We start from the raw sequence: 230,686 nt of genomic DNA, 5'->3' as shown, positions 1-230,686 counted from the left end.
GCTTATTGGGCAAAGCCGCATTATACCAGTCTTGGCTTGGGTGAGCCGCGTACATTTATGCTGTCAGCCACAATGGATTTTTGATTTGAGTTAAGGCGTGTTTATAATATCATTATAGATTAGTGAATTATAGTGCTAAAGATTTGCCGCACCCAAATAGGAAATTTATTAGCATATAATTCACTCTTCTGTGAGTTCAAGGCTCAAAAAGTAGATGAGACGTAGACTTAGCGATATCAATAATTACTCGTTATTCTACTGGCAAGTTGTTACCTAAAGCATAAATAGAATGGTGCTCATTGAAAGCTTGTTATAGGCTTACTGAATTATATTTAAACACATCATATTAACGCACCCGATTAATTCTTAAGATGAAAAGTAGATTTAGCGGTGCCTATTGGAGTGCTTTTTATGGCACTTAAAATGAAGGAGTGAGCCACAGCTCCATGATCATGCCTAGCAGAACGAAAGTGACACCTACTGAACACCCAGTATTTATCTCTCTTGCCGGCAAATTCATAAGACCGTATTGGTCTAATATTAATGAAATGAGCAGTAGCGTACTACCACGGCGAGCCACTTCTGGTAATTGTTGTTCTAAATCCATAGTACATCGACGTCGCCAGCAGCTTCCACCGCTCGTCCCAAGATCACAATCACCTTAGCTTGAGCATCCAGCTCATGACTACTACGCCAATCGTTGTCGAAATTAAGCAAACTAACAAAGCCACTGAAATAAAAATAGCAATGAGTTTGCCTTTTGAGAGGACGGCAATATAGTCAGTTCAATCTCATTTGGCGTTCTGGTACGTTTGGCATCTTCTATCGTACCAAGGCCATCATATGCTCTAAGAAGCCTTGTTCAGGCGCTTGGGTGATATGAATAATATATCAGTGTTGAGCCATATAGAGAGCTATTAATTGAATTATGGATACCGCTTAGATATCGAATCTTGAGTGACGCTGGAGCAGTATTTTTTGGGAGCAATAAGGGTTTTCGATATTGTAAATAATTATAGAAACAACAATGATTATCATTTACAATATTGTTCACAAAGTTAGTACACACAGCATTATTAGCTAAATATAACTTTTACCACTCTTTGATCCTCCAATTAAGTGAAGTGAATATGAAACGCCACCATCAAGTTGCTCTATCCTTTCTTACCTTTTGTATCAGCCAGCAACTATATGCACAAAACAATGTCAGTGCTATGGACATCGCTTCAAATACGATGCTTTCAGAAGACTTAGCTGTCAACGCCGCCTCAAGTGAGTTACCAAACGTGACTTTAGATACCATTACGGTCACTGCTAAAGCAAGGACAGGAACGGCTTTGGCACAAAAAATTAGTGAGATGCCCGCCGTCACACAGGTAATTACCGAAAATGAGCTACAAATGCAGGCGACAGGCAATCGTACTACTGGAGATATATTGGCTCAGCTGATTCCAAGTTTGGGGGCAAGTAGTGGCTCAACCAGTAACTATGGCACGACCATGCATGGCCGTCCCGTGCAGTTTTTGCTGAATGGTGTGCCATTGAGTGGCTCACGCAGCCTTTCACGCGAGCTAAACAGTATCGACCCTGCGCAGCTTGAGCGGGTAGAGGTGCTCTCTGGTGCGACCAGTATTTATGGGGCTGGCGCGGCTGGTGGTCTGATTAATCTCGTCACAAAATCTATGGTGGGTTATGGCTCTATCAGGCAAACCAGAGTCGGCGTCAGTAGCAGTCGTAATTTTGACTCAGATTCATTGGGTTATCATGTGGGGCAGACATTGGGTTATGGCGGTGAGCGAGTCTATGGTCGCCTAGATGTGGATTATGATCGTAAGGGCGGCAAATTCGATAGCCACGATAATCGCATCAGTCCAGACGTCAATCAAACTGACCAACAAGATACCGAGTCGCTAAGTGTTAACGGTAGTTTGGGTATAGAGCTCACTGACAGCCAACGTCTTGATTTGGCAGTGACTTACTATAATAATGAGCAGGATACTGACTATGGTCCAGACTATGGTAAAAATTTACAAGTATTATTAAAACCGAAAAAATTACCACCATCTTTAAAAGCGATTGACGGTGCTGACGTAGAAAACGAGCCTTATACCACCAAAACATCAGTGAACCTAAATTATAATAATGATGATATTGCAGGCTCAAATTTGAGCGTGACTGGCTACTATCGAGACGAAAAAGGCCGTTTTTATCCTTCTGGGAAAAGTGCAGCAGACCAAGCAGCTGAAGTTTGGGCTACCAATGGCCTTACTGATAAAGACACGCTAGGTAAGCTTTTGGGCGCGGCAACATTCGTCACTCAATCAGAAGCAGATATTGAAGTGATGGGTCTACGCGCAGCCATGCAAACGGATAGCGAAATCGCAGGTAAAAAGACGCTATTTAGCTATGGTGCTGACTTTGAACGCGAAAAAAGTGAGCAAACCTATGAAGGTCAAGACTTAAACATGTTTATTGCTAGTAATGGTTTGAGCGCTCAAACTAATGGTCTTACTTATAATGGCGGACCAGATACCACCATCGATAAATGGGGCGCTTTTGTCAATGCGGATATAGATATCACTGATAAATGGCATACCAGTGCTGGCGTGCGCTATCAAAAATTGAAAGCAGAAACGGCTACTTTCACGCCCATTTATGAGCAATTGCTCGAAGAGTATTTTAATGACCCTCTCATCAACGGTGTCAGTAATGCTTATGGCATTGACTATCAGGCCGGTCAAGTGGAAAAGGGCCATACAGACCACGATAAAACCCTATTTAATATCGGTACCAGCTATCAATTAACCCCAAATGACCAAGTATTTGCCAATTTTTCACAAGGCTTTACCACTGCTGACATTCAGCGTGCGCTACGTGATGTACGGGCAGGCTTTGTCGTCAACTCAGACAATGTACAACCTATCGCAATCGACAATTACGAGTTGGGCTGGCATGGCAAGCATGGCAGTACTGTTGCAGGCTTGAGCGGTTTTTATAATAAGTCAGATAAAACGGTACGCTTTACCAATGACTATACGGTAGAAGTGGTCGATACTGATGAGCGCGTCTACGGAATAGAAGGTTCGCTCAGCCATGATATTGATGATCAATGGCAATTGGGTGGCAGTGTTGCCTATACTCGTGGCCAGTATGATAAAGATGGTGATTGGTTGGAGCTTGATGCCGTACGCTTGACACCTCTTAAAGGCACTGCATTTGCGCAATACAACTTCGATGAAGGCAGTAATATACGTCTACAAGCATTGGCAATTGGCGGTGATGATAAAGCCTTTAAGGATCAACAAAAAGACCCTGATTCTAGCGCATTGCCAGTCACAGGTTATATGACACTTGATGTATTAGGACAAGTCAAAATGCCGGTAGGTCGAGTAGACTATGGAATTTATAACTTACTTAATAAAGATTATCTAACGGTCTATCATCAAACTACCTATGGCGATTTGAATCGTTTGCCTGCCTCGGGTACAACTTACGGGTTGAGCTACACTGTGGATTATTAAAAATAATATCAGAAAACCTTTTACGCTAATTATTGAATAGCGTGAAAGGTTTTTACATTTTTTTTCAAAACCTAAAATACGATTAAAAATATAATTTATCTATATCTTGATTCATAATAACTATCAGTTATGTTAGTTAACATTCTCCTAGCCGTTATTCGGTATCAACTTTGTCTTTAGGTCTTTAGAAGACCTTTCAGTTAGTACGCTGTTTATGAGTAAGGGAGTAGCAAAATACTGCTTCACTTTTTAATTCCTTTTTTAGTCTGTCTCGATTCTTCATAAACTTTTTATTTACTTCGTGAAGTCATTGTATTTCTCGCTTTTATTCTATTAATGTCTGAGACTGTGCTGATATGATATAGTCAGCGAACTACTAAACTGTTAGGTATGATGCTCCCTTCGTTGTACTACTTGCATGCTCTGCGGTTGCCGGTTTTTAATATGACTATTAAAAAAGATTTGATATATGGCTGCGAAAACCTTAAAAAACTATTTGGAAAAAATAGACGCTGGTGAAGCTATTAATCTTAGAGCTTTTCAGAAATTAATAGCGTCTATTTCATCCTTTGATGGATTTGCTGAGTCTGACCTACAATCGGTTAAAAAGGGTGCACATACTTACATCCTAAGTTATATCGACCCTGAAAAGTTGGCTTTTTTACACTATTATGCTGAGAGTCAAGGCGAAGATAGAGTCTCAGGAGCAATGCAAAATAATAGCCATGCATTTAAAGTGAATGGCTCACTACTTCTTATCCAAAAATACCAAAACCATCCTGACGTTCTGATATTCAAAGACGACGGTAGGATTCCTAAATATAAAACCAATAAGTCTGCGTTAATATTAGAAAACAGAGAGCTGTTTATTCATAGCGATAAAACATTTAAGTTTTTGAGCGAACACTACCAAATTACTGAGGATATGCGTAAAGACATTGATGTCATCTTTGGTGCAGGGACAGAGATTACTAATAGCTTACACCTTCCATTTTTAAGTCTTTATAACACCTTGTATTTATGTCTAGATCTTGACTTGGGCGGCATTAAAACGGCAACCTCACTGATTAATAACTTGCCATCAAGCATGGAGATTCACTTTGTCATTCCAAATGATGTCGAGTCTCGCCTTAAGCAAGTTATTGATAAATGTTCGCCCGAATATATGCAAAAGGTATACAACCTTGATGAGAATATGCCTCAAGCACTGCTCCCCTGCATACGCATTATCAAAAAACACAATACTATCTTAGAACAAGAGGCATATTTGTATGGCTACTGATTTTAATACTCATCACCTGTCTGTTAATGAGCTTACGGCTCACAATATAAATGCCCCTACTATGGATCATAACGATAACAAATCGTTAGATAGTCCATTGATCGACAATGACTTAAATGACTTAGAAAGGGGTGTTGATGACTATTTGAATGATGACTTTAGACTCAACTATTGTCTTAATAAGATTGTTTTGGTTAACTCTGCGAGTCATGCTTACTCAGAGATACCCATCGATGAGCCTTTAGTACTGCTCGGTAAAAATAACCGCGGCAAAACCTCTAGTCTTGCCGCGACTAAGCTTATTTTATATCCTGAAGTTAATTTTAATAACTGTGAAAGCAAATTTAACTTTACGAACAAAGCAAATGATCCCTACAGCAAGGAAGAGTCTTACAAACATTATTTTCCAATCAGTGAATCTTTTATCGCCGTAGAAGTAAAGAACCACGCTGGTTTATTTACGATGCTGCTATACCGTGTTGGAGATTATAAATACCATCGTTTGTTCTTCCCTGTGCCTTATGAAGAGATAAAGCCGTTCATATGGAATGAGCAGACCAATTACTTTGCTGATGAGTTAGGTATTAAAAGCCTGATAGAGGTACAGAAAAAACTGGGTGGATTACACCTCACCACCAAGCAAGAATTACAAAATGTGATGTACGGTAATAGAGGGTCTAAAACCAGCCATTTTTGTGTGGTGCCGATTAAAGACCAAAAAGAGGCGTCTATTCGCTCTTTTGTCAAAATTTATGAATTAGCGTTTGATGCTGGTAAGGATGAGAAAAAGAAACTGCCCAATGCTATTGCGACTATTATCGAGATGCAGCGGGGACGAGACAAAGAGAAGCTGAACGAAAATGTACATGACCTTAAGATAGAGCGCGCGCAGCTATTTGAAGAAAGTTTAAAGATTAAAAGCTTAACGGATAATAAAGACGACTATGAATTTATTCAAAAGCAGTTTGATGCTCTACATCTGGATGCAAAACATGCGGTCTTAGAGTACACGGCATTTTTACGAGAATTTAAATTAAAGCAACAGCAGTATGCTAAAGATAAAATCGCTATTGGTGCTAGAAAGGAAGACATTGAGAGAGAACGCAATCATGCCATAGAAGAAGTAAAGCAAGTTGCAAATGAGATTACTAGATTGGGCACGCTGCACAAAGCATTAAAAGAGGAAGTAGCACAGCTGCAGCAACAGAAAATCAAAGCTGAGAAAATATTAGGTCAATTTGCTCATAAAAGCCAACAAGATATTATTGCTGAAATGACTATCCAACGTCATAGGTATGACGAAAATTTTAAAGCCATGCAAGCTAAAGAAAATACGGTTATTTTAATTCAGCAAAAAAATAAGCAGAAACAGGACTTAAAGGCAAAAATAAAAGCCGCTCAAAACGGACTTGATAATCATGACTTGTTACTTGCCAATCAGTTACCCTCCCATAGCGCGCATATATTAGGCAGCATTAATGAGGATTTTTTAAATATTACCGCTAATAATCCATTGACGGAGGAAGCTCTACGTCAAATTAGTGATTTCACGGCGCTGTTTATGGTTGATGATGCTAATCATTTGTCCTTTTTATCGTTCACTTTACCTAATACATTTTATCACCCTTATGATGCTGATAAACAGCGCTCCCAGTTTGAAAAAACTATTACACAAGATAAGAGAGAAGCGTCTACATTGAGCCAAGAGATTGGAGAGTTAAACAGAGCACTGTCTCAGTTTGATACAGACATAGGTAAAAAGATTGCTGAGGGGAAAAAACAAGCCCTTAAGGAGCAGATAGTAGAGCTTGATGCCAATATTACGCTACTTGAAGGGTTATCCTTGATCAAAAGTCAGATAGAGGATAAAACACAGAAAATAAGCCAAAAAGAAAAGGCGCTGGCAGAGGCTCAAGACCTGCGAGCCATTAAAGAGCAATCTAAAGCATCAACAGACAGTAAGTATAATCAAATCGTAGAGCAGTTCGATGACATTATTAGCTTTGGTAAAGAGGCCGAAAGCATTACAAATCTGCTGGCAGGTGTAAAATCGCAGGGATTGCCTTATCTAGCGAAAGACGATCCTGAGATAGCATCATATTTAGAAAGTAATGATATTGAGATTAATTTAAATGCAGCATCTACAATCGCCAATCGCATAGGCGGGCTAAGTGAGCGTGTTAATAGGCTTGTCAGCAAAGTGTCAGATTTTACAGAAGTGGTTTTGGTAGAGGGTATTAATCCGCACCAGCGTATTGAAGGTATCAATAGTCTGGGAGAGGTGATTCAGCAATATAAAAATTCCTTTGATACGCTTGAATTTCAAAAAAGCAATTATCATGACAAAATAAAAACCCATAATAGTGTGATTGATAACTTATTAAAAGAAATTACAGATTCGGCTGGATTACTACGTACGACGATTAGCTCCCTCAATAAAAAATTGAATGAGCATAAGATATCTAACTTACATCAAGTCTCTCTTAAGCTTAACTTAGCACCTGATTTTGCCAATTTGGAACGTACCTATGCTAAGCACAATGCCAATCAAACCAGTCTTTTAGATGAGCGCTTTTATGAATCGCTTATCAACTATGTTGAAAAGACTAGCCATTCAAACAGTCAACGTTTAAAAATGCGTAATTTGATTGATAGTATTGACTACGAGTATACGCAGGCGACGGGTGAAATCGAACAAAAGTCACAATCAGGCGGTACGACCAGTACTATTACCGCCTTAATTGCTACATTGCTATTTAGTGAAGCTTTCCAAAAAGGCAGTAGCTTACGCATGCCTATTATTGTGGATGAAGTGGGCACCATTGACAAAGATAATATTAAGACCATTGTTGAACAGGTAAGCAATGCTGGATTTACTATTATATGCGCCAATCCGGGCTTGCATGCAGACACCCTACGCTATATCCCTAATTACATTCGAGTTGATAAAAGCTTGCTCAATGGCAAGCCCAAATCTCGTGATTGTATCTTCCATATTATGCCGAGCCAAATCAACCGTCAGGGGAGGGTTGTGCATGGTCATTAATCGAGAAGCGATATTAGCAGGTATATTAAAGCATAAATCTCATTTTTTTAGATTCGTTGATGTGATTAATGCCAACGAGACGGCGTTACAGTTTCCTATGACAGCATATCTGAAGTTTTACGAACAAGTTATTTATCAAGATGATGACTATGCCTTAAAAGATATCTTAAGTGTCGAGGCATTATTGCAGGCGAATGTATTCGTTAATATTGATGGTTTAACCAATATGGTAACGCTATCAAAAGACATTTATAACATCTTAGTATGGCTGGATATTTCTCGCAAAAAACAATTAGATTCTCAACCTTTTGAATCGCATCGACAAGACGTTGTTCGACTGGCAAATGAGTTGACGACTTTGCCCATTGAGGGTATTAACTTTAAAGAGACTTATGCTTTTTTCTATGAAAAACTTAGCGACATTCAAGTAGATATCTCTGAAAATATGCGAGTCCTAGATTACCGTGTCGATGAAATTGCAGATATGTATAAAAGCCGTGAAATGGGCTCATTAGAGACGGGTTTAGATGAGTTATTTCATAGAGCGCAGCATGTATATCATCGTAACATCACGCCTTGCCTTGAGTTTATTAACCCAAGCCTTGAATTAAAAGGGACTAAAAATCTATCAGAAACCTTAAAAGATCTTGAGCATTATTTTGAAGAAATAGGGGAAGTAGACAAGGCGAGAACACTACAGTTTCGCGTTGGCGCTATCTTCTGTTATTACAAAGACATCAGAGCCATTGCCAGTCGTTTAAACGCTTATTTGGTGAATTTAGCACAAGAAAGAGAGTTCTTTTTGAGTATGGAGCGCGCTTTTGGGGTGTTGGTTGAATCGCTAGTGCCTTTAAGGCATGGACGCCATCAGAATAAATACTTAAATGCGGACAGCGAGGTATTCAAGCTTGCCACAACCTTTGATGGTTTAGAAGATCATAAAAAAAAGTACGAGAAACGTTTTAACTATTCACCAAGTAGGGGACTGGATCATTTTAATAATTATTATGAGATGATGCTCAGACGTCCGTTGAAGCAAAAGCTGGATAATCCCTTACGTGCGTTACCACTAGAGATTGACATTGAAGAGGAACGCTGCGAACAAATATTGAGTATAACGTTATATGAGATAGCAGTGGATAATATGATTGAGAATGTACAACGCTATGTGTGGCAGAAGCTACAGGAGTTATTGCCTAATGCGGGCATAATAGATTTTTTGTATGCGCTCGAATACTTTTTAAGTGCACTGGATGACGCATGTGTGTCTCAGCGCCGCAACGATCGTGATAGGATTGATGATGGTGTTTATTATCTTGATTATATCATTTGGGATTATGCAGAGGCTTAACTTTAAACATCCTAACGTTACTTCAAATAGACAGGTAGCACGCTATTATGGCAAATTACACATTAAGCAAAGAGATATATAGCCATTTAATGAATGGAAAGATGCTCAATAAACATCTCCTTGATAATGCAGGTGATGACACCGTTAATCCATTATTTATTGAGATAATAGACAATAAAGATGAATACGTTAAACAGTATAAAATGAGCGGTTATCATCTGGTTATTGCACCAATAAATGATCCTGAGTATATTTGCATCGTTGCTACAGGCACGCTAGATGGCACAAAAACTGAACTAGCAATGAAAGCGATGACTATGTTGCTTGTTATTGGTCAATATATTAATCACCATAAATTTAAACTCAGTAAATTAACCAATGCGAAAAGTGGTGGCTTGACTGAAGATGATTTTTTGAAAATGGCAGATATGCCTCATGTTAAAGAGATATTGGAGAAATCCAAACTCATCACAAAAGGTGAGCGGACGTTGCAAGATGTGGTTATTAAACTATTGGTTCATCGAGATATTATGATTGAAGTACCTAGCAAAAAAGCTTATATATTAACCAACGCAGGCCATTCTTTTTATCAGGAGATTCAGCGTAAGTTTGACACTGAGTCTGAGCTAGCAAATGAAGAAGATAATACGACAATAGATATGCGGGCAAGTTAATATTCAGAACAGCAATGTGTTATGACTTGATTGCCGAACTTGCCAATGTAGCTAATATGAGAATTATATTTGGCTCATCAATCATTTTTATTGCTCATAAAAAACTCTTCACTATCTTTTTAATTTTAAGACCGCTAAATTATTGAATGTTCTAATTAATGATATGCTATATATACAAAAAAGTAAGTTCTATGGCTCATAGTCATAACAACCTCTTATTAGCTCTTGTATTTCATTAGTCTTTTTATATACATCAAAAACAGGCTTATTACTTAGTAGTAGTAAGCCTGTTTTTGATGTAATGAGTCTCGTAAATGTGCAACGAGCAGTTTTAACTTTTGATCCGGTTGTCTGGCCTTAGGATAAACCGCATATAGCCCCAGCTTCTTGCTGGTAAAACATTGTAAAATCTGCGTGAGTGTATTTTTCTGTATTTCCTCATAGATCAACACTTGTGGTAAAAAAGCGATACCTAAATCGCTAAGCGCGGCTTGCTTAATTGCACTCAGATGATTGCTATGAAACCGACCATTGACAGATATTAATTGCTCTTTGCTGTCTATATATAGCGGCCATGTACTGTTAGCCGTATTATCAAACTTATAAACCAAGCACTCATGATTCTGTAACTGTTCAGGAGTTTGAGGCGTACCATATTGCTTTAAATAGGCTGGAGTCGCGCATATAATCCATTGGCTATCTATAAGGCGCCTTGCAATGAGTGAGGAATCTTCAAGCACAGCGGTCCTTAGTGCCAAATCAAATCCTTCCTCTATCAAGTCAACCAATCGATTGGTAATTTGTAACTCTACTGATACTTCAGGGTGTTGTTTACAGAATTCGGCAATAGATTCGCTAAATATGAAATTCGCAGAGACCACAGGCATGGTTATACGTATATGGCCTTTCATATCTTCGCCGTAACCCGTGACAGCATTTTCAGCTTCTTGAAAGGCGGATTTAGCAATTTTAGCTTTGTTATAAAGCGCCCTGCCTGCATCGGTTAAGCTCAACTTTCTAGTGGTTCTATAAAGCAGTTGTGTATTTAAGTTCTCTTCTAATCTCGCAATGCGCTTGCTCACTACTGAGTTCGTCAATGATAATTTTTCAGCGACTCTAGAAAATGACCCTTCTTCAACAACTTGAACGAATAAAATCATGTCGTCAGCTTTGGTCACACTTGTTCTCCAATTGCAGTAATGTGTTTCTGATTATATCAAAAAAGGAAAATAACATTGTCCATTGATGCAATATATCAATGAATTAACAAGGCGTAGACTATTCCAGGGCGTTTTTGACATTGGGACATAAACTGTCGCAAGTCGTGCTCGGCTTTTTCTGCAAGACAGATTTAGTAAATAAGCAGTCCCTATTTGTGAATATTTAATACAACTTAGTCATCATGGGTTCGTCAAAATAAAGGCTTCGATGACTTGGTTCAGGGAAGATCACACAATCAAAAGGATGTAATTTTGAATCAAACAATATATGGGCTTTTGGCATTACTGCCAATCGTTCTCTGTGGTATTTTTCTGATAGGTTTGCAATGGTCAGCTAAAAAAACAATGCCAATCATTTTAGTGGTTACCGCAGCGCTTGCCATTTTTATATGGGATATGACGCTTAACCGAGTGTCATCATCTATTATTCAGGGTTTGGTGATTACGGTTTCGGTATTGTGGATAGTCTTTGGTGCTATTTTTTTGTTGAATACATTAAAACATACTGGTGCAATCGCCGTTATCCGTGCTGGGTTTACTAATGTATCGCCAGATAGGCGTGTGCAAGCCATTATTATTGCATGGTGCTTTGGCTGCTTTCTTGAGGGTGCCTCTGGTTTTGGTACAGCTGCCGCTATTGCAGCGCCTTTGCTGGTGGCAGTAGGATTTCCGGCGCTGGGTGCAGTGCTGATGGGAATGATGATACAAAGTACACCTGTATCATTTGGTGCGGTCGGTACGCCTATTGTGATAGGGGTAAATGATGGGTTAGATAAAGCTGCCATTAGCGCTCAACTGGCACAAGAAGGAGTACAGTGGGGCGAATTTTTACAACTGATTACCAGTCAAGTCGCCATTATTCACGGTGTCATTGGTACGTTTATGCCACTTTTTATGGTGATGATGCTCACTCGCTTCTTTGGTAAAAACAAAAGCTGGCGGGAAGGCTTTGCGATTTGGCCGTTTGCAATTTTTGCAGGCTTGGCATTTACAATCCCTTATATGATAACCGGTGTTTTTTTAGGGCCAGAGTTTCCGTCACTGGTCGGTGGCTTGGTCAGTATTCCTGTCGTTGTTAATGCTGCTAAAAGAGGGTTTTTGGTACCAAAAACCACATGGGATTTTGAACCGCAAAAAAACTGGCCGAGTGAATGGCTTGGTAAGTTAGTGGTCAGTAAAGAAGATACTACGCTGACCTTGAGTGATAAGAAGATGTCCACCCTTATGGCGTGGTTCCCTTATTTACTGGTTGCCCTTTTACTGGTGTTTTCAAGAGTATTTACAGGCTTTCAGTCTTTACTTAACAGTGTGGCAGTAGACCTAACCTCGATTTTAGGTGAGACAGATATCAGTGCCAGTTTTAGTCCTTTATACTTACCAGGTGGCTTGTTACTAATTAGTGCTTTGGTTGCCGCCGCTTTTCAAACTAGAAAGCCCGTCAGCGCCCTAAACAGTGCCTTTAAAGAATCAGGCAAGACTGTACTAGGGGCTGGATTTGTACTTATTTTTACGATTCCAATGGTTAGAATTTTTATCAATTCAGGCATAAACTTATCAGATGTGGCGAGTATGCCAGTCGCCAGTGCAGAGTTGTTTTCAGGTACTTTTGGCAATGTTTTTCCATTGATTAGTGCAACCATTGGTGCTTTAGGTGCATTTATCGCAGGCTCTAATACCGTATCTAATATGATGTTCAGTCAATTCCAATATGAAGCCGCCATGAGCTTACATATTTCACCTTCTCTAATCATCGCGGCGCAAGCGGTTGGTGCCGCAGCCGGTAATATGGTTGCCATACATAACGTGGTGGCTGCATCAGCAACGGTGGGTTTACTTGGTATGGAGGGCGCCACACTTAGGCGTACTATTTTACCCACCATATACTATGTGTTGTTCTGTGGCATCATCGTCATGGCCGCCATTTACATTTTTGGTTTTCAAGGGCCCTTAGCATGATGAATGACACACAATCACAAGATAAGGAGCATCATATATCTTCGTCAAATCGCGCTTCTCAAGGCATGCTTAGTCCTGATCAGGTGTTAGATAAACTAACCAACTTGCTAGGCGCGAGTAATGTACAGGCTGATCCAGAGAAAAATGAGCACTATAGAATGGGGTGGCGCTCTGGTGGCGGCAGTGCCTTAGCGGTCTTGTTCCCGCAAACATTGCTGGACATTTGGCGTAGCCTAGAAGTGTGCGTTGAAGGCGACTGTATTATCATTATGCAAGCTGCAAAAACAGGCCTGACTGAAGGATCCACACCGAGCGGTAATGACTACGATAGACCTGTTGTGGTGATTAATACGCTTGCCATAAACCAGTTGTATTCGGTGAATAATAACGAGCAAGTGATTAGCTTGCCTGGGGCAACATTGCATCAGTTGCAAAGTCAGCTTAATGCTGTCAATAGAGCGCCTCACTCTGTCATCGGTTCCTCGACATTGGGAGCGTCTGTTATTGGTGGTATATCTAATAACTCTGGTGGGGCTTTGGTCAAAAGAGGCCCTGCCTATACCGAGCTTGCTGTGTTTGCCCAAATAAATGAACACGGTCAACTGGTGCTAGTCAATCATCTAGACGTCGAGTTGGGTGATACGCCGGAAGAAATATTAACGAATTTGCAAAACGGTCATTTTGATAGAAGAGAATTACCTGACACTGGTAAGCTCGCATCTGACAGAGAGTACATCGCCCGAGTAAAAGATGTTGATGCAAGCACGCCCAGTCGCTTTAATGCGGACAAGCGCAGACTGTATGAAGCAAGCGGCTGTGCTGGCAAGCTTGCCGTATTTGCAGTACGTCTTGACACTTATCCAATAGCGGCAAAAGAGCAAACTTTCTACATAGGCACCAACAGTGTGAGTGAGCTTGCACAGCTCAGAAGACAGATACTATCCCGCTTCGACAATATCCCTGAAGTGGGCGAGTATATGCATCGTGATATATTTGATGTCTCCGCTAAATACGGTAAAGACACGTTCTTGAGTATCAAGCATCTCGGTACAAATGCTTTACCTAGACTGTTCTCTATCAAAGGCGCTATGGATGCAAAGTTCCATAAGTGGTCATGGATGCCAAAGCATTTCACTGACAAAGTCATGCAGTTTATCGCTACTCTATTTCCAAAGCATTTGCCCAAGCGCATGATGGAGTACCGTAATCAATACGAGCATCACCTCATCATAAAAATGAGTGATGAAGGTATAGCAGAGGCTCAAGATTTTCTGAAGACGTTTTTTGATGCGTCGGATACGGGTAACTATTTTGAATGTAGTCAGGAAGAGTCAGAAAGCGCACTTTTAAATCGTTTTGCCGCAGCTGGTGCCGCATTACGCTATGAAATCATACATGAAAAAGAAGTCGGCGAGATATTAGCGCTGGATATTGCCATACCACGTAACGAGCTAGAGTGGCTTGAAAGCTTGCCTGAAGACATTGAAAAACACTTAGAAAAGAAGCTGTATTACGGACATTTCTTTTGTTATGTGTTTCATCAAGACTATATCTTGAAGAAGGGCAGTGATGCCAAGTTTGTTAAAAAGATGATGTTAGAGCTATTGAGCGCACGCGGAGCCAAATATCCTGCTGAGCATAATGTCGGTCATCTATACGAAGCAGAGCCTGATTTGCAGAATTTCTATAAAAGTCTAGACCCAACCAATAGCTTTAATCCGGGTATTGGTAAAATGTCGAAAACCAAACGTAATTGCTCGTGCTGTGTGTAATAGTGAGTGTGGGTTGAGCTTGCCGCTTCAAAAATAAGCCAATTGCATCCATCGTTTAGCACTAATCAATAAATAATTAGAGATTCAAAAATATTACATAGATATCTAACAGAATAAGGGCAAGCGTATGATTATTTCATCTCCAAACGACTACAGGGCTGCTGCCAAGCGCCGACTGCCACCATTTCTATTTCATTATATAGATGGCGGTGCTTATGAGGAATATACCTTAAAACATAATGTTGAAGATTTATCGAAAATTGCCCTTAGACAACGTGTACTGAATGATATGTCACAGCTTAGTCTCGAAACGCAGTTATTCAATGAAACTCTATCTATGCCTGTAGCGTTGTCACCCGTGGGTCTGACAGGCATGTATGCCCGCCGCGGAGAAGTGCAGGCCGCTATGGCAGCCGATCAAAAAGGCATTCCGTTTACCATGTCGACAGTTTCGGTTTGTCCGATTGAAGAAGTGGCGCCTAAAATTAACCGTCCAATGTGGTTTCAGCTTTATGTATTAAAGGACCGAGGATTTATGAAAAATGCCTTGGAGCGTGCCAAAGCGGCGGGTTGTTCGACCTTGGTTTTTACGGTAGATATGCCAGTACCAGGGGCACGCTACCGAGATATGCACTCTGGTATGAGCGGTAAAAATGCTGCTATGCGCCGTTACTTCCAGTCTATGACGCATCCGCAATGGGCATGGGATGTAGGGCTAAATGGCCGTCCGCACGATCTGGGCAATATCTCTGCTTATTTAGGTAAGCCAACAGGATTGGAAGACTATATAGGCTGGCTAGGTAATAACTTTGACCCCTCTATTTCTTGGAAAGATTTAGATTGGATTCGCGAGTACTGGGATGGGCCTATGGTTATCAAAGGTATTTTGGACCCAGAAGATGCCAAAGATGCGGTGCGTTTTGGGGCAGACGGCATAGTCGTATCCAATCATGGTGGGCGACAGCTGGACGGTGTTTTATCCAGTGCACGGGCGCTGCCTCCTATTGCCGATGCGGTTAAAGGAGAGATTAAAATTTTAGCCGACTCTGGCATACGTAATGGCTTAGATATTGTGCGTATGTTGGCTTTGGGCGCTGACATTTGCATGCTAGGGCGCGCTTTTATTTATGCTTTAGCAGCGGATGGCGGTGCAGGGGTAAGCAATTTGTTAGAACTGCTAGATAAAGAAATACGCGTCGCAATGACCTTGACTGGTGCCAAAACGATTGCTGATATTAATTCTGACTGTTTGGTAAAACTGGATAATTAAACCGAGGCTATAGAGTTTGTCAGTACACGAAGTGAGCTATTGCAAATAAGATACCGGAGCTTAGAAGCCGTCAGCTTGCGAATGTTAGTGTGTTTTGGTTGTTATGTGATGAATGGGAATGAGATGCTATGCAAAGGGCTTATTGTGCACTGTGAATGCTAATAGGCATATTATTATTGAGTGATACGATCAATGTAAAGTAAGTATTACGTTGAACCCCGGAGCTTATCTATATAGTCTGCCCAATCTTGCATCATGTGTACCCTAGTATCTATTTCATCTAATCGGTTATAAGCGCCGCCATGCGTATCCTTTATTCGATGTCCTAATTGCAGCTCAGTCACGATATCTGAATAACGCAGCTCAGGTTGTTCCATTAGTAGAGTTTTCGCTGATGCTCGAAATCCATGAGCGCATTGAACATCCTTATATCCAAGCCTATGAAATATTTGCACTAGCGTTGCTTTACTAATATAAGGATTGCTCGAGGCGCGTATCGATGCAAATACGTGTTCTTTGTGACCTGTGATTGCTTGTATTTTTCTTAAGCGCTCAATTACTTGAGTGGCTAGTGGCACAACTAAGTGCGATACCATGTCATCACGACCTTCGCCTTTAGTAGGAGAAAACTCCCATAGCTTATTATCCCAATCTATATCTTGCCAGCGCATAGACCGCAAATCGATACTACGCACAAAGACATACGGTAGTAAATTCATCGCTTCTAATGTGGTTTTACTTGCACCTTTGAAATGGGACATATCGTTTAGGAGAGTGGCAAACTGATCAGGCTTGGTGATGGCTGGTAAGTGGTTACCTGAGCTAGCAGGTGCGAGCTCGCCACGCGTATCAATAGCTACGTTTCTATCGCATAATCCTCTTGCGACAGCAAATGAGAAGACCTTTTCAGTATAAAGCCGAGTGCTGGCACCAACGAAGGTTGCTTGATTTTCATTATTTTGAATCGCCTCACATACACTCAATATCATCTCGCTTGTGATATCGTTCATTCTTAAGTCGCCAATCTCACGACACATATATCCTAGACACAAATCCCAAAATTTAAGAGTTGATTCACTAAATGCGCGCTTTCTAGATTTACTATGGTGACGACTTGATGTTTTGTGGTTTCGCCACGCTTGTGTAATTTCAGAAAATGTGGCGTTCTTTAGATGAGCATACTTATTGACTTGTTCTTTTTTATGGATAGTTTTAGGGTCAGAGCCTTGTGCGACCATACTAAGTATAGTTTCTGCTTTATACTTAGCTTCATATAGACTGATATCTTCGACCTTACCTAACATCATTCTAGGGCGCTTACCATCGATATGCGGATGAGCGTACCGTAAGTAGTACTCCTTTTTACCATTTGGATAAATACGAATACTTAAACCCGCGATACCTGAGACACTGACCGAGTAATCTTTATCTCGGCATTCAAGTTTATTGATATCATTTAAATTATCGACAGCCATGATGTACATCCGTCAGCTTTATAAGCTAGGTAAATTGTGAGTGTTAATCTATTATCTCTATACTTAGATTTAGAGCAATCTTTGCGCACGTTTTATGAGTCCTGAAAAGCGTCTTCTGGGAAACGTAGATAGCTATTGGACACTAACATGGACACTGTTATTCATTAGTGAGTTTACAAAACCCTTTAAATATAAGGTTATAAAGTATATTCATTCCCAAGTGAAGGTTGGGGATGATTGTAGTATAACGACTGAAGGAGGAGTAGGCTATGCGTTTATTGAGCTGTAGGTTATTATTACTGGTTATTTTGGTCAAATAATTGGAGTTAATATAAGATGAATGCTTTTCCTAGCATTTGATTGAGCATATTTTCGACAAAAACCATGCTCCTGTACGTGCACAGAATATAAAAATTAGGGGCGTAGTACTGTTCTGTGCAAATTTGACGGTTGTTAACTCAGTGCTTTAGATGGAATTATATTACGAATAGTGAGGGGGTTTTTGATAACTTAAAACAAAAAGTATTACAGCTTAGTTGGCAATGATACTCGCCACTATAAGGTATATCTAAACCAGACTTGCAGACAGGTCAAGTAAGAGTATTGTAATATCATACCTGCGCTATTAGAACTGATATGAAGTAACAGATATCAAAAAGAGTTATGATTTTTGAGCTAAGCTAATAATCTATAGGTAGTGATATCTTTATATGCCTAACGTATTGCAAAAGCATTCGTACCAAAGAGCCAGATGATTAAGATGCTAACAATTGAATGATAGTGAATTTTGCTGTTGGATGATGATTAGGAATGAGAGACTATGCAAAGGGCTAGCTATGCATGGTGAAGGTAATAAGCATATTAACCATAGTCAGAACAAGTTCATCGAACAGATTAACTTTGAATGAATGGTAGATTAAACCTTCAAGGCATATCAGCTAGTAGTTACGTTAGGAGTGATTACAGTATTTATTTGATAGGTGGTACATATTCTGGTCAAGCAATTATCAATCAGATTAATAATTTACCGTTTGATTATAATTCCATGAATTTGCTATCAGGTATTGCTTATTTAACATAATATACATTATGCGAAAACAAGCCAATGGGTTTAGAAGTTAGGCTCATAGTCTTATACAGTGCTATTTATAAGCTCTCATGATTGTTTATGTGACTCTTATTCAGGGTTTTTGGCTAGCGACAGGTTTCTAGTAAATGCTTGCGCAAAGACTTGCCATCTTCACCTAAAACCACATCTGCCACTCGGCAATTGGCATTGTCATCGGTACCATTACATGACAACTCATAATAAACATTGCTGCCATGTGCCAAACCTACTTGCACCAATCCTTGGTCAGTCATCGAAAACTGTTTGTCTTGTGCATAATCAGGATCTTGCGAATCCCACAATACATCATAATCAACATGACAAGATATTTGCTCTCTATCAAAATAATCCTGTTCAATCTGCATCGCGGCTTGTAGATCTGGGTCGGCATACTGTTGCAATACGCCCGGATTATCCATGCCTTGATTGTTGATATCTTGCTGATACATGTTGCTAATGGTCGCTATTTTTATGGCTGCATAAGTCTGAGTTGACTCTACTATATCAGCTATAGCAGAATTGGTTGCTATTAGTCCCATAACTAGCAGCATCAGTGAATAATGTGTTGGCATAGCGTTCTCTACGAGCTTCAATGATATAAGTGTTATAAACCATTACATCATAACCATATTATGACTCTGCTGTATTATCGTATCATTCCGGTTTATCTACTAAAAACAATCTATTACTTAGGGCGCGTCCTCAATTCAATCGATTATTAACTAAATGGACTAAAAATGGCTGAATTTTGCCAAACATCGTTAAATAGCTTATGAATATCTTGATATTATTTGCGCTACTTTCCTTGTTTGACAGCAATTTATCTCATTTTTATCACCATTTTTAGAATAAGGACACACCCTAGTAACTTTTAAATAATAACTTTTTGCTCAGTAATCTTGTGAAATTTGCCCAATTATATTCACAGTAACGTATATTTCGCTAACCACTGCGATAAGGATGCTTTATGACCCTATTATCTACTTTCAAAGACCGTTCATCTAAATTAACCGTTGGCGGCGCATTGGCTTTGGCGCTAGCAGCAACTGGCTGTCAATCTTCTGCTGAATCCAATATAGCCACTCCAAATCAATCTAACGGTCATTCATCAACGCCTGTTGTCTCCGATATCAGTCAGCAAACCCTTAAGCAGCAAGCCTTACGTATTCAGCGCGCGCTTGCGAATAAAGATTTTTCTCGCATCACCAATGATATTCATCCAACCCGTGGCGTCCGTTTTTCGATGTATGCCTATGTGCGTCCTGAGACAGATAAAGTCTTTAGCCGTGCACAATTCGCCCAATATTTACAACAGTCTAAAATTCGTTTTACTTGGGGTGAAAAAGACGGTACGGGCGATCTACTCGTCACGCCACTACCTACATATTTAGACACGTGGATTGATGCTAGCAAATTTAACAATGCCAGTATCAGTATTAATGAGTTCCAACACAGTGGGAATATGATTAATAACCTGAAGAAAATTTATCCCAATTCAGAGGTTGTCGAGTTTTATCATGAAGGCTCGGAGGAATACGCTGGTATGGATTGGCGCATCATGCGTTTAGTGTTTGAAGAGTATGAAGGTAAACGCTATTTGGTCGCTATTGTGAATGAGCAATGGACAACTTAAATAGTTTTTATCTATAAAAACATAGACTTAAAGGAAAAATAATCCAAAAAAAGGGCAGTGTCATGAAACCCATGCACTGCCCTTTTTCATTGCTTTTTCATGTCTATATATTCATTGTCGAACATTAATAGCGACTATTAATGATTTTGATTAAAGTGGTGTTTGGCGAAAAAACTTCATCATTATGTCGTAAATATCAGGGTAAGCATCGACCAGATTTTGCGGCGTCTCAAAAAATACCTCACTGAGCACTGCAAAAAACTCCGCTGGATTGGTCGCGCCATAACGATCAAGACCTGATTTATGATGGCTTTGAAAATCCTCAAAATCTCGTGTCATAATTTCAGTCCAGCGCGCAGGATTCATATCCGCTTGTAGCGGTGGAAAGCCGTTGGCACGATCATTTAACATATCAAGCTTATGCACAAACTCATGAATGACCACGTTATGACCATCGCGCTCCCCTGAGTGTTTGGCATCCTTCCACGACAGAATAACGGGGCCGCGCAGCCATGCTTCGCCGCTACGGTGCTGACTGCCCTCATGGACAATGCCCAGCTCATCGACAGTGGTGGTTTCGCTCTTGTAGGAACCAGGATAAATGATAATGGCTGACCAGCCAGCATACCACTCAAGGCTAAGGTTTAAGATAGGCAAGCAAGCTTGCAAGGCGATGGATTGCCGCACCGTATCGCTAATCTCAAAACCTTGTGCGCCCGTGATTGACTTATCCGCCAAAAATAACGTCGCCAGCTCAAACAAGCGTGTTAGCTCGTCCTCATTTAACCGATCAAGTATGACAATACGCTTTGCCGCTTGCATCCAGTCAGCATGGGTAAACTCGCTGTTGTCCAATATGCGCTGCTCGCGCCAGTCTTTTATCATGCTAAACATATTGAAGTTCCTTTAATTTTGTCGTTAGAATGTGCTTTTTATTATTGGCGTTATGTGTTTTTAAGAGGTTAAATAATGCTGACAATAAGCCTGTTTATCAACTCTCTAACGACAACATATTCATAATCAGCTTAATCAAGGTTTCTTTTTGGTTGGGATCAGATTCAGCGACCAGTAAGGTTAATGCCGCAAGCCCTGTATTATTGATGACCATGTCACCTCTATCATTCAGTAGTCGATGGTTACGATGCAGAAAATCTACAAACAAAAAATGGTTTGCTGTAAATTACCCAGTACGCTGTCCAACCCATCACCGCGAGGCTTGGCAAATAGTTCAGTCGCTTCACCTCTATTTATCAGCTGCGCTTTTAAATCCGTCAGCGCTGCCATCGCCTCAGTCGGACTGGGTAAGATACCGCCATCCTCCCCTGAAGGATTATCAAGCAAGCCTTCATCATAGCGCTGTAACCATAAAAATGTCTGTGTATAACGGCTGATAATCTCAACCAAGCCGCGTCCTTCATCGGTTTTCAGCTCGGGACTTTGCGCGGTTTTCCTAATTAAATTTAATGCTTGTTGTAGTTCGCTTGAGTTTTTATCAAAACGCTCTTGATTGAGCGTATAGCCTTGAACTAAGTATTCACGTAAGCGCTGGGTTGCCCAGCGTCTAAACTGCACACCTTGGGGAGATTTGATGCGATACCCTACTGAGATAACTACATCTAAGTCATAAAAAGTCACAGGGCGGTCAGAATTTGCAATATGCATTTTTTGCATATTGCTTTTCTCAGCGATCTCTTCATCGTTTATGGCATTGGCAATATGACGCGAAATCACTGATTGGTCACGACCAAACAACTCTGTCATTTGTGATTGTGACAGCCAGACCGTATCCTGTCCAAAACGTACGTCTACCTGCGCTTTTCCATCAGCGCTTTCATATATCTCTACTTTTGCTGTTTTATCATTCGTAGCAACAGTCATCTTGGTTTTTCCTTAAATATAAATATACGCGCTAATGCTCAATGTATAAATCATACAGCGACTGCATAACAGAGTACATAATAATAACTATCCTGTGCCTGTGCTTGGTGTATCTCGCGGCGAATAACCGAAATGTTGCTTATAAATGCGTGAAAAATAACCTTGGTCGCCATAACCGACTCTATGCGCCACTTCATCTATAGTCAGGTGGCTTTTGGTTTTTAAAATGTGATTGGCCTGCTTTAAGCGCAATTCCTTGACCCAGTCTGAAAAAGTATAAGGTAGATCGGAAAACAGCTTGTGTAAGTATCTGGCAGAGATATGACAAGCAGCAGCGACGGTCTTAGGATTAAGGTCAGAGCTTGCTAAGTTTAGACTTACATAGTGTTCTATCCGCTTTAAGTGCACCGATTGTATGGACGAGCTGGTACTCATCATCACCTCTTTCGGGGCGATCAATGTCAATACAATAAGGTTAAGCAGCTGCTGCTCTAATATTTTTATCTCTAAATCACCCAGCTGATTGTTATGAATAAGCGCCAGTATTTGACCAATTTGAAATCCTAGGGCGTGTCCCTAATTGGAAAAAGTAAATATAGGCGCTAAAATAAGGTCTATATTTTAGCGATCGATAGGTATTCATTAAAGATGGCCAGACAAGCATTGACCGATAATCTCTGGAAACAGCTACAAGTGACAATGGCACAACATGGTTGCTACCAAAAAGATAAGAATCGTGACGTGATGGAAGCCATTCTTTGGAAACTACGTACAGGTGCTCCTTGGCGTGATATACCTGAAGAATTATGCCCGTGGAAGACAGCTTATAACCGTTTTAATCGCTGGTCAAAGACTGGTTTGTGGGAGAAATTTTTTTTAGCCTACGAAAAGAAGTTGATACGGAATGGGTATTCATCGACGGAAGTTATATACGCTGTCACCAACATGCAAGTGGAGCTCGGCTTGGTGAAGACCGAGCAATTGGACAAAGCCGTGGCGGAGCAACTACAAAGATACACCTATGCTGTGATGCCGATGGATATCCGCTCGATTTTAAAATCACTGGGGGTGAAGTCCACGACAGTCAAGTTGCAGGTGAATTGATTGACATGATTGGACAAGCTGATTACTTTATCGCTGATAAAGGCTATGACTCAGAAGCCATCAGAGACAAAGCCCGTACCCACGATATGGTGTCTGTCATCCCTAAAAGGAAAAATGCCAAACAGCCTAATCCAGAGTTTGATAGCTATTTATACAAACTGCGTCATCTTGTAGAAAATATGTTTGCAAGGCTCAAGCATTTTCGTAGCATCACTACTCGCTATGAGAAGTTGGCTCGCAACTTTAAGTCTATGCTTTACCTAGCGTGTACCATTATTCATTGCAAGATGAATTGAGGACACGCCCTAGTAACCTGCCAGCACCTTCATCAATAGTTAAGCTGCGTGCGAACTGTCGCTCTATAGTGCCCATTTGTGCAGTGAGTAATGCCAATGGTACCTTAATCACATACAATGATGCTTCATGCAGATGATAAAACTCATAAGGTAAGCTGGACAGTTCAATAAAGAATTGACCGGGTTTAGAGGTCAGCTGTCGTCCTTTTTGGGCAAAACGAACGTCGCCTGTCATAGGAAAAGTAATTAAAATACTGTCATCAATATAGCCGGAACTCTGTCTGCCGCGATTATAGTGCACAGTATTAGCATGATAGTGCGAAACACCTATCTCTAGAAGCTTAGCATGTTGCAAAAAACCAGAAAACTTATTCGGTTGCCTGAAACTGACATCAAGATCAAAGTAAGTCTCATTGATGGTATGTTTCCAGTCAAAGGCACCTAAGGTTTGCATGCGATCCGTTGCTGGCATCTCTAACCCTGAGGGGCTTAGAAGATTTTTATTCATTGATAAATCATGTGCAGTGACGTCTTTTATCTTATCTGCTAGCAAGGTTTGATGAGAGGTATTTTGATAACGGTTTGGCTTTTGATTTGCATTCATCCTTGAACACTCAATATGTGGTATACAACTGTACTGATATCCTATCAGTTATTGATCAATAATCCTCTTTTATATCATAAAATAAAAAAGGCTTCAGGCATTAAGTGCTCTTTAATGCCTAAAGCCTTGAGTTGATTTTGCTTTATAACCTGCTTTTATAGACTTGCTTTATGCTGCTCGCGTCAGCTTATAAGTGCCAGTCTCATGCAGCTCTGCTTGCCAGCCATTTTTAATGACCACGGTAGTGGTTGGCTCTTGAATGAGCGCAGGACCTGTGACTACAGCACCAGCACCGAATTTATCACCGTCATAGATAGGCGTATCAATCCAGTCATAGGACTGATCAAACAGCATCTTACGGCTACCCGTTTTAGCATTACTGATATCCCCTTGCTGTGCCACAAGGCTCGGTAGTTTTGGTTTGCTTATTTTACCAATTACTGATACCTCAATGTTGACCAGCTCGACGTGACTATCACGCTCATCATAAGTATAAAGCTCACGATGGCGATGATGGAATAACTCTAAGATGGTATTCACACTTTTAGCATCGAGCTTACCATTCGGTATCAGCACGTTACATTCGTGCACCTGACCAACATAGCGCATCTCCATAGTACGTTCGATGGTGATATCTTCATCTGTAAAGCCATCTTCTAGCAGTTTTTGGACACCCTGCGCTTCAAGCTCTTGTAGCTTAGCATTGAGTGATTGTAATTCTACATCTGGTGCGAGAATCATCATTTGTGTCGCTAAGTAGTTATACTTGATATCAGAGATAATCTGACCAAAGGCACAGAGACAAGATGCGATTTTAGGAATTAAAACCGTCCCAATGCCCATCTCCTCGGCCAGAGCAATAATATGCATGCCAGCTGCTCCGCCTGCGCAGACTAGCGCAAAATCCCGAGGGTCATAGCCTTTTTCGATAGTAATACGACGAATGGCATTAGACATGTTTTGGTTAACGATAGCACTGATACCAAATGCAGCGTGATCTAACTCGATGTTTAGGAGGTCAGCGATGTGTGTTTGCACCGCTTGTACTGCTTTGTCTTTGTCTAAGGTCACACTACCGCCTAACACAGCATTCGGCTGTAGATAGCCCAATACTAAGTTTGCGTCTGTGACGGTTGGCAAGTCACCACCTTTACCATAACATGCCGGTCCAGGAGTCGCGCCAGCACTCTGAGGGCCAACCTCTAGCATACCAAAGGTATTAACATGCCCAATAGAGCCACCGCCCGCCCCTAATGTCTCTACATGAATCATAGGCACGCCAATACGATTACGTAAGAAATCAATATCGCGGTTGAGGCTGGTTCTGCCTGCCTTCGCCATGGTGATGTCAAAAGAAGTACCGCCCATATCGACCGTGATAATATCATTAATCCCAAAAGGACTGGCAATATACAGGCCTGCTTGCGGTGCTGATGCTGGTCCTGAGTTAATGGCATTGACCGCACGCTCTCGCATGATACTACCAACTGCAAGCCCGCCATTAGATTGAAAATAACGTACGGGCTGCTCAGCGCCTAATGCCTTAAAGTAATCGTCAATCTTATGGACATAAGATGCCATTACTGGGCTCAAATAGGCATTCACTAGCGTCGTTGAGGTACGCGTATATTCTTTAATCTGTGGATATACGTCACTACCACAGCAGACGAACACCCCTGGCATATGCTCTTCAACCAGCTCTTTGGCGCGCTGCTCATGCTGAGTATTACGAATAGACCAGACAAAGGAGATAGCAACAGCCTGAATGTCTTTTTCCTTAAGTGCTTTTATCGCATCGAGTACGTCTTGCTCATTTAGCGGCTCGTGTTCAGTACCATCAGCTAAGATACGACCACGGATAGGAAAGCGACGATCACGGGTGGCAATTTGCGGTGCTGGCGGATAGCTGGCATCATAGCGATGCCCTTCTTCTTTATGCCCTAAGCGTATCTCGATACTGTCCTCATGGCCCTTAGTACATAATAGCCCGACTTTCACACCAGTCATCTGAATAAGAGCGTTTAGCGCAACAGTCGTACCATTAATACATAGGTCGCATGCTTGGATAATCTCTTCAATAGGACGGTTAAACTGCGTGGCGATTTGCTGTAAACCATTAGCAATAGCTAAGGTGCCATCTTCGGGAGTAGAAGGTGCTTTAAACAGATGTACATGGCCACTTCTTTCTGCCAGTACAAAGTCAGTAAACGTCCCGCCAGCATCGACTCCAATACGGAAATCATTTTTCATAAGTTATCCTTAACTCAAATTATTTAATATCATCAGTTAGTTTTGGGTTTTATGCCGTCAGCTTACGACGTAAAGCATTTGTCTCTGCTTCATTGACCGCCAGCGTTTGTGGGTCAATAACCACACCATACTCAGTCTTAGCCGCTGCTACTGATATGATTCTTTCTTCTACATCTTTTAATACTGCGGGTACCGACCGTGCAAACGAGCTGCCATAGCCGCCACCGCCAGGATTGGTATTACGCGCACGGTCACCCGGTTGAATTTCAGTCATTATATTTTGCTTGTGCAAATCAGTGACGCCATCTTTATGGATAATCTCTAAGCGCCCTAATTTCAGCTCAGGTGATATTTGCTCCGCTCCTGCAGCCCCCATCGTTGGATGCTCACGACCTTCCCCAAACGCCACTACCGTCATCTCATGATCTAACGGCTCAACTTCCCATACGGTGCCGCAACCGCCTCGATACTCACCAGCGCCGCCACTGTCTTCTGCCAAGCCATACTTATGAATTAAGATAGGATACTGATACTCTAACAATTCAATATCACCAGAGCTTAGCGCGCCGAAGCAACATAATGGACCGCAAGCATGCCAGCCGTCCATCTGCTGAGTCGCGCCAGCACCAGAGATAATCGAGGCCAAAATCATAGTGACGTATTGCTCACCCGTTTTTGGGTCAATACCTGAGATGTTGATACCAGAAGCATGACCCCAAGAGGCAATCACACGATCTGGCGCTGCATCTTCAAAAGCCATACGCACAGCATCTGTTAAGGTTTCCATCGGTGTGGTAGTACAATTCACATGAGGGGCAGGTTCTTTGGCATTACATAGCGTGCCATGCTCGCCCAAGTCTACCGTGACACAGCGGTATAAACCTTCGTTGTACGGTGGGTCTACTTGGGCAAACATCATCAGTCCAAGTAGTACACCAGACATCGAGTTGCCTGCATAGGAGTTAATGAAGTAAGGGACTTGCGGCGGACTGGTGATCTTGATATGCACATCACTGTCTTTAATCTCAATATCAGCGCTAATGGTCAAATCACCTAAACCGTGACCTGAATCTTCTAATACTGCTTCGCCATGATACTGGCCATCTGGAATAGATGAAATTAATGAGCGCATATGGGTATCAGCCATATTCTTTAGCTCTTCGATCGCCGCACGGACGGTCTCTACGCCATACTTGTCTAGCAACGCAATCATGTTGCGCTCACCAACCGCACAAGCACCATACTGAGCATTAAGGTCGCCTTCTTGGTTACGACGAGAGCGCATATTACTATGAATTAAATTAATGACATCACGACGTCTAACGCCTTTTTCCCATATTTTGATAGGCGGAATGCGAAACCCTTCGGCGTATATCTCTTTAGCGTCTGGATTATATCCTGCCGGTACTGGACCACCGATATCAGTGACGTGACCTTTGCACACCGTCCAAAATACCAACTCGCCTTTATAAAACACTGGCTTATACATACAGCAATCTAGGATATGACTGCCCATCATCACGGGATCGTTGTGATAAATAACTTCTCCTTCATGAATATCATCACCATAATATTCAGCAACAGCTTTCATGGCTGGCATGAGTGAGCCTAAATGAATAGGAATATCCTGACCCTGCAAAATCATCTCAGGCAAATGATCAAATAAGGCATTACTATAATCGTGAGCTAAGTTAAAGACACTAGAGCGTGCGGTTTTTTCTAAGGTTGTCGTCATCTCGCGCTGCGCCGTTTCTAAGGCACCACGTACGACGGACAAGGTAATAGGATCAATTGAAGTGTGAGCTTTGCTCATGTGAGACTCCCTGTCTAGAAATTTATATCAGAAGATATGAGTGGCTCTGTAAAATATAGCGCCCAATGTGGTCGTTAATACTTAACAATTACACTCATTCTTTATATGGCTGTCATCCATCCTAATGACGAAGCTTTTTTACTATAGCGGGGTTTTTGGCAAATTAATTGACTGACAGTGCAGAGTTTTTGACTGTGAGTGCACACGTGTATGAATAAGTCTTTTGGAGAGAATGTTAACGATAAAGAGCGTTTGCAATAAAAAAGACAATGCATCGGTTATGATGCACTGCCCTATGAATTTACGTCTTTGACTATTTATTAGTTTAGTAATGCCGTCGTCAATAATACAGTCTTAAGCATAATCGTGTGTACCACGAATAGGATAGTTGTTTTCTGGATTTCTGATAAAGGCCAGACCATTTGCCAAGGCTTCCAGCTCAGGTCTAGTAAAAGGAGCGTTGGAGATATCTACAATCTGAATCTTTCCTTCTGTATTGATAACAAACAAGCCGGGCTCTGCAAATGGATGATCGGTTTCTTTCTCTGAACGTGGGTCAGAGATATAAAGACCTAGCATTTTCATTTGTTCAACGGTCAGATCATAGGCGATAGGAAAGCTCACATTTATTTTTTCCAAATGACTTGCTACCTGCTCGTTGCTGTCACCTGAAACAGCGATGACGTCGACACCCGTTTCATTAAATGCCGATTTTAATGTTTCTAACTGATTGAGGTATTTGGTGCAAATGGGACAGTGTTGACCTCGGTAAACAACCACCATTTTCCAGTCATGACCATTTTCGGGCTTGCCCAATAGCATCATGCCACCATTATAAGCTGGTACTTCGATAGTAGGAAATGTTGCACCAGCAATGATTTTTGGGTTGTAGTTTGCTTGCATTGTTTTATCCTTATAGTTTTGGGTTAAAAATATTTAATATCAAATTTGAGTGTTTGCTCAATTTCGTATGTATTGATACTACAAGTAAAAAGCCGACGGTGAAGTCGGCTTTTTGTTATTAAATTGGTGTAAATTGAAAGTTTTTATCTCTGTAGAGATATGATGGATCAACATAGTTGTTTATCAACTAATACTAACCAGTCCGACTCATATGAATATGCTGGCAATTAACAGCGCAGACTAGTTAGCGTTATTACAGAAGCGTTTGGCGTTACCAATGCTGAGCATTATATTCGCGCTCACCCTACTACCAAGCGCATCAATTGGGTACTAATATAGCCACCGAAAGTGCCTACCGCATAGCCCAGAATGCCCAAAAACACCCCAACTGGCGCGAGTGATGGGTGAAACGCCGTTGCGACAATGGGGGCCGATGATGCACCGCCAGTATTGGCATTGGAGCCGACTGCCAAAAAGAAAAACGGCGCACGAATTATCCTAGCCACAGCAAAGATAATGACAACGTGAATGCTCATCCATAATAAACCAATAAGGAGCAGTCGCCATTGCGAAACGATACCCGCAAGATTGATTTGCATACCAATAGCAGCAATCAAGATGAAGATAAAGACAGTACCTATTTTGGAAGCGCCAACATGATCGAGTCTGCGTACTTTAGTGAAAGAAAAAATCACACCGATTAACGTGATAATCACCACCATCCAAAAGAACGAGCTGGCAAAGCTATATTGTACTGCCCAGCTATAGGGCGCAAAAAACCCTGCAATTTGACCACCAATAAAGTGTGCGACACCCACCATAGCAAAGCATAAGCCAAACATCACCATCAAGTCATTTAAAGTGGCTGGACGAGCATTGTCACGCTCATAATTCTCAACCGCCTTAATCACTTTATCAATACTACTGGTGTCTGCCCTCAATAGCCGATCTATCTTATCGCTATGCTTCGCCAATACCAAGATAGCCAATAACCATAATGAAGCATTGGTGGTATCGACCAAAATCATCATCCCAAATAAATCATCACTGACGCCAAATAGCTCCTTCATCGCTGCTTGATTTGCCGCACCGCCGATCCAACTACCCGCCACCGCCGAAAACCCACGCCATAGCGTGTCATCGGTAAACATCTCAGGCGATACCCATTTAGCGACACCTAAGCTAATTGGTCCACTAATAATAATCGCGATACTAGCAGCAAAAAACATGGCGATGGCTTTCCAGCCTAGCCCCAATATCTTCGGTACATCCATCGACAAGGTCATTAACAGCAAACTTGCTGGCAACAGATACGTGGCGGTAAAGCCATAAATCTGTGAGCCAATACCGTCAGCAAAAACACCTAAACTATTAAGCGTCGCAGGTATAAAGCAGCACAGCACGATACCCGGCAATACCGCATAAAAGCGCTGCCAGAATTTACCGGGTAATCCTTGGGTATAAAAAACCAAACCGATAATGGCCATAATGATGCCAAAGGCCAATGGCAGGCTATCAATGGTTAAATGAGAAATATCGGGCATCAAATAGCTCCGCAGCACACGATGAATAAAAGCTTGTTAGTATAGACAAGGCGAAAAAAACGCGCAAGCAGCGATCGAATAAACACAAAAAAGCCAGATAACGAGTATCTGGCTTTTTTAGTGCTATCTTTAGGCGATCAAGTAATTAATAATTTTAATCACCAAATATAACAGTATTACGAGTTGTTACCACGGTTGCCGCCGTTTGGACGACCTTGACCACGGCTGTCAGAACGACCTGCTGGGCGACCTTGGCTGCCACTTGGACGACCACGACCTGTTGCAGCACGCTCACCACGTGGAACGCCAGTGCTATCGCCGCGGCTAGGAGCACCAGTGCGCTTGCCTTGATACGGCTTGCCACCTGAACGCTCATTTGACTTGCCTGACGTGTCACGTGGCTTACCTTGATAACCGCTGTCATTGCTAGCGCGTTGACCAGTTGAAGCGCTGTCGCTTGAACGACCGCGAGCATTAGCAGGATTACCTTGATAACCACCGCTCGAGCGACCACGGCCTTGACCATTACCACCGCCGCCGTTTGAACGACCACGACCGCGACCACGACCATTACCTTTATTTTCGCTAGGTACATAAGTCTTCTTAGGCTCCATGCCTTCGATGATACATACTTCCATTTTGCGATCTAAATAACGGTTGATAGCGTTTAGCTGTGGACGATCATCCATGCTACACAAGCTGATAGCGATACCAGTACGACCAGCACGACCACAACGACCGATACGATGGACGTAATCTTCAGTTTGGCGTGGAAGATCATAGTTAATAACGTGCGAGATAGCTGGGATATCTAGACCACGAGCAGCAACGTCAGTCGCTACTAAGATTTTAACTTTACCATTACGCAAGTCTTGAACGATACGGTTACGCTTGCTTTGTGGCAAATCACCATGTAGGAAGCTGGCTTTATGACCCGCTTCTTGTAGCTGTTTGGCCAGTTTTTCAGTGCTACGTTTGGTAGCAGCAAAGATAATGATCTGTTCCATATCTTGCTGGCAAACGATTTTGTCAAGTAAGCGGTTTTTGTGATCGAAATCATCACAGTAGTACACTTTTTCTTCGATGTGTGCAGATTCTACTTTGATTGATACACGCTCAGGGTTCTTAGTGAAGCTGGCAGCGATTTTACCTACTGGGCCATCCCAAGTTGCAGAACACATAATCGTTTGACGATCAATTGGTGCAGCACGAAGGATGTCACTGATATCATCAGCAAAACCCATGTCTAGCATACGGTCAGCTTCATCAAGTACCAAAATTTCTAAGCTTGATAAGTCAACACGACCAGCATTGATATGGTCAAGTAGACGACCTGGGGTGGCAACGATAACTTGAACGCCTTTTTTCAACGCAGTGATCTGACCATTGTATGGTGCGCCGCCCACTAAAGGTACGCAGAATAGACCACGCATGTCTTTAGAATAAGTACGTACGCTATCATGTACTTGCTGAGCAAGTTCACGCGTTGGCGTTAAGATAAGAGCTTTAGTTAATTTATCAAAGCTAGTGGCACGGCTTAAACGGTCAAGTACAGGGATAACGAATGCCGCCGTTTTACCACTACCGGTTTGCGCAGACAATAATAAGTCGCGACCGGCTAGTGCAAAAGGAATGGCTTGTGCTTGAATAGGTGTTGGATTGGTATAACCACTGCGATCAAGCGCAGTCAAAATCGGCTTGGCAATGTCTAGTTCAGCAAAGGTAATTTGATCTTCATCAGTCGCGTCAGTAGTAGCCGCTTGATTATTAGTATCAGTATTTGGAGTGTCAGTGTTTTCGATGATGCCGTTTTCAGCGGCGATTGCAGATAAAATATCAGTCATGAGAATCCTTGGTAAGTATAAGTTGCTGTAAATTCAGCAAGCTTGATGCATACCACTGATAACCGTTCACCACGCTGCCTTTATTAAAGAATTACCGGACCACATGTAAGTGTCGATAATCAGAAGCCAAGTCAATAAAGCTTAGAGCCTCTACAATAAATGCGTTCGTGCTGTCTGACGTATTTTGGTGGTAGTGCCGAGTGTCTCATCCTTGTTTGATATAAGCGTATTATTAATGCTTTGTCCAAAGCAAATAATCGCGAATAACAACCAATTTAAACCATATTTATGGTTCGGTAGATAAGATATGAGTCAAAAATAACTGCTATTTTCATGACAGGTTATTCAAGTACACAAAATCATCGGCAACAATTACTTATGGTCATCCTAGACCCAAAATCGCAGGCGATGTTATCAATCTCATAATTCACGAAAGCCTAAGCTAACGTGGCGACGCAGTATAGCACAATAAAATATTATATGTAGCTATTTATTAAATTTCTCGGTAAATAAAGCAAATTTGCTTATAGAAGTACGCGTTCAATATGCTGAGTAATAAGACAATCAGCAGTATTATTGGCGGCTATCGCACCATTTTAACTTCGGTGACATACGTCGGCAATTGCCAAGCACCGCCCGCTTCAATCATACGGCAAAGCCCTGTGGTGCTTTCATGGCTTTTTTCAAATGCCTTGCCTGTCCATACCCAATCAGTCTTGGTTAAACAATCACCGATGCCGCGACCTTTTTGTACGGAAGTGATTTTACCCTTATCATAGCCAGTGGCGTTGGTGGTTACCAATGTTGGTTTATAAGGTTTACTGTCATTGATGACCCAGATGCCTGCACCAGTATTATAAGCACCTGTCCAGCAGTCATGTTGTGCCAAGAGCTGTGAGCCATTCAGTCGGCTCACACGCCATGGTGATTTATCTGATAGATTGGGACAGTCACTATCCGCATCTTTCATCGTACTTTTCATCAGCGCCGCTAGCTGCGACGATTTCATCACAAACTTTCTATTGTCACTAGCGACGGCTTTCGGATTGGGCGCCACAAAGCGCAGTTTTGGTGCAGGTTTAGCTGGCAATACAGTGCTATTTGATTTGGCGGCACCATCAGTATTGATAAAGGCAGATGACGTCCCTACTCGACCTTGGGCTTCATCTGCTTTGAGCATGACAGCGCTAGCCCCTTTATCAGACAGTTGCCAGCGTGAGTTACGTAGCACTAGCTCAATTTTGCTTGACTTAGTCAGCGCCTCTAGTAGCGCTGTGACTTGTGTTGGGGTCAGATCAGCATTACCTGCTGCAGTTGAAAACGGCTTGGTTTCGCCATAGTCTCTACCATTGATGAAAAGCGATATACGATGACGATTGCCAAGTTGCATCAAGGCTTTAGATGAGCTTTCTTTAGCACCGCCCAACTTTACTTTGCCATCCACACCAGCATTTGCGCCTGCACGGCGTATGAGCAATACCGATATAGGAAATTCGCTATTGTTTTCTGCTTGATAGCCTGCCAGCCGGCATGTACGAGTATTGTCGCAGACTACCTGCCAGTCTTGATTGGTAAATTCAACGCCATTGCTGGCCATCGTCGCTGTACTAAATAAAGCTGCGCTGATAGCAGCAAACATAGGTAATCGTATTTTATTTTTTATCATCAATAAGAGTATCTTTTTTATTTTTTTAGGATGGGTGGTTAAGTTGGCTTTATATTGCAATATTGAGTATCGATTAGCATCTATCTGTTGATCGTTATGAATGGCGCTGAGTTTAGTATTAATAACTTTTAATTCGCTAGCCATCGCCTGTCGTGAGAAGTTGATCCGTTTACGGTCATCATCCTTCATAATCATTATCCATCAATATAGTCAATCTTATTTCAATCAGATATGTTGTCTGACTTACTCAGTCTATTATAATAAGTGGCTCTATTCGCCTTGCTGGTATCCCAATAATATTAAACCAATCAAAGAAGCAGTATAAATACCCGCTTATTAAGGTGTTATCTGCTTGAGGTACTCAAGCTATCTTAACGTACTAAGGTTTCTATCTGTTGTACTAATGTATCATTGTGTAAACAGGTAAGTATATCTCTATTTTAATATAACCATATATGAATATAGAATAGCAAGATGTCGGATAAAATCAAGGCTGATAAGCAAATAGCCTATCAGCCTTGATTTTATTAATGCGTCTGTTATCGATAGGTTTAGTCAATAGGCTTTAATGACAGGTCTACGGCACGCTTAACGGCTGGACGTTCAGCAATTGCCTGTGCCCAGCGCTTCACATGCTTGTAGCCATCAACTTGTAGGAACTCGGCGGCATCATAGAGCTTTCCAAGCACCAATTGTCCATACCATGCCCAAATAATCATATCCGCAATATTATAATCGGCTTCGTTATTGCCACACATATATGTGCTGTCTTTTAGATGGGTATCCAGCACATCGAGCTGGCGTTTGGTTTCCATGGTATAGCGGTTGATCGGGTACTCTAGCGGTTCAGGTGCATAAGCATAAAAATGTCCGAAGCCGCCACCTAAGAACGGCGCACTGCCCATCTGCCACATGACCCAAGACAAACACTCTGCCCGTGCTTTGCCAAGTGATAAAGGCATAAATTGGTCAAATTTTTCTGCCAGATACATCAAGATAGCGCCAGACTCAAAGAGCGCTATCGGCTCGCCAGCTATATCAGCAGAATGATCAACCAAGGCTGGAATTTTTGAGTTAGGGTTTATGGCTACAAAGCCAGAACCAAACTGCTCTCCTTGAGAGATATCAATTTTATAGGCATCATATTCAGCACCTTTAACACCAATCTCGGCAAGCTCTTCTAACAGTATATTAACCTTGACGCCATTTGGCGTATTCAACGAGTACAGCTGTAATGGCGCATCGCCTACTGGCAGCGCTTTCTCATAGCGCGCACCCGCTGTTGGGCGATTGATACTGGCAAATTTTCCACCGTTTTCTTTGTCCTGCGTCCAAACCTTTGGCGGGACATATTTATCGTTTTGCCCATTGGTATGATTGCAAGCTTTGTTATTTTCCTGACTCATAATATATCCTCAGTTTATCTTTATCGTATTGTTGATGCTTCTACTTATATCGTCGGTAGTCAATCCAATTCAATATCATATGATTGAAATGGATTGAAATTAACTATACTGCTTATCTATTGATTTAAGTCGTTAGCGAGGGTTTACTATAACGATAACCAACCCTGATATTAAAGTCCTCTCTTGTAAGCAGTATTAATATTATTACCTCTAAACACAGAATTCTATAACCTCAACCGCCAGCCGTTACTTTGATTCCCTTTTATTATGATTGAGTCTTTCTTATACTACTCGGTTGGTATAGCGAATTAGTCGTCAATAGACTATTTTGTTCATTTTATGATGGGATATCTAATGAGATTTACATGGTAACGCTAACCCCGACACAAGATAAATACTTGCCCTATGTGCTAGCGGTGGCGCTATTTATGCAAATTTTGGATGCCACCATATTAAATACCTCATTACCGCAGATGGCACAGGCGCTGGGTGAGTCTCCATTAAAAATGCAGTGGGCGGTGATCAGTTATGCGCTAACTTTGGCCATATTTATTCCTATCAGTGGTTTTTTGGCGGATAAATACGGCACGCGCCGAGTATTTTTGTCAGCAATTATTATCTTTTGTATTGGCTCACTGCTATGTGCTGCGTCACCAACGTTGGATTTTTTGATTGGTTCACGGGTTATACAAGGTATTGGCGGGGCAATGATGACGCCTGTGGCTCGCTTAATTTTGGTCAAATCCTACCCACGCAATAAGCTGCTGACTGTCATGAACTTTGCGGTAATTCCTGCTTTGGTAGCACCGCTAGTAGGACCGGTCTTAGGTGGCTATATCGTACAATATACCAGTTGGCATTGGATATTTTTGATCAATATACCGATGGGTATTTTTGGTTTTATCATGGGCAAAAAACTGGTTCCCGCACTATTTGAGGATACCAAGCGGCTTGATTGGGCAGGATTTTTATTGTTTGCGGCAGCGGCTTGTGGGTTTACGCTTGCTGTAGAGTTCGGCTCACAGACTGGTCGAGGATTTTATGGGTTGCTGCTGAGTTTGGTGGCCAGTTTATTGATAGGCGCTTATATCTGGCACGCCAAGCGTCGTCAAGCACCGTTGTTCCCCTTGAGTTTGTTTGACATTCGCACCTTTCGTATTGGCATCACTGGTAACTTATTTACCAGATTAGGCATCAGCGCCGTACCGTTTTTGCTGCCGCTGTTGCTGCAAGTGGTGTTTGAATACTCACCGTCGCAGGCAGGTTGGCTACTCGCGCCCATCGCAGTTGGTGCTATCGGGATTAAACCCTGGGTCAGTAAAATTATTCAGCGTTATACTTATCGCAAAGTACTGGTCTTCAACACGTTTTTGATGGGCACGCTCATCATTGTGTTGGCACAGTTTACCGATGCCTCACAGTGGTTATGGTTTATCCCTATTTTGACCATAATGGGCGCTTGTAATTCTATGCAATTCAGCGCGATGAATACGATTACTATTGGTGATTTGCAAGGTATTCAAACCAGTAGCGGCAATAGCTTAATGGCGGTCAATCAGCAGTTAGCGATTAGTTTCGGTATTGCTTTTGGGGCAGCGGTACTGACGCTGTTACGTGAACGCCTACAAATGGATACGCTGACAGCGTTTCAAACCACCTATTGGATACTTGGGATCTTAACCATTCTCTCGGGGCTGTACTTCTTACGACTTAAGCCCGAAGATGGGCGCGGCTTATACTGAGCCGCTGATATTTGGATTTTGAATAAAGAGTTTGAAAAATATTGATTAAGCGTTGATTTTGTCAGCAGTGCAGATAGCACGCGTTGTCAAATATGAGACACAAAAATGCCAGCATATGAGTGATTATAAACCACACGACACGCTGGCATTTTTAGAGCATAGTACGATTCATTGTATCAACAATGAACCATTAAGGCGCGTCATCATCCATTTGTGATTGGATATAGCGCTCAACCCCAATGCTTTCGATCAAGTCTTCTTGCGTCTCTAACCAGTCTTGATACTCTTCATTACCATCTTTTAGCGTCACCAATAGCTGGCGCGACACATAGTCAGACTTTGTTTCACATAGAGTAATGGCATCGGTAATGATCTCGAACTTTTGTTTTTCTAAGCGCAAGTTGCATTCGATAATCTCTGGCACATCTTCACCGATGAACATCTTGCCATAATCTTGCAAATTTGGTAAACCGCCTAGCAATAAAATCCGGGCAATCAGCTCATCAGACCATTTCATCTCAGCGATGGATTGTTTGTAGAAACTTTCATTAAGGGCTTCTAATCCCCAATGGCGCGCAATGCGCGCATGTAAAAAGTACTGGTTGATGGCAATCAGTGACTGTCCGAGCACTTTATTTAAAGCGCGAATAACCTCTTTATCCCCTTTCATTATTTCTCTCCCTTTCATGTCGTTATTTATGCTAAATACTATGGTTATTGTTCATATCTTCGTGACATTAAACAAGATTGGGAGTGACTTCAGCCATTTGGCTTTGCAGATAATTGGGCAGACTGATCATATCAATTAAGCGCAATTGTTGCTCAAGCCAATGCGCATGATCTTCTTCAGTGTCTTTTAACTGTTCTACCAACATCTCACGCGTGACATAATCGCGCTCTGCTTCACAGAGAGCAATACCATCTTTTAAGTGCTGTTGTACTTGATACTCTAGCTCAAGGTCAAGTTGCAGCATTTCAGGAACTGTCGCGCCGATATTGATGGCATTTACCGTCATTTTCGGCGTGCCGCTCAGCATTAGGATACGGCGAATAATAGATTGGGCATGTAGCGTCTCATCTGCCATCTCATGATGGATACGATCGTACAATTTGCCATAATGCCACTCAGCATACATTTCTGAGTGAATAAAATACTGGTCACGGGCAGCAAGCTCACCGCCTAACAAAAAATTCAAATAATCAATGACTTTTGGGCTACCTATCATAACCTATACTCCCCTATTTATATTTTACAGATCACCTTACATTCATAATTACCCATATAAGGATAGTACTATTGGTAAACTGATCAGTAAAGATCAAAATCAACAAAACGTCTTACAACGTGAGACAGATATAGTAGCATATAGGCGCTATACAGCTTGTAATGTTATGAACTAAGAATAAGATGCTAATTGAGAATCATAATTAGCTAGCTTTAGTAATCACTGATTTATCGCAACAATGGCTGCTAATGATGCTCAATATCATTGAAGTAGGTGTATGAGTAAAGTTATACGGACGCTCGCAACTTACCCTTTATGTATAATGACTAAAGGATAAGTGCGGAATATTGAATGTATTGTGGTATCGAGGCGTACTAGTGATATTGGTGTAATGAGGTAATGAACAGCTGGGTAGTAAATCTCTGGTTTGATAACGCTTAAACAGCGTAAGCCAAGACATCGAGTCTAGCATGATGCTCATCTAGGTAATCGTTAACCATCGGTTCGCAGCAGCCACAGCAAGTCGCAACATCGAGGGTATCTTTTAGACCGTCAAGGGTATCGATACCTGAAGCAATGGCTGCTTTGATTTGCTTTTCTTTTACGTCATTACAGATGCATACGTACATGGTCTGGCTCCTCTGAATACCGCTATTCGGTAACTGCTTTTATTGCTCATAAATTTAGTGCATTGATGATAAACATGGTGAATAGAGTGTTTGTCTTGATATTCACGGTCATTTTTATGGCTTGATGTATAATAACGATAACTATTATCATTTGCAATAGCATTTGATATATTATTGGTATAAAAGTAGAATTATATTGCACGCAGTTAATTGATGTAAGTGAATATAAGCTTGCGTGTAACCGAATATGATGAAAGGTAGTAAATTAACGACGAACTGTAATTTAGCCCATTTTTTAATCGATTTTGTAGATAACTGCTGTTATATTGAACCCCTATTAACAAAGCCCAATTGGAATTGTTCTATGTCTGATAATAATTTTACGATACGACCTATCGAGTTATTTAAAGTCTTATCTGACCCGACGCGCTTAAAAATATTTCAAATTCTATTTAACAAAGAATCGCGCTGTGTTGGTGAGTTGGTAGAAATACTAGATCAACCACAGCCAACAATATCGCGTCATTTGAACCATTTAAAGAAACTCGGCATTTTAAGCTGTGTTCGCGACGGTACGTGGATGTGGTATGAAGTCGCTGACGACTTGCCAGAATGGTGCCAAGAGATTTTGGATATTACTTATAAACAAATATCTAGCAAAGATATCGATATGTCCAAGCCTGCTGAGATATGATGACTATCTAGCATTATTGCTATCAACATTTGATCTCAATAACGCTAGATACCAAATGAAATTGAGACCTGCTTTAACCCATAAAAAAAGACCTATTTATTGTAGGTCTTTTTTTATGGGTGATAATAGAAGAACTGCACCAAATTTTACTATGCTAAGTCTAAAAAATCACTAATAAACGCATTGGCTGGTTGGTGTATCAGCTCCTCCGATGTGCCTACCTGCTCTACCCGCCCTTGATTCATGACCACGATCTCATCTGAGACGGCGCGGGCTTCTTCTTGATCGTGAGTGACCATGATACTGGTAATACCAAGCTCATGGTGGATGTTCTTTAACCACGTGCGCAGCTCTTTACGTACCTTGGCATCGAGTGCACCAAAAGGCTCATCGAGCAACAATAATTTTGGCTTCACTGCTAAGGCGCGTGCCAGCGCAATCCGCTGACGCTGACCGCCTGATAATTGATGCGGATAAGCATTGGCCACTTGTGGCAGCTGCACCAAGTCTAATAGCTCGGCAACGCGCTTATTGATATCTGCCTTACTTGGCCGCTCATTCTTTGGTAACAAGGTCAGTCCAAAGGCGACATTATCGGCGATATTTTTATGACGAAACAATGCGTAATGCTGAAACATAAAGCCAATATGGCGCTTTTGCACTGGCGTATTGGTCACATCCATCTCATCAAACAATATCTGCCCTGAGTCAGCATATTCTAAGCCGGCGATAATGCGTAGCAACGTCGTTTTGCCACAGCCTGATGGTCCTAGCAAAGTGGTCAGCTTGCCAGTCGGCACGGTGATATTGATATTATCTAAGGCGGTAAACTGACCGAATTTTTTATTAACGTTGCGAATCTCGATGCTCATAATGGGTTCTCTTATTATATCTTTGGTATCGTGGCAGATTTTTTGGTTACCGCATTTACATTATTAAATTAAATCTAATGCCAGCCCTTGTGCAGACCAAGTGTAGATAATTTTGCTTATCATTTATCTGAAATTTCAGCGGTCGTTGCATCAGTAGTATTGGCAGCCTTAGTAGCGTTGGCGCTTACCAGTAATTCAGGCACACTTGCCAGCCGTTCGGACTTGGCAAATTTGCGCTCTTGTAGCTTAGTCATGACTTGTTGAATAAGCAACGTCACCAATGCCAATGCAGCTAGTAGGCTCGATAAGGCAAAAGCGGCAGTAAAGTTATAATCATTGTAAGCAATCTCAACCAGTAGTGGCATGGTGTTGGTCTCACCGCGAATATGACCAGATACCACACTCACCGCCCCAAACTCACCCATTGCCCGCGCATTGGTCAAAATCAAACCATAGAGTAGTGCCCATTTGATATTCGGTAGTGTCACATGCCAAAACGTCTGCCAACCAGTTGCGCCCAAGGTCAATGCTGCTTGCTCTTCAGAGTCGCCTTGCGTCTGCATCAGCGGTATCAGCTCACGTGCTACAAAGGGAAAGGTGACAAATAAAGTAGCGAGCACGATCCCTGGAACCGCATAAATAACTTGAAACCCCATGCTCTCAAGCCAGCCGCCAATGGTGGAATTGAGTCCGAATAGTAAAACAAACATCAAACCTGCAACGACGGGTGATACTGAAAATGGCAGATCAAGCAAAGTGGTGACCAGCTGCTTACCTTTAAACTGATAGCGCGTCACTAACCATGCGATTGCAATACCCATCACCATATTAATGGGCAAGACGATAGCCGCGGTAATTAACGTCAGCTTAATGGCTTGCAGGGCTTCTGGATCAACCAACGAGGCAATATACAACTGCCAGCCACCTTTAAAGGCTTCATAGAACACAGCCAGTAAAGGAATGACCAACATGATGACCATAAATAGCACTGCGATGACGATAAAGGTAAGGCGTATCCATGGCGTATCTTTAGTCGCTGCGTTGCTCTGGTAGTCATAGCTATTAGATATTTGCATTAGCGAGCTCCTACACGGCGCGACAGTTTCCACTGCATGATGTTAATGGTCAATAAGATCACAAATGAGATCAGTAGCATAAATAATGCAACTGCAGAAGCCCCTTGAACATCAAACTGCTCTAGTTTACTAATGATAATGAGCGGTAAAATCTCTGATTGCATGGGGATATTACCAGCGATAAAAATCACCGAGCCATACTCGCCAGTGGCACGAGCAAACATCATGCCAGCACCCATGAGTAAAGCGGGCAAAAGCTCTGGCAAGATTACTTTGCGAAACGTCGTAAAACGATTGGCGCCCAATACCGCGGCTGCCTCTTCAAATTCAACCGATAGCTCAGCGAGTACAGGCTGTACCGCACGGACAATAAAGGGGAAACTGACCACAACCAAGGCGAGCCAAATACCTATAGGTGTAAAAGCGACCTGAATGCCAAATTTATCAAACCACTGACCAATCAAACCATTAGGGGCATAAAGGGTCGCAAGCGAAATGCCCGTGACCGCCGTTGGTAATGCAAATGGTAAATCAACTAGCGCATTAATCAACGACTTACCCCAGAACTCGTAGCGTACGAGTACCCAAGCAACCAATGTGCCAAACACCATGTTGGTCAGCATCGCCAAAAACGACATCCATAAGCTTAGCTTGATAGCAGCAGTGACTTGCGGCTGACTAATCGTCTCCCAGAATCCAGTCCAACCCATCTGAGTCGTGGTGTAGGCCATCATGGCAAACGGTAATACCACCAGTAGCGACAAGCTAAAGACCGTGATACCCATGCTCAGGCCGAACCCTGGCAGCACATTGCGTTGGCGCAAACGTGTTAACCACCCTTTTTTTGCAGGGGCTTTGCTGGCAGGAGATGTTTTTGCACTCATAATGATGTCCTATTGCCTAACCAATCGTACTTAGCGATGATTACTATTTATTGTTATTGCTTAACGTGGGTTTTCACTATTGATACTTAAAAAGAGCACTTAACAGAAAGCATTTAACGATGATGTCGTGCATAAAACCATGCTATCAGGTAGTTATTAGTGTGCTTACGGTATAAAAGACATAGCGTATATGACCATGTCCTTTATAAGATTCTGCATGACTAACGGTGTAACTGGCTGCATTTGCTAGCGCAGTAGCTTCTCTTATGCACTTAGCAAGTGATTACTGCGGTGCGTTAATGGCGAGCTGGTCGAATACGCCGCCATCACTGAAGTAAGTACCCATAATCTCATCCCACGTGCCAAAGGCATCATTTGGACGGAATGTTTCGATTGGTGGTAATTTATCACCATTTTTATCAAGGACGCTTTTGACGCTAGGACGCAAGTATAGGTTGGCTGCTAGCTGCTGAGCAGGCTCGCTCCATAAGTAGTCAAGATAAGCTTTTGCGGCATCCGTTGTGCCTTTTTTATCTGTCACTGACTTGACAATCGCAACAGGGCTTTCTGATTTAATAGAGTATTTAGGATAAACGATGTCTACTTTACCCGCACCGAAATCAGTTGCTGCCAAGTTGGCTTCATTTTCAAAAGTTACTAGGACATCACCGATACCACGCTGAACGAAAGTAGTTGTCGCGGCACGTCCACCATTCTCATAAACTTTGACGTTTTTGAGCATGTCTTTCACGTAGTTTTTGGCATTGGTCTCGTTTTTATCGAAAGCGTGCAAGCCATAACCATAAGCGCCCAGGAACGCATAACGACCATTACCGGTCACTTTTGGATTGGCCATGACGATCTCAATGCCTTCTTTGGTCAAATCTTCCCAGTCATTGATACCTTTTGGATTGTCTTTACGGACTAAGAATACGATGGTACTGGTGAAAGGCACGGCATTGTCTGGGAATTTACTTTCCCAATCTGACTCAACCAAACCCTTTTTCTCAAGCAGCTCAATATCAGAACCTTGGTTCATGGTAGCGACATCTGCTTGCAAACCATTGGCAACCGACAGCGCTTGTTTGCTTGAGCCACCATGTGACTGCTTGATTAGGATATTGCTGTTTGGATTTTCCGCTTTATAATGCTCAACGAATAATGGGTTGTAGTCTTTATAAAAGTCACGTGCCACATCATAAGAGACGTTCAGCAGCTCAATATTTTGACCTTCTGTGGCAGCGGTGCCATCTGCATTAGCAGTCGTCTCTGTCTCGCTATTGCTACAGCCAGCCAGCCCCAAGGTTAATGCAACGCCTGCAATGCTCAAGACGTTACGTTTTTTACTTTTTTGTTGATAGTGCAAAGCGTATATCATAAATCCCTCAAAGGTATCTGTTAAGTAATGCAAGTATGCTAACAGTGCCATCTTATTATGTTTAATGATGAATATGCGTATGTTATTGCCAAAATGGAATAACAAAGCTATAAATACAAGGTTATCAATCACTTAAATAGTATCGTTAATACATAACGCTGACACCCTACTAACCACCCGCTCTGGCTCATACAAATTGAGCACTTTGAGTATGTATCAGGCCATTGACAATCTCTTGATAAAGGCTCCCTACTTCACTCTTACCAGCTGATCGAAACGCCCGCCATCGACAAAGAAAGTGTTCATAATCTGCTCCCAAGAACCAAATACTGCTACCGGCTCAAAAGTCTCAATATCAGGCAAGGTTGCTTTGTGAGCTGCCAGCACTTGTGGGTTACTTGGGCGCATATACATCTCTGCCATGAGCTCTTGTGCTGGGGTGTCCCATAAGCCTTTTAGGTAAGCATTCGCCGCTGCAGTCTTGCCGCCCTTGTCAGTGACGGTTGTTACGACCGCCACTGGGTTGGCAATCACAATAGAATAACTGGGATAAACGATATTGACCTGTCCTTTGGCAAACTGCTTGGCGGCTAAATGCGCTTCATTTTCGGTCGTGATGAGCACATCGCCCAGCCCGCGCTGAGTAAAGCTGGTTGTTGCGGCGCGTGCGCCATTGTCATAAGTGACCACGTTTGCCAGTAGTTTTTTGATAAAATCATCCGTTTTGGCAGGACTTTGCACCGTTTCTTTAAATTGATGTAATCCGTAACCATAAGCACCCAAAAACGCATAACGCGCGGTGCCACTGGTTTTCGGGTTTGGTATCACGACATCGATATCGTTACGCGCCAAGTCCGACCAGTCTTTGATGTTTTTGGGGTTACCATCGCGCACCAATAGCACCATGGTACTGGTATAAGGCACCGCATTGTTTGGGAACGCTTGCTGCCAGTCAGCTGTGACCAAGCCTTTTTTAACCAACAGATTCATATCACTTTCTTGGTTTAAAGTGACTACATCTGCTTGCAGACCATTGGCAACCGACAATGCTTGTTTGCTTGAGCCACCATGTGATTGGTTGATATTTACCTGACTGTCTGAATGCTTTTGTTGATAATCTGCGCTAAATAAAGCGTTATAATCTTTATAAAAATCGCGTGATACATCATAAGAGACATTTAATAAACTGATATTTTTTGCATCGCTCGTTGCGTTTGAGCCGTCTTGCTGAGTGGCTTCGGTAGGATTACAACCTGTCATTAGCATGGCAAACGCCAGTACGCTACCAACTTTAACATTGACATTGGCGAGCGGTGTCGGCGTCTTTTTATCCTCAATAAATGTATAGAGGTTAGCAAAACGAAGATTTTGAGATATTTGCTGAATACTTTTGTTATCTGGTTGCATGGGTGCTCTCGATAATGTTGATAGAAGCGTTTTCCACAGCATTAACAATCTTATTAATGCGCATAATTCTTTGGATGCGGTTCTATGGATAATGAGAAATATGCTAACAGCATGTGAGTTAAATGCTTAATGACAAATGCGCTTATCGAGTGATTAACTTGGCATAAGTCATTTTATTAATTATTTTACAAGGCTTATTTTTTCTAAGTATTTTGCGCTATAGTGATGAGCAGACACTTTTGAGTAAGTAATGGTATTGCTTACTATATAGACGAGCCTTTATGTAAACGATACTATCTCTTGTAGTGGTCAACTAATATCCTTACAGCCATGCTGTTAGGCGTTGCGTTTAGATAACGACCATTCCTCTTAATAACTCCTTTATCAAAGGTACTTAAATGATCATGTCTCCACCTAGTGCCGCTCGTCACTCATACTTTTTTTCGGTATTTTTCACCACATCGGCGGCTCTTTTTGCCTTAAGTGGCTGTAATAATGTGGCACCTAGCGTGAATCACCAAGCCATAAAACAACCGATAGCCGATGTCATGCCAGCTGTGCAAGCAGTCGTTGGAGATTATGCTGATGAAGGTTATGAAAAGCGCGCGCAAGGCTATGATTGGGTTGGCGTCATGGTACGGGCAGAGAGTGATCAGCAAATCAACATAAAGGTTCGCGCCCGTAGCGATATTAAAAAGCCCAGTTGCCAGTTTGATGGCAAGGCGACATTAATGGGTCAAGACGACGCGCACGGCATTATTTTCCAAAGCAAAGTCAATGACAGTACGGCATTTTTTCAATTTAAGGATGATAAACTGACTATTGATAGTCAAGATAAATACGCGCTTAACTACTTCTGCTCTGGCGGTGGCACATTGGTTGGTGACTATCAAAAACTGACAACAGATTTAGAGATTTAATAGATAACAAACGCTAGCTTAAGTAACAGGCGTTGAAAATCAGTATTAAAAAAAAGGTGTCAGATGATAAGTCTGACACCTTTTTTTTAATACTGGTTCGTATGCTGATAATCTTAGTTTACACCGCAGAGGCACCAACCAATTTTACTTCAGCACGTTCCTCTCTTGAGATGCCAGCATAATAATCACGCAAAATTTGTAGTACTTCTGGACGGCTAAAGTTCTCTGGCACCACTTCATCTTCTGATAGCGCTTTACGCAGCTTCGTACCTGATACTTTAACGTGTTCAGACGCTTCATGCGGGCAAGTTTTGTCGGAAGCCATCGCATTACAAGCATTACACCAGAACGTCCAGCCAATTTTGAGCGGTTGAGTGATAAGATCATCTTTCCCAACCTGTTCAAATATCGTTTGCGCATCAAAGGCACCATAATAATCACCAACGCCTGCATGATCACGACCAACGATTAGATGACTACAGCCGTAGTTTTGACGGAATACCGCATGCAGTAGTGCTTCACGTGGACCGGCATAACGCATATCTAGCGGATAACCCGCTTGAATAACTGTATCTTGTCTAAAATAATTATCAATCAAGGTTTTGATGGCTTCTTGACGGACATCAGCTGGGATATCACCAGGTTTCAATGCCCCTAGCAATGAGTGAATCAATACACCGTCACAAATCTCAATCGCAATCTTTGCCAAATACTCATGTGAGCGGTGCATTGGATTACGCGTTTGGAAAGCAGCAACCGTTTTCCAACCTTTAGCGTCCAAAATTTCACGCGTTTCTTCTGGTGTTTTGTAGATTTCTGGATATAACGTTGGGAACTCGCCTTCGCTCAATACCTCAACACTACCTGCAATATTGACTTCGCCTTGCTCTAAAACTTGTTGTACGCCCGGATGTTCTGGGTCTGTTGTCGTAAATACTTGCTGACACTCATGCTCTTTATCGATGGTATAGGTTTCTTCTACGGTCAAGATACCCATGATTTCACCGTCTTGAGCGACCAAGGCTACTTTATCGCCTTGACTCAAACTATCTGCAGTCGCTTTTGGTGCAGACAAGGTGATCGGAATTGGCCAAAACAGACCCGCATTGTCACCACTTTGCAAACGCATATCATCAACCACACCCTGCCAATCTGCTTGATTCATAAAGCCATGCAACGGCGTAAAGCCACCAATACCGAACATGATTAAATCACCACGCTCACGTGAGCTTAAAGTGATGGTCGGCAATGTGCTGGCAAGTTTCAATGCTTGAGCGCGTGCCTCACCTTGTAATAGTAATGGCTTAAGCTCAGCGCTGCCATGTGGAGGAACGAGTTTTGATGGTTGCTTAGAGGTGATAGATGTCATATTGATTTATAATCTTTATAGGTAGTGATAAATTTGATAAGCATAGGCTACCTAACTTTCGTTATGAAAATTTATGCTGTGTTTGGATATACATATGTCTTAAAGGAATTTATGTTTATAGACGCAAGCTTATATGATGTGACTCTGAATGGTTTACCTTGCGACTGGCAATAAGACCGATTACACACGCAAATCATTTTCGTCACTGCTTTTAAGACTAAAAACAAAATTGAGATTACGTCATGTATCAATATAATTACGCTGACCAAACCTTGGTAGAAGAACGAGTCGCTCAGTTTCGCGACCAGACCGAACGGTTTTTGGCAGGTGAGCTGCCAGAAGAGCAATTTTTGCCGCTGCGATTGCAAAACGGCCTTTATATTCAGCGTTATGCACCGATGTTGCGTATCGCCATTCCTTACGGGCTACTTGCCAGCTACCAATTGCGAAAATTGGCTGAGATTACTCGTAAATATGACAAAGGTTATGGGCACTTCACTACCCGTACCAATATCCAGCTGAATTGGCCAAAGCTAGAAGACGTGCCAGATATTTTGGCAGAGCTGGCATCAGTACAAATGCACTCGATCCAAACCTCGGGCAACTGTATTCGTAACACAACCACCGATCCATATGCTGGTATTCATAAAGAAGAAATCGCTGACCCACGTCCCTATTGTGAGATTATTCGTCAGTGGTCAACCTTCCATCCTGAGTTTGCTTTTTTACCACGTAAATTTAAGATTGCCGTCATCGGGACCAATGATGACCGCGCGGCAACCCAAGTACATGATGTGGGTCTGCATATCAAAACCAACGGTGAAGGTGAGATTGGCTTTGAAGTATTGGTCGGTGGTGGTCTAGGACGTATTCCTGTCCTTGGTAAAGTGATTAATAAATTTTTGCCACGCGAGCATCTCTTGAGTTATTTGGACGCCATCTTGCGTGTCTATAACTTGCATGGTCGCCGTGATAAAGGCAGCAAATACAGATCACGCATTAAGATATTGGTTGAGAGCATGGGCGGCCCTGCCTTTGCCAAACTGGTCAATGCTGAGTGGGAAGCCCACACCAAAGATGGTTCGCTTACCTTAACTGATGAGAACTTTGCGACGGCGAGCAGCTTTTTTAGTGAGCCTGACTATGTGTCGTTTGATGCGCTACAAGTACAGTCTGAGCTACAACAGCAACTAAACGCTGATAAGGACTTTGCTAACTGGTACAACCAAAACACGGTGGCGCATAAAGTCGCTGGTTATCGTGCGGTCGTTATTTCGCTCAAAGCAGGCTTGGTCGATGGCAAATATGTGCCCTCTGGTGATGTCAGCGAGTCACAGATGGATGCACTGGCTGATCTGTCTGACAAATATAGCTTTGGTGAACTGCGTGGTACTTATCAGCAGAATTTGGTATTCGCAGATGTGCAAGCCAATAACCTTTATGAGTTGTGGCAGCAGCTAGCAGAGTTGCATTTAGCACGCGCTAATATCAATACCCTAACAGATATGATTGTCTGCCCAGGTTGGGACTACTGCTCGCTTGCTAATGCGACCACGCACAACATCGCTGAACAGATCGAAAAACAGTTCGATGATCTGGACTATCTGTATGATTTGGGCGAGATTCGCTTAAACATGTCTGGTTGTATCAATGCGTGTGCGCACCATCATACAGGTGACATTGGTATCTTGGGTGTCGATAAAAAAGGTGAGCATTGGTATCAGATCAGCATTGGCGGCAATTCCAGTGACGATGCCAAACTTGGTAAAATATTAGGTAAATCTGTCCCTGCTCTTGAGGTTGCCAATACCATACAGCAGATCGTCGATGTCTATGTAGACTTGCGCGCCAGCACCGACAATGATGTCGAAAGCTTTGGTCAATTGGTTGAACGCGTTGGTATTGATCCATTTAAGGAGAAGGTCTATGGCTAATCACCATATTTTGGACAGTCATGGCGTCGATATCGGAAGTCAAGATACATGGCATGTACTCACCACGGATGCGCTACCAGAGAGTATTGTATCAACAAACATCACGTTGCTTGAGTTGCTACAAAGGCAAGAAAAGCCCGATGTGATTGTACCGCTCGCTGACCTATTAGATAACTCAGGCATGCAGGTCGGTGGTCTGATCAAAGAGGTTTATGAGCTGATCGTACAGCACAGTAGCCGCCTTGGATTGTGGGTGACGGCTGACACCGATGCTGATGCGTTAGAAGGTCTTAGTGATTTCTTATCAACGCAGGCGCTTATCGTGATTGATGTACCTAAATTCGCTGATGGTCGCAACTTTAGCTTTGCACGTACCCTACGCCAAATTGGCTACCAAGGCGAGATTCGGGTGGCTGGTGCGTTTGGCCGTGATCAAATCGCATATCTACTGCGCATGGGTGTTGATAGCTTTGTATTGAGCGAGCATGACATGCAGCCAGACTCTAAATTCGGTATTGAGCAAGCATTTACCGCCCTTGCCAGTAGTTATGATGGACAAAGTGCTTCGGATTTACCGATGTTTGCTAAACCGTCAGAACCCTCAATCGCCTAGCTTTAACACTGATCATAAATTTTAATTTTTAATCGACACTTTTATATTAACAATCATTAAGGAAGGTATTATGAGCCAATTACATCCAAGTTTAGACCTCGACCAAGCCAACCAAGCATTGCAAGGCAAGTCGCCTGAGCAAATCGTTGAGTGGGCATTAAGCCAAGCGAAAAACCCAATCATCACGACTAACTTCCGCCCATACGAGTCAGCGATTCTGCATTTGGTGGCCAAACAGCGTCCTGATATCACCGTATTGTGGGTAGACTCAGGTTATAACACGGATGCCACCTATCAATTTGCCAATAAAGTCATCCGTGATTTAAACTTAAACGTCATCACCTATATTCCTAAGCAAACGGCAGCGTATCGTGACGCGACCATGAACGGTATCCCAGGTATCGACAACCCACAGCATGATGAATTCACTGACCAAGTAAAATTAGAGCCCTTCCGCCGTGCGCTAGATGAGCTAAAGCCAGATGTTTGGTTCAATGCAATTCGTAAAGATCAAACAGAATTCCGCCAAGGGTTGGATGTACTTAGCCTATCAAAAGATGGCGTGTTAAAAGTAGCGCCATTGTTTGAAAACACTGACGCTGATTTAGATGTTTATCTCGAAGAGCATAACTTACCGAATGAATTTGATTACTTTGATCCAACGAAAGTAGAAGAAAGCCGTGAGTGTGGTTTGCACACGCAGCTTTAGGTATTTCGTAGTTTTACGATAAAAACACTTCTTAGATATAAGAGGTGTTTTTTTATTGTCATAGTAGATTCAATATTCAGCTCCACAAAATTTGAATATATCATTCAAGCGCTACTGCCAAAATAATGAGGACACACGCAAGTATCAAAATTATCGAACTAACTGCCAGCCGCCTTTCTCATCCCTTTTGCCCATGACTGCCAAAACCAACACTAGACTTAGCATCAGTAATAAGTACCAAGAGCCCAGCTTACCCCAACCTACCATATGCCATACATTTGCTTGTGACGGATAACGCCAAATATTGGTAAAAGTAGCAATATTTTCTGCCAACCAAACCAAAAAAGCGAGGAACAACAGTAATGGTAAAAATGGACATTGATATTGCTTGGTATCATGCAATTGAAGATTATTTTTGTGATGGATTTGAAAAAACACTCTGGTTTTCCAAAATAAAATTATCGAAGCGATGAACAATATATTGCGAATATCAGGGACAAAAAACTTAGTGAAGAAGTTGGCATAAGAAAAAATAACCAATACACTCACCCATAGTAAGCTTGGTAAGTCGGTAAAAGAGGCATTAAACAATCTTAAGCCACGCGCTAAAAAACTACCTACGGCCGAATACATAAAACCGGCAAAAAGTGGCACAGTGGCAATTCTAAAAATTGCTGGTTCAGGATAGTACCAAGAACCAATTTTGGGATGGGTTAAAAACAACTCCATTGCCATGGCCATGATATGAAAAATAGCAATGACCCATACCTCACGCGGCGTTTCTAATTTGAAATAAACCAAAAAAACCTGAATAATCAAAGCATAAGCCAATAACAGATCATAGCGATAGATACCAGAAATTGACCAGCTTATTTGATGAGTCAGTACAAAAGCCAATAATAAAAGTATGCCAAACAAAGCAGACGCTAAACTTAGCGCGGCGCCACGCGGAATAATGTTCAACACCTTAGATTAGCACTACAATCATATTGACTACCGTTTATTGCTTTAACAGCTCGTTTAATACGCTATGGTGAACCATGACATACATCCTCCTCTTCCTCACAATAGCTTATTATATAAAGTATTCATTAGAGGCCGCCAAACTATAGCAAATAGTCCGCTTAATAGACAATTTTCTATAGTTTTTGAATATCTCTATCTGTATAAAGAAGTCAGCATTTGAATAATTAACGTTTCTTGAACGTTTTATTGTCTAACATTGCGGTATTCTATGGCTTGCCTCAGTGGCTGCTCGGCATTAAACCGACGCTATAAAGCCGTATCATGGACAAAGTTACTCATCCTTTTTTATTTCCTTATAGGCACTCGCGCTCATCAATATGGATATTTATTATGTCTTTTATAAAAAAAATCGATTCACTCTATGAAAAACTGCACGATAAGCTACCAGCGGTAGGCAAGACCGCCTCTTTTTTAACTGGTACGAGTGTTCTTACTGCCAATAGTGCGATGGTGGGTCTGCCCATCTGGACTTTGGGAGCGGCAAAAGTATTGACAGGAGCAAAAGCTGCGGATGATGCGCTGATTGCGATTACCAAATACTGGATTAATAGTAACAACGCCGTCATTGATCATGCGCTACCTCACAAAGACTGGCGCATTAACCTGCCTGACGATCTGAGCGAAGACAAGCAGTATCTATTGGTAAGCAACCATCAATCGTGGGTTGATACCAGCATTGTGCAATATATCAGCCAAGACACCCTGCCTCTGACACGGTTTTTTACCAAGTTTAATCTGATTTATATTCCTGTCATCGGTCAAGCCTTTTATTTCTTAGACTTTCCGATGATGAAGCGCTTTTCTGCCAAGGCAATGGCCAAGAATCCAGAGCTTAAAAAACAAAATTTGCTTGAGGCTAAGCGTGCTTGTCGTCAATTAAAAGACAAACCCTTTGCGCTATTAAACTATTTGGAAGGCACGCGCTTTACTAAAGAAAAACATGACCAACAAAAATCTCCTTATCAGCATTTGTTAAAACCACGGGCTGGCGGTTTGTCATTAGCAATTAATGCGTTAGGCAATGAGTTGGATTCTATCTTGGACGTGACCATTGTTTACCCAGACGGCGCGCCTGACTATGATGATTTATGGAAAGGTAATATTCGCCGTTTGGGCGTCGATGTGACTCGCTTAAAGATACCAGACGAATTATTTGCTGCTATCATGGACGGCGGCTATGACCGTGATGAAACCACCAAAAAAATGATGTTTGATTGGTTAGAGGATATTTGGCAACAGAAAGACGCCCGTATGACTAAGATGCTGAGTGAGTTTGAGTAGGTTCTTGTACGTGGTCAAATCTCTTTATTGCTAATAGCCAATGCAAAAATCTAATCTAAATGACAGCCACAAGCTTTGACGTAAGCCTGTGGCTTTTTTAGTTCTGTATTTCACGACTCACCTATTCCCTTTTACATCAAAAACCCTCACTAACATGACAAAAACGAATATGCTAATGCCAATTCGCTACGTGAGCGTATGCCTGTGATACATCATAATAGCGACATACCTTACATTGAATGAATTACAGGTAATCCTATGAACACTTTTCCATTATTTTTTAAATTAGAAGGTCGCAAAGTACTTATCGTCGGCGGCGGCGATGTGGCGCTACGTAAAGCGGATTTGCTCAGCCGTGCTGGCGCGTGCATCACTGTTCTTGCGCCAAATATCTGTGTTGAACTACAAGCCTTGCTCAGTGACAGTAAGCATGAGCTGATTTATGAGAATTATAATAAAACTTATATGACAGGCGCACGCGTCATTATTGCTGCCACTGACGATGAGATACTTAACCATCAAATACATGCTGATGCCACTGAGCTAAACATTCCAGTTAATGTAGTCGATACGCCGCATTTGTGCGATTTTATCTTCCCTGCGATTGTTGATCGCAATCCAATCGTGATTGGCATATCGTCAAACGGCAAAGCGCCAGTGCTGGCACGTCTATTACGCGCTCGCCTCGAAACCTTGATTCCACAAGGCTATGGTAAATTGGCAAAGCTTGCTGGGGATTTTCGTAGCGAAGTGAAAACTAAAATACCTACGCTGACAGGACGCAGGCAGTTTTGGGAAAAAGCATTTGAAGGTCCAGTCAGTCAGCTGATGTTTGCTGGTAATGAAGATGAAGCGGCGGCACAATTACAAGCCGATTTAGATAAAACAGCATCACTTATCAGTGAAAAACATACAGAGAATGATATATCCACAGAACCTCAAACCCTACAGAATAACGTAGGCGAAGTCTATATCGTTGGTGCAGGCCCAGGTGACCCAGAGCTGCTCACTTTTAAAGCGCTGCGCCTCATGCAGCAGGCTGATATTGTCTATTATGATGCGCTCGTCTCACCGCAAGTATTGGATTTATGCCGCCGTGATGCTGATAAAGTGTTTGTTGGCAAAAAACGCAGCAATCATGCAGTAGCACAATTAGGCATTAATGAACTGTTGGTCAATAGTGCTAAAGAAGGTCGCCGTGTGGTGCGCTTAAAAGGTGGTGATCCCTTCATCTTTGGGCGTGGCGGCGAAGAAATTGAGAGTTTGCGTGCGCACAGTATCCCGTATCAAGTCGTACCTGGTATTACCGCTGCCAATGCTGCTGCAAGCTATGCCGGTATTCCATTGACTCATCGTGACCATTCGCAGTCGGTACGTTTTGTCACTGGATTTTTAAAGGCTGGCGCACCCAATAGCAATTTTAAGAGCTTTTTGAATACGGATGAAACAGTCGTATTTTATATGGGATTGCATTCGCTGGCGCGTTTGACGACAGGCTTGATTGATGCAGGGCGCAGTAGCAACACCCCAATCGCCATCGTCTCCAATGCCAGTATGCCCAATCAGCAGGTATTAACGGGAACGCTTGCCGACATCGTTGAGTTGCAAGAAAAAAATCAGCTACCCACGCCAGCCTTGCTCATTATGGGAGACGTGGTCGCACTCCATCATGATTTGGCTTGGTATAATTTGCAAAATCAGCAGAAAAACAACAATAGTGACACTACAGCTAGTAACTGGCTACGTGGTGGCACAGCGGCTACACCAAAGGCAGATCATACTAGCCAGCAAGCCCATGCGTTATCTATGGTGGCTAATTTGGCAACGGCTGATGATGGTTTGGAGCAGTTAGTGATTGGTTGACGTATGATCTTCAATTTCTAAAAAGCCCTGCCAGTAGATTAGTAGGGCTTTTTAGTATTTAGTATAACGCTATTGATCTTTTATGAGCTATTCATTTTTAACAATTAAGATTTGGTCTTTTGTTTCTCAATGACTTTTATTAGCGTGCTATGAATTGATGATGCGTCAGCAGGCGGATTGCTAATAGGTGTATTCTTAATGAGCAAAGTGTATTCATAATTAGGTTCAAAATCAAAACCTTCTATACCACTATATCGATACTCCCAGTCGGCGTTAGCTTGTTCAGCAGGCTTAGTCAGTAAGCATGATTGCGGCGCAACACCGACACAGTCTACTTGATGGTCAGCGATGATGATTTTACGTAAAACATAAGGCATCGCATGGACAGTAATGTGGTGCTTACTATCTACCCCTGATTGTGATGTTGATTGCTCTCCCATCACTTCAACATAATCGCCTATGGTTAATTTCTGCATTTGATGGGCGTTTTTCTGAGCAAGGTTGGCTTTACTGATTTCTGCGGTATACGTCTGTCCATCCTGAGCGACAATAGTGACTTTTTGCTGCTCTCTGTCTTGCGAGATGACCTCAGTCACTTGACCAATGATTGCGTCAGAATGACTCGGTTTGATCGAATGGACAAACGCGGTGCTATCTTTTATTTGACTCACACTGGTTTTATTATTCATATTTGCTTGCTCATAACTGCTACAAGCAGCCAAAGAGGAAGTGGCAATTAAAGCCAATGTGCATAATCTGATAAACAACATAATATACCCTTATTAATAATGGCTTGGATGTTACTAAATATGGACCTTTTCTAGTACCATTTATTTGTTACTTAATACTATTAACAATCAGCCTTTTTAAATAGCCATTATTTTTAATAAACGATCATCGTTTCATTTACGGTCAAATATCACTACTCATTCGTATCTACTTTGCTTTACTGTTAAGTTTATAGCAAAGCAAATCGCACCAATTCTTGCTAGAATAATCGATGTCTTTTATCCATCATGAAACTCAATTATGCCTGTATCTATTACCAAACCTCTCACTATCCTCCATACCTCCGACTGGCATTTGGGGCGCAGGCTTTATGGACGAATGCGTTATGACGAATTTGAGTCGTTTTTAGGTTGGTTGCAAGACGCCATTAGCCTGCAGAAAGTGGATATATTGATCGTTGCTGGTGATATCTTTGACACCATGACCCCAAGCAATAGAGCTCAAGCGCTATATTATGAATTTTTAGGAAAAGTTTCAAAATCATGCTGTCAACATATTGTCATCGTCGCAGGCAACCACGATTCTCCTACTTTTTTAGATGCACCAAGTAACGTACTCAAGTTTTTAAACGTCCATGTTATTGGTACGGCTTGTGAAGACTTAAACGATGAAGTATTGGTGTTAGACGATACAAATGGAAACCCGCATTGTATTATTGCGGCTGTCCCCTATTTGCGTGATCGTGATGTCCGTAGTAGTGGTGCTGGCGAGTCGGCTGATAGCAAAGATGCCAATGTCATTAAAGGCATTCGTGCCCATTATGATGAAGTAGCTAGCATTGCCAAAGCCAAGCAGGCTCAATTAGTTGAAGTATACCAGCATCACATTCCCATCATTGCCACAGGACATCTATTTGCGCTTGATAGCAAAACAACGGAGGATGATGGCGTTCGCGACCTTTATGTGGGCAACCTAGGTCAAATATCAGCGAGTATGTTTGATGACTGCTTTGATTATGTAGCGCTTGGGCATTTGCACGTACCGCAACGCGTCGGTGGTCGTGAGAGCATTCGCTATTCAGGCTCGCCAATCGCGATGGGATTTGGTGAGTCAAAACAGCAAAAACAAGTATTACTGGTACAGTTTGGTGCAGTAGCAAATGACATTAGCAGTCAAAAGTCAGCCTCAAATAATATAGTTGAAAGCATTATTCCTCAGCTGACCAATACCGTTACCACGATTGAAAAACCTGTTAAGAAAGTAGCCAGTCAAACGACTGAATTTATGGATGACTTGTTTGGTTTTGACGAGCAATCAGAAAGTAATGAGATGACAAAAACTGCTGCTATAGAAAAAATCCCTGATCAGCAGGATCAAAACAACCAATCAATGCTTAAAAATCTCGATACTTCCAATAAAATACTGCACCGAGATGACTCTAATCAGATGCAAGTAGTATCACTACCTATTCCAAATTTTCAACAACTGGCGCAAGTTTCAGGTGATTTGGAGTGCATTAATCAGGCTATAGATAAAGTCATTCAATCTCTTGACGCAACACAGTCTTTATGGCTCGAAATTATTTATACGGGTGAGGAGATTATCAGCGAGTTACGTGAGCACATCCAAACGATGGTAGATAATTTGCCGTGCGAGGTGTTAAAAATCAAAAACACTCGTACCTATAATAAAGTACTAAATCAACAACAGATCTCTGAAACGCTACAAGATTTAAATGAGGAAGAAGTATTTGAGCGTTGCTTGACTGCTCATGATATTCCTAATGAGCAAAAATCATCCTTACGTGACGCCTATGATCAAATCGTTTATAACTTACGTCACGAAGATACTCAGGCTGAATAATATTATTTAATCATAAACGCTGTTGATAGAAACTAGCTAGAATAACAGCTTCATTTGTCATTATTACCCTCATTTACTACCTATAAAAATAAGACCCTATCATGCGCCTAATCGAACTACGACTTAAAAATTTGAATTCTTTAAAAGGCGAATGGCACATTGACTTTAGTGATCCCGCTTTTCTTAATGAAGGCATCTTTGCCATTACTGGGCAAACGGGGGCTGGCAAGACGACCATATTGGATGCGATTTGCTTAGCACTCTATAGCCAGACGCCAAGACTGGGCGATATCACTGGTTCAACGAACGAGATAATGACCCAAGGTACAGGTGAATGCTCAGCAGAAGTCATCATCGAGATTGATTCTAAACGTTATCAATGCTACTGGTATCAACATCGTGCCCACAAAAAAGCCAAGGGCAATTTATTACCAATTAAGCATGAGATTAGTGAGGTGCAGACCGGCAAGATTTTAGAAGAGAAAAAGTCCAAAACTTCTGCCTATATACAAAACCTTATCGGCATGGATTTTAATCAATTTACGCGCTCCATCATGCTCGCACAGGGCAGTTTTGCCGCGTTTTTAAAGTCTGATATTGGCGATAGAGCCGCGATTTTAGAGAAAATAACGGGTACTGCTATTTATGCCAAAATATCGTTAAACGTTCATGAAAAGAAACGCTCTGAAGAGGAAGTGCTTGGCAAACTACAGGCAAGCGTGAATAGCTTGTCGTTATTAAATATTGAAGACGAAAAGCTACTGGTAGCAGATTTAGAGCGCTTTAACCAGCAGCAAAGCACAAAACGGCAAACCTTTAAAACCCTAAGTGAACAGCTACAGTGGCTGGATAGCGTTCAGCAGCTACAGCAAAATCTCTCGACCTATCAGACCGATTTTGCAGCGGCGCAGCAAACGCAGCAAGCCTTTATGCCAGAAGCCCAGCGTTTAGATGGCGCTAATAAGGCTTTAGAGATTGATAGCTATTTCCGCGAGCTTAGCTACAGCCGAAATTTGGTCAAGCAGTTAGAGGTTGAGCAGCAAGATTTGCTTAACAAAATTCCAACTCAGCAAGAAGCGCTGACACACGCCAACACCCATTTAAAGAATATCAATACCATTGACAAGCAAGCCACAGATAGCCTACATGCTACTTTGCCTATTATCAAAAAGACGCGTGAGTTGGATACTGAGATAAAACAGCACTCTTATTCTTTAGCTAGCGATAATCAGCGTAAAGAGGTATTAGTTAGTAACACTCAACAATTAGGTCAAGATATAGTTGACTACAAACAAACAGAGCAAAAGACTCAGACTCAGCTTAGCAGTGTAGAAAAGTACTTTCGCGACTACCAAGAGCTAAACGATCTCGATACAGATATGGTGACCTTCGATAACAGCTGTCGCCAATTAATGGCGCTGTTGGAAGATAATGCCAATCTAACAGCGGATAAACTTGCTTATAGTAATCAAGCCCGCATGCTACAGACTGATTTTGATAAGTTATATAAGCAGCAAAACGCAGAGAAATTATTGATAACGCAGCAGCGCGAGCAACTTGCCAGCGTACAAAAGCAGCAAGCCACACTCATTCAAAACCAGCCCATTGCTAATATGCGTAGTGATCAAGAGCAAGTCGATCAAATCAGCACCCAGATTGCGCAAGCCCATAGTAAGCTAGAACAGCTGTCTGAGCGTACCAGCCAAATTCAACACATCAATGCAACGTTACCCAAACTGAATCAAGAGCTTAAGACTTTAGAAGGTTTGATTGACAGTCACAAGATAAATATTGAAGAGGCTAAGCTCAAGAGGCAAGAGAAACAAGAGCATCTACATCTACTACAAAAGGTCGCTAAGCTTGAAGATTATATAGTAGAGCTAGAGGATGGGTCGCCCTGCCCGCTTTGCGGCGCACATGAGCATCCTTATAGCAAACATCATCCATTATTAGACCCTAGTAGCAAAAATAGTAATACCGACGCCCATGACGATCAAAACCAGTCGTCCACAATAAAACAGACTAAGGCGCAATTAACTCAGCAGCACATAGCTGAATTAGAAACTATTATTAATAATCTTGAGCAGACTTTATCTAAACATCGTATCGACCATGCCACAAAAAAAGAAGCCATCAATAATCAACAGCAGCAGTTAGCGCCCTTGCAGCAGCAATCTAAAATCTTACACGCTGATATTCAGTCTAACCTTTCCTCGCTATTTAACACTGAAAATAGTTATTCGGAATCGACTGTGGCAATTATCGATCCACTTGCGCAGATTAACAACGATACTGATATTCATATTGATCACAGCTTATCCTTATTAGACACCATCAAACACAAACTGACTGAGCATAAACAATCTCTTAAAACGATAGTCGTCGAATATGACAACCTAGCTGAAAGTGCTGCAACGCTCAGTATTGCCATCGAAGCTGATGAACAGCAGCAACAGCTACTTAGTCGCGACATTAATAACCTGACGACTGATATCAAGCTAAATGCTCAAAAAACTGAAAGTGTCGAAGATAAGATTGCCACTAATTTTTCTGTACTCATACCCATGATGACCAATATTTCATTTTTAGTGAGTAAGTACCCAACGGCTAAATATGAGAATCATTTAACGATAGCGCTCAAAGCGACTGACGTTCAAGGCGCACTGCAGCAACTTATTGAAAGTACTTATAAGCAAACAGTATTAGCAAGCGCAAATTATGATGAGCATATTGACCAATTGCGGGCACAACGTCATGCTTTGAAGCAGTTAAAGCAATATCATCATGAGCAAAGTAGTCGCCAACAGCAACTCACAAATACGCTGATCAGCCTGACTGCGAATATTGAGAGTAAGCAAGCACAGCACGCCAATAATGAGACAGCACTCAAAGAATTAGAGGAATTAATTGATAATAAAACAGAGGATATCGAACAATTAAAGAAAGCTAGAAAAGCGCTGTTCGCAGATAAAGATACAGACCATGAAGAAAACCAGTTACGCAGCGCTGCTGATGAGGCTAAAGCCGAACAAATCATAGCGCAAAGACAGCTAGATTCTATACAGCAGTCTTTAGAGCAATTAAAGAGCAGAGAGCAACAGCTAGCAACAGAGCGACAGTCGGCGACTACTACCGTAAATACACAGGACAGCATTTTTACTAACTTACTCATAGAGTCAAAGTTCGTCGATGAAGCAGATTTTTTGAGTGCGCGTCTGCCCAAAGAAGAGCGTGAGGCATTACATATACGTAAACTAGCGATTGATAATACTCTACAACAGGCTAAGTTGCAGTTAAATAATACCCAGCAAGCGTTAGAGCAAAAATTTGCCACGCCTATGACAGATGAAGACCGAGAAACACTTGCTGGCAAGCATCATCAAATACAGACGGATATCGATGAGTTAAGTCAAAAAATCGGCGCGATTGACCAAAAGCTTAAGGATAACGACAGCCAAAAAGGGCAACAGGCGACACAGCTGATTGCAATCGATGAACAAAAACAAAAACTACAAGTTTGGCAGCAGCTACATACGTTAATTGGTTCTGCTGATGGCAAAAAATATCGTACCTTTGCGCAAGGCTTAACGTTTGAAGTGATGATTAGCCATGCCAATACGCAACTGCAAAAAATGAGTGACCGCTATTTGCTCATTCATGATGACAGCAATCCGCTTGAGCTTAATGTGATTGATAACTATCAAGGCGGTGATATTCGCAGTACCAAAAACCTATCGGGCGGCGAAGGATTTATTATCAGCTTGGCGCTCGCCCTTGGGCTATCGCAGATGGCGAGTCACAACATTCGCGTGGATTCGCTATTTTTGGATGAAGGGTTTGGTACGCTTGATGAAGAGTCGCTTGATATTGCGCTCGACACTTTAACGAGCTTACAACAAGAAGGTAAGCTTATTGGTATAATCTCTCACGTACAGGCGTTAAAAGATCGCATCTTGACTCAAATCAAGGTTGAAAAAATCTCGGGGGGTTTTAGCCAAATCAGTGGTCAAGGCTGTCGCCGAGTGGTCAATATTACTAATGAAAAAGCCTCGTAAGTTAAAGCGGTCATCACGCAGTTCATTACTTTTTACGCTTAGCCAGACAATAAAAAACCACCGTTAATTAATAACGGTGGTTTTTTTGAAAAATTTTGTTGTTTATTGAATGGCTAGTTACTTAGTTAGTTTAGTTACTTGGTTACCAAACCGCTTAGCTCACTCATTAATACTGACAACGTTGAAAGAGCAATTTGACCATTTTCATCATTACGATGCAGATTATCTAACTTGCTCATCTCTGTGGTAACAGACTCCAGATGATCCAAGTGACGTGAACGCCATTCACCAAACGCTTGCTTCGCATCTGGTTTAGATAATATGGCATCCATCAGTAGACGTAGGCTACGTGACAGCTCGTTCATCAACGCATGGCGTGCGCGGCGATCCCAGTAGTCTTGCTGTGGTAAAGTGGCGATGTTGTCCATCATCCAATCTAACTGCAAGACGTGATAGGCATCAAAGTACAGTGTTGCAATCTCATCAACAGGACGCTCATATTGCTCAGCGAGCAGTGCGGCATCAAGTGCATCAACATGATAAGGCAGCATCGCAAACAACGCGGCATCATTGTTAGACAAATCATTCTGCATCAGGCTAGTGGTATCTTCTTGCAAGTATTCTGCAAATTGTTGCTCAATAAAGCCGCCTGATTTGGTTAATTTCTCAACACTATCACTAAAGCGACTGATCATGTCAGCGACTTGCAATTCTTGACCAAAGGCATTGATAAACCAAACCACACCTTGCTCAAGCGCGTCACGTAGACGTAGTTCAAGAGTTAGCAGTAATGTAGCATCGACTTGATTGTCCAGCGCTTCAAGGGTGTTCCAAGCTTTTGATACATTGAAGACATCACGGCTAATTGCATAACCACGTACGATGGTCGCCAGCGATTGATCTGTTTCTTCATAAAGACGGAACAGTGCTTCAATGCCCAAACGATTGACCACACTATTGGTCAAATAGGTGCTGATAATCTCACGATGTAAGCGATGTTCAGTCATCTCATCAAAGAACCGCGTCGCTAGCTCATCAGGGAAATACTTGCGCAGCTCATTGATAAAGTACGCATCATCTGGCAAGTCTGATGATAATAAGTTGTCATACACCCACATTTTGCCATAAGCCATGACAACTGCCAGCTCAGGGTTGGTCAAGCCAGTATCTGCTTTTTGACGTTTGGCAATTTCTTCATCTGATGGCAGATATTCAATCGCCCGATCGAGACGCCCTTCGCCTTCTAACATCTGAATAAAACGCTGATGATCGCTTAAATTAGCCGCCGCACGAATGTGGCTAAGCTCAATGGCTTGTGGTTGAAGGTAATTTTGACGCAATACCAGTTCTGCCACGCTATCAGTCATGCTTTCAAGCAACTCATTACGCTGCTTTAAGGTCATGTCGCCTTGCTCGACCACTTTGCCAAGTAAGATTTTGATATTTACTTCATGATCTGAGCAGTTTACGCCGCCTGAATTATCGATAGCGTCGGTATAAATGCGACCGCCTGTTTGTGCATACTCGATACGCCCTTGCTGGGTAAAGCCTAAGTTACCACCTTCACCAACGATGGCCGTACGTAGCTCATTGCCGTTGACCCGTACGGCGTCATTGGCACGGTCGCCGACATCAGCATGACTCTCATTCACGCTTTTCACGTAAGTACCAATACCGCCATTCCAAATAAGATCGACAGGCGATTTTAACAACGCACTGATTAACTCGTTGGGTGCCATGCTGTCTTCAGCGATATCAAAACGCTGTTTCATCTCAGCACTGAGCGTGATGCTCTTATCTTGGCGGGAGAAAACGCCACCTCCTTGGCTAATAAGTGACTTTTCATAGTCATCCCACGTCGAACGCGGCATGTCAAATAAGCGGGCACGTTCTGCGTGTGAAGCAGCAGCATCTGGATTAGGATCAATAAAGATATGTAGATGGTTAAATGCGGCGACCAGCTGGGTATGGGTTGAGAGCAGCATGCCATTGCCGAATACGTCACCGCTCATATCGCCAATACCAACCACGGTAAAGTTATCACGGTTCTGAATGTCCATGCCGCGCATACGGAAGTGGCGTTTGACCGATTCCCAACCACCGCGTGCAGTGATACCCATGGCTTTATGATCGTAACCAACCGAGCCGCCTGAAGCAAAGGCATCGTCGAGCCAGAAATCATATTCAGCAGACAAGGCATTCGCAATATCAGAGAAGCTAGCAGTTCCTTTATCAGCCGCCACCACTAAGTACGGATCATCTTCATCATGACGCACGGTGTTGGCTGGCGGGACAATTTTTCCATCAACGATATTATCCGTCACATCGAGCATACCGCGTAGGAATGCTTGATAACAAGCAATGCCTTCGGCTTGGAATGCGTCGCGACCATCTGCCATGGTTTTGGTTTTGACGATAAAACCGCCTTTTGAACCAACAGGAACAATCACCGCGTTTTTGACCATCTGTGCTTTGACCAAACCAAGCACTTCGGTACGGAAATCTTCCATACGATCTGACCAACGCAGACCACCACGAGCCACTTTACCACCGCGCAAATGCACCGCTTCCACTCGTGGCGAATAAACAAATATCTCAAACATTGGCTTTGGTTTTGGTAGATTAGGAATATCTGCTGCCAAAAACTTAAATGATAAACGATCTTTACGCTGACCATCGCTATCGGTTTGATAGAAGTTAGTGCGTACCATGGCGTTAATTAAATCTAAATACCAACGCAAGATACGGTCTTCATCCAAGCTATCCACACCTGCCAATGCCGCCGTGATTTGCTGTTGAATCTGCGCGGTTTTTTCTGTGCGTTCATCTTCACTGTACTTAGGGTTCATACGGGCATCAAACAGACTACCTAGCGCCACGCTAATGTCGCTATTTTTTACTACCGTTTGCTGAATATACGTACTAGAGAATGGTGCTTTCGCTTGCATCATATAGCGTGACAATGCTCGTAGTACTACCACATCATAAGTGTCTAAATTGGTCGTCAATACCAATTCGTTAAAGGAGTCACTCTCAACATGTCCCGCCCAAATCTGTTTGAGACTGTCTTCAAACTGACCACGCACCACTTGCATGTTGACAGTATCGACATGCTCTAGTGTCAGTTCATACTCTTGCATCCAAATGGGCTGCTCTGGCAAATCAAACTCATAGGTTTGTGCTGAAATGACAGACACACCAAAGTTTTCAAGGATTGGCAGGACTTTAGACAAAATGACAGGCTGTTCACGACCATACAGTTTTAGGTGTAATTGATTGCTTGCATCGCCAGTTGACTGGTATAAATGCCAAATCATCGGCTGTTCTGCTGTCAATACAGCCAAACGCTTAGTGTCTTCAACCGCAGTACGGGCATCAAAACGCTCTTGATAAGCCGCAGGGATATAATTTAAAAAGCGACGGTTTAAAGCATTGGCTTGTTGCTCACCCACATTATCCAATAGCATCTTTTGATAGCTGTCGCTCCATGATTGCATTAAAGCAGATAGTTTTGCTTCAAGTGCAGCAGTATCGACGTCTTTCACTTGACCTGGCACTGTACGCACATGGACATGCACACGTGCGTGAGCTGATTCATTGAATTCGGTGGTAAAGCCTGATGATGTGCCACCGTAAGCTTCTTTTAGGACATTTTGTACTTTGATACGTAGCTCGGTGTTGAACTTGTCGCGCGGGATATAGACCAAGCATGAGACAAAACGCTGATAATGATCCACACGGCTGAATAGGCGCAGGCTCTTTTTATCTTGCAACTGGCTGATACCAGAAACGATAGGATATAGCTCTTCGACGCTGGCTTGAAAGAGGTCGTCACGCGGTAAGGTGTTAATCACATGCATCATTTTATGGTGTGCATGACCGTCACGCGGCAGTTCTGCCATCGCCATAATCTTATTGGCTTTGTCACGTAATAGCGGAATTTGCTGTACCGTTAGTTGATACGCTTGTGAGGTCAATAAACCAATAAATCGATATTCACCAACCAGCTTACCACTATCATCAAACTTATGAATACCCAAAAAATCCATATATACAGGACGATGCACAGGCGATACACGGCTTGATTTGGATAACATCAACACTCGTGGTTCAGTCAATAGTTGCTTTAATACTTTTGGCAATTGGCTAAAACTTTCGGACAGTTTATCTTCTTCAGCACCGCGTAATAGACCAAGACCGCTATTACCAATGGCGAATAAATCTAAATCAGCAGGTTCAGCATTCACTTCGACAGCCTGCCCGCCTTCCAAACGGTATTCACGATAACCCAAGAATATAAAATGATCGTCTAATATCCAATCTAAAAATGCTTGTATTTCTTGCTGCGAGTAAAAAACTTCTGGCAGTGGTTTGTTTGATAGCTCAGCTTTAATATCCGTCAACTGCGCACGCATCTGCTTCCAATCGCCAACGACTGTATCTAGCGTATCAATTTTTGCCAATAACATTTGCTGTAATGCAGCCAGATCTTCATCATCTTGATAGGCAATTTCACAATGAATCAAAGACAAATGAGAAGTCGCGCTTTCATGTGCGCCTTCGACATGAGTAATATGACCATTATCATCACGTGCAACACTGACAATGATGTTATAAGTACGATGAACATCGATACCTTCAGACTCAAGACTCATCAAAATCGTATCGACTAAAAACGGTCGGTCATAGGCAACAATTTGAATAACCGTATGTGAGCTATGAAAATGCTGCTCTTCTGCTTTGGGGTTCAGCACCTTCAGTTGTGGCTTGCTACCATCATAGGCTTGGAGCAACGTAAAATGATGTAATGCCATGCCCGCTAGGTCAGCGTTACTGATAGTCTCAGCTGCCTCTGCGTGCAATGGCTGATAATAGCTATGAATAAAATGATCAAATAATGATTTGTCTTTTTGTACATAACTGGTAGCAATATCGCTTATCTGGCTGATGCGCTCTTTTGCGATACTGAGGGAGTTTGGCATGTCCTTCATCCTTTTTTATAGATTTAATTTATCATTTATTTAAGTTTATTAATTTGTACTAACTAATGGCAGCGCATAAATATATGAAACATTATTGGTGCTGCGGAGCAGTATATCCATTTACGCAATTTATTCTGTTTTTTCTTGATATTTTAAGTTTCTCTCCTTTTTCCACCCTTATTTTTAGGAATATGTCGCAATTGGGATTTAATGCCATTAATTTAGTGAAGTGTAACGTACATAGCGCGCCAGCTAAAGCGTACAACATCATTTCATGAATCAGCAACATGTCGATAACATTTACTCATGAGACAGGTTTTTACGTTTATTGATGATTAATTGCTGGCAAGTGGATACTCATGGCAATCGGTACGACTTTTTTGTTAGAATATGCCAGTATATTTGAGAGTGTGTGGCTAACTCATAATTAACTTTAATGCTAAGGGCAAGACGTATGATGAATATTTTGGTGATTGGTTCAGGTGGTCGCGAACACGCGCTAGCATGGCAATGTGCAAAAGACGATAAGGTCAATAATGTCTACGTCGCGCCTGGTAATGCTGGTACAGCGCTTGAACCTAAATGCCAAAACGTTGTCCTAGTATCGGCAGACGAGAACGCTAGTGAGCATAGTGCAATCATCGATTTTTGCCAAAACAATGCCATTGATATGGTCATTGTTGGACCAGAAGCGCCTTTGGTCACTGGTATCGTTGATGCTTGCCGCGATGCTGGGATTCAAGCGTGGGGACCAACAGCATACTGTGCGCAGTTAGAAGGCTCCAAAACCTTCGCCAAAGAATTTATGGAACAAAACAATATCCCTACTGCAGCCTATAAAGGCTTCACCGAAGCGGTAGCTGCCAAAGCTTATATCGATGAACAAGGCGCACCCATCGTTATCAAAGCCGATGGCCTTGCCGCTGGTAAAGGGGTCATCGTCGCAGAAACTATCGAACAGGCATATGAGGCCATCGATGATATGCTTGCGGACAATAAGTTTGGTGATGCAGGCAGCCGCGTGGTGATTGAGCAATTTTTGCAAGGTGAAGAAGCCAGCTTTATCTGCATGATTGATGGTAAAAATATCTTGCCAATGGCAACGAGCCAAGACCATAAACGGGCTTTTGAAGGCGATACAGGTCCGAACACAGGCGGTATGGGAGCATACTCTCCTGCGCCAGTGGTCACTCAAGATGTCCATGAAAAAGTCATGACCCAAGTCATTCAGCCAGTGGTTGATGCAATGAATAATGCGGGTCACCCTTATACGGGATTTTTATATGCAGGTCTTATGATTGATGAGGCAGGTGACCCTTATGTGATCGAATTTAACTGCCGTTTTGGTGATCCAGAAACTCAGCCTATCTTAATGCGTTTACAATCATCAATGGTAGATTTGGTGGCACAAGGTCTAGCAGGACAGTTGCCTAGTGATGCTCAATGGGATAGCCGCCCTGCCCTCGGTATCGTCATTGCTTCAAAAGGCTATCCTGAAACGTCATCAAAAGGTGATGTAATTGCTGGCTTGCCGGAACTAGATAACAATAATGACAACGCTGTCAAAGTCTTTCATGCTGGCACTGCTTTTTCTGACAGCGATGCCATAGACCGTGAAAAAGAAGTGGTGACGAATGGCGGACGTGTATTATGCGTGACTGCTCTTGCAGATAGTATTTCAGATGCTCAGCAAGCCGCACTTGCGGTAACAGGTGCGATTAGTTTCGATGGTGCACAGTATCGCCGTGATATTGGTCATCATGCCATTGCTCGTGAAAACAGTTAAAAATCAATATTACTCAGGTGAGAACTGTTAGCAGTTTTAGTCTGATACACCAAATTACTCTTAGCTTTTATGATTCGACCTAGCATCATGCTAGGTCTTATTTTTTGATATTATTTTTTACGAAGTTATAATCTGCAAATATATACTGCGGCTTACAAAGTAACTGCTATTGGCAAGCTTAGGCTCATCAACCAAATGTGCTTTATATGATACAATTTTGTACCCGTACATCGCATCTCCCTTGTATTGTAGGTTTTGAACCCACAAATCAATACCAACTGGATGAATGATTATATTTATGGCAAATGATACGTCTAAACCTTCTAGCACCAAGCAATCCATCGACAACTTAAAAACCTCAGGGTTTGATAGACGAATGTCGATTGCTAAAACTTCCTTAAATATTGGTCGCCGCTGGGCGGGTAATAGTGTGTCTGGCATGTTCTTAAATAAAGAAGCTCGCACAGCACGTAACCAAGTATTTATGGAAGCCCAAGCAAACTACCTCGCAGAAGAGCTAGGTAAGCTAAAAGGTTCGGTCGTCAAAATTGGTCAAATGCTAGCGATTTATGGCGAACATATTTTGCCACCAGAAATCACCCGTGCCTTGCAAACGCTCAATGACGATACCGCTACGTTATCATGGCCAACCATGCAACAAAACCTGCAGCAATTATTGGGTGAAAAACTACATGAATTAGATGTCGATACGGTTCCTATAGGTACTGCCTCGCTCGCTCAAGTTCATCGAGCCACCGTGATTGCAACTGGCGAGCAAGTTGTATTAAAAATTCAGTATCCGGGTGTTGCTGATGCGATCAACTCGGATCTTGCTTTATTTAAGCAACTATTAAGAGTAAGTAATATCGTTCCGCAGACCCGTTCGCTCGATGCTTGGTTCGAAGAGATACGTGACCTACTCCATCATGAAGTGGACTATGAAGCTGAAGCCGCGACGACAGAACGGTTTTATGACCGTTTGAGTAATGATCCGCGTTACATAGTTCCCAAGATTAATCGCACTTATTCCAAAAAGCGCCTACTCTGCATGTCTTATGAGCCAGGTATTACCGTAGTTTCTGAGGCATTACAATTATTACCTCATGAGCGTCGTAACGCTATTGGTCAAGCAGCCATCGAAATCATGATGCAAGAGATTTTTGTGTGGGGTGAAATGCAGACAGACCCCAACTTTGGTAATTATTTGGTTCGTGTCAGTGAAAATGAAGGTGATATTGATAAATTAGTATTGTTAGATTTTGGTGCTATTCGTCAATTTGATAACAACCTTTTGACCATTGCGCATGGCTTACTAAAAGCTGGTTACCGCCATGACCATCAGGCGATGATGCTTGCGATGACGGGTTATGACTTCTTTGATAGTATGAGTGATAAAGTACGCTCTGATATGGCGTCACTATTTTTATTGGCAACCGAACCGTTTAGTGATTCAGCGACCAATCCTGATATTCCTAGCGATTGTTTAGATAAGGACGACCGTTATATTTGGGCGAACAGCAAACTCCACTCTCGCCTCTCAACACAAGCCACAAAAGCGATGCAGTCCTTTGAGTTTAACTTACCACCAAAAGAATTTATGTTTATTAGTCGAAAATTTATTGGTGCTTACACCTTTTTGACGGTGCTTGACGCTTATACTGATTCTGATACCTTAGTAAAACCTTATTTATAGTCTTAATTGAAGAGTAAGTAATTTTTGAACCGCCCTCTTGTGGCGGTTTTATTTTTCAATATTTTATTTGCTTAGGCTATTTAACTTGATTCACAGTGTCGGCCTTCCACTCATCAAACCTAGTTTTATAACCTTCCGGCTTACACATATTAAGCTCCCAGCATACCTCTCCACGGGCTAAATATTTTATTTCAAAATGCGTGCGCTCACTGTCATCAGCGACTTGATAGCGCTCATTAGGCAACGACCATATCTCCGTTGCTTGCTGCTCTGCATTATTGATATAGGCTTCGATGTTGGTTACTAGTACCACCTCTCCACCTACTTGCAAGCGTGACAATAGAAACTCGAAGAAAGGCATGTTTAGCCATTGCTGGTTGGGATTATGCTGTTCAGGATTGGGGTACAGTATGAAGATTTTACTGACACTATTGGGTTTAATGGCATGCACAATCCATGCGATCGCATCAGCATGAATGGCAGTTAAATTCGGCGAGTCTTGTAGCACTGCCAGTTTGGCAAAAGCGTCAAATTTATTACGCGTACGTTCGATCGCAATCAGGTACTTATCGGTATTTTTTGCGGCGAAACCAAGCGCATGCTTACCCTTCCCTGCACCAATTTCTAATATTAAAGGGACAGTGCTTTTATTGTCGTGAATGATATTTGGCATAATAAAATTACGTGGTGCTGAAAGCTTTTCTGGTTGAAATGCTCGCTGTTGCTGATGTGTAAGCTCAATATTGTCGGTCATCTACTATCCTTAAAGTATTTGTCTTTTGCCATTATTCGGGCGCATGCTATTATATAGCCAATCTACTTCAATAGTAATATAGCGACAGCGAGTAACGCGCTATCGTAGTCTATCAAGCGCATACGAGATAAAAATAGATGCAATTACCGACTGCCGCTCGCTAATGACGTTCATCATACAAATAAATCGAGGATACTCCCACCCTTATCATGACTGAATCTACCCCCCAAACCTCCCCTAAAACCTATCCTTGCCCACGTTGTGGTACCAAAACAGCATGGCAAGACAATGAATACAAGCCCTTTTGTAGCAGGCAATGCAAACTTATCGACTTAGGTGCATGGGCAAATGAAGACTATACCTTACCTGCAGAAACCACGCCTTTTTCTAACGAGCTATAATCAACACCTTCTCTTTTAACTAATTTATCATCTTAAGGATGTTTTATATGTCTGCTACTTATCTGATGCCCACTTATAACCGCCAGCCAATCAGCTTTACACGCGGTTCAGGCAGCTGGCTATATACCAAAGATGACACGCCTTATTTAGATGCGCTGACTGGTATTGCCGTATGCGGTCTAGGGCATTGCCACCCGCAAGTGACTGACGCCATTCAGCAGCAAGCAACGACTTTAGTACATACCAGTAATTTATTCGGTATCGACTGGCAAGAGCGTGCGGGTGAAGTGCTATGTACAGCCGCCCAAATGGACAGTGTGTTCTTTGCCAATAGTGGTGCTGAAGCGAACGAGGCGGCGCTCAAATTGGCGCGTCTATATGCCTATCAGCAAGGTTTTAAACGCCCAAAAGTCATCGTTATGGAGCAGTCATTCCACGGTCGTACCTTACTATCATTGTCAGCCACTGCCAACCCAAAAGCCCGTGAAGGGTTTTACACATTAGATGATGACTTTATCCGTGTACCCTTTGGCGATATTGCCGCGATTAAGCAAGCCGCGCAAGATCATGATGAAATTTGCGCCATCTTTGTAGAGCCTATTCAAGGTGAAGGGGGTTTAAATACTGCTGCCAACGGATTTACGTATCTTGAAGAACTACAAGCAGAGTGTGAAGCCCATAACTGGTTATTTATGCTAGATGAAGTGCAAACAGGTAATGGCCGTACGGGAAAATACTTCGCTTATCAACATAGTAATGCGCGTCCTGATGTATTGACGACGGCTAAGGGCTTGGGTAACGGTTTTCCAGTAGGCGCGTGTATGGTACGTGGCCGCGCTAATGGCCTGTTTGGTGCTGGTAGCCATGGTTCTACTTATGGCGGCACGCCGCTAGCCAGTCGTGTGGTACATAGCGTGTATGACGTATTGGCTAACAGTGATATCATGACCAATGCCGTAACCGAAGGGCTGTTTATTCGAGAGACGCTGGTCGATACACTAGGACAATATGGCGTCAGCAGTCGTGGTGCAGGTATGATGATTGGTATCGCTTTGCCTGAAGACATGGACTGTAGTCAGTTGGTTGATCGTGCGCGTGATGAACAAAAGCTCATCATCAATGTCACTGGTGGGCATGTTGTGCGCTTGCTACCGCCGCTTAATATGAGCCGCGATGAGAGCACACAAGTGGCTGAGCGTCTGATTGACTTGCTAAAACCATCATTTTAAATGATTGGTTACATTAAACGCTAATACTAAAAAAGCCTATAGATAATATGTCTATAGGCTTTTTGCTTTTGGAGGCTTTAAACTACTCTCTACGGTGCATTATTCAAACGTCACCTAATTGGCATGGAAGTACTTTTTTAACACCTCTAAACAGCGAGTGATTTTGGCTGGCTGTTGATCACGATTTAGGGTGACGGCATATAGTACAAAACTTGGTAATTGATAACCGGTCAACACTTCGACCAAGTCACCATTTTCAAGCTCTTTTTTGATGTCCATTTCCATCATTCTAACCAAACCATGACCTTCTTTTGCCAAGGTGGTCGCCATAAAGACATTATTGGTATAAATGCGTGAATTCATTTTCGTGCGCGTCTTTTTACCCGTTTCTGTCTGGATGAGATCAATTTGATTGGCATCTTTCATGATTTCAATACAAATCAGCTGATGATCAGCCAAATCTTTAGGTGTTTGCAGTTTGGTATGTTGGCGTAGGTACTGCGGTGAAGCAACCAACATTTGGCGCACATCGGTCAATGGATGACTGCTGAGGCTCGAATCATTAATCGATGGACTCATACGAATCGCAATATCGATCCGCTCATCAATCATGTCAATATAGTGGTTGTCTGCCAGATAGGTAATACTAAGATCATCATGTGCCGCCATCCACGTAGAAAGTGCCGGCAAAATATGATTAACGCCAAGCTCCGGTGTTGTCGCCACTCGTAAGCTGCCTGCCAACTCATCACGCAACTGATTGACCTTAATCCGCCCTTGCTCAGCAGCACTTACCACATCCTTTGCGGCTTCATAAAAGCTCTCGCCAGCTTCTGTTAAGCTCAGCTTACGAGTTGAGCGGTGTAATAGCACGACGCCCAGCTCATTTTCTAATGAGCGGATTTGCTGACTGACTGCACTGGTTGTAATGCCAAGCTCACGAGCAGAGCCACTAAAAGAGCCATGTCCAACCACACTGGCGAACACAGCCATACCGCGTAAATTATCCAACATATTCTCACCTAAACTTCATTTCAGTTTTTAATATAACTTAACCATTATAACGAATCTTAATTTATCTTATCGTTATTAAATATTTCTCTCTTGTTTAAAAAAGCCCATTTAATCTGCAATAAAAACAAAAATATCAAGGCGATAGTACAACATCGCCTTGATATTTTATATGAAAGTTGTATTTAATAACTATATAGACTTTTAAATAATTTTAACAACAGTTTTTCTGACTGTTTAATACAACTGAACCTTACCCATTTTTCCTTCACCGCGTTCATTCAAATACTGCATCACAGGCGTAGCAAGCAGTCTTGCTTCTGCAACCGTCTTGGCTTGCACCAAGCGCTTTTGTTGGCGACGCTCAGGCGTCTTATCCTCTGCTTGCATGACGCTGCCATCGATTTGCAAGTCAATTTCTGCTTGGGTGAACTGCTGTTGCAGTTTAGCCGCTAATTGCTGAAAAGTGGTTTGTAAATGCCGACTATCTACACTGGTTATAAACATTGCCTTGCCATCGCATAAGCCCGTCATCATACCTTGACGCGCAAGTGCCAATTCGTCTTGAGCCAATATCTCCGCTTCACGAGCCGTTTGTAGCCAATAATCCCATTTTTCTGGTGTCCACTCGCCTAGCAGTTCTTGCGGTGAGCAACGCAGCAAAGTACGAGGATCATCCAGTTGCGTTGTTAACTGAGAATTATTTGCATCAGGCTCAACAACGGGTTCAGGCTCAACAACGGGTTCAGGCTCAACAACGGGTTCAGGCTCAACAACGGGTTCAGGCTCAACAACGGGTTCAGGCTCAACAACGGGTTCAGGCTCAACAACGGGTTCAGGCTCAACAACGGGTTCAGACTCAACAACGGGTTCAGGGTTAGTAACTAATACATCATGATTTTTCTCATCATTTTGAGCCAAACTTGATTCAATATTGTCATAGGTTTCGACTTGCAAATGATCATTATCTCGTGCTTGATAATCAACGCCATAAGACTGTAATGGCGGTGCAGAAGCCGAGTGGCTATTTGACGACTTATTCGATGACTGTGTAGAAGGTGTAGATGTCCCATCTTCTATAGCTGGTACTTCAGGTAATACAGAGCCAGCATAAGTATGATTTAATATCTCATCGACTGGCAACGGACGAAATGCTAGCAGACGTAAAATGCACATTTCCAGCGCTTGCATTGGTGTGCTCGCAAGCTTAACACCTTCACGTGCTTGCACAACAATCTCATAATACAGTTGCAGAACGTCTGGACTCATATGCTGCGCAAGCGTGTTAATATCTTGCGCCTGTGCCTCATTTACATTTAATGCCACTTCAGGCAACAGCTGAGTCAACGCCAATTGATGCAGTAATTCAGTAAGACCATCAAACATACTCGTCGCATCAACCATTTGCGCGCGCATTTGTTCTATGTGAGCCGCGACAGCAGATTTGTCATGGTTATAGATATCGGTAATTAAACTGACCAGATCAGCCGCATCAATTAAGCCAAGCATAGCGTTTACAGTGACATCGTCGAGCGCACCTTGACCAAAAGCAATGGCCTGATCGGTCAATGACAACGCATCACGTACAGAGCCTTTCGCAGCGCTGGCCAATTGCCAGAGCGCAGGCTGCGTATAACCTACCTGCTCTTGGGTAAGAACATTTGCCAAATGCTCGCTGAGTAACGTTTGCGGTAGCGGACGTAGTACAAACTGCAAACAGCGCGAAATAATGGTAATCGGCAATTTTTGCGGATCAGTCGTGGCAAGTAAGAATTTTACATGCTCAGGGGGTTCTTCCAAAGTTTTAAGAAGCGCATTAAAACTGTGTGTGGACAACATATGTACTTCATCAATCAGGTATACTTTATAACGCCCCTGACTTGGCGCATACGGCACATTATCCAGCAACTCGCGGGTGTCTTCTACTTTGGTACGGGATGCCGCATCAATCTCGATAAGATCGATGAATCGCCCTTGATCGATGGCCACGCAGTTATCACACACACCGCAAGGCGTACTAGTAATACCCGTATCGCAGTTCAAACATTTAGATAGGATACGCGCAATCGTGGTCTTACCCACACCGCGTGTGCCCGTAAAGAGGTAAGCATGATGCAAACGGTTATAATCAATCGCATTAATCAATGCTTGAGAAACATGCGTTTGCCCAATCAACTCGTGAAAGTTTTTGGGACGGTATTTGCGCGCTAAAACTTGATATTGCTGCGTCATAATAAATGCCAATGTGAATAATACAAATATAGATGGGGTGTCAAACCAGTAGGCTGTATTAGGTTTAGATTATAACTGCGCTTGAAGTTGTGCTAAACGTTCGTATAAGCGCTGAGTATTGGCGTCAATCACTGAACCTTTTTGATAAAAGGCATCCAAGTACACCTCTGTATTGACGCTATCATCACAAGGTCTAAACTCTACGCCAATCAAAAACAAATCATCCATCACTGGATCCTGCATTTGAGCATTGAGCTCCAATAACAAGTCTTGTTGAGACGTGCGAACCTTATCAGCACTCAGCGAACTATTATCATCTTGCGCATAGAAAACCATTAGATAATGGCGTCCAAACACGTGATAAGAGTGCTCATGACAAACATAACCATTCCAGCGAGAGTCTTGATCCATCGTTTTGTAAGCTAAGATTTTTTCAACCAAACAAGCGTAAGTATACATTGACTCATCGACCAAAATATCGACTGGCTCTTTTGGTAGTGGTTGACCTGCCTCATAATAATTTTTGATCAAACTATTAAACAGCTTGTACCACATCCGAGTATTTTTCTGAATCTCAGCCATGAGTGCTTTGGCAAAGACTGCCTGATCTGGTTCTGTAGCTTTGAGCAAGCGTTGCTCAATCTGATCGATCAACTGATTATCAATCAATTGCTCTTGCACCCTAATCGCTCTTTGATGAAAGTCAGGCGACTGTAAAAACTGGGTAAGTAATGTCGATTCGTTTTGGAATGACTCAAACCCTGTCAGCTGGCTGCGATGAAAGTCTAAAAATGCGGATAAATCGCTTGGCGTAACCAATTGGCTGATGATATCGACAAAGTTTTGATGGCTAAATACCTGTAAAACACTCTGCTCATCATCCAGATCTAAAACACAGTCTTCAGCAAAAAACTGACTACCATATTCATAATCAACCGTATGCGAGGATGCTTGTGGTTTATCATCTTGATGTGTAACAGACAGTGACGTCAAACCAATGAAATAAACATCCTTACCAGCTGCCGAGGTATTACTTTCTGCCATCGACTTATCGTTTTTTAGATAAAGCTGAGCGTGACGCTTGATTAGTTGGTTGACGACTTCTTTTCTCCACTCACGAACTTGAGCGCTGTCTACTTTTTGCCTACTCGCTTGCATCACCACATCATTGACGATCAAATAAATGATAGCGCCAGAAAACTCAAAAACGAAATCATAACCTTGAAACTGCTCAGGATTGGTTGTTTTATCTGCTGGTAACTCATACAAAGATAAGAAACTTTGTTGAATCATCTGTTGCCAAAGTGAGGGTGACGCGTGCTGAGTATCCATGATGTCCCTATAAATGAGGTCTCATAAAGAATCTGGGACCATTCCATTGAAAGCAAAAGAGCTTTCTTATGTTCAGTTTAGTCCCAGCATGGATTTATGGCAAGTAAACCAGTTTTAGCTTTCTAATTTGCGACGCATATGCGGGAACAAAATCACATCACGAATACTGGCAGAATCGGTAAACAACATCACTAAACGGTCAATACCGATACCTTCGCCTGCGGTTGGTGGTAAGCCATAAGACAGCGCTTCGATGTATTCTTCATCAAAATGCATCGCTTCATCATCGCCAGCGTCTTTTTCAGCGACTTGTCCACGGAAGCGTTCTGCCTGATCAGCAGGATCATTAAGCTCGCTAAAGCCGTTTGCCAGTTCACGACCACCGATGAATAGCTCAAAACGATCGGTGATTTCAGGATTGTCATCACTACGGCGTGCCAGTGGTGAAGTTTCCGCTGGATATTCAGTGATGAACGTTGGCTGACGCAATTGGTGTTCAGCGGTTTCTTCAAAGATAATGGTCTGTAGTTTGCCCACACCAAACACCTCTTTCACTTGCTGTTTAAGCGTTGTCGAGGCGTACTCTGCCAAATAATCACGGTCATTGATACGTGCCATATCGAAATTTTCAGCATATTTTGCAATTGCATCAGACATAGACAAACGTATAAATGGCGCTTTTAGACTGATGGCTTCTTCTTGATAAGTAATCTCAGTCGTGCCTAAGATATCCATCGCCAATTCATTAAATAAGCGTTCGGTCAAATCCATCAAGTCATGATAATCAGCATACGCTTGATAAAACTCAATCATGGTAAATTCAGGATTATGGCGAGTTGATACACCTTCGTTACGGAAGCTGCGGTTAATCTCGAACACTCTTTCAAAACCACCAACGACTAAGCGCTTCAAGTAAAGCTCAGGCGCGATACGCAGATATAAAGGCATATCTAGAGCGTTATGATGCGTCACAAATGGACGTGCCACCGCACCACCTGGGATAGGATGCATCATCGGTGTCTCAACTTCCATGAAACGCTCATTTAACATAAACTTGCGAATGCCGCTAATGACTTGACTGCGAATCATAAAGGTATCACGAGTCGTCTCATTGGTCATCAAATCAAGATGACGATTACGATAGCGAGCTTCGACATCAGCTAAACCATGGAACTTGTTTGGCATTGGACGTAACGCTTTAGTCAATAACTGAAACTCTTCGATATGCACATATAAATCGCCCTTGCCTGAGCGACCGATATAGCCTGATACGCCAACAATATCACCCAAATCTAATGATTTAATGGTCGCTAACGTCTCTGGATCCAACTCTTTGCGTGCAACATATAACTGAATGCGACCCGTCATGTCTTGAATAACAATAAAGGCACCACGGTTTAACATGACGCGACCTGCCACGTTGACCTGTGTTTTTTCGCCGTTCGCCGCTTTTTCTTCAATTTCTTGTTTTGAGACGCCGTCAAAGGCAGTTTGCAAATCTTGTGCATAATCAGTACGTTTAAACGTATTTGGATACGGCTGCTTGCCTGAAGCACTGATATCGTCTAGCTTGGCTTGCAGTTGCGCAATCAGCTCGTTAGCGTCTTCTACAACTGGGGTTTGGTCTTGGTTCTGATTATTGTGCTTTGACATAACACTCTCAATATTATTAGATAATTAAATGGAATAAACGAAAACTGCAAAATTAAATCTATACTTATTATCATAGTCGATAGCCGTAAAAAAACAGCTATAAACAAACAGACACTGTCATCTAGACAGTGTCACGCTTTTATGAATTAATGATTCACGACCAGCTATTGAGCCTCTAGTCATTAATATCCTGATGGTTACTAATCACCACCGCCAATACTGGCCATCAAATCAGCCTGATGCTCACGCAACAGTGCATCAAGAATCTCATCCAAGTCGCCTTCCATAATGGCATCAAGCTTGTATAACGTCAGGTTGATACGGTGATCGGTCATGCGACCTTGTGGGAAATTATAAGTGCGAATACGTTCTGAACGATCGCCACTACCGACCAAATCACGGCGTATGGTGTCTGCTGCATCAACTTGCGCCTGTACTTTGACTTGCTGGATCTTTGAAATCAGCATTTTCATCGCTTGCGCACGGTTTTTGTGCTGGCTACGCTCTTGCTGACACTCTACCACGGTACCCGTGGGAATGTGGGTCAAACGTACGGCTGAGTCAGTGGTGTTAACGTGCTGACCACCCGCACCGCTTGAACGGAAGGTATCAAAGCGGATATCGGCTGGATTTAGATCTACTGTATCATCAATCTCAACCTCAGGCATCACCGCCACGGTACAAGCTGAGGTATGCACGCGACCTTGGCTTTCGGTTTCAGGCACACGCTGCACACGGTGTACGCCTGATTCAAACTTTAAGCGACCATACACGCTGTTGCCTGATACGCGAGTGATAATTTCTTTGTAACCGCCATGCTCGCCTTCACTTGCAGACAGTACTTCCACTGTCCAGCCTTGTGTCTGCGCGTATTTTTGGTACATACGGAACAAGTCACCAGAGAAAATCGCGGCTTCATCACCACCTGTACCCGCTCGAATTTCCAAGAAAGCAGGCACTTTATCATTTGGATCTTTTGGTAGCATCATGACATTGAGCGCCTCTTCCATCTCTACGATGGTCTCGCGGGCGTTATCAATCTCATCGATCATCATCTCTTTCATGTCAGGATCTGATGCATCAGCCAGCATAGCCTCTGCATCAGCCTGATCCGTTTCTGCACGCACATAGTTCTGCCATAAAGTGGTGATATCCATCAAGTCGCTGTGCTCGACAGACAATTCACGGAATTTATTATTATCGCTGATGATACTAGGATCTGATAATAAGGCGGTGACCTCTTCATAACGGTCTACCATCTGGTCTAAACGCAGGCGTAAGGATTCTTTCATAAAAGGACTTTTAATTGGATGAGAGGAATAAGACCGTGATTATAGCAAATTTTTCGGGGTAAATTAAAACCTCTAAGCATTCTTGTCGATATTCTAAGCATTCTTCCCGTTATATTCTCAAATAGCGCCTCATTCTTGAATAATATATTGCTTAAATAATGTGATTAAATGCTCATAACAAAAATAACAGACAAAAAAAATAGCTAAGGTTGCTCTTAGCTATTTTTTATTAGGGCGTGTCCTCATTTTGAAAGTGCTGATAAAATTGAGGACACCCTCTAGTCACAGGTCTTACTTTAAAAATTAAACCTTACGCACCAACACTGAACCGATAGAGTAACCCGCACCAAATGAGCAAATCACACCCAAATCGCCTGATGCCAGCTCATCTTTATAGCGATGGAAAACAATCATCGGACTGGCTGAACTGGTGTTAGCAAATTCAGCAATGACACTTGGCACAATCGCTTTATCTGCTTCTTTACCAATCACAGTACGTAGGATTAAATCCAACATATTGGCGTTGGCTTGGTGCAGCCACATCATTTTAACATCAGACGTTGCAATATCGTTCTCTTGCAAATGCTCAGTGATGACCTCTGAAACCTTTGGACAGACTTCACGGAACACTTTTCGACCATTTTGTAAGAATAGCTTGTCGGTGACTGGCTCTTTGATGTCTGGATACATCTCAGTCTGTGCCGCTAAGAATTCTGAGCGATCCATAAAGCCGTATTCGTTTTTGATATTGGTCGAAAACTGGGTAAATAGCTTAGAGTTAAGAATCTCATAACCTTTTGGCGTGTCTAGCTCTTCGACGATAGATGCTGTTGCGACATCACCAAAGATAAAGTGGCTGTCACGGTTACGCCAGTTCAGATGCGCTGAAGTAATCTCAACGTTGACCACAGCGATGCGCTTAGCCAGACCAGAAACGATAGAGCCGTGTGCTTGCGATAGACCAAAAGTCGCGGCGCTACAAGCGACGTTCATATCATAAGCAAAACCGCCAATCATACCGATTGCATTTTGAATCTCGATAGCGACCGCAGGATAAGTACGCTGAAAGTTTGAACAGGCAAGAATGATACCATCTAGGTCATTGGCTTCAAGTCCCGCATCTGCTAGCGCGTCTTTCAAAGCTGCAGTACCCATTTCTGCCATAATAGACAGCTCTTCACCTAAATGACGATAAGGAATCACTGGTGCCATGATTTCAGGATCTAAAATACCATCCTTTTCCATCACATAACGTGATTTGATACCAGATACTTTTTCGATAAAGGCCGCTGAAGAAGGCTCTAGGGCAGTCAAAGTTCCTGCTGCTATCTCGTCAGCATGCTTTGCATTATAATTCTCAACATACTTATTAAATGAATCTACTAGCTCTTCATTACTGATGCTATAAGGCGGAATATACAGGCCAGTGCCTGTGATACAAGTCGTCATGATAAGCTTCCTTGTCTACTACTATAGGGCTTGGGATAAGCATAAAAGTGGAAAAATAACAGTCGTTTGATTTCAGTGAATAACTGTAAACTTAAAATCAGAGCCTTTATTATGCCTGAATATAATTATTTTTCTAATACTTTGTTACAAATAATCTGTTTGTTGCGAAAAATAAGCAAAGTCCTGACTTCATTTTGGAGCAGCTACGTTATAATTGGCGCACTTTGCTAGCGACACGTTCACAGTTCGAACGCATAAAACTGCGAGACATAAAACCCGCTCATATTTGGGAATACTCATGGTAGAAATTTTTAACTGGTTATTTGGACAATACGCTGACTATCCCACTGTCTTTATTGCTCTCGAATTAATTGCTGTCATATTTGGGGTAGCAAGTGTCTTACTCGCCAGCAGAACCAATATTTTGGTATTTCCGATAGGTCTCGTCAGCACCGCTATATTTGTCTATCTATTGTGGAAATGGCAGTTATTTGGCGATATGTTTATCAATGCCTACTATACGGTGATGAGTCTATATGGCTGGATCAATTGGACACAGAGTAAGAAAAACACAGCCATAAAAAAACAGCAAGATTATATCAACCCTACTGGTCAGCAGCAAAATGAGTCGTTAGCAAGCATTAACGCCCAGAACGCTATTCAAGTAGAACATCTCGATAAAAAAGATTTGCCAATACTCGCCTTACTAGCCTCGGCGACTATTGCCTTTGTCGCGTTGGTGTATTACTTCAGACCAGTCATCAATAATAACTTTAGTTTTGATGGCGCGGTATTAGGATTGCATTTATTTACGTGGGTCGATTACACCGATATGTTGACTACCGCGCTGTTTTTGATGGCGATGTGGCTGATGGCGCGGCGCAAAATTGAGCATTGGATACTCTGGATAATCGCCGATGCTATTTCAGTCCCGCTATACTTTTATAAAGGTCTCACTTTTACTGCGCTACAATACGTAGTCTTCACTCTTATCGCAATTTGGGCTTACTATGAATGGCAACGACGTTACCGCTTGCAACCTAAAGCAGCATACGCCTAAATCGGTCATCAATGTCGCTATCCTAGGGGCAGAGAGCACTGGAAAGACCACGCTATGTCGCGACTTGGCAGCACATTTTGGCTGCCCTTGGGTACCAGAATACATGCGCACCTATCTACAAGCGAAATGGGATAAGGAACACCTCACTTGCACTTGGGAGGATTTACTCCCTATTGCACAAGGTCAAATTGAGTTAGAAAATAAGCTCGCCGCACAAGCGGCTCAAAGCGATCACAACCATTATTTATTTTGTGACACCAGTCTGTTTGAGCTAATGGTTTATTCTAATTGGTATTATGGTGATTGCCCTAAAGCGCTCACCAATGCGGCGTTAACGCATCATTACGACTTGATTTTATTAACCGAAGTTGATATTCCGTGGGTCGCCGATGATTTGCGTGATAGCCCACATCAACGTGATGAAATCAGTGCTTATTTTGAAAGTCAGCTGACCCGTCACCAAAAGCCATTTCATCGCATAGGTGGTGATAGAGATGAGCGGGTACAACAAGTGCTCGAATGGCTTTCTTAAATCCATCCTATACCACGTTATCAGTAAATGACCTACAACTTTACCTTTAAGAGCATTAAGAGATGTCCATGCTAAAAAACATTGAACGATACCTAGAAAAAACCATCTTTAACAGCCGCTGGATATTAGCGCCTTTTTATTTAGGGCTGGTCTTAGGGATTATTTTATTATTTATAAAATTCATTCAAAAAACAGTCATGATGTTCAATACTGTATTTAGCGCTTCTGTATCAGATGTCATTGTTAATATATTAGTGTTGGTCGACCTCTCTTTAGTAGCCAGTTTATTATTAATTATTATATTTAGTGGCTATGAAATATTTGTCTCAAAAATTGACACTGGTGATCACGTTGATCGACCTAGTTGGATGGGCAAAGTAGATTTTTCTGGTCTAAAACTAAAAGTCATCGGTGCCATTGTCGCTATTTCTGCGATTGATCTGTTAAAATCGTTTATGGATATTCCTAATGAATTGAGTGAGGGTGAAGCGGACAAACTCATGTGGAAAGTCATCATTCATATGACTTTTGTGTTGTCTGGCTTATTGTTTGCTATTATGGATAAAGTAGTTGGTGATACTAAAAAACACTGATGTCAGAAAACACTAAGGCTTATTTTTCCACACACTCTCCATCGTTCTTACATATTTTTTCTTCATCTCTCCTCTATGATCTTCTTTGAACCTACTGACTGTTATATGCACAGTTTTGGACTAAAGATTCATATGAGGAGCTTTCATGCAAAAAACACTATTGACTAAATTGTCCATCATCGCCGGGCTTTGTATTATTTTTGCCATCGGTCTCGGTATGATTGGCTCAGTGATCTACGAACGACAAAATTATGCCGCGTCGGTGGTTAAAGAAATTGCCCAGCAGCACGTCAATCCGCAAGAAGTCATCACCCCATTTATCATCATTCCTACCACAGTTACACCTGAATGTCAGATTACAGCACCTGAAACAACCAGTAAGTGTGCACCATCTTACTCAAAAAATGAAATTGTCTTTGCCAGTCAGACCCAAGCCATACAAGACCTTGAAGTCAGCACTGATACCTACAAACGTGGCATCTATCATGCGACCAGTTATGATGGTGCGTTGACATTTGACCAACGCTATACATTTGATCAAGCCATCAGCAGCTTATATGATACTACGAGCAAAACTAGTGACGCACAAGGTTCTGTCAGTACACCCGCCAATAAAAATAACACCCAGCCCGAAAAAACCATTATCCACTGGAATGCAGCAAAATTGATTATTCCAGTATCAGATCTGCGCGGCGTGGCGACGCTACCAACGGTGACCATTGATAAAAAACCGATAAAAGCGACCTACCCTCAGACAGCGCTGCTGAAAAATCTGACCTATGTAGAAGTAGCTATTCCGCAAGATATATTACAGCATTCAGTAAAAAATATAACGAGCCAGCAGAATGGCAATAACATCCTAGCTACGAACGGTGCTAGCGAGTCACTAACCAGTACAGAAATCATCATTGATTTACCGTTAGCTGGTATTAGCAATGTAAACACTGTACCGACTGGACAAAACTTTAACTTAACGATGCGCAGTAATTGGCATGCGCCAAACTTTATTGGTAAGGCGCTCCCCAATGCCAAGAAACTTACCGCTAAAGGTTTTGAAGCCAGTTGGCAAAATCAGTATTTAACAATAGCCAACAATCAAGATTTGTCACAGTGTGTCAGCATCGCTAACAACCGATGTGTCGTCACCAGTCAAGCCACTCTTGATAACAACAGCCAGTCAATGGTTTCTGATGATTCGCTTATAGCAATGGAGGGCGCTGCTACAGCAGAAGCTACTGCCATACCTGATAGCTATCGAAACGTGCGCCTGAACAGCTTTGGTGTGAGTTTTGCTGAGCCTAATGATGTGTATTTACAAACTGAACGAACGATGAAATATGCCTTATTATTAATCTTAGTATCATTCGGCACTTTCTTCTTATTTGAAGTGATTAAATCCAACCGTATTCACCCTATTCAATATCTGTTGGTCGGTTGCGCGCTGTTTGTGTTTTATGTCTTACTATTACCACTTGCTGAGCAAATTGTCTTTTGGAAAGCGTATGCCATTGCTGCCAGCGCCTGTGTTGGACTCATTGGTTGGTATACTTATTATGTACTGGGCGGCGTCAAGCGAGCGGCGATTTTTACTGCCACATTGGCAGGATTGTATGCGGCGTTTTTCGGTATATTAACCACCGAAGATATGAATTTATTGCTTGGTGCTGTCTTCTGTTTTGTGCTACTCGCTTGCGTGATGGTCATGACCCGTAAAATTGATTGGTATAAAATTGCCTAACTCAGTTAGGGTATGTTAAAAACGTTCAGTCTAGGGCTGTCTTACGTTGGTATAAATGGCTAAAACTGCCAACATAAGACCGCTCGATCTACTCATAGATAATTCATATAGCTATCATCTCATTTATTATCATCTAATGATCTCGCTATTCAAGGCCTTCGCCCAGTCTCGACATCCATTCTCACAGCGTTCACAGAGCTGATTTGGGTCAGATATATAATCGACATAGCCGCAGTGCATACATGCGTAATATGTTTCTGACTCTATCTCTTCGACAGGTTGATACTGCTTAGGGAAAAGCGGCATACCATAGCCAGTGTTTTCAGGCGGATATAACAATATGCTAAAATTACCGTCTGTCTCTAGCAAGCCTGTACGCACTTGACCCAAATGCTCAACCCCTTGTTGGCGCATTTCAGTAAAAAACTCATCATGAGACATTTTACCCTTTTTAATCTTATCGAGTACCAGCATTCCGTCTTCTACAATATAGAGCGACTTCCCTTCTAACAGATCTTCAAAAGGTTGGAATTCCATCATGATCCACGTGCATAATCGATAAAGCACGATAACGATGCTCATGACCAGTACTGCCTGAATAATCGGCAAATCCTCGTTAAACATAGGGTCACCTGCGATAGAGCCCAATGATAAAATAATGGTCAACTCAAAGATTGACAGCTGACGGACGCCGCGTTTGCCCGTCAAACGCAAAAACGAGATAATCAGCACAAACATGACGCTGACACGCACCAATATCTCAAGCGCAAATGCCCAAGTGGTGTCATGAATAAAAATACTTGCCCAATCCATATTACTTTTTCCTATCTATTGTTTTTATTTGATTTATGACGATTAACTTCAGCAATCGTTCTGAGTATGCGCTTGATCCACATCACACCACTTTTGTAGTCGGCCTTTATTGTTAATTCAACTATCATCAGTCCAATTTAAAAAACACTTTCGCCTGCGAGTGCAATAAAATATGCTCTGTTGTAAGACACTTTCCAACTAGCAACTAATTTTTGTCACTTTTGCCATTATTTTTGCTGGTAAAACAGTGTTAACAACATCCCTAAAAGTCGAATTTGCCTATTTTATTAAAAAACCAGCTTCTTTATTGTAGGAATTATTTTTGAAAGCCACCTTGTACACTGTTATTGCATTAATCGCCTTTGCTGCAAACTCTCTCTTTTGCCGGATGGCGTTAGCAGAGGGTCATATAGATGCTTGGAGCTTTACCATTTTGCGCCTGCTGAGCGCTGCTGTCTGCCTAGGTATTATCATGACCATTCATGCTTATCGGTTACGACAGCACGCGCGAGAGTCTGACAGTATTGCTCACGCTGCTATTTTAAACGATAAAGGTAGCTGGTTAAGTAGCGTGAGCTTAGTGATTTATGCGCTATGCTTTTCGATTGCTTATGTAGAGTTGGATACTGGTACAGGAGCGCTGATTCTATTTTCAGCGGTTCAGCTGACGATGATTGGTTGGGGCATCTATAAAAAAGAGCAATTGAGCGGCTTACAATGGCTGGCATTTATCGTAGCGGTAGCAGGGTTTGTCTATTTGATGCTACCGTCAGCAGCGGTGCCTTCGTTACTAGCGGCGGTGCTTATGGCAATCAGTGGTGCCGCTTGGGGCATATATAGCATACGCGGCAAATCATGCGTGTCGCCGCTGCGAGCCACAGGTTTTAATTTCATTCGGAGTCTGATAGCAGCGCCCATACTGTTAATGATAAGCATGACTTATCTAGACAATATAGGCTTGGAAAACATCAATTTAGGTGACATTACTATCAAGGGAGTACTTTTGGCCTGTGCATCAGGAGCGATCGCATCTGGTATAGGCTATAGCATCTGGTATATGGCCATGCCTTTGTTAAAAAACACCCAAGCAGCAGTTGTACAATTGTGTGTCCCTATACTCGCTGCGATATTAGGCGTGGTGTTTTTATCTGAGCAATTGACCATGCCATTCATTATAGCAAGCTCGGTTATCTTGGGTGCAGTATTGGTATTTATTTTAAATAGAGAAAAAGCCCCTACGTGAAATATCCTCATTCGTTATTTAAAACTAATAGGCTAATAGAGGCTTAGTGATAAAAAAGACAGATAAGATTACTACCATAGCTCTCAAAAACAACATGAAGTTACATTCTCTACGGTATCATGTTGCTTGAAGTAACAACCTACTTTTACCGATACTTTTGAGGCATATTATGAAAAAATTATTAGCCGTAGCACCTTTTGCTCTATTATTGTCTGCCTGCGCCACTAATGCACCAATTACTACGACCCCAGAGACCAATACTCAGCCAGTCGTCCAATCATTCACTTGTGAAGACAACGGTCAACTCACTGCTGCCTACACTGCTAACGGTCAGACTGCTAACCTAAACGTGACCTTGCCTAAAGTTGGCTTAACCAATGCAAAAATCACCATGGAGCAAGCGGTATCAGGTTCTGGCGCTCGTTATGTCAATAATGTTAACCCTAAAACCACTTACGATTGGCACACCAAAGCGGATTACGGCATCATGACCATCACATCAGACAATGGTCAACAATACCAAGTGAACTGCCAACTATAATAACCCTAGAAACAAGCGTAAATAATACGTGGTGGTTATTTGAATAAAACCTATGTTTTTATTCGAATCTATTGAAAACGAAAGAGCCAGTAGTCAAACTACTGGCTCTTTTTTGTGCTTAACTTTTTATGCTTGATAATTTAATCTTAATGATCAACGTTGAATCACTCAATAAAAAACTGCCTGAATACTTTATGTACCCAAGCAGTTGAAAGTCATATCGTTTTTATATTTGTTTATAGTTATTAGAGCAGCTGTTGAATCAGTCGTTAGGTATTAACTACTGCTGACCGTTAAACCACGGTCACATGCAAACGTACATCGACATTACCGCGAGTAGCATTAGAGTATGGGCAAACTTGGTGAGCTGTTTCGACCAGTATTTGCGCTTGAGCCTCATCAATGCCCGACATTTCAACATACAAATCTATATCTAGGTTATAGCTACTATCGGCTTTCATACCAATACCCACTTGGGTCGAGGTTTTTGAGGCAGTGATTGGCAGTTTCATTTGCTGGGCGGTCAGATTTAAAGCACTATCAAAACAAGCCGCATAACCCATTGCAAAAAGCTGCTCTGGATTGACACCTTCCTTGTCTGTTTCTTGAAAAGAGACCAGATCAAAACCTAGCGAACCATCGTCAAGACCTGTATGACCAGAACGACCACCCATTGCCGTTGCTCGCGTTTTATAGAAAATCTTCATCATATACTCCTTATGGATTGGCGTGTTATTGGTATTGTGCAAAACGCTGCAAATCAATCTTGCTGTGTTTTGATGCCATCATTATAGAAGTGAGCAGGCTAATCTGGTAGAGCATTACTCCAGAATTCTTGCCTAATACTATAAATATTTATATCATTAGGCAAATTATAAAGTAAGCATAAATCATGAAAACAAAAACGGTAGAGCAGCTACTTAGTATATTACCCAAAAACCAAACCATCGAATCAGACATTTCAGGCTTGTTTTTTTATTGTGCCGACAGACCAAGAAAGACTATCAGCTATATCCAAGAACCTAGCATATGTATCGTCTTACAAGGCACGCGTGAAATTTACTTAGGTACAGATTGCCAGAAATTTGATGACAGTAGTCTGATGTTCTGCCCTGTCAATATTCCTATAAGCATGCATATCAAACACGCCACTGTAGAGAAGCCTGTCATCGTATTGTCTATGAAATTAAATCTGGCGCTCATTCGTGAGGTCATGGCACAAATACCACCTCAGAAAAATGCCGATTATGAGCATCAAGGGATAAAATGGCCGTTAGAAGACACCATATTAACCGCATTCGAGCGGCTGATAGACTTGCTTAATTATCCAAGTGACATAGAGTTTTTATCACCTTTAATTCAGCAAGAGATTTATTATCGGCTACTCTCAGCACAGCAAGGTCATAAGCTTCGGCAACTGGTGGTCAACGGCAGTCACACCCACCGTATTGCCCAAGCTACCGATTGGCTAAAAGCGCATTTAGAAGAGCCCGTCATCATAGAAGATTTGGCCAGTCGATGCGGTATGAGTGTGTCGGGATTTCATCAACATTTTAAAGAAATCACTCAACTAAGCCCGCTTCAATATCAAAAAAGCCTACGATTGATGAAAGCGCGGCAGCTGATTCAACTCGGCGAGGCACAAGTATCGCAAATCGCCATGCAAGTAGGCTATGAAAGTCCCAGCCAATTTAGCCGTGAATATAAGCGGCTATTTGGAGTAAGCCCAAGCAGTGAGTTAAATATCTAGAATGAGGCGCCTACTATAATGGTTTCTGACTAGGGCAATTCCTCTGCGCCTTGACAGCTTCATAATTAACTGCGTACACAATGTAATTATCTGTTTAGCAGATGCCTACACCCTCCCTCTTTCCAGCCGAACAAACGACGAAATATCTTACTCAAGAAAAAAACAGTTGACTTGATCTATATATTCATATTATAACATATATAATATATTCATAATTTTGCAACTATTATAATAATTTTTCTACGTGTGATCGTCAGAATACTTCGGGAGGCACTAACATGATTCGTTTAAGCTATACTCTCAAATGCTGGGCATTGGGTGTCACTTATTTTTTGGTGTTTTATTTTATGGTGGTCATGAGCGACCCTGGTTTTAGCAAGTATATTTATATGCTGGCACTAAGCACCTTGTTATTCCCCGTAGCTAAGCGTTCAGTCGATGTTATGACGGACTTTTTTACACCAAACACGGTATTATTTAATGGATTATTGCCCTCATTATTGATCAACGTGGTGATTTGGATACTCACGCCATTTATTGTAGCACTGACCGTTATAGCATTCGTGCTTTATAGTATGGGTGTGCTGACAGAAAAGATCAGCCACTAATTTTACTCAGATGCTAAATTTTAGAGCAAAGGTTCCATGACGCTACCTTTGCTTTTTTGTTTCATAAAAAATTTATCCGTCGCAAAAAAACAATGATACTTAAACAAAAGGCTGGGTTAGCAATTGCTAACCCAGCCTTTTTGTCGATGGTGAGTGAAGGTTGGTTACTTAAAATCAGTAGGGTATCCATTCGATAACCTACGCTATCAAAGCTACGCGCAAATCTCACGAATAGTTATTTGATTTTGATATTTGCCTAGAGGCCCATATTGACCGATGGGGCTAATGTTACCAATGACGCAAGTTTCGAAATATTTGTAATAGCCTTTTTGATTGAGACTTTTTGAATCTTTAATTAATAATTGCTTTGGGTCTGACACATAGTAAATAATGTTATCAGAAACGAACTCATGAATCTCAAAGCTTCTTTTAAAACTGCCGCGTAACTGCACTTCTTTTTCTACGCTTGTTGGCGCAAATACCTTCAAATTTTTATTATTACTGGCTTGTGTTTGATCACAGCCCGTACTCATAAATATAGTTGATGCAAATCCTAATATTATCAATCTACCTTTAATCATTATTTTTTATCCTGCTCAAAAACCTACATCAATATATTAAGTAACGACCAAAAAACTCTGGTATAAAAAATAATAGCTCTTTCATTTAATCAAATATTATCGACTAAATCAAAGAGCTATACAAGACAATTGTCATATTTTGTCAATTATCAAGTTTTAAAAATCTAACGCTATCCTAACTCATTTTATCCCACATCTTGCTTAGGCGCTTCGGTGACACTGCCATGCGGGTTTTCATCGGTTGCGCGAATAGCTGAATACGATACTCCTCGACCATCCAGCGGTACTCACTAATGGCTTTATCATTGGCACGATTTGCCAACCGCTCCATATGTACATCAAGCGCGTATACCCCTTCGAGATCGGATTCGAGATTGTGCTCAAGCCGTTCGATACGAATTTCAAGCGCCTCTAGATAGCGCGGATACTGCTGCCAATGGCTATAATCCATACGATAAACAAAATCAGCCAAGTGCAAATCTTCTAACTGGTCTTCGATATCTTCGATAGACTCACCAAATACCTCTCGATCGAGCATGAGTAAGCTTTGGCGAATACGCTGCCAGCGAGTATATACATTTTTAAGGATTTTTATAACGTTTTGCCCCGTCAATAGAAAGTTACCCGACACCACTTCCAAGGTTTTCTCGTACTCTTCTGGTGTAAAGGGCAATTCTTCAGCAAGCGCTACGGCAGTATCATCAGCACTTTCAGGCAAATCAGCACTGTGATCAAATAACACATAATGCTCTTCAAGCGACGCGTCCAATGCCGCGTCGATGACGATGGTTTTTAGCTTCTCCATATCACCAAGTGGCGCGAATGCCAATTTAAATATCTTATCAATTTGGCTGGTCAGCTGTTTTTTCTTCGCACCAAGCTTACCTTTTATCAAGGTCAAAACTCCGATACGGTGTGCCTGTAACGCTGCATTGACATCGGTATATTGGTGAATCGATACCGCTTCACCTGACGCATCTGCTACGAGCGCAGCAAACTGTTTCATCACCACCCCTGCACTATGATGATTTTTGCTAAAGGCAAAATGCTCAGGGAATTCAGTATGCGTACCTTGCTGCTCATTCACCGCTTGGCGGGTCTCTTGAGCATGACGAATCTGTAGGGTTTGCAGGTCGCGACCCTTTTCGATAATTCGGTTTTTGTCATCGACCACACAGATTTGTGGCTGTAAATAGCGATCAATGCTCGAGGGATTAAAGCTATCAGGCGTCACTGACATAACGCCGCGACGATTGAGCGCTTGGCAAAGCTGCTTAAGCAATCCTTGTCCACCAGCAGGTTGCAGTTCATCAAACAAGCTATCGGCTGTATCAGGAATCGGTACAATTTGACGGCGGATATCCTTTGGTAGTGACTTAAGCAATTGCAATACTAGCTCATAACGCCAACCGGGTACGCCCCACAATAGTTCGATCGCATCAAGCTGCGGTAGCGCGGCAAGTGGCACACGAATGGTCACGCCATCATCATCGCTGGACGGATCAAAGACATAACGTAGCGGTAGTTTTAGATCACCCAATTTCCACACTTCTGGGAAATCGCCTGTGGTCGGTGCTTGGCTATTAAGCACGTCATCATCGGTAAAGAATAGATAGTTAGCATCAGTTTTTTCGACCTCGGCACGCCAATCTTCAAAGGCTTTGCGGCTGGCAATATGCTCAGGTATTTTTTTATCATAAAACTGATACAGTGCTTCTTCGTCAACCAACAGATCACGGCGGCGTAACTTATCTTCAATACGTTCAATATCAGCAATTTTATCCATATTATGCTGTAAAAATGGCGCTTGACGCCCCAAATTACCAGTCACCAGACCATCACGAATGAAGATTTCTCGTGACTCAACTAAGTTCACTTGCTCATAATTGGTCAGCTGCTTACTGATAATTATGAGACCAAACAGACTAATCTGCGCGTAAGCTTTAACGCGTCCAGTCTTCTTCGACCAATGCGGCTCAAAGTAGTGATACTTTAATAAGTTACCGGCGGCTGAGATAATCCATTCTGGTTCAATTTTGGCAACGGTGCGCATAAAGACTTGTGAGGTTTCGACCACTTCAAAAGCCATGACCCAAGGCGGTACTTGTTTAAATACTGTACTGGCTGGGAATATTTTAGCTTTTTGCTGGCGCGCTGCTAAGTATTCACCGCGATTCTCAGTTTTGTGCGCAATCGTAGACAATAGACCTGTCAATAATGCGCGGTGTAAATTGGCATATTTAACCGCTTTAAGTTCTTCATCTTCGATCGCGGTAGGGTCGCTGGTCATGTTTTCTAACGAAGCATTTTTATCGGTTCCTTTATCGGAAGCTTTTGCCTCTTTAACATCCGTCAGCTTAAGGTCTGTGACCATTTGTACTAACTGACGATGGGTTTGATTCCACTCACGTACACGCGGGAAGCTCAGATAGTTTTTCTTGGTAAAATTCTTACGCTGATTGCCAGACAGCTTATTGCCGTCTTCGTCTTTTTCAAATAGTGCTTTCCACAGACTCAAATAGAATAAAAAGTCAGAATCATCTTGACGAAATTCCGCATGCTTTTGATCGGCTTGCTGACGTTTATTGGCAGGACGCTCGCGTGGATCCTGTACGGCAAGCGCGGCGACAACGATAAGCATTTCACGGATACAATCAAAATCACTACCTGCGACCAACATACGTGCCAGTCTTGGATCGATTGGCATACGCGCCATTTTTTGCCCAGTGGGCGTCAGGCTTAAATGGTCGAGACCTTTTTTTGGTTTTGGCTTATTGTTTTGATGAGCAGCAGTTACTTCATTTTTAGAGGTAATCGCGCCTAACTCATCAAGCAATTTATGACCATCCGTAACCAAGCGACTGTCAGGCGGCTCAATAAAGGCAAAATCATCAACGCTACCTAAACGAAGATTGGCCATCTGTAAAATAACCGAGGCTAAGTTAGTCCGTAAAATCTCAGGCTCCGTAAACTCAGGACGACCAGTAAAGTCCTCCTCAGAATAAAGACGAATACAAACACCCGGTGCAACACGACCACAGCGACCTTTACGCTGATTGGCAGCCGCTTGCGAGATGGCTTCAATCGGTAGACGCTGAACGCGCGAGCGATACGAATAGCGCGATATCCGCGCAAAGCCCAAATCAATGACATAGCGAATACCCGGTACGGTCAGCGCAGTCTCGGCAACGTTGGTCGCGATAACGATACGCCGACCACGACCTGAGGGCTGAAAGATACGCTGCTGCTCTTCATAAGTCTGCCGTGCAAATAGTGGCAGCACTTCTGTATGCTTTGGCCCATGACGCTCAAGCACCTCTTGTAGCTCACGAATCTCCGCTTCTGTGGCGGCAAATATCAAGATGTCTGCTTGGTCAGCATGACCTTTATTCTGTGCATCGCTAAAGCATTCTTCGACGGCGGCTACGACCGCACGTGGCAGATTTTCTTCAAAGTCATCGTAGCTGTCATCATCTGAGCTGTTCACTGGCTCATCAGTGAGGGGACGGTAACGAACTTCCACTGGAAAACTACGACCTTCGACATTGAAAATAGGCGCAGGTACGTTGCGTTTTAGCTTATTATTATAGCGGCTAAAGTATTCACTAAAGCGTTTGGTATCAAGTGTTGCTGAGGTAATAATCACTTTTAAATCAGGACGTTTGGGCAGTAGCTTTTTCAGATAACCCATAATAAAATCAATGTTCAAGCTACGCTCATGCGCTTCATCAATAATGATGGTATCGTATTTACTCAAGAATCTATCGTGACCCAATTCAGCCAGCAAGATACCATCGGTCATCAGCTTAACAACAGATTGCGCCGTACCCTGCTCATTAAAGCGAATCTTGAAGCTGACAGTATTACCGAGCTGCTCGCCCAGTTCTTCAGCGATACGGTTTGCCACACTGCGCGCGGCCAATCGTCGAGGCTGGGTATGCCCTATCTGCCCAGTGATACCGCGACCTGCCAGCATTGCCAGCTTGGGCAATTGCGTCGTCTTACCAGAACCCGTTTCCCCCGCAACAATAATGACTTGGTGATCAATAATTGCTTGTACTAAATCTTCTGCACGTTGACTCACGGGCAAATCAAGATTCAGTTTTTCTGCCAGTTTTTCTGGAATACTATCCATACGTGCCTGCACCGCTTGCTGTGAGCGGGTCTTGATTTTTTCATACTGCGCACGTTTTTTAGTTAGCCCATCATCCGCTTTATCCTCAGAAACTTTTTTATTTTTAGCCACGGCAGCCCTTGCCAGTTCACGCTCAAGACGACTTAAATAATAACTGTCTTTAGCGAGTACTGGTAAATCAACAACCATATCAGGTTGTGAAGACGCTTCATTACTGTTTGCCGTAATATTCAAATTATCGTCACTTGGGTTTGCTAATTTACTTAATTCATCGAATCCAAGCTCATTGTTGTTGTTTCCAGTCGGCATATCTGAGGTTTTCTTAGAAGTATTCGGCATATTTACTTAGGCTATTTATTGTTTGGAAGTGGTTAGATTATGAGGGTAATTTGGGCGTGATTCAAGGTAGTTATAGTGTTTGCTTGGCAACTATGCAGGCTATTACCTATTTGCAAAACGCTCAGTCAAAATATTTCTAAGCTCATTAGTCATAGGCTTAAATTTAAAATGTTCTGGCTCCATCTGAGCAATCAAAGCATACTGATCATTTTCAATCGAGTTATTCTCGCAAGAAAAATGATTCATCTCCTGACCAGTAATGGCATTAATAATATAAAAAGAGGTATCGCTATCTTCAAACTGTGTCAGCTCATAGTAATTATTCGGATCCCGCATAACGAGATTAGTACCATTAGAAAGAGTCGTATAATAGGTATCCTCAGTCGCTTGCTACGCCTCTAATCTTAAAGGATTACCTTGCTTGGGTGGCAAAATAATACTTGAGCATATAACCAATATCGCTATTAATCACATCCAAACGTAAATGATCACCCTTTTCTGTGATGCATTGATAGATCATAAAAGATTCGTAAATTCGTGGTTCAGTAGTGACATTTTATAAAATTTTTCAAACCTGCCAGCCCTATTTTATTTTTGTGAATAAATTATTTGTAAGCTCAAACGCTGCTTGTATAAATAATCTGTTGACGAATGGCAGCCCCCGTAAAGAAATTCTGCAACTTTTGCAATGGCAGCCTAGGAAAAGGCAGATGCAGCGAAAGTATTAACCTCTCAAACGCTACCATTTCATCAGCTAATGCTTGTGCGACATCAGGTTGAATCTGCGGATTTTCATACACATTATCAATCAACCAAGTGAGTTTTGGAAACTTAGCATTATCATGAATCTGATAAAGGGTCGGTAATAGCTCATCAGAGAGTTGGCAACGCGATTTGCGAATCATTCCATTTTTATAGTACATATTTAAAGCCATATTAGGGTGTGTCCTTAATTAAATGATGAGACTAAAGATGAAATGAATTTAAAATAACTTCCTTAAATTCTTGATACTTAAATAACCAACATACTTTTTATCTTCATCAGCATTTGCAAGTTCGTGACTATTATGAATCGTAGGCTCAATTAAAATCTGTATGTTTGAGACAAGGTCGTTCACGTCGTATATATCATCGATATCTACCTCGAATTTATCATCAATGTGCGATGCGGCATTAAAAGGTGAGTCTTTATCTTTAAAAGTAAATTCTTTATAAAATGTACTTTGTTTGGCTTGTTTAATAGCCTCTGCTTGAGTAGCAGCGACGATAAGCAGTTTATGATGAAACTCTTCAAAGCTCCCCCCCCCTGATAACCACCTAAATTGATAAAAAAACAGCTTTAAAGCATGCTCATTATCTATCTTTTCAGCTAATTCAACTTCAAGCGACTCAATTAATTTGACACTATAATTATCAACTTTAGTAATAGCGCGATACGAGTCAATATGCCATTTGTTGTTGACTTCAGGCCAGTGGTGATTGATATCGTCTACCAGCTCGCGCACCTGATTGGCCACACCAAAGAAAATATCATGCTGCTCAATCAAACGACCTTTGGGGCGACCACCAAGCTGTACCATAAAGAGTGTTGGCATTTTACGACGTCCTTATTTAAGATATAAAACTCATCGTTATTCTAATTAATGTTACCAGCTTGCTCTAAAAATACGTTGGCAACTTCTACATTTATAACACCCGCCCTGTTCTCAGTGCAAACGCCCAGTCTTCACGACCGTTCATTGAAGCCAATTTAGCCGCAGCCTCATAATCATAAGGCACCTTGATATGCTCAGTTTGCCAGTATTTACCCTGTTCAGTATCAACACATTTAATAAGCGCGTAACTGGCATGGGGCGAATAGGTTTGCATCTTGTGCAAAACAGGCAAGTCATCTTCATAGGCAGGGTAACCCACGCTACCTGTATTGATGATTATCTGACCTGTCGATAGCGTGACTGTACGTGGAATATGAGTATGACCACATATAATCACTGAACTGCCAATACCGTTAAGCTGTGCCAAAATGTCTAGATTATCACGTAAGGTTGGCTGACCCGTCTCGATATTTTCTAACAAATATACCATGTCATCGGTTGGTGACCCATGGCACAGATAAACATCTTCACTCAGATGACAATCAAATGGCAAATTCTGTAGCCAATTAACCGCTGCTTTAGGCAAGTCCTCTATGATAAAATCCATGGTTGCGTTGTTGCCAATCTCCACCGTTGTCGTTTCATAAATCTGTCTATCCTGATTACCTCGAATAGTAATGATATCGTTCTGCTGTGCCATTAAGAGCGCATAGGTATCTTTGGGGGCTATCGGTCCGTATAAAATATCACCCAGATTAACAATTTGCTCAATATTACGTTGCTTAATATCAGTCAGCACGGCTTCAAGCGCGAAGACATTACTATGAATGTCGGAAATAGCCGCGATAGTATTTAATTGCTTGTTATTAGAGTTGGAGTTAAAGTGCGCCATCTTATTTATTTTCCTAACAAATCACTATGTTATACATCGACTAACCGTAAAAAGGAACAGAAAAGAGAAAAGAGAAACAAAAAACCCAATGGCTCGTGATCATTGAGACATTGGGTTTCATAAATTATGATTAATGTGATTGCTAAACTATATTAAGAAGAAATAAGCCCACAATCCGACGACAAAGGTAGCAATGATATTAAGAATGACACCCGTACGGATCATTTCGCTCTGTTTAATCAACCCCGTACCAAAGACAATCGCATTTGGCGGTGTCGCAACTGGTAGCATAAAGGCACAAGATGCGCCAATACCGATGACTAATACCAGCACTTCGTGAGGTAAACCCATCTGCTCTGCAATGGCAGCAAATACGGGAACCAGCAGTGCAGCAGAGGCGGTATTAGAAGCAAACTCCGTCAAGAAAATAATAAATGCTGATACCGCAATCATCACCACGATAAGCGGTGCAGAAGACAAGGCATTAGCGACCGTCTCCCCTAGCACCAAGGACGCACCTGACACTTTCAGAATCGTCGACAGGGCAATACCACCACCGAACAGCATGAGTACACCCCAATCTGTATTATCAGACACTTGCTTCCACGATACCAAACCTAAGCTGACCACAGCGGCAGCAGCTGATAAGGCAATAACTGCGTCAGTATCTGTAATATCAAGCGCAGCCCCAATCTTTTTGGAGAAAATCCAGCTCAATGCGGTGACAATGAAGACGATAATCGTCACTACGCGAGGTTTATTCCATACAATAGGCTCATCTTCAACCAGTACAATTTTACGATTCAGGTTGGGCTTCAAAAACACATACATCGCGCCTAACAATAGCGGCAATAATACCAGCATCATCGGCACACCAAACTTCATCCAGTCCACAAAAGCAATATTGAGCGCCTTTGCAGCGATAGCATTTGGCGGCGAACCAACGATCGTACCTAAACCACCAAGGCTTGCTGAGTAAGCGATACCTAATAGTACAAATACAAAAGTACCTCGGTCTTTTTCACGGTCAACTTGCGTTAAAATACCCAGTGCTAATGGCAACATCATCGCCGCCGTCGCAGTATTCGATATCCACATCGACAAAAATGCGGTCACGCCAAATATCAAAAATACTGCCGTGCTTAATTTGCCACCTGACATCGATAAAATCTTCAGGGCAATTTTTTTATCCAATTGCTGCACATGCAAGGCTGCCGCTAAAGCAAAACCACCAAAAAACAAATAAATGGTCGGATTGGCAAAGCTTTGTAAGCCTATTTCGGCATCGAATTCTGGTATACCAACTAAGGCACCAACCACGACTACCAATAGTGCCGTAATCGTGACGTGCAACGCTTCCGTTAGCCACAATACGCCGATGAAGAACAATAAGGCAAGACCCTTATTGGCGTTGATATCGAATGGTAATACATTATAAATAATCATACTGATAACTGCCGCAATAGCGACCACTATCAACCCTTTACCAGTACCCTTTGGAAAGGTATCGGTAAATAAATACTCATTGCCATCATCAGGAAGATGGCTATCTAGTTTTTGCTCTGACATAAAATGTCCTTATTTTCCCAAAGACAGTGTAAAAAGACGCTAAAATAAAAACGCATGTTAGCGATTGACGGCTATTCAACCAGCAACCACAAAAAATACGCCGTTATCATAACAGATATATAACAAAAAGCTGATGCAACAAAGCCTTTATAAAAAAGCCCTTATAAAATTTGCAATAAATATGGTTATTTCACAGGTAAAGAATTACTTTAATGCGTTTTAGGAAATGTACCTTAAAACGGTACTTTATAGAGATGACATTTATCTCATGAGTTTTTTATTTTTGAACCGAACGCTAAGAGTGAGTGAGAGCAACTTATAACCAAGTAATTGCTTTTAATTAGACAGCAAACCTTGTGATGTGTGGTTACACATCGTCACTAAACAAGCGTACACTTAGTATGTACAAGCGTATGGTGCTATCTCATACTAAATAAGTCAAAACAAATTTCTAATACCAGTAATAGCTTAACAACTATTTTTTATTAGTATTTATATCGAAAAATGAATAACAATAAATAGGAGCACTTTATGACAGATGCAAATAAAACAGACTCAACCACTAAAATGGCACCAAGAGATATCAATCAAGACGGTTTGGCTAAAAAAGACCAGCAGCGTACCGATGACTCTGCACTCGATATGATGCAGGGCATGCATGAACATGAAGACCATGAAGGTGAGAAGTAAACCAACGTTTTATGATTACACAAGCCAAAACACGAAAGGTGCTTATCATTATGATGAGCGCCTTTCGTGTTTTGGCTCTCTTTTTTCTGGCAGGCGATCTGAGACATAGTTATATATAAATGCTGCCGTCAAGACGATAGCAATGGGTACAAATAGCGCTTCATAGCCAACCTTGGCGAATAAAAATGCTCCAACGGCGCTGCCACCGCAAAAGCAATACCAAATAATGGCTTGAAACCCTAATGTCGGTTTGCTAATCGATCGGCCCGCCAACCAGTTGCCAATCGCTGCGCCCATATCTGATGTCAAACCTGTCAAATGGGTGGTACGAATAACCGCACCGCTATAAGTCGCTACCATGGCATTCTGTAATCCGCATGCCATTGCCGCTGCCAACTGTCCTAAATAATCATGCTGCTGATACAACCAGTAGCTGGCCATTAACAGTGCCGCCTCGATATATAGCGCACTACCATAGCGCCTACCTAACTTTAATGATGTCTGCCCAATTACATAACCACTCAGTATCGCACCTGCCAAAAAAGACAATAGTAGCGCACCGATATACAAGATACTACGCACATCCAAGTAAGCAATAGCCGCTGCAAATAAGCTTACGTTGCCAGTGACATGAGAAACCGATAGATTGGTAAACCCCATTAACGCAGCAGTGTTAACACAGCCAGCACTGAATGCCAGTACTGCCCCGCCCCACAATATCCACTTTGGTAATTTGGTTATCATATTCGCCGCCTAATGGCTTATCACCAAAAAGCATCTATTATAACCAAAAAAGGCAACCGATTGGCTGCCTTCCTGATGTATAAAACCCTATAACCGACTATTGAAGTGGGTTATTTCGGCTCATCAAGCATCATTAACTGCTCACTGATAGCTACAGTATTAAAACCTGCGTCAACAAACATAATCTCGCCGGTAATACCAGATGCCCAAGGTGATAGCAAGAAAAGCGCCGCATTACCGACTTCGGTTTGTGTGATATTACGTTGTAGCGGCGCGATTTTTTCGCTGATATCGAGCATTTTACGGAATGATTTGATGCCACTGGCAGCAAGCGTGCGAATAGGACCTGCTGAGATCGCATTGACACGAATGCCTTCACCGCCCATCGAAGTAGCCAAATAGCGAACACTGGCTTCGAGGCTGGCCTTTGCCATACCCATGACGTTGTAGTTTGGCAATACCGAGATACTACCTTCATATGTTAATGTCAGCATCGAACCATGACGCATGGCCAATAAAGCACGAGCTTCTTTGGCTAATGCCACAAAACTATAGCTTGAGATATCATGGGCAATTTGACTGCCTTCACGGGTCGTCGCCTTAACAAAATCGCCATCAAGCTGATCCATCGGCGCAAAGCCAATCGCATGTACCACACCATCGATTCCATCACCCCAATGGGCAGTGACTTGCTCAAAGCAAGCAGCGATAGACTCATCAGACGCCACATCACACTCAAGTACCAAATCTGCTTCGAATTTCTCCGCTGCCATATCGACACGCTTTTTGATCTTATCATTAGGATAAGTGAGAATTAATGAGGCACCTTCACGGTGCAGTGCCTCAGCGATAGCCCAAGCGATAGACAGTTTGCTCGCAATGCCTGTCACGACAAATCGTTGTCCTTGTAGTAGCATAATATTTCCTTTTGGGTCGATCAAAATTGTTTAATCATATTAAGTTATTTAGAGTGATTAGATACGATGAATATCACAGCGTAAAAAGTACAAATTATAAAATAAGTCATTATACACGAATTAATTTAAGTAAACAGTCGTAAACTGTATTCCCTTATAATGTCGTCTAATATTGATTAAACGCCCAACTGCTCGCCACAGCAGTATGAAGTTAAGGAGATTTCAAGTATAATCACAGCCCTTCCCAGCTTGCACAATTTTTATAAAAATCCTTTACAACAGTTATTTATAACTGTTCGTAATTAGGGATTTAGCGTTAAGCTACACCCACATTTTGGATGGCTGCCAAACTTATGAGTAACACCCCAACAATAGCATCAGATTACCAAGAAAGCGTTGAGTCTTATCGTCAACTGATTCTCTCAACTGGCGAGGACTTACAGCGTCCCGGTCTTGAAGAGACGCCGATGCGTGCCGCAAAAGCTTTTGCACATTTAACCCAAGGTTATCATCAAAGCTTGGATGAAGTCGTCAACGACGCCCTGTTTCCATCGAGCAATCGCGAGCTGGTATTGGTACAAAATATTGAATTTTATTCATTGTGCGAACATCATATGCTGCCTTTTCATGGTATCGCTCATGTAGGCTATTTACCCAATGGTCAAGTACTGGGCTTATCAAAATTTGCCCGTATCGTCGACATGTTCGCCCGTCGCTTACAAGTTCAAGAAAATTTAAGCGAACAAGTGGCACAAACTATCATGGATGTCACTGGCTGTCGCGGCGTAGCAGTAGTGATGGATGCAGCACATATGTGTATGATGATGCGTGGCGTAAATAAACAGCACTCCACCACACGTACAACATCGATGTTGGGTGAGTACGTACATGACAATCAAGCGCGCAATGAGTTTTTGAGTGCGATCCCTAGACGTCAGCCTGCATTCTAACGCTTCAAATAACAATAGATAATAAAAAAGGATACTTAAGTATCCTTTTTTAATGCGTACCTTTCAATATAGCTATCATTAATAATTAGCAATCAACCATTAATTGCAATATAACGAGGCTTAACTAACCTAGCTTACTTCAGCAATCCAATTGCCATAACCTTCTGCTTCCATCTGCGCCAGTGGAATAAAACGCATTGCCGCTGAATTCATACAGTAGCGCTTGCCTGTCGGTGCTGGACCATCATCAAACACATGACCGACGTGTGAGTCTGCATAGCGGCTACGAATCTCGGTACGGCTTCCGAATATCCCTCGGTCTTCCTTCTCAACGACCATATCTGTGCTCAATGGACGGGTAAAGCTTGGCCAGCCAGTGCCAGATTTGTATTGGTCACGAGAGGAATATAGTGGCTCCCCCGATATCACATCGACATACAGCCCAGGCGCTTTATTATCCCAATATTCATTATCAAAAGCGCGTTCGGTGCCGTCTTTTTGAGTGACTTTATATTGAATATCACTTAGCGACTGCTTTAGCTCATCCTGTGCAGGCTTCACAAAGGTATCTGGATTAAATCCTGTGCTAGCTTTAGTAGCTGACGCATTGTTTGATGTTGCTTGTACGCTATCTGCCGCCGTAGGTTTAAACTGGCTAAAATCCAGCTCGTAGTCTTTACCATAGACACTTTCGATAAATTGATAGCGCCCGGAATTAAAGGTATAAGCCTTATAGCGGATTGGGTTTTTCTTATAATAATCTTGATGATACTCTTCAGCAGGGTAAAACTTGCTAGCAGCAACAATTTCAATCACAACTGGTTTGCTATAGATACCAGAGTCTTGCAGTGATTGCTTAGCAGCTTCCGCTATGTGCTTTTCTTGTGCATTATTATAAAAAATAGCGGGACGATACTGAGTACCACGATCTACAAACTGACCTTTGTCATCGGTAGGATCCCCAATTCGCCATAATGCTTGAACGATACCATTATAGGTGATTTTCGTCGGGTCATAATAGACTCGGGCCGCTTCAGTATGCCCTGTGCCGCCTGCTGATACAGTGCTATAAGTTGGATTGGTCGATTGACCGCCGGTATAGCCAGAGACCACTTCTACAACGCCAGGTATTTTTTCATAACCCGCTTCCACGCACCAAAAACAACCGCCAGCGACCGTAGCGACTGCGAGATTTGGATCCGTTGGCGCATAAGGATTATCGATGGCAGTATTTTTCACAGCGGGCGTATTTTCGGTGGCAGCACAGCCAACGAAAACCATACTGATGGCTGCTACAGCCATCGTAATAGCGCCCGTCTTTAATTTATGATTCATCGATACCTCCTAAAAGTAATATAATATAACCATGATAACTCTTTGACCTCACTAAACTACACCTATATTGTTATAAACATTTAACAGTAATTAGATATTATTTAATATAATTAAACAGTAAAATCCTGAATTATACACAATTATCTTAATAAGATAAGTTTGCTACAAAGTATTATTATTAAAAAAAGAGCACATTACGGACAGCGTAGTGTGCTCTTTTATATTATATCAATATAGCTTAGTTATTCTTTTATTTTGCAGCAGAACGCTCATCACTGGCTTGCTGAATTTTGGTTAAAATAGCCTTGATTTCAGACGCTGATAGATAAGTCGGTACAGCATAAGTATCACTGACTTCTTTTGCTGCTGCTTTAGCAATTTTATCAAAATCACTGCTTTGCATGCCTTTCACCGTTGGATCGATATTCAAGGTGGCAATCAGTTCGCGTACTTGCGCGATGAGGTGGTCGGCAATCTCAGCATCACTCTTACTAGCTTGTCCTGATTTTACCATACCAGTCTTGCGAGCCAACTCTGCCAGTCTTTTTTTACTTCCTTGACGATTGACATCAAGCACATACGGCAGCACGATGGCATTGGCACGACCGTGAGGAATACTATAGTGCGCGCCTAACTGGTGAGCGATAGCATGAACGTAACCAAGACCCGCTTTATTAAAGGCGATACCGCCGTAATGAGCGGCAATACCCATTGCTTCTCTGGCTTTAAGATTGCCGCCATCTTTATAAACCAGCGGTAGGTTTTGCATCACAGATTTGACCGCAGAAGCCGCATAATAGTCGGTCTCGACGCTGGCATTGGCACTCATCCAAGCTTCAAGCGCGTGCGTTAAAACATCGATACCCGTATCCGCTGTGATATGAGCAGGCATGCCTTTCATAATAACAGGGTCAATAGCCGCTGCTAATGGCACCATTCTTGGGTCAATAGACAGCGCTTTTTGATGTGTTTTATCGTCTGATACTACTGCACCAAGGGTTGCTTCTGAACCTGTGCCAGCCGTGGTAGGAATACAATAGAGCGGCATAGAAGGCTTCCTGGCTTTAAGAATGCCGATAAGCTGTTGCGGCTTGCAGCTATTGCCTTGTGACATCGCAATCATCTTAGCCGCATCAATGACCGAACCACCACCGATGGCAATAATCGAATCGCACTTAGCATCGATAGATTTGCGCAGTCCCTCTTCGACAACTTTAAAAGTAGGGTCTGGGGTAATGCCGTCATAAACGGTATAGCTGATATTTTTGCTATCTAGATAATCAGTCACTTTGGCTGGGATACCTAGCTTATTAAGCACGGCATCAGTGACGATAAATACATTGGTGCTGCCTTCGTTGATGGCCATATCACATAGCTCTTCACAAGAGCTCTCACCAACAAATAGCATTGGTCTTCTAATTGGAACAACATAAGCGAACGCTTTTAAGACTTTAGCGCGTGTTTTAGCAACGGCTAAATAACCAACATTCTGCAATCCATTAGTATTTACTAACTTGTTATTTACTAATTTAGCAATACTATTTTGTTTTTTCATGAGTAAAAATCCTTTTTAATGAGGGTAATAATAGCGATGACAATCCTTTAAAGCAGCAATTTAAACGGCTCTTTAACTAACAATTAAACAAATTTAAGCCTCTAACTAAAGTGAACGTCTGTTTAACTTATTGTATCACTGCTATTTTTAGGATATCGCAATTAGTATGAACTGCCATGTTCTGCTTATTTGACCCTATCTGCTTAACTCTTTTTGGCTAAACTAAATCATACTCGCCTGCAGCAACTGCTGCGCATAGGGATGCTGTGGGCTATTAAAAACATCTTCAGTACGTCCAGACTCAATACATATGCCATCTTTAAGCACCATAACTTGCTGACATAAGGCGCGCACCACTTTTAAGTCATGACTAATAAACACATAACTGATTTGTAGTTTCTGTTGAATTTCACGTAGTAAATTAACGACGGTCACCTGCGTGGTACTATCAAGCGCGGACGTCGGCTCATCCAGTATCAATAGACTCGGCTGCATAATGAGTGCGCGAGCAAGTGCTACCCGTTGACGTTGACCACCTGATAGCTCATGCGGATAGCGATGCGAAAACTCAGCTGGCAGATGCACGGTAGTAAGGCTATCCATCACCGCCTGCTGCCGTGCTGCCTTATCAACGCCTTGTACGAGCAATCCTTCTTCAATGATTTGCATCACCGTCATACGTGGATTGATACTGGCAAATGGGTCTTGAAATACCATTTGAATTTGCGAGCGAAACTGACGTAGCTCACCCTTGGACAATACTGAAATATCTTGTCCATTAACCATTATCTCGCCACCCACACGCGCTTGATTGCTAAGTAATTGACTTAACGCAAGCGCTATCGTGGTTTTTCCAGAGCCTGACTCACCTACAATGCCTAACGCCCACCCTTTCTGTAGCGTCATATCAACATTTTTTACCGCATCAAACCAGCGCTTAGTACCACCAAACAGACTTTTTTCAATGGGAAACTGTACTTGTAAATTGCTGACTTGCAATACGGTTGATTGCTGAATTTTATCATCATTAGAGAAGTTCAGTGCTTGGCCAAAGTCTTGTTTGATTAGCGAGCGGGTATATTCGGCTTTAGGCTGATTGAACACACTTATGGTTTGCCCTTGCTCAATCGTTTGGCCTTGGCGCATCACGATGACATCATCACTGTAGCGCCTGACCAGATTGAGGTCATGGCTAATAAGAACCATCGCCATATTATGCTGACGCTTAAGATCATCTAATAGAGCGAGAATCTCATGTTGGAGAGTCACATCAAGCGCGGTGGTCGGCTCATCAGCGATTAAAATATCAGGCTGCTGTGCCAATGCCATGGCAATCATCACTCGCTGACGTTGACCACCTGATAGCTCATGCGGATAGCGGTTCAGCTTATCAATCGGATTGGTAATATTGACATCATTTAGTAAATCGATTGTTTGACTTTGCCAGTGTTTCTTGGGCACACCAACTAGACGTAGTGATTCAGCAATTTGTTTGCCGACCGTATGTAGTGGATTGAGCGCTGTCATTGGTTCTTGAAACACCATGCCGATGCGCTGTCCGCGAATAGAGCGCAGCGCAGCGTTACGTGCCTTAGCACTAACATTAACATTGGTATTGGCTATCGGTAACACAGTCAACCCTGCTGACCCTGCTAGCTTCACCTCACCGCTAACGGTCAAACTGTCTGGCAATAAGCCTAATAGCGCGAGACTTGCAATGGATTTGCCAGAGCCCGATTCACCAACGATAGCAAGGGTTTGTCCTTGCCTAAGCGCATAAGACAGATTATCAACTAACGTTAAGCCAGTATTGGTAACAATGCTCAGCTTATCCACGGTCAGCATCAGCTTATTTTGGTTATTGCTATGACTATCATTTAAATGGGCATTGTGCTCAGTAACACTTTGCTCAGTAGTCGTCATATTAGTCGTTATCACATCATCAGTTGTCATATCAGGAGCGCCTCGGATCAAACGCATCACGCAGCGCTTCGCCAACGAAAATCAGCAATGATAAAATAAAGGTCAAACTAAAAAACCCAGATAGCGCAAGCCATGGCGCATCGAGATTATTTTTCCCTTGTACCATCAGCTCACCGAGCGACGGTGATCCAGGTGGCAAGCCATAACCCAAGAAATCTAACGCTGTCAAAGCGATAATATTAGCTGTCAATATAAATGGCAGCTGCGATAAGCTTGAAGCTAGAGCATTGGGTAAGATATGTCTCAGCATAATTTGGCTATCCGCAACCCCTAGATTACGGGCGGCACGTACATAGTCAAAGTTACGCGCGCGCAAAAACTCTGCCCGCACCAAACCGACCAAGCCCATCCAGCCAAATAACAACATCATGGCAAATAGCATGGTGATACTGGGGCTGAATAAGCTGACCAAAATAATAATCATAAACAGCTGCGGCATACCGCCCCATACTTCCATGAAGCGCTGTCCTGCCAAATCCACCCAACCACCGTAATAGCCTTGTATCGCACCGACGATAATACCAATCACTGCCCCAGCAAGTGTTAATGCTAAACCAAAAAGTAACGACACCCGCATGCCATAAAGTATCCGCGCCAACACGTCGCGGCCTAAGTCATCAGTACCAAGCCAGTTCTGGCTATTGGGCGCTGCTGGATATGGGATACCTAGCTCAACATTAGGTGTCTGATCGGCAAATGGAATCGGCGGCATAATGTAAAAACCCTGCTCATTAATCAGCGTCTGTACCGCAGGGTCTTTATAATTGGCTTCAGTCTCAAACACCCCACCAAAAGCCGTTTCAGGATAGGCTTTTAGAACAGGAAAGTAATAATCGCCTTGATACTGCACCAGTAGCGGCTTGTCATTGGCAATCACATTGGCTGCCATACAAATGACGAATATCAGCGCAAAAATGAATAATGATACGACGCCTAGACGATTACGGCGAAAGCGGTTGAGGCGTGCCTGCCAGATAGGATTTAGGCGACGTTTTTTTGGCATAGAGACAGGAGATGCAGATGAAGGCGTTGAAGGTAACGGATGATTTGATATTTTATCTGACATTATCGCCCCTCAAAATCAATACGAGGATCAATCAAGTGATAACTCAAATCACTGATTAACTGTAATAACAGTCCGACCAAGGTAAAAATAAACAATGTACCAAATATCACCGGATAATCGCGCTGCTGAATGGCTTCAAAACCTAACAACCCCAAACCATCAAGTTTAAAAATAATCTCGATTAAGAAGTTTCCGGCAAAGAAAATGCCAACGATAGCCGCTGGAATACCTGCAATAATAATCAGCATGGCATTACGAAACACATGTCCGTATAGCACTTGACGCTCAGCCAAGCCTTTGGCACGAGCAGTAAGCACATATTGCTTACCCAGCTCTTCTAAAAAGCTAAACTTGGTCAAATAAGTCAAGCCCGCAAAACCACCAACCGTACTTGCTAGCAGCGGTAGCGCCAAATGCCAAAAGTAATCTTTGATTTTGCCCAGCGCGCTTAATTGATCAAAATTCTCAGAGGTCAAGCCTTGCAGTGGAAAGATATTCCAGTAGCTACCACCTGCAAAAAACACCAGTAATATAACGGCAAATACGAAAACGGGTATTGCATGCCCGATAGCCAGTAGCATGGCAGTAACTTTATCAATCCCCGAGCCATGATGCATGGCTTTATAGATACCTAGTGGAATCGCTATCATATAAATCAGCAGCGTGCTCCAGAGCCCAAGCGAGATAGAAACGGGTAATTTCTCGATAATCAAATCCGTTACCGACTGCCCTTTAAAAAAAGACTCGCCAAAATCTAGCTGAGCGTAATTCTTTAACATGAGCCAAAAGCGCTCAGGTGCCGATTTATCAAAGCCGTATTGGGCATTAATCGCTGCAACCATTTCCTCAGATAAGCCACGCGTACCTTGATAGGTACTGTTATTTCCCGCACTACCCGCGCCAATATTACCGCCAAGTGCATTGTCTTTTGCACCTTGCTCGATAAGCGCCAGCTGCTGCTCGACAGGACCACCAGGCGCTGCTTGTACAATCACAAAGTTTGCGAGCAATATCAAAAAAAGCGTCGGTAATATCAGCAGTAACCTTTTTAAGATATAACGACCCATAACGGTGGCTTCCTAAGATAATAAATATGACGGCAGAAATAATACGCAGCTAATAACTATCAAAACGTCAGTCGAAGTGCCCATTATGGTTTAAAAGCTATTTTTAAGCTCACGTAACGCAGCAAATACAGCCAAAGATTTATCATCATCGATAGTTGCTTTAGACTTCACCCCTGCTATCACACTCGGCTCTTGCGTCCGTAAAAACACATTGACTGCGCGCTCATGTTCTAGAGAGACTGGCAACGTCGGAATACCTTGGGCGGTTTTTTCTTCTGCTTGAACCAGAGTTTGCTGCATTGCTTCATTAGTAGGTTCAATAGATAGTCCAAAGCGCAGATTACTGGCGGTATATTCATGCGCAGGATATAGCAGCGTCTCAGCTGGCAAACCATTTAAACGCTTAAAGCTGTTGTGTAATTGCTCAATCGTCCCAGTAAATACCCGTCCGCATCCAGCACTAAATAAAGTATCGCCACAAAAGCAATGTTTAAGCCCGTCAATATCTAATATATAAGCCACGTGGCTAGCAGTATGACCGGACACATCCCATACTTGTGCTGCACAGCCCCACGCACTGACGGTACTACCATCTTTGATGGTTTGATCTTCATCAACATTATGCTCAGTATGCGCAACCAGATGCGTCATCGGATAAGACTCTTGCAGTTCTGCGACACCGCCGATATGGTCATGATGATGATGAGTCGTCCAGATAGACGTCAGCTCTAATTTATTTTCTTCCAAATAACTCATGACAGGCTCAGCTTGACCAGGATCAATAACGATCGCCTGTTTATTATTTTCATTAATCAATGTCCAAATATAATTGTCATTGAACGCTTTGATTGGGTGAATGCGAATAGTCATATTAAATCCTTACCAGTAGTTATCTTTATTGCTGATGTCTTTTATTGATTTTTTAAACGAAATAAAATTTTAAGATGCAGCGTTATTTCATGTATTGTTCTAAATCATTGCTTCAAGTATTGGTTAATACGTGCTTCTGCTTCTTTGTCCGTCCACCAGTAGTCAATACCGATGGCATTAGAGGGCAGTTTTTCAGTATGACGGTATTGATCCCAATAGGCGACATTGGTCGCTGATTTGCCGTATAAAGGCACTAAATAATGACCAGCACGTAGTAGACGATCGAGCACCTGAGTATATAATATAGTATCGTCGCGAGTTTTAGCATTACCAAGCTGCTCTATCACCGCGTCAATCTCTGGGTTTTTGATGCCGATAGTATTTCTATTACCCGCTTGGTCAGCCGCTGAGCTACCCCAAAAGCCAACTTGTTCCGCACCAGGGGATAAACTCTGAGCAAATTTATCAACTATCATGTCGTAGTCAAAACGGCGTACCCGCTCGTAATATTGTGGTCCGTCGACTTGACGTAACGTGGCATCAAATCCTAAGCGCTTTAGATTTCGAATATATGGCAGCAGCACCCGACCCATAGTATCGCCCATCATTAAAACCTCAATATGAGCAAGTTGTCCATTGGGCTGATATAGCTTCATATCGTTATAATAAAATCCAGCATCTAGCAACAGCTGCCGCGCTTCTAGTAACTCTTTACGGTTAAAGCCACTACCGTCACTGGTCGGCAATTGCCACTCCATTAATACGGCTTGACGTTGCAGCGGTTCAAGCTTAGGTAATAAAGGCGTAAGCACCTGCATCTCTTCAGCAGATGGCACCCCTGTTGCGGCAAGCTCGGAGCCATGAAAGAAACTTTGTAAGCGTTCATACTGCCCATGAAACAAGGTCTTATTCATCCACTCAAAGTCGTAAGCCTTGCTCAGTGCTTGGCGAACGCGAATATCTTGAAAGATGGGACGTCGCATATTCATGACCAGACCTTGCATTGGTACTGGGTTTTCGCTGCTTATGGTTTCTTGATTGATAAGACCTGCCTTGACTGCAGGGAAGTTATAACCCGTTGCCCAGTTCGACGCTTTATTCTCAGGGCGAAAACGATATTGACCAGACTTAAAACCTTCAAAGGCAATCTCATCGCTTTGATAATATACAAACTTAATCATATCAAAGTTATAACGACCGCGATTGACCATCAAATCACGACCCCAATAATTGGGATCACGTACATAGCTGACCGAGCGCCCTGCATCGACACGTCCTAACTTATAAGGTCCACTGCCCATCAATGGCGTCAAGGTTATTTTTTCAAAATCAGTATCGATAGAGGACTTAGCAAAAATAGGAAACTGTCCGACGGTTAATAAAATCTCTTTATTGTCAGCAGAGGCAAAGATAAACTTCACTTGTTGGTCATTAATAATCTGAATGTCTTTAATATCACCCAAATAGCTGCGAATATACATTGGCCCTTTATTTAACAGCGCATCATAAGTCGCTTTGACGTCACTACTGGTGACTGGCGTGCCATCCCAAAAGCGCGCAGCAGGATTAATATAATAGATAATCCAACTGGTGTCATCAGGATCATAAGTTACTTTGGTTGCCAGCTGCGGATACATGGTAAAGGCTTCATTTAATGAGCCAGTCATCAAGGTATCATATAGATAATCGGTGCCAACCATCGCCACACCTGTGGTCATCCACTTGTTGGCCGCGTTAAAAGTACCACGCGCCTCAAGTGATAATGTACCGCCTGTCGGTGCCTTTGGGTTGGCATAAGGCATAAACGGCGCATTAATATACTCAGTGGTACTATTATGACCAAGCGCAGTAGTGGTGATTGGCGCCGCGATACTAACTGGTATCCAGCTCGCCATTGCTCCTAATGTTGCCACTAACAAGATGACTTTTAGCATGGTATTTTTTATCATAATAAAGTTATAACAAACCCTTGTGCTAGCCCAATGAATATGATGAAATTTTACTTAAGTGCTACCATATAATTGAAAAGAGTGAGTGCTGCAGAATTTTATCATAACAAACTTAGGTTTTTTAACCTAATGGTTTGCAGCGTTAGAGTTGCTACATGATGCATCATTTATCTTAAAAGAATACTGACGCGTATAAAAAAAGACGCAGCTTATAAAAGTTGCGTCTTTTATTTTAAAGTCTATCCATAATTTATGCGTGTTTTTTCTCAAACGCAATCATAAAGTCAACCAACTGCTGCACCCAATCTAATGACACTGCATTGTAAATGCTGGCACGCATACCGCCCACATCGCGGTGACCTTTTAGATTCATCAAGCCTGCCGCTTCCGACTCTTCTAAGAATACTTTATCAAGGCTGCTGTCGGCTAAGGTAAAAGGCACATTCATGATAGAGCGATATTTGGGGTCAACTGGGTTGCTATAAAAACTGCTATCATCAATTGTTTTATAGAGTAAATCGGCTTTTTGTTGGTTGATTTTGCCGATAGCAGCAACGCCGCCCTGCTCTTCTAACCAATCAAAGACTAGCCCTGCTAAATACCAAGAATATGTCGCTGGTGTGTTTGACATTGATTCTTTTTCAGCTTGATGCTCATAGTTCATCAGCAGTGGGCACCATTCACTCGCTTGACCTAATAGGTCTTCACGGATAATCACGATAATCAGACCTGCTGGCCCGATATTTTTTTGCGCGCCCGCGTAAATCATGCCAAATTTAGACACGTCGATTGGCTGTGACAAAATGCAAGAAGACATATCGACGACAATCGGCGCATCGACTTGTGGCGGCTCAAATATTTGCAAACCATGAATGGTTTCGTTGGCACAGTAATGAAAATAAGCGGCATCTTTGCTAATATTCCACTCGCTCTCGGCTGGTACATCAGTAAAGTTACTGTCTTTACCGGTTGCAACTTCGTTAACTTCACCAAGACCCAGTTTGGCATAGCGCTGTGCTTCTTTGACCGCTTTACCAGACCATGCACCCGTCGTTAGATAGTCTGCGCGCCCACCATTTAGCAGGTTTAATGGAATCGCTGAAAACTGTAAGCTAGCGCCACCTTGTAAAAACAGCACTTTATAGTTATCTGGAATCTCCATCAATGAGCGCAATTTGGCTTCGGCTTTTTCGGTAATCGCGATGTATTCTTTACTACGGTGACTCACTTCCATGACCGACATGCCGCGTCCCTGCCAATCAAGCAACTCTTCTTGAGCGCGTGATAATACGGCCGTCGGTATAGTAGCAGGTCCCGCTGAAAAATTGGGTACGCGGTTAGGAGCGGCTTTAGTGGTCATAATCAATATCCTAAATATGATGAAGTCATCGTGGTTATTAAAGGTTGAATGTTGAAGGTGAATTTTATCGTTATTTTTTAATCTCTATCATAGTAAGTGGTAAGCCTTTAACTGTGACTCGATAACTGCTCCCAAAGCTGACGTTTGAGATTACTATCAGTAAGCATCTCATCCAACGTGGGTGCAGTCGTCAGGTTAGGATGTTCCAAACCTTCAGGAAGTGCGGTCAATGTCACTACCTGTATCTCTTCGCTGCGACCAATTTTAAAGACATATCCAGCAAGGCTGGCATTAGCAAGCTCCGCTGTATCCATACCTTCACAAATAGGGAACGATGTCGTCTCACAACTGATGGATAACGCTTGGGTGATATTTTGCCACAGTTTTTGGCTGTCATGATTAAGGGCTTGGATGTCCACCAAAATCACCCAATCACCATAGCGACCACCTTGTAAATCAAAGGGTGCTACCTTTGTAAAGCTTTCCTCTTGAAAGCCCTCTTCTTTAAAACTACCATCTTCAAAGCTTGCAGTATTATTTACATTATCAATCGCAGTTTGCTGAACGACAGTATTTACAAGGGAAGTCACGGCGGGCTTAGAGATGTTAGGAGTAGTCGAGTCAAAACTATAAGTAACAGGGCTTTGCTGGTCAGAATGGTGTACACCTATCTCATTAGCATCATCATAATAGTGATTAGTAGACTCATCATCCACTATACCTGATAGCGAATCAGCAGATGCTGAATGCGACATCCTAACGCTTATATCATCACCATTAGGAGACTTAACACTTGGCTGTTCAATGGTCGCAGCAGCAGGAATAGAGGTCGTGCTGGTATTAACGATAGTCGAGTGAGTGGTAGCCAGATCAGCCAGAGTAGGAGCGGAAATATCTGCGATACTCAGGGTATCAGAGCTCGGCTGCACCCACTGAGTGATACCCATCATCGCTAAAATCTGGCGCTGCTGCATACGATGCTGTAATACAACTAGCGGCTCTTGGATATCACTCATGCTTATTTACTATCCTACTTATCTAAAATGGATTTACTGACTTTTAATGGCAAGGAACAATATTAGAGAACGATGTTAAAAAAAAGGATTAAAAATATAGTCCATTCAATTTAAAAAAGAATACTTAAATGCCGTCAATGACATTGTTCAAAAAAGCTGCCGAACGCCTAACCAATGATTGGCTAACATGGACAAGCAATCATATTCATCTTGACTGACTATCGTATCGTGTAACATCACCGTATGCAATGTGCTCAGCCATTGCCGGTAAGTATGATAAGCATAAGAATGACTGTCATTGCCTGCATTTCCGTCTTGTCTATGAGCATTATAATCTATTTGATCGCTGCCCTGTTGCCTCTGTCGATAATTATCATTACGTTTGGCTTCTGATGCAGACGACTGACTGGCAGATGCTAATAAAATAGGCACCGCTTCTATCACTGCCAATAATTGAACACTATTTATATTTTGCGTAGTCAATAGTAGCCATTGCAAATTTGCGTCACTAACGGCGGCTAAGTCAATATCAATCAAACGTGCATGACGCCGCAAATCCACAAGATAGTGAGCAACACTGTCATTATTATAGCCGAGTACTGAAATAGGTGATGAAATGTGTACTGAGCTATCTAGTGCTGATACGACCTGACCCTTAACATCTTTTGATAGCCGATAAGCTAATAAAACAAGCATTGTTTTCGCCGCAACATCGAGACCATCAAACACCTGTCCTGAAGGGTCAAGCTGGTCATAAATATCATCCGTGCCAGCGTTCAATACTTGCTGCCATTGATAGTATGAAGAGGATTGAGGATGAAGATGCGACTGGACCTTTGTAGCGTTTAATACGGCAGACAATATAGGTAATAATTGCTGCAACTGTAGCGCTTGCCATAATGATAAAATCGATGGCAACCGAGAGTCGATTTTTCCTGAGTGCGTTGATACTGGCTTAGTTTTATTCATAGCACCATCTTCACTGGCTATGTTATCAGCGAAATGTTGACTTAAATCTGCCGTTAGATAGTGTTCAAATAGCTCAATGATACCCTGTTGATAGCGCATCAGCATTGTACGACACTTTTTTTGCTGCACATAATGTTGATGATCTTGATTGCTATGACTCGCTTCATATCTTAAGCGTGATTCATTGATAGCAGTTTCTGACAGGTCATGCTGACTCAATTGCTTTATTGCCAATGCAATCAATGCGTTGTCTAAACGCCTATCAAGATGTACCACTGCCGCTAATAATTTATGATCTATCGTATGCGCTACAAATTGGGGGTGGCTGCTAATATTAGCGCTAGCGTTATTATCGATTTCAGCAGCAGACGTTTTATCGTTAGCAAGTCCAAGCCAGATATCACTCAAGTCATAACTCTCAGTCGTTGATAATATACGACCTTGATGGCACAACATAACTGCTTCAATCAAAGATTGCGCCCCGAGCGGGTGATAACTGTGATTGAGTATATACTGCGGCAGTGAAACTTTTTGTCTATCGTCGATACCAATCAATGTATCCGATGGCAAATCGCTATCAGATTTTGCTTGCCATGGCTTGAGCAACTGATGAATACCGGTATTTTGCGCTTGAACCTGTAAACGTCCTGCAACAACGACATCTTTCTCGATAACAAACTCTAGCCCCTTATCTTCGTCCAACTCATTCTTTATTTCATTTGCAGGAAAAGCAGTAATTTTTTTGTCTATAACATCATTGCTGTTATTAGTAAGGCTTTTATTGTTATTGCTTTTATTGTTATTGTTTTTATTGTTATTTAACGCTGATTGAGTTTCAAATATTAATGATTGGGTATTTTTTTCTTGTTTATTTTTGCTTAGGCTATTTGCTTTTATGACGCCCCAATCCCCTAATCGCCGCTGCTCATATATCTCTTTTATTTTCTGTTGATTTATGCGCTTTTCTTTAGCCACTTTTACCGCAAAATCATGATAAGCGTGGGCATTAATGGCACTCATTCGCTCAGCCAAGCTCGGATGGGTAGCAAACCAAGAGACGTCACCCAAATCAGCACCACTACTGGCAAAGAAGAAATGACTAAGACCATTGATATCAGCGATACTGGTTAAGCGCGAACCAAGCGAATCTTGATGAATGGCTTGTAAGGTTTCCATAATAGCCGGCGAGCGTGTCAGCTGCACGCTGGTCGCATCGGCAAGCAATTCACGCTGGCGATTAAAGCTGTGTTTAATCAGTTGCGCACTGGCCATACTCGAAAAACTCAATCCATGTATTAACAACGTCCAAATATTGCGCGGTGCTTGACTATCGAACTTATTATTATTTTTTAGCCATCGTGACTGGCTCTTAGCTGACGACTGCTGGCTTTGTGATTGACTTTGCCAATAGCTTACCCATTCACTATGGGTGGTAAAATTGGCGGTTTGAGCTTCAGTGCTACGCGCATGACTATCGACGGCTCTTTGTGACAAGAGATTGCGTCGATTGACCGCATCATCAAAATAATTGTGATGGCTATTCTGATGATTTCGTTGATTACCAGCGCCAAAATTATTAATAGAATCACTCCAGTCATAAAGTAATTGCAAGCCTGCCAGCACGACCATGAGCTGTAAGTTAAAAGTGGCATCACCATGCAAGATATGACCATATTCATGCCCTATCAGCCCATACAGCCCCTCATCGGACAGCTTATCAAGCGCGCCTTGAGTGACGACCAATACCATATCTTGACTATGACGACCCGCAACGAAGCCATTAATACCTTGCTCATCAGGCAGTATATAGAGAATCGGCATACGTACACCCGAAGCAATGGCTAGCTGCTGGGCAATCTCATAGTAACGACGGTAGACAGACGGGAAATCTCGCTCATCACGTACTGCGATATGGTGGGCGCTGAAACGAACCTTTGGTATAGGCTCATGCTGATGGGCAACCCCTTGACTATGCTCCCACGCATCTTGGCTGTGGTCGATAAACAGCCGAACCCCGCCCACACGCTGAGCAATAGCGCGACCACCCGCTTCTAAACGTCTGTACTCTAAAAAACTACCGATCACAAAGCTACCGATTGTCCAGATAGCAACCAGTATCAACACCCAATGATAAATGCCACCAGTAAATATCGTTAGCAGCAGCGCCATGATACCCATCGCTACTGCCAGATGGGCAAAAACAATGAGAAAAAATAGCCCATAGAGCAATAGACTTCGCTGGGTACGAGTGCGTTGTTCACCAAAAAAATCCATCTATATGCCTGACTTAAAAATAGCTAAACGCATCTGAACATATGAATATAATTCAATATCAGCCCATATTGACGACAGGTGCTTGAGCGATCACCTTTCTGTCTTCAAAAACTAGTGGGCTTAACGGACGAAAGCCAAAAGTCGTACTAATAAGATTGTTGGGAAATACCTCGCGGTCATTGTTGTAGAACATCACGCTGTCATTATAGTGCTGACGGGCGAAGCCAATGCGGTTCTCAGTATTGGTCAGCTCATCCATCAACTCTTTAATCATGCTGTCCGCCTTTAGCTCAGGGTAAGCTTCCACAACCGCTGAAAACTGCCCTAACGCTTTAGACAACATACTCTCAGCTTTGGCAAATAGCGCCATATGCTCAAGCGAGTCTGGCTGATGTGTATTGGAGTCTTGCAAGCTTTGCGCGTGATTACGTGCACTAATCACACGGGTCAGCGTCTCTTCTTCATGCGTCAGATAGCGTTTAGCAGTTTCGACTAAATTTGGAATCAAATCATGACGGCGCTTCAGTTGCACATCTATTTGGGCAAAACCATTTTTCGCTTGGTTGCGAGCGCGTACCAATTTATTAAATATAGATACGCCAAACACAATCACTAGCAGCACGAAGGCAATGAACAACCAAACAAACATCTTCATAAGAAAACCCTAAAGTGTCCAGAATGTTAATAAAAGTTAATACATTGTATTTTAACCCATCTTAATCAATCAAAGGTCAAAATCGGACAAAAAAAGGTTAAAAAAAAGCCCTTTACAATGAAGGGCTTAATAGATCAAATGAGCATTTCTAATTAAATATTAAAATAGTTATCAAATTTTAGGCAAAAAAAAGCGACTCCAAAAGCAAATCCTCGGCACACACTGTGACTATTACCGTTGCTACCTTCCGGTCCTGGCGGGGTTCATAGAACAATGTTGCGAGGCTACCAATGGAGCCACCAGTTGCAAATTATACAAGAATTTTTAAATATTACAACCCCTATCTTAAAACTCTTTCTTTTACCTCAAAACGCCCTGTAACTTAGGTGACAAAATTCTCACAGCAAGCCTGTTAAATTTTGCTATTTTAGTTGAGGAAGCTGAGCATACTCGGTATCAACTAATAACTAAAATGGACAGCTTCTCATATCAAGGCGAGTCTTACCTATGGTATGGCTCACCTAAATACTATTGATATAACTCACTCAGGAGATCATTGTGAAAACCACTTTACTTAATAAAGCCGCTCTAACGACTGGTACTGCATTTCTACTCACAGCCATGATGGGTAGCGCGCATGCAGAACCAACAGGCTACGATCAGCTTACTTTTCAGACAGAAGTAAAAGAAGAAATCCAAAATGATGAAGTACGAGCCAGCTTATATAAAAAAGCGCAGGCAACGGATTCTAAAACTCTAGCGACAACGCTCAACACCTCAATTAATAACGCCATGAAAATTGCTAAGCGCTATCCAACGGTTACCGTGAGTACCGGACAACAGCGCACCTACCCTCGCTATGATAAAAACGACAAAATCATTGGCTGGACAGGACAAGCAAACATCGATTTAAAGAGCACCGACTTTGCAGCAACTAGCCAACTCATCGCTGACCTACAAGAAACGCTGGTGATGGACAATCTGAACTTTGGTGTCTCAGATACCAAAAAGGATGCGCTTGAGCAAAAGCTGATGACCAATGCGTCTCGTGCCTTTCAGCAACAAGCTAAAAACCTAACACGCGCTTGGGATGCTCGTGGCTATCGTGTGGTCAATGTGAATCTAAATACAGGTAGCAACTACCCACGTCCGATGTATAGTGCTATGAGCATGAAAGCAGGCGCGGCAGATGAGTCAGTACCTAGCCAAAGTTTTGAATCTGGCAATAGTACTATCTCAGTGACTGCTAATGGTACGATTGAATTGACTAAATAAGCTATAAATACATAGGATTAATAAATATCCTGAATAAACATAAAGGCAAGCGCTGATTGCAGCGCTTGCCTTTATGTTTATATAGAAGAAATTAACTTATAAAGTTACTCTACTTTGTATGAACTCTTATACTTATCCATGATTGACACATTGACTACAAGTCAATTTGTCACTGGTTGCTCAAGCGTCATAGGTTTGTCCACTATAGGCTTAGTAAATGATTGCATATTCGGTTGTTTGCCCTCTTGACGCATTTTTAACAGCACTTTTTGATACCAAGGTAGATTTTGATAAGCTAAAAGCTGTTGCGCGATTTTCTTATTATTTTGCAATGTTGTATTGTTTTGAATCACATAAACCGTACGCTCTAATTGTTTGAGTATTTGACCTTTCTCATTTTTTAGCACAGCTTTTATCTTATGCGATCCTGGTAAAACATCTACCGTTGCAATCGAGGCGCTGAGACCTTGCGCGACTTCATTGCCATCCAAATAGATACTAACACTATCACCTGCTTGTAAGTTCGGCTTCACTTGCACATTGACATCAATGCTTTGTGCTGGGCGACGATATGCACGTTCTGCGCTTGGTTCAGTAATAGCAAGCTGATAATTGACGACTGGTTTGGCGACAGGGCTATTTTTAGCAGCCGTATTTTGCGTAGTCGTATTAACATTACTAGAAGAAGGCGGACTACTCGTGTTATCACTGTTACTTGAGCTGACGCGACTTTCTTTCGTCGTGACACCCGTTTGGCTGATTTGTTTACCTGCCTGCTGCTCATAATTTTGCGGGCGATCGGTAAAGGTGACTTGACCTGTTTTTTCGTCAATAACTTTATAGATAGGCGCGGCATTTGCCAAAGGGGCATAGAGAGTTGCCATACTAAGCATCGTAGCAGCAATCAGTGCCAACCCTAACTTACTGTTTGAAAAAACCGGTTTTGATAATGAAGTCATAGTCAGTCAACCTAATGAGTACCTAATATTATGAATATCTATTATGCGATACTTTGGGCGTTAAATCAGTAATAATTTCAAAGAGGACAGATCCGTTGATTTAGCAAATTATTATTGAGACGTAAAAAAACCAGCTAAGAATAACTTAGCTGGTTTTTATGAATTGCGTTTGCTGTGAGCGTATTAGCTATAAATTAGCAGCTGTAGTATAAGTCAAACTCAACGGGATGCACGGTTACATTGACACGTTGCACTTCTTCTTCTTTCAAAGCGATGAACGCCTCTAGCATGTCTTCAGTGAATACATCACCTTTTAATAAGAACTCATGATCATCACGCAAGGCTTGTAGTGCAACTTCTAAGCTCTCCGCAACAGTTGGGATGAGTGCTTCTTCTTCTGGTGGTAAATCATACAAGTTTTTGTCAGCAGCTTCACCCGGATGTATTTTATTTTGAATACCATCAAGACCTGCCATTAGTAACGCTGCAAACGTTAAGTATGGGTTGGCTGCTGGATCAGGGAAACGTGCTTCAACACGTACCGCTTTTGGGCTGCTAACATGTGGAATACGGATAGATGCTGAGCGGTTAGATGCTGAGTACGCAAGTTTGATAGGCGCTTCATAATGCGGTACTAGGCGCTTATAGCTATTAGTCGATGGGTTGGTAATCGCATTCAACGCACGCGCATGCTTGATGATACCACCGATGAAATACAGTGCAGATTCAGAAAGACCCGCATACTCATCACCTGAGAAAGTATTAACACCATCTTTAGAGATTGACATATGCACGTGCATGCCTGAACCGTTGTCACCAACGATTGGTTTTGGCATAAAGGTAGCCGTTTTACCAAACTGATGCGCAACATTATGCACAACATACTTTAGCTGCTGTACTTCATCGGCTTTTTTGACTAACGTATTAAAAGCGACACCAATTTCTGACTGGCAAGGCGCAACTTCATGGTGATGAACTTCGACACAGCCTTCGCCGATGATTTCTTCTAAACGCTCACACATAACAGAGCGCATGTCTTGCGAGCTATCGATTGGTGGTACTGGGAAGTAAGCGCCTTTAACACGTGGACGATGTCCCATGTTGCCCCATTCATAGTCATTGTTAGTCGACCATGCCGCTTCTTCGGCTGTGATCTTATGGCTAACGCCAGACATATCAATTGACCATTTCACATCATCAAATATAAAGAACTCAGGCTCAGGACCAAAATAAGCAGTATCACCAATGCCCGTTGACTTTAAGTACTCTTCGGCGCGGCGCGCAATAGAACGTGGGTCACGATCATAACCTTGTAGCGTTGATGGCTCGATGATATCGCAAGTAACAACTACGGTAAGTGAATCAAAGAACGGGTCAAGAAAAGCCGTCTCTGGATCAGGACGCAAGATCATATCTGACGCTTCGATACCTTTCCAACCAGCGATAGATGAGCCATCAAACATTTTGCCATCTTCCATCACTTCTTCATCAATGCTGTGCGCTGGGAAGCTGATATGTTGCTCTTTACCACGCGTATCAGTGAAGCGAAAATCAACCCATTTAGCATTAGAGGATTGGATAAGATCTAGTAGTTTGTTCGACATAAATAGTCTCCGTTGTGTTGATTAGGTTATTGCGATTTGAAATTATAAGTACAATCTGTTGGTTAAAAATCTCTGGTTTGATAACAGTCAGCGCTGCGTTTAGCGCTAAATATCCTGTTCAATATTATGCTTATTATCAGCACTGTCAATATTATTAGTCAAGATAGTCATCTAAGTTATGCGCTTAATAAGACCCGCCAGTGTTTTGGTTCGATATTATTCTAACAACATATCACTCATTATGCTGAACTCTTCAGGCACTTGTTAATAATAATTATTGACCACTTTATCACCAAAGATAATCATAACAATAATAATGCAAAGGCTATGCCAGTTTTTTATAACGCTGAAAATATAGAGGATAAAAGGATAGTTATTAATAATAATTACAGCAACTTATAATATTTTTGAAACTATTTCAGCCGTAGATTTATCGTCAGTGGTGTCATACAAATTATTTATCCAGAGTCATTAATAACGCATGACTGCACTAAATTAGTGCATATTGAATGTATAAATAAAAATTATGTACTTTTTTAGTGCGTTTGAGATGTTAACGAATGTCATCCCATAAGCAAAATAGATTGTTATTCACCACTTATTTGGGTCGCCTGTACCCTACATTTGATAGTCTACAAAATAGTGGTAAGATAACGGCGTTATATAACCATCTCCATAAGTAGAACTCAATAAGTAGAACGCTAATGATTCTGATGATCGATAATTACGACAGCTTTACGTACAATATTGTACAGTACTTCGGTGAATTACAGCAGGACATCACCGTCTGGCGTAACGATCAAACCACTATTGAAAATATTAGAACCCTTGCGCCAGATGCGATCGTCATTGGCCCCGGTCCCTGCGATCCTGATCAAGCTGGTATCTCTCTAGAAGCTATCAAGACTTTTCAGGGCGTGATACCGATACTAGGTATTTGCCTAGGACATCAGGCAATTGGACAGGCATTTGGTGGACAAGTGGTCAAGGCTGGTGAAGTCATGCATGGCCGCTTATCCGCCGTTTATCATACTGACCAAGGTGTCTTTGAAGGCTTACCTAATCCCGTACAAGTCACGCGCTATCATTCGCTTGTCATTGATAAAACCAGCCTGCCCGATTGTCTTGAGCTGACCGCATGGACACAAAACAGTGATGGCAGTATTGAAGAAATCATGGGTATCCGTCATAAAACGTTTGCGATAGAAGGTGTACAATTCCATCCTGAGTCTATCTTAAGCGAAGCAGGTTATCAGCTACTCAACAATTTTTTGCAAACGCATCATTTGTCAGCACTAACCTCAGATGAACTACCACAAGTCGGCTAACAGTCTATTAAAGCATGTTCTAAAAAAGGCGTTAATAACAAAATTAAAATAAAACCTATTCTATTGATAATTTAAAATTAACGTATAAAGATATTAAGAGAGATCATAATGAGTACAACAAAAACAAATGAAAGCCCTAACCCAGCTAACATTGCTCAACTGTCTGATGAAGAGACACATACGCTACTGACGACAGCTTTGGGGCGAATTTTTCAGCACATTGATTTAACCTTTGATGAGATGTATCAGGTGATGCTGATTATCATGCAAGGCAGATGTAGCGACGCCATGATGGGTGCTATTTTGACTGGTCTGCGTATGAAAGGTGAGTCCATCGATGAGATTACTGCCTCTGCCAGTGCAATGCGTGCGTTAGCAGCCAATATCGAACCACGGGGCTGTAATTACTTAGTCGATATCGTCGGAACTGGCGGTGATGGTGCCAATTTATTTAATGTCTCTACTGCATCAGCGCTGGTTGCTGCCGCCGCTGGTGCGCAAGTGGCCAAACATGGTAACCGCGGCGTCTCTACCAACTCTGGTAGCTCAGATTTGCTTGAGCAAGCAGGTATCAGTCTGGCACTTACTCCTGAGCAATCTAAAGAATGTATCGAAAACCAAGGTATCGGCTTTTTGTTTGCGCCCAATCATCACAGTGCCATGCGTTATGCCAATCCAGTACGCCGCGAGCTCAAAGCGCGTACCATCTTTAATATTTTAGGACCATTAACCAACCCTGCTGGCACACCCAATCTGGTAATCGGTGTCTTTACCGCTCAGCTGTGCGAGCCTATCGCTAAAGTCATGAAAAACTTAGGCGCACGTCATGTCATGGTTGTGGGCGCAAAAGACGGTTTGGATGAAATCAGTCTCGCTACCTCAACCACTGTCGCTGAATTAAAAGACGGTGAGATATCTGTTTATGAGATGATGCCAGAAGATGCAGGTATTGAGTCACAAACCCTTATCGGTATCGATGTAGATTCTCCAGCGCAAAGTCTTGAGCTTATTCGCGCGGCTCTATCAGGAGAAAACTCTCAAGATCGTGCTGTACTTAAAGCACGTGATATGATTGCACTAAATGCAGGCGCGGCCATATATACCGCAGGACTTGCCAGCAACTATGCTAATGGTGTGAGCCGGGCACAAACAGTCATTCAAAATGGTGATGCGTTACTCAAGCTTGAGTCTCTCGCCACATACACGCAGCAACTAGTGACTCCTGCTTAACGGCTAAGCACCATTACTGTGCACTCTAGCTATTTTGTCTATTTACATTCAACGATATTCGGATACCAGCATGACTCATACAGAAACCAAGACAGATATTTCTTCCGTATTGCAACGCATTGTCGCCACTAAAGTGGAAGAAATAAATGCCGCACGCGAGGTATTATCTCTTGAAGACTTACAAGCGCAAGTCGCGGCGGATAACAAACCACGTCGTGGCTTTGCGGCGGCGCTGCGAGCGGCTAGCACTAAAGAGCATGGTATTGGTATCATCGCTGAGATTAAAAAAGCCTCTCCTTCTAAGGGCGTTATCAATCACAACTTCGCGCCCGCCCTATTTGCCAAGCAATACGAACAAGCGGGCGCCAGCTGTCTGTCTGTATTGACTGATCGCGATTATTTCCAAGGTGATGACAGCTACCTTATTCAAGCAGCTAATGCGGTAAGCCTACCGATACTGCGTAAAGATTTTATGATAGATGTGTACCAGATCTATCAATCTTATCTGATGGGAGCTGACTGTATTTTACTTATTATGGCCTGCCTTGACGACATCCAAGTACAAGAGCTGCATGCGCTAAGTATCGAATTGGGTATGGATGTATTGATAGAAGTCCATACTAAAGCCGAACTTGAACGTGCGCTACAGCTACCGCGCTCAGCGCATAATATTTATGGTATTAATAATCGTGATTTAAATACTTTCGATGTCGACTTGCAAACCACGCTAGATCTAAAAAATATTTTAATCGACGCACTGGCGGCTGATATGGACAGCACGCTTAAACCGCTTATCGTCACCGAAAGTGGCATTCATAATAGCGCTGATATTCATTTGATGTTGAAGCACAATATTCAGCACTTTTTAATCGGTGAACAGTTCATGAAGACTGATCATCCTGGACAAGCGTTACAATCCTTACTTGCGGGCGTCGCAGCAGACGGGTAAAGTGGCTTAAGTCTACTAAACAGTTTAAATCAATCCATCATTCATCAACCAACGATACGTTAAATTCTATGTCAAACTCTCTATTTTCAAAAGAAATGCAAGACCAGCTCAAAGAGCTAAAAGGCCAACTTAGCAAAGGTCGTGATACCAATTCGCCTGAAGATGAAAATCAAAAGCCTACTGAGCCTGTATCATTGCCCACGCAAAAGCAAGTAAACAAGACTGTCAAGCAAATGGCTAGCGAGCATATTGACGATGACAAAGTTCTGTTTATGCAAGCAATGCATGGCGTAAATCAGCTTGAAGACAAAAACGTACGCTCACCTGCCAATGCGAGCAAAGCGGGCAAACCTGATGCGACCACCTTGTCTAAACGTGCTGCCGCGCAAGGTAGTGAAGCGAGTGATTTGGGAGCTGGCTTGTCAGATATGCAAGCACTACTCAACCCTGTCGCTGCTGAAGCCTATTTATCTTACAAACAGCCGACTTTGCAGAATAAAATCTTTGATCAGCTTAAAAAAGGCAAACTACGTTGGTATGACGCCGTAGATATTCATGGTTGTACCATCGAAGAGGCGCGCGTGGCAATGACTCAACTCCTAAGCCAAGCAAAACAGAAAAATGAGACCATGGTAAAAATCGTTCATGGTAAAGGCTCTGAGGCCATTTTAAAAACCTGCGTCAACGGTTGGCTGCGTCAACTACCAGAAGTATTGGCATTTTGCTCTGCACCGCCAAAAGATGGTGGTAACGGTGCAGTATTGGTACTGCTCAAAAAATCTAAAGCTGATGGTGAATAGTTTTTAGTGTGAGAGTTAGTATGAAGAATCAAAAGGACTGCTTATTGGCAGTCCTTTTGTTATGCTCATAAAATCATTATTTAATCTTTATCGACTATAGCCCCTACATTTAACATCTAGCGATAGCGATATTTGCATAAATCAGGATAAGCATTTATGAGCATACAGACCATTGAGAACACGCAACAGCTACATGAACATATCATGGCTTTGATTGTTATCGAGCCAAGATTTTTGTCTATCTATGAACAAGTCGGTATGCCCAGTCTACGGCATAATGTCGGTGGGTTTGAGCAGTTGATGCGAGCAATGGTTGGTCAACAGCTGTCTGTGGCAGCAGCAGCCAGTATTTGGCAAAGGCTACTTGATGCCGCCTTGACGAATCCACAGGCAATTATCAAAGCAACAGATGAGGACTTAAGAGCGCAAGGGTTATCTAAACAAAAAACCCGTTACATTCGCTCATTAGTCGATCATGATATAGACTTTGCTGCGTTAGAAATTTTGCCTGATGAAGAAGCAATAGAAGTGCTGACAGCCGTTACTGGTATTGGTCGCTGGACGGCTGAGATGTATTTATTATTCTCTCTGAAACGTGCAGACGTACTTGCGGTCGATGATCTAGCAATTAAAGTAGCGGCGATGGCGTTATTAGGCTTAATGGAACGTCCAACGCCGAAACAGTTAAAGAATCTAACACAAGATTGGTCACCACATCGCAGCGCTGCCAGTTTGTTGCTATGGTCATACTACGGCCTATTACGTAATCAAACTGCTGTCCCTTTATAATGCCAAACACCCAAGTACGATTCACTATGTCAAACTCGCTTAGCTTAAGCTTAGTCTAGCACTCGTTTTCTTTGCTGCTCTAATTTTTGTGAATGGTATAAGATAAACGCTTGATACTTACCTTAAGTGCTGATCTTATACAGCTTTCAATCCATAATCTTATGGCTGATTCCATATAGAAAAGCCAGATTTTCTTTTTGCGTACTTGAACTTGATTTTCTTTATCATACGGCTTTTATTTCTCAATGCCTTTAACGCATTGTCTTTTTTACTTTCGACTGATTTAGAGGTTCGCTGACTGCCTTTTTCATCTGTCTTGACGTTATCTTTACCTTTACTCAAGTCCACGGCATGCTTATCATCGTTGTTGTTATCCTTATTGTCGCTAGCATCGTCATCAGTATGGTCATCATTTGACATGTCTTTTGTCGTTTCAGCGACGTTACCTTCCTTATTCTTATCTTCAATTTCGTTTTCTATGTGATGCTCAAGCTCAGTTTGATTGACAATAAGCTGCTGCGTTGGCAAAGCATGCTCGACATCATATTTCGCAACTTGGTTCAATAAATCAACAAACAAAACGTTCTGTTTGTCATAGAACTCAGTCACGCCATTAGCATTAACATACGCCTGTAATTGAATGATATAGCAGTCTTGACGTAGCTCTAAAATATTGACCTGATTCCATTCTTGGTTGGTCAAATAATGCTCATCTATAAACTCATCCAAGTCCTTAACCATCTTAAAGACCACATCAATATCAGCAGTGCGCTTAATATATAACTGATGGAAGAAGCGAAACATATCGCGGGATGTAAAGTTTTCAATTTGCATTGATGAAAAATCACCGTTTGGTACAGTCACAACAGTGCGCGTCAAGGTGCGCACACGTGATGAGCGAATACCAATATCAATGACTGTGCCTTCATAAGTGCCAAACTTACAATAATCACCAATACGTACGGGCGAATCCGCCACGACCACGACACTACCAACAAGGTTTTCGATGGTTTTTTGCGCACCCAGTGCTAATGCCAAACCACCCACACCCAAGGCGGCAATACCCGTGGTCAAATCAAAACCCAAATTGCCGAAGATAACAATCACAGCAAAGATCAGCAGCAACGCTTTGACCACTTTGCGTAGCAGCCCCAAGATAGAGACACGTTCAGTATAATTTTTCTTATAACTTAAGTTTACCGCACGAGTGAATATGGCATCGATGACTCGTAACAGCAACCAAGTTAATGCAAGCCAAGATGCAATCTCAGTAAAACGATTGATCGGTTCACGTAGCGTCACCGACACGCCTGCATACACCATCACTTCTGACAGTATCAGCGCCATGATGACCACTGCCAGAGGCAATACGACCTTATCAGGTAATGGCAATGGTACGCCGCGCACACGAGGATAGATGATTCGTAATAGATGGTACAGCAGCCATACCATGATATAAGTAAACACAAAGCTGCCGACAGTCATCATTAACGCTGCGGCTAAATCCGCCACTTGATAACCAAACAGCTTTTTGCCTTCTAAGGAATCAAAAGTATAGCGAGACACTAACGTTGGTTCGGTATTTTCTATGACTTCTGGTACTGAGCTGAGCGTATCCGTAGAAAACTGCCAGTACTGCTCTCCTTGCTTAGATACCACTCTTTCAAGTATCAGTGGCACACTTTTTTCACCCACATTAATCGCACCGACGTTTTCTTGGCTTGGCGGTAGCTGATCAGTTAGGTTGCCCTCAGGCGTATTATTAATCTGCAAATCAGGCTGAAAACGCCCACCTGCATCCAGCGCTTGCTTAAACTGACGAACGATTGTGGTTGGATTGTCAGACTTTGATAAGTTTAAATAATTACTCGCCAGCAGATAGTCATTTTCACCTAACGCACTGATGAAGCCCTGTACAGTATGGCGCGGTGTATCGCGTCCGAATGAATCTGGTATCGGCGTACTCGCCGACTCCTCACTGGTACTGCCACCCATTCCCAGTGCGCTAGCTTCAGCAGCAAATGCATTATTGGGTAACAACGCACTCAACAGCATCACAAGCAAAAATAAAATTGCCATTAGTGGCATTTTGATGATTGAGTATGGTGAAGACAACTCGGGACTGGGAATCATAGGAATCAGGCGATACTTAATAGACAAAACAAACCTCTTAGCATTATGAATGGTACAACGAAGAACAAATGAGTGCTTCCCTATAATAGCAATTATTTATAACAGCAGTGCTTTTGATTACACGTTTTTATGGTCATCTATGTGAATTATCTACTCTCACCTTTGCTTATGACTGCTAATTTTTTCTTACCTTTCACGACACTCCTTGTAAATACCTCCTATGAATGAGAGTGACAATCATTAAATGAATAAACCGCAATCTATCATGAAAACTACTCAGCTTACCGTGAATAAACATTAGGTTAAAGTGGTTTATAAAGCGGTCTGTTTTGTAGATAATGAACGCAGTTTTGCTTGTCCACTGTTTTTTGTAATTTTTAGCCATATTAACGTCAGTATGGTTACTTTTTTCCCTGCATTTTTTAATATGATTATTTTGGAATTGACTATGTCTTTATCACGTTCATCTTCACGTACCTACCTTCGTTTGAGTATCTTAAGCGCACTAGGTTTACTTGCGGTTAACACAGCAATGGCAGTGACACCTGACGTTGCTACTATTAACGATAGCGAGCTACCACAAGTTGAGCTTGATGAAATCATCGTAACAGCAACCCGTACCCCCACTAAAACCAGCAATGTAATTGCGCAAACTCGGGTTGTAAATAAAGAAGATTTAAAGCGCTTTCAAGGTCAGACGGTTCTAGAAGTGCTTAGACGGCAGCCAGGATTTAGCATTAAACAAGATGGTGGTATGGGTCAAAGCAGTAATTTCTATCTTCGCGGCTATGATAGTAAGCGTGTATTAGTGCTAATAGATGGTGTTCGTTATGGCTCAATGTCAACAGGTCAGCCCGCTTTAGCCTTATTACCGACCGATCAAATTGATCGTATTGAAATTTTATACGGTGCTTCAGGCTCTAGCATCTATGGTTCAGATGCTATGGGCGGCGTCATTCAAATATTTACTAAAGGCAGTGACGTCGATCAAACTAATTTTTCTGTGACCGCAGGTGTTGGCTCACATGACCACTATATTTATGGTGCAACAGCGCAGTTTGCAAATGCTCAAGGCGCAAAACTGAGTCTTTCCGCTAGTCGGAATCAAACCAAAGGTATCAGCGCGCTTGACAACCGAACAGGCAATGATAAAGATGACGATGGCTTTGAGAGCAATAACTTTGCCTTTAATGCTAGTATGCCTATTACTCAAAATATAAGCGTTGGCGCAACTGGACTTTTTTCTAAGTCAACGACAGAGTTTGATAACTTTAGTTTTGGACCAGGTCCCAATGCAGAGATTGATCAAGAGAATGGTGCCGTATCAGCATTTTCACAATACGAAAACGATAAGCTGACAGTACGACTATCAGCGGGTCAGAGTTTGGATAAGATTGATAACAAAGTGGGCGATGCCTTTGAAACCAAGCAGAAACAGGCGAATTTGATAAGCACTTATAAATTACCTATAGGACAATTTCAAGCAGGTGCCGAATGGTTGCAGCAGGAAGTAGACCTTACAGACAACACTCCTAGTGCCGGCGGTAAAGACAGCTATAAAATAAATGACCGTGATATTAAGAGTAGCTTTGCTGGTTATCAAGTAAATGAGGATGCTTACGATTTTCAAGCCAATGTTCGTTTCGACGATAACTCACAATTTGGTCACGAAACTACATTTGGTCTTGGTTATGCTGTAAAGCTAGCGCCTAGCCTACGCCTAGGTACTAGCTTCGCTACTGGCTATAGAGCGCCTACTCTGAATGATTTATACATCGAGAGCGCTTACTATGTTCCAAATGAAGATTTAAAAGTCGAAAAGAGTAAAAATGTAGAAGTGTTTATTGAGTCTAATACCACCATGCAAAATACACGCCTGACTGCCTTTAATAGTAATGTCGACAATCTTATTGATAACAGATACGATGGTAGTATTGATAAATATCAAGCACTGAACATTGATGAAGCAAGCTTGTCAGGTTATAGCTTTACCTCAGACTGGCAGCTCAGTAATATTTTATTTGGTGGTCAATACACTCGCACCAATGCTGAAGAGGACTCCGGAGCTAACAAAGGCAAACAATTAGTGTATCGCCCTGAAAATACTGGCCTGGTATATATAGGTTACCAAGCTGCAGAGTTCGATATTCGTACTGAAGCAGAATATGTGGGTAAAACCTATAATGTTGCAGATAATAGCACTTTTATAGAGGACTATACGTTATTCAATATCAGTGGTAATTATTACTTGAGTCCAAATCTGACATGGACAAGTCGTATTAACAATTTGACTAATGTAGATTACTCAACTAATGAGAGTTTTGGTCAATATGCTTCGCGTTACAATCAAGACGGCACCAACTTCTTCACATCTTTAACCTATAACTGGCTCTAATTTCTCTTAGTACTATTTAAACTGTCTGAACTGAGAATAAAAAAGGTCATCCATCGATGGCCTTTTTTATTGCTACATATTACCGCTCGCCTTATTACGTGCCTATACCGTCAGCTATTTATGTTATCCAACAGGTGACAATTCATGACTCATCAATTACAATAACGACCTCCGAGAGGTGTTGCGCCATAATATCTGATAGTGCATTTAGGCTTTAAAGCCATGCTAATCAGTCATTATGTTAGGCTCGGTAACTGTTAAACAATCATCTCATTGATTATTGACAGCGCAAATAACGGCACCTGCGTTTTTATTCTTTTTATCATACCTTAACCACTGATAGGAGCATATTATGGACGCAGTGTCTAACACCCCATCTGCCCATACGATCGACCCCTCTTTCACTGACTATAAAGTCGCTGACATCAGCCTTGCTGACTACGGTCGCCGTGAAATCACCCTTGCCGAAGCTGAAATGCCTGCCCTAATGGGTTTGCGTCGTCGCTACGAAGCCGATCAGCCGCTTAAAGGCGCAAAAATCGCTGGCTGTATCCACATGACCATCCAGACTGCCGTTCTTATCGAGACACTCGTCGCGCTAGGTGCTGAAGTACGTTGGACCTCATGTAATATCTTCTCAACTCAAGACCATGCTGCTGCCGCGATTGCTGCTGCAGGTATCTCTGTTTATGCTTGGAAAGGCGAAACAGAAGAAGAGTACGAATGGTGCTTACGTCAGCAAATCCACGTTGGCGGCGAAGAGTCAGGTCAGCTTTGGGATGCCAACTTAATCTTGGATGACGGCGGTGATTTGACCGCATTGATTCATAATGATTATGCTGAATTGCTGGATAATGTTCACGGTATTTCAGAAGAGACGACTACAGGCGTCCATCGCTTAGTTGAAATGCTAAATAAAGGCACACTTAAAGTTCCCGCTATCAACGTTAACGATGCGGTTACTAAGTCTAAAAACGACAACAAATACGGCTGCCGTCATAGTTTAAATGATGCTATCAAACGTGCAACTGACATGTTCCTTGCTGGTCGCCGCGCTTTAGTTATCGGTTATGGCGATGTGGGTAAAGGCTCTACGCAAAGCTTACGTCAAGAAGGCATGATCGTACGTGTCTCAGAAGTCGATCCTATCTGTGCCATGCAGGCATGTATGGACGGTTTTGAAGTACTCTCACCATACATCGATGGTGACAATACTGGCGGCGCGGCAAGTATCAACAAGCGCTTGCTTGAAGACACTGACATGATCGTCACGACTACTGGTAACTACCATGTATGTGACAGACATATGCTAGCCGCATTGAAACCTGGTGCAGTTGTTTGTAACATCGGTCACTTTGATACCGAAATCGACACTCAGTTTATGCGTGACAACTGGCGCTGGGTTGAAATCAAGCCACAAGTGCATCAAATCTTCCGCTCAGACGACGAGAATGATTATTTGATCTTGCTTGCTGAAGGTCGCTTAGTGAACCTAGGTAACGCGACTGGTCACCCATCACGCGTCATGGACGGCTCGTTTGCCAACCAAGTATTGGCTCAAATGTATCTGTTTGAAGAAAAATTCGCCGACTTGCCAGCTGACAAGCGTACTGACAACTTATACGTCAAAGTACTGCCTAAAAAGCTAGACGAAGAAGTAGCCGCTGCGATGGTTGCAGGCTTTAACGGCACGTTGACTAAATTGACCGAAAAGCAAGCTGAGTATTTGGGTGTGCCTGTCGAAGGTCCATTCAAGCCTGACGCTTACAAATACTAAAAGGAGTCAGACTGTGAGTAAGCCTGCTTTTTCCTTTGAGTTTTTCCCAGTAAAAACCGAACAAGGCCATGAAAAGCTACTCAATACTTACGATGAGCTGAATAAGCTATCACCGAGCTACTTTTCGGTGACCTATGGTGCTGGCGGTTCAACCCGAAATCGCACCCTAGATATCGTACAAGCATTGAATGCGCGGGGCGACACTGAGATTGCGCCACATATTTCTTGTATCGGTGATGACAAAAATGAAATCGCTGAATTGCTCGAGTTTTATAAAACGCTAGGCATCAAACGACTAGTAGCGCTACGTGGCGACTTGCCATCAGGTCAGGTGGGCATGGGTGAACTGCCATTTTCTGTGGATTTGGTAAAATTCATTCGTGAACACTCAGGCGATCACTTCCATATCGAAGTGGCAGCCTACCCTGAGATGCATCCACAAGCGCGTAGCTTTGATCTTGATATCGAAAACTTGGTGAATAAATACCAAGCTGGTGCCGATGCAGCGATTACGCAGTTTTTTTATAACGCTGACAGCTATCTATACTTGCGCGACAGAATAGAGAAACGCGGTATTGATACCGTGACTCAGCCATTGATTGCGGGCATCATGCCAATTACCAATTCTAGCAATTTGATGCGTTTTGCTGATAGCTGTGGTGCTGATATTCCCCGCTATGTGCGTAAGCAATTGGGGGACTTTGGTGATGATCGTAAAGCCATCCGTGAATTTGGCTTTGAAGTGGTTTATCGCCTATGCGAGCGCTTAATCAATGAAGGTGTACCCGCCATGCATTTTTATAGCATGAATAAGATTGAGCCAAACAAACGTTTGGTTGAAGAACTAGGGTTAACCACGTAAATTATTATCCAATTTACTGCATAATAACTGGTGTTCTTCGGAGCGCCAGTTTTTTTTGGTAGTGACTTTTTAAGATTATTAGAAACAATCAGAAATAATTAATATTTCTAACAATAAAAATTATACCAATAAGCATTATCGTAAATGTACTAACAGTAATAACTTCACCTACTCTGACGATATTCTGCTAAGATATTTAAAAAACTTATTATTTAAACTATAGGACTAAGCAACTGTGCGACGTTTTTTTTATGCTATTAGCAATGACACCGATAACTCAGAAGATACCACTTACCCTCGACTTAGTACTTTACCTATAGGTGCCAGTGTCGAACTTACAGAAAGTATTGTTCATCATTGGTGCCGCGTATTACGGGCAAATGTTGGTGATAAAGGTGTTTTATTCGATGGATTTGGCGGTGAGTATCAAGTACAGCTACAGACCATTAGTAAAAAGCATGCCACTGTGACTCTATTGACTCATATAGAGGATGATCGTAGCGCATCAGTACTCACTAAAATTGGTCTGGTAATGAGTCGTGCTGAACGCATGGACTATGCGATTCAAAAGTCAACCGAGCTAGGTGTAACGGCTATTCAGTTATTAAGTAGCCATCATGGTGAGGTCAACCTAAAACCTGCACAAGTTGAGAAAAAACTGGCACATTGGCAGCAAGTTGCCATTGCCGCGTGTGAACAATGCGGTCTTAACCGTCCACCGCTTATTATTGCGCCTGTGTCCATAAATGACTGGTTACAACAATCAGTGACTCACTCTGCCGATTCGCAAATAGACGTTCGCCCTCCTACTACCAGTACTATTGTCACAACCCTTAGCCAAGACCCTTATTATCAAATATTACAACAACCAGCAGATTTGCGTCTGCAACTGAGCGTACCAGCTGTAGGACAACCAGCAATGCCTAAGTCGCTATCAGCAGTCTTAACGCAACAGTCTCCTTATATTGAGCTGCTAATAGGCCCTGAAGGTGGTCTGAGTGTTGATGAATGCCAGCAAGCAGCCAAAGCTGGTTTTGAACCTTGGCAAATTGGCTCAAGAGTCTTACGCACCGAGACCGCACCCGTGGTGGCGTTGGCGACTCTGCATGCTTTGAGCTATTATGAGTAAATACCATATGCGTAATCCTAATTGCTGTTCCATTTCGACGTGATGAGTCCAACTATGACTGCTTTCGCCCCTATTTCCATCGCAGACAAGCAGCAACTGCTGGCCGAGTTATGTGAGCAGCTTGATGATGCCATATTCATCTTGGATGCCCATTTACGCTATCTATCGGTCAATGCCAGTTATGAGATTATCATTGGCTACAGTGAGTCATTTTTGCTTGGCAGACCACTTGGTGTTTATGCAGCAGAATTTTTATCAGATGAGGAAAGGGCCGTTTTAGCAGATATCACTGACCATTTAGACTGCAATGGTTTTTATGAAAACGACTTTTCGATGCTGAACCGTTATGGACAAATACTTGACTGTCACATGACTTATCGCAAAATCTGTGTCAATCATAAGACTTACTATATCGGTATGGTGCGTGATATGTCCTCGGTCGTCAAGGATCAAAAGCAAGTGGCGCATTTGCTCAATTATGATCAATTGACTGGATTACCAAACCGTAAGGTTTTCTTGAGTCAAACAAGCGACCTATTGTTGGACAGCTATCAAGAAGTCGTGATTGTGCGCTTTAATATTGACCGTTATCGTAATCTAGCAAGCTTGCTTGGCCCTGACGGCATCAACACTTTGGTAAAAAACTTTGTCACACGCCTGAAGAACCTCAAGCTCGATAATTTACATTGTTTTTCTCATTTTGGCGGCGATGATTTTGCGTTATTATTCGAATTTAATGACGCTAATATGGTACGTCATCAGCTAGATAGCTTGATGCAAATGTGTGAACGCCCCTTCTCCTTAGATGAAAACACTGCGACAGACGCCAAGATTTATTGTCATATTTCCGTCGGGGTCAGTTACTTCCCCACTAACGACGACGAAGTGACAGGATTATTGACCAAGGCTGAAAAAGCGCTGCATTATGTCAAGCAGCAAGGCGGTGATGACATTTGCTGGTATGATACGGCCATTGACAAAGCCACTGCGGGTAGCTTGCAGTTAGAGGCGGAACTTAGAGCCGCCACCACTGAAAATCAGTTTGTTCCTTATTATCAACCAAAGTTTGAGCTGGCTACTGGCATCATTATTGGTTTTGAAGCGCTGGTACGTTGGCAACACCCGACTCGCGGACTGCTAAAGCCGATACATTTTATCAATGCCATTATCACTCATAAACTGTCGTTTGAGTTGTTCTCGCACATGGCGGTTCAAATTGCTAAGCAGTTATCGACTTGGCAACAGCGAGGGTTTTGTCAACATATCTGTATCAATGCAGATGCCGCCGAATTTAGCCATCCTGAGTTTTCTGAGATGGTGAGCAGTTTACTGGTGCAACACCATATTTCTGCGCATCAGCTACATATTGAAGTCACCGAGTCATCCTTAATTCAGCGTCATGCAAATGTCAAAAAACAGCTTACTTTGCTCAAGGAACTGGGGATTTGTTTGGCGTTGGATGACTTTGGCACCGGTTATGCCTCTTTGAGTTACTTACAAGAATATCCGTTTGATTTCATTAAAATTGACAAAAGTTTTATATCCAACATCGACACTGATCGTACCCAACATGCCATTGTAAAAGCTATTTTAGACTTGGCAATGGCACTTGATATGCAGGTAGTCGCCGAAGGTATCGAAACCGAACAACAGCGAGATGTGTTGCTAAAAATGGGCTGTCAACAGGGTCAAGGCTATTGGTTTGGCAAACCAGTGCCAGCAGAGGCTGCGACTGAGATGTTGATTCAGCAGTACGCCGCCAAATAACCCCCCCCCTTTAACGAATGTTTATTTATCCAGTATCATTAGTATTTTCATATGGTTATTCGCGTTTCCTCTTAACGCCTAACGTCGATTGTATAACCGATGCAAGATAGGTTCATGACTTATCAGTGCTGTCACCAAACTTGTATAATCCCCTCTGAAAGCCTATCTTTTATAGTGAATTTGTTAGAGCTTATTAAGTTTCAAGCTTACTCTAACCATCGCCATTCTTTTCAATACTATTTTATATAGCCGACAACATCGTCAATCTGCATTATTGCCTAGCATTTATTTGGGCTCGTTAGATTAATATGGGCTGGACTTGTGCACTAAATAACAGTGCAGTCATGTGCCTACCCTGGATGATGATTGGTTATATTCTCAAAAGGACAGGAAGTTATGCAATACAAAGCGCCCTTACGTGACATTCAATTCGTGATGCATGAGTTACTCGACAGCGAAAGCCATTATAAAACCCTGCCAGCATTCCAAGAAGCGGATCGCGAGCTAATGGACAGCCTGTTTGAAATGGCGGCAAGCTTTGCTGAAAATGAGCTATCACCATTGAATCAAAGTGGTGACGCTGAAGGCTGCCAGTTTAACAATGGTCAAGTCACCACGCCAAAAGGCTTTAAAGAAGCATACAAAGCGTATTGTGAGCTTGGTTTCCCAGCGTTGTCTGCTGAAGAAGACTTCGGTGGTCAAAACATGCCGTTCTCATTATCAACCGTCATTAATGAAATGGTTGGTACAGCGAACTGGTCATTCTCTATGTACCCTGGTTTATCTCATGGTGCCATTCAAACCATCGAGCATCACGGTACGGACGAGCAAAAACAAACCTACCTAGAAAAAATGGTCAGCGGCGAATGGTCAGGCACCATGTGCTTGACTGAAGCACATGCGGGTTCTGATCTGGGTATTATCCGCACCAAAGCCGAGCCTAAAGAAGATGGCAGCTATAGCATCACTGGTCAAAAAATCTTCATTTCAGCGGGTGAGCATGATTTAACGGACAACATCATTCACATTGTATTGGCTCGTCTACCAGGCGCGCCTGCTGGTACAAAAGGCATCTCACTGTTTATCGTTCCTAAAGTAACGGTCAACGAAGATGGTAGCCTAGGTGAAAACAATAACGTCGTTTGTGGCTCTATCGAACACAAAATGGGTATCAAAGCCTCAGCCACTTGCGTGATGAACTTTGATGGCGCAACGGGTTATCTAATTGGCCCAGAAAACCGTGGTCTACAGTGCATGTTTACCTTTATGAACGTGGCGCGTATTGGTACCGCAGTGCAAGGTTTAACAGCAGCAGAATATGCGTTCCAAGGCTCATTGACTTATGCCAAAGATCGTCTAGCAATGCGTTCATTATCTGGTGTTAAAGCGCCAGAAAAAGTCGCTGACCCTATCATCGTTCATCCAGCGGTTCGTAACATGCTGTTGACTGAAAAAGCCTTTGCTGAAGGTGGTCGTGCTTTAGTCTATTACCTCTCACATTTTGCCGATACCGTCGCAAAAGGCGAAGGCGATGCGCTTAAATTTGCTGATCAAATGTTGTCACTATTGACACCGATCGCTAAAGCATTCTTGACTGAAACTGGTCTAGAAGCGGCTAACCATGGCGTACAGGTTTATGGTGGTCATGGCTTTATCAGCGAATGGGGCATGGAGCAAAACGTTCGTGATACGCGCATTGCTTGCTTATACGAAGGTACCACTGAAATCCAAGCACTCGATCTACTAGGTCGTAAAGTATTGGGCTCACAAGGCAAACTGCTTGCAAACTTCGTCAAAATCATCCAGACATTCTGTGAAGAAAACAAAGAAAATGATAAGATGGGTCAGTTTATTCGCCCACTTGCCAAACACCTTAAAGAATGGGGTGATTTGACTGCACGCATCGGCATGCAAGCCACTGAAAACCCAGATGCGGTTGGTGGCGCTGCGGTTGATTATATGTATTTCAGCGGTTATGTAACGCTAGCCTACTTATGGGCACGCATGGCATTAGTAGCACAAACTGAACTTGCTAACGGTACTAGCGAACAAGCCTTCTACGACGCGAAAGTAAAAACCGCGCAGTTCTACTTTGCTAAGCTATTGCCACGTACCACCACTCACGTACAGCGTATCAGCACTGGTGTTGAACCATACATGAGCATGGACGTTGATCAGTTCGCTTTTTAATTAGACGTTAAATACTGCTAATACTGTATTTTTATCGGCAACATACTCAGGTGTGTTGCCGATTTTCTTAGCGCTATTAAAATTAATAACGAGTAGAGTCAACACTGTCAAAAAACCTAACCTTTTGTAAAAATCTATCTTTATTTTTATAAAGGCTATCCTTTATCAATACTTTTGGTGTACGCACAATTCACGAAGAAACACACCCGTGCGCAAGCTTATTTGCTAAACTTTGATTATTAACCGCTAAGGTTAGACCAAAAGAACAATTGATATCTTTAACAACTTTACTATTATTTATTTGAACCAAAGGAATGTTTATGGCTGTTTATAATGCCCCTCTGAATGACATGCGCTTTATCTTAAATGATGTATTTAACGCGCCTAAATTTTGGCAAAACAACGAAAACTTAGCTCATGTCGATATGGAAACAGTCGATATGATTTTGGAAGAAATGGCAAAACTGTCAAAAAACATTCTCTTGCCAATCAACCGCAGCGGCGATGAAGAAGGCGCAACCTTTGAAGGTAATGGCGTCGTCACGACTCCTACTGGATTTAAAGAAGCGTATAAGCAGTATGCTGAATCAGGCTGGGTTGGCTTAAGCGGTAATTCTGAATACGGTGGTCAAGGTTTCCCAAAAATGGTGACCATGTTGACTGAAGAAATGGTTTTTACCGCCAACCAATCATTCGCTCTCTACCCTAACCTGACCGTTGGTGCAACACTGTGCCTAAACGCGGCTGCCTCTGAAGAGCAAAAGCAAACTTACTTAGAAAAAATGTACAACGGCGAATGGGCTGGCACCATGTGCTTGACAGAGCCACATGCTGGTACCGACTTGGGTATCATCAAAACCAAAGCTATCCCTAATGATGACGGTAGCTATGATATCTCTGGTACCAAAATCTTTATCACTGGCGGCGAGCATGACTTAACCGAAAACATCATTCATTTGGTATTGGCAAAAACCCCTAACGCGCCAGAAGGCTCAAAAGGTATTTCGCTATTTGTCGTACCAAAATTTTTGGTCAATGCAGATGGCAGCTTAGGCGAGCGTAACACTTTAGCAGTCGGCTCTATCGAGCACAAAATGGGCATCAAAGCCTCAGCCACTTGTGTCATGAACTTTGACAGCGCTAAAGGTTGGATGGTTGGTGCCGAAAACACGGGTCTGTCATCAATGTTCATTATGATGAACTATGAGCGTGTCACCATGGGTCTGCAAGGCCTTGGTGGTTCTGAGCTTGCTTACCAAAACGCAGCGCTATACGCCAATGATCGTGGTCAAGGTCGTAGCGATACCCAACTACAAAGCCCAGAAAAGCCAGCGGATGCCATCATTCATCATGCCGATGTACGCCGTATGCTATTAAATGCCAAAGCCAATACTGAAGCCTCACGTTGCTTTGCCATGTATGTGGCTAAAAATCTTGACGAAGAGAAGTTTAGTACCGATCCAGAAGCTGCTCAAGCCGCCGCTGCTCGCGTTGCTCTATTGACGCCAGTTGCTAAAGCGTTCTTGACCGACAAAGCGCTAGAAGCAACTATTGATTGCCAGCAAGTATTTGGCGGTCACGGCTATATCCGCGAATGGGGTATGGAGCAAATCGTTCGTGATACCCGTATTGCGCAGATTTATGAAGGCACCAACGGTATTCAAGCACTTGACTTACTGGGTCGTAAAGTGGCGAAAAATAACGGCAAATACGTCACTCATTTCTTAGGTGAAATTCGTGATTTTGTCAATAACATGCAAGCGGATCATGGCATCAAGCAAGCAACGCTAGATGCAGCTGACACGATTGAAGCATTGACTAACACTGTGCTTAGCAACATTGGCGAGCGTAAAAACGAAGTCAATGGCTGTGCCGTTGACTACATGCATGCCTTTGGTTACCTCGCCTATTCGTATATGTTTGCGTTGATGGTAGAAGCCGCTAACGGTAAAGAAGGTGAGTTTTATACCAATAAAGCCAAGCTTGCCGATTATTTCGTCGGGCGTATTTTGCCACGCATTGATGCTCATGCACAAATGGTTAAAGCTGGTAGTGATCCAATGATGAACTTTGATCTTAGTTACTTTGATGTACCTGCTAGCTAATTTCTTACTTTTATAATAAAGTAGGCAATACCGCACTACGATAAGGGGACAGTCACGCTACTGTCCCTTTTTTTGCCAAAAATATCATCACAGCGATGGTTTCCACAATCGATATAATGAGCGCCACAAAATAACTGCTAACAAAATAATTAACCGCTCAGGCATTGTTACGATTAAAATAACGCAAAGTCACAACATTAAGATTGGTACAAATATCTTTAACGCCTAAACCAATAAGCTCTGAACCAATAACTTCCAAATTAGTGAGCTGTAAATTAGAAACCTAATCATCAATAGTGCTAGATATCGCGACATTGATAGCCAATATAGCCATTCAAAACACTTATATCTTTGCTCATACTCAATAATAACAATGACTGAAATAACCACCACAAGGGATGCAATGTGTCAGAAATAAAACACATTTTACAACAGATTACAGCCTTAAGTGATGTGCCAGATCCTGCGGTACTCAAGCGCTTAATCGATGAGCTACGAGTGAGTGATAAAGAGCCCACGTTAGCCAATCAAAACATTCAAGAGCTGATTGATATTTTACGTCAACATCCAGAATATGCAGATGGACTGTCAAGTTTCGTCTTAAAACTGATTATTGAATATCGCCAAATTGCTTTATATACCGATACCGGCATCATGTCGGATCAGGGCTTTTTTAATAGTCTACGTCGCCTTATCGGACACCGTTTTTTACCGCTACTGCCACAAGAAGATTCTGTCGTAGAATTGGTCGGTTATTTATTTGATAAACGCTCTGACGAGCGCTGGCTTGCCAATATTAAAAAAGACAAATGGGATGAACTGGTTGAGCTACTCAAAGTCGATGAGCAGCATTTAAACTTAGTTGCGACAGCAAAAAACAGTATTTTGAATGCGATTATCATTTTGTCATACCGTATCAGCGGTATTGGCTTGCATCCAGATTTGATGGAATTTTATCCGCAAATGCTGAATTATTCAGCGTCATTTGTGGCACAAAATCAAGAGGCGGTCTTATACGTCAATCAGTACCGAGAAGCGCATGAGCTTGATACTTTAACGGATATCACGCCCGAAAAAGCGGTAGATCCTGCGCCGTTACTGGTCATGATTGAACAATGCGAAGATATCGTTGCCACCATACGCAAGCGCATTTATAAAACGGGAATCTCTATTCGCCTGACCAATATGATGCTGCGTTTAGACCAAAGTTTGCAGCGTATGCGCATCCTAACTGAACTGGTAGCAGATAATTATGATAAGCGTGATCAGGCGCTCATTGAGTTGATTCAAGCACTGATTACCACTGCGAGCCGCCGTTATAGTATTGGATACTTAATTGATAATAATACCAAGCTGCTGTCGCGCAAAGTCACTGAAAATGCCAGCCGTGTGGGTGAACATTATATTAGTACCGATAAATCGGGCTACCAAAAAATGTTCAAGAAAGCCTCTATTGGTGGTTTTATTATTGCTTTTATGGCAACGCTTAAGATATTAGCCTATAACCTAGCCCTTGCACCGATGGGACGCGCCTTTGTAAATAGTATGATTTATGGATTGGGTTTTGTTTTTATCCATATCGTTCATGGTACGGTTGCTACCAAACAGCCTGCTATGACGGCGGCGGCTATTGCCTCTACTATCTCGGACGGTTCTGGTAAAAAGTCACACCAGTTAAATAAACTATCAGAATTGGTGGTCGATATTTTACGTACTCAGTTTGTGGCGATTATGGGTAATATTATGCTAGCGATACCAGTCGCTCTGATTATCTCTTTTGCGTGGTTACAATATACTGGCGCGCCGATGATCAATACCGATAAGGCTGCACACTTACTGCATGATCTTGACCCCTTTCATTCACTGGCACTACCCCATGCGGCAATCGCTGGTGTGTATTTATTTTTATCGGGTCTTATTGCTGGTTACTACGATAACTTGGCGGTCTATAACCAAATCGGTGCCCGTATTCAGCGCCACAAACTACTTCAATACCTACTACCAAAAAGTTGGTTACAGCGTTTAGGCGGTTTTATAGAAGCCAACCTTGGCGCCATTATGGGCAATTTCTTGTTCGGGGTGTTCTTAGGTAGTACTGCAACAATTGGCTATTTATTTGGCCTACCGATTGATATTCGCCACATTGCGTTTGCCTCGGCGAATTTGGCGCATGGACTGTTTAATATATCTGCCAACCAGTGGGATTGGCAGATTGTGTTTATTTCTATTTTAGGCGTTGCCCTTATCGGCATGGTGAACCTCATGGTCAGCTTTTCGCTCGCCTTATTTGTGGCACTGCGCTCTAAAGAAGTCAAATTCATGGAGTGGAGTCGTTTAACCAAGCAGCTTTTCAGCCATATGCTTACCCATCCTTCAGACTTTTTCTGGCCACGTGATAAGCCAATGAAGTATGCTCGTATCGACAGCCAAGGACATATGATTTTTGATGATACCAGCGCTCATAAAGGGGGACAAACTATTCCCAATAATTATGTCGTGCGCCGTTTGTCTGATGTAAAAATCCTACCTAAATCCAAGCAAAAAAGCATGCAAAATGAGCAGGCTATCACAGATATAGATTACGATAACAACATCTCAAATGCTGACACTGACGCTGCGCTAAAAAGTCGGGAAACACACAGCACCACCAATCATATCAGTACCAAAAAAACCATTGAACTCGATGATGGGCTGATAGATGAGGAGCTCAATAGCGTTCCTTATAGTAGTGATATTCAATATGATAAAGCGCATAACGCCTTTACTGAGGGTAATGAGACGACTGCCCATCCTGAAAGCGATAACAGCAACCCTGAAAACAAGGCCACGGGCGATGCTAAAACCTCACTACCTAAACCCAAAAAACCACCAAACCTACCCAGCTAATGGGAAGGTTTTGGTGGTTCAATAAATCGTTTGGATAAGCCAAATAGTTGCGGCGTGCTGCCCTCATCTTAAAAACGGAGATAGAAATGAGCCCATACCCTAATATTATGTTTCTGGCTGTAAGCAGTGCGCACTTGACCTGATAATTTTTCCATCATTCAAGCGATAAGCCAATAGGTCATTACCCCAAACGCAGCCACCGTCAAGTGCACGCGCATACGGTAAGTCTACCTCACCTTTCAGCGCTGCCCAATGCCCAAATAATACCTTGCGAGTCCGCGGTACTTGCCATTCAAACCAAGGCAAAAACCCCTCTGGCATAGACGCTTCTAACCCTGCTGCAAAGCTAAATTCTAACGTGCCGTCTTGTTTGCACAGCCGCATACGAGTGAAATAATTGGCAATTGCACGCATTTTGGTAAAGCCGCTAATATCTGGATGCCAGTCATCAGCAGTCTTACTATATAAATTCGGCAATAAACGATCCAGCTGTTTTAAACTACTTTGCAATTGTGACTCTAACTGCTGCGCGTAATTTGCGGCCGCCTCAACCGTCCAATGCGGTGGAATGCCAGCATGAACCAAGACCGTCTGCTCATCAGGAAAAGCCAATACTGGCTGATGACGTAACCATTCAAGCAGTTCATCGCAATCATCGGCAGCAAAAATAGGCGCTGTCTGATCCTTTTTTTTAATCTTTGCCGCACCGCGCCAGACAGCGATCAAATTGATATCATGATTGCCGAGTACTGTCGCGGCTGCCCCTTGCTCGCAAAGTGCTTTGACATGACGCAAGGTATTTAACGAGTCTTCACCACGTGCCACCAAGTCCCCTGCAAACCATAGCTTGTCTTGTGCAGGATCAAAATCCAATATTTCAAGTAAATGAAGGTACGCCGCATAGCAACCTTGCAGGTCACCGATGACATACTGATGGCGAAATCTCATAGATCCTCAGTGTTTTTACGTGATAGTTTTATGTGAAAGTTTTATGTCGTCATTTCCATACAAATGTCTTTGACGACCAATCAGCAGTAACTCGATTTAAACCTCTACTTTACGCGCTTGATTACTCAAATTCACAAAATCCTTCACACTTAAGACTTCAGGACGTGCTTGTGGGTCGATGCTACACGCTGCAAAATCTTCTTCGCTCAATGTCGGTAGCAACGTTGATTTTTTAAAGATAGCACGTAGCGTCTTACGACGATGGTTAAAGGTTTCACGTACCACTAGCGCGAAATACTCTTCGTCCTCTGCGACGACTGGCTTAATGATATGCGGCGTCAAACGAAAAACCGCACTGGTTACTTTTGGTGGCGGATTAAAAGCACCACGTGGTACGGTCAGTAGATAATCGGTATGGCAGTGATACTGCATAATGACAGATAGGCGACCATAAGTTTTGCTACCAACGTCAGCTGTGATACGCTCAACCACTTCTTTTTGCAGCATAAAGTGCATGTCTTGAATCACATCGGCATAACTGAGCAAGTGAAATAAGATAGGCGTAGAAATATTATACGGCAGATTACCAACCACACGGAGCTTGCCCCGCTCATCGCTATACAGCTCGCGATAGTCGACATGCATGGCATTGTCTTTGATGATCGTAAAGTTTGGATGGCTGTTGGCACCGATACGAATACGCAGACTGTCTGCCAAATCGCGATCCAGCTCGACCACAGTCATCGCATCTACTTCTGCCAATAATGGCTCAGTCAGTGCGCCCATCCCTGGCCCAATCTCAATCAAATTGTCATCGCGCTCTAAGCGAATGCTCTCAACAATCTCACGGATGACACTGCGATCATGTAAGAAGTTTTGACCAAAGCGCTTACGCGGTTGGTGTTTGGCAGCGCGTAGGCTGTTGGTAATAGACTGAGCATCAAACGAAATTTTGGACATAAAAAAGTCTTAATGGATAAAAGATAAATGGGCTATAGCACTATGGCAGCAATATACTGGTTTTATAGGCGCTTTTTGTAATACGAAATTATACCACAGCTCGTAAATTTGCTGTATTTTTGAGACATTTTATCGGTAAACTGCTCATACCTTAGCGCAATCGACACAGCGTTTTTTCTTGCCCTCAAACCATTTACCATAATCACCGTTATGGGAATAAGATAAAAGTTATTAATGTGAAAGGTCAGCTTAATCTTTAGATTAAGGTAGGATTGACTCGCGGTTTTTATTGAAAAATATTCTCAGTAGCTATAGTAGAGCATTATGAGTCCAACCCTCTGCTACAATTTCCTTAACTGCTTGGTCGTAATGCTCTGGTAGTTTTCGATTGATAATGTAAGGCGACTCCATAAAATCTTCTGAAGTTAAGCCACCTTTTAAACTATTAATCATTCTCTGATACGGTGCACGAACTTCAGGCCATGACAACTCATCCCCCAATACTCGACCAGTGTAGCTCATCATATAACTTTGCAATGCGAAAGGCTTCTCTATTTTACCTTGTACAGCTAAACGATATATAGGCTCAAATGCTTCTATGACAGGTTTAATCCTTCGTGTCTCTACCTCTATGCAACGTAATATATCCTTTTCAGCCCAATCAGGGCGATGAATAGAAGCTACTCTTACTATCTTTTCTCTTGATTTCCAATTTATAAGCGCCTTTTTAAATTCAATCGCAGCTTGCACTATTTCTGGTTTATTCATATTAAATGCTTTCATGTTATTTCACCTTTATGATGTTATAGAAATAAGCATGGTTCCCTAGTGAGGACTTGAACACTTGGCTGTGTACCAACAATATCAATAGTTTAAGTTATTTAGGTAGTCGTGGTGTACTTGGTAATGTACATGCAGTGAGCCTTTGTATCGTTATTTTCATTTACAATAAGGGCTGTGAGATTTCTTAGACAGCTATTTGACTTATATTATTGTTCGTATTTCTCATCATCATATTATAGTGTGAAATATGACCTGTCTTTTCGAACACAGCCTCAAAATTCTATTATATTCGTCTATAGATGCAAATTGCCCATCAATAAATAGATCATCTGGAATACAATGAGATCCGTCATTGACCCAACATATAAGGGATTTACAAATTAATTGCTCATTCGAACATGTAAACTTACTTAGAATATCCTCATCTCTCATACTTCCAAGAATTTTGAAATAATTCTCAATTATTCGTCGCATAGAGTTCTGAATAGCTATTGGAGAACCCATATTTTCTTGTAACTCTCGCCATAACATTTCATAAGAGCTGTATATCGGATTCTTATTTTGATAATTAGTAATACTTGTCTTATTCCCTAATTTTCTCAATTTCCAGAAATTAACTGTATTCTCCGACTGTGCTTGACCGTTAACAAAGGATATTTCTTTATGGAAGTAAATGTTATGAGTCAATATTATTAATTGTTTAAATTGATGATTATCATCATTTTTTACGTTTTTTATTACGTCTTTAACCAAGCTACTAACAACAAAAAGGATATTACTATCTAAGCTCGATATTGGATCATCAATTACAATAACTCGATCGGTATTTATTGAACTTTCAGTTCGTCCTCCTTTGCATAGATGATAAAAATAAAGAAAAGTTATAAATGTTACTTCACCTTCACTTAAAGTATCTTTGGCAAGAGTCCCGTCACCCCTATGCAGTTGATACCTGTTTTGCTCAAAAGGTTGACCCCTGCCGTCAAATCCGTACAATGAAACTTGGGAGATTTCGATTACGCAGCTTGATGGTAGAATTCAACCCACATCTGTCTTAGTATCTTACAACCCAAACCCTTTTAAATTCTAATATTGTCATAATCTAACTGAATATAATGATATTATTCAGAATGTATATTTCGCCATTACCTCAACTTCCTGACCCGCTTGCCTCCACGGAAGGGTCGTGTCACTGCGGTCTCGCCATTCAACCCCAAGATCAAGATTTGGTAAATAGGTGTAGATAAGGTTGATACTCTTGATATCGATAGAGGTATCTGAACTATCATTGACGTTAACTTCGCCATAACGCATGTTGCCACGAATTTTTGGCGTCAACTTATGTTGATAGCCCACACTAAAACCAGTTTGGGAAACCAATTCACCATCTTCTGCATCACAATTCACACTAACTGGCGTTAGTGTACCTGTCGTACACACGCCAGAATACACTCCCATACCCTTACCTGTATAGACACTGCCATGTAGCGAACCCTCGCCCAGCTTGAGCTTGCCTGCCAATGAAACACCTAAACCCAGATCCGAATCCAAATCACTACCAACGTCCGTTCCCGCCTCACGAGCTGTGACTGCCAACGTATAGCCCAGATTGGAGAGATCATCGCTATAGCTTATAACCATATCAGGGAGATCCGTATCTTCATACACGGGGTCTTGAGCAGTCAGACGTAGCCCATTCTTAGCATAATGTAACGTCAAGTCTGGACGAGCATACATACCGCTACCAGCAATGGTGCCAAAACCGGTACCCCAAAAGTCAAATTGTTCAGTCAAACGTGGGGCGACTGCAAAAAACTGCCCGCTCCAAGTCTTACCAACAGTCACATTATCTACCTGCATATAAGCGTGACGCAGTCGCAAATTTGAACCGCCTGATGCATAGTCTCCGTAGAAATCCCCTTCAATAAAACCCTTTATTTTTTTATCATCTACTAGCGTCGTAGTGGTGAAGTTAATTCGAGACTCACGAGCATTGCCTTTGAAATTAGAATCCCCTTTATCTGGCGAGGCAAATATGCCTTCTGCTTTAACATAACCACCAACACTGAAGGTGGTAACGCCACTTTTGACCAGCTCTATCGCTTGTGCCTGTGTACATAGCATACAAGCAGCTATGGCCAAAGATATATTTTTGAGTCTATACATGATTGTTCTATTCCCTATGATTCTATCGATAAAGTCCGTTTTATAAAATTAATTAACACCGAATATCCCTCATGGATCTAACCCTTTGAAAGCGCAAGTTGATCTGATTTTTCACGCCGAGCGATGTTATTTGCTAGCAGTATTGCAGCGACACCAGCAATGATGATTACTGGGATACTACTTCCAATCACAAATGAAGAGTTCGAGTTATAAGAGAAAATAACACCCGCTAATAAAGGCCCTACGAATGAACCAACACGTCCCATAGCAACGGCTACACCAACTCCTGTACCGCGCATTTTCTTACTATAAGCTCTAGCCGCTAAAGCATATAAAGCTGACTGGCCACCTGTTATGAAAAATCCTGAAAGACCTGAGGCTAATATAAGTGCAGTTAGGGATTTTGAGAAAGTTAAGGCAGAAAGTCCAACCAAAATACCGATATAAATCATAATGACAACGGATCTTAATTTGATATTAGATAATAACCAACCCAAAATCAGGACACCACAAACTCCACCCACTTGGTAGGCGACTTGGATGTTGCTCGCGCTTTTTAGACTCAAGCCATTGTTCTGCATCAGAACAGGTAACCAATTTAGGATAAAATACAAAACAATTAGGGTACCTAAGAAACTTAGCCAAATTTGAATAGTGGTTGCTGTACGACCTTCACCGAATAAAATAAATTTAAAATCAGTGTTCTCTGTAACGGCATCTTGACTAACTTCTTTTTTAGTATATGTTTCTTTCAAGAAAATAAAGAGAAGTGGCACAATAGCAATAGGTGTCAGTCCACCTAAGTAAAAAATATTTTTCCACTCTCCAATACCATTGAATCCTCCTGCAAGTAATGCAGTAATAGCAGCACCAAAGGGTACGCCTGCATACATCACGCTAACTGCAGTCGCACTCCAACGTTCAGGTACAGATTCTGATGACATAGCAATCATCAAAGGTAGCGCACTGCCCATACCGATACCTGTTAGAAAACGTACTATTACCAATGAACTAAAGTCAATGGTAAATGCCGTCATAAGCGACATGATGCCGAATAGCGCCACGCTAAAGATTAGTATCTTTTTACGACCAATTTTATCTGAGAGACGTCCAGCAACGATTGCTCCTGGAAACATCCCCAAAGTTGCAGCACTAAAAATCCAACCTAGCTGCCCTTTACTCAAATTAAATTCTGCTTGAATAGATGATGCCACCACACCAATGGATTGAATATCAAATCCTTCTAGAATTGCGATACAAAAACACATGAATAATGTCATATACATTACTGCAGGTTTTTTCGGCACAGCATTAGGCACAGAGATTGTCATAGACTCTTCCTTGAGTTCAAAATAAATATGAAAGTTAAAGTGATAAGTGGGTAATCTCAAATCTTGAAGACACTGTTATAGATATTATTGGCCGGCAGATAATCCTCCATCGCTTACTAAAATAGTGCCTGTTACATAGCGTGCACCCTTCGCGCTTGCTAACGTGACATAAAGGTCAGTATGCTCCTCAGGAGAGGAGACACGGCCTAGAGGGATATGTTTGCCCATAGACTCTAAACGTTCTCTATCTTTATTCATTGATTTGCCAGTCTGATTTAATGCATCAGTTCCGCCAATTGGTGTATCCGTGGCACCTGGCGCAACCCCGCAGACGCGCACGTTAGGCGCAAAATCTAAAGCTAACTGGGCAACGACTCCGCGCAGTGCGTATTTAGAAGCGGTATATAAAGGCCCGCCACCGCCCGGACGAAAACAGGCGTTAGAACCTGTGGTAATAAAGCAGCCATAAGATTCTTCTAAGGCTGCATAGCTGGCATGAGCCGCCATTAATACTGCTCTGACGTTGGTTGACATGATTTGCTCAAAACCGTCCTCTAACTCTTGCGGCGACATTTTTTGCATTTTTTTAAAAAAATCCCACACACCAGCATTGGCTACCATGGCATCTAGACCGCCCCATTTCTCAATTGCTGTATTTACAGCTGTTTGGTTGGTCGCGTAATCATTAACATCACCTACTACATAACAGAAGTTTTCATTGGCCAAAAAAGCCTCTATTTGTTCAGGTTTACGTACGACTGCAAGTACCTTGGCGCCTTCTTGCAGGAATCTTTCTACAATAGCCTTGCCAATACCGCTGCCGGCTCCAGTGATAATCACTCGTCTATTCAATAGCATTTGCATCATATTGCCTCTAGATTACATAAATACGTTTAAATTTTTGGTCAGTAATGTAGATTGTTGCAGCAGAATCAGTCGGCCAGCCAAGCGATACTCATTACCTACTTTACGCCATATATCTTTACGTCTACCCATCAAGGTAGAATCATCACGTTCAAAACGACTGCGGTATAAAGTAAATACGCTATGTACTTCAAACTCATCCGCTTTATCCGTATGAAAGACTTCTAGGTTCGATATTGCCGTTACCTGACGGGTTGGCGGATCTTCTGTCCAGCACATACCGCTATCATTACGTTTTAAGCGCATCATGATTGAATCTTTATCTTCTTCAAACAAAGACACTCTAGCTGTGGTGATCTCTGGTATACGGTTTCTACGCAGTATATTCTCGCGGATAGGTGCCCAGTAAATTAAATCCTCTTCCAAGTTTTCTGCCCATTCATCAAGAATTTCGTGATTCAGCAGATATATTTCGTGATTGACAAACCTTTGAATATCAAAAAAGGTTTGCATATCCACATGTTCACCTTTAGCTTCAAGTGCTAATAACTGATCTCTGGTCATTTTTAGCTCCTCTTTAGTATTTTGATTCTGCTAGTGGAATGTCAGCCCAACTACCTGCTTCCATAAACTCGGTATAGCGCTTGAAAAACAGACGTTGGTTGGCATCATTTAACTGACCTTTGGTTACCGTGCCAGGCAAGTCAATAGGGACTGCTTCGCCCTTCGTTGGATTCATGGAATAGCACAATTTTTGATTACGAGTGACGTATCCTGAGTTCCCAAGTGTGGCATGTTCCCAGTTTTCCCCATCATCCATCTCCAAAATTCCACTTGGCGAAAAAGTACGCATAGCACCCAGTCGCCATTTGTCTTTTATCTCATCTGATGCTTCGCTCGGGACCAACGTCCAGCTATGTAATTCTGTTTCTGTCGGTCCTTTAGGTAAAAAGGTTCTAAAGGTTAGATAACCCGGTAAGAAGGCAAAGTTAGGGAAGATAAGGCCTGATGCCACCGAACCTAGCATTTTTCCACGAGCTACCCCTAAGCGCTTGCTAATCTCTTGCTCACGAGAACGCAGATATTTGATGATATCTTTGTCACCCATGGTTGCCGCATTACCAAAGTTATTGGCTAATGAAAACTCCCAACCATGACCATTGACGCTGGCTTGATAAGAGTTTTCGTTACTTACCATGATACCGCCGGCCTCTTTCAGCGTTGCCTCTGCCGCTCCAAGGTGCGTCCATAAAGCATGATAGATATCACCGACAAAGTTATCGGCAGGATACTTCCAATTACAGTTAAGTAATGAACGTGTCGTCCCAGGTAAAAACTCTGTTCCTTTATCATCTACGTCCAAGATAGCATCTAGATACCAGCGGAAATTACCCAAATACTCTCCTAAAGACGGTGCCTCTTCGTCAAAAGTTGCAAAGACTAAGCCTTTATAAGTTTCTACGCGAGCTCTATGTAAACCCCAATCTTCCTTATTAAATCCTTCGGTTTTGTCATAAAGCTCATTTGCTGGCATGCCATTGAGCTTGCCGTCTAGCCCAAACGCCCAACCATGATAATTACAAACGAATGAGCGAATTTTACCTTCACCAGCAAAGCAAACTTTATTACCGCGATGTGGACAAGCATTGAGCATAACGTTGATGCTTTTATCTTTTGCTCTCGCAACAATAACCGCATCTTCGCCGATATAAGTAGTGATAAAATCACCAAAGGATTTGACCTGAGATTCGTGGGCGACAAAATGCCAACAACGTGCAAAAATCTGCTTGAGCTCTTGTTGATAGATAGACTCATCCCAAAAAATACGTCTATCTATTAATCCATTTTCGTGATCAACCATCGACCGTATATTCATTGACATTAGTGTTTCTCCGTAATTAAAATTCAGCTATTTTGGTTTGAAAAGAATGGAAGTAAATACTCGATTTTCTTTCTTCGGCATACATCTTATCGATGAGTTCTGACCAACTCTCTAATAAGGCTCGTTGATTTAAATAACCCTTATCAGTTATTTCATTTTTTTCAATCGATGGTTGCTCAGGTATGATGGCAACCCTACCTATCCTAGTGCTATTGCTGAAATACACGTCGTTATATTCTTGCAATAGCTCAATGACCTGACTAACAACCTCATCTACCTGTTGCAAATGAGCAGCATTTTGTTGTTCTTCGCTCAATTTATACTGTTTGGTTAGACGCTCAATATTTGGCACGATAAGTAAACCAATTTCCGACTGGTTATGTCCTGTGATAACTGCATCTAAAAAGTAAGGCTTTAATGCCGTTACGACTCCCACTCTAATCGCATTGACGTTGACCCAAGTGCCAGAGCTCAGTTTAAAGTTCTCGGACGTTCTGCCATCAAATATTAAGCCTTCAGACGGATTTTCTGGATTGATCAATCGACCCGCATCACCCATCGAATAAAAACCGTCTTCATCAAAGGCTTCAGCAGTTGCCTTCTCATTGCGCCAATATCCTGGTGTCACATTAGGTCCGCGTACGGCAAGCGCCATTTTATCCTGCACAGGTGTTAACTTAATCTCGGTGCCAGGCATAGGAACACCAATATTAACAGCGACATCAGACTCAAAATTTAGGCACGTTGCAAAGGGAGCCGTTTCTGTAGAGCCCCAGCCAGCCAGCAGCTTTGGACTGGTTCCGACCAGCTCAATCGAAAGCTCAGCCAATCTATTTCTTGTTTTTTCAGGTAAGGCCGCGGCGGCAATGAATATAACCTTTACGACTGAAAAGAACTTACGCGCTTGGCGATGGTTTTCTTCAAACTCTGCCAATAGAGCTTCGATACCAGCGGGTACGTTGAAATGAATGTTAGGCTCAATCATGCAGATGTTTTCAATAGTTCTGCCGATATGTCCTGGAACCGGTTTGCCATCATCGATGGTTAAGGTGCCACCATTAAACAAGGCGATATTGACGCAGACGTTGCCACCAAAGGTATGGCTCCATGGTAGCCAGCTCACTAAACTTGGCGTCATATCCTGCAAAAATGGCCACATCTTATAAAGAGCAAATTGGTTGCTATACATCATTCGATGGGTGTTGATAACGCCTTTTGGATTACCCGTAGAGCCTGAAGTCATCATGACTTTAGCAATAGTGTCTTGAGTAACCGTTGCTCTTCTCGTCTCAACTTCTGCCTCTGTCACTTGTGGCAAGCTTCGAATCGCAGGGATATCATCCATATCTGAATTAAATGCAATACACGGTATGTCATGATGCTCAAGGATGAAAGTTGCAGCTTTTTTAAATAAATTAGTGTTACTAAAATGAATCACGCCAGGCTTGACCGTATCGATGATACTAGACAGGCGCTCGAAGGAGTTGCCATAGACGGCATAGGCAATAGACACAGGAGTAATAGGCACACCGATGGTCATCGCTGCAAATGCTACCAACGCATGATTGATAGAGTTTGGCGCTATTATCATAAGCGGTTTGTCCGCTGAGATATCTAACGTGCCTAAATGCGTCGCTATGCTCTTCACTCTAGAGGCAAACTCTTTATAAGATATCTCCGACCAACCATCTGCGGCTCTTTCACGCATACAAACGGTATTTGGAGAGCGCTTAGCCCAATAATCAATGCAGTCGAGCATCGTATGCTCATCGAGATTCAGCGGCTCTTTATTACGTAGCACAAGATAGTTTTGAGCACCGTCATCAGTGACCACATCGTGGCGACCAAGCTTTATTTGTGGGTCAGTTTTGGATGCAAACTCAATCATTTTGCCCATCCCTCCATGGTTAGACTAAATTGGATATTTGTACTCAATAGATTTCAAATATCATTGAAGACAAATATAGGAACTACTTTATTTCGAGTAAACCAAATCCTCTTCCTATTAGGATGCTTACTGCTACATTTTTAAGACTTACAAATGGCTGTTTAATGTTTACGCTTTAGGCCATGCAGCAAGTTTGTCGTTAAGCGTGGGTTTCAAAGATTTAAGCTCGTCAGCTAACGACTCAACCACGTCAGCGACGCTCTCAACACACTCGGTTGCACTCACCCCGTGACCTGCGCCCCAAGTGTCTTTCCATGCTTTGCCTTCACCGTGAATATCAGAAAAATCAATTTCTGTACTGCCTTTAGACGACTTCAAATCAAAGCCTGATTTTTCTAAACTGGCTTTGAGCCAATTGGCCATCACACCAGAGACGACATCTGACGTCACAATATCTGACATGGTGGAATCAACCAGCATGCTGCGATATTCATCGTTTACCAAACTCTCAGGACAGCTGATAAAGCGCGTGCCCATATACGCAAAGTCAGCACCCAAAGCGAGCAAGGCTGCGATTGATTTGGCACTTTGTATCGCGCCGCCAACGATGATAGGACCATCATAAAAACGGCGAACCTCTTCTACAAAAGCAAAAGCCGTATATTTACCCGTATGACCGCCTGCGCCAGAGCAGACCAAAATTAGACCATCGACACCTGCTTCGACGGCTTTTTTGGCTTGTTCGGCATTGATAACATCAGCAAAAACCTTGCCACCAAACGCATGAACCCTATCTAACACACGTTTTGGACTACCAAGCGCGGTCACCACAAACTTAGGTTTGTAGCGCTCAACCAATGCCAACTCGGCCTCAAAACGGTCATAGCTTTTGTGGACAATCATGTTCATCGCCCACATACCCTCATAGGCGGTATCTTTAAGCTCAGACTCGATTTTATCCAACCATTCTTCTAGCACGTCAATCGTGCGAGCGTTAGGGGCTGGGAAACAGCCTATGATTCCCGCTTTTGCCGACGAGATAACCAAATCAGGACCGGATATCAAGAACATCGGCGCCACGATCACGGGCAGCCGCATCCGCTCATATAGTGTAGATACAATATCTCTATTGGCCATATCCTCTACCCCTTCACCTGATTAATTAAATCCAAAGCCACATCAACGATCATATCTTCTTGCCCACCGATAAGCTTACGCTTGCCGACTTCAACCAATATCTCGCGCACGTCGATATCGTATTGTTTCGATGCTTTTTCAGCATGACGTAAGAAGCTTGAGTAAACCCCAGCGTAGCCAAGTGTTAAGGTCTCACGATCAACTCGAACTGGTCTGTCTTGTAGCGGTCGCACCAAGTCTTCAGCCGCATCCATCAATTTATAAAGATCACAATTAGTCTCCCACCCTAGGCGATTGCTAGCAGCAATAAAAACTTCTAGCGGTGCGTTTCCAGCGCCCGCACCCATGCCAGTCAAAGAAGCATCGACACGCGTTACGCCATTTTCGACCGCGACGATACTATTGGCGACGCCTAGACTTAGATTGTGATGAGCATGAATACCAAGCTCAGTGTTGGCATTTAAGGTATCTTTTAGCGCCTTGACCCGATCCGCCACATCATTCATATTCATCGCGCCGCCACTGTCTACGACGTAAACACAACCTGCGCCATACGATTCCATAAGTTTCGCCTGTTCGGCCAGTTTGGCAGGCGATACCATATGCGACATCATCAAGAAACCTATGGTGTCCATGCCCATCGCTTTTGCGGTTTCGATATGCTGTTTTGACACGTCCGCTTCTGTACAATGGGTCGCGACACGTACTGAGCGTACGCCCAAATCATAAGCGCGCTTCAAATCTTGGACAGAGCCGATGCCAGGTAGCAATAGCGTGGTCAATACCGCTTTGTCTAACACATCAGCCACCGCCTCAAGCCACTCCCAATCGGTATGCGCCCCAAAGCCATAATTAAAACTACTGCCACTTAAACCATCGCCATGCGCCACTTCAATGGCATTAACACCAGCGTCTTCGAGCGCTTTAGCGATATTACGGACATGGTCAATACCATACTGATGACGTATGGCGTGCATACCGTCGCGAAGGGTGACATCTTGGATATATAGGTTTTTATCAGTCATGATTTATGCTCCCACTTGTGCTTGTCTGGCGACCGCAATTTTTTCAGCAGTCTTTAATGCCGCTGAGGTCATAATGTCTAGGTTGCCCGCATACGAAGGCAGGTAATGCGCCGCGCCTTCTACTTCAAGAAATACTGAGGTTTTAAGCCCTGTCAGCGTACCGATATCTGGGATGTGCAATGGGTTTTGCTCGGTATAACGCTCAAACTGTACGGTCTGCTTTAAGCGATACCCTGGTACATAGCTTTGTACCTCTTTGACCATTTCATCAACACTGGCTCTGATGTCATCCTCGCTCGCATCTTCAGAAAAGGTCATTACAGTGTCACGCATAATCATCGGTGGCTCGGCAGGATTTAGAACAATAATCGCTTTGCCTTTTTTGGCACCGCCTACTTGCTCAATGGCGTGCGAAGTGGTTTCCATAAACTCATCAATATTGGCTCGAGTACCGGGTCCTGCAGATTTTGAGGAGATAGAAGCGATAATCTCTGCATAGTGAACCGGTGCTACACGTGATACGGCATAGACCATAGGAATGGTCGCTTGTCCGCCGCAAGTCACCATATTGACATTTGGCTGCTCGATATTAGACTCACCATTGACGGCGGGTACAATAAATGGACCAATCGCCGCTGGGGTCAAATCAACAATAATTTTGCCCGCTTCGTAACAGACTTTTGAATGGGTAGCGTGTGCAGAGGCGGAGGTGGCATCAAAGACAATGGCGATGTCTTGCCACTCAGGCATGGCTATCAGACCGTCGATACCTTCATGAGTGGTCGCGACACCCATGCGTTTGGCGCGAGCCAAGCCATCAGACTCAGGATCGACACCAACCATGGCAACGATTTCTAGGTTTTGAGAGGTTTTTAGAATTTTAATCATCAAATCAGTTCCAATATTTCCTGAACCGATGATGGCGACTTTCGCTTTCGTTGACATATTATTGACATCCTTTTCGATAGTTAGATTTCTTATTCAGTTTGCTATTCGGTTGATTAATCGATAAAACTCACTGACACACTATTGAGACCATCTATGCTGGCGGTAAATTGATCGCCTGATTTGACAGCGATCATTGGCCCTAGAGCACCTGACAGCACCACATCACCTGCTTTGAGTGGCTGACCGTTTTCAATCATCCTATTGGCAAGCCAAAGTGTCGCCAATAAGGGGTTACCTAAACAGGCCCGACCTTCGCCTTCAGAAACCACTGCATCACTATTTGCCAACCGCATTTTGCAGCTTTCTAAATCGAGTTGGCTAAGCGGTACGGGTGTGGTTCCCATGATGATTCCGCCATAAGAGGCATTGTCAGCGATAGTATCAAACAGGCTAATGTCCCAGTTCGCCACACGGCTATCGACAATCTCTAAAGCAGCAACGGCATAATCAACGGCATTGATGACATCGATAATCGTTAAATGGTCAGCATCTAAATCAGACTTCAGTACAAAGGCAATTTCAGCTTCAACTTTGGGCTGCAAAAACTGACCGACAGATATCTGCGCGCCTGAGCAATAGCAAGTATCGCCATAGACCATACCGTAGTCCGGTTGATCCACACCCAATTGTGCTTGCACGGCGGTTGAGGTCAGGCCAATCTTGCGACCGATGGTGACTCTACCTTGCTCGCTCCAGCGGCGGTGATTCTCTTGCTGAATCCCATACGCCAAAGAGATATCGGTGGCGTCAACTTGGTCACGCAGTGGTGCGACTGCGCCTTTGCTATAGGCATCAAATAGTGAAGTGGCTAAATCAGCAGCGGTATTCTTGTCATTCATAATGTAAAGCTCTCATGTGCGTCGTGTATTTTTGCGGCGTATATAGATGGGTTATTTACGTGGCGGACGCTGAAACTTATGTCCCCAAGCTGAATTGGTATGATGAACCTTGACATGCCAGCTATCATCATCAACCTCTATCGCACCCCAGCCAAATTCAACATCAAAGCCCGACGGACTCAGGGTATAAAAAGACAACATCTCATCATTAGAGTGTCGACCTAGCGTGAACGAGAAGTGTGTGCCTGCTTTTTCGGCGGCATCCATCGCCCGGCCAACGTCATCGACGTCATCGACTTGCAGCATGATATGGGCAACTTTTGCTGGAATAGGCACAGGCGCTAACGCCAAAGAATGATGACGACCGTTACAACGTAAAAAGGTGATACTTAAAGGTTTACCAGGTACGATTTCGGTATTGATATAGTCTGATACTTTGAAGCCTAAAAGCTGAGTGTAGAATACTTCTTGTGCTGCATGGTCTTTGGTAATAAGGACGATATGACCAAGTCCCTGCTCGCCAGTGATAAAGCGAAAACCTTTAGGACTAACAAAAGGCTGATTGGTCAACTGCAAAGGACCGTAGAAGGCTTCACAGCGCGTGCCGTCAGGATCATAAAAGACGATGAGCTCTTTTACTTGACGCGATTTCGCCAACTCATCGGAACCGATTTCAAAAGCAATACTGTGCTCGTGCAAGCGGCTTTTCAGATTTTCCAAATCCTGCTTGTCACTGACTTCCCAACCGACATAATCTAGATGGTTATGATCTGAGTGTTTAAGCTTAATACGCCAAGCATACGAATCGACGCGCAGCGACATATCACCATTATCATGGTCATCGACACTGACGCCCAGTATGTTTTTGGCATAATCTCGCCATGCTTCTTTATCAGCAATGGAAAAGCCCAGATAGCCTAATGCTTTTATCTCTGACATGTTAAAAATCCCTTTTATGAGTTTTATCCCTTAACTTTCTTTTACAACACAGCATACAGATAGCCGCGCATTTAACCGCGCATCAGTTTTCGCAGTGGCAGCTCTGGATTGGCCAATTGTGATGGCTCAACATTCACATCATTCTTTATCATGCGCATGGCGGCGCGAACAGCATTTGGATTATTGACGCTGACTGCCCCAACGACGCGATTATCAACCACGCTAAAATACACCGGCCACTCGCCTTCTAGTCTCACGACCAAATGCTCTTTAGTGGGTAAAATCTTGCCAGCCATCTCTATATGCAAATCGCCTTGATCTGACCAGAACCAATCAACAGGTGCTACTGGCAACTCTTGATTTAAAATAGCAGCGGCAGCACGCTCTCCTTGATGTTGGGCTGACTGCCAATGCTCATGACGTACTGTTGAGCCATCAACTTGGCTCACTGCCGCAACGTCTCCTGCCGCATAAACGCCTGCAAATTTAGTGGCTTGATTGTCACTGACTTGAATACCGCCCGTCACTGGGTTTAGTAGCTCGGCGCTGATAGCATCCGAAAGATAAGGCGTACTTGGCGCCATACCAACGCCCATTACAATGACATCAACCTCAATGGACTTGGCATCATCAAATAATATAGACACACTGCCATCTGGCTGCTCTATAAATTTATCGAGGCGGCAATGAGGGGTCAGCGTCACGCCTTGGGCGCAGTGACTGGCGACGATTTTTTCACATAATTCTGTCGGTAGTAGATGAGCCATGGGCAGCGCAGCGGCATCTAACCACTGTACTGCGGCGCCAGATTTTGATAACGAAGCCGTAGTTTCAGCACCAATAAAGCCGCCACCTATCACCGCCACGCGTGTATCAGCGGTCAATCTTTGGCGTAGGTTTAGAGCATCTTCATAGTGACGTAATACCAATATTTGCGGCAAATCTGCTCCTTCTATAGGTAATCGTCTTGCCTCGCCACCCGTTGCCAACACGATGGCATCGGCGGTTAACTCTCTACCAGACTCCAAAATAATGCGGCGCGTCGTAGGATCTAATTGACGCACACCATCACCGTAGTGAGCTTCTATATTGAGTGCCGTGAGCTCGTCATCGTTGATTAAAGCAATATCGTGGTGGGTGCTGTCTGCTTGCATCAAAATCTGCTTGGATAACGGCGGTCTCTCATATGCGCCATGTTGGTCTTTATCGACCAGCATAATGCTGCCCAAAAAGCCCTCTTGGCGTAATGTCCTGACAGCGCTTACTCCAGCGGCACTTGCACCAACAACGATGACTGACTCAATTTGGCTCATCTGTCGACCTCAACGTATATCTCACCATCTCTGATTTCGACATCATAAACATTGACAGCTTTAATCGCGGGTGGATTATCAGGAACGCCCGTCTTTAGGCAAAATACTGACATATGCAGCGGACACTCAACGGTATCACCCTCTACAAAGCCATCACAAAATGACGCTTTGGCATGCGTACAGGTATCATCAATCGCATAAACCTCACCACTTTCACCACGAATGATGGCGATTGGCGGGTTAAATTGGTCCAGCTTGATTGCTTCGCCAATGTCTAAGTCTTCTAATTTGCCAACATGAAACATAACAATCTCGCTCTATTCTGCCGTGAAATGATTGATGACCAATTGCAGGAATTCTTTAGGTCTTTCAGCCATGACCCAATGCCCACAATTGGCTAAGACATGCAAATCTGCATTGGGCATCGAACGACCTAACTTAAAGCCCATTTCTGTTGGCACGACTTTGTCTTCACGGCCGTGAATAACGATAGCAGGATGATTGATTTTGGCGACCACGTGCTCAGGCATGCCTGAGAGTTGCGTTTCCCCTTCCTCATTTGGCTGTACCAATAACTTGCGCAGACCTTCTTGAGCGCCAGGAATAAGGCTGGTTTGATAACGTTCTTCGACCAACTCATCGGTGATAGTGTCTGGATTATATGGAAAGTGTGACATGGCTTGACGCATGTTTTCGCGTGATGGCGTGTAATCCCATCCTGAGCGCAGACCGGGCGTCATAAAGAACTTGTCACAAGGGGTGCCCATTAAACAGAGCTTGGAGAACCTTTCAGGGAAACGGGCCGCCGTTGCAAGTGTCAACGAGCCACCAAATGAATTACCAATGACGTGGGTTTTTTCGATACCTAGCGCATCTAAAAAGGCCAATAAATGCTTGCCCCAATGCTTAATATCGTAACTGAAGTTAGGATCTCTTTCGGTGTGGCCAAAGCCAGCTAAGTCAGGCGCGATGACACGGAAGTGTTTGGCAAGCTCAGGAATAATTTTACGCCAGTTGGTATAGGCAGAGACGCCTGGTCCTGAACCATGCAACAGCAATAATGGCTCACCCTCGCCCATTTCCAAATAGTTGGTTTGCAATCCAAAAGCTTCAATCGTTTTGCCTTTGCCAGAATCAATTACTTGCATATTCAATCTTCCTTGATAACAGTTTTCACGAGATGATTATTTATCACTGACAATTACAATAATGTAAAGTATCGACTATGTCAATACGCTACCGTATGGTAAATCATAAAAAAGTTTTCTAACAAGATTACGAAGCATAATATAATTAATATATTCTTATCTCCTAAGCCCTTATAACTACTGGATTTTAAAGTGAAAAAATGAATATTATTAAGCGAAATTATTAGTTAAAATTTATTTTAATTGAGCGTAACTGAATGTATTCTATTAATCTATAACATACGAAAGCGTATGTTATAGATTATAATTAGGCGTATAGCGAGTTGAGAAGCAAGGATAAAAGTGATAAAAGCGCTGCTTACTGGTATTTAACAGGATGAGCGAGAGGTCTTTGGAGAATCGCTGAGAATGAATCAGATAGCTTATTAGGCTAGGACTTAAGTTTATTAAAATGATAAGATACGGCAAATCTGATCTGAATGGCTGAGTGCATGGCTCAATAGGCGTATAATTATTAATTCCTACGAATGCTATCGTACAGTCAGGCTTTAGGTATCTTGTATTTAGCATTTAGAGTACTCGAAGCGTACCAAACATAATGAATTAACTGTTTAAGAGTGAATCAACGATGATTGACTCTTTGTTAATAAATAGAGGTCTTAAAAGCATGGATTTAATAGAAAAAAATCCAAGTCAATCCAACAAGCTGACTGCCAAAGATTGGTTGGATATCGCTGAATCTGAGCTGGCTAAATCTGGTATTTCTGCCGTCAGAGTAGAGCCGCTTGCCAAAAAATTAAAGGTTACCAAAGGAAGTTTTTACTGGCATTTTAGTAGCAGAAAAGAGCTGTTCGAAAAGCTACTATCAAACTGGCGTACTCGCTCAACGGTTGCCATTATTGAGCGTTTAAGTGATATAGAATTGACACCTGAAGAACGCTTGAGAAAGCTTTTCTTGATTCCTTATAAGCGTCATACCAAAACCAATGGCGCCGCTTTAGAGCTTGCCATTCGTAACTGGTCACAAAATGATAAAGCTGTGCGGGAGATTCTAAATGAAGTCGATACTCACCGTCTGACTTTTATTGCGATGATTTTTGAAAACTTAGGGTATGACAAAGAGCAAGCGGAGATAAGAGCGGCGCGATTTTATTACACGATGCAGGGAATATCAGTCGTCAATGTGCACAAGGAACAGGCTTCTATTGAGCAGATATTTGAAACTTTATTGTAATGATTTTTGCCTAGCATAGTACGTTGATGGTGTTTGGAATGATAGCGCAAGCGGTGGTGCCCTCTATTGAGTTCACCAGCGCCTCGTATAGTTTTTTGTAAAAATCAAAGTTAACGCGGCATCTGACGAATGGTGAGAATTTGCTCACTACGACCAAAAGGTCCATAAACGTCATGCAGTACGGCACTGGTGATACCGATACCGTAAGCACCGTATTGTTGTACCGCCTCTAGACCTAGCCAGCGTCCTTTAGGCATGCGATGCATATGGATTTGTAAATCCGTATTAGGGAACATCCATTGTAAATCATTCAGATCCAATCCTAGCCTTGGCACGATGCCATTAGCAAGATCCACCATACCGAGCAAGTGCACCAAATCCGTAGTGGGCTCACCTTCTACCATTGCCGTATCATTGGTAATCCATACCATACCTTTGCCCGCCCGCCGCTCCTTATTCGCAACCAGTTGTACGCTTTTAACAAACCCGCCAGGCCAGCTTTTCATCTCTTCCCATACTGGTAACTCATCAGGATGCTGAGGTGCGTTTTGGTCTTCCAAGCCTGCAATGTCGCTAGTATCTTGTGTCAAGAGTCGCCAAGCACGCGCAGTAATACAAGCGCGACCACCACTACTCATGACCGATTCTATTAACTCGATGGTTTTGCCCGGACGAATACAGCGAGTAGTAATGATAAAATCATCAAGCGGTATCAGCCCTAGGATATCAAGGCTAATCCGTGCTATACGCATATTGGCTTGCGGTGCAAACTGACTCAGCTCATGGGTCAGCACGCCAGTCGCCGCGGCCATATGCTGTTCATGTTGATTCCATGCACCTTGGGCATGTTGAGTCGGTTTATAATGCGCAATGCTGACATTATCTGCTTGCTGTTCACGTTGGATACAATTGTAATAAGCTGCCATGGTTATCCCTTCGCTTTGGTTTCCTAGTAAGATACTCTGAATAGATTAGAATTCATGATAGTAGCAGATATATTGGCGTTGTTTCCTTACTGACAGTACACTTTCACTTCTAACTGACGTTTTGAGTGGATAATTTGTCGCAGTGAGAGTAGCTTACTTGGAATTAGAGTTACTTTAATTGAGTCTACCGATGAATAAAGTTTATTTTGTAGACTAGCTTAATATTTGTCAGATACAAACTCTCTCACTAGTGTGGTTATAAAGGTTGATAACACTATATTATAGATAGTGCTAGCAACCTTTTTTATTTATTATTTTACTCAGGTGATGTGCTGCATGTTGGGGCTTGATTGAAGTGATTGGACAAGCTGATTACTTTATCGCTGATAAAGGATATGACTCAAAGGCTATCAGAGATAAAGCTCGAAGCCATAATATGATACCCGTCGTTCCTAAAAAGAAGAATGCCAAACAGCCTAATCCAAAATTTGATCGTTATTTATATAAGTTACGCATTGAGTAGAAAATATGTTTGCGAGACTCAAACATTTCCGTAGCATCGCGACTCGCTACGAGAAGTTGGCTCGTAATTTTAAGTCTATGCTCTATCTAGCGTGCACTATCATTCATTGCAAGACGAATTGAGGACACACCCTAAAAAGACATATCAAACTCTATAATTTCTTCAATAAATTTGGCTTCAATAGCGGACAAAGCGCGATGCTTGTGCCAAAAAATATATACAGGTATATCAGCAATCCCATCTCTCGGGGGCAAGCGTCTAAGTTTAGATGCTAGATGAGTAGCAGCAACAAACTGATCTGGCAAAGAACCTATACCATATCCAGTGTAAATTAGTCGAACCAGCTCATCTAAATTATTTGTATACGCACTAACGTGACCCGTAAAGTCATGGGCTTCTTTAAATAACGTTATTGGTGAAAGAACATCACCAATAGCTTCGCTATTAAATGCAATAAAATTCTCCTCTAATATATCACTAACACTCAAATCTTTTGCTGAGAATAAAGGATGGTGATATCCACAATATAGATAATAACGTTGATTGAAAAGTATCTCTTGGTTAAGAGTATCGGATGTATGTTTTGCTAAACAAATACCAATAGCAGGATTTTTTTGCTTTAAGTCATTTAAAATATCCATGCTTGATTTAACTGTTAAATCTAAAGTAATGTTCGGATACTTTTTTTTGAAATATACTAGAAAATCATTGTATTTAGGATTATGAAGCCGACTAACAACTAATAGTTTAATATTACCTTCTAGAAGATGTAGATTACTGCCTTTCATCGCTTCGATAGAAGTAATCTCTGTGAATATCGTTTGAGCAACTTGAAGACAGTAGCGACCGATCGGTGTGAGCTCTAGCGGCTTGGTATTACGAATAACAAGCTGGTTTTCAAGTTGATCTTCAAGCTTTTTGAGATTTTGGCTAACTGCAGATTGGGTAATGTTTAGACGATCAGCCGCCGCACTAATACTCCCCTCTTCACATATAGCAATTAATACGTGGAGTAATGTCCAATTTAAATTGTCTGCTAACTTCCGTTGTATCATAGTAATTTCAGCACTCATATTCTAAATATATTGATAACCAGTCAATATGAGAGGTCTGCCAAAGGTATGGAGGACTTAGTTTTCGCGATATGTACTTAGACTCCAAGTTCTCAACTCTCCTCTCATTATTGTCATCAGTCCATAATACAATATAACTAGAGATAGTGAGTCACTATAAATGCTGACTTATTGTATGTCTTGTCATAACACCTCTTTGTCATAACAAACTAATTAACACCTAAATTGTTAGCTCATTAAGATCTGTAATCATATGCAGCACAAAAAGAAGCCTAACACTTGATGTTAAGCTTCTTTTTGAAAGAATTGAACAGTTTTACCAGCTTGCCTTTATAAATTAACAACTAGCCATAAACAATTATTTTGAAATAATTATCCAATTAATAAAATTATTAAGGATTTAACTCAGCAGGATCAGTAATCACATGCATTACCACTGTTTTGCGATCTTTACTTACAACTCGCATAGCCTCTGCCACTTGCTCTTCGACTCGCTCATTATTATTTACTGTAATACCATGAGCGCCAAAAGACTGCGCCATCAAAGCAAAATCAGGGTTTTGAAGCTGTGTACCTGACACACGATCAGGATAATGAGCCTCTTGATGCTGACGAATAGTACCAAATTGACCATTATCCATAACAATAATCAAAATAGGAGCTTTATAACGTACCGAAGTAGATAATTCTGCCTCGTTCATCATAAACTCACCATCGCCAGTAACAACAACAGATAAACGCTCAGGAGACTCTAAGGCAGCAGCGATACCCGCTGGCACACTATAGCCCATTGCCCCATTCCTACTACTTAACTGACTTGGAAAAATATTCGTTGGTAAAAACTTCTGCGCCCATAGGCAATGATTGCCAGCGCCAAAACTGTAGACAGCATTATCAGGTAACTGTTCAGTCAACGCTTTGATAACTTGAGTCATGCTGGCGTATGTCTGATCAGTATTTGTTTGCTCAGCATTATCAGTTGTTAAGAGCATTTCTGGAAAAGCACAATCTTTTCTTTGCTGCTCATGACAATAGTTAAACCAAGCTTTCCGAGAAGCTGAGCTTGCCAGCGACGCTTGGCTAATTGCTTTAATAAAGCTAATAGGACTAGCAACAATATGCTCAGTCACTGAACCACTATGACCGCGCAAGCTTGTATCTAGATTAACAATATAATTAGGCTTGTCAAAGGACTGGCGCAATGTATACCCATCACTAGCAACGTCCCCTAATACAGTACCTATCGTCAGCACTATATCGGCGTCTTCAATCAATGCAGCACAGTCCTCCGAGCGCCCATAACCTAGGTACCCTGCATGGGCAGGAGATTCAAAAGCCACTCTATCTGAGGCACGCCAATCATGAATAACAGGAATAGCGTTGTCTTCGGCAAACTTGGTTAACTTTTGACAAGTTTGAACGTCCCAGTTTTGACCACCAACGAAGATTAAAGGTTTTTTGGCCGCAGATAGTGAATCAATTAACGATTGTAGCTCTAATTGTGTCACTGCGCCTTGAGCAACAGGAATAACAGGGTAATTTTGACCCTCAAATGGCTGTCGAATAATATCTTCAGGTAATCCAACTACAACAGGTCCTGGTCGACCCTCTAAAGCAGCATGAAATGCTTTGGCAACAACTTCTGATGCCCTAGAGACTTCGTCAAGAATGAAGACTCGTTTACATTGACTACCGAACCACTGTATCGGATCAAACTCTTGGAATGACTCACGCTGCCTATCAGCAACCGGTATAAGTCCGACAAATAGTATCAGCGGCACACCATCTTGCCAAGCCGTATGAATTCCAGTATAAGCTTGCGCAGCGCCTGGACCACGGGTCACCATGGCAACACCAGGTTTACCCGTAAATTTACCATGTGCATCAGCCATATAAGTACACGCAGCTTCGTGACGACAAACAACGGTTTGAATATCAGAGTTATAAAGGCCATCAAGTACTGCTAAATAACTTTCACCCGGCACTATAAAAGCTCGATTTACTCCGTGTTGTTTAAGGCTATTCACAATGGCTTGGCCGCCATGTTTTAAATCACTCATTTTTTGCCCCCAAATTACTTCAAATAGTGTTAGCCATAACGTCATTATTTAAATTATGAATTGTCCAGCTATTCTATGAGCTCCCTTATTGGAATAATCATAGGACAATCACTCTAAGTACTAGTTATTGCTTCTGATTATTAAACACTAATTGAGTAAATAATTTATTAGTTACTAAATATTACTACTGTTATCACTAGTCATTAACGAAACAACAATAACCAATAAGACTGAGATTGGGAAACCAATAAATATCGGATGCAAACCAAATGGATGTCCAAGTATTTGCCAAGTTACTGCGACGATTAACCCAACCCACATGGCAACTATGCCACCTAATCGAGTCGCCTTTTTCCAGAATAAGCCAGCAATGACTGGTGCTAATAAACTTGACACTAACATAGCTGCACCTGTCACCCATAAACCAACTAATTTCGGGATAGATAACGCTAGTAATAAAGAAAAGATCGAAACTATCAGAACTGAAAGGCGACTATACTTTAATAAGCGACTATCAAGATCCGTGCTCTCCTGTAATCTTGGTTTAATGATATCGTTTATAATTGAAGAGGCACCTGCCATACAGAAAGAGTCGGCTGTTGATATAACAGTTGCAAGTAGGGCAATAATCATCACTGCAATCATTGGAAAACTAAATACGTCTCCAATTACTATGTAATAAGTAAGACTAGAATCGATTTCCCCTAGGTTCAACCCAAAGCGGGCCATAACACCGACAGCAATAACCATAAAAGCGGTCAAAGCACCTAAAACAATAGCTATCCAATAGCCATTTCTAGCTATTTTAGCGCTGCCAGCAGCCCAAAATCTTTGCCACAAATCCTGTCTAAGGAACTGATAGGCACCAATAGTTAATAGATAAACAAACACCTCAGAAGGCGAAATACCGAGTATACTTAAAAACTCACTTTGGTTAGCAAGTGCGGCTTGTTTAGATACTTCTTGCAAGCCACCAGAAGCCAAAATCACGACTACAAATAAGACAAAAATACCGACTGTCTGTATCGTCCCATGAAAAGCGTCTTGCCAAATCACGGACTTCATGCCACCGTAATAGGTCTTTAATGTAAGTAGAACCCAACTAATTAAAATACCAGTGGTTATATTTAGTCCCATTGTCAAATTAAGTATTGTGGCAATAGCGGCAAACTGCATTCCTGTCAACGCACAGTTTGCAACCAAAACACTTACAACTGTAGGGATTCTAGCGCCCTCACCAAATCTTAAAACAGTAAAGTCTGCAATCGTTACCATTTGATACTTCTCACCAATTGCCCGAATTCTCTTTAAAAAGAACGCCAGCATCAGCACACCTGAAATGAAAATCGCAAAATTTAGCCATTGCTGCCCCATTCCATATAGAAAACCATTCTGCATGAAACCTAATAGTGTTGCACCACCGACCGCAGTACCTACAAATGTTAAGATAAGAGGAAAGATCGATACAGATCTTCCCGCAACATTATAATCGTCATATGTCTTAATACTTTTCTTATTAATATAAAACGATACACCAAATAAAAATAAGAAATATATAACTACTAAAGAACCTAAAATCAAACTTTCATTTGAACTATACATAATCAAATTCCCTATAGATTGTTGTATATCCTGTAGTAACAATCACTCCAATATCAATACCGAAACAACTGACCACTTTCAGAATGGAGGGAGGTTCTTATATTGAACATCCTTGTTATATTATTAAGTCGAGTAATTGTTCTAATAAATTTTTATATCACTCACCCTCAAGCATTCATCGACAATGAACCATTATCAAAAAAACTTGCTTTGTGAATACTGTAGGGCGTAGGAACGTTACTGATTTATAGAGCACCTCTATACTTTACGATCATGAAATACCTATTGAATGCCTTGCCCATGGTACCTATCAGTTTTCTATGATCGCTGTTTCTAATACCGCATGTAACAACACATTAGTGCCTGCGATCGCCCATTCAGAGGAAATCTCTTCATCTTCATTGTGCGATATACCATCCACGCAAGGGCACATAATCATTGCAGAAGGCGCTACATCTGCTATCCAAAAGGCATCATGTCCAGCACCAGAGCAAATATCAGTATTCGAGTAACCTAACTTACTAGTTGCATCACGAATTATCTTCACTAGTTTAAGGTCAAAGGCTACAGGATCTTTGTGCCCTACTACCTCTATTGAACAGCCCACATCAAACTCTGATGATATTTGATGCACCCTAGCTTCTATCTGATTACATAGCTTATCGAATTTATTTTGCGAAGCTGCCCTGATATCTATAGTAAATACCACTTTACTTGGAAGGACATTGCGAGAGTTTGGAGAAACGTCAATCTTACCAACTGAAACTGCGGTATTAGGTTGATTGTCCATGACCAAATCATGGGTAACATGAATTATTTTAGCCATTGCCAAGGAAGCGTTTGACCTCATTGTCATGGGTGTCGAGCCAGTATGTGCAGCCTTACCTGTCAACGTCACTTCAAGAGCAGCCAGACCTTGACCATGCGTCACAACCCCTATCAACTTATCTTCTGCCTCTAAGATGGGACCTTGTTCAATATGATATTCATAATAAGCATGTATCTCCGGCTTCCCTACGGGCATATTGCCCAGCCAACCTGTACGTATTAACTCATCTTTTATACTAATGCCGTCTGGATCTGTACAATTGTATGCGTATTCGAGATCATATTTACCCGCATAGACGCCTGATGCAATCATGGATGGTGCAAAACGTGAACCTTCTTCATTTGTCCAGTTTGCGACTACAATTGGATGCTTAGTTTTAATGTTATGCTCATTAAGTGAGCGCAAAACTTCTAACCCAGCTAAAACGCCTAAAATACCATCATATCTACCGCCAGTAGGTTGCGTATCGAGATGAGAACCTATCATGACGGGCAGTGCATTTGGATCAGTACCCTCTCTAAAGGCAAACATAGAACCAAGTTCATCAATTTTTACGACCATATTCTCAGTTTTACACCAATTTTTGAAAAGGGTGCGGCCTTCACTATCTTCGTCTGTTAGTGCCTGTCTATTACTACCACCAGCAATACCTGGACCAACCTTCGCCATATCCATCAAAGATGCCCATAAGCGAGTCTCGTTGCCAATGATCTCAGCATTTTTTATCATTTTAGTACGACCTTCATAGATTCTAATTTCGTTAGATAGCTCAATAAACAATCAATCACTGACTACAACTAGTCATTATTAATGATTTTTTCCGCAGTAAACCCAGAGAGGAAAGCTTGTAAGTTTTCATTGAGCTTTTCTATACAATACCCTCCTTCGACCAGCACAATGACCGGTTTGTTTATTGCTTGGATTTTCTCTGCCAAAATTTTGAAGCCTTCAGTGCTAACATGACATTTGGCTTGTGGATCATCTTTATAAACATCAAACCCTAAAACATGAACAATAACGTCTGGGTCAAAGAGTTTTAGAGCGTCGATTGATTGATCGACGTAATGAAAAAATCCGGATTCATCTGTGCCATGTGGCATTGGAAAATTGATGTTATATCCATAGCCCGCCCCTACACCTCGTTCGTGCTCATGACCTGCGACTACTGGATAAAAATTAATAGGACTGCCATGTACAGACGTATATAACACATCACTACGGTCGTAGAATAATTCCTGAATGCCCTGACCGTGATGCATATCCGTATCTATAATGGCAATTTTTTGAAATTTCTGACGAAGATGTTCAGCGATGATGGCAGCATTATTTAGATAACAAAAACCACCTGCCGCGCTCTTGCGAGCATGATGCCCTGCAGGTCTAGTTAGACATATTTGTACCTTATTCTCATTAGAGTTTTGATGATCTGCATCATTCAATAAGCAATCAGCCGCGTTGAGAGCCGTTTGAGCTGACCAGTAAATAGAATCCCACGAATGTTCACCGATAGGGGCACTACCATCCGCTTGATATTTGGCGGCTTTTGCCAAAATACCTAAGCCATCATTATTATTTGGCATGTAGATAGTAGTCTGGACCTCTTCACCCATATCTTCGTCTACCGCTATCCACTCACTATAAGCGTTCTTCAAAAAATTCACGTACCCCAAGTCGTGCACTGCTAAAATCGGGGCGATACCTATCTCTTTAGCCATCGTGATTTTCAAGTTTAGAGCTTCTGGTGCTTTTAAAAGCTCAGTCAAACGCTCAGGCTTTTCTTGCGGCTGACGCATTTTCCCTCGAGAAAAATAGCTTTTCGGATGATGAAGCATTTGATTTTCGTGGTTATAAATTTTCATTTTGAACGTTTCCTTGTTTCTAAATTACTTAAAATTATATTAAAAATCCTAATACACTTACTAAAGTATATCTGGCTACAACCTATGGGATATAGCTATAATTAATAGGTTTTACTTGTTTCTCTCTAATATATGTTGCTGAAAAGTTACAGTCAAACGTTATAAATTAATAGCATATATAAGCACAGCTAATATCTATAAAGTTCATTTTATAAGAAACTGATTGATTAAAATTACAATTTAACTTGTAATTAGAGATTAAAAAAAAGAATATATGTGAAAGCACCCAAACGTCATCAGTGTGTTGTATGAAAAGATGCTGTTTGAGCTATGCTGAAGAATCTTTACAATTAAAATTGCTAAACTAAGCGTATTAACCGAAGTTTGTCATGACAAAAAAACCAGAACACAAAATGACAAATTTAAAGCCAAGGCTGTCAAGAAGATAGCCATATCGGAAAAGAATAAACGCCAATTTATAATGTTCGAAGAGGAACGAGGGGTATTAGAGGATAAAGCGACGCACTGTTTCGCCCTGATGCAAGACAAAAACTATGCTCATAGTGTGATTAGTATTAAAAAAAGTTTGGTCTATAGATCACCAAGCAAGGTATGGTCTGACTTTTATCATCAACCTGCGTAATTAAAATACCCCAGATTTAACTGTACGGATTTGATAGCGGAGGTCAGACAATTTGAAAAAAGTAGCATTTACACTATCATTTTAGTCAATTACGGTATTATTTACGGTATTTTTATTTTCCGAACTTATAAAAGCATTATTTATCATTAACTTAACGTATTAATTTGAATTCTGGTGGGCGCACCATCAAACATTGTCAAAAGTAATCAAAAGACCTCACAGCCTATCAGTTGTGGGGTCTTTTAACGTCTTATCGCATCATAACATTGCATAACTGACGATGTATTTTCATACAGCATACCTGCAAAACACAAAAAAGCCTTTCACGCTATTAAGTATAAAGCTTGAAAGGCTTTTTTGATCGCATATTTTTATCTAAGTAAGCGTTTTAATATTGGGGTTTGCTTACAATTTACAGCCGCTCTTACTCTATCTTCAACATCGATTTCGCTACAGCTTCGGCCACTTTAATGCCATCAATCCCTGCTGATAATATACCTCCTGCGTAACCAGCGCCCTCGCCTGCAGGGAATAAGCCTTTGGTGTTAATGCTTTGGAATTCTTTATTGCGTTTAATGCTGATGGGTGACGATGTTCTGGTTTCTACGCCAGTGAGTAACCCATCATCAGATGAAAATCCTTGGATTTTTTTATTAAACGCTGGAATGGCTTCACGTATGGCATCCACGGCAAAGTCAGGTAACGCTTTGCTTAAGTCAGTTAAAGTAATGCCCGGTGTGTAGGAGGGTTTTACATCGCCTAATTCTGAGTCTGGTTTACCTTTTAAGAAATCGCCAATGGTTTGCGCTGGTGCACTGTAGTCTTTGCCGCCCAATTCAAACGCTAAAGTTTCTAGTTGTCTTTGTAATTCGATACCAGCAAGAGGGTGGTTTGGGTAATCTCGCTCTGGGTCTATGCCGACAACAATAGCACTGTTGGCGTTACGCTCGTTCCTTGAATATTGGCTCATGCCGTTAGTGACCACACGGCCTTCTTCTGATGTTGCGGCAACAACGGTTCCGCCTGGACACATACAGAAGCTATAAACAGAACGACCATTTTTACAATGATGAACCAGTTTGTAATCCGCAGCGCCAAGTATTTCGTTTCCAGCATTGTCACCAAAGCGTGCTTGATCTATGGTTGATTGTTTATGTTCAATCCTAAAGCCAATCGAGAAAGGTTTTGCTTCAACATATACGCCTTTATCATGGATCATTTGGAAGGTATCACGGGCACTATGACCAACAGCAAAAATAACATGGTTAGTTTTTAAGATTTCGCCACTATTAAGTGTCACGCCAGTTACTTTTGAGTCAGTTATATGTAAGTCGTCTACGCGAGTAGCAAAACGGACTTCACCACCGAGTTTTATGATCTCGGCACGCATTTTTTCTACCATAGTGACTAACTTATAAGTACCTATGTGCGGTTTACTGACAAATAAAATTTCCTCTGGTGCGCCAGCTTTTACAAACTCAGTCATGACTTTACGGCCATAATGATTTGGATCTTTCACTTGGCTATATAGTTTGCCGTCGGAAAAAGTACCCGCTCCGCCTTCACCGAACTGTACGTTAGATTCTGTATTTAATTTACGCTGACGCCAAAAACCAAAGGTATCTTTGGTGCGTTGTCTGACTTCATTACCACGTTCAATAATGATAGGTTTAAAACCCATTTGAGCAAGGGTCAGTGCTGCTAACAAACCACAAGGTCCAAAACCAATAACAACAGGACGCTCAGTTAAATCTTTTGGCGCTTCACCTACATATTTGTAGCTGGTGTCTGGTGTTGCTTTGACATGGTTGTCTGACTCAAACTGAACCAGTAAATCATTGGTCAAATCCGAGTCGGTAAGGGTGATGTCTAGCGTATAAATTAATTGGATATTTCTTTTATTACGAGCATCATAACCACGTTTAAACATCACAAATGACGCCATTTGCTCAGCAGAGATTTTAAGTTTTGTCGTTATAGCCGTCGCTAGATCTTCAGGCGCATGATTTAATGGCAATTTAATTTCAGTTAAACGTATCATTGGGTACTCATAAACTCGTGTAGAAAACAGTCTCGCATTTTACTGGTACTGGTACAAATAAGCGAATAAATATTTTACTTACGCAGGGTAAATTTACGGTTTCTTCAGCATAGATCAGCACCCTATTATAAAAAATAAATGTCAGACTTCATCCCAAGCTAGCTACCAAGCGTAATGGCTAACGTGCTTTAGCCAAAGACAAAACCTACCTTTAGTTGAGTTAACATCATTTAGTACGTTTGCTTCTTAATTTCCTTCTGTTCACACTTTCTGAACTCAAAAAAACATCGCTTCTGATGTCGTCATTTTTTATACCACTTTAGCATTTCTTAACCAGACATAAATGGTGCATAGAAAATCATAAAAACCAATTATGGTGCAAAGAAGTGCCCTAGTCCCTGATAAAGACCGATATTGGTGCATTTGTCTTGTATTTTATATTGGCATAGATATTGAAGTATTAATCATAGTTAGGAATGGCTCGTTCACTCGGCCTACCAGGCTGCTACTTTATCTTTTTGGAGAAATATATGTCTTTATTGCCAACGCTTATCACTGCTACTTCTATAAGTACAAATTATCGTATCGACTCAAAATTGACATCACGTTTGTCTCTACTAGCAGTAGCCGTTGTAGGTAGCTTAAGTCTTATAGGTTGTCAAAAACCTGCAGAAACTAGCGCTGAGACCAATTCTACAGCCACAAAAACGGAAACCTCTGCGACGACTGCTACCCCAACGGCAGATGGTGACACCATCAAAGTAGGTATCTTGCATTCTTTATCTGGAACGATGGCCATCTCTGAAACATCATTAAAAGATACTGCGCTCATGACCATTGATGAAATTAATGCCAATGGCGGTGTGTTGGGCAAGCAGCTAGAGCCAATCGTCGTAGATCCCGCTTCTGATTGGCCGTTATTCGCTGAAAAAGCACGTCAGCTGTTAACCCAAGATAAAGTTGATGTGATATTTGGAGGTTGGACATCGGTGTCACGTAAGTCCGTGCTGCCTGTCGTTGAAGAGTTAAATGGACTCATGTTTTATCCGGTGCAGTACGAGGGTCAAGAGCAGTCAGAAAACATTTTCTACACTGGTGCTGCACCGAACCAACAAGCCATTCCTGCCGTTGAATATTTAATGAGTCCGGAGGGTGGTAGTGCAGAACGCTTTGTCTTACTTGGGACAGACTATGTTTATCCTCGGACTACTAACCAGATACTGCGGGCTTTCTTAAAATCTAAAGGCGTCGCTGAAACAGATATCATGGAAGAGTACACCCCTTTCGGTTTTAGCAACTATCAGACCATCGTTGGCAATATTAAAAGCTTCTCTACTGGTAAAAAGACGGCGGTTATCTCTACCATTAATGGGGACTCAAACGTACCCTTTTATCGTGAGCTTGCCAATCAGGGTATTAAAGCCTCTGATATCCCAGTCATGGCATTCTCAGTAGGAGAAGAAGAGCTTCGCGGTATCGATACCAGCTTATTGCAAGGGCATTTAGCGTCATGGAACTACTTTATGTCGGTTAAAAATCCTGTCAACAGCGACTTCACTAAAAAGTATAAGAAATATGCGCTGGATCATAAGCTACCCAATGCTGATAAAGTCGTGACAAATGATCCTATGGAAGCCACCTACGTGGGTATCAATATGTGGAAACAAGCAGTCGAAAAAGCTGGTACTACTAATGTCGATAAAGTGCGTATTAGTATGGGAGGTCAGACTTTTGACGCTCCATCAGGGTATACATTGAAAATGGATGAGGAAAACCATCATTTATGGAAGCCTGTCATGATCGGTCAAATCCGTGCCGATGGTCAGTTCGATGTGATCAGCAAAACGCCAAAAGTCATTCGTGCTGAGCCATGGAGTCAGTACATTCCTAAATAAGGTTGCGGTCACCTAAACCGTAATCCTTAGCCCTTAGCCCCTTAACGGTATCAATACCAGCAACCCTTTAGCTCCTCTACTGATAAAACAGTTTTCAGTAGAAGTTAGAGGAGTGTTGACTGCAAAAAAGGAACCATCATGTCACATTACCCTTCCTATTATAAAAGTGTCGCGCAAGCCAATTATTTTAACAAGACTTTTGTCATCACCTTACTATCTTTACTCCTTCTCATTGCTATCACATCAGCTGCTCATGCTCACGAGACACCAGCAGTACACAGCCACGAGCGCGATGAGGCAGTATCTAGTAATACTGTGGCAGCGACATCCACTGCTGTAAGTGAAGAGATCTTACCTGCTCAAGACGACACCTTGCTTGCTCAAAACAAGCAGTCTCTAACAACATCAGCTAATCTTGCGATAAGTAAAGGGGATGCTATCGAGCAGTTCGTTGCTGCTGACTTCACCAAGCGCCAAACCATGCTCAATCAGTGGCCGGGGTCAGTGGAGAGTTTGGATACTTTAGTTGAGCTGATAAAAAACGATGAGCTATACCAAGGTAATGGTGGGCAAACTTATCTACTTAACAGCGAAGATGAGCTATTTACTTATCCTGCTAAGCAGCTGACCACCGAGTGGCCGAGTGACTTGGCGCAAGTGACTTTGACCAATACGCTACGCTCAGCCTTAGTATTTGGACAAGCCAAGGTTAAGCTTGAGTCAAACGATCCTACGCAACGTGTGCAAGCAGTTGCCATCTTAGCGGACAATATCGAACAGCTAGATCCAGCACTCATAAGTACTGCTGCCACCAATGAGCAAGACGACGACGTCAAAACGGCGTTGAGTACTTTACAAGCGAGGATTGATTTTAGAGACGGCGACGTTACTACCCAAATTGCCGCGCTTACCGTGCTTGCTGATAGCGATAGCCCACAAGTCTTAGTTGATGTTAAAAAAGCATTGGCGGCAGATGATATCGATCCTGTGCTCAAATCTGCGCTGTTAGACGCTGAGGATAGTATTGAGCAGCGCATTACCATCAGTACTTGGATCGGTCATCTATTCACAGGGCTTAGTACGGCAAGCATCTTACTACTCGCGGCATTAGGGCTTGCCATTACCTTTGGTCTGCTTGGGGTCATCAATATGGCTCATGGTGAGCTCATTATGATTGGTGCTTACGCCACTTATATGGTGCAAAATCTCTTTCAAGCGTATTTTCCTAGTATGACTGGATGGTATCTGGTTGCTGCTATACCCGTTGCTTTTTTAGTTAGTGCCATTATTGGCATGGTTATCGAACGAATCATTATTCGCCCGCTTTATGGTCGTGAGCTTGAAACCTTATTGGCAACCTTCGGTGTCAGTCTGATTCTCATGCAGTTGGTTCGGATGATATTTGGCGCGCAAAACGTCGAAGTCAGCAATGTCGACTGGTTGAGCGGTGCCTATCAAGTCTCCTCGAGCCTTGTGCTTCCCTTCAATCGTATCGCTATTATTGGCTTTACCATCATTATTCTTATGCTACTGGTGTACTTACTGAACAAGACTCGCTTTGGGTTGTTTGTGCGCGCTGTCACTCAAAACCGGCAAATGGCACGTGCAGTTGGTATCTCATCTGCTCGCATCGATATGTTGGCTTTTGGACTTGGCTCGGGTCTCGCAGGTCTCGCTGGCTGTGCTTTGGCGCAAGTAGGCAATGTCGGACCCGACTTAGGTCAAACTTATATTATTGATGCGTTCTTAGTCGTCGTGGTTGGCGGTGTTGGGCAAGTATGGGGCGCGGTATTGGCATCTTTAGGTCTTGGTGTCAGTGGTACGGTGCTTGAGATTGGCATTGGTGCTGTGATGGCTAAGATTGTGTTACTGGTTCTTGTGATTTTGTTTATTCAAAAACGTCCACAAGGTTTATTCGCCCTCAAAGGCCGTTTTGTGGATTAAGGAGAACCTCATGCGTTTGACTCAATTATTATCTGACTCCCCACGTAATGCCATTCTGATTGGTTTGTGTTTTTTAGTGCTATTGATATTGCCTTGGCTCCATTTATTACCTGAAACCTCTAGTTTTCACCTGTCTGCTTACTGGATAACTTTGATTGGTAAAATAATGGCGCTCGCCATGGTAGCACTGGCTTTAGACTTGGTCTGGGGCTATGCCGGCATTCTAAGCTTAGGTCATGGTCTTTATTTTGCATTAGGAGGTTATGCCTTTGGCATGTACTTGACGCGTGAAACTGCTGGTACGGGCTTGCCAGATTTTATGCGTTTCTTAAGTTGGACCGAATTGCCGTGGTATTGGGCAGGCACTCAACATTTCTGGTGGGCAATGGCTTTAGTGGTATTAGTTCCGGGTCTGGTCGCTTTTATCTTTGGCTATTTTGCTTTTCGCTCAAAAATTAAAGGCGTTTATTTTTCGATTATTACTCAGGCCATGACCTACGCGGCAGCTTTACTGTTTTTCCGTAACGAAACAGGCTTTGGTGGTAACAATGGCTTCACAGGTTTTACGACGCTATTAGGTTATGACATCACGGCCTCTTCAACGAGGACTCTGCTGTGCTTTACGACCGCTTTGGCGCTGCTACTGTCATATCTTGGACTACGCTATCTGATGAGCCAGCCTTACGGGCGTGTACTCGGTGCCATCCGTGATAGTGAAAATCGCTTGCAATATCTAGGCTATCGCACGCTTTGGTACAAGCTTTCAGCTTGGGTATTGTCTGCAATAATAGCTGGTATCGCTGGTGCTCTATATGTACCGCAAGTTGGCATCATTAATCCAGGTGAGATGAACCCCGTCAACTCTATCGAGATGGCAGTATGGGTGGCTGCTGGAGGTAGAGGTTCATTAATCGGTGCCATTGTAGGCGCTGGTACAATTAATGTGATTAAAACGTATTTTACCGTCGCCTATCCGGAGTTTTGGTTACTTATTCTAGGTGGATTATTTGTGGTGGTTACTTTATTTCTCCCTAACGGCATCATTGGCGTACTTGATCGTTTTAAAAAGGAAAAAGAATAATGTTAATAACTAATGCTGCTACTTCCCAAAAAGTTACTAACGATACGCTTGTTAAAAACAATCCTAGTATCAATAATCCAATGAAAAAATCTAAAAATACACCACACATAACGGTCGCAGAAAACACGCCTACCCGACCAGTCACTACTTTGGCTGAAGATTACGGAGATAGCGGTGGCTTAGCGCATCCTGTTCCCAAATCAGGGCCAGATATGAGACATGGTATTGCGCTGTATTTAGAAGACGTTAGCGTGTGGTTTGACTCGTTCCGCGCACTCAATGATTTATCTTTATATATTGAGGCAGGCGAGCTACGCTGCATCATCGGCCCTAATGGCGCAGGCAAAACAACTTTAATGGATGTTATTACGGGTAAAACGCGCCCCACTAAAGGCAGTGCATTTTTCGGTCAAGTACATAATTTAGCCAAACTATCTACCGAAGAAATAGCGGAAGCAGGCATTGGCCGTAAGTTTCAAAAACCTACCGTATTTGAGAAATTTACCGTACTTGATAACTTAATGCTGGCTGCGCCAAAGGACAAACGGGTATCAAAGAGCTGGTTTACTCGTATTGACACAGAAATCCAAGATACCCTTGACTCAACGCTTGATCAAATACGCCTAAAAGAGCTGATTAACAAGCCAGCAGGACTATTATCTCATGGTCAAAAGCAGTGGCTAGAGATTGGAATGTTACTGATGCAAAGACCAAAACTTATCTTACTTGATGAACCAGTAGCAGGCATGACCGATGCCGAAACTGAACATACCGCTGAGTTATGTCTACGCCTAAAAAAGAATCACACCTTGATCGTGGTTGAGCATGACATGACCTTTATTGATGCCATAAGTGAGAAAGTAACGGTTTTGGCAAATGGCGCTATTTTGGCTGAAGGCACGTTGAGTGAAGTACAGAATAATGAGGCCGTTATTGAGACCTATTTGGGTCGGTAATAAGCTCAGGTCGATAACAAATAGTAACACTTAGAAATAGACCTAAAAAATAGAGGTGCTTATATGTTAGAAATCAATGCCATAAATCAATATTACGGTGGCAGTCACATTTTACGTGATGTCACCCTCGCCGCCCCTGTAGGAGAATGTAGCGTGGTACTGGGTCGTAATGGCGTCGGTAAAACCACCTTGCTTAAATGCTTGATGGGCATCCTACCAATAAAATCAGGTGAGATTTTATTAGACGGTAAGGATATTAGTCAGATGACGCCTGAGCAGCGTGTGCGCGCAGGACTCGCTTATGTGCCGCAAGGACGCGATATCTTTTCCACCTTAACCGTTGAAGAAAACATTCTGATTGGAATGGCGAAATTCTCTCAACGTAAAGCAAGTAAAGTACCCAAACACTTATATGATATATTTCCAGTGCTGGACGAAATGAAGCATCGCCGCGGTGGCGATCTATCAGGCGGTCAGCAGCAGCAGCTCGCTATTGCTCGTGCGCTTGCATCAGAGCCTCGAGTACTAGTACTTGATGAGCCGACTGAAGGTATCCAACCGTCCATTATTAAAGACATTGGTAGAGTCATTCGTAGTCTTGCTATTAAAGGTGATATGGCAATTGTTTTAGTCGAGCAGTTTTATGAATTTGCAGAAGAGCTTGCCGATAACTATACCGTGCTTTCTAGAGGACAAGTGGTAGCTCAAGGGGCTGGATGTGACATGGCAAAAAACAATATTCAAGAGTTGGTGGCAATCTAAAAGGACACTTTCTAAAAGGGAACACAATTTTGATTTGGCAATCCTCACTACAGCTCCATTTCGACTGCGCCTCTAATGCTGCAAAAACTCGGCTGTATCATCGTGCCCATACTGGCGCACTCATGGTGCAGCGCGCTCTGTATCCTGAGCCTGATAGTACTGATAACAGCCAAGCAGGGATTTGCCATATTTATGTATTGTATCCTCCTGCTGGTATTGCTGATGATGACCGCTTAACATTGGAATTTGATCTACAATCTAACAGCCATGCGGTGATTACCACCCCTGGAGCCGGTAAATGGTACGGGCAACGCAAATCGTTGCGTTCCTCTAGACCCAGCTACTCATCAAAATTTAACAACGGCACTCAATCGGCAAACAGCAACACTTCTAACGACTATTTTAATGATGTTGTCAGCGCAGAACAGCATATCGACGCCCGCCTCGATGACCACGCTGTCCTAGAATGGCTACCCCAAGAAAGCATCTATTACGATTATTCCAACTCTAATGCGAACAACCGCTTTTATTTAGCTAAGACAGCAAGTTTGTTGACTTGGGATATTGCGGTATTTGGACGTCAAGCGTATCAAGAGACGTTTGCTAATGGTCATTATGTTAACCGCTTAGAGATATGGCGTGAGGGCAATTTATTGGTTAATGAATGTACCTCCCAGCAAGCAAATGCGCGCTGGTTTATCTCACCATTAGGACTGAATAATCAACATGTGCATGGCTCTTTTTGGGCAATACCTAGCACAGAGGTCATTGCGCCTGAGTTACAGAATAATCCGCTCAAGCTCGGCCAATATTTAGATGCCACTATTACCGATCTACGCCATCTCATTGATCAGCAGTCACTACCTATTCACTGTACTCACAATTTTCAAGGTATCAACTGCCGTTATTTAGGAGCAGATGTGCGCGCTTGCTTTGAGGCTTTTTACCAAATTCGCGAGCTTATCAGGTCTAAATGGTACGCACTTGAGCCTCATCGACCAAGGATTTGGGACACTTAATATCATGTGCTCCGACTTAATCTCATCCTTAAACAGTGCTGAATCAAACCAGAATAACTATACTTAGTACATTTAACTTAGTACATTTAACTTAGCCTATTTACTTTATAAAGATTAAAGACGAATCATAGCCTTTAAAGCACAATAATTATTAAGGAAGCTTTATGCAATTAAATCCTACCGAAAAAGATAAACTTTTACTATTTACCGCAGGCATGGTGGCGGAACGTCGTAAAAACCGCGGCGTCAAGCTCAATTATCCTGAGTCTATCGCTTACATTAGCATGTTACTAATGGAAGGCGCGCGTGATGGCAAAACCGTGGCACAACTGATGAGTGAAGGAGCCACTTATCTTTCTGCCGATGACGTCATGGAAGGCATCGCAGAGATGATACATGATGTCCAAGTTGAAGCCACTTTTCCTGATGGCACTAAGCTGGTGACGGTACATAACCCCATCGTGTAGCTTACTTGCTATAAAGCCGTATAAAACGATATTGAACGAGAGCCATTGCCATAAGACGATTAAGGATAACAAAAATGACGATAAAAGCAGGCGAATATAATATTAAAGCAGGCGATATGGCTTTGAATGCTGGTCGATATGTTCAAAACATAACGGTAATCAATACCGGCGACCGCCCTATTCAAATCGGTTCTCACTATCACTTCTATGAAGTCAATGTAGCACTGAGCTTTGATCGAGAGTCGACGCTTGGCTATCGACTCAATATCCTATCTGGCACTGCGGTACGTTTTGAGCCAGGACAAGCGCGCGAAGTGGAACTGGTTGCCATCTCAGGTAGACAGCACATTTATGGTTTTTCGGGCAAAGTTATGGGCGCTGTAGACCCTAAAACCTCTCAAAACACCTCGAAAAAACGCATTGACCGACGTATTTACGCCGAACATTTTGGCCCTACCACAGGGGACAAAGTACGCTTGGCAGATACAAATTTATGGCTTGAAGTTGAATATGACTTGACCAGTCACAGTGACCAGCATACTGATAGCGTTAGCATTGGTGAAGAGGTCAAATTTGGTGGCGGCAAGGTAATCCGCGATGGGATGGGTCAATCACAGCTGCTGGGTGAGCAAGTTGCCGATACTATTATTACCAATGCTTTGATTGTGGACTACAGCGGTATCTATAAGGCAGATGTCGCTATCAAAGAGGGTCGTATCAGTGGCATTGGTAAAGCTGGCAACCCTGATATTCAGCCTAATGTGACGTTACCTATTGGCGCTGCTACCGAAATTATCGCAGGAGAAGGTAAAATATTAACTGCTGGTGGGATCGATAGCCATATTCACTTCATTGCACCGCAGCAGTGTGAGACGGCATTGATGTCTGGTGTAACCACGATGTTAGGCGGTGGTACGGGACCTGCTGAAGGTACTCTTGCCACCACTTGTACGCCTGGTGCTTATCATATTCACAGCATGCTAAAAGCCACTGATGCTATTCCGATGAACATCGGATTCTTGGGTAAAGGCAACGTCAGTTTATCTGCCCCCATTGTAGAGCAGATTGAAGCGGGTGCTATCGGGCTTAAGCTTCATGAAGACTGGGGCTCCACGCCCAAAGCCATTGATAACTGCCTTAGCGTGGCTGAAGAATATGATGTGCAAGTGGCGATTCATACTGATACGTTAAATGAAAGCGGCTATTTAGATAGCACTCTAGGCGCGTTTAAAGACCGCTGTATTCACACCTTCCATACCGAAGGCGCTGGCGGCGGTCATGCCCCAGATATCTTAAAAGCTATTGGCGAAACCAATGTTTTACCCTCATCAACCAACCCGACGCGCCCTTTCACCATTAATACCATTGACGAGCATCTCGACATGCTCATGGTTTGTCACCATTTAAGCCCAGCCATTGCTGAAGATGTCGCTTTTGCAGAAAGTCGTATTCGTAAAGAAACCATTGCCGCCGAAGATATTTTACAAGACATGGGTGCCATCTCCATGATGAGTAGTGATTCGCAAGCGATGGGACGCGTGGGAGAAGTCATTATTCGCACGTGGCAAACGGCTGATAAAATGAAAGCCCAACGTGGTCATCTGGCTCCTGATCAATCAGCTAAAACTGAGCAAGCATTAGAAAATATCATGCTCAGTCCTACGGACTCTGATAGCAGCAATGATAATTTTCGTATCAAACGCTACCTCGCAAAATACACCATCAACCCTGCCATCACTCATGGCATTAGTGACGAAGTGGGATCCATTGAAGTAGATAAATGGGCGGATTTAATTTTATGGTCGCCGGCATTTTTTGGCGTAAAGCCCGACCTTATTATTAAAGGCGGCTTGATTGCGGCAGCGTCCATGGGTGACCTCAATGCTTCCATTTCAACCCCGCAGCCTGTGCACTATCGCAGTCTGTTTGGTAGCTTCCCCAAGACAGTAGCGCAGACTTGCATCACCTTTATGTCAAGTGCGGCTATTGATAAGGGTGTTGATAGGCAATTAGGACTAGAAAAGGTCATTAAAGCGGTACACAACATTCGTAAGGTACGTAAACAAGACATGAAGTTTAATAGCTACTGTCCTAAGATGGAGGTTAACCCAGAAACCTATGAAGTGTACGCCGATGGTGAGCTGTTGACCTGTGAGCCTGCCGACTATCTACCGATGGCACAGCGCTATTTTTTATTCTAGCTACTTTTTATTGTCGTGCTGATAATCTACCATCAGCTGTCAACCATCTACTTTAACGGACTATAAACATAATTATGAACATTTATACGCAACGTCTTGATCTATCAACCCTTAGCGCTGAACAACAAGCAATTATTGATAGGCAAAAACAGGCAGAAAACTTTTTATATTTAGATTTCGACACCCGTCAGCGTAGCCGTTTTAAAGCAGAAACACAGCACCAAGATACCATTGGTGTCGATTTGCCACGTACGGAAACCATTAAGAATGGCAGTGTGCTGGCAGACCATCAAGGCAACTTGATACAAATAATAGCTGCTAAGCAAGCTTTGATAGAAGTAACCGCTGATAATGGCTTTGACCTTATGAAAGGCGCTTACCATTTAGGCAACCGCCATGTTCCTTTAATGCTGACACCTAATGCACTGTACTTTGAGCCTGATCATGTTTTAGAAGCGATGTTAAATCAACTTGGCCTACATACCCAAGCCGTACAAGCGCCATTTGAGCCAGAAACGGGTGCGTATAAAGGTGAGCACGGCGGACATTCTCACTCTCATAGCCACAATCGTGATCACAGTCACAGTCATGAACATAGCGGTAACCATCAGCACAATCACTCTGACGCTCACAGCCATAGCCATAGCCATAGCCGTAGCCGTAATCATGAGCATACTCATGACTAATCACGCCACGCACTCCCAGCATCCTGCCAGTACCGCACAAGGTATAAATGATCTGAATAATACAGAGGTAACTGGACGTTTGCTCATGCTGGCGTCAAGCAACCTACCTATTGGCAGTTATACCTACTCGCAAGGCATAGAGCCTGCTATCGAGTCAGGGCTCATTCACGACGAAAGCAGTGGTTTAGCGTTTATGAGTGACTATTTGGAGCTGGCATTGTGTCGTTATGAGCTACCGCTACTGGCGCTGATGATAGAGGCAATTATGATTAATGATGTGGCGCTGACTGATGCTTTAGGTGCCGATTATCACGCTAGCCGCGAAACCAAAGAGTTCGTCTATGAGTCAAGTCAATTGGCGCTGTCTTTATCCGCATGGCTAGATAATGTTCTTGAGCTTAATGTGCCTGATAGCTTACTCGCTCATGGGTTTTTGCCACTGTTTGCCCATATTAGCTCGCACTGGCAATTTAACCCTGTACAAGCCATGACCACCTACGCCTTTGGTCAAATCGAAAATATGGTGCTGGCTGCGGTCAAAACCGTACCGCTTGGACAAATGGCAGGACAGCGCATCATTTGGCAGCTGCAACAGTTATTAAGTCAGCAAATACAGCCACTGGCTGCTAACGTCCAGCAAAAATTTTCGCACGTTCAACATATGGCGTTAATGACTGATTGCTCTGATATAACAACATTTAAGCTAAATCTTCTCTATCAACAGCTACATATGTCCGCCAACCTACCAAATTTAGCCATACTGTCTTGTCAGCATGAAAGGCAATACAGCCGCCTATTTCGCTCTTAATCGCTAATAAACACAACTCTCATCAAGGAACTTTATCTATGGCACTAACACCCAAAGTCGAAAACAAAAATTTAGAAACGACGCTCTCTCCGCTACGTTTAGGCATTGGCGGCCCTGTAGGCTCAGGAAAAACGGCATTGACGCTGAGACTATGTCAACGCCTGCGGGATGATATTAATATGGCCGTGGTAACTAATGATATTTATACCAAAGAAGACTCTGAATTTTTAACCCGCAATGAGGCGATGCCAGCTGAGCGCATTCGCGGTGTTGAAACCGGTGGCTGCCCGCATACTGCCATCCGTGAAGATGCCTCAATTAACTTATCTGCCATCGCCGAATTACAGCAGCAATTTGCAGGTCTTGAGCTTATTATCATCGAGTCTGGTGGTGATAATTTGGCAGCAACTTTTAGCCCTGAATTGTCCGACTTGACACTATATGTCATTGACGTGTCTGCAGGCGATAAAATTCCTCGTAAAGGCGGCCCTGGTATCATGAAATCGGACTTACTCATTATCAATAAAACCGACCTTGCCCCTTTCGTAGGCGCGTCACTTGAGGTGATGGCACATGATGCCAAAAAAATGCGCGGTGATAAGCCGGTGGTATTTAGTAACATGAAAACAGGCGAAGGTCTTGATGACATTGTTGCTTTTATCTTAGATAAAGGCATGTTAAGTGTGGCGTAGAATGCCTTAGGTAATGGCATCAATAAGTGCTCTACAAACCGCTGATGGATCAGTGGATTATCAGTCATTTTTTATATCGATTTGTTTATTTATTAAGGATTTATCATGACAACAGACACAGCCAAAACGATGATACGCAAAAATATCTTCCAAAAAACCACCATAATCAGTAGCTTAGCACTGTTATCGTTGCTACCAACACTCGCATTTGCTCACCCTGGGCATGGCTTGATGGCAGCGGATGGCTCATTTAGCCTTTCAATATTGTCTGGTATATTGCACCCTTTGACTGGGTTCGACCATCTGATGTTAGCGCTGGGCATGGGCATGCTATTTACTCAAATGCACAGCTTTAAAAAAGGCTTTGTAGCACTGTTAATTGGTCTAGTAACAGGATTTGTACTGAGTTTAAGTGTGAGCTTGAACAGCCTGTTTATTGAATACGGCATTCTACTCTCCATCGTACTCCTGACCATGGCACTTATGAGCCGCTACTTTAATGTGGCATTGAATCAAAGCCACGAGATGTCCGTCAAAACTGTGTATAAATTCTTAATCATTGGCTTTGGTGCGCTTGCTATGTTCCACGGTGCAGCTCATGCAATCGAAGTGCCTGCAAACAGTAATACCGCTGGCTTCTTTACGGGTATGATTGTTGCCATGCTAGGTCTATATACTATCGGCAAAGGATTTGCCACTTATCTAAACACTCACCTGCAAGACAGTTTGATTATTCAACGTGTTATAGCTGTTGTCGGTTTATGCGGTGTGCTGTTAGGGTAACTTTGTTAATTTATACACAGAGTTGTTTAACACGGTAGTAAGTTGAAGTGGCTGGCTGTGCAGCGATCTATCATAACAATGAGTATTGATGCCATACTTACCAAAATGCACGCAGGTGACATTATATAAATTGCCTTATGCCCCTGAGCTTATGACAGCTCTTAAAGAAACTCTTAAAGAAATAAGGCCGCTCAAGCGACCGCTTAGCTCACAGCAGGATTAGCATTCAAAAAGGTTTGGGCTATAAGAAGCTTTAGATAATAAGTAAAAATGGTCATCAGAGAAAAAGGACAAATTAATGTCCTTTTTCTGGCTTTTGGTTTACTCAATGCTTACCAGCTAAAGCCCATACCCATGCCACCAGAGTTCTCATCTTTTGTGAAAGCACCACCGAGACTAAAGCTGGTATTGGGATTAATGACACGCTGATATCCTAAGGAAACCGCTTGCTCAGAACCCTGAAAACCTGCGCCCACGCCTATACGGTTCTTACCTTGTAGACCTGACGTGCTGGTTGCCATGTTTAACATCGCAGCACTCATCGCACCTTGACGATCAAAACGATCATCAATTTCCTTAAAACGCTGTCCATTGTCTTGCAGATAATTGTGAATAGAGTCATTTAGAGCATTAAATTTAGTATCAGTATAAGTGTTCGAGGTTTCGATAGCGCTTGTTTTTGCGTCTTGTAACTGACTGACATTGACTGCGTCATTATCAGCGGTACCATTAGCAACATTGATAATCTGACGCTGGTTAAGATCCGAACCAACCGACACTGTGTTTTCACGGTTAGAGCTAGAGTCATTGCCGAGTACCACGGCGTTTTTTGCAGTAGTATTGACATTATTACCGAGCACAAAAGTATTGTCGCCAGACACGGTATTATTATTGCCCATACTATAGCTGTTATTGCCACTGACCGTACTTGGATCGCCAATCGCACCTGAATGATTTCCAGTCACTTTATTACCAGTGCCAATGCTGATAGCTTGCTCGCCGATTGCTTGAGCACCATCTCCCATTGCAATAGATTGCTTGCCCTGCGCCGCCGCGTTAGCGCCTAAAGCCATTGCGTTGTCTCCACTAGCAATCGCTTCTGCAGACGTACCACCATTGATGCTTAGGTATTTATGCTGTGCAGCAATGTCCTGTTTAACGATTAGCACCTGATCATTTGTATAACTTTGTGACAATGCTAGAGTCTCGGTGGCTTTGCCATCGGTGTAGCCTTTCGATGCGGTTAAAGTCTCGGTTGCTTTGCCGTCGGTATAACCTTTGGAGGCGGTCAAAGTCTCGGTTGCTTTGTCGTCGGTATAACCTTTCGATGCAGTCAAAGTCTCGGTTGCTTTGTCGTCGGTATAACCTTTCGATGCAGTCAAAGTCTCGGTTGCTTTGTCGTCGGTATAGCCTTTGGAGGCAGTTAAAGTCTCGGTTGCTTTGTCGTCGGTATATCGTTTATTTACCGCATCTGTATCATTTGTTGCATCTGCCACGTTAGTGATACGTTTTTCGAAACCCTTGCTACCAACTGAAATCGTATCTCTTTCATCTGCAATGGAGAAACTACCGATGGCGGTTGCGCCTGTCGCAGTTGCTTGGCTATTACTGCCAAACACGCTGCTGTCTGTACCTGATGCGGTATTCTGATAACCAACTGCAACACTGTAGTCACCCTCTGATGTATTTTCAAAACCGATGGCACTACTGTCTTCACCTGATGCTGTATTATTATAACCGACGGCACTGCTATTTACATTCGAGGCGGTATTTTTATAGCCAATTGCACTGCTATTTATGTTCGATGCCGTGTTGTTATAACCAAATGCACTACTATAACCCTCTGAGGCGATATTATTAGATCCTATCGCACTGCTATTGATACGCGATGCGGTATTGTTATAACCAACGGCACTACTGTACTCAACTGAAGCTTCATTATTAGCGCCTAACGCACTACTATAATCACCTGATGCTGCATTAGTATAACCAACCGCACTGCTATAACTACCCGAGGACTTATTGAAAAACCCCACTGCATTGCTAGAGTTACCTGTTGCTTCATTTGCATAACCTAGCGCACTAGTCGCTTCATTTGAAGCTTTATTGTTAATACCTAAGGCACTACTATTAATACCGCCTGCTGCATTATTTATTCCACAGGCTAGTGCAATTGCACCTCTTGCCGTACTTCCTCCAGAAACAGGATCCGTTACGCATACCACGCCTGCCCACACTGTCGAACCACTGATCGCTGCGATACTGAAGGCAAGCCCTTTTAGGGTCAACATCTTATAGTCATTTGAGCGAGCTATTTGGGCGATAGTGCCAGTCGTGCCGCTGGTCTTACCAGCGCTCTTAGCATTTTCAGATACCACCACTATACAACCTAGTGATTGACTCCAAATCTTTTTAAATACTTTATTCATAGCTCGATCCATAAGTCCAAAAACTAATCGTCGATAAAATCAAGGCTATCTATGTCACTTACTATGCCACTTACATTAACCATGCTCATAAATGACAACTGTCATTTATTAAAGCACAAAGCTAACATACCTGTATATTTATATTAAAGGATATTTAATCTTCAGGGCTGTCTTAGATAAGCAAAATAATCTGGGATAGTTTTATGGGAAAATAGCGTTATGAGTAAGATTCACCCACCCAAACGCTCACTGCACAGTGAGTATAACGATTGTTATATCGATAAGAGTGAGCGCGTCTGGTAGGATTGCAAGTGCCGTTATGGCACTCGCAAGGTCTGGCAGCAGATCAACCTGATGGCGTATCTAAGGAAATTTGGAATGGCATAGAGAGTGTTGAACAAGTAACCCTTGAGTGGATGGACTGATTTCATAACCCAAACAATCCACCTAAATGATTCACTCACGTAAATCATCCACGACCGCCAACATAGCCACTAATGAGGCTTCCCCTAATTTCATAGAGCGCTCTGGTGACCAACCCGTATCCGCATCGGGGACATTATTGTTGTCTATAAATGGCATCTCCAAGGTATTGGCAAGGCAGTCAAAACGTTCGGCAACCCAGTGAGTGGCAAGCGTCATGTTCGCAGTACCCGGTGCATCAACGTCATAGCCCTCTTCCATCTGAAAGTCGGCACTGGCGATCTTTAACACTTCTGAGAATCTATCGCGTAGACGTGCGAGGCGGTCACTATAATTTGGTGTACCCTGCGAGCCAGCAAGGAACACAAAAGGTATTTCTTCATCACCGTGCACATCATAAAATAGATCAACACCCGTCTCTTCCATTTTATTAATGACATGAAAGACTTCTGGGCTGGTTTCCAAACTTGGATTTGACCAAGCACGGTTTAGGTTAGTACCAACTGCGTTGGTACGCAAATGACCTCTCACGCTGCCATCTGGGTTCATATTGGGCACGATGTAAAAGTTAGCTTTATCTAATAATAATTTACCCGTGGCATTATCACCATCTAACAGGCTATGCAGTAGACCATCGACCAACCATTCGGCCATCGTTTCACCAGGATGTTGACGTGCCGTAATCCAAATATTGCGTTTAGGCGCATCGTTATTGCTAGCGCCATCACTAATTTTGACTAAGATTAAATCGCGCTTATCAAGGGTTTCTCCCAAATGCTGTAACGTCACTAATGGATGCATTTGCACCGCTGCTAATAAATCTTGATGACGCTCATCACTGTAAGGGGCAAAAAAAGCAATTTGAATGGTTTCACATTCCAACTCTGCCGTTATGGTTAGTTTGCCGTCTTTATAAGAAGTTGGCAGACGAAACCAATAGTCGCGATCGTACGACGCCACCGCTTGGTAATTCTCCCACCCTGCAGGAAATGCCGCACCCCCTGCATTCATGATATTGAGCACATATTGCTCGCCAACCTGACCTGTCAGGCGAAAATTAAACCACTGAAAAAACTCACCACCGACGTCCGGACGAATAGCCAATTGGATATTTTTTTTATCTTCTAAATTAATAACCTCAATATTACCAGCATCGAAATTAGCAGTGATATGCATAAACTTTCCTTAATTGTTTTTTAGATATCTTAGTGAGTATCTGTAAAATACTTGAGCATAAACGATTAAAAACAAGCACGATAGAGAAGCTAACAAATCATCTTAAAAAATAGTAAAAATAATTATTAATAGTTGTAGCATCGCTGCTTTTTTTAATTAAAAGAACGTAAAAACATTCCAAGCATTATGACAGACATAGCATTAGCTAATTTTTTATATTTATCACATTGCTGAATGAATGTGTCAGATTTTGGATATTATAGCTCATAATCCCATATAGCACTGTTCATCATATATAGTACTATTCTCTATAGCTACAAAAGCCACTCAACTGGTAACCACCCTATTACTGTCAAGATAATGTTAAGCAGGGTACTTTGTCCAGGCTCCGAGACGCTCATCGATCCAGTATAGGAATCGATCCAGACGAGCCTTCCATTACGCTGCTCTAATCGCCAAGTAAGACCAACCATGCCCTCGTCAAATGCTTTGTGCAGTTTCTGTGCCATCTGTTCACTGTTTATCATTAAACCCATTTCAGTATTGAGAGCAGTCTAACGGGGGTCAAAATTGAACGAGCCAATAAAAATGCGCTTTCCATCTACCGCAAAGGTTTTTGCGTGAAGGCTGGCTTTTGACGATCTGAACGCTCCTAGATGGTCAGCGGGTGCACCAGACGCAGCTTGGCTACGTAGCTCAAAAAGGCTGACGCCACTTTCAAGCATGGCCTTGCTTTGTTGTTATTTTATTAGCTAGCGAGCTGAAGCTTTTTTACGTTACCCATAAGTGCGCTAAGATTTTTCTCAAGCTTACTTTTTTCTAGCTTCATTCTAACGACAACCTTAATAATCTCATCTGCTATCTCTTTATTGCCTTCAGCCACTGCCTGCTGCAATGCTAGGCCTTCACACATAATAGCAACCCTTAAAGGCTCGATCTTATAAATAATACGGTTGATAGATTTATGCAGATCCGACTGTCTATAGCACTCTTTTACCTTAGATGATTTATATAAGAGACTGTTTTTATCACTTTTTGCGCGGGCTAACGTCTCGATATAATCAGCCGCTATCTTGTCAGCATAATCATCTTGAATACCAATCTCTAAAATATTTTTTACTAATATGATATCGATTTTTTCTAATTCAGTCTCTTTAATGGCACTTTTTAACATTTCAAACAGTCCTTCGTAAATGTTGGGATTAGGGTTGAATTAAGTGGTTATCGCGTATAAAAAGCAAAGCCATCGGCGTCACTATAATTAGCACGTGGATTCGTTGTTTGCGCACTCTTATATTCATACTCGTATAAAAGTTACTTTCACAACCATGCCAATCAATCCGTAATTGAGCTCACTCAAGAATATTTATATAATGATACACTTATGTTCATTCTAACCTAAGAGTACAAGTGTACACAATAGACATTCAACCCTTTTGATACAAAGGTTATGAAAAGCGGCTATCAAACCGCCATAGATTGATATTTATTTTGAGAATAGTACTGTTGAGGTCTATCAAAATGATGAGGGTAAACAACTCCCTCACTATTAGGAATTGTTTAATGACGCGTGGATTCGTGCTGGACATATCTAAAATAGATTGATGAAATATTTACAAAGCAAAGAATGAGCTACTTTTACTAAGAAGGGAAAATCACTGGCTCATCGCCATCTTGCCAAGGTTGAAACTTGGTCATGGCTTGTATAAATAATGGATGCACTAGCCAGTTTTTTAGCCATATTTGCAGCTTCGGATAAGGCAAACTGTAAAAAACGTCGCGATCTACATGAGCAAATTGGCGGACAAATGGCATAATACTGATATCGGCAATGGTCACACTGTCTCCTAGCAAATAAGTATTTTTAGTAAGCAGTGCTTCTAAAGTCTGTAGAAATGCTTCACCTTTTTGCCGATATTCTGTTTGGGTCATTTCAAGATGACGGTCAGCATATTTATAGCGATCTAGCCAATGCTTAAACTCCTGATCGTTTTGCTCAATTAACGTATTACCTTGATACAAAGTCTTAGGGTTCATCAGCTCTTGTGGATCTTGCTGTTCAAGCGCCCACTCCATTATTTCCCGACTCTCTTCAATCACAACACCATCAGCGAGCTGTAAAACGGGCACGGTGCCTTTTGGGCTAATCGCTAGCATTTTGGCAGGTTTGTTTTTTAAGGTGATCTCCCGTAGCTCTACTGGCAACTCGGCAAACAACAGGCCGAGACGCGCGCGCATGGCATAAGGACAGCGACGAAAAGAGTAAAGACAAGAAAGGGAGTAAGCAGTCATATATTTTTTCACAGTTAAAACGAGATCAGTAGCCTTAGAGTCACTGACATCAAGAGTCATTTAGTTTCGTTACTGATCTCTATTAAGGGTTGGTAAAATTAATACTTCAAAGCATTGAACAAAGCCAGTATCATAGCGGCATTGAAAAACCTTTACCTTATTTATTATAAACAAAAGGAAGATATAGTGTCGCAGGCTCAGACAACTATCACAGAAACACCTAATCTCACAAAAGATCAGAACTCTGTATTAAAGATTCTTACGATCATGGGTTACTTGGAAGGCACGTCCTTTTTATTACTACTTTGCATCGCCATGCCCTTAAAGTACATGATGGGTATTGCAGAAGCGGTCACCTACATAGGGATGGCTCATGGCGGATTGTTCATCGCGTATATTTTAATGCTGTTGATAGCCACTACCAAAATAAAAATGCCGCTTTGGGCGATGCCAGCAGGGGTACTCGGATCCTTTTTGCCCCTTGGTCCGTTTATATTCGATCATTTATTAAAAAAGAGCTTGAATAAAAAAGCTTAAAACCCCTTCAAAGTAATGTCAAATGACTTACTGAATATGACGAACATTGGTGATTTTAAGATATAGCGCTATTTAAGCGCTGGACGGTATGTATTAATGACTGATCATGATGGCTGATTATAGTTATTCGTCAGTCATTAATTTTCCTATAAAAACTATCCACTTACTGCGACTGGCACTTTACGAATCAGCCATAAAAAGTACGCACCACCAATGATAGCCGCAATCGTACCCGCAGGCAGCTCATAAGGGAAAATGACATAACGCCCAATCCAGTCTGCTATTACCATCACCCCTGCGCCTAACAAAGCCGCTAATGGCAATTGGCGCTCAAGCCTTACCGCACCAAGTGACGTCGCCAAATGTGGCACCATTAGACCAATAAAGCTCAATGGCCCAACCGCAAGCGTACTGGCAGTACTTAGCGCCGCCACCAACACCAATAACGCGAGTGTCACTGGTGTCACTGCCACCCCTAAATTACGAGCGACCCCTGTACCCAAACCAAGCACTCTTAAGGGTTTGATAAGCAGTAAGCTGAGGGTGAATAAGATGAGAGCAATGCCGATAAGATACCACACGGTGCTAGGTTGAGCGCTATAAGTGGTTCCAGACAACCAGCTAAGCATCGCTTCTAGGCGTGGATCGCCAGACAGCTTGACCATGTGCATCACCCCATCCATCATCGCGGCAATACCAATACCGACCAGTAATAGATAGCCAGAGCTTACCTTACGTGCCAGCCAAATAACCAGCAATAATACAGCCATTGCTCCTGATAGTCCTGAGATTAATAAAGTACCAGCTCCGGCAGATAGTCCTAAGCTTGGTAACAGTAAAAACCCTAAGATAACCCCAAGCGCCGCGCCCGAGCTCACACCCAATACTTCTGGACTTGCCATCGGGTTGCGGGTGAGCGTTTGCAATAATACACCAGCGATGGCCAACATCAGACCTGTTGCCGCAGCGCTCAAACTGCGCGGTAGCCGATACTGCTGGGTGATCGCCCAATCGGTACTTAGTCCCCAGCCACTGACGTCTTGGACAAAAAGACAGGCAAGCATAATTATCATTACCACGCCAAGAGTCCAGCGCCACCATGCCACAGGTGCATGCTTGCCCGTTAGCATTGGAGTCACTGTTTCTATCCGCTCGCGGCGCTGACGCAAAATCAGCCAAATAATCAGTGGTGCACCGAGAATACCCGTCATCGCCCCTGCTGGAATTTGCATATTTAGTATGGGTTCGAGTAATAAAGCAACATTGCTAGTCAACCATAAAAGCAGCGCCCCTAAGACAAAGGCTGCAAGCAGACGTTTGCTAATAGAAGCAACTCCCAACGCATTAACCAGACTGGCAGCGCCAAGACCGATAAAACCGATTAGACCAACTTCGCTAACCACCAAAGCGGTAACGACCGCCACAATAAGCACCACCAATGCACGTATACTGTTAATCGGCACGCCCAAGCGCTTGGCTTGTGAGTCATCGAGACTCATCAAGGTTAATGGTTTTAACAAAGGTAAACAGACAACCGCCATCACGACGGCCGTTATCGCTAGCATCGTACTGGTATGCCAGCTATTCTGTGCCAAAAATCCCGCCGCCCATGACAGCATGCCATTACTACGTTCAGCAAAAAACAATACCAAGACATTGGCAACGGCGGCAAGTAGAATGTTTACCACCAAGCCTGCCAATATTAAAATGAGCGGATTAAAACGACTGGGTGCTGACAATACAAAGACCAGTCCCATACTAATAAGCGCGCCGACAAAGGCCACATAAAGTCCGCCATAAATCGCTAAACTTGGCAAAAACAAGGTCACAATGAGCATGGCCAATTGCGCACCAACACCGACGCCCAATGTGGTGTCTGACGCCAATGGGTTTTTGACCAATTGCTGTAGCAAAATACTGACAACCCCAAGCAGACCACCTGCCAATAGCGCCACTATACTGGTCGCCACTATATGCAGCTGTGTCGCAAGACTGATGATATCCAATTGCGAGCTTGGAATAAACAAATCACTGAGTGGGCGTGTCCATTCCTGAGCGATTAATGCCCACGTGCTCCATACTGACAACACCACAAGGATAATCATTACTGCCCAGATGCGCCATGTATCTGCAAATACCGAAGGTGATTTCCGAGGTAATTTTGGTGCTGGATTGGGAGGTTTTTGCATGAGCTTAGAGTGTTGCTCTGATGGTGTTTTCAATGTGGGCGACTGAGACGCTGCAAGTGAAGTCATAGGTTTGACATAATCAGTAGTATTATTGGTATGAGAGTGATGAGTCTGTGCGGCAGTATTAATAGTCATGATGCTGCCCCACCTTTTAATGTCACTGTTGATAAATTATTTGCTAAGCCGACCAGTGACGACATGCCACCATAAATCCATATGGGCGGCAGCTCACCCACGCAGCGCTCATCGCCATAGCCTAGACGCTGCCAAACCAAACTGTCTTTAATCTCAGCTCGGGTTATCGGGCTTAAAGGGTCGATGATTAATAGGCAGGTCTCATTATCCAATTGAGCCAAGTCGCCCATTCGAATAGGGACAAACCCCCATTGATTGCCTTTGCCTAATACATCCAGCTCTCTGCCCATCTCTTTTAGCACGGGCTGAAACAAACTATTTTTGACATACATGCGCATGTTATTGGCATCAGCAAACTGCACAACGGCAAATCTCTTTACTTTTGGATAGCGCTGCTGCAGACGCTCACTTGCCAGTTTGATATCTGTCTGACTTTTTGTAATATAGCTTTCAGCCAAGGCTGGTTCATCAATTAGCTGTCCCAACTGACGAGTTGGCTCAGTATAATCTGCCCAAGTTGCAGTATCACCTTTGGCGGCGAACATGACTGACTCAGAGGGCACATCTCCATAGAGATTGCGGGCATGCTCATAAAAAAAGTTATCGACGACCAAATCGACAGGCAATTGGGCAACCAATTCCGCATTAGGCTGATAGCGAATGCCCAAATCAATGATTGAGGTTGGCAATTCAGGCGTACCTACCCATCTGTCCCACACCCTCACATCACCCGTCGCTATCGGGGGGTAACCCATGGCGGTCAAGGTTGCCGCATTGCCCCAATCAGGTGAGACTATATTGATGTTAGCGTTATCTACATTGCCCACTTGAGCGTCTTTTTGTGACGTTATTGGTTGGTGACAGGCCGTCAGCACCATGCTCAGTGTTAAGCTTGCTATAAGCGGCAACCACTTATATTTACTGATAGTGAGATTTGAGCCAGCTTTTATAAAAGGTTTTATGGCTATTAAAGAGAACAGAGATTTATAAAGAGCTGGAAACATGGCGGCCTATCTTTTGCGCGAATAAGAGAAAATAAGAAATGAAAAAGATGAAACAAATACTAGGGCATGCCCTCATTTTAAAAATGGTTATAAAAATTTAACCATTTTTAGCCTACTTATTCATTTTCGTTCACATTGATGATATGCCCTACTAGGCAACAGCGACTGGCTGCCCCGTTATAGGATGACTAAGCAGCTGCATATCGACGTTAAAAATCTTGTGCAATACTGTCGGTTGCATGGTGCTGCCGATATCACCGTTATGGCAAATACGACCGTTTTTTAAGGCGATAACTCGATCGGCATACTGCGCGGCCAAATTAATATCATGCAAAATGATAACCACACTCAAGCCCTGCTCATCCACCAAACGACGGATAAGCTGGATAACTTCAAGCTGATAGTGCATATCAAGCGCGGCTAATGGCTCATCAAGTAATAAATATCTGGTGTCTTGTGCCAGACACATAGCAAGCCAAACGCGAGCGCGCTCGCCACCTGAAAGCGTGGCCGTAATGCGGTCAGCGAACGCCTCTGTTTGGGTGATGCGCATGGCTTCTATTACTTTATCTTTGTCTATTTGGTTGGGCTTTTGCAGCCATTTTTGATGCGGATAACGTCCTAACATGACCAGCTCACGTACTGAAAACCCAGCGGCTTCTGGTAGTTGCTGTGGCAAATATGCCATTTGTCGCGCCAGCGCTTTGCTACTGTAATCACTGATACGGCGCTCATCCAAGCTGATACTACCGCCATTACTTATCATCTCGCCTGCCAGCGCTTTGATTAAAGTCGATTTTCCTGAACCATTATGTCCAACCAAAGCGACCAATTGGTTGCTATCAATCTCACAGCTTACATTGTCTAGTAAGGTATTACCTTGGCGACTGATGGTCAATTGGTTTGCACGTAACATATCTGTACTCATCATTAATTTAAATCGTTGTGTTTATATTGGACAGCCAATAAAAACCGATTTTACTCGTAAACGATAATAAAAACAATTATCATTAACTTAAAATGCCATTCTTTTTATTCCCATACGCTGTTACTTGATAAGTATATATACGACCGATTTTCTTTTATCTGTGACACGCAACCCTTAAATACAAGCATAATTCTTTATCACTTTTATCCTCTTAATCATTTTTGAACTCGCACAAACCATTACTCAACTCAATGAAGAACACTTCAATAAGTTGAGATAAGCTAATTGGTTTTTTAGTCGCTTTTATTTCTTTAACCACCAAAGAGCTATCTAGTACCAACGTCAGTAACGACTATCTATGCCGAAACAATGGCTGTACAAGTATTATTGAAAGACACAAAAAAACGTCTGCTCAATCTCTTGAACAAACGTTTTTAATCCCCTGTACAGCACCTACTACTCAACTTAGCAAGCTACAAATCTGGTATATCATGCTCCACATCCATCAGCTTGTCTCAAATGATTGCAAGGGTATAAATAAAAACTAGGGCTTGTTGTGTTGTCTTAGAAGACTCAAGCCCTAGCGTTTTAATGCAGAGTTTAGAGACAAAAGTTTTTCGGGTCACTGATTCTTGAGGCGGCTGATGGTAATTCCCGTAAAACCAAACAATATCGTTAGTAACAGCGATAAATAACAGAAGAACGCATAAGGCAGATAATCAAGCACAGGCACGCCTAATGCTTGGCTGATAAACACACCGCACACACTCCAAGGCACTAGAGGATTGATGACCGTACCTGCATCTTCAATGGTACGAGACAGATTTTTAGGATGTAAATTCAAACGCTCAAACGTCGGACGAAAGGCAGTACCAGATAATAAAATACTCAAATACTGCTCGCCAATAAGCACGTTAATACTCAGAGCAGACATGGCAGCGGCAAATATGGCGCGTCCTGATGTGGTTAAGGTGTCTTTAATCCCTGATAACAGTGCTGGCAAAATACCCAATGCTGTGAGCAAGCCACCAAGACTGAGTGCCAATATCACAATCGCTTGAGTGAAGAACATACTCTGCACACCGCCGCGCGATAGCATACCACCGACTTCACCCAGCTCTAACGATTCAGCCGGTGCATAGCCTGCAAATAAATAGCCGCCTAATTGTCCAAAGCTCGGCGAGCTGTGCAAATAAGTAATAATCAATGCTGCCACAATGGTACAGATAATCGTATAAATCGCATTGACACGAAAAACCGCCAACCCAACCAGTACCACAAATGGCAATACCGCATAACCATGTACCAAGCCACTTTCAATCAACTGACCTTGCAATACGGTTACTTGACTCAAGTCAGAGCCTGCGGTCTGCCCAGAGAAAAACCAAAAAATAATGACCGTGAGTATCCACGCTGGTACCGTGGTATACATCATATTGCGAATATGCTCAAACAAATCAATACCCACCACTGATGAAGCAATGGTACAGGTGTCTGATAACGGCGACATTTTATCACCGAAAAACGCCCCTGAGACCACCGCACCAGCCGCAATCGCCACGTTGGCATCAAAGGCATTACTCATACCAATAAAAGCCACGCCCAATGTCGCCGCGGTGGTCAAACTACTGCCCAATGCAATACCAATAATGGAGGTCAATACAAAGGCTGAAATGTAATAATACTCTGGTGAAATCAACTGAAAACCAAAATACATCAGCGTTGGAATAGCACCAGACATCATTAAAGCGGCGACCATCAAGCCAATAAAGAAGAATAGATAGATCGCACCGATACCACGCATGACACCCGATGCCATTTGCGCTTGCATGTCATCAAAGGTCAAGCCTTTAAACAGACCAATGCCTAGCAAGACACAAATAGCGAGTATCAATGATAAATGCGGTACCCAGCCAAAACCTATCATGGTAACGCCCATAATAGCGATGACAATGGCAGAAATCATAAATGCCAGTTGAGGTGAAATTTGGGTTAATATTTTTGGAGGCATCACACATCCTTAGCTTGCCAGTCAAATCTGGCGTTAGGGTTGGCTTTGAGTCGGACAAGTTTAATGAGTTGCAATAGCGATTGCTACCCTCATTATTGATCCAGCAGACTATCGGTCTTAGCTGCCATGACAAAATCATTGCGATGCAGACCTTTAATGCTGTGTGACCACCACGTAACCGTCACCTTGCCCCACTCTACCAATATGCCAGGATGATGCCCTTCTGCTTCGGCGATGTCTGCTAATTGGTTGGCAAACTCCATCGCCTTGACGAAGTTTTTGAATTTATATGGACGTTGTAATTGCTTGATGCCATCAACCTCGATCAATGACCAATCTGGAATTTGCTGTAATAGCTCTTGTGCTTCGATGTCGCTGACCGTTGGCGCGCCAATGCGGCACACCTCACAGCTGGCTTGTGATAATGTCGTCATTATAATGTCCTTTTATGTTAACTATTCGTTTTTTTAATACTGTTATGTTTAATACAGTTACGTCCATGTTGACGCTGTCATTTACGACTACATCATTCAAATGATGCCGTTTGTCTTAACCATGCATTAGGCGTTTTTTACTGCATAACTAGGCTCGAACAATCCTAGCGACATGGCTTGTTTGACCATTCCCATGATATCGCTATTGACGATATCAAATAATGTATCCAAATCATCAATGACATAATAAATCGGCTGGATATGATCGATACGATAAGGGGTACGCAACACATCAAGCAAGTCAAACGCTCGGTGCTCTGGTTGATTTTGCGGTTGATGCTGAGGTTCTGCTTGCTGCTCAGAACCAGCATTGAGTGCATACACCGTCTCAGACGGTGAGCTTAAGATGCCTCCGCCATAGATTCGGCGACTGCCTTTATTTTGTCCCACCAAACCAAACTCGATGGTAAACCAATAGAGCCGTGCCAAAAACCACCGTTCTTCTTTAGTGGCATTAAGACCCAACTTGCCATAAGTTTCATTGAACGTCGCAAAGGCAGGATGGGTCAAAAGCGGACAATGTCCAACGATTTCATGAAAAATATCAGGCTCTTCAATATAGTCCATATCATCAAATCGACGGATAAAAGTTGCCACTGGAAAGGATTTATTGGCAAGCAATTTAAAAAACTTACCAAAACTGATTAATGCAGGGACAGCGGCAGTTTGCCAACCAGTGGTGGCTTGCAATACTGCATCAATATCTTGCAGCTGCGGAATACGCGTAACGGGCAAATTCAGTTTTTTTAAACCGTCTAGATAGGCTGGGCAGGCACGGTTAGGTATTTGTTCGGCTTGACGCTCAAGCAATGCCTGCCACATACCATTTTCATCATCACTATAGTGAATATGACCATGGCTATCTGGCTGATGCGACACGTAAGGTTGTTTTTTAGGCATAGAATCCTGCTTTTTATGAGCAGAATTATCGTGACTGGCATCAGTGCCTAGCGTTTTGCAAGCAACGCTGTTGGCACCGATAGCTTTATTAACAGAATTCGTATGTGGTAGGCGTTCCATGCCTGTATTCCTTTTATTGCCATTAGCGCTCTGAATGGCACTCTGAATTTTGCTAGTCGTTTTCAATCATGACTGAACCATAGCCCAGTCATCGCATTGAACACATGGCATTACAGAGCGCAGTGATTATTAGGGACAAGACAAACTCCTTTTGCCCTGCCCATTTATTTTATGGATTTTTCCCTAAATGTAGAGGCGCTTACGGTGTTTCAGTTTCTGGCTGACCAACCGTGCCACGACGGACTTGATCGCGCTCAATGGATTCAAATAGGGCTTTGAAGTTACCTTCACCAAAGCCATCTTCGTAATCACCTTTACGCTGGATAAACTCGAAGAAAACAGGGCTACCTAAGATAGTTTCAGAGAAAATTTGTAGCAGCAGACGCGGTGTGCCGCCTTCAGTGGTGCCATCTAATAAGATACCGCGCATCTGTAGCTCAGAGACATTTTCGCCATGATTTGGTAGACGCTCACTCAGCATTTCATAGTAAGTCGCAGTTGGAGCGGTCATGAGCGGGATACCCGCTGCTTTTAACTTGTCGATGCTGGCAAACAAATCATCGCTGGCTAAAGCAATATGCTGAATACCTTCACCGTTGAAATGCATCAAGTATTCTTCGATTTGACCGCCGCCCTGCTTTGACTCTTCGTTCAATGGAATACGGATTTTGCCATCAGGCGCTGTCATGGCTTTACTGGTCAAACCCGTATATTCACCTTTGATGTCAAAAAAGCGGATTTCGCGGAAGTTAAATATGCGCTCATAAAAGTTTGCCCAATAGGCCATACGACCACGGTAGACGTTATGGGTTAAATGGTCGATGACTTTAAAACCATGCCCGACAGGACGACGGTCTACATCAGCAAAAAACTCGAAATCGACGTCATAAATAGACTCACCATCTTTATAACGATCGATGAGATAAATCAGTGAGCCACCGATACCCTTAATAGCAGGCAAGCGTAGCTCCATCACACCAGTTGGTACGTCTACTGGCTGTGCGCCCATTTCGATGGCACGCTCATAAGCTTTTTTAGAATTCTGCACACGAAAGCCCATGCTACAAGCACCAGCACCATGCTCTTCAACGAAATAGCTGGCTTCGCTTTTTGGTTCACGATTTAGAATAAGATTGATGTCACCTTGACGGTATAGCGCCACATCTTTTGAGCGATGGTTGGCGACATGGGCAAAGCCAAGCTGTTTGAACAGTGCGTCGACCGCATCCGGTTGAGGTGAGGCGAATTCAACAAAATCAAACCCATTTAGGCTCATTGGGTTGTCAAATAAATCTGCCATTGTAATCATCCTTAATTTCAATTGGTGGTAAAAATGCAATAAAAAATGTCTTCAATCAATAATTCTTATTGACGATGTATTTATATTAGATTAGGTTCATTTATAAGACTAATTGTTTTTTATGATTTATTTATCAGGTTTACTTATGAATATCAGCATTCGCCAATTAACCGCTTTCATCCAAGTCGCTGACAATGGCAGTTTTACCCGTGCCAGCGATCAGATGCATTTGACCCAATCTGCCGTTAGCGGCTTGATTAAAGAGCTAGAGTCCAGCCTCGGTATTGTGCTGTTCGACCGTACTACCCGCCAGTTGTCGTTGTCGGTAGTAGGACGGCATTTATTGCCGCAAGCACGGCGTATATTGAATGAGATGCAGCTGTTTGAAAATGAGGCGAGCAGCTTAACAAGCTTGGCGCAAGGTCAAGTCCGACTCGCTGTTTCGCAGTTTGCAGCCTCCTCTATGCCAGCGGTCATCGCCCAATTCTCCAAACAACACCCCGAGATTGGCGTATCGTTATTAGATTGTTCAGCAGAAAACTTACTCAGACATATTCAGGACATTGAAGTAGATTTGGGTGTCGGTACTGAGCTTGGTTTTATGGAGGCTGAGGACGATATCAATGCCGATTTGTTATATCAGCTACCATTTTGTGTGGTGATGCCTGACAACCATGCGCTGGCACAAAAACATGAAATAACGTGGCAGGATTTATTAGACATTCCTCTCATCACGCTGCAAGGCCCTTTCATTGAACAAGTGACAACCGAGTTGGATGACCAGATCGCCAGCCATATCCAACAGGCACGTTACAAGGTCAATTTTATGTCCACCGCGCTTGAGATGACCCGTCAAGGCTTCGGCATTACCTTATGTTTGCCCTATATGCCCGAAGTCATCGACTGGGTTAGCGCCAATGGCTTACAAATGAGGCCGCTGGCACAACCCGTTAAAATGCGGCAGTTTTTTATCTATCAGCGTTCTTCTCGTGCGTTATCGCCTGCTACCATTGCTTTCAAAGACTTCTTGCAGAGCTATTTTTCCAGTCATTTTAATGACTTACAGCATACTTAAGTATCGCTGACACAGATATGATCGGTGCTTAAAAAGCCTTGATACACAATGGTTTCAATCAACTATTTTATTAATTATGCAAGATAATTGAATCTCATATTGAGTTCACCGTCAATTTGCTCTATGATTTTTGGCGGCTTGATTTATATTTCATAAGGAAACAACATGTTTGAACGTATCGACTATTACGCTGGTGATCCAATTTTAGGGCTGATGGAAAAATATACAGCAGATAACAATCCTAAAAAGGTCAATTTAGGCATTGGTATTTATTATGATGAAAATGGTGTATTGCCCGTACTTGACTGTGTAAAAACAGCCGAAGAACGCATTGCCGATCCTATTGCGCCGCGTCCATATCTGCCGATGGCAGGCTTACCAGGACATCGTAAAGGCTGTCAGGAACTACTGTTCGGTAAAGACGCGCAGATTTTAAAAGATGGTTTGGTCGCTACTATCGCTACGATCGGCGGTTCTGGCGCGTTAAAAGTTGGCGCTGAGTTCATCCATGAATGGTTCCCACAATCTAAATGCTATGTGAGTGACCCAACATGGGGCAACCACATTGCCATTTTTGAAGGCTCTGATGTCGAAGTGGGTAAATACCCGTACTACGACAAAGCCAACAGCAGCATCAAGTTCGATGAAATGATTGCGTTTTTTGAGACATTGAACAAAAATGATGTGATCTTGCTGCATCCTTGTTGCCACAATCCAACAGGTCTAGATTTGACCCGTGAGCAATGGGATACCGTGCTGAACGTCATTCAAGCGCGCGAACTGATTCCATTTATGGATATTGCCTACCAAGGCTTTGGCGAAGACATGGACAGCGATGCTTATGCGATTCGTAAAGCTGTCGATATGGGCTTGCCATTGTTTGTCAGCAACTCATTCTCTAAAAACTTATCACTATATGGTGAGCGTGTCGGCGGTCTATCAGTTGTTTGTCCAACGGTTGACGAGACAGAGCGCGTCTTCGGTCAGCTGAATGCTACCGTACGCCGTATTTACTCAAGCCCGCCATCACATGGTGGTCGTGTGGTCGATATCGTCATGAACGACGAAGCACTACATAAGCAATGGGTTGGCGAAGTTTATGCGATGCGCGATCGTATCAAAGCCATGCGTTTACAGCTAAAATCAGTGTTAGAAGCCAAAATCCCGAACCGCAACTTTGACTATATTACCCGTCAAAACGGCATGTTTAGCTTTACTGGTTTGACGCCTGAGCAAGTCGAACGCTTACAAAGCGAGTTTGGCATTTACATGATTTCCAACTCACGTATGTGTGTGGCTGGACTGAACACCAGCAACATCGACTATGTGGCCAATGCCATGGCAGACGTCTTGAAAGACTGAGTGAGCACGCATTAAAACGGTGCGGTAGTCAGTAATAGCGATTCACAAAAAGGTTGAGCGAGTGCTCAGCCTTTTTTTATGTCCTGCGTTTTTCCTATTTGTTTTACCAAAGAACATCAACGTCCCTAGTATCACATCTCTTTTAAAAAAACACTGCACAAAAACCCTTGCAATCTCCACTTTGATAAATTACATTATGCGTAAGTAGTTAATTATAACGTAATTCATTATATGCTTTAGCAAGGAGCAACCTATGTCAAAGATTGACAACAGCCTCACATCCTTTATCGATATCGCCGCTGATTCTGACTTCTCCATTCATAACCTGCCTTATGGTATTTTTAGTGATACCAAAGACGCTGCTGATAATAACAAACGCCGAGCTGGTGTGGCTATCGGTGAGTACGTATTGGATTTGGCCGTGCTCGAAGCAGAAGGTTTACTGAGCTTAGAGGGCGGTCCATATTTTGATCAACCAACGCTAAACGCTTTTATTGATTCAGGTCGAGACAATTGGACTCAAGCACGCTCAACCATCCAAACCCTCCTATCTAGTGTCAGCGACGCCTTGCGTGATAATCAAGACTTGCAGAAAAAGGTATTGTTGAAGCAAGCAGACGTCACCATGCATCTGCCTGTTCACGTCCCAGGTTTTACCGATTTCTATTCGTCTAAAGAACACGCCACCAACGTCGGCACTATGTTCCGTGATCCAAACAACGCCCTACTACCTAACTGGACTGAAATGCCAGTCGGCTATAACGGACGCGCCAGCACCGTCATCGTCAGTGGCACTGAGGTGATACGCCCGTCTGGTCAATTAAAGCCAAACGCTGACGACCGCCCTATTTTCTCAGCCTGCAAGCGTTTAGATTTTGAGCTTGAGACTGCTTTTGTGGTTGGTAAAGGTAATAGCATTGGTCAACCAATTGCAGTAGACAGTGCCTTTGAGCATATTTTTGGCATGGTTTTGCTCAACGACTGGTCAGCCCGTGACATTCAAAAATGGGAATACGTGCCTTTAGGGCCATTTAATGCCAAAACCTTTGCTTCTGAAGTCTCGCCTTGGATTGTGACTATGGATGCGTTGGCACCTTTTAAAACAGCATGCCCGATTCAAGAGCCAAAACCATTGGCATATCTAAACGAAAAAGACAGCAATAATAGCTATGACATCAATCTATCAGTTGAGTTATTGCCTGAAAACTCAGATAGCGCCACTGTGGTTTGTGAGACCAACTTCAAGCACATGTATTGGTCAATGGCGCAGCAGCTCACCCACCACACCATCACTGGCTGTAAAGTGGAAGTTGGCGATATGATGGGCTCAGGGACGATTTCAGGACCAACACTAGATTCTTATGGCTCAATGTTAGAGATTGCTTGGAATGCGACCAAACCTGTCACTTTAAAAGGCGGCGAGACCCGCAGTTTTATTGAAGATGGCGACACAGTAATCATGAAAGGCTATAGCGAAAAAGACGGCATTCGTGTCGGGTTTGGTGAAGTACGCGGCAAAGTACTGCCCGCGCTTAACTTTGATTTTGACAAATAGTCTAGAAAAAATGTGAGCATAGTGGTTTTGAGCTGCCAAGCAACCATCGACCTATAGTCAATTGGTACTGGCAGCCTATTACTCACTGCATTCCCTATCAAAAGGAGTTTGATATGAGCTTTAAAATTGAAAAAATCCATCATGTGGCTTATCGCTGCAAAGACGCTAAAGAAACCGTTGAATGGTATCAAAAATACCTAAACATGGACTTCATCCTTGCATTCGCTGAAGACCACGTGCCTTCGACCAAAGCCTTTGATCCTTATATGCATGTATTTTTAGATGCTGGTAATGGCAACGTATTGGCGTTTTTTGAAGTGCCCAATCAGCCTGAAATGGGTTTTGATCCGAATACCCCAAATTGGGTGCAACACTTAGCCATGAAGGTAAAAGACCGTGATGCCTTAATGGCAGCAAAAAAGCATTTAGAAGAAAATGGTATTGATGTGGTCGGCGTGACCAATCACGGTATCTTTCATTCTATCTATTTCTTTGATCCTAATGGCCATCGTATGGAACTCACCTACGATGATATTACCTCAGAAGAAAAAGTCTCGATGATTACTGAAGCCATGAAGTATGAGATGTTAGAAGAATGGTCACTTACCAAACGCGCACCGGCGCATACCCAGTTTTTACATGCAGAGGAACTGGCTGAAGCAAGAGAAGTCGCGCCTGTCGGTGAGTGATTGACCTGTTATTGTGTTCGCTATCTCTTTTTATATGACTAATTAGGGCGTACCATCATTTTAAGACCATTAAATGTATCAATATACTAATTGATGATACGTCCTAGGTAGCGAACAATATCTAACCATCATGAAAGGATTCAATGATGAAAATAAAAACCCCTTTAGGAATACTCTTAGCGACCTCGATCGCAATGACTGGTTGCTCTAATAATGACCCAGCAATAAACGCTGATGTAGATACAGGCGATGCGACTACTCTAAGATTCTCACACTTTATGACTGCCAATGACAACATAAACACTGAAGCATTGCAGCCATGGGCAAAGAAAATCGAAGAAGAATCAAAAGGCCGCTTAAAGATTGAGATCTACCCTTCTGCTACTCTTAGCAAACCGGGTGCTACCTATGATGCTACCGCGAAAGGTATCGTTGATATTGGTATGCAAGCGCAAGGATATACAGCAGGGCGATTTCCTTTAACTCAAATTGTAGAGCTGCCAGGTATCACAAATACTGCACAGCAGCAGAGCTGCATACTTCATAAACTGTATGATGATGGTGTCATTAAAGACGAGTACGAAGATACTCACCTACTAGCGCTGATAGGCACTGGACAAGGTGCGCTGCATACTGTAGATAAGCCTATTCGCACGCCAGCTGATATGAAAGGTTTGCGTATTCGCCAACCTTCTGCCGTTGCTAGCCACATTATCGAAGCGACTGGCGCTGCGCCCGTTGGCATGCCTGCCAGTGATACTTATACCTCGCTTCAGCGCGGTGTCATTGACGGGCTCAGCTTTACTTGGCAGCCCATTCAAGCATTTCGTCTTGATGAGTTAATCAATACGCACACCAACATTCCTTTTTATAATTCTACTTTTGTTATCAGTATGAATAAAGAGAAATATAACAACTTACCTGATGATCTCAAAAAAGTGATTGATGACAATTCAGGGGCGGAGATGGCAGCACGTGTCTCCAAAGTATTTGACGTCAGTAACGCCAAAGCAATGGCTGCCGCTAAAGAAAAAGGCGATATCATGATCGATATTCCTGACCCACTCAATGACCCAGACTGGAAAGGTCCATTAATGGAAGGCTCGCAGCACTATCTAGATGAAGTGAATGCCACTGGTCTAGATGCTAATAATGTATACGAAAAAGCAAAAGCTGCCAGTAGCGCCTGTGTGGTCTAAAGGGTGAATATCATTAAATGATATTCGGACAAAACCCCATTTACGCGATAGCCGGTCAATTTATATGCTTAAAACTTATATAGTAAAAATACCAGCTACGCAATTTGATAACGCTGCGCGATTGCTAGAATTTGCTCAACCACGTTGTGTTTCTCACTCATAGGCAATTGCTGTGTCGTTCCAATGATAGTGATGGCATATTCTAGGGGTAGTCCTTTGCTAGCAGTTTTGCCACTAACAGCAGATAGATTAACAGCGCTATTAACAAACGGCGGCAATATGACAGGAATGGTAATGGCATTAATACCCATGAGCATATCACCCGTCACTGTCGCATAGCCTTGGGTACGAATCTTGGCTTGCAAGTGACTGAAATTCTGCCATTTTTCTGTGATTATTGCTTCATTGTCTGTCTGCCATTCAGCTGTGACCAATGGCTGAATGACGGCATCTGGCTGATAACTGGCAAATAATTGCCCCGTCGCCGATGTCGTCAGCGGCATACGTGAACCGATACGAGTGATAATACTAATCGGGCTATCTGGTTCAACGGACTGAATAATAATAGGACCTTCGCTAAACCATTTGGCAATCTGCACACCGCAATTCAGGGTGTCTTTGATTTCATTAGCGATGTGCGTCAGCCGCTCTAAAATATTGTTTTGACTAAATACAGAGTGCCCCAATGCTGCCAATGTGTTAACCCTATCGCCTAGCCCGTAGCGACCATCATCAAGCTTACGCGCATAGTTTTTACGAATGAGACTGACCAAATAGCGGTGACACTTTGCTGGATGCATTTGCATCACTTGCGCAATATCTTTTAGCATCATCGGCTCGTTATGATCAATAAGAACGTCTAATACCGACAAGCCAATCTCCAGTGACTGGACGCCACTTTGACTTTTATTGGTTGTCACGGGATTTTCTAAAGGGTTTTCAGCTGCTGGCATGTTTTGCTCAATGAGTAATTTACTTGGCATATTAATCTAATATATTCATGAAAAACTGAAATGAAGAGGTAACGTCATAAGAGTTCTTTAATTGTATAACATACATTTCGTATTATTAATTATAACTGCTTATCTCATTCACAACCTACCATAATAAAAGGAATTCACAATGATGACACTTTATGGCTACTTTCGCAGCAGCACCTCGTATCGTACTCGTATCGCGATGAATCTCAAAGGCTTAGATTATGACTATATTTCGGTCAATTTAGCAAAAGATGAGCAGTTAGCAGATGCCTTTAAATCACTCAATCCACAAGGATTGGTGCCTGTTTTACAGACAGATGATTTATTACTATATCAAAGCCCAGCCATTTTAGAATGGTTAGAAGAGGTTCATCCTAAAAACCCGCTATTGCCTAAAGACGCGGCTGGACGTATGCAAGTACGAGCCATTAGCGCTATGATTGGTTGTGATATTCATCCTATTAATAACCGCCGTATCTTACAATACCTACGCAATGAGCTGGCAGTAGACGAAGAAAAAGTCATGGCGTGGTGCAACCGTTGGATGAGTGAGGGCTTTGCGGCGTTAGAGAAAATACTAGCAAAAGACAAAAGCCGTGGAAAATTTTGCTACGGTGACAGCCCTACTTTTGCAGATTGCTATTTGATTCCTCAGGTCTCTTCGGCGCGACGTTTTAACGTGGATTTAAGTGCTTATCCCAATATCGTCGAAATTGACACGCATTGCCGTACGCTCAAAGCCTTTGCTGACGCTGATCCTAGCATGCAGCCTGATGCGCCCAAGTCTCAATAAACAATCAAACAGAGTGCTTTCAGTAAGGGTATTTTGCTATTAAATGACTAGAAAATTAAATGATTAGAGAATTTAATAACAAAACGCCCTTATAATTGCTGGGCTCAGGGCTCAGACAAAGCAATCAAAGCGAATGACTGCCTGAAAATAGACAAAGCATCGATACTCTTAAGCCAAATACAGCATTCAATATTTCATCGAATCATCACTTCCACTTTTTATCTCAATATAATATTTAATATATTCAAATTATTGGTTGTATAGCAGTCAACTGTTGGCTATTCTTGGTATAGGCGTTGTTATATCTCAAATTTAGAATTAATTTTAGATAAACATACTGTTTTATACATTAAAATAAGGTTGGATATTATGAGTTATACACCTTTATCAAATAACAAAGACGCTCTACCATCCCATGCCGCTCAAGATATTTATGATTTAGCCCTATCGGCTAGAGAAGAAACAGAAACCTGTAGAAAAATTGCACCGACAGTGGTCAAAAAACTGTCAGAGTTGTCGTTATTTAGGATGGGACTGCCAAAATCGTTGGGAGGATGGCAAGGCAATCCTGTGGAAACGTTAAAGGTTTATGAGACGCTAGCCAGTGCTGAAGCCTCAGTTGCTTGGATCGTTTGGAACAATCATTTGGCCTGCACATTTGGACGATTTTTAGACGAGCCTAGCATGAAGGAGATATATAGTGACCCCTCTCATGTCTATGCCAACTCAGCACGCCCTGAAGGGATTGCTAAACAAACCGCTGAAGGATATACGGTCTCAGGTCAATGGACATTAGTATCAGGTTGTGAATTGGCAGACTGGTTTGTGCTGCGCTGCTTGGTAATATCTGAAGGCTCGCCTACGACCCTTGGACCGGGTGCAAATTTAAAGCTGTTCTTTATTCCAAAAGAAGATGTGGAAGTGATTGATACTTGGCATGTTGGTGGACTAAATGGTACAGGCAGTCATGACATCGTCATCAAAGACGCGTTTGTGCAGGAACGTTATGCGGTCGATTTTGATAGCCCTGCCGCCATCGATAATGCGTATAGCCGCCTACCAATCGGCTGTATTAATGCCGCTGGCTGTGCAGCGATGGCACTGGGTGTCTTAAAAGCAGCGACAGATGAGTTAATCCAAATTTGCCTTGAGAAAGTAACGCCCGGTAAAAGCCCAGATTTGCGTGATCGTGCAGCAGTACAAGCGACTATTGCTAAAAGCAAAACACTATTAGCGTCTAGGTGCGCACAACTACACAATAGCGTAGAGGTATTATGGAACGAAGCACAGCAACAGAATGCCTTTACCGATATACAGCTGGCTGATGTGTGGGCAGCAGCCTGTGAGGCAGCGAGAGAAGCCAGAGCCATGGTATCGGAGATTTATGCGGTCGCTGGTACGGTCTCGCTATATAAAAAACATAGAATAGAAAGAGCGCATCGAGACATTCATGCTATTTTACAACATGGTATCGTGCAGCCACATTGGATGGAGCAAGCTGGCATGGCTTATGTCGGATTGACCCCAAATGCAGCTATGTTCAGAGTATAAAATTGCTTTTATAAAAATAAGTAAGCCCTCATAGAGTGAGGGCTTTTTATCGCTTGGCTATTGAGCCAAAGAGAAACAAATCATTGGTAAAAATCATATAGTGATTACCAAATAGTGATTACCAAATAGTGACTACCAAATCATCACGCTGAAAACGTCTTCATGCTCATGTCGCAAAAAAGCAAGGCATCTGATGCCTTGCTTTTTTATGACTAATTTTTATAACTAACAAATCACTTTACTTGATAGTAGGCTTGATTGATTTAATCAAAATGGAAGCCTGCACCAATCGAGCCGCCAGCATTACCTTGGGTATCAGCGGTGCCGTTTACCTTCATGACCCAACGACCATCATTGGATAACTTCGAGAAGCCAATAGCAACTGCACTTTCCCCATTGTACGTTCCTATACCGCCACCGATTAAGGATTTACCAGCGATGTAAGCTTGCGGTAGTGAAGACATTGCCATGGCGGCTGAGATACCAGCATTTGCATCGTCTTCGACTTCACCAATTTTATAACCTAGCTCATTCATGTTGTTGCCAAGTCTTTGACTAACAGCATCTAATTGACCCATATTCACAGCATCTCTGGGAGCCATGCCATCAGCCACATCAGTGATCTTGTTACCAGCGGCGTTGATACCGCTTGCAGTCATACTAGGACCACCGACAATGCTGACACCATTATTATTGATTGTCGTATTGCCAGTTTTGACGCTATCGATATTAATATCACCGTTTAGATCAAACTTAATACTACTGCCTGCTGCTGTTGTGGTGATGTTATTACCACCTGTGAAGGTGAGGACACTGCCATCGCCTACTGGTTTGTTGATGGTAGCACCGCTATCAGCACCAAAATTGAGACCCGCATCTATTTTATCCTTGTTCACTTTGATATTAGTCGTATTGGTGTCGATGTTTGTTTTATTAGTGGCAATATTCGTGGTATTGGTTTGGATATTGGTGGTGTTGGCTTGGATGTTTTCATTGATAACGACTTCTCCTTGCTTAATAGAAGCAATCGCACCGTCGATACTATTTTGACCAGTACCACCAATATTACTATTGGTAAAGGTACCATCTACAGGATTGTAGACTGTCTCACCGCCAATGATACTACTGATGCCACTACCTTGTGCATAGAGCTGACCACCATTGATAGCATCTTTGCTACCTTCAGAGACATCGCCATTCACAACGTTTGTAATCTTAGTGTCAGCAGCATCGATACCCGCTTTGGTGACACTAGGTCCACCTGTAATAGTCAGTCCATTATTATTCATAATGGTATCACCCGTCGTTACGCTATCTAAATTCAGGTCTGGATTTAAATCGAAGCTAATGTCATTGACGCCTGCCAATGGTGCAGCAGCAAGTAGGCCAGGACTAACATTATTGTCCGCTGATCTAGACACTTTAATATTACCATCTGTACTGTTCAAATCGATGGCGCTGCCTTGTTTGATCATAGTGGCAACATCACCCTGAGCCGTTAGTCCCCAACCTTGATCAAGGGCAAACGTCGTGGCGTTCAACTGTCCGACAGTCGCCGCATCTGTATCTGCAATACCAGCAGCTACATTGGTGATTCTGTTAAAACCATTGTCAAGACCACTACTGCTCAGTCTAACCGTTTTACCCAGACCATTACCAGTAAAGGTAAAGCCATTACTATTCATAATGCTATTACCAATCTGCATGCTACCCTCATTGCCTAAATTTAACTGGTTATTCAGTTTCACCTGAACACCCGTTGCCGAGGCTGTCGTCGTAATGTTGCTATCACCAGTGACGTTGATGGTATCACCTAAAGCAAACTGCTGGTCGTTGGCACTATTGCCATCACCGATTTTGATGCCTTTGGCCACGAGACTATTGGTTGCTGACAATTGGTCGAAGTTTACCGCATCCTTACCTGTGGTCGCTTCTGCAACGTTAGTAATTTTATTGCCACCATTGTTCAGACCATTGGCTGAGATGCTGACACCGCTACCAAAGTTTGCGCTGTTAAGACCAGTTAAATCTTTCGCAAGTTTCACGGTCAATGTGCTGGTACCGTCAGCAACGACGCCAATGTTGTTGCCATTTGACAAGTCACTTGCCACGGTCGTGCCACCTTTGATTGCCAGCTTGTCACCAAGCTGACGATTAACGGTAGTACCCGTGTCACCATCGAAGTCGAGGCCTTTATCGATGGTCGTGGTCGTGGCTTGTAGTTGACCAAAGTTTACGGCATCGCTGGCTATTGTACCGTTAGCGACATTGGTAATTTGATTGCCACCATTGTCCAGCCCACTATTACTGAGTCTGACCGTTTGATTAGTCCCACCCGTGAATGTGACACCATCAGCGTTGACGACTGTAGTTCCTGTGGTCAAGCTGGTTGAGACTAAATCGGCAGCAGTAGCAACTTTGATACCACCATTGTCAGCGGTCAAGACAATATTGTCACCAGTAATAAAGTTGGCTGTATTATTGTCTTTATCCAGAGTTTTGACTTCAGCACCATTGATTTGTGTCACTACCGTTTGCATCGCACTATCAGCTTTTACCAAGCTTGCCTTACTACCTTCGCTTAGATCAACTTGATAGTCGGTGATATTGGTATCAGGATCTTTGACACTAGTGCTAACTGTTAGTGCATTAGCATCTGCAGTAGAAACACTGGTGCCATTGGCATTGACAGTATAGACATCCTGTCCAGTATCGCTATCGGTTGAAAAGTCAACACTGGCAACATTCGTACCTTTAACTACTTTGGTTCTCGCTCCTGCGGCTGCCATTTGTACATCACCGATGTTTGCTGCATTGGTTACTGTATTACCACCGCTTTTTACTCCCTTGATCTGGGTGTCGTTGGCATTGATACCAGTAGATGAGATACTAACGCCGCTATTAAAGCTTGCGCTATCCAGACCTGTTAAGTTGTTGGCTAAGCCAAGTTTGATTCCATCACCCGTTGATAAGCCAGTGGTGGTTAAATTACTGTCCGTATCAAACTTAATTTCTTCACCCAAGGCGAAGGTTTTTTTGAGAGTGCCGCCGCTACTTGCATCATTCACATTAAACTTGATGCCTTTAGCAATATTGTCAGTGTTGGTGCCAATATTGGTAGTATTGGTTGAGATGTTGTTAGTATTGGTCGTAACATTAGTATTAGTCGTTTCTAGCTGACTAAAATTCACCGCATCTTTTGCGTTAACCCCATCATCAACGTTAATAACTCTCTTATTACCCGCATTGACCCCGCTTTTGGTGATGCTTGGACCATTTAAAATGGTCAGACCATTGCTGGTTAACGTGGCATTGGTAGGGTTAAATATGTTTCCACCCGTTACCGTGACACCTGCACCACTAACGGTAGTGACGCCAGTGAGCACGCCGCCAGTGACAATACCTAGACCATTGACCGTTGTGCCGTTTAATAAGTTGCCAGTGCTAACGCTGCCTGTTGTACCTAGGTTTAAGTTGTCATTGAGCTCGACTTCGATTTTGCCATTTTTTACTCGGGTGTCGATGTTGCTGTTAGAGCCAACTACCTCAACGGCTTGTCCCAATGGTTTCTGTACTGTATTACCATCAGCGGCTTTTAGCGCAAAGCCTTTGTTAATAGTCGTGGTATTATTTCCGACAGCTTCATTGGTCGCATATAATTGACTACCATTCACGGCATCTGTACTAGCCGCAGTGACAGCTCCACCAGCGACGTTTTTGATCTGACGCTCAGATCCTACTACGCCCACGGATACTTGCGCACCCTCTCGTAGCATGCCCTTATCATCAATGACATTACCGGCGATATCATATACCACGCCACCAACTGTCATCGTCTTTTCAGAGCTTGCACTTGTTGCTGTTGTTGAGCCTGCACCTAAAGAGACTGAACCGTCTTTGCTCGCTGATGCGCCAACACCAAACGCTGAAGAAGCCGTTCCCGAGGTATTGGAATGAACACCAACGGCTGTAGACAGATCACCTTTAGACAGCGATTTTGCACCAATGGCTATCGACGCAGCACCTCCAGCTTCGGTATTGACATCGTACTGATTGGTTTCTACCAAATCTTTACCTACGTAGGATTTGAAAACATCGTTAACTGTGCCACTATTTAATGGTGACAACGGACTACCATCGATATTGGTTTTCGATGCAAAATCTAGATCATCACCGCCTATTGCGATAGACGATGCCCCTCTAGACACGACATTAGCACCGATAGCAATCGATTGCTCACCACTTGCCATCGTCTGTTGCCCAAATTCTGAGCTGCCAATCGCAATAGTTTGGCTGCCTGTGGCTTTTGCATTTCCGCCCAGCGCCATGGCGTTATAACCTGTCGCTCCGTCGTTATTAGCATTACCGATAGCGGTTGAGTCTACGCTATAATACTTAGTTTTATTATTAGCGACAGTATTCGACAGCCCCGTTAGCTGAGCCACATTGACAGCATCACTAGCACTACTGCCTGCTGCAACGTTTACAATCTGACGGTTGCCACCCGCTGCTCCTGTTCCTACAGAGACCGCGCCAAGCGTAACGCTGTCCGTCGCTTGGATGACTGAGCTATCTGCTCCTACTGGCACGAAACCACTGGCACCACCAGCACGATTTGCAATAGAGTTTGAACCTAATGCGATGCCATTTACTGCGTTAGATCGAGAGCCGACACCAAAAGCAAGACTGTTATCAGCAGTCGCTTTTGCATTACTACCAAAGGCAATCGTATCACTGCCAACTGCTTGAGTTTGTCCATTCGCTCTATAACCTACATTTGCTTGATCGGCCACTGTACCTGCATTTTCAAAATCAGTTGAACCAATCGCAATACCACGTTTGCCTGAGGCAAGTGCTGAATGACCAACAGCAAGAGAGCCTTGACCCGTTGCTGAGGAGACGTTACCAATAGCCTGAGCAAAGTCAGCAGTCGCTGCCGATTGACGTCCAAGCGCTAACGAGGTATTCCCATTAGAATATGCTGCCGCCCCAATTGCCACAGATGACCGACCAATAGCTTTTGCTTGAGTGCCTAGAGCAGTAGCGACGTCACCGGCTTCTGTCCCAGTGCCAATGGCGGTACTACCAGAGTTGTTTTGTGAACCACCCGTCCAAGTAAACGACGGATTGCCTCTATCGACCAGATTGAAGTTTTGTCCAGCGTCCGCTTCACAGCCAATGGCAACCGAATAGCTGCCTTCAGCATTTGCCTCAGTACTGTTTGTATTACAAGAAGAAATTGCCGTACCAGATCCCGTACCACCGCCGACATTCACTTGTGCAAAAGCTTGCGGTGACATTGTAAATCCAGCCGCCAGCATCCCTATGGCGATCGTAGATAATCGGAAAAATTGGGTAGAAGAAAGATTAGAAGTCGTATTGATGGTCGCGTTTGCGCTCACGCTAGATTTGGAAGATTTGCCGCGCCCCTTTGCATATTCACCAACTGCGGTAAAACAGCTCAAGGCTTCATTCCATATTACTTTATAGATGCGGTTCATAGTGTGCACTCCCTTACAGACTGGTCAGATTTAAAAATCAGAGATAATATCCATCTTGCAGAGAGTCGATATCACAAAATAAAACACGTTATCGGCGGATAACGATTAAATGTTTTTTGTTCGTCATTTATCTTGTTAACCAACAAATAACACTTTTTATCTTGAAAAGCCCTAATCGCTCTCTCTATATATTAGTATTACCGAATATATAGAGAGAGACAATGCCGCTCGTCTGGCATTTATTACCGTTCATCTATTTATATAACAAAAAATGAATATATAGATGTTTTTTGCTCCTTGCTTATATTGAATGCTCCCACTTTTTTGAAATAATCCGCTTTGAAACTTAATAAAACACACGCTTATACACACACTTTAGAGATGTTTTAAGCGCGTGTTCGCCACTTTATGCTGCTCTTAGTCCTCTTCAGAGTTAACAGGCAATGTTATTTGCATCACCAGCCCTTGGATATCATCTTGGCGATTATAGACATGAATCTGACCCTTGTGTGCCATTACCACGGCATGAACGATTGCCAGCCCCAAACCATAGCCCCCCGTTTCACGATGGCGAGCCGAGTCAAGCCGTACAAAGGGCTGAAAAATACGCGCCAAGTCATTATCCGCAATACCGCCACCCTCGTCTGTGATGCTGATTTGAAGTGCTGGCTTATTGCCCTCCATCTCCACTTTCTTAATGTCAGCAATGACCGTCGAATCAGAGGCAGTATGCATAAAAGCGTTACGGATGACATTTTCAAGTGCACTATGTAGCTGTTCTTGGTTGCCAAGCACAGTCCAAGGAGTGGCTGAGTGAGCCGTTGATAAAGAATCTGTCATAGGTGTGTGACTCGGCTGCCATTGCCAACGCACATTTTTATGCTGAAACTCAAAGCAAACGTCTTGTCCAATCTCACTGATGATGTCAGAAATATCAACCGCTTCGTTTTCTATATTGTCGATGGTATATTGCTGCATTTGTAGAGATTGAATATGAATGATTTGCTCAATCAACTCATTCATCCGCGCTGACTCTTTATCTATACGGTCGAGATAACGACTGGCATTCGGTGCAAAGTCGCGAGTCAGCTCAGTCGCAACGTCTAGACGCGCCAGTGGCGATCGTAGCTCGTGCGAGATATCACTGAGCATCTGTTTGCGTGCCAGCTCACTCTCAGCCAACCGTTTTGATAGTTTAGCCACATCTTTCGCGAGTAAACCAAGCTCATCATCTCCCATTTTTGATAGGTCTGGATGGGTCTGATAATCGCCATCAATCAGACGGTGTACGGTATTTTGTACACGGCGGATACGCTGAGTCATTGTACGGCTCAGCCAAATACAAACCAAGACGCTAAAAACGAGAATAAATAGCAAACGTATGGGAAAATTGCCACGTTGCAGCGCCATAACATCAGCAAAACGCAAATGCGGACGTAACTGTATAATGACAGACTGCTCATCTGGTAAGACGACCGTCACATCAGCCAGCTCAGGGCGACTGTCGAAATCAGCTAGCGTAGCGCTATTTGGCATCATCGGTTGCAGAATATGGTTTAAGAATGATGACTTATCATTCGACATTTTATTATTATCATCGTGACGGTTAGTCCTGTTATTGTCTACACTGGGCTGATCTGCCATTGATTGCACTGATGGCTGCATTGATAGTTGCCCTACTTCACGCCGACTACCCTGCATACCTTTTTGCCTACGCTCATCTCTATTGCGATAACGCGGAAATATAATCGCCCCTTCTTCATCGTAAACACTTATCTGATTCATGAGTTGACGGTCCTGACGATACATCTGCTTAACTGTACTTAAATCACCCGCTCTTAATGCCTCAACCATTTCTTGACGCTTAATCAATAAACTATCAGTTTGTACGTTCATGCGAGCCGTTAGTGCTTTTTCGACCAGCCAACGCTCCACCATGATCGATAAAATAGAGGTGATTATAATTGTTAATAATAGACTTAGAAACAAACGCCAAAACAGTGTGATTCGCACTTTAAACTTTGGGGTTTGCTTAAGCCTTTTATGGCTAATAGCTTTCTTGGAAGCGTTCATCGATGAGTCCATCATTACAATACCAGCTGATAACCTTTACCACGAACCGCTTTGATCGGCTCATCATGAAAAGGTTGGAGTTTTTTGCGGAGTCGCGAGACATGCACATCAAGGCTACGGTCGAAGGGTTGTAATTCACGTTGTAAAACATGCTCTGACAGCCATGCTTTGCTCACCACCTCACCTTTTTGTTTCAGTAGCGCAACCAATAAATCAAATTCTGTCCCCGTCACTTGTAACTCTATGCCATCTATCTGACAAAGCCTCTGGTTTTGATTCAGATGCAAACGGCTCTCTGGTAGCGGCGTATGCTCTGATGTCGCTGCGCTGGTACGTTTGATGACGGCATTGATACGTGCCAGCAGCTCTCTAGGGTTGCAGGGTTTGGTAATATAATCATCAGCACCAAGTTCAAGCCCAATAATACGATCAATCTCCTCCCCTTTTGCGGTCAGCATGATGACAGGGATATCACTGATATTGGGCAATTGACGCAAGACACTCAATCCATCGATTTTTGGCATCATAATATCTAACACCAGCAAATCATAAGCAGCAGTGCCATTAAGCACATTATTGCTCGCAGTTTTGAGTTTATGTATGACAGCCTCACCATCGTGAACGCAGTCGCATGTCACCCCATGATTGTGCAAGTATTCTTGTAATAACTGGGTCAATTCTTCGTCATCATCGCCTAGTAGTATGTGTGGCACATCTTTCTCCTTAAGCGTTAGATCGCTTTATGAGCCATATTATCAGTCAATTGCTTATCGATTCGCTATAAACGTTACCTTTCTTAATACTTCATAAATGTTCGTAACCTCTAACTGTCGTAATATAGCGTCTATCAGCGACAAATACTGATAACAAGCTGTGATGGATAGTGGCTATCCGGGGCACTTACTGTTCATAAGCTGATCAGATAAAAACTGACTTTTTCGCAACCAATAACGTATGCACCATAAATTAAGGTAATGATGATGAAAAAATTATTAATGGGCTCAGTATTAGCAATGTCTAGCATTTTCACCGTAACGGCTTGTACCAGTGTTAATGCAACCACTGATACCACACCAACGACCAGTAAAATGCAGCATAAAGATGGCATGAAAAAAGGTGGTATGAGAGGTCCAATGTCGCAACTAGATCTAACAGCAACGCAACAAGCGCAAATCAAAGCCATCATGCAAGCACAACACGGCGATCGTAAAGCTGACCGTACAAAAAACAAATTGGAACGGGCGCAAATGCAGCAACAGATGCAAGCATTGACTAATAGTAGCACTCTAAATACAGCGGCAGTCAATCGCTTAGCTGATCAGCAAGCGGCTAAAACCAAGCAGCGCTTCATTGAGCGAGTACAGACTCAACATGCTATCTCTCAAGTATTGACTGCTGAGCAACGCGCAAAACTTGCTACATTAAAAGCTGAAAAAATGGCGAAAGGTCATAAAGGCTCAGAGCACGGCAAAATGCATGGCAAACAGCGCCAAGGCATGTAATTCGTCATTAATAGGCTATTTTGCATTCATACTGAATGTCCTATAAGACTGATTATGAACACATAAAAAAGCGCATCGTATAAACGGTGCGCTTTTTAGTTTTCAAAATTTTTCTTTATATAATTAATTACAACCAAACTGGTTGCATGAGTAATTAAAACTATTTCCATCACTATCGCTACCATTATGGTAAGTATAAGACCCAATCTGGCGAGAAGTTTTGTTCCAAGAACTCCCATCAGCACTAGCACCATTAGTATAAGAGGTATCACCAATTCTATTAGTATTTTGGTTCCAACTGCTTCCCGTACTACTATTATAGCCAGATGTATATGTTGTATTTCCTACTCTGTTATTTGTATATGAATTTCCACTTGCATCAGAACATGTAGAAAAAGATGAGCTACCAATACATCCTGCTTGGGCAGATCCACATGCAACTATAGTGAAAATAAATCCTACTAAAAACTTTTTCATAACCTTCCTTTTTTAATATCAATATCATTCAATTTTTGAAGTTCCAGAACATAGCAATTTAAAACATAAAAACATTACTCTAATCAACCGAACCCAACTTCTCTTTAGCCAGTGGCATGACACTAAACATCATCTTACCCATCGCAGTACCATTGCCATCACGATAATACTGCATCAACTCGCTACCATACTCGCGCATATCAATACTGTTACTGGCATTAGGCACTTGTACATTACTTGGTAAATTGGGAAATGCCATGTCTTTAGTGCTGATAGCGGAATACTGCTGCAAAACATCTATGACCATATTATTAGAAGTAGTTTCGCTCGGAAGCTCACTACGCAGATGCTGCCATTTGAGCTGACCACGCTTACCAAATCCATACAACTCTTGCGTCTCTGCATTTGCTAGCATTGCACTTTCTGCCGTCTTTTCTTTTGCCTCTGCCATTGTTTCCTCTACTGCCTCACCGCCACTATCCATGCCACTCTTTATCATTGCTAGCATCTGCTGCACTAACGCTTTACTGGTAAATTTATCAGCATCTGTGTTGCCTACCTCGTAAGCCGCGCTTTCTTTAACCAGTTCTGGGTATCGCTGACTCATCCGCTCGTAAACGATGCGCATATAATCTTGATAAAACTGCTCATAACTCTCAGCGCTTTGTACACGGCGAATAACTTGGTTGCTTGCTAGCATTGCTGGTAGCTGATGCGCGGGTAACTTGGGAGAGAGTGAGGCTAGCGTATTAGGGGCGACATAATCAAACTGGCTAATAGGTGCGGCATCAAATGTGGCATCTAACGCGACAAAGTGGCTTTTTATCAACTCACTACCAAAGCCTTTAGGTAAGGTGCCATCATCAATGGCTAGCTTTAACCACTTGTTGCGCCACTTTGTGCCGAGCTTATCGTCTAATAGCTCTGAATTAAACATCGCAAAATTATCTGCCCATAGATAAATATTACCGTTTTTCAAATCCAGATAAATTGGCTGATTGATACTGCTTTGATGATTGCGCGCTTGATACTGTGCGCTTGCCAGCATCGTCGCCTTGCCAGCCATTGGCTGATAGACGCCTTGTGCATTGATAGACAGCGGCTTTAGCACATAAGCATCTAGCAACTTTGCTTTTTTGATATCTTGCGCTGTCGATCGGTCGTCGTGATTATCAAATAACTGTTGGTAAAACGCTGGCACAGTGATTTCACTATCATATTTACTCTCTACCCATGCCTCATAGACATCCGTACACTCAAGATAAGTGTCTTTGAGCACCGTTCGCTGAGCATCATAATCCGCCGCTAAAATGTCTTTATTTTGCGCTTCTGTTTGAGAAAGCAAGGCGGCATATGCTTGATCGTGTGTGTCTTCGCAGTATTCATCGATATAGCCTGAGGCGACTAGCGCTTTAGCATCTATTTCAATATTTATATCGCTAAACTGCTGCTCGTTACTGATCTCAAGATTGCTATGGTAACTAAAAGACTGTCTGCGCTGTTTCTGTAGCGCAGTCGCCAACGCTGTCTTTGCTGCTACTGGCGTTTGCTTAGCAGTAGCAGCATTAGATTGGTCAAGACTGGTAGATTGGCAGCCCGTTAATAATAGTGCCCCTGTTACCAATGCACCAGCAAATAGGCGATTGCCATTAAGAACTGACGCAATGCTCGCTGACGAAAGACGACTTGCAATGATTTGATGTGATTTTTTCATTTTTTATCCTTAAGAAATATAGGCTGGAACATGTCAAGATAGCGTTATTGACGGTCTACCCTGTTGTCAGCATCATCTGCGGCATCGTCTTCGATATCAGTGTCATCTTGACTATCAGCACTGTCATATTCTGCTGCCTCATAGCCGCTATCACCATCTGCATAATCGCTACCATAGTCATCATCATTGTAATCATCACTGCTCCCACTATAGTCATAGCGGGCATCACGTGCCGTTTGCAGTCTGTCTTTTTGTTGACGCTGCTCTGTCATCCATGCATTGCCATCGATAGCAGTTTTAGCATTTACGCCAAAAGACTCAGCCAATAAAGGCGTTAGTGCATGTTTACTAAAACTGCTTTTATCATAGCGTACTTGATTCAGCACGCTGGTTGTAGAACCCATCAAGTCACCACCGATATTTACCCGCTGCTGCTTAGCAAGCAGGCGATCTGAGCGGTCTAAATAATAGTAATTTATCTGATTAAAAGATATCGGACCTATGGCTTCAATTAGCTGCAAAAGCGAACCTACATCCGCACTTTGGTAGCCTTTATTGTATAGCTGCACTTTCGCAAGCGCAGTTTTTAGCATGGCGCCATCAGGATATTTCTGTGGATTAGCATCGACATAATCCTGTAGCGACTTTGTCATGTATTTCAGAGTTTTTCCGATCATCTCACCGCTTTGCTTGCTGCCAAAATAGACTTTTACCGCTTGGCTCGCACCAACTTCTTTGGCAAAGGCATCACTGCGAATATCTACCGCACTAAAGTGTTCGGGCGCTAGCTCTGCCATGCTGCTCTGTATGGCAGCAATGGCGGCATCGTAAAGCACTGCTGGCGGCAGCTGCGCGGTAATACTCTCAGGCAACCCAAAACTAACGGTATGTGAGGTCATTTGGTTAGGTAAAGGGGTGTTTTCAGGATTAACCAATGCTACGATAGGCATGATTGCTGATGGGTCTACCGTAACTGTACTATGGTTAAAATCGAACGCTAGCGGTATCTGTATAGATGAGCTAATCGTTGGTGTCACATAATCATAGCTATAGACGCTCTGCAGTTGTCGTTGTTTGGGTTTGTACTGACTGACACTATTGAACGTTAAATTTTGATATTGATAAACATTTGACGCAGCTATCTGTTCAGGCGTGCGATGGAACATACTCAGCATTTGACCAATGACACCCGTAGATGGCGTTGATGATTGGCTACCTTCTACAGCCTCTGATTGTTGCTTAGCCATTTGTATGGCTTCATACTGCTCTATCATGCTTTTTGGGTTTAATTTTGATAACTTTGAAAAAGCACTGTCTGATTCATAATCATCGGTGTCATAGTTCCCTTCGCCGTAACTCTCTAATTGATAGTCACTGCGACTATAACCGTTTTCGTCATAGTTAACATCCTCTACAACACAGACTTCATAAGCGTCATCGTCCTCATTGTCATTGCATTTATTCGACTCTGCACTTACCGCTGCTAACTCTGCCATAGCCTCAGTTTGCCTGTCCTCATAATCACTTTCATCATAGTCACCGTCAGGCTTATAAACATAAGCTTCTATAATCGTTCTAAGTAAGCTACTAGAACCGGCATCGATACTATCTGGAGCAATAAAAGGTACCGCTTGATAATTGGCTTGCGCGACTGCCACGTGCTCTGTTGCCAGATGCTGACGAATAGCCGACAGTAAGTGAGACTTTGCTTGATTGTCAGTATTAGGATATTTTTCTTGATCAAATAATTGCTGATAACGCTCAGATTTGGCTGTTAAATCAGTATTAAACGCGCGTCCTTGTGCTTGGCTCTGTGCGCTATCAGCGGTACTAAAATCAATCATATTTTTTGATGTCGCAGGCGATGATACCGCTGGGCTTGATTGACAGCCCAAAAGAGCCAGAGACGTAGTGCCAACCAGCACGGCGATAGACGTCAATTTACCTACCTGATATACATGGTCGTTATTATTGATAGACGAATGATGACTCGTCATCTCAGAATAGTGCTGTCGATTATGATTATTAATATGATTTGATGACATAGTAATCTCTTTGTATAAATAGCCAGTCTATAATTAGTGTACATTAGTACCGTTATTTATATCACAATGCGTTACAATTTAGTAATATTAGAACCTATTTATTAAGAAAATACTTTGGTTTTTTTATACAAAACAACTTTCTCACTAAGGCTTTCTCGCCCAAGTAAAAAGGACTTTACAATGCCAACCTCAATATCAAAAAACAACATACGCACTGCTGACAATAATCCTCAAGGTAGAGCAAATATTAAAGCGGCTATTTTGTTAATCAGTAGCACATTTTTAGTATCACTATCTGCTCACGCGCTTAAGCCGACAACCAATCAATCAACTACTATCAACCCAACATCGATTAACACTAGCGCCATCAATCTCGCGATTATGGCTGATAATCCTACTGTAATATCTGAAACTCAGCGTGTGACAAGAGCCAAAACCACTACCCTCACTTCCACTATTAACAATGCCGATCAAGCCATTTATTCTGAAGATGCGATTCATCATCCGGTTTGGGCAAAGAACGGTATGGTCGCCACCCAAGAAGCCCTCGCCTCTGATATTGGACTCAAGATTTTAAAAGACGGCGGTAATGCGATTGATGCTGGGGTCGCGGTTGGCTTTGCCTTAGCAGTGACTTTGCCGCGCGCAGGCAACATTGGCGGTGGTGGTTTTATGATGATTTATGATGCCAAGCAAGGCAAAACGGTGGCACTCGATTACCGTGAAAAAGCACCGAGTAGCGCCTCGCGTGATATGTATCTCGATGAGGATGGCAATGCGGTCAGCGACTTGTCTCGTTATCACGGTCTAGCAGTTGGCGTACCGGGAACGGTTGCAGGATTACTTAAAGCGTTAGAAGATCATGGCACCATGAGCCGCGGACAAGTGATGGCACCTGCGATTGCACTGGCTGAGAACGGTATAGAGGTGACTGCGGGTCTGTCTGAGTCGCTAGAAGCATTAAGCGATCGCATGCAAAAATGGCCAAGCACCAAAAAGATATTCTTTAAACCTAATGGCAGCGCCTATCAACCCGGTGAGCGTTTAAAACAGCCTGAATTGGCAAAATCGCTTAAGCTTATTGCCGCAAAAGGCGCAGATGGGTTTTATAAAGGGGAAACCGCAAGTAAGTTAGTAAAGGCTGTCAATGAAGCTGGCGGTAGCATGAGCTTGCAGGATTTAGCCAACTATGAAGCCATAGCTCGCGAGCCAGTCAAAGGCGATTATCGTGGTTATGAGATTGTCTCGATGCCACCGCCGTCTTCTGGCGGTATTCATATTGTGCAAATTTTAAACATTTTGGAAGGTTATCCGCTAAAAGACTATGGGCAAAACAGTGCGCAAACCATTCATTTAATGGCTGAAGCAATGCAGTTGGCTTATGCGGATCGCTCAGAGTATTTAGGTGATTCTGACTTTATCGATGTGCCTGCCAGCGGTTTAGCTTCTCAGGCTTATGCGGATAAACTGCGCACCTTAATCAATCCAGACAAAGCCACGCCAGCGTCTACCATCAAAGCCAACAACCCTCTACCCTATGAGAGTGATCAGACCACGCATTTCTCTGTTGTCGATAAAGAGGGCAATGCGATAGCCAATACTTATACGCTGAACTTTTCTTATGGCACAGGTCTTGTCGCTGAAGGTACGGGGATATTGCTCAATAATGAGATGGATGATTTTTCTGCCAAACCGGGTGTGCCTAATGGTTATGGCTTATTGGGCGGTAAAGCAAATGCCGTCGAAGCCAATAAACGCCCATTATCTTCTATGAGTCCGACCCTTGTCTTTAAAGACAGTAAACCATATATCGTCACGGGTAGCCCTGGTGGTAGCCGCATCATCACCACCGTTACCCAAATAATATCGAACGTCATCGATCATGATATGAATATCGCTGAAGCCACTCACGCACCGCGTATCCATGACCAATGGCTGCCTGATGAGATTCGGGTCGAAAAAGCTCTGAATATTGATACAGTTAGAAAGCTTGAATCAATGGGTCATACGGTCAGTCCAAAATCAGCCATGGGCTCAACGCACTCAATTATGTTGACTCCAAATGGTGTTTACGGTTCTTCTGATCCACGTATCGTTGATGCGGCAGTCGTTGGTTATTGATATAAATTTTTTATGATAAATGCGTTTGGCGAAATTGGCTGGGCGACAAGCCCGTAAACTGTTTGAACTGGCGGCTAAAGGCACTATGATCACTATAGCCGCAGTTCAATGATATTTGAGTGACTGACATCTCAGGCATGGCTAATAGCTTAACCGCATATTCTAGCCTCAGCTTTTGCACAAACTGTAATGGCGACATATTCAGTACGGCCTTGAAGGTACGCTCTAGCTGCGACACGCTTAAATTAGCCAAGTCGGCCAATTGGGCAATATTAATTTTCTGATCAAGATGCGCTCTTACAAACTGAGCGACTTCAGCCAAGCGAGCGTGTTTACGTAAAACGCGCTCGTTATCTTCATCAATATCGACCGATATCCCAACCATGGCAACCACTTGTTGGCTCTTATTATAGATAGGCAGTTTATTTGTAATACACCATCCTAACTTACCAGACGCATAACTGTGCAGCTCTAAGTTATCAACGATAGACTTCCCCTCTCGCAATACCTTCATATCTTGCAAAATATAATCCCTGCTCTGTCGATGCGAAAACACCTCTTCAGTGGTAAATCCCATGATATCTTCGTG

Annotated in this window: 174 protein-coding genes, 1 other RNA gene and 2 pseudogenes (2 of these 177 cut by a window edge); 73 read left to right on the top strand and 104 right to left on the bottom strand. The window is 42.7% G+C overall.

What is annotated here, in order from left to right:
• The 6 genes from AK822_RS07315 to AK822_RS07290 form a co-directional block, all read left to right on the top strand.
• Nucleotides 1-84: the 3' portion of a TonB-dependent receptor gene (locus AK822_RS07315; RefSeq protein WP_060491124.1), read on the top strand. The gene continues 2,214 nt to the left of window position 1, outside the view; only the last 84 of its 2,298 coding nucleotides appear in the window; the start codon falls outside the window, past its left edge; the stop codon is at nt 82-84.
• Nucleotides 85-1,130: 1,046 nt separating this feature from the next.
• On the top strand, nt 1,131-3,521 hold the full coding sequence (locus AK822_RS07310; RefSeq protein WP_060491123.1) for a TonB-dependent receptor: 2,391 nt from the start codon (nt 1,131-1,133) through the stop codon (nt 3,519-3,521).
• Between the two features lie 469 nt (nt 3,522-3,990).
• Nucleotides 3,991-4,803 carry a hypothetical protein gene (locus AK822_RS07305; RefSeq protein ID WP_060491122.1) on the top strand — a complete coding sequence of 271 codons (813 nt, stop codon included), beginning with the start codon at nt 3,991-3,993 and terminating at the stop codon, nt 4,801-4,803.
• Entirely contained in the window at nt 4,793-7,849 is a 3,057-nt protein-coding gene (locus AK822_RS07300; RefSeq protein ID WP_060491121.1) for a coiled-coil domain-containing protein, read from the top strand. Before AK822_RS07305 ends, AK822_RS07300 begins: the two co-directional genes overlap by 11 nt.
• A complete protein-coding gene (locus tag AK822_RS07295) occupies nt 7,839-9,200 on the top strand; it encodes a hypothetical protein (RefSeq protein ID WP_060491120.1) in 1,362 nt (453 codons plus the stop codon). Before AK822_RS07300 ends, AK822_RS07295 begins: the two co-directional genes overlap by 11 nt.
• Before the next feature lie 47 nt (nt 9,201-9,247).
• A complete protein-coding gene (locus tag AK822_RS07290) occupies nt 9,248-9,874 on the top strand; it encodes a condensin complex protein MksE (protein ID WP_157292372.1) in 627 nt (208 codons plus the stop codon).
• Between the two features lie 272 nt (nt 9,875-10,146).
• Here AK822_RS07290 and AK822_RS07285 read toward each other — a convergent pair whose 3' ends face one another.
• On the bottom strand, nt 10,147-11,052 hold the full coding sequence (locus tag AK822_RS07285) for a LysR family transcriptional regulator (RefSeq protein ID WP_205628039.1): 906 nt from the start codon (nt 11,050-11,052) through the stop codon (nt 10,147-10,149).
• Between the two features lie 294 nt (nt 11,053-11,346).
• Here AK822_RS07285 and AK822_RS07280 point away from each other — a divergent pair, with 294 nt between their 5' ends.
• The 3 genes from AK822_RS07280 (at nt 11,347) to lldD (ending at nt 16,092) form a co-directional block, all read left to right on the top strand.
• Nucleotides 11,347-13,050, top strand: a complete 1,704-nt coding sequence (locus AK822_RS07280) for an L-lactate permease (RefSeq protein ID WP_060491118.1) — start codon at nt 11,347-11,349, stop codon at nt 13,048-13,050.
• 65 nt (nt 13,051-13,115) lie between these two features.
• Nucleotides 13,116-14,822, top strand: coding sequence for a D-lactate dehydrogenase (gene dld, locus AK822_RS07275; RefSeq protein ID WP_060492218.1), 1,707 nt, complete (start codon nt 13,116-13,118; stop codon nt 14,820-14,822).
• A gap of 127 nt (nt 14,823-14,949) precedes the next feature.
• The gene (lldD, locus tag AK822_RS07270) at nt 14,950-16,092 is read left to right on the top strand and encodes an FMN-dependent L-lactate dehydrogenase LldD (RefSeq protein WP_060491117.1); all 1,143 of its coding nucleotides are present in this window, start codon (nt 14,950-14,952) and stop codon (nt 16,090-16,092) included.
• A gap of 206 nt (nt 16,093-16,298) precedes the next feature.
• On the opposite strand, the gene AK822_RS07265 is transcribed toward lldD, so the two are convergent.
• Together AK822_RS07265 and AK822_RS07260 are read right to left on the bottom strand one after the other, a co-directional pair.
• Nucleotides 16,299-17,567, bottom strand: a complete 1,269-nt coding sequence (locus AK822_RS07265) for a tyrosine-type recombinase/integrase (protein WP_060491116.1) — start codon at nt 17,565-17,567, stop codon at nt 16,299-16,301.
• Between the two features lie 1,194 nt (nt 17,568-18,761).
• Nucleotides 18,762-19,247, bottom strand: a complete 486-nt coding sequence (locus AK822_RS07260) for a hypothetical protein (protein ID WP_060491115.1) — start codon at nt 19,245-19,247, stop codon at nt 18,762-18,764.
• Between the two features lie 395 nt (nt 19,248-19,642).
• Here AK822_RS07260 and AK822_RS07255 point away from each other — a divergent pair, with 395 nt between their 5' ends.
• A complete protein-coding gene (locus tag AK822_RS07255; protein WP_060491114.1) occupies nt 19,643-20,308 on the top strand; it encodes a hypothetical protein in 666 nt (221 codons plus the stop codon).
• 150 nt (nt 20,309-20,458) lie between these two features.
• On the opposite strand, the gene AK822_RS07250 is transcribed toward AK822_RS07255, so the two are convergent.
• From AK822_RS07250 to AK822_RS07240, 3 genes are all read right to left on the bottom strand, one after another.
• Nucleotides 20,459-21,202, bottom strand: coding sequence for a M90 family metallopeptidase (locus AK822_RS07250; protein ID WP_060491113.1), 744 nt, complete (start codon nt 21,200-21,202; stop codon nt 20,459-20,461).
• Between the two features lie 258 nt (nt 21,203-21,460).
• A complete protein-coding gene (locus AK822_RS07245) occupies nt 21,461-22,186 on the bottom strand; it encodes a virulence RhuM family protein (protein ID WP_228138981.1) in 726 nt (241 codons plus the stop codon).
• Between the two features lie 87 nt (nt 22,187-22,273).
• Nucleotides 22,274-22,621: a helix-turn-helix transcriptional regulator gene (locus AK822_RS07240; protein ID WP_060491112.1), complete on the bottom strand. Its 348-nt coding sequence runs from the start codon at nt 22,619-22,621 to the stop codon at nt 22,274-22,276.
• Nucleotides 22,622-22,834: 213 nt separating this feature from the next.
• On the opposite strand from AK822_RS07240, the gene AK822_RS14660 reads away from it, so the two are divergent.
• A protein-coding gene (locus AK822_RS14660; RefSeq protein WP_157292369.1) for an IS5 family transposase occupies nt 22,835-23,586 on the top strand; the annotation gives its coding sequence in 2 pieces (ribosomal slippage) (nt 22,835-23,042 and nt 23,042-23,586; 753 coding nt in all).
• Here the strand turns inward: AK822_RS14660 and AK822_RS07225 are convergent.
• The 8 genes from AK822_RS07225 to yghU all read right to left on the bottom strand — a co-directional run bounded on the left by AK822_RS07225 (nt 23,564) and on the right by yghU (nt 35,616).
• On the bottom strand, nt 23,564-24,190 hold the full coding sequence (locus AK822_RS07225; protein WP_060491109.1) for a cupin domain-containing protein: 627 nt from the start codon (nt 24,188-24,190) through the stop codon (nt 23,564-23,566). The genes AK822_RS14660 and AK822_RS07225 overlap by 23 nt on opposite strands.
• Nucleotides 24,191-24,358: 168 nt before the next feature.
• Nucleotides 24,359-26,440 (bottom strand): caprolactamase subunit alpha, encoded by a 2,082-nt coding sequence (locus AK822_RS07220; protein ID WP_060491108.1) that lies wholly within the window; start codon nt 26,438-26,440, stop codon nt 24,359-24,361.
• Nucleotides 26,441-26,489: 49 nt separating this feature from the next.
• Nucleotides 26,490-28,253, bottom strand: a complete 1,764-nt coding sequence (locus tag AK822_RS07215; protein ID WP_060491107.1) for a caprolactamase subunit beta — start codon at nt 28,251-28,253, stop codon at nt 26,490-26,492.
• Nucleotides 28,254-28,607: 354 nt separating this feature from the next.
• Complete coding sequence (locus AK822_RS07210) at nt 28,608-29,156, bottom strand: peroxiredoxin-like family protein (protein ID WP_060491106.1); 549 nt, start codon at nt 29,154-29,156, stop codon at nt 28,608-28,610.
• A gap of 299 nt (nt 29,157-29,455) precedes the next feature.
• Complete coding sequence (locus AK822_RS07205) at nt 29,456-30,700, bottom strand: DUF819 family protein (protein WP_060491105.1); 1,245 nt, start codon at nt 30,698-30,700, stop codon at nt 29,456-29,458.
• A gap of 176 nt (nt 30,701-30,876) precedes the next feature.
• On the bottom strand, nt 30,877-32,544 hold the full coding sequence (locus AK822_RS07200; RefSeq protein WP_060491104.1) for a DEAD/DEAH box helicase CsdA: 1,668 nt from the start codon (nt 32,542-32,544) through the stop codon (nt 30,877-30,879).
• Between the two features lie 583 nt (nt 32,545-33,127).
• A complete protein-coding gene (locus AK822_RS07195) occupies nt 33,128-34,399 on the bottom strand; it encodes a DUF1176 domain-containing protein (protein WP_228138980.1) in 1,272 nt (423 codons plus the stop codon).
• A gap of 362 nt (nt 34,400-34,761) precedes the next feature.
• Nucleotides 34,762-35,616, bottom strand: a complete 855-nt coding sequence (yghU, locus tag AK822_RS07190; RefSeq protein ID WP_060491103.1) for a glutathione-dependent disulfide-bond oxidoreductase — start codon at nt 35,614-35,616, stop codon at nt 34,762-34,764.
• A 365-nt stretch (nt 35,617-35,981) separates the two neighbouring features.
• Between yghU and AK822_RS07185 the strand changes: the two genes are divergently transcribed.
• On the top strand, nt 35,982-37,358 hold the full coding sequence (locus tag AK822_RS07185; RefSeq protein WP_060491102.1) for a DHA2 family efflux MFS transporter permease subunit: 1,377 nt from the start codon (nt 35,982-35,984) through the stop codon (nt 37,356-37,358).
• 190 nt (nt 37,359-37,548) lie between these two features.
• On the opposite strand, the gene bfr (AK822_RS07180) is transcribed toward AK822_RS07185, so the two are convergent.
• From bfr (AK822_RS07180) to AK822_RS07170, 3 genes are all read right to left on the bottom strand, one after another.
• Nucleotides 37,549-38,028 (bottom strand): bacterioferritin, encoded by a 480-nt coding sequence (bfr, locus tag AK822_RS07180; RefSeq protein WP_045447317.1) that lies wholly within the window; start codon nt 38,026-38,028, stop codon nt 37,549-37,551.
• A gap of 67 nt (nt 38,029-38,095) precedes the next feature.
• The gene (gene bfr, locus AK822_RS07175) at nt 38,096-38,584 is read right to left on the bottom strand and encodes a bacterioferritin (protein WP_045456174.1); all 489 of its coding nucleotides are present in this window, start codon (nt 38,582-38,584) and stop codon (nt 38,096-38,098) included.
• A 437-nt stretch (nt 38,585-39,021) separates the two neighbouring features.
• Nucleotides 39,022-39,213, bottom strand: a complete 192-nt coding sequence (locus AK822_RS07170; RefSeq protein WP_045447323.1) for a (2Fe-2S)-binding protein — start codon at nt 39,211-39,213, stop codon at nt 39,022-39,024.
• Between the two features lie 364 nt (nt 39,214-39,577).
• Between AK822_RS07170 and AK822_RS07165 the strand changes: the two genes are divergently transcribed.
• Nucleotides 39,578-39,907 carry an ArsR/SmtB family transcription factor gene (locus AK822_RS07165; protein WP_045456178.1) on the top strand — a complete coding sequence of 110 codons (330 nt, stop codon included), beginning with the start codon at nt 39,578-39,580 and terminating at the stop codon, nt 39,905-39,907.
• Nucleotides 39,908-40,059: 152 nt separating this feature from the next.
• Here the strand turns inward: AK822_RS07165 and AK822_RS07160 are convergent.
• The 5 genes and pseudogenes from AK822_RS07160 to AK822_RS07140 all read right to left on the bottom strand — a co-directional run.
• Nucleotides 40,060-40,779, bottom strand: a pseudogene (locus AK822_RS07160) (sulfate/molybdate ABC transporter ATP-binding protein); the annotation flags it as partial.
• A 119-nt stretch (nt 40,780-40,898) separates the two neighbouring features.
• A complete protein-coding gene (gene cysW / locus AK822_RS07155; RefSeq protein WP_060491101.1) occupies nt 40,899-41,855 on the bottom strand; it encodes a sulfate ABC transporter permease subunit CysW in 957 nt (318 codons plus the stop codon).
• Nucleotides 41,855-42,739 carry a sulfate ABC transporter permease subunit CysT gene (cysT, locus tag AK822_RS07150; RefSeq protein ID WP_045448154.1) on the bottom strand — a complete coding sequence of 295 codons (885 nt, stop codon included), beginning with the start codon at nt 42,737-42,739 and terminating at the stop codon, nt 41,855-41,857. The genes cysW and cysT overlap by 1 nt, the downstream gene beginning before the upstream one ends.
• A gap of 283 nt (nt 42,740-43,022) precedes the next feature.
• Nucleotides 43,023-44,117 carry a sulfate ABC transporter substrate-binding protein gene (locus tag AK822_RS07145; protein ID WP_060492216.1) on the bottom strand — a complete coding sequence of 365 codons (1,095 nt, stop codon included), beginning with the start codon at nt 44,115-44,117 and terminating at the stop codon, nt 43,023-43,025.
• A 249-nt stretch (nt 44,118-44,366) separates the two neighbouring features.
• Nucleotides 44,367-45,524 carry a sulfate ABC transporter substrate-binding protein gene (locus AK822_RS07140; protein ID WP_060491100.1) on the bottom strand — a complete coding sequence of 386 codons (1,158 nt, stop codon included), beginning with the start codon at nt 45,522-45,524 and terminating at the stop codon, nt 44,367-44,369.
• A gap of 398 nt (nt 45,525-45,922) precedes the next feature.
• On the opposite strand from AK822_RS07140, the gene AK822_RS07135 reads away from it, so the two are divergent.
• The gene (locus AK822_RS07135) at nt 45,923-46,444 is read left to right on the top strand and encodes a hypothetical protein (RefSeq protein WP_228138979.1); all 522 of its coding nucleotides are present in this window, start codon (nt 45,923-45,925) and stop codon (nt 46,442-46,444) included.
• 118 nt (nt 46,445-46,562) lie between these two features.
• On the opposite strand, the gene sat is transcribed toward AK822_RS07135, so the two are convergent.
• The gene (sat, locus tag AK822_RS07130) at nt 46,563-47,813 is read right to left on the bottom strand and encodes a sulfate adenylyltransferase (protein WP_060491099.1); all 1,251 of its coding nucleotides are present in this window, start codon (nt 47,811-47,813) and stop codon (nt 46,563-46,565) included.
• Between the two features lie 242 nt (nt 47,814-48,055).
• Here sat and AK822_RS07125 point away from each other — a divergent pair, with 242 nt between their 5' ends.
• The 3 genes from AK822_RS07125 (at nt 48,056) to AK822_RS07115 (ending at nt 51,069) form a co-directional block, all read left to right on the top strand.
• Nucleotides 48,056-49,747, top strand: coding sequence for a nitrite/sulfite reductase (locus AK822_RS07125; protein WP_060491098.1), 1,692 nt, complete (start codon nt 48,056-48,058; stop codon nt 49,745-49,747).
• Nucleotides 49,740-50,360 (top strand): DUF934 domain-containing protein, encoded by a 621-nt coding sequence (locus tag AK822_RS07120; protein WP_060491097.1) that lies wholly within the window; start codon nt 49,740-49,742, stop codon nt 50,358-50,360. The genes AK822_RS07125 and AK822_RS07120 overlap by 8 nt, the downstream gene beginning before the upstream one ends.
• 70 nt (nt 50,361-50,430) lie before the next feature.
• Nucleotides 50,431-51,069 carry a phosphoadenosine phosphosulfate reductase domain-containing protein gene (locus tag AK822_RS07115; protein WP_055125453.1) on the top strand — a complete coding sequence of 213 codons (639 nt, stop codon included), beginning with the start codon at nt 50,431-50,433 and terminating at the stop codon, nt 51,067-51,069.
• 150 nt (nt 51,070-51,219) lie between these two features.
• On the opposite strand, the gene AK822_RS07110 is transcribed toward AK822_RS07115, so the two are convergent.
• Nucleotides 51,220-52,035, bottom strand: a complete 816-nt coding sequence (locus tag AK822_RS07110; protein WP_087945590.1) for a DUF817 family protein — start codon at nt 52,033-52,035, stop codon at nt 51,220-51,222.
• A 390-nt stretch (nt 52,036-52,425) separates the two neighbouring features.
• Here AK822_RS07110 and AK822_RS07105 point away from each other — a divergent pair, with 390 nt between their 5' ends.
• Both AK822_RS07105 and cysG read left to right on the top strand, forming a co-directional pair.
• Nucleotides 52,426-53,376 (top strand): acetyltransferase, encoded by a 951-nt coding sequence (locus tag AK822_RS07105; protein ID WP_055125451.1) that lies wholly within the window; start codon nt 52,426-52,428, stop codon nt 53,374-53,376.
• A gap of 258 nt (nt 53,377-53,634) precedes the next feature.
• Complete coding sequence (gene cysG, locus AK822_RS07100) at nt 53,635-55,239, top strand: siroheme synthase CysG (RefSeq protein ID WP_060491095.1); 1,605 nt, start codon at nt 53,635-53,637, stop codon at nt 55,237-55,239.
• 104 nt (nt 55,240-55,343) lie between these two features.
• Here cysG and AK822_RS07095 read toward each other — a convergent pair whose 3' ends face one another.
• Nucleotides 55,344-56,009, bottom strand: coding sequence for a DUF4377 domain-containing protein (locus AK822_RS07095; RefSeq protein WP_060491094.1), 666 nt, complete (start codon nt 56,007-56,009; stop codon nt 55,344-55,346).
• 259 nt (nt 56,010-56,268) lie between these two features.
• Between AK822_RS07095 and AK822_RS07090 the strand changes: the two genes are divergently transcribed.
• Entirely contained in the window at nt 56,269-57,831 is a 1,563-nt protein-coding gene (locus AK822_RS07090) for an exonuclease SbcCD subunit D C-terminal domain-containing protein (protein ID WP_060491093.1), read from the top strand.
• 101 nt (nt 57,832-57,932) lie between these two features.
• Nucleotides 57,933-61,886 (top strand): AAA family ATPase, encoded by a 3,954-nt coding sequence (locus AK822_RS07085; RefSeq protein WP_060491092.1) that lies wholly within the window; start codon nt 57,933-57,935, stop codon nt 61,884-61,886.
• A gap of 134 nt (nt 61,887-62,020) precedes the next feature.
• Here AK822_RS07085 and AK822_RS07080 read toward each other — a convergent pair whose 3' ends face one another.
• Nucleotides 62,021-66,868, bottom strand: a complete 4,848-nt coding sequence (locus AK822_RS07080) for an NAD-glutamate dehydrogenase (RefSeq protein WP_060491091.1) — start codon at nt 66,866-66,868, stop codon at nt 62,021-62,023.
• 457 nt (nt 66,869-67,325) lie between these two features.
• Between AK822_RS07080 and purD the strand changes: the two genes are divergently transcribed.
• Together purD and AK822_RS07070 are read left to right on the top strand one after the other, a co-directional pair.
• The gene (purD, locus tag AK822_RS07075) at nt 67,326-68,654 is read left to right on the top strand and encodes a phosphoribosylamine--glycine ligase (protein ID WP_060492214.1); all 1,329 of its coding nucleotides are present in this window, start codon (nt 67,326-67,328) and stop codon (nt 68,652-68,654) included.
• Between the two features lie 298 nt (nt 68,655-68,952).
• Nucleotides 68,953-70,347 (top strand): ABC1 kinase family protein, encoded by a 1,395-nt coding sequence (locus AK822_RS07070; RefSeq protein WP_060491090.1) that lies wholly within the window; start codon nt 68,953-68,955, stop codon nt 70,345-70,347.
• A gap of 76 nt (nt 70,348-70,423) precedes the next feature.
• On the opposite strand, the gene AK822_RS07065 is transcribed toward AK822_RS07070, so the two are convergent.
• Nucleotides 70,424-71,101, bottom strand: coding sequence for a class I SAM-dependent methyltransferase (locus tag AK822_RS07065; protein WP_060491089.1), 678 nt, complete (start codon nt 71,099-71,101; stop codon nt 70,424-70,426).
• Nucleotides 71,102-71,310: 209 nt separating this feature from the next.
• Here AK822_RS07065 and AK822_RS07060 point away from each other — a divergent pair, with 209 nt between their 5' ends.
• Together AK822_RS07060 and AK822_RS07055 are read left to right on the top strand one after the other, a co-directional pair.
• Complete coding sequence (locus tag AK822_RS07060) at nt 71,311-71,502, top strand: DNA gyrase inhibitor YacG (protein ID WP_060491088.1); 192 nt, start codon at nt 71,311-71,313, stop codon at nt 71,500-71,502.
• Between the two features lie 47 nt (nt 71,503-71,549).
• Complete coding sequence (locus tag AK822_RS07055; RefSeq protein ID WP_060491087.1) at nt 71,550-72,731, top strand: aspartate aminotransferase family protein; 1,182 nt, start codon at nt 71,550-71,552, stop codon at nt 72,729-72,731.
• 114 nt (nt 72,732-72,845) lie between these two features.
• On the opposite strand, the gene AK822_RS07050 is transcribed toward AK822_RS07055, so the two are convergent.
• The 6 genes from AK822_RS07050 to AK822_RS07025 form a co-directional block, all read right to left on the bottom strand.
• Nucleotides 72,846-73,745: a LysR family transcriptional regulator gene (locus tag AK822_RS07050; RefSeq protein WP_045448120.1), complete on the bottom strand. Its 900-nt coding sequence runs from the start codon at nt 73,743-73,745 to the stop codon at nt 72,846-72,848.
• 234 nt (nt 73,746-73,979) lie between these two features.
• Nucleotides 73,980-75,974 carry a DNA polymerase III subunit gamma/tau gene (gene dnaX / locus AK822_RS07045; RefSeq protein WP_060491086.1) on the bottom strand — a complete coding sequence of 665 codons (1,995 nt, stop codon included), beginning with the start codon at nt 75,972-75,974 and terminating at the stop codon, nt 73,980-73,982.
• Between the two features lie 69 nt (nt 75,975-76,043).
• Nucleotides 76,044-77,306 carry a hypothetical protein gene (locus AK822_RS07040; protein WP_060491085.1) on the bottom strand — a complete coding sequence of 421 codons (1,263 nt, stop codon included), beginning with the start codon at nt 77,304-77,306 and terminating at the stop codon, nt 76,044-76,046.
• A gap of 114 nt (nt 77,307-77,420) precedes the next feature.
• Nucleotides 77,421-78,959, bottom strand: coding sequence for a lysine--tRNA ligase (gene lysS / locus AK822_RS07035; RefSeq protein ID WP_045447448.1), 1,539 nt, complete (start codon nt 78,957-78,959; stop codon nt 77,421-77,423).
• Nucleotides 78,960-79,159: 200 nt separating this feature from the next.
• On the bottom strand, nt 79,160-80,251 hold the full coding sequence (gene prfA / locus AK822_RS07030) for a peptide chain release factor 1 (RefSeq protein ID WP_060491084.1): 1,092 nt from the start codon (nt 80,249-80,251) through the stop codon (nt 79,160-79,162).
• 303 nt (nt 80,252-80,554) lie between these two features.
• Complete coding sequence (locus AK822_RS07025; protein WP_060491083.1) at nt 80,555-81,700, bottom strand: beta-ketoacyl-ACP synthase III; 1,146 nt, start codon at nt 81,698-81,700, stop codon at nt 80,555-80,557.
• A gap of 298 nt (nt 81,701-81,998) precedes the next feature.
• On the opposite strand from AK822_RS07025, the gene pnuC reads away from it, so the two are divergent.
• The 4 genes from pnuC (at nt 81,999) to creD (ending at nt 85,623) form a co-directional block, all read left to right on the top strand.
• Complete coding sequence (pnuC, locus tag AK822_RS07020) at nt 81,999-82,760, top strand: nicotinamide riboside transporter PnuC (protein ID WP_060491082.1); 762 nt, start codon at nt 81,999-82,001, stop codon at nt 82,758-82,760.
• Nucleotides 82,711-83,292, top strand: coding sequence for an AAA family ATPase (locus AK822_RS07015; protein WP_060491081.1), 582 nt, complete (start codon nt 82,711-82,713; stop codon nt 83,290-83,292). Before pnuC ends, AK822_RS07015 begins: the two co-directional genes overlap by 50 nt.
• Nucleotides 83,293-83,360: 68 nt before the next feature.
• Nucleotides 83,361-83,885, top strand: coding sequence for a TIGR00645 family protein (locus tag AK822_RS07010; protein ID WP_045447433.1), 525 nt, complete (start codon nt 83,361-83,363; stop codon nt 83,883-83,885).
• A gap of 145 nt (nt 83,886-84,030) precedes the next feature.
• Nucleotides 84,031-85,623 carry a cell envelope integrity protein CreD gene (gene creD / locus AK822_RS07005; protein WP_060491080.1) on the top strand — a complete coding sequence of 531 codons (1,593 nt, stop codon included), beginning with the start codon at nt 84,031-84,033 and terminating at the stop codon, nt 85,621-85,623.
• 129 nt (nt 85,624-85,752) lie between these two features.
• Here the strand turns inward: creD and AK822_RS07000 are convergent, their stop codons facing one another.
• Nucleotides 85,753-86,436, bottom strand: coding sequence for a DUF421 domain-containing protein (locus AK822_RS07000; protein WP_060491079.1), 684 nt, complete (start codon nt 86,434-86,436; stop codon nt 85,753-85,755).
• A gap of 322 nt (nt 86,437-86,758) precedes the next feature.
• On the opposite strand from AK822_RS07000, the gene AK822_RS06995 reads away from it, so the two are divergent.
• Nucleotides 86,759-87,679 carry a DMT family transporter gene (locus tag AK822_RS06995; RefSeq protein ID WP_060491078.1) on the top strand — a complete coding sequence of 307 codons (921 nt, stop codon included), beginning with the start codon at nt 86,759-86,761 and terminating at the stop codon, nt 87,677-87,679.
• Nucleotides 87,680-87,848: 169 nt separating this feature from the next.
• On the top strand, nt 87,849-88,220 hold the full coding sequence (locus AK822_RS06990; RefSeq protein WP_060491077.1) for an MliC family protein: 372 nt from the start codon (nt 87,849-87,851) through the stop codon (nt 88,218-88,220).
• Between the two features lie 293 nt (nt 88,221-88,513).
• On the opposite strand, the gene AK822_RS06985 is transcribed toward AK822_RS06990, so the two are convergent.
• Nucleotides 88,514-88,927, bottom strand: a complete 414-nt coding sequence (locus AK822_RS06985) for an organic hydroperoxide resistance protein (protein ID WP_060491076.1) — start codon at nt 88,925-88,927, stop codon at nt 88,514-88,516.
• Nucleotides 88,928-89,112: 185 nt separating this feature from the next.
• Between AK822_RS06985 and AK822_RS06980 the strand changes: the two genes are divergently transcribed.
• The gene (locus tag AK822_RS06980) at nt 89,113-89,970 is read left to right on the top strand and encodes an AraC family transcriptional regulator (protein ID WP_060491075.1); all 858 of its coding nucleotides are present in this window, start codon (nt 89,113-89,115) and stop codon (nt 89,968-89,970) included.
• A gap of 278 nt (nt 89,971-90,248) precedes the next feature.
• The gene (locus AK822_RS06975) at nt 90,249-90,578 is read left to right on the top strand and encodes a hypothetical protein (RefSeq protein WP_045447417.1); all 330 of its coding nucleotides are present in this window, start codon (nt 90,249-90,251) and stop codon (nt 90,576-90,578) included.
• Between the two features lie 212 nt (nt 90,579-90,790).
• Here the strand turns inward: AK822_RS06975 and AK822_RS06970 are convergent, their stop codons facing one another.
• The 7 genes from AK822_RS06970 to AK822_RS06940 all read right to left on the bottom strand — a co-directional run bounded on the left by AK822_RS06970 (nt 90,791) and on the right by AK822_RS06940 (nt 99,689).
• Entirely contained in the window at nt 90,791-91,159 is a 369-nt protein-coding gene (locus AK822_RS06970) for a hypothetical protein (RefSeq protein ID WP_060491074.1), read from the bottom strand.
• Nucleotides 91,160-91,334: 175 nt separating this feature from the next.
• Nucleotides 91,335-95,483, bottom strand: coding sequence for an ATP-dependent RNA helicase HrpA (hrpA, locus tag AK822_RS06965; protein ID WP_060492213.1), 4,149 nt, complete (start codon nt 95,481-95,483; stop codon nt 91,335-91,337).
• A 252-nt stretch (nt 95,484-95,735) separates the two neighbouring features.
• Nucleotides 95,736-95,969 (bottom strand): hypothetical protein, encoded by a 234-nt coding sequence (locus AK822_RS06960; RefSeq protein ID WP_060491073.1) that lies wholly within the window; start codon nt 95,967-95,969, stop codon nt 95,736-95,738.
• A gap of 281 nt (nt 95,970-96,250) precedes the next feature.
• Nucleotides 96,251-96,568 carry a hypothetical protein gene (locus AK822_RS06955; protein WP_060491072.1) on the bottom strand — a complete coding sequence of 106 codons (318 nt, stop codon included), beginning with the start codon at nt 96,566-96,568 and terminating at the stop codon, nt 96,251-96,253.
• 48 nt (nt 96,569-96,616) lie between these two features.
• Nucleotides 96,617-97,228 carry a DUF1543 domain-containing protein gene (locus AK822_RS06950; RefSeq protein ID WP_060491071.1) on the bottom strand — a complete coding sequence of 204 codons (612 nt, stop codon included), beginning with the start codon at nt 97,226-97,228 and terminating at the stop codon, nt 96,617-96,619.
• Nucleotides 97,229-97,319: 91 nt separating this feature from the next.
• Entirely contained in the window at nt 97,320-98,120 is an 801-nt protein-coding gene (locus AK822_RS06945; RefSeq protein ID WP_060491070.1) for a metallophosphoesterase family protein, read from the bottom strand.
• A 147-nt stretch (nt 98,121-98,267) separates the two neighbouring features.
• Nucleotides 98,268-99,689, bottom strand: coding sequence for an SLC13 family permease (locus AK822_RS06940; RefSeq protein WP_060491069.1), 1,422 nt, complete (start codon nt 99,687-99,689; stop codon nt 98,268-98,270).
• 531 nt (nt 99,690-100,220) lie between these two features.
• Here AK822_RS06940 and AK822_RS15000 point away from each other — a divergent pair.
• Entirely contained in the window at nt 100,221-100,379 is a 159-nt protein-coding gene (locus tag AK822_RS15000) for a hypothetical protein (RefSeq protein ID WP_167541670.1), read from the top strand.
• A 48-nt stretch (nt 100,380-100,427) separates the two neighbouring features.
• On the opposite strand, the gene AK822_RS06935 is transcribed toward AK822_RS15000, so the two are convergent.
• On the bottom strand, nt 100,428-101,123 hold the full coding sequence (locus AK822_RS06935; protein ID WP_060491068.1) for a YoaK family protein: 696 nt from the start codon (nt 101,121-101,123) through the stop codon (nt 100,428-100,430).
• A gap of 110 nt (nt 101,124-101,233) precedes the next feature.
• Nucleotides 101,234-102,040, bottom strand: coding sequence for an enoyl-ACP reductase FabI (locus tag AK822_RS06930; protein WP_060491067.1), 807 nt, complete (start codon nt 102,038-102,040; stop codon nt 101,234-101,236).
• A 353-nt stretch (nt 102,041-102,393) separates the two neighbouring features.
• Between AK822_RS06930 and folE the strand changes: the two genes are divergently transcribed.
• Entirely contained in the window at nt 102,394-102,990 is a 597-nt protein-coding gene (gene folE / locus AK822_RS06925) for a GTP cyclohydrolase I FolE (RefSeq protein ID WP_228139076.1), read from the top strand.
• Nucleotides 102,991-103,119: 129 nt separating this feature from the next.
• On the opposite strand, the gene msrB is transcribed toward folE, so the two are convergent.
• From msrB to ffs, 12 genes are all read right to left on the bottom strand, one after another.
• Nucleotides 103,120-104,325 carry a peptide-methionine (R)-S-oxide reductase MsrB gene (gene msrB / locus AK822_RS06920; protein WP_060491065.1) on the bottom strand — a complete coding sequence of 402 codons (1,206 nt, stop codon included), beginning with the start codon at nt 104,323-104,325 and terminating at the stop codon, nt 103,120-103,122.
• A gap of 250 nt (nt 104,326-104,575) precedes the next feature.
• The gene (locus AK822_RS06915; protein WP_060491064.1) at nt 104,576-105,880 is read right to left on the bottom strand and encodes an iron-containing alcohol dehydrogenase; all 1,305 of its coding nucleotides are present in this window, start codon (nt 105,878-105,880) and stop codon (nt 104,576-104,578) included.
• Between the two features lie 222 nt (nt 105,881-106,102).
• Nucleotides 106,103-107,803: an ABC transporter ATP-binding protein gene (locus AK822_RS06910; RefSeq protein ID WP_087945696.1), complete on the bottom strand. Its 1,701-nt coding sequence runs from the start codon at nt 107,801-107,803 to the stop codon at nt 106,103-106,105.
• Between the two features lie 31 nt (nt 107,804-107,834).
• Nucleotides 107,835-108,866: an ABC transporter permease gene (locus tag AK822_RS06905; RefSeq protein WP_205628078.1), complete on the bottom strand. Its 1,032-nt coding sequence runs from the start codon at nt 108,864-108,866 to the stop codon at nt 107,835-107,837.
• Between the two features lie 62 nt (nt 108,867-108,928).
• Complete coding sequence (locus AK822_RS06900) at nt 108,929-109,996, bottom strand: microcin C ABC transporter permease YejB (RefSeq protein WP_060491063.1); 1,068 nt, start codon at nt 109,994-109,996, stop codon at nt 108,929-108,931.
• Between the two features lie 90 nt (nt 109,997-110,086).
• Nucleotides 110,087-110,866 carry a hydroxyacylglutathione hydrolase gene (gene gloB, locus AK822_RS06895; protein WP_060491062.1) on the bottom strand — a complete coding sequence of 260 codons (780 nt, stop codon included), beginning with the start codon at nt 110,864-110,866 and terminating at the stop codon, nt 110,087-110,089.
• 104 nt (nt 110,867-110,970) lie between these two features.
• Entirely contained in the window at nt 110,971-112,815 is a 1,845-nt protein-coding gene (locus AK822_RS06890; protein ID WP_060491061.1) for an extracellular solute-binding protein, read from the bottom strand.
• A gap of 250 nt (nt 112,816-113,065) precedes the next feature.
• Nucleotides 113,066-114,175 carry a 3-phosphoserine/phosphohydroxythreonine transaminase gene (serC, locus tag AK822_RS06885; protein ID WP_060491060.1) on the bottom strand — a complete coding sequence of 370 codons (1,110 nt, stop codon included), beginning with the start codon at nt 114,173-114,175 and terminating at the stop codon, nt 113,066-113,068.
• A gap of 107 nt (nt 114,176-114,282) precedes the next feature.
• Nucleotides 114,283-115,191: a hypothetical protein gene (locus AK822_RS06880; RefSeq protein WP_060491059.1), complete on the bottom strand. Its 909-nt coding sequence runs from the start codon at nt 115,189-115,191 to the stop codon at nt 114,283-114,285.
• Nucleotides 115,192-115,338: 147 nt separating this feature from the next.
• Nucleotides 115,339-118,434 (bottom strand): M48 family metalloprotease, encoded by a 3,096-nt coding sequence (locus tag AK822_RS06875; protein ID WP_060491058.1) that lies wholly within the window; start codon nt 118,432-118,434, stop codon nt 115,339-115,341.
• A 58-nt stretch (nt 118,435-118,492) separates the two neighbouring features.
• Complete coding sequence (locus AK822_RS06870) at nt 118,493-119,089, bottom strand: LemA family protein (protein WP_083475715.1); 597 nt, start codon at nt 119,087-119,089, stop codon at nt 118,493-118,495.
• A 196-nt stretch (nt 119,090-119,285) separates the two neighbouring features.
• An RNA gene (gene ffs, locus AK822_RS06865) (signal recognition particle sRNA small type) lies at nt 119,286-119,382 on the bottom strand.
• Nucleotides 119,383-119,710: 328 nt separating this feature from the next.
• Between ffs and AK822_RS06860 the strand changes: the two genes are divergently transcribed.
• Nucleotides 119,711-120,364, top strand: a complete 654-nt coding sequence (locus AK822_RS06860) for an SIMPL domain-containing protein (protein WP_372862538.1) — start codon at nt 119,711-119,713, stop codon at nt 120,362-120,364.
• A 161-nt stretch (nt 120,365-120,525) separates the two neighbouring features.
• Here AK822_RS06860 and AK822_RS06855 read toward each other — a convergent pair whose 3' ends face one another.
• Together AK822_RS06855 and glnA are read right to left on the bottom strand one after the other, a co-directional pair.
• Nucleotides 120,526-121,323, bottom strand: coding sequence for a DUF4124 domain-containing protein (locus tag AK822_RS06855; RefSeq protein WP_060491057.1), 798 nt, complete (start codon nt 121,321-121,323; stop codon nt 120,526-120,528).
• Between the two features lie 194 nt (nt 121,324-121,517).
• A complete protein-coding gene (gene glnA, locus AK822_RS06850) occupies nt 121,518-122,927 on the bottom strand; it encodes a type I glutamate--ammonia ligase (protein ID WP_060491056.1) in 1,410 nt (469 codons plus the stop codon).
• A gap of 704 nt (nt 122,928-123,631) precedes the next feature.
• On the opposite strand from glnA, the gene AK822_RS06845 reads away from it, so the two are divergent.
• From AK822_RS06845 to AK822_RS06825, 5 genes are all read left to right on the top strand, one after another.
• Nucleotides 123,632-124,255: an anthranilate synthase component II gene (locus AK822_RS06845; RefSeq protein ID WP_045452934.1), complete on the top strand. Its 624-nt coding sequence runs from the start codon at nt 123,632-123,634 to the stop codon at nt 124,253-124,255.
• Between the two features lie 108 nt (nt 124,256-124,363).
• Nucleotides 124,364-125,485: an anthranilate phosphoribosyltransferase gene (gene trpD, locus AK822_RS06840; protein ID WP_060491055.1), complete on the top strand. Its 1,122-nt coding sequence runs from the start codon at nt 124,364-124,366 to the stop codon at nt 125,483-125,485.
• Between the two features lie 70 nt (nt 125,486-125,555).
• Nucleotides 125,556-126,434, top strand: coding sequence for an indole-3-glycerol phosphate synthase TrpC (gene trpC / locus AK822_RS06835; RefSeq protein WP_060491054.1), 879 nt, complete (start codon nt 125,556-125,558; stop codon nt 126,432-126,434).
• A 68-nt stretch (nt 126,435-126,502) separates the two neighbouring features.
• Complete coding sequence (locus AK822_RS06830; RefSeq protein ID WP_055124887.1) at nt 126,503-127,234, top strand: Smr/MutS family protein; 732 nt, start codon at nt 126,503-126,505, stop codon at nt 127,232-127,234.
• Nucleotides 127,235-127,390: 156 nt separating this feature from the next.
• Nucleotides 127,391-128,023: a DNA-3-methyladenine glycosylase family protein gene (locus AK822_RS06825; protein WP_060491053.1), complete on the top strand. Its 633-nt coding sequence runs from the start codon at nt 127,391-127,393 to the stop codon at nt 128,021-128,023.
• Between the two features lie 159 nt (nt 128,024-128,182).
• On the opposite strand, the gene AK822_RS06820 is transcribed toward AK822_RS06825, so the two are convergent.
• Nucleotides 128,183-130,156, bottom strand: coding sequence for a mechanosensitive ion channel family protein (locus AK822_RS06820; protein WP_087945589.1), 1,974 nt, complete (start codon nt 130,154-130,156; stop codon nt 128,183-128,185).
• A gap of 448 nt (nt 130,157-130,604) precedes the next feature.
• Here AK822_RS06820 and AK822_RS06815 point away from each other — a divergent pair, with 448 nt between their 5' ends.
• The 8 genes from AK822_RS06815 to AK822_RS06780 all read left to right on the top strand — a co-directional run bounded on the left by AK822_RS06815 (nt 130,605) and on the right by AK822_RS06780 (nt 145,267).
• Nucleotides 130,605-132,551, top strand: a complete 1,947-nt coding sequence (locus AK822_RS06815; RefSeq protein WP_060492210.1) for a TonB-dependent receptor domain-containing protein — start codon at nt 130,605-130,607, stop codon at nt 132,549-132,551.
• 352 nt (nt 132,552-132,903) lie between these two features.
• Nucleotides 132,904-134,328 (top strand): adenosylhomocysteinase, encoded by a 1,425-nt coding sequence (ahcY, locus tag AK822_RS06810; protein ID WP_060491051.1) that lies wholly within the window; start codon nt 132,904-132,906, stop codon nt 134,326-134,328.
• Between the two features lie 13 nt (nt 134,329-134,341).
• Nucleotides 134,342-135,190 carry a methylenetetrahydrofolate reductase [NAD(P)H] gene (metF, locus tag AK822_RS06805; protein ID WP_060491050.1) on the top strand — a complete coding sequence of 283 codons (849 nt, stop codon included), beginning with the start codon at nt 134,342-134,344 and terminating at the stop codon, nt 135,188-135,190.
• Between the two features lie 235 nt (nt 135,191-135,425).
• Nucleotides 135,426-136,319 (top strand): 16S rRNA (uracil(1498)-N(3))-methyltransferase, encoded by an 894-nt coding sequence (locus AK822_RS06800; RefSeq protein WP_060491049.1) that lies wholly within the window; start codon nt 135,426-135,428, stop codon nt 136,317-136,319.
• Between the two features lie 54 nt (nt 136,320-136,373).
• Entirely contained in the window at nt 136,374-138,086 is a 1,713-nt protein-coding gene (locus AK822_RS06795; protein ID WP_087945588.1) for a putative bifunctional diguanylate cyclase/phosphodiesterase, read from the top strand.
• A gap of 396 nt (nt 138,087-138,482) precedes the next feature.
• A complete protein-coding gene (locus tag AK822_RS06790; RefSeq protein ID WP_060491047.1) occupies nt 138,483-140,276 on the top strand; it encodes an acyl-CoA dehydrogenase C-terminal domain-containing protein in 1,794 nt (597 codons plus the stop codon).
• Nucleotides 140,277-140,596: 320 nt separating this feature from the next.
• A complete protein-coding gene (locus AK822_RS06785; protein WP_060491046.1) occupies nt 140,597-142,381 on the top strand; it encodes an acyl-CoA dehydrogenase C-terminal domain-containing protein in 1,785 nt (594 codons plus the stop codon).
• Nucleotides 142,382-142,786: 405 nt separating this feature from the next.
• Nucleotides 142,787-145,267, top strand: a complete 2,481-nt coding sequence (locus AK822_RS06780) for a site-specific recombinase (protein ID WP_060491045.1) — start codon at nt 142,787-142,789, stop codon at nt 145,265-145,267.
• A gap of 105 nt (nt 145,268-145,372) precedes the next feature.
• On the opposite strand, the gene AK822_RS06775 is transcribed toward AK822_RS06780, so the two are convergent.
• The 18 genes from AK822_RS06775 to AK822_RS06690 form a co-directional block, all read right to left on the bottom strand.
• The gene (locus AK822_RS06775) at nt 145,373-146,215 is read right to left on the bottom strand and encodes a symmetrical bis(5'-nucleosyl)-tetraphosphatase (protein WP_060491044.1); all 843 of its coding nucleotides are present in this window, start codon (nt 146,213-146,215) and stop codon (nt 145,373-145,375) included.
• A 96-nt stretch (nt 146,216-146,311) separates the two neighbouring features.
• Nucleotides 146,312-147,175, bottom strand: a complete 864-nt coding sequence (gene rsmA / locus AK822_RS06770) for a 16S rRNA (adenine(1518)-N(6)/adenine(1519)-N(6))-dimethyltransferase RsmA (protein ID WP_060491043.1) — start codon at nt 147,173-147,175, stop codon at nt 146,312-146,314.
• 309 nt (nt 147,176-147,484) lie between these two features.
• Entirely contained in the window at nt 147,485-147,958 is a 474-nt protein-coding gene (locus AK822_RS06765) for a hypothetical protein (protein ID WP_060491042.1), read from the bottom strand.
• A gap of 228 nt (nt 147,959-148,186) precedes the next feature.
• Nucleotides 148,187-148,954, bottom strand: a complete 768-nt coding sequence (locus tag AK822_RS15260) for an AAA family ATPase (protein ID WP_060491041.1) — start codon at nt 148,952-148,954, stop codon at nt 148,187-148,189.
• Between the two features lie 129 nt (nt 148,955-149,083).
• On the bottom strand, nt 149,084-150,082 hold the full coding sequence (locus AK822_RS06755) for a hypothetical protein (RefSeq protein ID WP_228139075.1): 999 nt from the start codon (nt 150,080-150,082) through the stop codon (nt 149,084-149,086).
• A 119-nt stretch (nt 150,083-150,201) separates the two neighbouring features.
• Nucleotides 150,202-151,455, bottom strand: coding sequence for a 3-(3-hydroxy-phenyl)propionate transporter MhpT (gene mhpT / locus AK822_RS06750; protein WP_060491039.1), 1,254 nt, complete (start codon nt 151,453-151,455; stop codon nt 150,202-150,204).
• 84 nt (nt 151,456-151,539) lie between these two features.
• Nucleotides 151,540-152,319 carry an SDR family NAD(P)-dependent oxidoreductase gene (locus AK822_RS06745; protein ID WP_060491038.1) on the bottom strand — a complete coding sequence of 260 codons (780 nt, stop codon included), beginning with the start codon at nt 152,317-152,319 and terminating at the stop codon, nt 151,540-151,542.
• Nucleotides 152,320-152,334: 15 nt separating this feature from the next.
• Nucleotides 152,335-152,883 carry a 3-phenylpropionate/cinnamic acid dioxygenase subunit beta gene (locus AK822_RS06740; protein ID WP_060491037.1) on the bottom strand — a complete coding sequence of 183 codons (549 nt, stop codon included), beginning with the start codon at nt 152,881-152,883 and terminating at the stop codon, nt 152,335-152,337.
• Nucleotides 152,884-152,896: 13 nt separating this feature from the next.
• Nucleotides 152,897-154,201 carry an aromatic ring-hydroxylating oxygenase subunit alpha gene (locus AK822_RS06735; protein ID WP_060491036.1) on the bottom strand — a complete coding sequence of 435 codons (1,305 nt, stop codon included), beginning with the start codon at nt 154,199-154,201 and terminating at the stop codon, nt 152,897-152,899.
• Nucleotides 154,202-154,217: 16 nt separating this feature from the next.
• Nucleotides 154,218-156,089, bottom strand: coding sequence for an AMP-binding protein (locus AK822_RS06730; RefSeq protein ID WP_060491035.1), 1,872 nt, complete (start codon nt 156,087-156,089; stop codon nt 154,218-154,220).
• 168 nt (nt 156,090-156,257) lie between these two features.
• Nucleotides 156,258-157,226, bottom strand: a complete 969-nt coding sequence (locus tag AK822_RS06725) for an NAD(P)H-dependent flavin oxidoreductase (protein WP_060491034.1) — start codon at nt 157,224-157,226, stop codon at nt 156,258-156,260.
• Nucleotides 157,227-157,231: 5 nt separating this feature from the next.
• Entirely contained in the window at nt 157,232-158,251 is a 1,020-nt protein-coding gene (dmpG, locus tag AK822_RS06720; RefSeq protein WP_060491033.1) for a 4-hydroxy-2-oxovalerate aldolase, read from the bottom strand.
• Nucleotides 158,252-158,254: 3 nt separating this feature from the next.
• The gene (locus tag AK822_RS06715) at nt 158,255-159,196 is read right to left on the bottom strand and encodes an acetaldehyde dehydrogenase (acetylating) (protein ID WP_060491032.1); all 942 of its coding nucleotides are present in this window, start codon (nt 159,194-159,196) and stop codon (nt 158,255-158,257) included.
• A gap of 56 nt (nt 159,197-159,252) precedes the next feature.
• Nucleotides 159,253-160,038 (bottom strand): 2-keto-4-pentenoate hydratase, encoded by a 786-nt coding sequence (locus tag AK822_RS06710; protein ID WP_060491031.1) that lies wholly within the window; start codon nt 160,036-160,038, stop codon nt 159,253-159,255.
• 51 nt (nt 160,039-160,089) lie between these two features.
• Entirely contained in the window at nt 160,090-160,977 is an 888-nt protein-coding gene (locus AK822_RS06705; RefSeq protein WP_060491030.1) for a VOC family protein, read from the bottom strand.
• A gap of 71 nt (nt 160,978-161,048) precedes the next feature.
• The gene (locus AK822_RS06700; RefSeq protein WP_060491029.1) at nt 161,049-162,290 is read right to left on the bottom strand and encodes an NAD(P)/FAD-dependent oxidoreductase; all 1,242 of its coding nucleotides are present in this window, start codon (nt 162,288-162,290) and stop codon (nt 161,049-161,051) included.
• Nucleotides 162,287-162,595 carry a bifunctional 3-phenylpropionate/cinnamic acid dioxygenase ferredoxin subunit gene (locus AK822_RS06695; protein ID WP_060491028.1) on the bottom strand — a complete coding sequence of 103 codons (309 nt, stop codon included), beginning with the start codon at nt 162,593-162,595 and terminating at the stop codon, nt 162,287-162,289. Before AK822_RS06695 ends, AK822_RS06700 begins: the two co-directional genes overlap by 4 nt.
• 12 nt (nt 162,596-162,607) lie before the next feature.
• Nucleotides 162,608-163,438, bottom strand: coding sequence for an alpha/beta fold hydrolase (locus AK822_RS06690; protein WP_060491027.1), 831 nt, complete (start codon nt 163,436-163,438; stop codon nt 162,608-162,610).
• 667 nt (nt 163,439-164,105) lie between these two features.
• Between AK822_RS06690 and AK822_RS06685 the strand changes: the two genes are divergently transcribed.
• Nucleotides 164,106-164,672, top strand: coding sequence for a TetR/AcrR family transcriptional regulator (locus AK822_RS06685; protein WP_060491026.1), 567 nt, complete (start codon nt 164,106-164,108; stop codon nt 164,670-164,672).
• A gap of 110 nt (nt 164,673-164,782) precedes the next feature.
• On the opposite strand, the gene AK822_RS06680 is transcribed toward AK822_RS06685, so the two are convergent.
• Nucleotides 164,783-165,598 carry a thioesterase family protein gene (locus tag AK822_RS06680; RefSeq protein ID WP_060491025.1) on the bottom strand — a complete coding sequence of 272 codons (816 nt, stop codon included), beginning with the start codon at nt 165,596-165,598 and terminating at the stop codon, nt 164,783-164,785.
• A gap of 346 nt (nt 165,599-165,944) precedes the next feature.
• On the opposite strand from AK822_RS06680, the pseudogene AK822_RS14655 reads away from it, so the two are divergent.
• Nucleotides 165,945-166,243, top strand: a pseudogene (locus AK822_RS14655) (transposase); the annotation flags it as partial.
• A gap of 9 nt (nt 166,244-166,252) precedes the next feature.
• Here AK822_RS14655 and AK822_RS06670 read toward each other — a convergent pair.
• The 6 genes from AK822_RS06670 to AK822_RS06645 all read right to left on the bottom strand — a co-directional run bounded on the left by AK822_RS06670 (nt 166,253) and on the right by AK822_RS06645 (nt 176,228).
• Entirely contained in the window at nt 166,253-167,194 is a 942-nt protein-coding gene (locus AK822_RS06670; RefSeq protein ID WP_087945584.1) for a LysR family transcriptional regulator, read from the bottom strand.
• Between the two features lie 392 nt (nt 167,195-167,586).
• A complete protein-coding gene (locus AK822_RS06665) occupies nt 167,587-169,254 on the bottom strand; it encodes a thiamine pyrophosphate-dependent enzyme (protein WP_060492209.1) in 1,668 nt (555 codons plus the stop codon).
• Between the two features lie 174 nt (nt 169,255-169,428).
• The gene (locus AK822_RS06660; RefSeq protein WP_060491023.1) at nt 169,429-170,856 is read right to left on the bottom strand and encodes a sodium:solute symporter family protein; all 1,428 of its coding nucleotides are present in this window, start codon (nt 170,854-170,856) and stop codon (nt 169,429-169,431) included.
• 310 nt (nt 170,857-171,166) lie between these two features.
• A complete protein-coding gene (locus tag AK822_RS06655) occupies nt 171,167-172,414 on the bottom strand; it encodes a Zn-dependent hydrolase (RefSeq protein WP_060491022.1) in 1,248 nt (415 codons plus the stop codon).
• A 68-nt stretch (nt 172,415-172,482) separates the two neighbouring features.
• The gene (locus tag AK822_RS06650; RefSeq protein WP_060491021.1) at nt 172,483-173,544 is read right to left on the bottom strand and encodes a histone deacetylase family protein; all 1,062 of its coding nucleotides are present in this window, start codon (nt 173,542-173,544) and stop codon (nt 172,483-172,485) included.
• Between the two features lie 1,067 nt (nt 173,545-174,611).
• The gene (locus AK822_RS06645) at nt 174,612-176,228 is read right to left on the bottom strand and encodes an NAD(P)/FAD-dependent oxidoreductase (RefSeq protein ID WP_060491020.1); all 1,617 of its coding nucleotides are present in this window, start codon (nt 176,226-176,228) and stop codon (nt 174,612-174,614) included.
• A 584-nt stretch (nt 176,229-176,812) separates the two neighbouring features.
• Here AK822_RS06645 and urtA point away from each other — a divergent pair.
• The 12 genes from urtA to AK822_RS06585 all read left to right on the top strand — a co-directional run bounded on the left by urtA (nt 176,813) and on the right by AK822_RS06585 (nt 189,522).
• Nucleotides 176,813-178,123 (top strand): urea ABC transporter substrate-binding protein, encoded by a 1,311-nt coding sequence (gene urtA / locus AK822_RS06640; RefSeq protein ID WP_060492208.1) that lies wholly within the window; start codon nt 176,813-176,815, stop codon nt 178,121-178,123.
• Between the two features lie 138 nt (nt 178,124-178,261).
• Entirely contained in the window at nt 178,262-180,067 is a 1,806-nt protein-coding gene (gene urtB / locus AK822_RS06635; protein WP_060491019.1) for an urea ABC transporter permease subunit UrtB, read from the top strand.
• A gap of 10 nt (nt 180,068-180,077) precedes the next feature.
• Nucleotides 180,078-181,148: an urea ABC transporter permease subunit UrtC gene (gene urtC, locus AK822_RS06630; protein WP_060491018.1), complete on the top strand. Its 1,071-nt coding sequence runs from the start codon at nt 180,078-180,080 to the stop codon at nt 181,146-181,148.
• Complete coding sequence (gene urtD, locus AK822_RS06625; protein ID WP_087945583.1) at nt 181,148-182,104, top strand: urea ABC transporter ATP-binding protein UrtD; 957 nt, start codon at nt 181,148-181,150, stop codon at nt 182,102-182,104. The genes urtC and urtD overlap by 1 nt, the downstream gene beginning before the upstream one ends.
• A gap of 63 nt (nt 182,105-182,167) precedes the next feature.
• Nucleotides 182,168-182,866 (top strand): urea ABC transporter ATP-binding subunit UrtE, encoded by a 699-nt coding sequence (gene urtE / locus AK822_RS06620; protein ID WP_060491017.1) that lies wholly within the window; start codon nt 182,168-182,170, stop codon nt 182,864-182,866.
• 29 nt (nt 182,867-182,895) lie between these two features.
• Entirely contained in the window at nt 182,896-183,885 is a 990-nt protein-coding gene (locus AK822_RS06615) for an urease accessory protein UreD (RefSeq protein ID WP_060491016.1), read from the top strand.
• Between the two features lie 164 nt (nt 183,886-184,049).
• The gene (ureA, locus tag AK822_RS06610; RefSeq protein ID WP_010200554.1) at nt 184,050-184,352 is read left to right on the top strand and encodes an urease subunit gamma; all 303 of its coding nucleotides are present in this window, start codon (nt 184,050-184,052) and stop codon (nt 184,350-184,352) included.
• Nucleotides 184,353-184,426: 74 nt separating this feature from the next.
• Nucleotides 184,427-186,553: an urease subunit alpha gene (ureC, locus tag AK822_RS06605; RefSeq protein WP_087945582.1), complete on the top strand. Its 2,127-nt coding sequence runs from the start codon at nt 184,427-184,429 to the stop codon at nt 186,551-186,553.
• Nucleotides 186,554-186,627: 74 nt separating this feature from the next.
• Nucleotides 186,628-187,239, top strand: coding sequence for an urease accessory protein UreE (ureE, locus tag AK822_RS06600; RefSeq protein ID WP_060491015.1), 612 nt, complete (start codon nt 186,628-186,630; stop codon nt 187,237-187,239).
• Nucleotides 187,232-188,047: an urease accessory protein UreF gene (locus tag AK822_RS06595; RefSeq protein WP_060491014.1), complete on the top strand. Its 816-nt coding sequence runs from the start codon at nt 187,232-187,234 to the stop codon at nt 188,045-188,047. Before ureE ends, AK822_RS06595 begins: the two co-directional genes overlap by 8 nt.
• A gap of 38 nt (nt 188,048-188,085) precedes the next feature.
• Nucleotides 188,086-188,739 carry an urease accessory protein UreG gene (ureG, locus tag AK822_RS06590; protein WP_045454649.1) on the top strand — a complete coding sequence of 218 codons (654 nt, stop codon included), beginning with the start codon at nt 188,086-188,088 and terminating at the stop codon, nt 188,737-188,739.
• 105 nt (nt 188,740-188,844) lie between these two features.
• Nucleotides 188,845-189,522 carry a HupE/UreJ family protein gene (locus AK822_RS06585; RefSeq protein ID WP_060491013.1) on the top strand — a complete coding sequence of 226 codons (678 nt, stop codon included), beginning with the start codon at nt 188,845-188,847 and terminating at the stop codon, nt 189,520-189,522.
• 332 nt (nt 189,523-189,854) lie between these two features.
• Here the strand turns inward: AK822_RS06585 and AK822_RS06580 are convergent, their stop codons facing one another.
• The 5 genes from AK822_RS06580 to AK822_RS06560 form a co-directional block, all read right to left on the bottom strand.
• Nucleotides 189,855-191,951, bottom strand: a complete 2,097-nt coding sequence (locus AK822_RS06580; RefSeq protein WP_060491012.1) for an ESPR-type extended signal peptide-containing protein — start codon at nt 191,949-191,951, stop codon at nt 189,855-189,857.
• Between the two features lie 456 nt (nt 191,952-192,407).
• Nucleotides 192,408-193,550, bottom strand: a complete 1,143-nt coding sequence (locus AK822_RS06575) for a M14 family metallopeptidase (RefSeq protein ID WP_060491011.1) — start codon at nt 193,548-193,550, stop codon at nt 192,408-192,410.
• Between the two features lie 554 nt (nt 193,551-194,104).
• Nucleotides 194,105-194,275 (bottom strand): phospholipase D-like domain-containing protein, encoded by a 171-nt coding sequence (locus tag AK822_RS15045; protein ID WP_205628065.1) that lies wholly within the window; start codon nt 194,273-194,275, stop codon nt 194,105-194,107.
• A 23-nt stretch (nt 194,276-194,298) separates the two neighbouring features.
• Nucleotides 194,299-194,724: a hypothetical protein gene (locus AK822_RS06565; protein ID WP_060491009.1), complete on the bottom strand. Its 426-nt coding sequence runs from the start codon at nt 194,722-194,724 to the stop codon at nt 194,299-194,301.
• Between the two features lie 467 nt (nt 194,725-195,191).
• Nucleotides 195,192-195,842, bottom strand: a complete 651-nt coding sequence (locus tag AK822_RS06560; protein WP_087945694.1) for a glutathione S-transferase — start codon at nt 195,840-195,842, stop codon at nt 195,192-195,194.
• A 186-nt stretch (nt 195,843-196,028) separates the two neighbouring features.
• Here AK822_RS06560 and AK822_RS06555 point away from each other — a divergent pair, with 186 nt between their 5' ends.
• Nucleotides 196,029-196,379 carry a DUF3817 domain-containing protein gene (locus tag AK822_RS06555; RefSeq protein WP_060491008.1) on the top strand — a complete coding sequence of 117 codons (351 nt, stop codon included), beginning with the start codon at nt 196,029-196,031 and terminating at the stop codon, nt 196,377-196,379.
• 155 nt (nt 196,380-196,534) lie between these two features.
• Here the strand turns inward: AK822_RS06555 and fhuB are convergent, their stop codons facing one another.
• The 7 genes from fhuB to hppD all read right to left on the bottom strand — a co-directional run bounded on the left by fhuB (nt 196,535) and on the right by hppD (nt 205,460).
• Complete coding sequence (gene fhuB / locus AK822_RS06550; protein WP_228139074.1) at nt 196,535-198,703, bottom strand: Fe(3+)-hydroxamate ABC transporter permease FhuB; 2,169 nt, start codon at nt 198,701-198,703, stop codon at nt 196,535-196,537.
• The gene (locus AK822_RS06545) at nt 198,700-199,707 is read right to left on the bottom strand and encodes an ABC transporter substrate-binding protein (RefSeq protein ID WP_087945580.1); all 1,008 of its coding nucleotides are present in this window, start codon (nt 199,705-199,707) and stop codon (nt 198,700-198,702) included. The genes fhuB and AK822_RS06545 overlap by 4 nt, the downstream gene beginning before the upstream one ends.
• A gap of 151 nt (nt 199,708-199,858) precedes the next feature.
• On the bottom strand, nt 199,859-200,623 hold the full coding sequence (locus AK822_RS06540) for an ABC transporter ATP-binding protein (RefSeq protein WP_060492203.1): 765 nt from the start codon (nt 200,621-200,623) through the stop codon (nt 199,859-199,861).
• Between the two features lie 634 nt (nt 200,624-201,257).
• A complete protein-coding gene (gene nhaC / locus AK822_RS06535; RefSeq protein WP_060491007.1) occupies nt 201,258-202,646 on the bottom strand; it encodes a Na+/H+ antiporter NhaC in 1,389 nt (462 codons plus the stop codon).
• A gap of 92 nt (nt 202,647-202,738) precedes the next feature.
• The gene (locus tag AK822_RS06530) at nt 202,739-203,080 is read right to left on the bottom strand and encodes a 4a-hydroxytetrahydrobiopterin dehydratase (RefSeq protein ID WP_060491006.1); all 342 of its coding nucleotides are present in this window, start codon (nt 203,078-203,080) and stop codon (nt 202,739-202,741) included.
• Between the two features lie 126 nt (nt 203,081-203,206).
• Nucleotides 203,207-204,160 carry a phenylalanine 4-monooxygenase gene (phhA, locus tag AK822_RS06525; protein ID WP_060491005.1) on the bottom strand — a complete coding sequence of 318 codons (954 nt, stop codon included), beginning with the start codon at nt 204,158-204,160 and terminating at the stop codon, nt 203,207-203,209.
• A 199-nt stretch (nt 204,161-204,359) separates the two neighbouring features.
• Nucleotides 204,360-205,460, bottom strand: coding sequence for a 4-hydroxyphenylpyruvate dioxygenase (gene hppD, locus AK822_RS06520; RefSeq protein ID WP_045447873.1), 1,101 nt, complete (start codon nt 205,458-205,460; stop codon nt 204,360-204,362).
• Nucleotides 205,461-205,605: 145 nt separating this feature from the next.
• On the opposite strand from hppD, the gene AK822_RS06515 reads away from it, so the two are divergent.
• The 5 genes from AK822_RS06515 (at nt 205,606) to AK822_RS06495 (ending at nt 211,340) form a co-directional block, all read left to right on the top strand.
• Nucleotides 205,606-206,535 (top strand): LysR family transcriptional regulator, encoded by a 930-nt coding sequence (locus tag AK822_RS06515; RefSeq protein WP_060492202.1) that lies wholly within the window; start codon nt 205,606-205,608, stop codon nt 206,533-206,535.
• Nucleotides 206,536-206,700: 165 nt separating this feature from the next.
• Entirely contained in the window at nt 206,701-207,897 is a 1,197-nt protein-coding gene (locus AK822_RS06510) for an amino acid aminotransferase (RefSeq protein ID WP_060491004.1), read from the top strand.
• 253 nt (nt 207,898-208,150) lie between these two features.
• Nucleotides 208,151-209,452, top strand: coding sequence for a fumarylacetoacetase (gene fahA / locus AK822_RS06505; RefSeq protein WP_060491003.1), 1,302 nt, complete (start codon nt 208,151-208,153; stop codon nt 209,450-209,452).
• Nucleotides 209,453-209,565: 113 nt separating this feature from the next.
• Nucleotides 209,566-210,141, top strand: coding sequence for a VOC family protein (locus AK822_RS06500; protein ID WP_060491002.1), 576 nt, complete (start codon nt 209,566-209,568; stop codon nt 210,139-210,141).
• 146 nt (nt 210,142-210,287) lie between these two features.
• On the top strand, nt 210,288-211,340 hold the full coding sequence (locus AK822_RS06495; RefSeq protein ID WP_060491001.1) for a TRAP transporter substrate-binding protein: 1,053 nt from the start codon (nt 210,288-210,290) through the stop codon (nt 211,338-211,340).
• 95 nt (nt 211,341-211,435) lie between these two features.
• Here AK822_RS06495 and AK822_RS06490 read toward each other — a convergent pair whose 3' ends face one another.
• Entirely contained in the window at nt 211,436-212,323 is an 888-nt protein-coding gene (locus AK822_RS06490; RefSeq protein ID WP_228139073.1) for an IclR family transcriptional regulator, read from the bottom strand.
• 142 nt (nt 212,324-212,465) lie between these two features.
• Here AK822_RS06490 and maiA point away from each other — a divergent pair, with 142 nt between their 5' ends.
• A complete protein-coding gene (maiA, locus tag AK822_RS06485; RefSeq protein WP_205628077.1) occupies nt 212,466-213,113 on the top strand; it encodes a maleylacetoacetate isomerase in 648 nt (215 codons plus the stop codon).
• A gap of 369 nt (nt 213,114-213,482) precedes the next feature.
• Nucleotides 213,483-214,664: an acyl-CoA dehydrogenase family protein gene (locus AK822_RS06480; RefSeq protein WP_060490999.1), complete on the top strand. Its 1,182-nt coding sequence runs from the start codon at nt 213,483-213,485 to the stop codon at nt 214,662-214,664.
• Between the two features lie 263 nt (nt 214,665-214,927).
• Here the strand turns inward: AK822_RS06480 and AK822_RS06475 are convergent, their stop codons facing one another.
• From AK822_RS06475 to AK822_RS06465, 3 genes are all read right to left on the bottom strand, one after another.
• The gene (locus tag AK822_RS06475; RefSeq protein ID WP_060490998.1) at nt 214,928-220,165 is read right to left on the bottom strand and encodes a YadA-like family protein; all 5,238 of its coding nucleotides are present in this window, start codon (nt 220,163-220,165) and stop codon (nt 214,928-214,930) included.
• A 417-nt stretch (nt 220,166-220,582) separates the two neighbouring features.
• Nucleotides 220,583-222,238 (bottom strand): sensor histidine kinase, encoded by a 1,656-nt coding sequence (locus AK822_RS06470; RefSeq protein ID WP_060490997.1) that lies wholly within the window; start codon nt 222,236-222,238, stop codon nt 220,583-220,585.
• Nucleotides 222,239-222,252: 14 nt separating this feature from the next.
• Entirely contained in the window at nt 222,253-222,951 is a 699-nt protein-coding gene (locus AK822_RS06465; protein WP_060490996.1) for a response regulator transcription factor, read from the bottom strand.
• A 267-nt stretch (nt 222,952-223,218) separates the two neighbouring features.
• On the opposite strand from AK822_RS06465, the gene AK822_RS06460 reads away from it, so the two are divergent.
• Nucleotides 223,219-223,740 (top strand): Spy/CpxP family protein refolding chaperone, encoded by a 522-nt coding sequence (locus AK822_RS06460; RefSeq protein ID WP_060490995.1) that lies wholly within the window; start codon nt 223,219-223,221, stop codon nt 223,738-223,740.
• A 123-nt stretch (nt 223,741-223,863) separates the two neighbouring features.
• On the opposite strand, the gene AK822_RS14645 is transcribed toward AK822_RS06460, so the two are convergent.
• From AK822_RS14645 to AK822_RS06450, 3 genes are all read right to left on the bottom strand, one after another.
• Nucleotides 223,864-224,217 carry a hypothetical protein gene (locus AK822_RS14645; RefSeq protein ID WP_087945579.1) on the bottom strand — a complete coding sequence of 118 codons (354 nt, stop codon included), beginning with the start codon at nt 224,215-224,217 and terminating at the stop codon, nt 223,864-223,866.
• 79 nt (nt 224,218-224,296) lie between these two features.
• Nucleotides 224,297-225,931 (bottom strand): hypothetical protein, encoded by a 1,635-nt coding sequence (locus AK822_RS06455; RefSeq protein WP_060490994.1) that lies wholly within the window; start codon nt 225,929-225,931, stop codon nt 224,297-224,299.
• A gap of 44 nt (nt 225,932-225,975) precedes the next feature.
• Nucleotides 225,976-227,976, bottom strand: a complete 2,001-nt coding sequence (locus tag AK822_RS06450; RefSeq protein ID WP_060490993.1) for a hypothetical protein — start codon at nt 227,974-227,976, stop codon at nt 225,976-225,978.
• A gap of 180 nt (nt 227,977-228,156) precedes the next feature.
• On the opposite strand from AK822_RS06450, the gene ggt reads away from it, so the two are divergent.
• Nucleotides 228,157-230,097: a gamma-glutamyltransferase gene (gene ggt / locus AK822_RS06445; protein ID WP_228139072.1), complete on the top strand. Its 1,941-nt coding sequence runs from the start codon at nt 228,157-228,159 to the stop codon at nt 230,095-230,097.
• A 10-nt stretch (nt 230,098-230,107) separates the two neighbouring features.
• On the opposite strand, the gene AK822_RS06440 is transcribed toward ggt, so the two are convergent.
• Nucleotides 230,108-230,686, bottom strand: the 3' portion of a protein-coding gene (locus AK822_RS06440) for an AraC family transcriptional regulator (protein ID WP_228139071.1). The gene runs 237 nt beyond the window's last position; only the last 579 of its 816 coding nucleotides appear in the window; its start codon lies off the right edge, out of view — the gene reads right to left on this strand; it ends in the stop codon at nt 230,108-230,110.

This window comes from Psychrobacter sp. P11F6, assembly GCF_001435295.1.
Taxonomy (GTDB): Bacteria; Pseudomonadota; Gammaproteobacteria; order Pseudomonadales; family Moraxellaceae; genus Psychrobacter.
The sequence above is the reverse complement of the archived record's forward strand: the minus strand, read 5'-3'. Positions and strand labels throughout refer to the sequence as shown.

Excerpts from the sequence above, each read along its gene's own strand:
- AK822_RS07310 (WP_060491123.1), top strand. The coding sequence starts at position 1,131 with ATGAAACGCCACCATCAAGTTGCTCTATCCTTTCTTACCTTTTGTATC.
- AK822_RS07305 (WP_060491122.1), top strand. The coding sequence starts at position 3,991 with ATGGCTGCGAAAACCTTAAAAAACTATTTGGAAAAAATAGACGCTGGT.
- AK822_RS07300 (WP_060491121.1), top strand. The coding sequence starts at position 4,793 with ATGGCTACTGATTTTAATACTCATCACCTGTCTGTTAATGAGCTTACG.
- AK822_RS07295 (WP_060491120.1), top strand. The coding sequence starts at position 7,839 with ATGGTCATTAATCGAGAAGCGATATTAGCAGGTATATTAAAGCATAAA.
- AK822_RS07290 (WP_157292372.1), top strand. The coding sequence starts at position 9,248 with ATGGCAAATTACACATTAAGCAAAGAGATATATAGCCATTTAATGAAT.
- dld (WP_060492218.1), top strand. The coding sequence starts at position 13,116 with ATGCTTAGTCCTGATCAGGTGTTAGATAAACTAACCAACTTGCTAGGC.
- lldD (WP_060491117.1), top strand. The coding sequence starts at position 14,950 with ATGATTATTTCATCTCCAAACGACTACAGGGCTGCTGCCAAGCGCCGA.
- AK822_RS07265 (WP_060491116.1), bottom strand. The coding sequence starts at position 17,567 with ATGGCTGTCGATAATTTAAATGATATCAATAAACTTGAATGCCGAGAT.
- AK822_RS07260 (WP_060491115.1), bottom strand. The coding sequence starts at position 19,247 with ATGCCAACACATTATTCACTGATGCTGCTAGTTATGGGACTAATAGCA.
- AK822_RS07255 (WP_060491114.1), top strand. The coding sequence starts at position 19,643 with ATGACCCTATTATCTACTTTCAAAGACCGTTCATCTAAATTAACCGTT.
- AK822_RS07250 (WP_060491113.1), bottom strand. The coding sequence starts at position 21,202 with ATGTTTAGCATGATAAAAGACTGGCGCGAGCAGCGCATATTGGACAAC.
- AK822_RS07245 (WP_228138981.1), bottom strand. The coding sequence starts at position 22,186 with ATGACTGTTGCTACGAATGATAAAACAGCAAAAGTAGAGATATATGAA.
- AK822_RS07240 (WP_060491112.1), bottom strand. The coding sequence starts at position 22,621 with ATGAGTACCAGCTCGTCCATACAATCGGTGCACTTAAAGCGGATAGAA.
- AK822_RS07225 (WP_060491109.1), bottom strand. The coding sequence starts at position 24,190 with ATGAATGCAAATCAAAAGCCAAACCGTTATCAAAATACCTCTCATCAA.
- AK822_RS07220 (WP_060491108.1), bottom strand. The coding sequence starts at position 26,440 with ATGAAAAATGATTTCCGTATTGGAGTCGATGCTGGCGGGACGTTTACT.
- AK822_RS07215 (WP_060491107.1), bottom strand. The coding sequence starts at position 28,253 with ATGAGCAAAGCTCACACTTCAATTGATCCTATTACCTTGTCCGTCGTA.
- AK822_RS07210 (WP_060491106.1), bottom strand. The coding sequence starts at position 29,156 with ATGCAAGCAAACTACAACCCAAAAATCATTGCTGGTGCAACATTTCCT.
- AK822_RS07205 (WP_060491105.1), bottom strand. The coding sequence starts at position 30,700 with ATGCCCGATATTTCTCATTTAACCATTGATAGCCTGCCATTGGCCTTT.
- AK822_RS07200 (WP_060491104.1), bottom strand. The coding sequence starts at position 32,544 with ATGACTGATATTTTATCTGCAATCGCCGCTGAAAACGGCATCATCGAA.
- AK822_RS07195 (WP_228138980.1), bottom strand. The coding sequence starts at position 34,399 with ATGAAGGATGATGACCGTAAACGGATCAACTTCTCACGACAGGCGATG.
- yghU (WP_060491103.1), bottom strand. The coding sequence starts at position 35,616 with ATGAGTCAGGAAAATAACAAAGCTTGCAATCATACCAATGGGCAAAAC.
- AK822_RS07185 (WP_060491102.1), top strand. The coding sequence starts at position 35,982 with ATGGTAACGCTAACCCCGACACAAGATAAATACTTGCCCTATGTGCTA.
- bfr (WP_045447317.1), bottom strand. The coding sequence starts at position 38,028 with ATGAAAGGGGATAAAGAGGTTATTCGCGCTTTAAATAAAGTGCTCGGA.
- bfr (WP_045456174.1), bottom strand. The coding sequence starts at position 38,584 with ATGATAGGTAGCCCAAAAGTCATTGATTATTTGAATTTTTTGTTAGGC.
- AK822_RS07170 (WP_045447323.1), bottom strand. The coding sequence starts at position 39,213 with ATGTACGTATGCATCTGTAATGACGTAAAAGAAAAGCAAATCAAAGCA.
- AK822_RS07165 (WP_045456178.1), top strand. The coding sequence starts at position 39,578 with ATGTCTGATAATAATTTTACGATACGACCTATCGAGTTATTTAAAGTC.
- cysW (WP_060491101.1), bottom strand. The coding sequence starts at position 41,855 with ATGCAAATATCTAATAGCTATGACTACCAGAGCAACGCAGCGACTAAA.
- cysT (WP_045448154.1), bottom strand. The coding sequence starts at position 42,739 with ATGAGTGCAAAAACATCTCCTGCCAGCAAAGCCCCTGCAAAAAAAGGG.
- AK822_RS07145 (WP_060492216.1), bottom strand. The coding sequence starts at position 44,117 with ATGATATACGCTTTGCACTATCAACAAAAAAGTAAAAAACGTAACGTC.
- AK822_RS07140 (WP_060491100.1), bottom strand. The coding sequence starts at position 45,524 with ATGCAACCAGATAACAAAAGTATTCAGCAAATATCTCAAAATCTTCGT.
- AK822_RS07135 (WP_228138979.1), top strand. The coding sequence starts at position 45,923 with ATGATCATGTCTCCACCTAGTGCCGCTCGTCACTCATACTTTTTTTCG.
- sat (WP_060491099.1), bottom strand. The coding sequence starts at position 47,813 with ATGACATCTATCACCTCTAAGCAACCATCAAAACTCGTTCCTCCACAT.
- AK822_RS07125 (WP_060491098.1), top strand. The coding sequence starts at position 48,056 with ATGTATCAATATAATTACGCTGACCAAACCTTGGTAGAAGAACGAGTC.
- AK822_RS07120 (WP_060491097.1), top strand. The coding sequence starts at position 49,740 with ATGGCTAATCACCATATTTTGGACAGTCATGGCGTCGATATCGGAAGT.
- AK822_RS07115 (WP_055125453.1), top strand. The coding sequence starts at position 50,431 with ATGAGCCAATTACATCCAAGTTTAGACCTCGACCAAGCCAACCAAGCA.
- AK822_RS07105 (WP_055125451.1), top strand. The coding sequence starts at position 52,426 with ATGTCTTTTATAAAAAAAATCGATTCACTCTATGAAAAACTGCACGAT.
- cysG (WP_060491095.1), top strand. The coding sequence starts at position 53,635 with ATGAACACTTTTCCATTATTTTTTAAATTAGAAGGTCGCAAAGTACTT.
- AK822_RS07095 (WP_060491094.1), bottom strand. The coding sequence starts at position 56,009 with ATGTTGTTTATCAGATTATGCACATTGGCTTTAATTGCCACTTCCTCT.
- AK822_RS07090 (WP_060491093.1), top strand. The coding sequence starts at position 56,269 with ATGCCTGTATCTATTACCAAACCTCTCACTATCCTCCATACCTCCGAC.
- AK822_RS07085 (WP_060491092.1), top strand. The coding sequence starts at position 57,933 with ATGCGCCTAATCGAACTACGACTTAAAAATTTGAATTCTTTAAAAGGC.
- AK822_RS07080 (WP_060491091.1), bottom strand. The coding sequence starts at position 66,868 with ATGCCAAACTCCCTCAGTATCGCAAAAGAGCGCATCAGCCAGATAAGC.
- purD (WP_060492214.1), top strand. The coding sequence starts at position 67,326 with ATGAATATTTTGGTGATTGGTTCAGGTGGTCGCGAACACGCGCTAGCA.
- AK822_RS07070 (WP_060491090.1), top strand. The coding sequence starts at position 68,953 with ATGGCAAATGATACGTCTAAACCTTCTAGCACCAAGCAATCCATCGAC.
- AK822_RS07065 (WP_060491089.1), bottom strand. The coding sequence starts at position 71,101 with ATGACCGACAATATTGAGCTTACACATCAGCAACAGCGAGCATTTCAA.
- AK822_RS07060 (WP_060491088.1), top strand. The coding sequence starts at position 71,311 with ATGACTGAATCTACCCCCCAAACCTCCCCTAAAACCTATCCTTGCCCA.
- AK822_RS07055 (WP_060491087.1), top strand. The coding sequence starts at position 71,550 with ATGTCTGCTACTTATCTGATGCCCACTTATAACCGCCAGCCAATCAGC.
- AK822_RS07050 (WP_045448120.1), bottom strand. The coding sequence starts at position 73,745 with ATGTTGGATAATTTACGCGGTATGGCTGTGTTCGCCAGTGTGGTTGGA.
- dnaX (WP_060491086.1), bottom strand. The coding sequence starts at position 75,974 with ATGACGCAGCAATATCAAGTTTTAGCGCGCAAATACCGTCCCAAAAAC.
- AK822_RS07040 (WP_060491085.1), bottom strand. The coding sequence starts at position 77,306 with ATGGATACTCAGCACGCGTCACCCTCACTTTGGCAACAGATGATTCAA.
- lysS (WP_045447448.1), bottom strand. The coding sequence starts at position 78,959 with ATGTCAAAGCACAATAATCAGAACCAAGACCAAACCCCAGTTGTAGAA.
- prfA (WP_060491084.1), bottom strand. The coding sequence starts at position 80,251 with ATGAAAGAATCCTTACGCCTGCGTTTAGACCAGATGGTAGACCGTTAT.
- AK822_RS07025 (WP_060491083.1), bottom strand. The coding sequence starts at position 81,700 with ATGACGACTTGTATCACAGGCACTGGCCTGTATATTCCGCCTTATAGC.
- pnuC (WP_060491082.1), top strand. The coding sequence starts at position 81,999 with ATGGTAGAAATTTTTAACTGGTTATTTGGACAATACGCTGACTATCCC.
- AK822_RS07015 (WP_060491081.1), top strand. The coding sequence starts at position 82,711 with ATGAATGGCAACGACGTTACCGCTTGCAACCTAAAGCAGCATACGCCT.
- AK822_RS07010 (WP_045447433.1), top strand. The coding sequence starts at position 83,361 with ATGCTAAAAAACATTGAACGATACCTAGAAAAAACCATCTTTAACAGC.
- creD (WP_060491080.1), top strand. The coding sequence starts at position 84,031 with ATGCAAAAAACACTATTGACTAAATTGTCCATCATCGCCGGGCTTTGT.
- AK822_RS07000 (WP_060491079.1), bottom strand. The coding sequence starts at position 86,436 with ATGGATTGGGCAAGTATTTTTATTCATGACACCACTTGGGCATTTGCG.
- AK822_RS06990 (WP_060491077.1), top strand. The coding sequence starts at position 87,849 with ATGAAAAAATTATTAGCCGTAGCACCTTTTGCTCTATTATTGTCTGCC.
- AK822_RS06985 (WP_060491076.1), bottom strand. The coding sequence starts at position 88,927 with ATGAAGATTTTCTATAAAACGCGAGCAACGGCAATGGGTGGTCGTTCT.
- AK822_RS06980 (WP_060491075.1), top strand. The coding sequence starts at position 89,113 with ATGAAAACAAAAACGGTAGAGCAGCTACTTAGTATATTACCCAAAAAC.
- AK822_RS06975 (WP_045447417.1), top strand. The coding sequence starts at position 90,249 with ATGATTCGTTTAAGCTATACTCTCAAATGCTGGGCATTGGGTGTCACT.
- AK822_RS06970 (WP_060491074.1), bottom strand. The coding sequence starts at position 91,159 with ATGATTAAAGGTAGATTGATAATATTAGGATTTGCATCAACTATATTT.
- hrpA (WP_060492213.1), bottom strand. The coding sequence starts at position 95,483 with ATGGTTGTTGATTTACCAGTACTCGCTAAAGACAGTTATTATTTAAGT.
- AK822_RS06960 (WP_060491073.1), bottom strand. The coding sequence starts at position 95,969 with ATGCGGGATCCGAATAATTACTATGAGCTGACACAGTTTGAAGATAGC.
- AK822_RS06955 (WP_060491072.1), bottom strand. The coding sequence starts at position 96,568 with ATGGCTTTAAATATGTACTATAAAAATGGAATGATTCGCAAATCGCGT.
- AK822_RS06950 (WP_060491071.1), bottom strand. The coding sequence starts at position 97,228 with ATGCCAACACTCTTTATGGTACAGCTTGGTGGTCGCCCCAAAGGTCGT.
- AK822_RS06945 (WP_060491070.1), bottom strand. The coding sequence starts at position 98,120 with ATGGCGCACTTTAACTCCAACTCTAATAACAAGCAATTAAATACTATC.
- AK822_RS06940 (WP_060491069.1), bottom strand. The coding sequence starts at position 99,689 with ATGTCAGAGCAAAAACTAGATAGCCATCTTCCTGATGATGGCAATGAG.
- AK822_RS15000 (WP_167541670.1), top strand. The coding sequence starts at position 100,221 with ATGACAGATGCAAATAAAACAGACTCAACCACTAAAATGGCACCAAGA.
- AK822_RS06935 (WP_060491068.1), bottom strand. The coding sequence starts at position 101,123 with ATGATAACCAAATTACCAAAGTGGATATTGTGGGGCGGGGCAGTACTG.
- AK822_RS06930 (WP_060491067.1), bottom strand. The coding sequence starts at position 102,040 with ATGCTACTACAAGGACAACGATTTGTCGTGACAGGCATTGCGAGCAAA.
- folE (WP_228139076.1), top strand. The coding sequence starts at position 102,394 with ATGAGTAACACCCCAACAATAGCATCAGATTACCAAGAAAGCGTTGAG.
- msrB (WP_060491065.1), bottom strand. The coding sequence starts at position 104,325 with ATGAATCATAAATTAAAGACGGGCGCTATTACGATGGCTGTAGCAGCC.
- AK822_RS06915 (WP_060491064.1), bottom strand. The coding sequence starts at position 105,880 with ATGAAAAAACAAAATAGTATTGCTAAATTAGTAAATAACAAGTTAGTA.
- AK822_RS06910 (WP_087945696.1), bottom strand. The coding sequence starts at position 107,803 with ATGACGACTACTGAGCAAAGTGTTACTGAGCACAATGCCCATTTAAAT.
- AK822_RS06905 (WP_205628078.1), bottom strand. The coding sequence starts at position 108,866 with ATGCCAAAAAAACGTCGCCTAAATCCTATCTGGCAGGCACGCCTCAAC.
- AK822_RS06900 (WP_060491063.1), bottom strand. The coding sequence starts at position 109,996 with ATGGGTCGTTATATCTTAAAAAGGTTACTGCTGATATTACCGACGCTT.
- gloB (WP_060491062.1), bottom strand. The coding sequence starts at position 110,866 with ATGACTATTCGCATTCACCCAATCAAAGCGTTCAATGACAATTATATT.
- AK822_RS06890 (WP_060491061.1), bottom strand. The coding sequence starts at position 112,815 with ATGATAAAAAATACCATGCTAAAAGTCATCTTGTTAGTGGCAACATTA.
- serC (WP_060491060.1), bottom strand. The coding sequence starts at position 114,175 with ATGACCACTAAAGCCGCTCCTAACCGCGTACCCAATTTTTCAGCGGGA.
- AK822_RS06880 (WP_060491059.1), bottom strand. The coding sequence starts at position 115,191 with ATGAGTGATATCCAAGAGCCGCTAGTTGTATTACAGCATCGTATGCAG.
- AK822_RS06875 (WP_060491058.1), bottom strand. The coding sequence starts at position 118,434 with ATGGATTTTTTTGGTGAACAACGCACTCGTACCCAGCGAAGTCTATTG.
- AK822_RS06870 (WP_083475715.1), bottom strand. The coding sequence starts at position 119,089 with ATGAAGATGTTTGTTTGGTTGTTCATTGCCTTCGTGCTGCTAGTGATT.
- AK822_RS06860 (WP_372862538.1), top strand. The coding sequence starts at position 119,711 with ATGATGGGTAGCGCGCATGCAGAACCAACAGGCTACGATCAGCTTACT.
- AK822_RS06855 (WP_060491057.1), bottom strand. The coding sequence starts at position 121,323 with ATGACTTCATTATCAAAACCGGTTTTTTCAAACAGTAAGTTAGGGTTG.
- glnA (WP_060491056.1), bottom strand. The coding sequence starts at position 122,927 with ATGTCGAACAAACTACTAGATCTTATCCAATCCTCTAATGCTAAATGG.
- AK822_RS06845 (WP_045452934.1), top strand. The coding sequence starts at position 123,632 with ATGATTCTGATGATCGATAATTACGACAGCTTTACGTACAATATTGTA.
- trpD (WP_060491055.1), top strand. The coding sequence starts at position 124,364 with ATGAGTACAACAAAAACAAATGAAAGCCCTAACCCAGCTAACATTGCT.
- trpC (WP_060491054.1), top strand. The coding sequence starts at position 125,556 with ATGACTCATACAGAAACCAAGACAGATATTTCTTCCGTATTGCAACGC.
- AK822_RS06830 (WP_055124887.1), top strand. The coding sequence starts at position 126,503 with ATGTCAAACTCTCTATTTTCAAAAGAAATGCAAGACCAGCTCAAAGAG.
- AK822_RS06825 (WP_060491053.1), top strand. The coding sequence starts at position 127,391 with ATGAGCATACAGACCATTGAGAACACGCAACAGCTACATGAACATATC.
- AK822_RS06820 (WP_087945589.1), bottom strand. The coding sequence starts at position 130,156 with ATGATTCCCAGTCCCGAGTTGTCTTCACCATACTCAATCATCAAAATG.
- AK822_RS06815 (WP_060492210.1), top strand. The coding sequence starts at position 130,605 with ATGTCTTTATCACGTTCATCTTCACGTACCTACCTTCGTTTGAGTATC.
- ahcY (WP_060491051.1), top strand. The coding sequence starts at position 132,904 with ATGGACGCAGTGTCTAACACCCCATCTGCCCATACGATCGACCCCTCT.
- AK822_RS06795 (WP_087945588.1), top strand. The coding sequence starts at position 136,374 with ATGACTGCTTTCGCCCCTATTTCCATCGCAGACAAGCAGCAACTGCTG.
- AK822_RS06790 (WP_060491047.1), top strand. The coding sequence starts at position 138,483 with ATGCAATACAAAGCGCCCTTACGTGACATTCAATTCGTGATGCATGAG.
- AK822_RS06785 (WP_060491046.1), top strand. The coding sequence starts at position 140,597 with ATGGCTGTTTATAATGCCCCTCTGAATGACATGCGCTTTATCTTAAAT.
- AK822_RS06775 (WP_060491044.1), bottom strand. The coding sequence starts at position 146,215 with ATGAGATTTCGCCATCAGTATGTCATCGGTGACCTGCAAGGTTGCTAT.
- rsmA (WP_060491043.1), bottom strand. The coding sequence starts at position 147,175 with ATGTCCAAAATTTCGTTTGATGCTCAGTCTATTACCAACAGCCTACGC.
- AK822_RS06765 (WP_060491042.1), bottom strand. The coding sequence starts at position 147,958 with ATGAAAGCATTTAATATGAATAAACCAGAAATAGTGCAAGCTGCGATT.
- AK822_RS06755 (WP_228139075.1), bottom strand. The coding sequence starts at position 150,082 with ATGCTATGTACACAGGCACAAGCGATAGAGCTGGTCAAAAGTGGCGTT.
- mhpT (WP_060491039.1), bottom strand. The coding sequence starts at position 151,455 with ATGACAATCTCTGTGCCTAATGCTGTGCCGAAAAAACCTGCAGTAATG.
- AK822_RS06745 (WP_060491038.1), bottom strand. The coding sequence starts at position 152,319 with ATGCAAATGCTATTGAATAGACGAGTGATTATCACTGGAGCCGGCAGC.
- AK822_RS06740 (WP_060491037.1), bottom strand. The coding sequence starts at position 152,883 with ATGACCAGAGATCAGTTATTAGCACTTGAAGCTAAAGGTGAACATGTG.
- AK822_RS06735 (WP_060491036.1), bottom strand. The coding sequence starts at position 154,201 with ATGTCAATGAATATACGGTCGATGGTTGATCACGAAAATGGATTAATA.
- AK822_RS06730 (WP_060491035.1), bottom strand. The coding sequence starts at position 156,089 with ATGATTGAGTTTGCATCCAAAACTGACCCACAAATAAAGCTTGGTCGC.
- AK822_RS06725 (WP_060491034.1), bottom strand. The coding sequence starts at position 157,226 with ATGGCCAATAGAGATATTGTATCTACACTATATGAGCGGATGCGGCTG.
- dmpG (WP_060491033.1), bottom strand. The coding sequence starts at position 158,251 with ATGACTGATAAAAACCTATATATCCAAGATGTCACCCTTCGCGACGGT.
- AK822_RS06715 (WP_060491032.1), bottom strand. The coding sequence starts at position 159,196 with ATGTCAACGAAAGCGAAAGTCGCCATCATCGGTTCAGGAAATATTGGA.
- AK822_RS06710 (WP_060491031.1), bottom strand. The coding sequence starts at position 160,038 with ATGAATGACAAGAATACCGCTGCTGATTTAGCCACTTCACTATTTGAT.
- AK822_RS06705 (WP_060491030.1), bottom strand. The coding sequence starts at position 160,977 with ATGTCAGAGATAAAAGCATTAGGCTATCTGGGCTTTTCCATTGCTGAT.
- AK822_RS06700 (WP_060491029.1), bottom strand. The coding sequence starts at position 162,290 with ATGAGCCAAATTGAGTCAGTCATCGTTGTTGGTGCAAGTGCCGCTGGA.
- AK822_RS06695 (WP_060491028.1), bottom strand. The coding sequence starts at position 162,595 with ATGTTTCATGTTGGCAAATTAGAAGACTTAGACATTGGCGAAGCAATC.
- AK822_RS06690 (WP_060491027.1), bottom strand. The coding sequence starts at position 163,438 with ATGCAAGTAATTGATTCTGGCAAAGGCAAAACGATTGAAGCTTTTGGA.
- AK822_RS06685 (WP_060491026.1), top strand. The coding sequence starts at position 164,106 with ATGGATTTAATAGAAAAAAATCCAAGTCAATCCAACAAGCTGACTGCC.
- AK822_RS06680 (WP_060491025.1), bottom strand. The coding sequence starts at position 165,598 with ATGGCAGCTTATTACAATTGTATCCAACGTGAACAGCAAGCAGATAAT.
- AK822_RS06670 (WP_087945584.1), bottom strand. The coding sequence starts at position 167,194 with ATGAGTGCTGAAATTACTATGATACAACGGAAGTTAGCAGACAATTTA.
- AK822_RS06665 (WP_060492209.1), bottom strand. The coding sequence starts at position 169,254 with ATGAGTGATTTAAAACATGGCGGCCAAGCCATTGTGAATAGCCTTAAA.
- AK822_RS06660 (WP_060491023.1), bottom strand. The coding sequence starts at position 170,856 with ATGTATAGTTCAAATGAAAGTTTGATTTTAGGTTCTTTAGTAGTTATA.
- AK822_RS06655 (WP_060491022.1), bottom strand. The coding sequence starts at position 172,414 with ATGATAAAAAATGCTGAGATCATTGGCAACGAGACTCGCTTATGGGCA.
- AK822_RS06650 (WP_060491021.1), bottom strand. The coding sequence starts at position 173,544 with ATGAAAATTTATAACCACGAAAATCAAATGCTTCATCATCCGAAAAGC.
- AK822_RS06645 (WP_060491020.1), bottom strand. The coding sequence starts at position 176,228 with ATGATACGTTTAACTGAAATTAAATTGCCATTAAATCATGCGCCTGAA.
- urtB (WP_060491019.1), top strand. The coding sequence starts at position 178,262 with ATGTCACATTACCCTTCCTATTATAAAAGTGTCGCGCAAGCCAATTAT.
- urtC (WP_060491018.1), top strand. The coding sequence starts at position 180,078 with ATGCGTTTGACTCAATTATTATCTGACTCCCCACGTAATGCCATTCTG.
- urtD (WP_087945583.1), top strand. The coding sequence starts at position 181,148 with ATGTTAATAACTAATGCTGCTACTTCCCAAAAAGTTACTAACGATACG.
- urtE (WP_060491017.1), top strand. The coding sequence starts at position 182,168 with ATGTTAGAAATCAATGCCATAAATCAATATTACGGTGGCAGTCACATT.
- ureA (WP_010200554.1), top strand. The coding sequence starts at position 184,050 with ATGCAATTAAATCCTACCGAAAAAGATAAACTTTTACTATTTACCGCA.
- ureC (WP_087945582.1), top strand. The coding sequence starts at position 184,427 with ATGACGATAAAAGCAGGCGAATATAATATTAAAGCAGGCGATATGGCT.
- ureE (WP_060491015.1), top strand. The coding sequence starts at position 186,628 with ATGAACATTTATACGCAACGTCTTGATCTATCAACCCTTAGCGCTGAA.
- AK822_RS06595 (WP_060491014.1), top strand. The coding sequence starts at position 187,232 with ATGACTAATCACGCCACGCACTCCCAGCATCCTGCCAGTACCGCACAA.
- ureG (WP_045454649.1), top strand. The coding sequence starts at position 188,086 with ATGGCACTAACACCCAAAGTCGAAAACAAAAATTTAGAAACGACGCTC.
- AK822_RS06585 (WP_060491013.1), top strand. The coding sequence starts at position 188,845 with ATGACAACAGACACAGCCAAAACGATGATACGCAAAAATATCTTCCAA.
- AK822_RS06580 (WP_060491012.1), bottom strand. The coding sequence starts at position 191,951 with ATGAATAAAGTATTTAAAAAGATTTGGAGTCAATCACTAGGTTGTATA.
- AK822_RS06575 (WP_060491011.1), bottom strand. The coding sequence starts at position 193,550 with ATGCATATCACTGCTAATTTCGATGCTGGTAATATTGAGGTTATTAAT.
- AK822_RS15045 (WP_205628065.1), bottom strand. The coding sequence starts at position 194,275 with ATGCTTGAAAGTGGCGTCAGCCTTTTTGAGCTACGTAGCCAAGCTGCG.
- AK822_RS06565 (WP_060491009.1), bottom strand. The coding sequence starts at position 194,724 with ATGTTAAAAAGTGCCATTAAAGAGACTGAATTAGAAAAAATCGATATC.
- AK822_RS06560 (WP_087945694.1), bottom strand. The coding sequence starts at position 195,842 with ATGACTGCTTACTCCCTTTCTTGTCTTTACTCTTTTCGTCGCTGTCCT.
- fhuB (WP_228139074.1), bottom strand. The coding sequence starts at position 198,703 with ATGACTATTAATACTGCCGCACAGACTCATCACTCTCATACCAATAAT.
- AK822_RS06545 (WP_087945580.1), bottom strand. The coding sequence starts at position 199,707 with ATGTTTCCAGCTCTTTATAAATCTCTGTTCTCTTTAATAGCCATAAAA.
- AK822_RS06540 (WP_060492203.1), bottom strand. The coding sequence starts at position 200,623 with ATGTTACGTGCAAACCAATTGACCATCAGTCGCCAAGGTAATACCTTA.
- nhaC (WP_060491007.1), bottom strand. The coding sequence starts at position 202,646 with ATGCCTCCAAAAATATTAACCCAAATTTCACCTCAACTGGCATTTATG.
- AK822_RS06530 (WP_060491006.1), bottom strand. The coding sequence starts at position 203,080 with ATGACGACATTATCACAAGCCAGCTGTGAGGTGTGCCGCATTGGCGCG.
- phhA (WP_060491005.1), bottom strand. The coding sequence starts at position 204,160 with ATGGAACGCCTACCACATACGAATTCTGTTAATAAAGCTATCGGTGCC.
- hppD (WP_045447873.1), bottom strand. The coding sequence starts at position 205,460 with ATGGCAGATTTATTTGACAACCCAATGAGCCTAAATGGGTTTGATTTT.
- AK822_RS06515 (WP_060492202.1), top strand. The coding sequence starts at position 205,606 with ATGAATATCAGCATTCGCCAATTAACCGCTTTCATCCAAGTCGCTGAC.
- AK822_RS06510 (WP_060491004.1), top strand. The coding sequence starts at position 206,701 with ATGTTTGAACGTATCGACTATTACGCTGGTGATCCAATTTTAGGGCTG.
- fahA (WP_060491003.1), top strand. The coding sequence starts at position 208,151 with ATGTCAAAGATTGACAACAGCCTCACATCCTTTATCGATATCGCCGCT.
- AK822_RS06500 (WP_060491002.1), top strand. The coding sequence starts at position 209,566 with ATGAGCTTTAAAATTGAAAAAATCCATCATGTGGCTTATCGCTGCAAA.
- AK822_RS06495 (WP_060491001.1), top strand. The coding sequence starts at position 210,288 with ATGAAAATAAAAACCCCTTTAGGAATACTCTTAGCGACCTCGATCGCA.
- AK822_RS06490 (WP_228139073.1), bottom strand. The coding sequence starts at position 212,323 with ATGCCAAGTAAATTACTCATTGAGCAAAACATGCCAGCAGCTGAAAAC.
- maiA (WP_205628077.1), top strand. The coding sequence starts at position 212,466 with ATGACACTTTATGGCTACTTTCGCAGCAGCACCTCGTATCGTACTCGT.
- AK822_RS06480 (WP_060490999.1), top strand. The coding sequence starts at position 213,483 with ATGAGTTATACACCTTTATCAAATAACAAAGACGCTCTACCATCCCAT.
- AK822_RS06475 (WP_060490998.1), bottom strand. The coding sequence starts at position 220,165 with ATGAACCGCATCTATAAAGTAATATGGAATGAAGCCTTGAGCTGTTTT.
- AK822_RS06470 (WP_060490997.1), bottom strand. The coding sequence starts at position 222,238 with ATGAACGCTTCCAAGAAAGCTATTAGCCATAAAAGGCTTAAGCAAACC.
- AK822_RS06460 (WP_060490995.1), top strand. The coding sequence starts at position 223,219 with ATGAAAAAATTATTAATGGGCTCAGTATTAGCAATGTCTAGCATTTTC.
- AK822_RS14645 (WP_087945579.1), bottom strand. The coding sequence starts at position 224,217 with ATGAAAAAGTTTTTAGTAGGATTTATTTTCACTATAGTTGCATGTGGA.
- AK822_RS06455 (WP_060490994.1), bottom strand. The coding sequence starts at position 225,931 with ATGAAAAAATCACATCAAATCATTGCAAGTCGTCTTTCGTCAGCGAGC.
- AK822_RS06450 (WP_060490993.1), bottom strand. The coding sequence starts at position 227,976 with ATGTCATCAAATCATATTAATAATCATAATCGACAGCACTATTCTGAG.
- ggt (WP_228139072.1), top strand. The coding sequence starts at position 228,157 with ATGCCAACCTCAATATCAAAAAACAACATACGCACTGCTGACAATAAT.